Origin of the sequence: Sphingobium abikonense NBRC 16140 (genome assembly GCF_001598335.1) — a bacterium.
Taxonomy (GTDB): Bacteria; Pseudomonadota; Alphaproteobacteria; order Sphingomonadales; family Sphingomonadaceae; genus Sphingobium; species Sphingobium abikonense.
Genome location: NZ_BCYT01000002.1, coordinates 1 through 225320 on the forward strand (window position 1 = coordinate 1; position 225320 = coordinate 225320).

Sequence of the window (225320 nt, forward strand, 5' to 3'; positions counted from 1 at the left end):
AATCATGTATTCTCATTGCATGTTTTTCAGCGTCAGTATAGATGCATCCTAGATACATGATTTGGAGTCGCAGCCATGCCAGCACTCGACATAACCGAACCCGGCCTCACCCGGCTGGTCGACGCGTTCTATGCCCGCGTCCGTTGCGATGAAGAACTCGGCCCGATCTTCAACGATGCCATCCACGACTGGCCCGAACATCTCGAGAAGCTGAGAGCCTTCTGGTCCTCCGTCATGCTCACCAGCGGACGCTACAAGGGCCAGCCGGTGCCTGCGCATGTGAAGCATCGCGATCGCATCACCCCCGCCCTGTTCGAGCGCTGGCTCGCACTCTGGGCCGAGACCACCGATGAACTGATGGCCCCCGAAGCCGCTGCTGCCTTGCAGGCCAAGGCCGCGCGGATCGCCGAGAGCCTGAAGCTCGCGATGTTTTTCCGGCTGGAAGCCCAGCCAGTGCCCGCCTCTTCCCACCGACCCGGCAGCCCCACAGCAGCCGCGACGGACCATGCCTGAAAAGGAGCATATTGCCATGACCGACATTCCGCTGGTCGATCTGACCGTTCACCACACCCCGCGCGACCTGCGTGATCGGATCGCGCTCGGCTTCACCAAGGTCTTGCGCTTGTGCGCCGATACCTTCTTCGCCAAGCGCTACGGCCATCGCGCCATCGTGCTCGAAACCGTCGCCGCCGTGCCCGGCATGGTCGGCGCTACACTCACTCACCTCAGGTGCCTGCGCCGGATGCAGGGTGACAACGGCTGGATCCGCACCCTGATGGAAGAGGCGGAGAACGAGCGGATGCACCTGATGACCTTCATCGAGGTCGCCCAGCCGTCGCTGTTCGAGCGGCTGGTGATTCTGCTGGTGCAGTGGGCGTTCTATCTCGCCTTCTTCGGCCTCTATCTGGTGAGCGCACGGACCGCGCACCGCGTGGTCGGCTATTTCGAGGAGGAGGCCGTGATCAGCTACACTCTCTACCTCAAGGAGATCGACGAGGGTCGCAGCCCGGATGTCGCCGCCCCGATGATCGCCCGTCGCTACTGGAAGCTGCCCGATACGGCCACCTTGCGCGACGTGGTGCTGGTGGTCCGCGCCGACGAAGCGCATCATCGCGACGTCAACCACGGCTTTGCCGATGAACTGGCGGGCAAGCCTGCACCGCTGAGTGTTGCTCCTTATCCCGAGCACGCGGACGATATCCGGCTGGCAGCCTGACCATGTCAAAACCGCGCCCCTATCGCTCCACCCCCGTGTTCGATCAGGATAGCCTGCCCGCTGCCCTGCGCGCCCGCCACGATACCAAGGCGGGCGTGTGGGGCGTGATCCGGGTGATCGAGGGAGAGCTCCGGCTCACCTATCTCGATCCAACCAGCGAGGTGATCCTTACCCCTGATCGGCCCGGATTGATCGAGCCGCAACAACCGCATTTCGTCACGCCACTGGGCACGATGAAAATGCAGGTCGATTTCTGGGACCGGCCTCCACCCGGTTTCTGACCACGACCTGCCCCCTTCCCGAACCACCTTTCCATCTCAGGAGAATTCCATGTCGCAGCCGCTCAGCGAGCAGACGATCGCGCTCGTCAAGGCCACGGTCCCCGCACTCGAAGCCCATGGCCTCGCCATCGTGCACGAAATGTATGCCCGCCTGTTCCAGAACCCCGAGATCGCCGCCTTGTTCAACCAGTCGCACCACGGTGATGCGGGATCGCAACCGCGCGCCTTGACCGGGGCCATCCTTGCCTATGCGAGCAACATCGAGAACCTCGCGGCACTCGCGCCGGCGGTGGAGCGCATCGCGCAAAAGCATGTCGGTTTGCAGATTTTGCCCGAGCATTACCCCTATGTCGCCGATGCCTTGCTCGGCGCGATCAAGGCGGTGCTGGACGATGCTGCGACCGATGAGATTCTCGCTGCTTGGGGCGAAGCCTACTGGTTCCTCGCCAATATCCTGATCGCGCGTGAAGATCGGCTCTATTCGGAACAGCAATCGGCCGACGGAGGCTGGAGCGGCTGGCGCGAGTTCAAGGTGGTCGAAGTCGTGCCGGAAAGCGCGGTCATCACCTCGTTTATCTTGTGCCCCGCCGATGGGCTCCCTGTAATGGCATACAAGCCCGGCCAGTATCTGACCTTCTGGTTCGACATCCCCGGTCATCCGTCAGTGAAGCGCAACTATTCGATTTCCGCGGCGCCCAATGGCGAGACCTATCGCATCTCGGTCAAGCGCGAACCACAGGGGCTGGCCTCGGGTTGGCTTCACGATACTGCGGGCGTCGGCAGCAGACTCAAGGTCGCAGCTCCGGCGGGCGAGTTCTTCCTTGATGATACGAGCGAACGACCGGTGGTGTTGCTGTCGGGCGGAGTGGGTCTGACGCCAATGGTCGCGATGCTGGAGGCGCTCGTGGCGAAGGGAGGCACCGCGCCGATCCACTATGTCCACGGCACACATGATCGTACCACCCACGCAATGCGCGATCACGTCCAGGCACTGGCGGCGAGCGCCGGTTTGGTAAGTGTCACCGACTTTCATCAGCACCCGCTGGGCGACGAAGTGGCGGGGCGCGACTACGACATCGCCGGGATCATCACCGACGAATGGCTGGTGGCCAACACGCCCATTGCCGAAGCGGACTACTACATCTGCGGGCCCCGCGCCTTTCTGCGTCACGCGGTTGCCACACTCTCGCAGGCTGGTGTAGCGGCTAGTCGCATCCACTATGAATTCTTCGGACCGGCAGACGAATTGCTGGCCGCCTGAGAGGCCCCTATCCGTTGCATCGATTGAAAAGCCCCGCCTTCTGGCGTCAACCCGGCATGCATCCGGCCCGTTCGGCGATCGGTGCGGGAATCGCTCTCGCGCTGACCGGGCTTGTCACAGCCTGGCTGCTTCCCGATCCCTCGGCGCTGCCATTTCTGGTGGCGCCGATGGGGGCATCGGCGGTGCTGGTCTTCGCCCTGCCAGCCGCCCCGCTTGCCCAGCCGCGCGCGGTACTGCTCGGCAATTTCGTTTCGGCGCTTTTTGGCGTATCCGCCGTGCAGCTGTTCCCCGATCCGCTCGTGGCGGGATCGCTTGGCGCTGGTGCGGCCATTCTGGCCATGCAGCTGCTGCGCTGCACTCACCCGCCGGGCGGGGCCGTGGCCTTGTTCGCCGCTTTCGGCGGCGATGCCGTGCGAGAGGCAGGCTTTGCCTTTGCGCTTCTTCCGGTCGGGCTCAACTCGCTGCTGCTGGTGGGGCTTGGCATAGCTTTCAACAATTTGGCCGGCAGCCGCTACCCCCATCGGGCCGAAACTGCCTCAACTGCGAGTCCCCGCACAAGCGACCAACCTGCCGCCGAGCGAACCGGCTTCAGCGACAGCGACGTCGAAGCTGTGCTCGACCGGTTGGAAGACCGGCCCGATATCGAGGCCGAGGATCTTGCCAGCCTGCTGCGCGCAGTCGAAGCTGAAGCCTTCGCCCGGCGCAAGCCGCTGCCGCTGTGCTTCGACATCATGTCGCGCGACGTGATCACCTGCCGCGCCACCGACGAGATCGCGCCGACCCTCGCGCTGATGGACGAACGGTGCGTCTCGGCTCTGCCCGTGCTGGACGAGAAGGATCATGTGATCGGATTGGTCCCGCGCCATGTGCTCGCGCCAGCGTCACAGGGAACGGTGCGGGAGGTCATGCTGAAGGGCGCGTGCCTGGTGGCGGTGGACAGGCCGGCTGCTACGCTGGTGCCGCTGCTGTCCGATGGTGTGCACCATCATGCCGTGGTGGTCTGGAGCAACGGCACGCTAGCGGGGCTCATTACGCAGACTGACCTGCTCGCTGGCATGCGGCATTTGTCGGAGGATGAATGAGGAGGGGGTCTCCCGCGACTGAAATGCGAGCCATATCTGAGTAATCTGTGTGGGGTCGCTAAGATCTGCAGGACAACAACAAAATACTTTACCAGCAGCAAGCGACCAATCCCAGCTGCTAGGATCAACTGTCATGAAGGTCTGCTTCCGGCAGAAGCGGCAGCGCCTCGCATCTTCCTAAACGGTCGGACACATGGGTATGGCCAGAAAATCACGCTTCCCGGCATTGGCCTCCGCTTCCCACCGGCCTGACCGGACGTTATTGTCGCGCCCAAAGGGGACGTCATGCGGATTGTCATTATCGACGATAGCGGGCTGCGCGCGTCCGTTCTGGAAGACGGGCTGCGCGATGCCGGCTATGACGACATCCACATTGTCCCGCCGCGCGGCGCGTTCGTTGCGAGGCTGGAGCGCATGGCGCCCGATGTCGTCCTGATGGACCTGGGTAGCCCCAGCCGCGATACGCTGGAAGAAATGCTGATGGTCAGCCGGGCGCTGGCCAAGCCGATCGCGATGTTCGTGGATCAGTCGGACGACGCCATGATCGGTGCGGCGATCGACGCGGGCATATCCGCCTATGTCGTCGACGGGTTGCGCAAGGAACGCGTGAAGCCGGTGCTGGAACTGGCGGTGCGCCGCTTCAATGCCTTTGCCCGGATGCAGGCCGAACGCGACGATGCGCGCGCCGCCCTGACCGAGCGCAAGGTCATTGATCGCGCCAAGTCCATCCTGATGAACCAGCGATCCATGTCAGAACAGGATGCCTATACGCTGCTGCGATCGACCGCGATGAACCAGGGCAAGAAAATCGTCGACGTGGCGCAAGCGTTGATTACCGCCAGCGACCTGTTGGGAGGGGGAGCATGACGACGACAGTGAAGATTTCCTTTTTGCCCCTGACCGATTCAGCCGCGCTGGTCGCCGCGCGCGAGCAGGGATTTGCGCAAGAGGAAGGTATCGACCTTGATCTGGTCCGCAGCACGAGCTGGGCGACGCTGCGCGACCGCATGATTTACGGGCAGGTTCACGCCGCGCAGATGCTGGCACCGCTGGCGGTTGCGGTCACGCTGGGCCTCAGCCAGCAGCCCGCCCCCCTCGCCGCGCCGTACAAGTTGAACGTGAACGGTAACATGCTGGTGATGGCAAACGACTTCGCAAAGGCGCTGGACCCCGATGTGGCGGCGCGTCTGGCCGATCCGCTGGGCACTGCGCACGACTTTGCCGCAGCGATCGGCCTGTGGCGGCGCAAACCCGTCATCGGCGTGGTCCATCGCTTCTCCAGCCATTCGCTGATGCTGCGTTACTGGCTGGCGAGCGCGGGCGTCGATCCGGACAAGGATGTCGTGCTGCGCGTGCTGCCGCCGTCGCTGACGGTCGAGGCGATGCAGGCCGGGGAAATCGACGGATTTATCGCGGGCGAACCGTGGGGCAGCGCAGCGGTCGAAGCCGGACTGGCCGAGGCGGCGGCGATCGGCGAACGCATCTGGCAGCGCGGCGTGGAGAAGGTTCTGGCCTTCCGCGAAGCCTGGATGGAGGAGAATCCCGAAACGGTCGACAGGTTGCTGCGCGCCCTGGCACGCTCCGCCGCATGGTGCGACGATCCGGCCAGTCACGACAGGCTGTCCGAGCTGCTTTCCGATCCACGCTATATCGACCAGCCGGCGCATCTTATCCGGCGCGCCCTTGCCGGCCAGATTATGGCGCGGCCGCACGAGCCGGCTTTGGCCAGTCCCGACTTCATCCTGTTCGGCCGGGAAGCGACGCCCTTTCCATGGCGCAGTCAGGCGCTGTGGATCTACTCGCAGCTTGTGCGGTGGGGCATGGTGGATCATGACCCGGCAACGGCGACCCGCGCTGCGGCGGTTTTTCGCCCCGATATTTTCCGGCGCGCGCTGACGGGCAGAGATGTGGCAATGCCCGGCGCGAGCATGAAGGTGGAGGGCGCGGTCCAGCTGCCGCTTGCAGTCGGATCGCGTCGGGGAGACCTGACCCTTGGCCCCGACCGTTTCTTCGACGGGCGGATTTTCGATCCCGAACGAATCGAGGCATATCTCGCGGAATTTTCGCAGACGCGTTGATTTCCCGGGCGAAAATTGTGCTTTGCAACAGCCTGCAGATTCCATAAGACTATAGGAGTCGCGCGACGAAGCGCGCTTATATCGATGCGCTGTCCCAAAGGTGGGATCGCCATCCCCAATTTCTATCGCAGCAGAGCCGCTGACCGGACTTGCCCATAGGGGTGACGTCCGGGCTGCGGCTTTTTTCGTGTCTATTTTCCATTTATGGGGGAAGCACCATGGCAACCGCTTATTGGGACCGCGAACAGACTGGCGCCGCGCCGGCGCCCGCGACAAGTTTCTGGAAGGCCGGTCACACACCGACCCTGATCGCCGCCTTTCTCTATTTTGACCTCGCCTTCATGGTGTGGGTTCTGCTCGGGCCGCTGGCGCCGATGATTTCCAAGACATTGATGCTGACGCCCGCCGAAAAAGGCCTGATGGTCGCGACGCCGACGCTTGCCGGAGCCTTGCTGCGCGTCGTCAACGGCCTGCTCGTCGACCGGATCGGACCGAAGCGGTCGGGCGCGATCAGCCAAATCATCGTCATTGCCGGATTGTTCTGCGCCTGGGCGCTGGGCGTCGACAGCTTTGGCGGTACGCTGGCGCTGGGCGTCATTCTGGGCTTTGCAGGCGCAAGCTTCGCCATCGCCCTGCCGCTTGCCAGCCGCTGGTATCCGGCGGAACATCAAGGCAAGGCGATGGGCCTGGCGGGCATGGGCAATTCGGGAACGGTGCTTGCGTCGCTCTTTGCTCCCGTGCTTGCCAAGATGTTCGGCTGGAATGCCGTGCTTGGCCTCGCCTGCATCCCGCTGACGATCGTCTTTGTCGCCTATATGCTGATGGCCAAGGACGCGCCCAATGCGCCCGCACCCAAGAAGATCGTCGATTATTTCACGCCACTCAAGCAGGCTGATGCCTGGTGGCTGATGGCCTTCTACGCCGTGACGTTCGGCGGTTTCGTGGGACTTGCCGCCAGCCTGCCCATCTATTTCACCGACCAGTTCGGCCTGACGCCGATCGTTGCGGGTTATTGCACCGCAGGCTGCGTTTTCGCCGGATCGCTGGTGCGGCCGTTGGGCGGCGCGCTTGCTGACCGGATCGGCGGGGTCAAGGCGCTGACGATCGTCTATATCGTCGCGGCACTGGCGCTGGCGGGCGTGGGCTATGCCACGACTTTGGCCGGTGCGCTTGGCCTGTTCGTCCTCGCCATGCTGGCGCTGGGCACGGGTAACGGCTCGGTCTTCCAGCTCGTCCCGCAGCGTTTTCAGCCGGAAATCGGGGTGATGACGGGTCTGGTGGGCATGGCCGGCGGGATCGGCGGCTTCTACCTCGCCAGCTCGCTGGGTCTGGCAAAGCAGATCACCGGCAGCTTCGCGCCCGGCTTCCTGATCTTCGCCGGACTTGCGGTTCTGGCGGTGCTGGGCCTGACGGCGGTGAAGGCCCGGTGGCGCGCGACCTGGAGCACCGGAGCGCGCATCTGACGATCTGAAACCGGGGGCGGCGCAGCTTTTGCCGCCCCCGGTTTCATCGCTTCACCATTCGTCCGGGGGGACGCATCCCATGAAGGTTTTTATCGTAACCGCGGCCGCGCTGGTCGTCGCACGCCCCGCTTGCGCCCAGACAATTGCCCTGAAGCCGCTCGCGGAAGCACGACTGCGCTACGAGCATGTCGATCAGGATGGCTTGCCGCAAGAGAAGGCCGATGCCCTTACGGTCCGCGCCCGCGCCGGACTTACCGCGAGCAGCGGCGCGCTGTCCGCCTCCATCGTCGGGCAAGGGACGCTGGCGATCGTCGATCATTATTATGACGGCCTCAATGGCGCGCCGACACGGCCGATCGTCGCCGATCCGGAAAATGTCGCGCTCTACATCGCGCAGCTTCAATATAAGACGAAGGCGGTCGCCCTGACGGCGGGACGCCAGAAGATCGTGCTCGATGACGAACGCTTTGTCGGCAATGTCGCCTTCCGCGACAATGCGCAGACGTTCGATGCAGTGCGGGCCGAACTCACGCCGGTAAAGGGCCTGAAGCTGGACGTCGCCTATGCCTGGAGCGTCAGGTCGATCTGGGGCGTTCAGGGGACACGTGCCCGGCAGCAGGCGGTGAGCGGCGACAATATCCTCGCCAATCTTTCCTACACGACGCCCATCGGCACGATGACGGGCTTTGCCTATCTGGTAAATCAGGATGAGGCGGCGGTGCAGGCATATCGCCTGTCGAGCCAGACCTACGGCGTGCGGCTCGCCGGCGCGAAGGCGCTGTCGAAGGCGGCGAAGCTCAGCTACCAGCTCAGCTATGCGCGCCAGTCCGACTATCATCGCAATCCCAACGACTATAGCGCCGATTACTGGCTGGCGGACGCCACGCTGGACGTGAAGGGGTGGAAGCTCAATGGCGGCTACGAAGTGCTAGGCGCCGACAACGGACGACCCTTCACCAGCTTTCAGACGCCGCTCGGCACCAATTTCAAGTTTCAGGGATGGGCCGACAAGTTCCTGACCACGCCCGCCAACGGCGTGCGCGACCTCTATGTCGGCGGCGGCTATGACTGGAAGAAGTGGGGCAGGTTGTCGGCCATCACCCTGACGGCAAGCTGGCACAGGTTCGACAGCGATAGGCTCGACCAGCATTATGGCAATGAGGTCGATCTTCTGGCGACCGCGAAGGTGAAAAAGACGGCTCTGTCGGTGCGCTACGCCCATTATGATGCGCGAGCGCTGGCGACCGACACGAACAAAGTCTGGCTTCAGGCGGACTGGGCCATCTGATTTGAAAGCATCGCGACGAATCGCTTGAGCCACCTAGCGATTCGTCCTATGCTGCGACGCAAGGGACAAGGATGTCCTCCTTCACATAGCCGCGACGATCCACAGACGGGTCGGCAAGGCACGATATGATGGCAAAGCCGCCATCCAGACTCTCGGTTCTCACCGATGGTCCGGATGGCGGCTTTTTTGTTTTCCGAAAGGCACTGGGATGGAATTTCAGCGTGAGACTGTTCCGGTCGCGGAGCGCGTTGACGATCTTCTCGTCACCTCCCCCGACCCGCGCGAACATCTGGTTGTGGTGGGCAACGGCATGGCGGGATGCCGTGCGGTCGAAGAACTGCTGGCGCGCGACGCGGGGCGCTATCGCGTCACGATCTTCGGCGCCGAACCGCATGTGAACTACAACCGCATCATGCTGTCGCCGGTTCTGGCGGGGGAAAAGACTTTCGAGCAGATCGTCATCAACGATGCCGCCTGGTATGCCGACAACGCCATCGAGCTGATCTCGGGCGACCCGGTGACGGCGATCGACCGCACCGCCAAGCGCGTGACGGCGCAGAGCGGGCGCAGCGTCTCCTATGACAAGCTGCTGATCGCGACGGGGTCAGACCCCTTCATCATCCCGGTGCCGGGCAAGGATCTGCCGGGCGTCATCAGCTTCCGTGACATGAAGGATGTCGACACCATGCTGGCGGCGGCGGAAGCCGGGAAGGCCAATGGCGGCGGCAGCGCGGTGGTGATCGGCGGCGGCCTTCTGGGACTGGAGGCGGCGCATGGCCTGACCCTGCGCGGTATGAAAGTGACGGTCATCCACCTCATGGACACGCTGATGGAGCGGCAGCTCGACGAGGCGGCGGGCTGGCTGCTGAAGACGGCGCTGGAGGCGCGCGGCCAGACGATCCTGACGGGCGCCAATACCGAAGCCATCTATGGCGACGGCAAGGTCGAGGGCGTCCGCCTGAAGGACGGTCGCGAAATCCCCGCCAGCCTCGTCGTCATGGCGGTGGGCATCCGCCCCGCGACGGCGCTGGCGCGCGAGGCGGGCCTCACCGTCAATCGCGGCATCTGCGTCGACGATCATATGGTGACGAGCGATCCCGACATCCTGGCGGTCGGCGAATGCGTCGAACATGACGGCAATGTCTATGGCCTCGTCGCGCCGCTGTGGGACATGTGCCGCAGCCTTGCCGATGGCCTCACCGATCAGCACAGCGGCTATCGCGGCTCGGTCACATCCACAAAGCTCAAGGTCGCGGGCCTTGACGTGTTCTCCGCTGGCAACTTTTCGGGCGGAGATGGCTGCGAGGACATCGTGATGCGCGACGCATCGCGTGGCATCTACAAGCGCGTCGTGGTGAAGGACGACCGCGTCGTCGGCGCCGTGCTCTATGGCGATACCGTCGATGGCGGCTGGTATTTCGACCTGCTCAAACGCGAGGAAAATGTCGCGGATATTCGCGACATGCTGATCTTCGGACAAGCCTTCGCCCAGGGAGGGGGCGCGCTGGACCCTAAGGCGGCCGTTGCGGCGCTCTCGGACGATGCCGAGATTTGCGGCTGCAACGGCGTCAGCAAGGGGCAGGTCGTGGCGTGCATCGGGGCGGGCAATGCCAGCCTCGACGCCGTGCGCGCGACGTGCAAGGCGTCGGCCAGCTGCGGCAGCTGCACCGGCCTTGTCGAAAATCTGCTGAGCGTCGTGCTGGGCGATGATGTGAAGTCCGGTCCCAAGACGATGTGCAAATGCACCAGCTTCACTCATGACGACGTTCGGCGCGAGATCGTGGCGCAGGACATGCGCTCCATCCCCGAGGTGATGCAGAAGCTGCACTGGTCGACGCCCGATGGCTGCTCGTCGTGCCGCCCTGCGCTCAACTATTATCTGCTGTGTGCGCTGCCCGGCGTCTATCACGACGATCAGCAAAGCCGCTTCGTCAATGAACGGATGCACGCCAACATCCAGAAGGACGGCACCTATTCGGTGGTCCCGCGCATGTGGGGCGGCCTGACCAACCCGCGCGAGCTGCGCGCGATCGCGGATGTGGTCGAGAAATATAACGCGCCGATGGTCAAGGTCACGGGCGGTCAGCGGCTCGATATTTTCGGGATCAAGGGCGAGGATCTGCCCGCCGTCTGGGCCGACCTCAACGCCGCGGGCATGGTTTCGGGCCACGCCTATGGCAAGTCGCTGCGGACGGTGAAGACCTGCGTCGGGTCCGAATGGTGCCGCTTTGGCACGCAGGATTCGACCGGCCTTGGCGTCAAGGCCGAGCGGATGACCTGGGGATCGTGGATGCCCCACAAGTTCAAGATCGCCGTGTCGGGCTGCCCCCGCAACTGCGCGGAGGCGACGATCAAGGACTTCGGCGTCGTCTGCGTCGATTCAGGCTATGAGCTGCATGTCGGCGGCAATGGCGGCATCCACGTTCGCGCCACCGACCTTCTGTGCAAGATTTCGACCGAGCAGGAGGCGCTGGATTACTGCGCCGCCTTCATCCAGCTCTATCGCGAAGAGGCCCGCTATCTCGAACGCACCGCGCCGTGGATCGAGCGCGTCGGCGTCGACTATGTAAAACAGCGCATCGTCGAAGACGCCGCCGGTCGGGAAGCCCTGCGCGCCCGCTTCCTCTATGCCCAGAGCTTTTCGCAGGACGATCCTTGGGCAGAGCGCGCCGCTGGCCAGCACGCCGAACTGCACCAGCCCATCGCCCCCTTCGCCATCGCAGCAGAGTGAACGACATGACCACATGGATTGACATCGGAACGCTGGACGACATCCCCCAGCGCGGTGCCCGCACCGTCCAGATCGCGGGGCAGAAGGATCTTGCGGTGTTCCGCACAGGTGATGATCATGTCTTCGCGCTGGTCAACGAATGCCCGCACAAGAAGGGGCCGCTCAGCCAGGGCATCGTGCATGGGCACAGCGTCGCCTGCCCGCTGCACAACTGGAACATCGCGCTCAGGACCGGGCAGGCGCAGGGTGCGGACGAGGGATGCACGCCTGTCATCGAAGTGCGTCAGGAGGGCGGCCGCATCCTGATCGCGCAGCCCGACGCCATGCAGGCGGCCGCCTGATGCAAGAGGCGGTCCGCACCACCTGCGCCTATTGCGGCGTCGGCTGCGGCATCGTCGCGACGCCGACCGGCCCGCGATTGGTTTCTGTGAGGGGGGATGAGGCGCACCCGGCCAACGGCGGGCGCCTCTGTTCCAAGGGCACGCATCTGGGCGAGACGGTCGGTCTTCAGGGGCGGTTGCTGCATCCGATGATCGGGGGCAAGCGGGCGGGCTGGGACAAGGCGCTCGACCTTGTGGCAAAGCGCTTCAGGGACGCGATCGATCGCCACGGCCCCGACAGCGTCGCCTTCTACGTCTCCGGCCAGTTGATGACCGAAGACTATTATGTCGCCAACAAACTGATGAAGGGCTTCATCGGGTCGGCCAATATCGACACCAACAGCCGCTTGTGCATGTCGAGCGCGGTCGCGGGGCATAACCGCGCCTTCGGCGAAGACATCGTTCCGGCAAGCTATGACGATCTCGACGCGGCGGACCTCATCGTCCTGGTGGGATCGAACACCGCCTGGTGCCACCCGATCGTCTATCAGCGGATACAGGCGGCGCGGGCGGCACGCGGCACGAAGCTGGTCGTCATCGACCCGCGCCGCACCGAGACTTGCGAAGGCGCGGACCTGCACCTGCCCATCCGCCCCGGAACCGACGTTGCGCTTATGAACGGGCTGCTGGCCTGGTGTAATGCGACATGGACGATCGACCGGACGTTCATCGAGCGCTCGATCACCGCGCCAGAAGGCTTCTGGGAGCATATCCGGAACGGTCATGACCTTTGGACGACGGCGCAGACATGCGATGTCGAGCCCGCGCTCATCAAGCAGTTTTTCGAAATGTTCGCCGCGACACCGCGCACCGTCACACTGTTCAGCCAGGGCGTGAACCAGTCGATCCGCGGGACCGATCAGGTCAATGCGATCATCAACGTCCATCTTGCCACCGGCCGCATCGGCAAGCCGGGCGCGGCACCCTTTTCGATTACCGGGCAGCCCAATGCGATGGGCGGGCGCGAGGTCGGCGGCCTTGCCTCGACCCTTGCGGCGCACATGGACTTTGCGCCGGACAATGTGGCGCGCGTGGGCCGCTTCTGGGCCGCGCCCAACATGGCGACCAAGCCGGGGCTGAAGGCCGTCGATCTGTTTCGCGCAGTGGACGAAGGGCGGATCAAGGCGCTGTGGATCATGGCGACCAACCCCGCCGTATCGATGCCCGACGCAGGCCGCGTACGCGACGCTTTGGCCTTTGTCCCCTTCCTCGTCGTGTCGGACATCATGGCCAACACCGACAGCAGCACGCACGCCCATGTCAGCCTGCCCGCCGCCGGATGGGGGGAGAAGGACGGCACGGTCACCAATTCGGACCGCACGATCAGCCGCCAGCGTCCCTTCATGGCGCTGCCGGGTGAGGCAAAGCCCGACTGGTGGATCGTGAAGGAAGTGGGCCGTCGCATGGGGTGGGCCAACGCCTTCGCCTATGACCGGCCCGCCGACATATGGCGCGAACATGCGCGCCTGACCGCCTATCAGAATGACGGGCAACGATTGCTGAACCTTAAGGACAAGGCGACGATCGGCAACGAAGCCTATGAGGCGATGGAGCCGTTCCGGTGGGGCGGTCGGCCTTTTGCCGATCGCTCGTTTGCCACGCCCGAGGGCAAGGCGCGACTGGTGCTGACCAGACAAATGGACGTGCAGCCGCCGCTCAAGGACTGGCCGATGACGCTCAACACCGGGCGCTATCGCGACCAGTGGCACACGATGAGCCGCACCGGCCTGTCGCCCAAATTGTCGCGGCATCGTGAAGAGCCGCTCGTGGAAGTCCATCCGCAGGACGCGGCGGCGCTGGGGCTTGCCGATGGCGATCTGGCGCGGGTCGATACTGCGCAGGGGAACAGCGTCTTTCGCGTCGCCCTGAACGAAGGGCAGCGTGTGGGTGAGATTTTCACGCCGATCCACTGGACCGATCGCACGAGCAGCGGCGGGCGCACCGGGCTCCTGCCGCGTCCGCTGGTGGACCCACATTCGGGGCAGCCGGGCTTCAAGTCCACGCCCGCCAGCGTCACGCGGGTCGAGACCGAATGGAAGGGCTTCCTGATCCTGCGGGGAGAGACCTTCCCGCACATCCCCTGCCTGTGGGCCACCAAAATCACCGTGCCGGGGGGCGCCCTGTTCGAAGTAGCCGGGAACGGCGATCCCGCTCGGCTCGAGGCATTGCTTCCTCATGGCGAGCGGGTCGAGGCGCTGGACCGGGCGAAGGGCACGCGCCGCGTCGCCAGCATCAACGAAGGCCGTTTGCAAGCCGTCCTGTTCGTGACGCGCACCGGCCTCCTGCCCTCCCGCGACTGGCTGATCGCGCAGTTGGAAGCGGTCAACGTGGGTGGTTCGGTGCTCGCGGCACGTGGTCCGGGCAGTCAGCCCGACAAAGGCGCGACCGTGTGCGTCTGCTTCGACATCGGCCTCAACCAGATCGTCGCTGCGATCCGCGACCAGCATCTGATGGATGTCGCCGCTGTCGGCGCCGCACTTGGGGCGGGCACAAATTGCGGATCGTGCCGCCCCGCGATCGCGACCATCTTTACCCAGACCATGCAGGAGACGCTTGATGCCGCGGAATGACCTGATCGCGCCCGGAGACGTGTGGCTGGTGGGGGCTGGCCCCGGCGATCCCGACCTTCTGACGCGAAAGGCCGAGAAGCTGATCGCAGCGGCAGAGGTCGTCTTCTATGATGCGCTGGTCGGGCCGGGCGTGGTGGACCTGATCCCCTCCAGTGTCGAGCGGGTAAGCGTAGGCAAACGATCCGGCCGCCATTCGAAGGATCAATTGACGATCGACCAGATGTTGGTCGCCGCATCGCTGGCGGGCAGGCGCATCGTGCGCCTGAAGGGCGGCGACCCAGCCATGTTCGCCAGAGCAGCCGAGGAAATGTCCGCCCTGCGTGCGATCGGCGCGCGCGTTCGGATTTGCCCCGGCGTGACGGCCGCCAGCGCGGTGGCGGCGTCGGCGGGCGTGTCCCTTTCTCTCCGGGGTATCGCCCGCCGCGTTCAGTTCGTCACCGCGCACAGTCGGCGTGGGCAGGCGCTCGATCTGGACTGGAATGCGCTGGCCGATCCGACCAGCACGCTAGCGGTCTATATGGGCCGGGATGCCGCGCCCGAACTCAGTCGCGCCCTGATCGCCGCTGGCTTGCCCGGGTCGACCCCAGCGCTCATCACGTGCGACGCGTCCCTGCCGCAAGAGCAGATGCTGCGAACCCGGCTGGACCTGCTGCCTTTGGTGATCGAGTCCTTTGCCCAGGATCGCCCGACGCTGATCCTGATAGGAAAAGCGGTGGCGCAACCCGATCTGACCGTCGTAGCCGGGGCGGTTGCCGACAATGTCATGACGCACTAGGGCCGCGTCATGACCGCAGCAACCAGCATTGCGTGCGCCGCGACCATTGGCTTCGATGAAGCGCAGGCGATCGTGCGGAAGAGTTGCGTGCCGCTAGGTTTTGAGTTCGTGCCTCTTGGCAAGGCAGGCCGGCGCGTCCTTGCCAGGGATGTCGTCGCCGGGATTGATTCGCCACGGCGGGACTGCGCGGCTATGGACGGATATGCCGTGCATTCCCGCGATCTTGCGCAAGGGGTCATCCGGTTTCGCCTCTCCGGCGAAAGTGGCGCCGGTGGACCGCTTCCAGTGCCGTTGCCACCCGGCACGGCGGTTCGAATATCGACCGGCGCGCCGATGCCTCCGGGTGCCGACCGTGTCGTCATGCGCGAATATGCGATGATCGACGGGAAACATGTCATACTGACGGACAGGGGTGGCAAGGGCCATGTCCGCAGGCGCGGCGATGATTTTGCGCGAGGCCAGACATTGCTGACCGCAGGCACCCGCATGGATGCGCGGGCCATGGTCGTGACCGCCGCCGCCGACGTAGAGGGTGTGACCGTATGGCGCCGGCCGCGCGTGCATGTCATGACCAATGGCGACGAACTGGTCGAACCCGGCAAGGCCGCAATGCAGGCCGATACCGTTCCTGATAGTCTAAGCGAAGCTTTGACGCTGATAGCGCGGCAATGGGGCGGCAAGCTGACCGGCATGTCACGCGCGACCGACCGGATCGACAGCCTGCGCGATGCCGCGCAGGCCGCGCTTTCCGAAACCGACATTTTGGTGCTGGCGGGGGGCGCATCGCATGGACATCGGGATCTGGCCCGCGCAGCGCTCCTGCCGCTCGGCCTGCGCCTCGCCTTCGCGGGCGTTGCCATGAAGCCGGGCAAGCCTCTGTGGTATGGCAGAATCGGCAGGACTCACATTCTGGGCCTACCAGGAAATCCGACTGCCGCCCTGACGACCGCGCGTCTGTTTCTGGCGCCGATGATCGCGGCCATGTCAGGCGCCGGTTTCGCCTCTGCCTTGCGCTGGTCCAGCCATGCGTCGTCCCTTGCTTTGGAGGAAGGCGGCGACAGGGATCAGTTCTTATGCGGGGTGACGCAGGGCAATACCGTTCGAACTATTGAACGCCAGCAGGCGTCGGCGCAGATGATGCTGGCGCAAGCGGATGTCCTCGTCGAGCGACGGGCAGGTGTGCCTGCCGGTCCGGCAGGTTCCGTTCTACAATGCCTGCGCTTCTGACATGGCCCTGCTGGGAGCGATCATTGGAGGTGGCATGTCGCGGCGCTTCGGCTCCGACAAGGCCATGGCGCGGATTGATGGCGTTACGCTTCTGGACCACGTCCATGCCGCCTTGCAGCCTCAGGTCGACGATATCGTCTTGTGCGGGCGTAGCTGGCTGGAGTGGACCTCCATCCCGGACGTGCCGGGCCCGGGCCTTGGGCCGTTGGGGGGCATGGCCGCGGCCTTGGAATATGGCCGCCGTAACGGCTTCGACGCTGTTCTGACAGTTCCGTTAGACACCTATCCACTTCCAAGTGACCTCGCTCGCTCGCTCGGAACTGGGCCAGTTTGTTTCGCTGACCAGTATATGGTGGGTATTTGGCCAGCATCGCTATGTGCTCGCTTGAACGCGCATATTGTCAGCGGCCACCGGTCCGTGCGGTCATGGATCAGCGCCTCAGGCTGTCAATTAATAAAAGTCGATAATCTCGCCTGGAGAAACATTAATGTAGCTACAGATCTACATGAAATTTTTGAATAATCACAACATCATCTCGAAGGGATTCTTAAACTGCTAATCGCAGAGTTGACTGGCCACTTAGATGTGGCCTGATCAGAATCGCGCGCTTTCGGCGATGTTTAATCTTTTTAATAGTTCCTGGACAGGTGAGGCGGGCCCGTGGGGTGCACCCTTTCAATAATTTTATCGCCAGGGTCTTGCTGGGCCGCCAGCCTCTCCGCCAAGGCTGCCCGTTTCAAAGAGCAATGACGGTAAAATTACCGATGTCTGTTTCCAAACCAAAACCTGCCGCTCGCAAATACAAAACTGAATGGCAGGTTTGTCCCAAAGTACGACGCGCGGAACCTCAGACGCTGGGCATGGGGATTTCGGATTTGAGCCATCAAGCGCACCGGCGCTATTGCTGGTTTGGTGAGATCCGTGTGGACTAGGCGGATTACCTTTTGCCCGTTTCAAAATGGATGAACAAAAAGCAATCCGTTTTGACTTTGCTGCCCAAAAGACCGTGACGGCCGGGATTTCGAGGATCTAACCGTTCAGCCTATTTAAGTGAAGGCTCGTTCACTTAAATAACAATTTGGCCAAGGTAAGGGCATTTAATTAGCGATCGTAAGCGTCTCACAGTAAGCTTTTGGATGCGCGGGCGGTTAGCCGCGCGACGATGGCTTTAAATTGAGGGTTGCTAAGATCTGGCTTTCTAACGAGAATCGCTTGCATGAAGGACGCCATCGATCATCTGCCCTCGGTCCAGCAGGGCGAGCTGAACCGCGTGAAGCAATTGCTGATGGGCGAGTTCGCCGAGGCGACCGCGCGTGCGACCCAGCCATGGAAGAAGAACGGCAGCATCCTCAAGATCGTCCTGTTCGGCAGCTACGCGCGGGAGGATTGGGTCGACGAGCCCGAGAATGGCTACCAGTCCGACTACGATCTGTTGATCATCGTCAGCCATCCCGATCTCACCGATATCGCCGACTATTGGTACATCGCTGAGGACAGGATCCTGCGCGATGCAGCCATTGGGCGTCCGGTGAACATCATCGTCCACACTCTTCAGGAGGTGAACCAAGCGCTGAGCCGCGGTGAATATTTCTGGGTGGATATCGCGCGCGACGGAATTATTCTCTACGAATTGCCCGGTAATGAGCTCGCCACGCCCCAACCGCTAACTGCCGCCGATGCCTATGAAATGGCGAGCTGTTACTTCCGCGACCAGCTCAGGTCGCTTGATCAATGGATCGAGCTTGCCGAATATTCGGTGTCGCGGACGTCACAGGAGCCGGATTGGAGCCGAAAGGCTGCTTTCAACCTTCACCAAGCGACGGAAACGGCTTACGCCTGTTTCCTTCTCGTCCGCACCTTCTACTTCCCCCGTTCGCACAACATCAAATTCCTGCGGTCGCTCGCCGAGGATAGCGAACCGCGCCTGATCGAGGCGTGGCCACGCGCTGCCCGGATCGATCGCCGCCGCTTCGAATTGCTCAAGCGTGCCTATGTCGAGGCGCGCTATTCGGCCAGCTACGAGATCGGCAATGACGACCTCAACGCCCTGGCACAATCTGTTCGTGCCCTTCGCGAAATGGTCGAGACCGTATCGCGCGAACGTATCGAGACGCTCCGAACAGACACCGGCCTCTAACCGCCGGACGATGCCTGCCGGATAGCTTCCGGTTCCGGCATCTGACCGGAACGGACTCAGGCGAGCCCATCTGCGCCCATCAGCGCCGTTCCGTTTTTGGCGTCCGTCACCGAGTCTGAATCCGCCCGAGCCGGTCCTGTCCGGCGGGCGGGAGCCTCGACGTGACACCCACCAAATTGCTCATCGGCCAGATCCTTGTCGTCTTCGCGATCGTCATCGCGGGAGTCTGGGCGGCGACGCAGTGGGCGGCGGCAATGCTGGCCTACCAGCCCGAACTCGGTCTGCCGTGGTTCCGGCTCGGCACTATGCCAATCTACCATCCCTGGGCGCTGTTCGGCTGGTGGTATCACTATGATGCTTATGCCCCGATCGTCTTCGACAAGGCGGGCATGCTCGCCGGCGCCAGCGGCTTTATCGGCTGCGCGGCAGCGATCTTCGGTTCGCTGTGGCGCGCGCGCCAGTCGAGCAATGTCACCACCTATGGTTCCGCCCGCTGGGCAAGCCCCCGCGAGATCGAACGCGCCGGTCTGCATCGCGACGCCGGCGTCATGCTCGGCACTCTTGGTGGACGCTATCTTCGCCATGATGGCCCCGAACACATCATGGCGTTCGCGCCGACCCGCTCGGGCAAAGGCGTGGGCCTCGTCGTTCCGACCTTGCTGTCCTGGACCGGATCCACCGTCGTCCACGATATCAAAGGCGAGAACTGGACGCTGACCGCCGGCTGGCGCGCGCGCTTCTCGCACTGCTTGCTGTTCAACCCGACCGAAGCCGCGTCGGCGCATTACAATCCACTGCTCGAAGTCCGGCGCGGCATCGACGAGGTGCGCGACGTCCAGAACATCGCCGACATCCTCGTCGATCCCGAAGGCGCGCTCGAACGCCGCAATCACTGGGAAAAGACCAGCCATTCGCTGCTCGTCGGCACGATCCTGCACGTGCTCTATGCCGAGGAGGAAAAGACACTGGCCCGCGTCGCGACCTTCCTGTCCGACCCCCAGCGCAGCTTCGTTGCCACGCTGCGCCGAATGATGACAACCAATCACCTCGGCGACGACAAGAACCCCAGGGTCCATCCGGTCGTCGCATCCGCCGCGCGCGAACTGCTCAACAAGAGCGAGAACGAACGCTCCGGCGTGCTGTCGACCGCCATGTCCTTCCTAGGCCTCTATCGTGATCCAACAGTAGCGGAGGTCACGTCGCGATGTGACTGGCGGATCGCCGACCTGATCGAGGCCGACCAACCGCTGTCACTCTATCTCGTCATTCCGCCGTCGGACATCAGCCGCACCAAGCCGCTGATCCGGCTCGTGCTCAACCAGATTGGCCGCCGTCTCACCGAACGACTGGACCAGCCCGGCACATCCTCGCGCCGTCACCAGCTCCTGATGATGCTAGACGAATTTCCGGCGCTGGGCCGTCTCGATTTCTTCGAGACCAGCCTTGCCTTCATGGCCGGCTATGGCATCCGCGCCTTTTTGATCGCGCAGAGTCTGAACCAGATCGAGAAGGCCTACGGCGATCACAACGCCATCCTCGACAACTGCCATGTCCGCGTTGCCTTCGCGACCAACGACGAGCGCACTGCCAAGCGCATTTCCGACGCGCTCGGCACCGCGACCGAGCAGCGCGCCATGCGCAACTATGCTGGACACCGGCTCGCACCGTGGCTGGCGCACGTCATGGTCAGCCGCCAGGAGACCGCCCGCCAACTCCTGACGCCGGGCGAGGTGATGCAGCTTTCGCCCGACGAAGAGCTTGTGCTCGTGTCCGGTCTCCCGCCCATCCGGGCGCGCAAACTGCGCTATTTCCGCGACCGCAATTTCACTGCGCGCGTGGCACCGGCGCCGGTGCTGGCATCGGGTCAATATGCCGATCGGCCAAAGTCGCGCGGCGACGATTGGTCCAACCAGGTGCGCGGCACCGACGACCGACTGCACCAGGCGGAGGATGCCGCGGGTGGCGAGGACGATGGCGGCATGCAGCAGCAGCGCCATCCCGGCCTTCCCGAACAGGCCTCCAAGGCAACTGACACCACTGAAACGCGCGATCCCCAGATCGTGCCCGACGACGATGATGTCGCCGCCGACAAGCGCGCCATGGACCAGGCGCAAGGGCAGAACGCCATCGTGCGGGGCCATGCCATCAACGAGGGCGCCAAGCGCGACCTCATACCGGATTTCTGAGGCTGCGATGAAGATCCGCCAGAACCTCTATATCGACCGCGAACTCAGCGACGCGCTGGAGGCGCTCGCCGCCGGTCCGCGCGGCAACAAGAGCCACCTCGTCAACGACGCACTGAAGGACTGGCTGGCGCGCCGGGGAACCAAGGAAGTCGACGACCTCCTGAAGGTTCGCCTCGACCGTTTGACACGCGAACTCGCCGGCGCGCGGCGCGACATCGATGTACTGCTGGAAAGTCTGGCGCTGTTCGTCCGCTATCAGCTGATGGTGACGGCGCCATTACCCGAAGCCGATACCGCGGCCCGCGCCATCGGGCGTGATCGGTTCGAGGCGTTCGTCTCCCAGGTCGGTCGCCAGATAGCGGGCGGCAAGCGCACGCTGTCACCCGTCGAACCCGACGGAGGCGCATCATGATGTCCGGCCAGACGACAAGCGTCTCGGCGGAACGCCGCCGCGCCATGCTGCGCACCGCGATGGGGCCGGCGATTGCCGCGGCGCTCTCCGACAGCCGTGTGATCGAGATCATGGTCAATCCCGACGGGGCGCTGCGGATCGACATTCTCGGTGAAGGCCGTGTCGATACCGACGTGAAGCTCGATCCGGCCCAAGTCGAGCGGATCATTCGGCTGGTAGCATCCCATGTCCGATCCGAAGTCCATGGCGACAAACCCATCGTGTCGGCCGAACTGCCGCCACTTGGTTCTGGCGCCGGGGAGCGGTTCGAGGGAATCCTGCCGCCCGTATCAACAGCCCCATGCTTTTCGATCCGCAAACCTGCGGCCCGGATCTACACGCTGATGGACTATGTGACCGACGGCATCATGTCGGCGGAGGCCGCGCGCCTGCTATCGGTCGCCGTCGTCGATCGCCGCAACATCCTCGTCGCGGGTGGAACCAGTTCGGGTAAGACCACGCTCGCCAACGCGTTGCTCGCCGAGATGGCGGATCTCGACGAACGGGTGATCCTGATCGAGGATACCCGCGAGCTGCAATCGCCGGCGCGCGACACCGTGGCGCTCAGGACCCGGCCAAGCTCATCCGACAAGAACACCGCCGTCACCATGGGTGATCTCGTGCGCTCGACGCTGCGCCTTCGACCCGATCGCATCATTGTCGGCGAGGTCCGGGGCGGCGAAGCATTGGACATGCTGAAGGCCTGGAACACCGGTCATCCCGGCGGAATCGCGACCGTCCATGCGAACAGCGCGGCTTCCGCGCTCTACCGGATCGAGCAGCTCATCCAGGAAGCCGTGGTCATCGTGCCGCGCCACCTGGTCGCCGAGGCGATCAACATAATCGTCTTCATCGCCGGCCGCGGCACCGCGCGGCGGATCGAGACGATCGCCTGCGTCGCGGGCCTCGACCCCGATGGCGGCTACGCCGTCGTCGATCTCTTCCCAGACCCCAACCACGACTTTGAAGGAGACTGACATGACCATCGTTCGTATTTCCAACCGCGACCGCTTCTTCCTCACCGGGCTGGTGCTCGGCCTGTCTATCACCATGACCAGCCGCGTCTATGCCAGCGGCGCGGGTATGCCATGGGAAGAACCACTCCAGCAGGTGCTGGAGTCGGTCCAAGGACCAGTCGCAAAGATCGTCGCGGTACTGATCATCATTTCCACGGGGCTTGCTCTTGCATTCGGCGAGACCTCCGGCGGGTTCCGCAAGCTCATCCAGATCGTCTTCGGCCTGTCGATTGCGTTCGCGGCGTCGAGCTTCTTCCTGTCCTTCTTCAGCTTCGGCGGCGGGGCGCTCGTCGCATGAGCCACATCGACAACGGTCATGTCGCTGGATTCGAGGCGCCCATCCACGCCAGCCTGGGGCAAGCCATCCTGCTGGGTGGTGCGCCCCGCGGCATCGCGATCGTCAATGGCACGATCGCAGCGGCTGTCGGGCTGGGCTTGCAGCAATGGCTGGTCGGGATCGGCATCTGGGCGATGGGCCACAGCGTCGCGGTGTTCGCGGCCCGCCGCGACCCGGATTTCGTGCCGGTGCTGCTCCGCCATCTGCGCCAGAAAGGATATCTGGCATGCTGAACCTAGCGGAATATCGGTCGCGCGCCGACCGGCTCGCCGACCATCTGCCCTGGGCCGCGCTGGTCGCACCCGGCGTCATCCTCAACAAGGACGGCAGCTTCATGCGGTCCTTCGCCTTTCGCGGCTCTGATCTCGAAAGCGCGACGGAAGCGGAACTGGTATCGGCCTGCGCCCGGGCGAACAACGTCCTCAAACGGCTTGGCTCGGGCTGGGCCTTGTTCTTCGAGGCCGAACGGCGTGAGGCGCTCGGCTATCCCGAGAGCGCCTTTCCCGACGCAGCGTCTTGGCTGGTTGAGCAGGAGCGGCGTGCCGGGTTCGAAGCCGAGGGCCAGCATTTCGAGAGTGTCTATCACGGCACGCTGGTCTGGCTGCCACCTGCGGACAGCAGCGATGCGGCGGGACGGACGCTGGTCGAGCGGCCTGACGACGCGAAGGGCCGGGACTGGCACGCCAGCCTCGCCGGTTTTATCGCCGAGACCGATCGTGTGTTCGACCTCCTGTCGGGCTTCATGCCCGAGGTGCGGCCCTTAAGCGACGCCGAGACGCTGACCTATCTCCACGGCACCGTTTCCAGCCGCCCCCATCCGGTCGCCGTGCCGGAGACACCGATCTATCTTGATGCGCTGCTCGCCGATACGCCGCTGGTCGGCGGGTTGGAGCCCAAGCTTGGAGACCGCCATCTGCGAACCCTGACGGTGTTGGGATTCCCGAACCTCAGCCGGCCCGGCATCCTCGACGCGCTCAACTTATCGGATTTCGGCTACCGCTGGGTCACGCGTTTCATAGCGCTCGACAAGACCGATGCGACCAAGGCGCTGACGAAGATCCGCCGGCAATGGTTCAACAAGCGTAAGTCGATCACAGCACTGCTGCGCGAGGTGATGTACAACCAGCCGGTCCAGCTCCTAGACACCGACGCCGACAACAAGGTCGTCGATGCCGATCTCGCGCTGCAGGCGCTTGGCGGCGATCACGTCGCCTTCGGCTATCTGACGACGACAATCACGGTGTCGGACGTCGACCGCACCCGCGCCGAGGACAAGGTCCGCGCGGTCGAGCGGATCGTCAATGGCCTCGGCTTCACGGCGAAGCGCGAGGGCGTCAACGCGGTCGAAGCGTGGCTGTCGTCGCTGCCCGGCCAGGCCTATGCCAATGTGCGCCAGCCGCTGGTCCATACCCTCAACCTCGCCCATCTCATGCCGCTTTCGTCGGTCTGGGCAGGACCGACGGAAAACCGCCACCTCGGCGGCCCGCCGCTGCTGTACGCGCAGACCAGCGGATCGACCCCGTTCCGCCTCTCGACCCATGTCGGCGATGTCGGCCACATGCTCGTCGTCGGCCCGACCGGCGCGGGCAAGTCGGTGTTGCTGGCGCTCATCGCACTCCAATTCCGGCGCTATCCCGGCTCGCAGCTCTATATATTCGACAAGGGCTATTCAGCGCGCGCAGCGGTGCTGGCGATGGGCGGTGCGCATCATTCTCTCGGTCTTGGCGCGGACAGCGGCGAAACCCTGGCGTTCCAGCCGCTGCGCCGGATCAACGATGCCAGCGAACGCAGTTGGGCGGCGGAATGGATCGCGGCGCTGCTGGCCCACGAGAAGGTCTTGGTCACCCCCGAGGTGAAGGACGCCGTCTGGTCGGCACTGGCCAGTCTCGCGTCGGCACCCTCGGAGGAGCGCACCCTGACCGGGCTCGCCATGCTGCTCCAGTCCAATGCGCTGCGCACCGCGCTCACCGCCTATACACTCGACGGCCCTTATGGCCGGCTCCTCGACGCCGCCGAGCAGCGTCTCGCGCTCGCCGACGTCCAGTGCTTCGAGACCGAGTCGCTGATGGGACAGGCCGGCGTCGTCGCCCCGGTACTGACCTATCTCTTCCACCGGCTCGAGGAGCGCTTCGACGGGCGGCCAACGCTGCTGGTGCTCGACGAGGCCTGGATCTTCCTCGACCATCCGCTCTTCGCCGCGCGCATCCGCGAATGGCTGAAGACGCTGCGCAAGAAGAATGTCGCGGTGCTGTTCGCGACCCAGAGCCTGGCCGACATCGCCGACAGCAGCATCGCGCCGGCCATCATCGAAAGCTGCCCGCAGCGCATATTGCTGCCCAACGACCGGGCGATCGAACCGCAGTCGCGCGCCGCCTATGAGCGGTTCGGCCTAAACGACCGGCAGATCGAACTGGTCAGCCGCGCCACGCCCAAGCGGCATTATTATCTGCAATCCGCACGGGGCAACCGCCTGTTCGAACTCGGCCTCGGCCCGATTGCGCTGGCGCTGTGCGGCGCCTCCGATCCCGCGACCCAGGCGCGGATCGACGTTCTGCTGGCCGAGCACGGCCCCGAGGATTTCGCGGCCTGCTTCCTTGAGGGAAGCGGGCTCGATTGGGCCGCCAGCCTCCTCGCCGACTTCCCGTCCCCCAAGCCAAGGAGTAAAATGTCATGCGTATCCCAACCCGCAAATATCTGATCGCGACCGCGCTCGGGGCTGGCACCATCGGTTCGCTCGTCGCGCTCATCGTGCCGAGTGCGCCCGCTTATGCGCAGCTCACCGTGTTCGATCCGAGCAATTACAGCCAGAATCTGCTTACCGCCGCCCGAACCCTTCAGCAGGTCAACAACCAGATCCGCTCGCTTCAGAACCAGGCGCAGAGCTTGGTCAACCAAGCGAAGAATCTTACCACGATTGGCTTCCCCGAGATCCGGGCGATTACCCAGACGCTTCAGCAGATCGACCAGTTGATGGGACAGGCACAAGGCATCCAGTTCCGCGTCACCGGTCTCGACCAGGAGTTCCGTGCATTATTTCCGCAGAGCTTCAACCAGGCGCTGACCATGAACGGCCAGGTTGTTGCGGCGCGGACGCGGCTCGATACAGAGATGGCGGCCTACAAACAGACGATGGGCGTGCAGGCGCAGGTCGTCGAGAACGTCCAGGCTGACGCGCAGACCCTCAATGGCATCGTATCGCGGAGCCAGGGCGCCGAGGGCGCTTTGCAAGCGCAACAGGCGACCAACCAGCTGCTCGCACTGACCGCCAAGCAACAGTTCCAGATCCAAAGCCTGATGGCGGCGCAATATCGGGCGCAGGCGGTCGAGCAGGCGCGCCGCGCGCAGGCCGAGATCGACGCCCGCGCCATGACCACCAAGTTTCTCGGTTCCGGCTCGGCCTACACCCCTCAATAGGCCCGAGTCGGCGCGTAGGCAGCGGCGAATTCGCCTCTTCGCCGCTGCCGCCGCGGGGTTCGGTTCCGCTCCCCAGATCGGACCCCGCGGCTTCATTCCGAGGATTTGCTTATGAACGACCTGAACGTCATCGACCGGTTCCTGCAGACCTTCATCCGCTACATCGACAGCGGGTTTGGGCTGCTGGGTGCCGATGTCGCCTTCCTGACCACGACTCTGATCGGCATCGACATCACACTTGCCGGGCTGTTCTGGGCGATGGGCGGCGAGCAGGATGTGATCGGGCGTTTCCTGCGCAAAATCCTCTATGTCGGCGCGTTCGCCTTCATCCTGAACCGCTTCTCGACCCTGGCCGACATCATCTTCAACTCCTTTGCGGCGGCCGGCCTGACCGCAGGCGGCGGCACGCTCTCGGCGGACGATCTCCTGAAACCCGGCCGCCTCGCCGGCACCGGTTTCTCCGCTGCGTGGCCGCTGCTCGAACAGGTGTCGAAGCTGATGGGCTTTACGAGCTTCTTCGACAATTTCCTGACCATCATCGTGCTGCTGTTTGCCTGGACGATCGTGATCATCGCCTTCTTCATACTCGCCGTGCAGATGTTCGTGTGCATCGTCGAGTTCAAGCTGACCACGCTTGCCGGCTTCGTGCTGGTGCCCTTCGCGCTCTGGAACCGGACCAGCTTCCTCGCCGAGCGCGTGCTGGGCAACGTGGTCAGTTCCGGCATCAAGGTGATGGTGCTCGCCGTCATCGTCGGTATCGGCTCGAATTTCTTCAGCGAATTCACCGCTGCCCTGCAGGGCCAGGAACCCGACATCGGGCAGGCCATGAGCCTCGTGCTGGCGTCGCTCACGCTGTTCGGCCTCGGCATCTTCGGTCCCGGCATCGCCTCGGGCCTTGTCGCCGGTGCCCCGCAGCTCGGCGCGGGTGCAGCGGTCGGCACGACGGTCGGCGCAGCCGGTATCGTCGCGCTGGGCGGCGGTGCCGCCATGGGGACGGCTCGCGCCGCGGGTGGCGCAGCACTGGGTGCAATCCAGGCCGGCACGACGATGGGGTCGGCGGCCTCTACCTCATACCAGCTTAGCCAGACTGCGGCCGGATCTTCGAGTGTCGGCGCCGGCATCAGCGGCATGGCGCTGGCAGCAAGCAACGCCGCCCGCCAGAAAGCATCGACGGCGCTGGGCTTGGGCCAGGCCGCCAAGCGCGGTCGTGACGCCGCTTGGTCCGCACTCAACGGTGGAGCTGGATCGGGCGCGCAGGCTGCGGACGCCCCCGCCGACGGCACTCCCTCCTGGGCGCAGTCGCTGCGCCGGCAGCAAGATTCCCGTCATCACCGCCATGTCGCCCTTCAGACGCTGAATGAAGGCGATCGCGGCGGTGCCTCTGCCACCCCCGACATCAAGGAAAAGGAAGATTGAGCCATGATCTTTAAGCGCGCCGTCCAGCGCTACGCGCAGACACCCGAGCCGGAGACGCCCTATCAACGGGCTGGGCAGGTCTGGGATGACCGCATCGGGTCGGCGCGCGTCCAGGCCCGCAACTGGCGCCTGATGGCATTCGGCACGCTGTCGTTGTCGACCGCCATGTCAGGTGCGCTCATCTGGCAGTCTCTGCAGAGCCGGGTCACCCCCTATGTCATCGAGGTCGATCGCCTGGGCGAGGCCCGGGCGGTGACCGAGGCCGAAGCGGGCTATCGCCCCACCGATCCCCAGATCGCTTGGCATCTGGCGAAGTTCATCGAGAATGTGCGTGGGGTCTCGCTCGACCCGGTGCTGATGCGCCGCGACTGGCTCTCGGCCTATGACTTCACCACGACGCGGGGGAGCCAGTTCCTGGGCGACTATGCCCGCGCCGCAGACCCCTTCGCCAGGATTGGCGAGCGCACCGTGTCGGTCCAGGTGACCAGCGTCGTCCGGGCATCGGATCGTTCCTTCCAGGTCAAATGGACCGAGACGGTCTACGAGCGTGGCAGTGAGTCAGGCTCCTCCCACTGGACCGGCATCCTGACGATACTGACTAAGCCGCCGGTATCGGCCGACACGCTCCGCAAGAACCCGCTCGGCATCTACATCGACGCGATCGACTGGAGCCGCGAACTCGAGCCAGCGGCGTCGACTGCTCCCGCGCGCACCGCGCAACCGCCCAGCAACGTGCCGCTCGGCTCGCCGCTCGACCCGAACCTTGCCGCTCAACCGACCGTCAATACGCAGACCCAGCCATGACCAGAACTCTCGCAGCCGCCGCGCTGCTAGCGCCTTGCCTCATCCTTCTCGCCGGAAGCGCAGGGGCGACCTCGCCGATCCGCAACGCATCGCGCGAAGCCGCGCCGGTCGCCATCGCCAACCGCGCGGCGACGATCGAGCCGACCGCGCAGGGGTTCATCAACGCCGTGCAGGTCTATCCTTTCACCGACGGCGCCATCTATCGAGTCATCACCGCACCGGAGCGGGTGACCGATATCGCGCTGCAACCGGGCGAGACGTTGGTCGCCGTGGCAAGCGGAGACACGGTGCGCTGGGTGATCGGCGATACCACCAGCGGGTCGGGCACGGAGAAGCGGACCCATATACTGGTGAAGCCATTCAGTGCCGGGCTGTCCACCAATCTCGTCATCACCACCGACCGGCGCAGCTATCATATCGCACTGACCAGCGGAATGACGACGGCGATGGCCGCACTTTCCTGGACCTATCCCCAAGATGCATTGATCGCACTGAAGCGCGCCGCCGCAGCGACGGAGGCGGCGGCTCCGGTGGCGGTCGGGATCGAGGTGGAGCGGCTTCATTTCAACTATGCCGTATCGGGCGATCGACCGGCCTGGCGGCCGTTTCGTGCTTTCGACGACGGGCGGCAGACCTTCATCGAATTCCCGGCGACACTGGCCGTCGGCGAGGCGCCACCGATCTTCCTAGTGGACGAGAAAGGCGAGGCCCAGCTCGTCAACTATCGCGTGAAGGGCCGCTTCTATGTCGTCGATCGCATCTTCGACGTCGCCGAACTTCGCCTCGGCACGAAGCACCAGCAGATAGTCCGCATTAGCCGGGTGGCGGACGGCGCCACTAAGCGGAGGGGATCATGACCGTCGAGGTGGCAGCCCCACCGGTATCCGAAACCCCCGCCACACCGGGCAAGGTGGACCCGGAAACGCTGGCGCTACGCGCACAGCCAGCGCGGGCGATTCGCTTCAAGCGGGGCGCCGTGGTGGCGATCACTGCGCTTGGTTCGGTCAGCCTGATCGCGACAGCCTGGGTCGCGCTGCGGCCGTCCGCACTGCACCTCGCTGGACAAGCCAACGACCAGACGGTCGCGGCGAAGGCGCCGACCGATACACTCAGCCGCTTGCCGGGCAGCTATGGCGACGTGCCCAAACTCGGACCGCCCCTGCCGGGCGATCTCGGCCGACCCATCCTCAATCATCAGCGGGCGATGGGCATGGAATCGGCGAGCGGCGAAGCCAGTCGCGCGGACCAGGCCGCCGCGACCGAACGGGATCGACGGGCTGCGGAGTTGAAGGCGGCGCGGGAATCTGGATTACTGGTGCAATCCGGCAATCGCACCGATCCGACCCGCGTCGCTGGTGCGACACTAACTTCTCCTCCGGCAGCGGCCACGGAGCAGGCGCGGCTCGCGATCGATCCTGATCGCGATCCCAATGCCCAGCAGCGCAAGGCCGACTTCGTTGCGGCGCGCGACACTGGCAGCGATGTCAATGAGCATCGGCTGAGTCCGCCGGCGTCGCCGGACATGCTGTCCGCTGGCAGCGTCATCGCGGCGAGCCTGATTACGGGACTCAGGTCCGACCTCCCCGGCCTTGTCACCGCCCAGGTAACCGAGCGGGTCTTCGACAGCGCGACGGGCAGCGTTCTTCTCATTCCGCAGGGCGCGCGGCTGATCGGCAGCTACGACAGCGTGGTCGCTTTTGGGCAGAAGCGCGCGCTGGTGGTGTGGCAGCGGATCATCCTGCCGGACGGCAGTTCGATCCGGCTCGACAACGTGCCCGCGACGGACCCTTCAGGCTATGCCGGACTTGCCGACAAGGTCGATCTCCACACCTGGACGCTGCTCAAGGGCGTCGCGATATCGACATTGCTCGGCGTCGGGGCGAACGTCACCTTCTCCGGTGAAAGCGATCTTGTCCAAGCGATCAGGGAATCGACCCAGCAAAATGTGTCGCGCGCCGGAGACCAGATCGCATCCCGCAACCTGCAAATCCAACCGACCATAACGGTCCGGCCCGGCGCGGCCGTTCGGCTGGTTGTGCACAAGGATCTCATTCTCGCACCCTGGCGAGAGAAGGAGCGCTGAAATGACCGACCTCAAATTGCCCCAGCTTCCCGATCGTAATCCGGTCAAGCTCAGCATTGCTGTCATGCCGGATCTCCATCAGGCCTTGATCGACTATGCCGCGCTCTACGCGACGACCTATGGTCGTGACGAGCCGGTTGCCGAGCTGATCCCTGCCATGCTCGCTGCCTTCCTCGAAAGTGACCGGAGCTTTGCGCGAAACAGGACGAAACGGTGATCTATGATGCACAGTAACGCTCCCCAAGGCGGGGCCGTCCTCATAGAGCCTCTGACGGTCCGCATCTCTACGGCGGTCCAGCTCACCGGTATCAGCCGTTCACGTATCTATGAGCTGATTCAGTCCGGTGATCTGGAAACCGTCAAGGTCGGGCGATCCACGCTGATCCCATATAAAAGCCTGAAAGCCCTGACCGGCGCCTAGCCTGGCGTGCCTCTGCCTTTACCAAAGTTCGGCCGCAGGATCCTCGCGCCGTCCCGCAACTGGTCGAGATAGTCGGACCAGTGCTGCATCATGCGGACGCGTTCATCCCAATATTCACCGCGCGTGTAAGCACGGCGCACCATTGAGCTGTCCAGGTGGGCGAGCTGCTTCTCGATGGCGTCCGGGTTCCAGATGCCCATCTCGTTGAGCAGGGTCGCAGCCATCGCCCGAAAACCGTGCGCCGTCATTTCCTCCTGGCTATAGCCCAGTCGACGCAGCGCCGCGTTGATTGTGTTTTCCGACATGCACAGGCGTGGTGACCGGAACGACGGGAAAAGATACCTTCCGTCGCCTGTCAGCGGACGGAGTTCCTCCAGTAGCGCCAGCGCCTGTTGCGACAGCGATACACGGTGCGGACGGCGCATTTTCATCTTTTCCGCCGGAAGCGACCAGATGGCGGCTTGCATATCTATTTCCTCCCACTCTGCCTTGCGCAACTCGCCCGGCCGGACGAACAGGTGGGGTGACAGCCGCAGAGCGATCGCGGTGATTTCGTGACCTGTGTAGCCGTCGATTGCGCGCAGGAGCGCGCCAGCCTCTCTGGGCGTCGTGATCGCGGCGAGATGCCGGACCTTCGGAGTGATGAGCGCGCCACGCAGGTCGGCCGCGACATCGCGATCCGCCCGAGCAGTCGCGATCGCATAGCGAAAAACCCGACTGAGCACGCTGCGCATCCGGCGCGCACTTTCGTAGCGGCCGGTCGCCTCCACCTTGCGCAGCACGGCCAGGACTTCCTGCGGCGATATCTTTGAGACAGGAAAGCTGCCGATCATGGGATAGGCCATGCCGAGCAGCCAGCGAATCTTGTCGAGCGTGACCGGCGCGCGCCCCTCCCGCTCATTCTTCACCACCCATTCCTCGGCGATCGTCTTGAACGTGTTGTCTGCGGCCACCTTGCGCGCAAGTGTGTCGCTCCGCTTCTCGGCGGCGGGATCGAGCCCGGCGGCGATCTGCTCCCTTGCTGCGGCGCGCTGCTGGCGCGCCATTGCTATCCCTACCTCGGGCCACGCGCCGAAATAGAGCGTCTTCTGTCGACCGAGGTATCGATAGTTCATGCGCCAGAGTTTCGTGCCGTTCGTCTGGACGGCTAGATACAGCCCATCGGCATCGGCCAGTTTATAGGCCTTATCCCGGGGTTTGGCGTTGGTGATCTGGATATGATTCAGTGCCATGATGGTGCCAGCTCCAAAGGGCTCGCCGGCACCATCAAAAACACCATCATTTTGATGGTGCTGCCGATGGATTCGGGTGGATGAGCCCGGATTTCATTTGGCGATTTTCACTGAAAAAATGCTGTAAAACCAGCTGCTTGCTGGACCTTCCCGGACGTCGCCGGAAAGGTCTCTGGTGCCCAGAAGAGGACTCGAACCTCCACGACCTTGCGATCGCCAGCACCTGAAGCTGGTGCGTCTACCAATTCCGCCATCTGGGCACGGGGTAGGAGCGCGCCTCTAGCTGGTGGCTTGGGGGCTGTCAACGCGAAGTCGGCATTATTTTTTGCGGTTCATGCAAAAGGACGGGTAAGGCCTCCGTGACTCGTGTTGAAGAGGATGCCATTGCCCATGACCCACGCTGATACCGCGCCGCCGGCCTATTTCGCACGGCCCGATGGGCTGCGGCTCGCCTATCGGCATAGCCGGGGCGTGGGGCCGACGATCGTCTTCCTGCCGGGCTATATGTCCGACATGGAAGGTGGCAAGGCGGTTGCGCTGCATGACTGGGCCAGAGGGCAGGGGCGGGCGATGCTGCGGCTCGATTATGCCGGCAATGGCGCGAGCGAAGGGCGCTTTGTCGATGGCACGCTGGCGAGCTGGCGCGACGACGTGCTGTTGCTGATCGACCGGTTGATCAAAGGCCCGGTGGTGCTGGTGGGGTCGTCGATGGGCGGCTGGCTGGCCTTGCTGGTCGCCTTGGCGCGGCCGGACCGGGTGGCTGGTATCGTCGGCATCGCTGCGGCGCCGGATTTCACGCAATGGGGCTTTACCGATGCGGACAAGGCATTGCTGCATACCGAGGGACGCATCGAGGAGCCGACGCCTTATGGCGACCAGCCCTATGTGACGACGCTGGCGTTCTGGCAGTCGGGGCAGGCGCTGCTGCTGCTGGAGGATGACATCGCCATCGATTGCCCTGTGCGGCTGTTGCACGGGCAATGCGATCCCGATGTGCCATGGGAGATTGCGCTGCGGACCGCCGGGCGGCTGCGTTCATCCGATGTGCAGACGCTGCTGATTAAGGACGGCGACCACCGCCTTTCGCGCGACAGCGATATCGCTGTGTTGATCCGCACTGTCGTCAGCCTTCTGGACATATGATGATGCCCTTCTTTCTGCCTCTGCTGCTCCAGGCCTATGATCCCGAGATCGAGGCGGTGATGAACCGTAGCCGACAGGAAAAGCAGCAGGAACGCGCGGCCAGCGCGGCGGCGTCCAGCGCATCTGACGCGCGCAGCGATGGCAAGATACCGGTGCCGGAAAAATATGCCGCGCCATTCCAAGCCTGTCTGGACGCAGCATTGGACTCGCCGGAAGCCGGAGTCGCCTTTGCGCAGAAATGGCGCATCGACGGCGGCAGCTTCTATGCGCGCGACTGCATGGGCTTTGCCTATACGCGCGCAGAACGCTGGGCGCCGGCGATCGTCGCCTTTGAACAGGCGGCCGAGGAGGCGGAGCGCGAAGGCGAGGTGGCGCAAAGCGCGCGGCTGTGGGCGCAGGCGGGCAATGCCGCCCTGGCGAGCGAGGATGCCGCAAAAGCGCGGCAGGATTTCGATGCCGCGCTGGCGCGGGGCATGCCCGACGGGCTGGAAAAGGGCGAGGTGCATCTGGACCGGGCGCGCGCCCTGGTGGCGCTGGGCGACGCGGATGCAGCGCGGGAGTCAATCGATTTCGCGCTGGCGCAGGCGCCGCAGGACCCGCTGGCCTGGCTCCTGTCGGCAACCCTGGCGCGGCGGCAGGGGGAGATGCGACTGGCCCAGGCACATATCGCGCGCGCGGTGCAGCTATCGCCCGATGATGCGTCCGTCGCATTGGAGGAGGGCAATATCGCCATCCTGACCGACCATGAGGATGTCGCCAGGTCGGCGTGGCAGCGAGCCGTCAAAATCGCACCCGATAGCATCGCCGGGAAGGCTTCGGCCGATAATCTGTCGCGGCTGCCGGCGGGCGCTGCGACCGCCCGTTAGGCGCCAAGCGGGCCTGTCAGCAAGACTTTGTCACGGAACCGCTGCCGCTCACGGGTCGTTCGCGGTGCGCGGCGGGTCAGACAGAGGAGACAGCGACATGGACAGCAATATCAAGCGCGGCATGGCTATCGGCCTGCTGGTCGCAGGCGCGCTCGCAACCGGCGCCTGCTCGCGCGGCGCAACGGCTGGTGGACTGATCGGCGGCGCGGGCGGCGCGGTTGTCGGCAAGGCGACCGGGCTCGGTACGACCGAGGGCGCGGTGATCGGCGGCACGGCAGGCGCGATCATCGGTGACGACCGCAAATAAGGCTCTTTAGCGCAGGTAGAAGTCGACGGTGGTGACGACGCGCACCTTCTTGTAGGGTGTGTCGCTGCCACCTTCGCTGCTTTCGCCATCGCGCGCGTCGATAGAGAAATAGCCTTGGGTGGCGCTCTTGATCCCGCCCACGTTAGCGCCCGAATCCTTGGCGAATTGTTCAGCGGCGGCCCGGGCGTCGCGGGTTGCCGCCGCCACCATCTGCGGCTTGATGTCGTTGAGCTTGGTGAAGCTGTAGCGCATGCCCGATCCTTCCTGCAGCGTGACGCCCCGGCGAACCAGGTCGAATTGCTGGGCTACGGCCTTTTGCGCGCGCGCGATGTCGGTCGTGCGCAACAGCATCCGCTGTGTGATGGTGATCGTGTTGACGCCATTGTTGAGCCATTGATTGACGCCCGCGCCCACGGGCGTCAGGTCATCCGGCTTGAAGCCCAGCTGCGCGAAATAGGCGCGCAATTCGCGGGTATTGGCGTCAATCTCGCTGCGGACGGTGGGCAGGTCAAAGCCGGTCGCGGAATAGCTGATGGACCAGGTGGCGAGGTCGGCAGTGACGTCCTTTTCCGCAAGGCCCCGGACCGTGACAGACCGGTCGGCGGCCTTGGCGCGCCGCAACCCGTCGCCCAGCAGATAGCCCCCGGCGATCGCGCCAAAAGCGAGCAGCGCCGCGCTACCCAGAAACACCTTGTCCCGCATGTCCATGATGCTGCCCCTTTCGTTCAACCGACCGCGTTCTTATCTTGAAACGAAAACTATCACCCTAAAGATGAACCGTTGCTTTATAGCGACGAACGGAGGCTGAATTGCCCAAATATCTGCATAGCATGGTTCGCGTAGCGGACGTCGAAAAGACCAAGGCCTTCTTCGAATTGATCGGCCTGCGCGAAGTGCGTCGCTTCGACAATGAACAGGGCCGTTTCACGCTGGTGTTCCTCGCCGCGCCGGGCGATGAAGACGCTCAAGTAGAACTGACCTACAACTGGCCGGCGGAAGACGGCAGCCCGGCCGAAGTCTATGACGGCGGCCGCAATTTCGGTCATCTGGCCTATCGGGTCGAGAATATCTACGAAACCTGTCAGCGGCTGATGGACGCGGGCGTCACGATCAACCGGCCGCCGCGCGACGGCCATATGGCCTTCGTGCGATCGCCCGACAATATATCGGTGGAACTGCTGCAGGACGGCCATCTGCCGTCGGCCGAGCCCTGGGCCTCGATGCCCAATACGGGGGTGTGGTAAGCCGTGCTGGAGGTCGTTCGCATCCCGGCGCTGTCCGATAACTATATCTGGCTGATGCACGACGCCAAGAGCGGCGATACGGTCGTTATTGATCCCGCCGTTGCCGATCCCGTGCTGGAGGCGGCGCAGGCGCGCGGTTGGCGGATCAGCCAGATCTGGAACACCCACTGGCATGGCGACCATATCGGCGGCAATGCCGCGATCAAGGCGGCGGCGGGATGCACCGTGACCGGCCCCGCCGCCGAAGCGGAACGGATCGACACGCTCGACAGGCTGGTGGGGGAGGGCGACAGCGTTCGCATCGGCGATCATGTTGCGCAGGTGATGGCCATGCCCGCGCACACCGCCGGGCATATCGTCTATCATCTGGCCGACGACCGGATTGCTTTTGTCGGGGACACGTTATTCGCGATGGGATGCGGGCGGCTGTTTGAAGGAACGGCGGCGCAGATGTTCGCCAATATGCAACGTCTGGCGGCCATGCCCGACGACACGCAAATCTATTGCGCCCATGAATATACATTGTCCAACGGGCGCTTTGCGCTCGGCGTCGAACCTGACAATGCCGCATTGCATCAGCGGATGGAGCAGGTGGAAGCGGCCCGCGCGCGCGGCGAAGCGACGGTGCCGACCAGCATTGGCGCTGAACGTCGGACCAACATCTTCATGCGCGCGCGCGATGCGGAACAGCTGGCGGAGCGTCGCGCCGCCAAGGATGCGGCCTGACGGATCACGAACCCCGGTTCCGTCATTGAATATGGCCAAGAAGGAGAGACGGAGATGCGCAACTGGACATTCCTGATGATGCCGTTGCTGCTGGCGGGATGCGCGGGCACGTACGAGCCAAAGCCGCTGACGCCCAAGCAGCTGGCGGAGCTCGACGAGGCCCTGGCCGGCAAGGTCGCGGGCGAACCGCAGACCTGCATCAGCCGCGTGCCGCAGACCAATTTGCGCGTCATCAGCAATAATGTGCTGCTGTATCGCGCCAGCAGCAAGCTGACCTACAAGAATGAACTGATCGGCAGCTGCAACGGCCTGACCCGCGGAGATATCATGGTCGTCCGCAGTTTCGGATCGCAAATGTGCCGGGGCGATATCACGACGACCGTCAGCCCCATGTCGGGCATCGCATCCGGCGCCTGCGCGCTGGGTGACTTCATCCCCTATCGCACGCCGAAAAAATAGCGCGACGGGGCGCGTCCCGCCGCTCCCGATCAGCTTTTATAGAGCGCGTCCAGCCGGTCGGCATAGCGTTTGCGAATGACGTGGCGCCGGATCTTCATGGAGGGGGTCAGTTCTTCATTGTCGATGGCGAAGGGTTCGTCTGCCACGATGAAACGGCGCACCCGCTCGATGACGGACAGGTCATCGTTGACGCGATCGACCGCCGCCCGCAACGCCGCCTGATAGGCGGGCAGCGCGCCTGCGGCATCGGCAGCTACGCCCTGCTTATCCGCCCATTCCCGCGTCCATTCGGCGTCTGGCACGATCAGGCCGACCAGATAGGGGCGGCGGTCGCCATGGACCATGGCCTGCCCGATTTCCGGCTGAAGGGTCAGCATGCCCTCCACTTTCTGCGGAGAGACATTGTCGCCCTTGTCATTGACGATCAGGTCCTTCTTGCGATCCGTAATGCGGATGCGGCCGCGATCGTCAATCTCGCCAATGTCGCCTGTGTGCAGCCAGCCATCCTTGAGCACCTTTTCGGTTTCGGCCGGATTGCGCCAATAGCCGTGCATGACCAGCTCGCCGCGCACCAGAATTTCGCCATCCTCGGCGATTCTGACCTCGACCCCGTCGAGCGGCGGGCCGACCGTATCCATGGCGATGCCGGCGCGCGGCCGGTTGCAGCTGACGACCGGCCCGGCCTCGGTCTGGCCATAGCCTTGCAGCAGGGTGAGGCCCATCGCCTGGAAGAACAGGCCGACGTCCGGGTTCAACGGCGCGCCGCCCGACACCAGCGCCTTCATCCGGCCGCCAAAGCGCGCGCGAACCTTGGGGATGAGGGTGCGGGCGAGCAACGCCTTCATCGGCGCGTCGAGAATGGAGCCTTTGCCGGCCTGTTCCTTGGCGGCGATGCGCAGCGCCTGATTGAGCAGATAGGTGGGGAATTTCCCCTGCTTCTCGATCGACTTTATGATCCGCGCGCGCAGCACTTCGAACAGGCGCGGGACGACGACCATGATAGTCGGCCGCGCTTCCTCGATATTGCTGGCCAGCTTCTCCAGCCCTTCGGCATAATAAATCTGTCCGCCCAGCAGCATCGGCAGAAACTGGCCGCCGCTATGTTCATAGGCGTGGCTGAGCGGCAGGAAGGACAGAAACACTTCGTCGCCCCAGCCGAAATCCTCGGTCACGACCGCACCTGCGCCTTCGCAATTGAGCAGGATCGCGCCATGATGCTGCATCACCCCGCGCGGCGCGCCGCCTGTACCGCTGGTGTAGATGATGCAGGCCTGATCCTCGCGCGTCGCGGTCTGCGTTGCGGCGACAATGTCGACATCGGCGGCGGGGTCGCCCGCATGTGCCGCGATCAGATCGGCCCACAAATGGCAGGCGCAGCTGCCCTGTGCACCGCGCAGCGGCTCCATGCCGATGACGAAATCCGCCTGCGATCGAATGACGGCGGGCATCAGCGCCTGCGCCAGCTTGGCTGTCGACACGATGACCGCGCGCGCGCCGCTGTCGGTCAGGATATGCTGATGATCGCGCGTGGTGTTGGTGGTGTAGGTCGGCACGGTGACGCAGCCGGCCGCCATGATCGCCAGGTCGGCGATGCAGAATTCGGGCCGGTTCTCGCTGACCAGCATGACCGGATCGCCCGGTTTCAACCCCTGCGCCTTGAGCGCGGCTGCCAGTGCTGCGACCTGGCGCGCGACCTCGGCCCAGCTCAGCGATCGCCATTCGCCATCGCTCTTGCGCCACAGAAAGGGTTTGTCACCCTTTTCCTTGGCGCGGGTGAAGAACATGGTGACAAGGTTGGGAAATTTCTCGATCGCCCTCAAGGCTCGACTCCTGCGGTTTCCGGCGCGTCTGGCGCGCGCCTGAGCATGTTTCAAGGCTATAGCTGCGCCCTGCCGTAACGGCTATGCCTTTTGCGCGGTTGCGTCAGTCGAACAGGCCGTTCTGCACATCCTGCGGCGGATGGAGGCCCAGATGCTTCCAGCCCGGGCCATTGAGGCATCGCCCGCGCGCGGTGCGGGCGATGAGGCCCAGCTGGATCAGATAGGGCTCGATCACTTCCTCGATCGTGTCGCGCGCTTCCGACAGGCCGGCCGCGAGCGTTTCGACGCCCACCGGACCGCCACGATAAATGTCGGCGATCATCATCAGATAGCGCCGGTCCATGAGGTCGAGGCCAAGCTGGTCGACCTCCAGCCGTTGCAGCGCGCTGTCCGCAACCTGCCGGTCGACGGCCAGCGCGCCCGCGACATTGGCAAAGTCTCGCACCCGGCGCAGCAAGCGCCCGGCGATGCGCGGGGTGCCGCGCGAGCGGCGCGCGATTTCGACCGCGCCGTCGGACGTGATGGACAGATCAAGCAGATGCGCCGCGCGGCGCACGACCCGCTCCAGTTCCTCGACCGTGTAGAATTGCAGCCGGACGGGAATGCCGAACCGGTCGCGCAGTGGCGTCGTCAGCAGCCCCTGCCGCGTCGTCGCGCCGACCAGCGTGAAACGCGGCAGGTCGATCCGCACCGAGCGCGCCGACGGCCCTTCACCGATCATCAGGTCAAGCGCGCGATCCTCCATCGCCGGATAGAGCACTTCCTCGACCGCCGGATTCAAACGGTGGATTTCATCGACGAACAAAACGTCGCCTTCATCTAGATTGGTGAGCAGGGCGGCCAGATCGCCGGACTTGGCGATGACCGGGCCGGATGTGGCGCGAAAGCCGACACCCATTTCCTTGGCGACAATCTGCGCCAGCGTGGTCTTGCCAAGGCCCGGCGGGCCGAAAAACAGCACATGGTCGAGCGCATCGCCGCGCGACTTGGCAGCCTGGATGAAGATGCGCAGATTTTCCCGCGCCGCCTGCTGGCCGACAAATTCGTCCAGCGACTTGGGACGCAGCGCGGCGTCCACATCCTCGGGCCGGCGGGCGGGGGTAAGCAGTCGGTCGTCCGTCACTTCGCCGCCTTTCGCAGCGCCAGGCGCACCAGCGCGTCGAGGCTGGCGGCTTCACCCAAGTCCGCTTCGGCCGCGGCGACGGCGGCGCTGGCTTCGGCGGGCTTGAAGCCCAGGTTCTGGAGCGCGGACAGAGCGTCGGCGCTCATATTGCCCACCGGCATCGCCACCGCGCCGCCCGTGCCGATCGGCCCGCCGGTCGGCGCAGCGCCGATCTTGTCCTTGAGTTCATTGACGATGCGCTGCGCCAGCTTGGGCCCGACGCCATTGGCGCGCGCGACCATCGCCTTGTCCCCGGTCGCGACCGCGCGATGCAGTTCGGCCGGCTCCAGCGCCGACAGGATGGCCAGCGCGACGCGCGATCCCACGCCCTGCACATGGGTCAGCAGCCGATACCAGTCGCGCTCATCCGCGCGGGCAAAGCCGACCAGCCGGATCGAATCTTCGGCCACCAGCATTTCGGTGTGGATCGTCACTGCTTCACCCACTGGCCCCAGCGCCGCCAATGTGCGCGACGACGCGCCGACCAGATAGCCGACGCCCCCCACATCGATCACCGCATGGTCGATGCCGGTGCTGTCCAGAAGCCCCTTGAGTTTCGCAATCATGCCCGCTGTCCCATGGTCATGATCTGTTCTTTACAGGCTGCGCCATCACATACCAGTCCCAAAGCGCGGCACCTTTTGCACGCCCGCGCGTATTGCAGCCCGACGCTGACACCGACCCTCCCGATCTTCACCCAAGGATAATCCCATGAACGCTCCGCTGCTGTCGCCCAAGGACTTCGAATTTCCCGCCATCGCCCTGTCGGGCGTGGTCGATCACGGCATGTATCTGCATTTTAAAAACTGCCTCACCGGCGCGCCGCAACAGGGGCTGGTGGTGGTCGAAATCTCGACACTGGGCGGCGACCCGGAAATCGCGCGGATGATGGGCGAGGATATCCGCTTCCATTCGGACCTCTATCCCGACCGGCGTCTCGTTTTCCTGGGCAAGACTGCCGTTTATTCCGCAGGCGCGACCTTCATGAGCTTCTTCGCGACGGAAAATCGCTATCTGACGCGGGGCACGCGGCTGATGATCCATGAACGGCTGATCACCAAGACGGTGAACCTGTCCGGCCCGCTATCGACCTGCATCGCCACGCTCAAGGCCAATATCCACGAGATCGAGACGTCGATCGCGATCCAGAATGAAGGGTTCCAGAATCTGATATTGGGATCGCAGGTCACGATGGATGAGGTGCTACAAAAGGCGCCGGAAAACTGGTATCTGGAAGCCAATGAAGCACAGGCCAGGGGATTGGTGGCTGCTGTCCTCTAGGGGACCAGGCCACCACCGTCCTACGCATCAGGCACTGCGCAGGACGGGAGAGCGGTGTGGACGCGCGCTATGACATCAGGGCCGACCCCGCGCAGGGCATGATCCATATCCGCATGGGCGGCTTTTTTAGCGAGGCCGATGTTCGCTCCTTTGCCGCCAGCTACCGCGCCGAACTCCGCCATGTCGCGCATCCTGGCCAGCTGACGCTGGTCGATATCCGCGACATGAAGATTCAGGCCCAGGACATCGTCGCGGCGTTCGGCGCGGTGATGGCGTCGCCCGATATCCGGTCGCGCAAGCTCGCCTTCCTGTGCGGGTCGACGCTCGCCCGGCTGCAGGCGCAGCGCCTGACCGATCGGGAGGGCGTTGCCTTTTTCGACGATCTGGCAGCGGCGGAGGCGTGGCTGCTCGCCTGAACAGGCGGTCGGGCACGATCGCCTTCATCGCTTGCTTACGCTTTTCTGCTAGGCATGGCGCCCATGTCGAAGATTGATTCCTGTCCCCGGTCCGCCGTCAGCCACGGGGTCGGCCTCGCCGGCCTTGCGGGCCTTGCGCTGTGGACGCTCGTCGCTCGCCATTATGGCATGAATGGTCCCAATGCCGGCCTGGCCGCAGTCGTGGCCTGCGGCGTTCCGATGGTACTGTGGTCGTTGATCGTCGACAAGGTGCATCGCAACGCATCGACCGGCATCGACTGGTCCGCGCGACCCCGGCCTGTCCGCGACGTGCTGGACATCAGCATCGTCAAGATCGCCGGGCTGTGGGCCACATGGCTCGCCATCGCCATCTTCTATTGCATCGCGCGCTGGTATTGGAGCGGCAATTACCGCTTTTCCATGGACCTGTTCATGAACGCCGCGCCTTGGATGCTGGCGGCGTCCATTCCCTATATCCTCTGGGTCGACAGGCGGCTGACCGAGCCACGCGATGCAACCTACAGCTTCGGGCAGTGGGTGATCGGCGGCGCGGCCGGCGCGGCGGACATGGGGCAGGTCGCCAACCATGCCCGCGCCTGGGCGGTCAAGGGCTTCTTCCTCGCCTTCATGATCTCCATCGTTCCGGGCAATTTTGCGAGCGTGGTCGAATGGCGGGTCAGCGATGCGATCGCGCATCCGGTCGCGCTCGCCGGTTTCCTGATCGCGATCATGTTCATGGTCGACGTGTGCCTGGCGACGGTCGGCTATATCCTGACCTTCAAACCGCTCGATTCCCATATTCGCACCGCCAATCCCTATCTGAGCGGCTGGCTTGCGGCGCTGATCTGCTATCCGCCCTTCGTCCTGATGGGCAATGGCGGACCGCTCGATTATCATTCGGGCGGCGCGGAATGGGATGTGTGGACACAAGGGTCGACGACGCTCCAATGGATCCTGGGCGGCTGGCTGGTCCTGCTGACCGGCATCTATGCCTGGGCGACCGTGGCGTTCGGCATCCGCTTTTCCAATCTCACCCATCGCGGCATATTGACCCATGGCCCCTATCGCTGGACCCGCCACCCGGCCTATCTGTCGAAAAATCTTTTTTGGTGGTTCGCCTCGCTGCCGTTCCTGACGGTCACGGGGTCCGTCACCGACATGGTGCGCAACTGCGCGATGCTGGCGCTCACCAACGCGGTCTATTATTGGCGCGCCAAGACGGAAGAGCGGCATTTGTCGGCAGATCCCGTTTACCGCGCCTATAGCGACTGGATGGAGCGCAATGCGCCCGTCCCCCGCTTCTTCGCCTGGGCCACGGGGCGCAAGCGGCAGGTTCAGATCAGCCAGCAGCCGGCCGAATAAAGGTCAGAAGCTTTCGTCGGCATAGACGCGGCTGACGTCGCCCTGCCATTCGCCATGATAGCGATCGAGCAGCCGTTCGGCATTGGTCTTGCCCGACGTGGCAACCTCTTCCAGAAAGGACAGATAGCCGGTTTCATTGTCGCCCGAGCCGTTAAGGCGCGCGCGCGCCGCAAGGCCCGACCGGGCGATGCCGATCACCTCGCGCGCTATGTCGCGCAACTTGCGGCCACCGCCGACCGGTGCGTCCAGGCCTAGCCTGGGCACGGAATCGCGCAACATCTGCCGCTCGTCCATGCTCCAGTCCTTCACCACGTCCCAGGCGGCGTCCAGAGCGCCTTGATCATAGAGCAGGCCGACCCACAGCGCGGGCAGCGCGCAGATGCGGTTCCACGGCCCGCCGTCTGCACCGCGCATCTCCAGAAAACTCTTCATCCGCACTTCGGGGAAGGCGGTGGACAGATGATCCTCCCAATCCTTCTCGGTCGGCTTCTCGCCCGGCAGGACAGACAGCCTGCCGTCCAGAAAGTCCCGGAAGCTCAGGCCCGCCGCATCGATATAGCGGCCGTCGCGGTAGACGAAATACATCGGCACATCGAGCGCATAGTCGGCATAGCGTTCATAGCCAAAGCCGTCTTCGAACACGAAAGGCAGCATGCCGGTGCGTGCCGGATCGGTATCCGACCAGATATGGCTGCGATAGGACAGGAAGCCGTTGGGCTTGCCGTCGGTGAAGGGTGAATTGGCGAACAGCGCGGTCGCCAATGGCTGCAGCGCCAGGCTGACGCGGAATTTCTGCGCCATGTCGGCTTCGCTGCCATAATCCAGATTGGTCTGGATGGTGCAGGTGCGCAGCATCATGTCGAGGCCAAGGGACCCGACGCGCGGCATGTGCCGCAACATGATCGCATAGCGGCCCTTGGGCATGATCGGCAGGTCGGACCGGCTCTTGTCGGGCCACATGCCAAGGCCAAGGAAACCCAGGCCCAGCTGGTCGCCGACATATTTCACCTGTTCCAGATGCCGGCCCGTCTCCGCGCAGGTCTGGTGCAGATTTTCCAGCGGCGCGCCCGACAGTTCCAGCTGGCCCGCCGGCTCCAGGCTGATCGTGCCGTCGCTGCCCGACAGCGCGATGATCTTGCCGCCTTCGTAAACCGGGTTCCAGCCATAGCGGGTAAGGCCGATCAGCAGCGCGTGGATACCGCCCTTTTCCTCATAGGAGGGCGCGTGATGATCGCCGCGATCGTAGACGAATTTTTCATGCTCGGTGCCGATGCGCCAGCGGTCCTTGGGCTTTTCGCCCTTGGCAAAGGCCGCGATCAGCTGGTCGCGGCTTTCGATGACGGGATCATGACCCGCTGAGTCGGTTCTTGTGCTCATGCCCCGCCCTTAGTGCTTCCCCTCGGCGCGTCAAACCGGACCCGCCGCGTTCAGATAAGTTGGCGTGGCGGGCAAGGCAAGAAGATAGCGAAACGAAACTATTTCCAGTCGCCATTGATCGCCATCCAGGCCGATGTAGCGGCAATGGCGGCGGTTTCGGCGCGCAGAATGCGCGGGCCGAGCGATACGGCCACCGCGCCCGGCGTCGCTTGGATCGCGTCCCGCTCCTGCGGGTCGAATCCGCCCTCTGGCCCGACCAGGAACGCGGCGGGGCCGGGATGGGCGCGCAGCGTCTGTTCCAGCGGCGCGCCGCCGCTTTCATCCGCGAAAAACAGATGGCGGCTGGCGTCCCAGTCACTCAGCAGCGCGTCCAGCTTCATCAGTGAACCAAGGTCGGGCAGGGCGGTGCGCCCGCATTGTTCGGCTGCCTCCACCAGATGCGCGTGCAGCCTGTCGAGGTTCAGCTTGTCGACGACGGCGCGGCGGGTCAGCACCGGCTGCAATTTCGCCACGCCCAGTTCGCACGCCTTTTCCGCGATCAGGTCGATGCGGCCCTTGCGGATCGGCGCGCAGCACAGCCAATAATCGGGCACCTGTTCGGGCGCCTTTGTCTGCGCCACGCATTCCAGCACCAGGTCCCGCTTGCGGATGTCGCGCGCGCGCGCCGCCCATTCGCCCGACCGTCCGTCGAACAGCAGCACGATATCGTCAGGCTTTACCCGCATGACGCTGATCAGATAATGGGCCGGATTGCCGTCCACCGGCACGGCAACGCCATCGCCCAATTGCGTTTCGACATGCAGACGCGGGGCGCTTTGCGGTGGCCAGGCGGGGGTGGCGGTCAATTCATCTCTTCCCTTCATGTCCGGCTTGCCCATGGGCCTTTGCGTTCTTTAGAGAAGAAAGGGGCTTCGACAAGCTCGGCCCGGACGGAGTGAAAAAAGTTGAGCGATATGATCGTTCCCGACAGCGAGGCGCGCAGCCTGCTGGCGCGGTTGCCCCAGACACCCCGGATGCTGGCGCAACTGGCGCGGCTGGATCGGCCAATCGGCTGGTGGCTGCTTTTCTGGCCGGGCGCCTGGGCCGTGGCGCTGGCCGGCGGAGGCTTTGCCCGATGGCCGTTGATCGCCTGGCTGCTGCTGGGCAGCATCGCCATGCGCGGGGCGGGATGTGTGTTCAACGACATCGTCGATCGCGATCTGGACCGGAAAGTGGCGCGCACCGCCGCCCGGCCGCTGGCGAGCGGAACCTTATCGCTCAAGGTCGCATGGGCGTGGCTGCTGGCGCTGTGCCTGGTCGGGCTGGTCGTGCTGGTGCAGCTGCGGCCCTACGCGCAGATCGTCGCACTGTGCAGTTTGGCGCTGGTGGCGGCCTATCCCTTTATGAAGCGGATCACCGGCTGGCCGCAAATATGGCTGGGCCTGGTCTTTTCCTGGGCATGCCTGGTGGGGTGGAGCGAGGTTGCGGGCGCGCTGACGATGGCTGGGCTTCTTCTCTATGCCGGGTCCGTCTTCTGGGTCATCGGCTATGACACCATTTACGCCTTGCAGGATCGGGAGGATGACGCCCTCATCGGGATCGGGTCCAGCGCCTTGTCGATGGGGCGTTATGTGCGGCCGGGCGTCACGCTTTGCTATCTGATCGCGCTGTCGCTATGGGCTGCTGCGATCTGGCAGGTGCGCGGGCAAGGGCTTGCGCTGGCGGCGCTGCTGCCGATGGCGGCGCATCTGATGTGGCAGGTCGGCACGTTGAAGGAGGACGGGATCGACCCGCTGCGCAAATTCCGCTCCAACCGCTTTGCCGGTTTCCTGATGTTTCTGGCATGCCTTACCGTCGGGACTGCTGCATGACGCCGCAGCCTGGCGCCGATTGCTGGCGGATTGAACGAGCCGACAAGGCCAGCGTGGTCATCGATGCGGACACCTATTTCCGCCACGCGCGCGCCGCGATGATGAAGGCGAAGCGCCGCATCATGCTGATCGGGTGGGATTTCGACGCTGCGATCAGCCTGGTGCGCGAGGAAGAAGCGCATGATGGCGCGCCGACCACGATCGGCGAGTTCATCAGCTGGCTGGTCGATCAGACGCCGGAACTGGAAATCTATCTGCTGCGCTGGGACGTGGGCGCGATCAAGGCGATGGCCCGGCCGACCAATTTCTTCACGACGCTCAAATGGATGGCCCACCCGCGCGTCACCGTGAAGCTGGACAGCCATCATCCGCCCGCAGCCTCGCATCACCAGAAGATTGTCGTTATCGACGATTGCTTCGCCTTTTGCGGCGGCATCGACATGACCGGCGACCGGTGGGACACACGCCATCATCGCGACGAGGAGTATGGCCGGCATCATCCCGACGGGTCGCCCTATGGCCCCTGGCATGATGCGACCACGGCGCTCAAAGGCCCGGTGGCCGCAGCCCTGGGCGACCATGCCCGCGCGCGCTGGAAGGGGGCGGGCGGCGACGATCTGGAACCGGTCAAGGGCGCCTATGAATGCTGGCCCGAAGCCCTGCCGGTGCAGTTTGAAAATGTCGACGTCGCCATTGCCCGCACCGCGCCCGAAATGGACGATCAGGAAGGTCTGACCGAGATTGAGCAGCTCTATCTCAACCAGATCGCGCTGGCGAAACGGCATGTCTATGCCGAAAGCCAATATTTCGCCTCGCGCCGCATAGCCGAGGCGATCGCGCGGCGACTGGCCGAGCCGGACGGGCCAGAATTCGTCATCATCAACCCGCAGCAGGCCGATGGCTGGCTGGAAAGTCAGGCGATGGATTCGGCGCGCGCGCGGCTGGTCGAGGCGCTGAAGGCGCGCGATCCGCATGGCCGCCTGCGCCTCTACCACCCCTTCACCCAGCGCGGTGCGCCCATCTATGTCCATGCCAAGATCCTGATCGTCGACGATCGGCTGATCCGGGTGGGATCGTCCAACATGAACAACCGCTCGCTTCGCCTCGACACCGAATGCGACATCTGCATCGACACCGCGCTGCCGGCCAATGCAGGGCGGCAACAGACGATCCTGCGCATTCGCGACGACCTGATCGCCGAACATCTCGACCTGCCGCTGGAGCGGGTGGCGGCGGTGATTGCCGAGCGCGGCCTGATCGCGGGGATTGAGGAACTGCGGCAGAAGCCCGGCCGGACCCTGCGCCCCTACCGGACGCCCGATCTCAATGCGGTGCAGGAATGGCTGGCCGACAATGAGGTGCTGGACCCCGAAGGCCCTGAGGAAATGTTCGAGCCGATCAGCGAGCGCGGCCTGTTCCGCCGGATGAAGGGCTGGTTCGGCCGTCCGTAGGGGGAACGGTGCGGAGGGCCTATTCCGCCGCCAGCAGCGCTTCGGCGCCGTGCAGATTGACGGACACCAACCGGCTGACCCCGGGTTCGACCATGGTGACGCCGAACAGGCGGTGCATCCGCGCCATGCTGACGGCATTGTGGGTGACGATGAGGTAGCGGGTGTTGGTCTGCGCGACCATCGCGTCGAGCAGGTCGCAGAAACGCTCGACATTGGCGTCGTCCAGCGGCGCGTCGACCTCGTCCAGCACGCAGATCGGTGCGGGATTGGTCAGGAAAAGGCCGAAGATGAGCGCCACGGCGGTCAGCGCCTGTTCGCCACCCGACAAAAGCGTGAGCGCGGCGAGCTTCTTGCCGGGCGGCTGCGCCATGATTTCCAGTCCCGCCTCCAGCGGATCGTCGCTGTCGATCAATTCCAGATGCGCCTGGCCGCCATTGAACAGGGTGGTGAAAAGGCGACGGAAATGACCGTCCACCGCCTCGAACGCAGCGAGCAGGCGCTGGCGCCCCTCCCGGTTGAGGCTGCCGATCGATCCGCGCAGCTGGTGAATGGCTTGGGTGAGCTCGGCGCTTTCGGCCCGGCTGCTCGCCTGGCTGGTTTCCAAATCGGCCAGTTCCTGCGCGGCGACCAGATTGACCGGCCCGATCCGCTCACGGTCGGCGACGAAACGGTCATGTTCTGCCTGTTCGGTCTGGGCAATGCGGATGTCGGCGCTGGCGAAGCCTAGCTTTTCTGGCAGCACCGGGGGCGGGCATTCGAAGCGTTCGCCCGACAAGCGGTTGGTTTCCAGCCGGCGTTCATCGGCCGCTTCGGCGCGGGCGACGGCGGTGGCGCGCGATTCTCGGGCAGCGGCGAGCGTTTCGCCAGCCTGCGCCGCCTGGGCTTCGGCCTGGCGCAGGGCCGCCTCCGCAGCCAGTTCCGCCCCGCGTGCTTGGTCGGCGGCCTCGGTCAGCGCCGATCCTTGCGTTTCAAGCTCGGCAATCGCCTGGCCGAGGCGATCGGGCATGCCCCCGATCTCCGTCCCTTCTTTTGCAATGTCATCGCCGCGCGCGGCCATGGCGGCGATGCGTTTGGCGGCCTCGCCAGCGCGGGCACGCCAACTCTTGATCTCCGCATCGGCGGCTGCCTGCCTGTCGCGATCGCTGTCCAGTGCGCGATCGGCCAGCGCCTGATCGGCCTGCAACTGGCTGACGGCGGCGCGGGCTTTCTCGCTGGCCTGGGTGAGGGCAGTAACAAGCTGACCGTTTGCCGCGCCATCGGGCATCGAAGCGCGCGCGGCCTGCGCCTTTTCCTGCTCGGCCTGTGCGCGCAGCAGGTCGGCGCGCGCGCCGGCGAGTCGTTCCTCCACCGCTTCGCGCCGCCCGGCAAGCCGCTCCAGCGCCGTCGTTGCTTCATCGCCGGCACGCAGCGCCGCGCGAAGCTTCTGATCGGCTTGGGCGAGGGCGGCGCGCCCGGCCGACAAGGCAACGACCGCCGCTTGCTCGCGCGCTTTGGCCTCATCCTGCGCGGCGGCGGCATCGTCCACCTCCACTTGCGCGGCCGGGCGCGCGAGGGCGATCGCATCCAGCCGGTTGAGGCGGATGAGCCGTTCGGCCGCCGCAGCTCCGCCTTCCAACGCGACATAGCCGTCCCAGCGGCGCAACTGGCCGTCGCGGGTGACGAGGCGCTGTCCCACCGCCAATGGCTGGCCTTCGTCGCTGTCCATCACGGCAATCTGCGCAAGGCGGCGGGCCAGCGCGGCAGGGGCCGTGACATGATCGGCAAGCGGCGTCGCGCCGGTGGGAAGCGCAGGGTCCTGCGCGGAAGGCTCTGCGCCGGACCAGCGGCGCTTGCCATCGATAGCGACCGGGGCTTCGAGATCGTCCCCCAGCGCGGCGGCGAGGGCGCGCTCATAACCGGGCGCAGCCTTTACCTGATCCAGAGCGCGCGCCTTCGCGCCTGCGCCGCCATCGACCGCGCGCTGGAGCGCGGCGGCTTCGCTGTCCAGCGCGGCGAGCGTTGCGCGGGCCGATGCCAGCACGGCTTCCGCCGTCGCGCGCGCATCGGCGGCGGCCTGTCTATCCTGCTCAGCGGCCTCGATCGCGGCTTCGGCGGTATCGCGGTCATCCTGCGCCCGAGCCTGGTCGGCCTGCGCACTTTGGCGCCTAGCCATCAGCGGCTCAGGATCGGGCAGGGAAGCAGCGTCGGCTTCGATCCGCGCCATCTCTCGTTCCGCCCGCTCGCGCTGGTTGCGGGCAGCGGCGAGCGCGGCTTCGGCGACGCGCAGTTCGGCCTGTTCCGCCGCCTGCGTCGCCATGGCGCGGGCCAGATCGAGTTCGGCGTCTCGCGCTTCTCCTTCAACCTTTGCAATGCGTGCGGCAAAATCGGGGCGCAGCTTTTCGGTTTCGGCGATGCGTGACTTGAGCGTCCCAATTTCGGCGGTCAGCCGTGCGATCGCGTCGGCGGCGTCATTGGCAAGCGTGCCTTCGCGCGCGCGATCCTCCTCCAGCCGACTGGCCTGTTGTGTGAGATCGGCAAGGCGACGAAGGACCGATTCCCGTTCGGTGCGCAGGGCGGCGAGCCGGTGGCCCGCCTCGCTCGCGGCATCGCGGGCGGCCTGCGCCGCCACCCGGCATTCCCCGAGCGTGGCAAGGGCGGCCTGCGCATGGGCTGCGGCGGCGAGCTGTGCTTCTTGCGCGGCGGCGACGGCAGCGTCGGCTTGGCCTGCCTCGGCGCGGGCCGCTTCCGCGCTGGCATGGGCCTCTCGCCAGCGCGCGAAGAGAACACGGCCTTCCGCAACGCGGGTCTGGTCGGACAGGCGGATATAGCGTTCCGCTGCCTTCGCCTGCCGCCGCAGGGCGTTGGCGCGCATATCCATGTCGAGCAGGATTTCGTCCAAGCGCGCGAGATTGGTTTCGGCCGCGCGCAATTTCTGTTCGGCATCCTTGCGCCGGACGTGCAGACCAGCGATTCCCGCCGCTTCCTCCAGCATCGCGCGGCGTTCCTGCGGCCGCGCGGCGATGACGGCGGCAATGCGCCCCTGGCTGACAAGGGCGGGACTATGCGGGCCAGTGGCGGCGTCGGCGAAGACCAGCGCCACATCCTTGGCGCGCACATCCTTGCCATTGGCGCGATAGGCGCTGCCCGCGCCGCGTTCGATCCGGCGGGTGACGTCCAGTTCGCCATCGGCGCCGACGTCCACCGCGTTGAACAGCTCGCCCTGCTCCTGGATGGTCAGCAGCGACACTTCGGCAAAGTCACGCCGGGGCCGGCTGGCGGTGCCGGCGAAGATCACATCCTCCATGCCCGCGCCGCGCATGGATTTGGCGCTCGATTCGCCCATGACCCAACGAATGGCTTCCAGCAGGTTGGACTTGCCGCAGCCATTGGGGCCGACGATACCGGTCAGTCCCGGCTCGATCCGCAATTCGGTGGCATCGACGAAGCTTTTGAAGCCGGAAAGCTTGAGCCGCTTTATCTGCATGGCGGCGATCCGGGGCAGCGCGCCGCCCCGGCTCCCCTTCGGTCAGGCGGCGATGTCAGCCCCCCGCCGCGCAATCAGAGACCTGCTTCCTTGAGACGGGGTTCGAGCGAGGCCCAGTTGGCGGCGTTGTCCACCAGCACCCCGTTGATGAGGAAGCTGGGCGTGCCGGTGATCTGATATTGATTGTTCGCCGCCTCGACGCCCTTTGCCAGCTTTTCGGCGGTGGCCGTGTCGGCCAGGCACTGTTTGGCCTGATCTTCGGAAATGCCGCGCTGCTTGGCGAAGTCGATCAGCCCCGCGATCTGCGCAATGGCGACCGGGCGCTGCGCGGGCGACAGTTGCTCCACGCCCTTGAAGGCGTCGTCCTGGCCCTGCACCTTTTCGAACATTGCGCCCTGATTGGCGAAAAACTGTTCGGACAGCGGATAGAAGACGTCCTTGCCGCCGCAGCGGGCGAGCAGCGCGGTGGTCAGGTCGATGGGATCGCGCACATAGGTGCGGAATTCATAGCTCATCTTGCCCGTGTCGACGAGCTTGCGGATTTCCGGCGAGGCGGTTTCGGCAAATTCGGCGCAATGGCTGCAGGTGAAGGAGCCATATTCGACGAGCTTCACCTTCGCGTCGGGATTGCCCATCACGAAATTACCCTCGGGCGTGTCGTTCACCGTTGCAGACCATGTCGTGCCGGCGGGCGCGGGTACGGCGGCCACTGGCGCGCCGCTGGGCTTGGCTGCTTCTTCGCTGCTGTTGCAGGCGGCAAGGCTGAGGCTGACGGCGACTAGGGCAAGACCGGTAAAGGCTTTCACGACGGGCAGGGCTCCGATGATTGGCGATGGGCGTGGTGTAGATCAGCGGGCGGCGAGGGGCAATGCGGCCTTGACTGCAGCCCAGTTCGACCCGTCCACCTTCGTACCATTGATAGTGAAGCCGGGCGTTCCGGTAATCTTCACCTTGGTCCAAGCCTCGTCGGTCATCGCCAGCACCTGCTTCATCGATTGCGGGTTGGCGATGCAGGCGTTGAGCTGGGCGTTGGTGAAGCCGCGCCTGTTCATCAGCGCATAGAGGCCGGTCTTCTGGCCGATATCCTGAAGCGCAGGGATCTGATCGGCGGGTTTTTGCGCGTCGCGATCATAGCTTTCGACCTGCGTGATCCAGGCGCTCTGGTTGGCGAAAAGCGCCTCATGATTGCCCATGAACTTCGCCGGTCCGCCGCAGCGCGCGAGCAGGGCGGCGGTCAGGTCATATTTGTCGCGCACGGCATTGCGCACTTCGACCCCCACCTTGCCGCCCTTCACATAATCGCTGCGAAGCGGCGCGCTCGCCTCACTGACGAAATGCGCGCAGTGCGAGCAGGTGTAGCTGACATATTCGACCAATTTGGTGGGCGCGGCCGGATTGCCCATATAATGGCCGCCGATCGGCGTCATCGTGACGCGGCTGACCCAGTTGGCAGCGGGCGCTGCGACGAGGGCGGCGGGGAGGGCAAGCAGGCTGAGCGAAAGAAGCTTCTTCATGGGCGCGCGTCCAAAAAAGGCTGACATAGACGGGGCAGGCTGAACCACGGCTAAACTAGCTGACCTTGGGCAGACCACTGCTGTTGGCGAGTCCCTGCGCCAGCGATTCAAGCACCGCGCGCAATTCGGGATCGCCAATATCGCGCAGCGAATCGCCCAGCTCCACCGGGATAGGCCGCAAATTACGCGGTGGTGGCCTTCGTTCCGCGCTGATCGAGGCGATCTGGCCCTGGCGCATTGCGACCTTGGCCACCGCGGCATAGCCGAAAAAGCGGTTCACCCGTTCGATGATGTCGGGCAGCACATGCTGGATCATCGGCGCATGGCCGCTCATCACGGTCAGTTGCAGCGTGCCGCCGGCCTTCTTGCCGACCGGGAAGCGAATCGATTCAGGCGCGGACACCGCCGCATAATGGGGGCCGACAATTTCGGTCCAGCGGGTGACGATGCTCGACTGGACGAAACCGAACTTGCGGAATGCGGCGCGCCCGATGTCGGGCATCAGGTCCGCGATCTGGCGCGGCGCGCCGACGCGCGGTCGTTCCTCGGCAGGCACTTTGCGCATTTTCATTTTCGGGCTGGCCGGGCGTTCCGTCATGGCCCGCTTAATGGCATAGGGCTGCCATGCGCGTCGAGGGTCGAGAGTCAAAAATCGCGGGGGACCTGCTTGCGCATTATGATGTCCATGCGCGCCGCCTGCCGTGGCGCGCGCCACCGGGCGCCAATGCCAGCGATCCCTATCGGGTCTGGTTGTCCGAAGTGATGCTGCAACAGACGACGGTGGCGGCGGTTGGTCCCTATTTCGCCAAGTTCACCACCAGCTGGCCGACGGTCCAGGATCTGGCGGCGGCGCAGGACGCGGATGTCATGGCGGCATGGGCTGGCCTTGGCTATTATGCGCGGGCGCGCAACCTGCTGGCCTGCGCGCGGGCAGTAGTGCGCGACCATGATGGGCGCTTTCCCGATACAGAGGAAGGGCTGCGCGCCTTGCCGGGCGTGGGCGCCTATACCGCCGCCGCCGTCGCTGCCATCGCCTTTGGCCGGCGGGCCGTGGTGGTGGACGCCAATGTCGAGCGGGTGGTCGCGCGACTATTCGCCATCGATACGCCGCTGCCAGCCGCGCGACCCGCGATCCGCGTCGCTGCCGACGCCATCACGCCGGACGCACGGGCCGGCGATTTCGCGCAGGCGATGATGGATCTGGGCGCGACCATCTGCACGCCGCGCAATCCCGCCTGCGGCATCTGTCCGCTGCGGCAGGACTGCGCGGCCTTTGCCACCGCCGACCCCGCCGCTTTTCCGGTCAAGGCGCCGAAAAAGGCGAAGCCGCACCGGCTGGGCCATGGCTGGTGGATCGAGCGCGAAGGCCATGTGTGGCTGGTGCGCCGACCGGACAAGGGATTGCTGGGCGGAATGCGTGCGCTGCCGAGTTCCGATTGGAACGCCACGCCGGAATGGACGCCGCCCGTCGATGCGGCATGGACCAGCCTTGTCGAGCCGGTCAGCCATGTCTTCACCCATTTCTCGCTGGCGCTTGCGCTCCATCGCGCCCATCTGGTCGCAGGAATGGAGCCAATGGGGACGGGCGAATGGTGGCCGGTCGAGCGCATTGGCGAGGCTGGGCTGCCGACTCTGTTTGCGCGCGCGGCCGACGCGGTGAGAAAGGACAAGGATGCACGGAACGCAACAGACTGAACGGCCGCTGCCCGGCTTCGTCGGCGGCACGCTGGACCGGGTCGACCATGTCCGCACCAATCCCGCGCTGCTGGCGCAAGCCTTTGCCGATCCGGCCGCGCGGCGGCTGGTGCTGGACGGGCTGGAGCCCGTCGAGGCGGAGGGTCATCTGGTGCTGGAGCCGATCGGCGCGGGGGCGCGGATAGCCGACCATGTGCTGCTGGGCGTTGATCCGCAGGCGCGGCCGATCTTTGCGCGGCTGGTGGCGGACCTTGGCCCCAATCTGGCGCCCACGCCGCGCAGCCGCGCCATAGCAGGCTTGATCCCCGCGGACGAAGTGGCGCTCTATGGCGCGGCGCGCAGCCTGGTGCATTGGCATGCGCGACATCCCTTTTGCTCAGTCTGCGGTGGATCGACGCGGCCGGTCAAGGCAGGCTGGTCGCGCCGGTGCGAGGCGTGCGGAGCGGAGCATTTTCCCCGCACCGACCCTGTCGTCATCATGCTGGCGGAGCATGAGGGGCGGGTGCTACTGGGCCGGCAGCATAGCTGGCCCGAAGGGCGCTATTCCGCGCTCGCCGGTTTTGTCGAACCGGGCGAAACGATCGAGGAGGCCGTGGCGCGTGAAATATATGAGGAAGCGGGCGTGCGGGTCCATTCGGTCCGCTATGTCATGAGCCAGCCCTGGCCCTTCCCCTCGTCGCTGATGATCGCCTGCGTGGCGCAGGCGCAGCACGATGCATTGCGGATCGACGCGACCGAGATCGAACATGCATTCTGGTGTGATGCCGATGGCGTGCGTGCGGCGATGGCCGGCGATTCGGGCGCGCCCTTCGTCGCGCCACCGCAGATGGCGGTGGCCTGGCATTTGCTGGACCGTTGGCTGGCACGGTTGTGAGCGCTGGCGCAAGCGCGTAAGGCCGGGCCTTCCTTTCCCCCGATCAAGGACTATCTTTCCTCCATGCTCAGCCTAGAAGAAGCCCAGTCACGCGCGCAGGATCTTGTGAATGCAGCGCGCAAGGCAGGCGCGGATGCGGCCGACGCCATTTATGCCTGCAACGCGTCGACCAATGTGTCGGTACGCCTGGGCGCGCTGGAGGATGTCGAACGGTCCGAAGGCGAAGAAATCGGCCTGCGCGTTTTCATCGGCCAGCGGTCGGCCAGCATTTCCGCGTCGGACATGAATCCCGCAACGCTCGATACGCTGGTGGAACGCTGCATTGCGATGGCGCGCGAAGCGCCTGAAGACCCCTATGCCGGGCTGGCGCCCGAGGATCGGTTGCTGAAGCGGCGGCCGCCTTCGCTGGATCTGACAGACGAGGAGGAGCCCGAACCCGCCGCTCTGCGCGAGCGCGCCTTGATGGCCGAGGATGCGGCGCGCGGCGTGCCGGGCATCACGAATAGCGAGGGCGGCGGCGCTTCGAGCGGGCGTAGCCAGGTGGCGCTCGCGACCAGTCATGGCTTTGCCGGCGCCTATGCCGGCACGAGCCATTCGACCTGGGCCAGCGTGCTGGCGGGCAGCGGGTCCGACATGCAGCGCGATCATGCCAGCCATTCGGCGCGGCATCTGCGCGATCTGGACCATGCCGACGCCGTGGGCGCGCGGGCAGGACAGCGCGCAGTCGCGCGGCTCAACCCGGTCAAGGTGGGCAGCGGCGTCATGCCGGTGATTTTCGATCCGCGTATCGGGTCCAGCCTGATCGGCCATCTGGTGAGCGGCATTGTCGGCCCGGCCATTGCGCGCCGGTCGAGTTTCCTGCTGGATCAATTGGGCGAGGCGATTTTCGATTCCAGCATCACGATCATCGACGATCCCCTGCGCCCGCGCGGCTTGCGATCGCGCCCCTTCGATGGCGAAGGCCTGCCGGTCGAGCGGCGCGCGCTGATCGAGGACGGAGTGCTGACCGGATGGCTGCTCGACAGCGCTTCGGCCCGGCAATTGGGGCTGGAGCCGACAGGTCATGCGAGCCGCGGCGGCAGCGGAGCACCGGGCGCCAGCATCACCAACGTCCATATGGAAGCAGGCACGACGTCGCCGGGGGACCTGCGCTATGATGTGAAGCGCGGCATCTATGTAACCGAATTGATCGGCATGGGCGTCAATCCTGTGACCGGGGACTATAGCCGCGGGGCGTCCGGGTTCCTGATCGAAAATGGCGCGGTCATGAATGCGGTGTCGGAAATCACCATCGCCGGCAACTTGAAGGATATGTTCCGCAACATGACGCCGGCGAGCGACCTCTATTTCCGCTATGCCATGAATGTGCCCACTCTCCGCATCGACGGGATGACCGTTGCCGGAGGCTGAACTGCCCCTGCGCGCGATCGTGTCCGCCGTGGCGGATGCGGCCGACCATGGGTTGACCTTATGGGCCAATGGCGAAACGCGCGTGCGTCAGTGGGAAAAGGTGCCCGGCCATCCGGTGTGTGAGGCCGATCTGGCGCTGGACGTGATGTTGCGCGACAGCCTGACCGCGATTGATCCTACCGCTGGCTGGTTGTCGGAAGAGACGGCCGATACCGTCCACCGGCTAGGCCTGTCGCGCGTATGGGTCGTCGATCCGATCGATGGCACGCGCGACTATTTGCGCGGGCGGCGCGGCTGGGCGGTATCGGTGGCGCTGGTAGAGGATGGCGCGGTGCGATTGGGGATATTGGCGGCGCCCGCGCGCAACGAATTATGGGTGGCGCAGGCCGGGCGCGGGGCGACCCGCAATGGCAAGGCGCTGAATGCAGGCGCGCGCACGATCCTGCCGGGCGCACGGGTGCCTGCCGACCAGTTGCCGCGCGCTGACCGCGATCTGGTGGCGGTGGAAAAGCCCAACAGCATCGCGCTGCGCATGGCGCTGGTCGCCGCTGACGAGGCCGATCTGGTCGCGACGGTGCGCTGGGGCAATGAATGGGATGTCGCGGCGGCGGCGCTCATCTGCCAGGAGGCGGGGGCGATCGTGACCGATGCGCTGGGCGATCCGTTGCGTTTCAACCGGCCGCAGCCGACCGCCTTTGGCTTGCTGTGCGCCGCGCCGGGGATTCACAAGGCGGCACAAGATCGGCTGGCGCCGCGCGCGCAGGAGATGTTGGGCCGGGGCTAGAGCTTGCCATATTTCGCTTCAAAGCCGGCGGTGTCGCCAGCCGCGAGATATTTCGCCTGATCCACCCATTGGTCGCGCACCGGGCGGCCCTTGAAATTGCCGAGCCGGGCGTCGATCGCGGCGATATCCGCATCGGTCCAGGCGGCAATTTGTTCGTAACGGGTCACGCCCAGTTCCATAAGCAGCGCCTTTAGCTTGGGACCGACGCCCTTGAGGCGCAGCAGGTCGTCGGGTGCGGCATCGCCTACCGGCGGAGCAACAGCGGGGGAGACAGGGATGGGTTCGGCCGCAAGAGGTGGGGCTGGCTCGACGCTCGGCTCCGCAGCCGCCACAGACTCTGTTTTCTCGATTCTTTCGGCGGCGACGGGGGCCGACGGCACTGCGACCGGATCGGCCAGCGGCGGCGCGGCGGCGAGTTGAGGCGCTTCACCAGGCGTGATTGTCTCTGCCGGCGTGTCCCCATCCGACGTGCGCTTGCCGGACAGCAAGAAAACAAGGCCGATAAGGACCAGCAGCGCGATCAGCAGCCACAGGCCATAGTCCATGAAGAATTCCTGCATCGCGCCGCGTCTCCCCTGTGTGTTTCGTCCTGCTATTTAAGGATGCTTTTCCCCGCGCCGCAAGGGTTCACCCCTGTTTCGCTTCGCGCTCCACTTCGCGCCAGCCAATATCGCGGCGGCAAAAGCCGGTGGGAAAGTCGATTGCCTCCACGGCGGCATAGGCGGCTGCCTGGGCAGTGGCGACGCTGTCGCCGGTGGCGGTGACGTTGAGAACCCGGCCGCCAGTGGCGACGATCGTACCGCTCCTCTCCGCCGTGCCGGCGTGGAAAATCTTGGCGCCGGCCTGCTCGGCCACGTCCAGCCCTGTAATGCGCCCGCCCTTTTCCGGCGTGCCGGGATAGCCATTGGCGGCCATGACGACGGTCAGGGCCGTGCGATCGGCCAGCGCGACCGGTCCCTGTTCGGCCAACCGTCCCTGCGCGACGGCAAGGAGGAGCTCGGCAAGATCCCCGTCGAAACGGCTCATCAATACCTGGCACTCCGGGTCGCCGAAGCGGGCATTATATTCAATGAGCTTGGGTCCCGCGTCGGTGAGCATCAGGCCGGCATAGAGGACGCCCGAATAGGGCATGCCTTCGTTTGCCAGCGTATCGACCGTGGGGCGAATGATCCTGTCCATCACCTGCCGTTCCAGGTCGGGCGTCAGGACGCGCGCGGGGCTGTATGCACCCATTCCGCCGGTATTGGGGCCAGTGTCGCCGTCGCCCACGCGCTTGTGATCCTGCGCAGATCCGAAAGACAGGATGGCGCTGCCGTCGGTCAGGGCGAAAAAGCTCGCTTCCTCGCCGGACATGAATTCTTCCAGCACGACTTCCTCGCCGGCCGCGCCGAAGGCGCCGGAAAACATCGAATCAAGGGCATCCAGCGCCTCCTGGCGGTTTTGCGCGATAATGACGCCCTTGCCAGCGGCCAGCCCGTCCGCCTTGATGACGACAGGCAGCGCGAAATCATCCAGTGCCGCGATCGCGCCATCCTTGCTTGTCACCCGGACATAGGCCGCTGTGGGGATATTCGCGCGCTGGCACAAATCCTTGGTGAAACCCTTGGACCCTTCCAGCTGCGCCGCCTTGCGGTTGGGACCAAAGACCGGCACGCCCATGGTGCGCAGATTATCGGCCAGCCCGTCGACCAGCGGCGCTTCCGGGCCGATCACCACCAGGCCGATCGAATGACGGATGCAGAAATCCACGACAGCGCGATGATCCGCCGCATCAAGGTCGACCAGCGTGGCGTGCTGCGCTATGCCCGGATTGCCGGGCGCGGCATAGAGCGTGTCGAGGCCGGGCGATTGCGCCAGCTTCCATGCCAGCGCATGTTCGCGGCCGCCGCCGCCAAGCAGAAGGATGTTCATGTCGCCCATGTCCCCGGAATTTGATGCCTATGACAGTTCGGGCCGCCTGTTAGCCGAGGAACGCGCAGGCGACAACGCGCCGCCGCTCAGCGTTAGCGAATTGTCCGGAATGTTGAAGCGCACGGTCGAAGACCGGTTCGGCCATGTCCGGTTGCGCGGCGAAATTTCGGGGTTCAAGCGCGCGGCATCCGGGCATCTGTATCTGTGCCTGAAGGACGACAATGCCGTCATCGACGGCGTCATGTGGAAAGGCGGGGCGCAGCGTCTGGCCTTCGCGCCGCAGGACGGGGTAGAGGTGATCGCCACGGGCAAGCTCACCACCTATCCCGGCCGGTCCAAATATCAGATCGTGATCGAACGGATGGAACTGGCGGGCGAAGGCGCGCTGATGGCGCTGCTCGAAAAGCTCAAGGCCAAGCTGGCGGGCGAAGGATTGTTCGCGCCCGAACGCAAGAAGCCGCTGCCTTTCCTGCCGCGCACCATCGGCGTCGTCACATCCCCCACGGGCGCGGTCATTCGCGATATCCTTCACCGGCTGGCGGATCGATGCCCGACACAGGTCTTGTTATGGCCGGTGCTGGTGCAGGGGCAGGGCGCGGCAGAGCAGGTCGCGCGCGCGGTTCGGGGCTTTTCGGATATGCCTGCCGATGGCGCTTTGCAGCGGCCGGACCTGGTGATTGTGGCGCGCGGTGGCGGGTCGATCGAGGATCTGTGGAGCTTCAATGAAGAGATCGTCGTGCGTGCGGTCGCGGAATGCAGCATCCCGATCATTTCGGCCGTGGGGCATGAAACCGACACCACGCTTTGCGATTATGCCGCCGATCGTCGCGCGCCCACGCCGACGGCGGCAGCCGAAATTGCAGTGCCGGTGCGCGCGGAATTGCTGGCGGGGCTGACTGACATGGGGCTGCGTGCCGGTCGCGCCGTGCGGCGCGGCGCGGCGCAGGCGCGCGAGCGGCTGGACATGCAGGCGCGGTTGATGCCGACGCCCGACACATTGCTCAGTCCGCAGCGGCAGCGGCTGGACCAGCTATCGGACGCCCTGGCCAGTGGCCTGCGCCATCGCTTGGCCGACGCACGCGCGCATCTGGGGCAGGCGAGCGGCGCGCTGCGGCCGGCGTTGCTGCGCCAGCAATTGACGCGCGCGGGCGAGCGGCTGGATCGGTTGCGATTGCGGCCGGAAAATCTGGTCCGCGCGCAGCGGGATTGCGTGACCGCGTTCGATCGCGTGTCGCGGCATTTCGCGTCGCTCGATCCCGATCTGCCATTGCAGCGCGGCTATGCCCGGGTGATGGCAGGCGAGCGGCTGGTCCGGTCGGTCGATGCCGCGCGCGCGGCCGGGCAGGTCGTCCTGCATTTCCACGATGGCGCGGTGGGCGCGGTGGTCGGAGAGGCGGGTGCGCAAATGGAGCCGGCGCCGCCTTCGCCGGCCCGTTCCGCGCGCAAGCCGCGTGATCCCGCCCTGGCGCAGCAGGATCTGTTTTCCTGACCGATGAAGGGAATATTGCACCCATGTTGATGTCCAGCCGTGACCGGATCGCCAGACTTCATTATCTGCCTTACAGCTTTCGCGTATTGAAGGCGGGTGATCATGTGCTCTGCGCCGTAACAGGGCAGCGTATAGCCTTACAGGATTTGCGCTACTGGAGCATCGCCCGGCAGGAACCCTATGTTAGCGCGCAGGCGTCCGTGGAGGCGGAACAAAAGGCTGCTGGCGGGTTATGAAGGCGATTTTTCTGGCGGCAATACTGGGCTTCGGCGCGGTGGCCACTGCGCAGCCCGTCATGCGACAAGGGGCGGTAACGCCGGCCTTCCGGCTTGAAGGCGTAGCGGTGCAGGGCGGCAGGCTGCTCGGGACGGCGCCGGCTGGAACCGTGGCTTTGACGCTGGGCGATCAGCCGGTAGCGGTCGACCCTGATGGCCGGTTCCTGATCGCCTTCGATCGGGATGCGCAGCCCGAGGCGTTGCTGACGGCGCGCCTGTCGGACGGCAAGCTACTTACCCGGCCGCTGACCGTCGCGCCGCGCGACTGGCGTCTGGAGCGGATCAATGCGCCGCTGCGCGTGGGCAAGAGCAGCGACGCCTTCATGGCGCTGCGCCGACCAGAGCTCCAAGCGATCGCGGCGGCGCGGGCGAAGGTGACGGATGCGCAGGGGTGGCGGCAGTCCTTCATCTGGCCGCGCGTCGGGCGCATCTCCGGCCTCTTCGGCGCGCAGCGCATCTATCAGGGTGAGCCTGGCTCCTATCATGGCGGCGTCGATGTGGCGGGCGCCACGGGCGAACCCGTGCGCGCGCCGGCCGACGGCGTCGTCATCCTGGCGGCGATCAACAAGCCCTTTACGCTGGAAGGGCATTTGCTGATGATCGACCATGGCCACGGCCTCAACAGCGCTTTTCTGCACCTGTCGCGCATCGACGTGAAGATGGGCGATCATATCGTGCAGGGGCAACAGATTGGAGCGATCGGCGCAACCGGTCGCGCGACCGGACCGCATCTCCATTGGGGCATGAAATGGCAGGATGCGCGCATCGACCCGCTGCTGATCGCCGGGCCGATGCCGCAGGGGCGGTGATGGCGCTTAACTGACGCGCTTCATCCGGATGGTGCGCCCGCCTTCAATCTTGCCCATGAAGCTGCCCATCGCCGCGCGCTTGATTTCGATCGACTGGCCAACCTTGGGGTCACGTCCGGTCACCGCTTCGGTCGTCATCCACTGCGCGCCGTCTTCCAGCCCGATCTGCCATTTGCCGTAACCCAAGCTGCGCACGCTGGCGATCGTCGTCTGAATGTGGCTGACGCCTTCCTCTTCCTTGGCCGCGTCATCATCGTCGCCCCCGCCCAGGAAAGGCAGTTTCGGGAAGGAAAAGCCGAACAGCGTCTTGCGCGTCTTGTTAAGCTCGCCCTTGTCCAGAACCACGACTTCGTCGCGTTGCGACGCTGTCTCCATCGCGCCGACCTGGCGGTCGAAGCAGGCGAGGCGCTCGGCATCGGCTGCGATCGACCGGCATTGGAGCAGGTTGGTGAACAATTCCGCCTGTGGTGGGCGCGCCTTGGTTGCTGCCTGCCCGGGATTCGCCATCAGGACCAGCGTCATGACCCCCAGCATTTTGTATCCGCGTGTCATGCCACCTGTCTCCCTGTTCGTTCGATGCGGCCTTATCATGCCTTTTGCTGAAAATATGCGTCAAGAGACGGGCCTGTACCGCAGGGACTACACGGCACCAAATTTTCCGACACTCTTCTGGCTAAGTGATGCACGAAAGCTGCACTGGCATGCTGCGAGATGAAATTTAATTGCAACAAGATCGTAAAACTGCCGCTCCCCGCCCTTGTTGCAATTATGATACAGCCCTCGTCAAAAGCGGCGCTGGACCTTTTCCCATGCTTTACAGCGCCCTGAAGCCCGCGCAGGTTCCACCAATCCATATGGGGGGATCGCTGTCGGGCACCATATTCCTCCGTACGGGCTACTAGGTGGCAGATAATCTGCCGACTCCAGAGCAAGGGACTGGACCGTGAAGACATTTTCGAAAAGGGCACTGCTGCGTGCCAGCGCCGCTCCGGCGATCCTGAGCGCGTCGCTGATCGCCAGCGCCGCCATCGCGCAGGACGCGCCCCAGGCAGCCGAAGCGCCCGCTGCTGGCGACACCATCGTCGTTACGGGCTCGCTGATCCGTAACCCCAATCTTCAGTCGAACCCGGTGCTGACCACCACCGCCGACACGATCGAGCTGAAGCAGAACAACACCGCAGAAGACATTCTGCGTGAAATCCCCGGTATCGTGCCGAGCATCGGTTCGGCGGTGAACAACGGCAATGGCGGCGCTTCGTTCGTCAACCTGCGTGGCCTGGGTTCGAACCGCAACCTCGTGCTGATCGACGGCGACCGTCTGGTTCCTGCCGAACTGAACGGCCGTTTCGACCTTAACAACGTGCCCGTCGCTCTTGTCGAGCGCGTCGACGTTCTGACCGGCGGTGCATCGACCACCTATGGCGCGGACGCGATCTCGGGTGTCGTCAACTTCGTTACCAAGTCCGACTTCTCGGGCCTGGAAGCGAATATTTCGAACCAGATCACCGAAGAAGGCGACGGTAACTATTTCCGCGCCGACCTGACCATGGGCGCCAATTTCGACGACGGTCGCGGCAATGTCGTGTTCGCTGTCGGCTACCAGCAGTCGGACCCGGTCTACCAGGGCGGTCGCGACTTCTCGTTCGACAATATCGATTCCTATAGCGGTGTTGCCGGCGGTTCGGGCACGTCGACGCCTTCGCGTTTCACCAATGTGAACGTCACGGGCACCGACAATGGCAACGGTACGCGTCAGATTACCGCTGACGGCACCGCGTTCCGCCCGACCAGCGCGTTCGACCCCTTCAACTTCAACCCGTACAACATCTTCCAGACGCCGTTCGAACGTTTCAACATGTTCGGCGCCGCCAAGTATGAAGTCAGCGACGCGGTTGAGGTCTATTCGCGCGGTATCTTCTCGAAGAACACCGTCAATACGATCATCGCGCCGTCGGGTTCGTTCGGCATCGCGGTCGATGTTCCGCTCAGCAATCCGTATTTGACGGCTGCCCAGCGCAACGCCTTCTGCGCCCGTGACACCAACCCTGCGGCCGGCATCTACACGCCGCTGTTCACGCAAGCCCAGTGCGACGCTGCAGCGCTCGCGACGGATCCCAACGATCCCAATTACCAGACCGTATCGACCGCCTTCTCGCGTCGCGCCGTCGAACTCGGGCCGCGTGTTTCGGACTTCACGACGACCTTCTTCGATTACAAGATCGGGGCGCGTGGTGGCATCACCGACACGATCAACTGGGACGTTTCCGGCGCATATGGCGAATCGGAGAACATCCAGACCCAGCAGGGCTACTGGCTCAACAGCCGCGTCCGTCAGGCGCTGCTCGCGACCAACACCGAAACCTGCCTGGATGATAGCGGTGGCTGCGTTCCCTTGAACGCATTTGGCGGCAATGGTTCGATCACGGACGCGATGAATTCGTTCCTGACGGCCAACAGCCAGATTGTCACCAAGACCTCGCTCGCGCAGGTCAAGGGCCTGATCAACGGTGACTTCGGTTGGACCGTTCCTTGGGCGACCGACGCAGTTGCTTTCGCGCTGGGTGGCGAATATCGCAAATATACCGCCTCGCAGGAATCGGACCTTCTCTCGCAGTCGGGTGACCTCGGCGGCGCGGGTGGTGCGGCGCCGAACATCACCGGCGGCTACGACGTCTACGAAGCCTATGGCGAACTCGTTCTGCCGATCGTCCAGGATCGTCCCTTCTTCGAGGAACTGGTCGTTCAGGGCGGCGTGCGTTATTCCAAGTACAGCATCGATGCCGCTGGTTCGCCGGGCTACGAAACCTGGACGTGGAATGCTGGCGGTACCTGGAGCCCGGTTCGCGCTCTGAAAATCCGCGGCAACTACGCCCGCGCCGTCCGCGCACCGAACATCGCCGAGCTGTTCGCGCCCAACAATACGGGCCTGACCAACCTGGCGGTCGATCCTTGCGCTGGCGACGCGCCGCTCAACAACGCCAATCTGGCTGCGGTCTGCACCGCGCAGGGTGGCGGAGCGTTCCTGGGCCTGATCGAAAACGATCCGGCTGGCCAGGTCAATGCGACCTCGGGCGGCAACCTGGCGCTGAGCCCAGAAAAGTCGAACAGCTGGAAAATCGGCGCTGTGTTCCAGCCTGACTTCCTGCCCGGCTTCTCCGCGACGGTAGATTACTACAACATCAAGGTCACCGGCGCGATCACTACGCCGACTCCGGGCGATGCGATCAGTGCTTGCTTCGACAATCTGTCGGCATCGAGCGCGACGAGCGACGCCTGCACCAGCATCCAGCGTAACCCGGCGACGGGTAACCTGTTCGGTGAATCGACCACCACTCCGGGTCTGTTCCTGGGTCTGTCGAACCTCGGCACGCTCAAGACGGATGGCGTCGATTTCTCGGTCAACTATGGTCGCGACGTTGGCTTTGCCAAGCTGTCGCTCAGCCTGACCGGCAACTGGACGGGTAGCTCGAAGTTCCAGGCATCGCCGACTTCGCTGAACCGCGAATGCACCGGCTATTACTCGGTCAACTGCGCCTCCATTCAGCCTGAATGGCAGTTCTCGCAGCGCACCACGCTGAGCTTCGAAACTTTCGATATCTCGCTGCTGTGGCGCTATATCGACGCGGTCAGCTATGAACCCGCCGCCTATGACGACGATCTGGCTGCGGCGATTGGCTTTGGCTGTGCTGACCCCGAGGGTGCGGATCCGGACGGCTGCGTCGTCGATCCGGAATTCCGGAAGATTCCGGCCGAACATTATTTCGACCTGACCGGCCGCTTCCATGTCTCGGACAACATCACGTTGACCCTGACGGCGCAGAACATGTTCAACAACAAGCCCAAGGTTGTGGGCTCGACACTGGGTTCGACCGCATATAACAGCGGTAACGTCTATCCGTCGACCTATGACGCGCTGGGTCGTCGTTATGCCGCCGCAGTGAAGTTCCGCTTCTGATCGGCGCATAAATGAGACAGAAAGGGGGGCCGGTGGAAACGCCGGCCCCCTTTTTTTATTGATTATTGGGTCTGTCCGCTCAATGGGCGGTGCGGGCAATTACCCGATCAGTGGTTGGGGCAGGGCCAAAGGAATGCCGGCACCATCCGCGACACGACTTGCCCAGACGGCAACCTTTTCCAGTTCCTCCGCATGTAATGCGATGCCTGACTTGGCATCGGCAGCACGCTTGCCAGGGGCGAATGCATCCCCGCTTTTGGCGTCGCGCGCGAAAACCGGGCCATCGACAATGGCGGTGATCGCCGAATGATCAAGATCAAGGCAAAAAAGCTGTCCGAGCGCCGCCAGCGCATCATGGGGGCGCGCCAGGAAACTGTCGCTGTCGATCGTCGCCACACGCTGTTTCAGCGTGGCCGTGAGGTGCTGAAATTGCTGCTGCTGCGCCAGCCATCCGGCGGCCGCGACTTGCAAGTCGGTGAGCCTCAGATATTCGTCCGGCGCGATTCCGAGCGATCCCAGCATGCCTTCCCTGATCAGTTTGTCGAACAGGTCACGCACCCATAGCCGGCCCCACATGCCCTTGCGGGCGATTGAGGCGAGATAGGCGTCGAGGGGCGCATGAAGCAGCAGCGCCCGGGCGTCCGGCCGCATCGCCATGATCGCAGGGATTAGCGGGTTCACAATGTTCGAAGGTTTGACGATCGTCGCTTCGGCCGCAGAAAAGGGCCGCGCAAGCACGCGCAGTCCGTCATCGATCACTCGAGCGACTTGTGCACCCCTTCCGCCACGATGCCGCCATCCGACCAAGTCGTTCAGCAACACAGGTTCCTTCAATGCCGTTGCCGTACCGGGAATGTCGAGGGCAGCGGCGAGGAGGGTTGAGCAGCAGTAGGCTGAGTGAAAGATGAAATGGATTGGCGCGGCGGGCGGCGCATGCTCGATCGCATCGGTCCGGCGCACGATCAACGGACGGTCGCTTCCCAGATATTCATCCGTCAGAAATGGGATTTCGGCACGGCGGGCGCGGGAAACCTTGCGCAGATGAAAGGCATCATGCCCCGGATCATAGCGGTGAGCGAGCCATTGCGGATCATGCATGATGGTCTGGAATGAAGGCGCCTGTGTCATCATGAACGCTTGGCATGCGTGGGGGGAGGGAGCAAGGGGCCGCCGGATCAGAGCGGTTGCGTCCGTTTTTCCATCTGTTACTCCTATCGCAAAGAAGCTGGGGGGCTTTTGATGAAGGAACGTGAGGCGCTTTTGCAGCGCGCGGTTGAAGCGCGTAGAATGGGGAGAACGGCAGAGGCGGTAGCGGCACTGCGTGCGGTGCTGGATATCACGCCGAATGATCCTGTGGCGCATAATATGCTGGGCTTGATCGCACTGGAGAGGGAGGATTTTCCGCAGGCCCGTGCCCATTTTGCGAAAGCGGCGGACGCTGATCCTGCAGAAGCGGCTCTATGGATGAACCTCGCGTCGGCCGAACGCGGGACAGGGCATGCCGAGGGGGAGCGGATCGCGCTGCGACGGGCGATCGATATCGATCAGCGCAATCTGATGGCGCAGATTCGCATGGCGCAGTTGCAGCAGCGATTGGGTGAGAGGCAGGATGCGGCCGACAGTTGGGGAAAGGTGCTCGCCTTGTCCGCGGCGATGGGCGATGTTCCCCCGGCCTTGTCCGAAACCCTGGATGCGGCCCGCAGCTATGTGCGTGCGCAGAAGGCGGACTTTGCAGCCTTTATCGAAGCGCAGGTCGCAGAAGATCTTACCGCTGCATCACTTTTGAGCAAACGGCGGTTTCAGGCCTGTCTCGATCATGAATTTGGCCGTCGTCCCATCTACCAGAACCATTGTTCCGGGCTCCATTATCCCTTTCTTCCCGCCGATGAGTTTTTCGACCGCAGCCATTTTCCCTGGATGGAGAAATTAGAGCAGAGCACGGATGCCATTCGCGCGGAGTTTCTGGCGCTGGTGGAACAGCATGGCGGGGCCGTAAGGCCCTATGTTCGCCAGGAGGCCGGAACACCGGAAAATAAATGGACCGCGCTTGATGGCTCGCTTGATTGGGGCGCTGTGTTTCTATGGGAATATGGGGTGCGCAACGACGCCCTCTGCGCCGCTTGCCCTGAAACCGTCGCAGCCTTGGAAGCGCTTCCGCGGGCCGACATCCCGGGAAGGGCGCCATCCGCCTTCTTCTCGTTATTAAAGCCGCACAGTCACATTCCTGCGCATACCGGTGTCACCAATACGCGCGCCATCATCCACTTGCCGCTTATCGTTCCGCCTGACTGCGCCTTTCGGGTCGGAGGTGAAACACGAAGCTGGCAGGAGGGCACCGCCTTTGCGTTTGACGACACGATCGACCATGAGGCCTGGAACAAGAGCGATCATCTTCGAGTGGTTCTGATCTTCGACGTGTGGAACCCGCATTTGTCACTTGAAGAGCAGATGCTATTAAAGCAATTCTATGCAACAGCCGACGCCAGCAGGGACAAGAACCGGGCCAGCGTCTGATCGGCGGCGAACGGATTTATGTCGAACCGCGCCGCCCCATCCAGGGAGATGATTAGTGTCTGTTGTGAAAACTGCGATCGCTTCGGGATTTCTTGCCCTGACCCTCGCACTTCCTGCGTCGCCAGCTATGGCCGAAGACAAGCCCAAGCTCGATCGCAATGATCCTAACGCTGTCCGCTGCAAGCGTTTGAGCGTGACCGGTTCGCTGGTCAGCAGCAAACGCATTTGCAAGACAAACGCGGAATGGCAGTCAATCGGCGACCAGCAAAATCGTGATGCCGATGACCTGATTACCCGCAGCCGCGCGGGCATGAACCCGAGCGGCTGAGGAAGAGGCAGCGGCGCCCAGAAGCGCCGCTTGCATCTTATGCCAGCGCCAACGCCAACCCCCCGTCGCCTTCATCGACGCGCACGGTGGATCCGTCTGGCACGTCTCCGCGCAGGATCATGTCGGCAAGGGGGTCCTGCAAATAACGCTGGACCGCCCTTTTCAGCGGGCGCGCGCCATAGACCGGGTCATAGCCCACGCGGCCCAGCCAGGCCCGCGCGCCGTCGGTCAGGTCGAGCGTGATCTTGCGGTCCTTGAGCAGCTTGCCGATGCGGGCGACCTGGATGTCGACGATCGGCGCCATATGGGCGGCGCCCAGCCGGTGGAACAGGATGATTTCGTCCAGCCGGTTCAGGAATTCGGGGCGGAAATGGGCGCGCACGACGTCCATCACCTGATCCTCGACCTTTTCGACCGGGTCGTCATCGCCAAGAGCGGCAATATATTGGCTGCCAAGGTTCGACGTCAGCACGATGATCGTGTTGGTGAAGTCGACGGTTCGGCCCTGCCCATCGGTCAGGCGGCCGTCATCCAGCACCTGGAGCAGGATGTTGAACACATCGCCATGCGCTTTCTCAACCTCGTCGAACAGGACGACCTGATAGGGGCGGCGGCGGACGGCTTCGGTCAGCACGCCGCCTTCCTCATAGCCGACATAGCCCGGAGGCGCGCCGATCAGGCGGGCGACGCTGTGCTTTTCCATGAACTCGCTCATGTCGATGCGCACCATCGCGCTGTCATCGTCGAACAGGAAGCCAGCGAGCGCCTTGGTCAGTTCGGTCTTGCCGACGCCCGTAGGGCCAAGGAACAGGAAGGAACCGAGCGGACGATTGGGGTCCTGTAGCCCGGCGCGGCTGCGGCGCACGGCCGTCGACACGGCTCTCACCGCGTCGGCCTGCCCGATGACGCGCTTGGCCAGTTCCGCCTCCATCGCCAGCAGCTTCTCGCGCTCGCCCTCCAGCATGCGGTCGACCGGGATGCCGGTCCAGCGGGATACCACGGCGGCGATGTCCTCGGCTGTCACTTCCTCGCGCAGCATGGCGCCGGCCGAGGCGGACTGTGCTTCGCTCAACCGCTTTTCGAGGTCGGGGATGGTGCCATATTGCAACTCGCCCGCGCGGGCATATTCACCCGTGCGCTGCGCCTGTTCCAACTGGATGCGCGCGGCGTCCAGCTGTTCCTTGAGCTTGGCCTCGCCCGCAATCTTGTCCTTTTCCGCCTGCCAGCGCGTTGTCAGTTCAGCGGACTGTTGCTCCAGATTGGCAAGGTCGCCCTCCAGTGCGGCGAGCCGGTCGCGGGATGGTTGGTCGGTTTCCTTGCGCAGCGCCTCCCGCTCAATCTGCAACTGCATGATACGGCGGTCGAGATTTTCGATTTCCTCCGGTTTGCTCTCCACCTCCATGCGGATGCGGGACGCGGCCTCGTCCATCAGATCGATCGCCTTGTCGGGCAGGAAGCGATCGGTGATGTAGCGGTTGGACAGCGTCGCGGCGGACACGATCGCGCCGTCCGCGATGCGGACGCCGTGATGCGTTTCATATTTGTCCTTGATGCCGCGCAGGATGGAGATGGTGTCCTCCACCGTCGGTTCGCCGACGAAGACGGGCTGGAACCTCCGCTGGAGCGCAGGGTCTTTCTCGACATATTTGCGATATTCGTCGAGCGTCGTCGCGCCGATGCAGTGGAGTTCGCCGCGTGCGAGGGCGGGTTTCAGCAGGTTGCCTGCATCCATTGCGCCTTCGGATTTGCCTGCGCCGATCAGAGTATGCATCTCGTCAATGAAAAGGACGATCTGGCCCTCGGCCGCCTTCACCTCGTCGAGCACGCCCTTCAGCCGCTCCTCGAACTCGCCACGATATTTTGCCCCCGCGATCAGCGAGCCCATGTCGAGCGCCATCAGCGTGCGGTCCTTCAGCGTATCGGGCACGTCGCCATTGGCGATGCGCAGCGCCAGACCTTCGGCGATGGCAGTCTTGCCAACGCCAGGGTCGCCAATCAGGACGGGATTGTTCTTGGTCCGGCGAGCAAGGATCTGGATGGTGCGGCGGATTTCCTCGTCGCGGCCGATGACGGGATCCAGCTTGCCGTCACGCGCCGCCTCCGTAAGGTCGCGAGCGAATTTCTTGAGCGCGTCATAGCGATCCTCCGCGCCTGCCGTGTCGGCGGTGCGGCCTTGTCGCAACTGGTTGATCGCGGCGTTGAGCGCGTCGGCCTTGACCCCGGCGGCGGCCAGCGCCTTGCCCGCCGTCGTCGTGGTGGCGAGGGTGAGCGCGAGCAACAGCCGTTCGACGGTGACGAAACTGTCGCCCGCCTTTTGCGCCACTTGCTCGGCGCTGTCGAGCACGCGCACCGCATCATTGTCGAGGCCGGGCGTCTGCTGCGCGCCGCTGCCCGACACGGCGGGCACCTTGGCGAGCGCGGCATCGGTGTCGCGCAGCGCGACCTGCGGCGATCCGCCTGCCGCCTGAATAAGGCCCGACGCCATGCCCTGCTCATCCTCCAGCAGCGCCTTTAGCAGATGTTCCGGGCTGATCCGCTGATGGTTCATGCGGATCGCAACGGTTTGCGCCGACTGGAGGAAGCCCTTGGCGCGATCAGTGAATTTTTCGAGGTTCATGACATCCCCATGGAAGTAGATGATGCGGATGTAGTGTTGCTCAAAAACCACACAAGGGGCGGGGCGGGATAATCCTTATTTTGCCGCCTTACGCGCCTGCGGTGCGAAAAGATCGCCGAAAAAGTCGTTCTGGAACCACAGCGGCGGGGTGTCGGCGTCGGCCATGGCGCGTGTGATGCGGTAATTGGCCTGCGCAAAACGCGCGCCGGCCTGCCAGTCGATCTTCTGGTTCATATCGTCACCGGGATGGTGATAGGCGCCGGACAGGAAATCGCCCCATGCCTTTTCGCCGCCATTTGCATAGCCGGTGGCAAGGAAAACGGCGGGGACGCCCTGCTTCACGAACATATAATGGTCCGACCGCACGAAGATGCTTTCCTGCGGCATCGGGTCGGGGGACAGGCTGACGCCCATGGGCTTGACCGCCTGCGCGACGATGGGGCCGAGCGTGGAATGATCCGCGCCAAAGGCGATGACGTCGGTGAAGGGGTAGAGCAGCAGCGGCATGTCGAGATCGACATTGCCGACGATCTGACGAATGGGGACCGAGGGGTGACGGGCGAAATAGTCGGCGCCCAGCAGGCCCTTTTCCTCACCGGTCGATGCCAGGAAGATGATCGACCGGCGCGGCCTGTGGGGCGCCATGGCCATTGCGCGCGCGACTTCCAGCATCGTGGCGATGCCCGCACCATTGTCGAGCGCGCCATTGTTGATGCGGTCCTTCTCCGCGGGTTCGCCGGGCTTTTCCGGGCTGGCGCCGATATGGTCGAGATGGGCGGACAGGACGACATATTCGTCCTTCAGCACTGGGTCGCTGCCGGGCAGGATGGCGACGACATTGGGGCTGGTGACGCGCTGGCTGGCGCTGTCGGACTGAATGCGCACGCTGGTCTTGAGCGCGAAGCCCTTGGGCTTGCCGCCCTTGCGATTGGCGAGTTTGCGGATCGCGGCGATGCTTTGCGGCGCGCCCGCAAAAACGGCCTGGGCGGCCGGGTCGTTGAGCGCCGCGCCGGCGCGGATGCCCGGTGCCTGGTCGAAGGGCTCGCCTTCGGGCGATACCCAGGTGAAATCGGGTTCGTCGGCGAACTGCACCATGCGCGCCCAGGGCCGCGCCTTCATTGACTGGAGCGTGCCGATCGACAGCATGCCGATCGCGCCATGCTCTTCCGCGATCATTGCCTTGGTCGCCGACAGATGCGCGCCTTCCTCGCTTGGCAAGCCCTTGGGGTAGCCGCGTAGGGTGACGACGATCTTGCCCTTCACATCCAGCCCGGCATAGTCGTTCAGCCCGAGGCGCTGATTTTCCAGGCCATAGCCGACGAAAACCAGCGGCGCGCGCACGTCCAGCCGCGGCTGCGCCGCATTCATGCCGATCAGCACGTCACCGGCATGGGTGAAACTCTGGTCACCCGCAGGGCCGGAGACAGTGAGGGTCGCCGGCGTCGATGTCCGTTCCGTCTTCTGGAAGGTGATGCGCTGCAGCCATCTGCGCCCCTGTCCATCGGCGTCGCCGGCGGGCTTGAGGCCCATGCCATCAAACTGGCTGGCGACATAGCGGGCGGCGATCTCATGCCCCTCACTGCCGGTGTCGCGGCCCTTGAGCAGATCGTCGGCCAGGAATTCGACATGGGCGCGCATCGCGGCCGGGGTGAAGACCGGATCGGTGGTCGCTGGCCGGTCGGGCGATTGCGCGGGCAGGGTGGCAGGCAGGATCAGGGCGAGCGCGGCGGCCGACAGGGACAGGCGTTTGATCAAGGGATTGGGCTTTCTGCTGAACGGATATGTTGCGCAGGATTGCCGTCCCGCAGGGCCGCTGTCCACCCTTTGCGTATTGCGCGCCTATCACGCCTCGCTATGGTGCATGTCCTTCGGACGCGTTCGCGTTCCATGGTCCATATGCTCCTGCCAGAGGCCCTTCCATGACCCTATCTTCCCTGTCGCGCCGCCTGCCCCTGCTGATCGGCCTGTCGGCGATCGCGCTGATGCCGAGCCTGCCCGCCGCCGCGCAGGCGACCGCTGCAAGCGCCGCGCCCGCACCCTTGTCCAGCCTCGTGGCCAAGGTCGACATTCCCTATGAGGAATTCACGCTGAAGAATGGCCTGCGCGTCATCGTCCATACCGACCGCAAGGCGCCGGTCGTCGCCGTGTCGGTCTGGTATCATGTCGGGTCGCGCTATGAGCCGGCGGGCAAGACGGGCTTTGCCCATTTGTTCGAACATCTGATGTTCTATGGCTCGGAAAATGCCGACGGGCCTTTTTTCGGTCGCTTGGAGGATATCGGCGCGACCGACTGGAACGGCACGACCTGGTTTGACCGCACCAATTATTTCGAGACGGTGCCGACCGGCGCGCTTGATCGGGCGCTGTTCCTGGAAAGCGACCGCATGGGGCATCTGCTGGGCGCGGTGACGCAAGTGAAGCTGGATACGCAACGCGGCGTCGTGCAGAACGAAAAGCGGATGGGCGAAAATGAGCCCTATGGCCTGGTGGAATATGCGCAGCTCGCCGCGCTGATGCCCGAAGGCCATCCCTATCGCCATTCGACCATCGGGTCGATGGCGGACCTCAATGCCGCGAGCCTGGCCGACGTGCAGATGTGGTTCAAGACCCATTATGGCCCGAACAACGCCGTGCTGGTGCTGGCCGGCGATATCGACGCGGCGACGGCGAAGGCGAAGGTCGAGAAATGGTTCGGCAACATCCCGGCCGGCCCCGCGCCGCAGGATGTGGACGCCAGCGTGCCCACTCTGGCGAAGGACGCCGAAGTGATGATGCACGACAATGTCGCGGCCACGCGCCTTTATCGTAATTGGGTGGTGCCCGGCGTCAATTCGGCCGACCTGCCGCAGCTGGACCTGGCGCTGGCGGTGTTCGGCGGTCTGGGCTCCTCCCGGCTGGACAATGCGCTGGTGCGGGACGAGAAGGTGGCGGTCGGTGTCAAGGCCAGCGTGCAGCCGTTCGAGAAGCTGAGCCTCGCCGAGATTACGGTGGACGTGAAACCGGGCGTCGATCCGGTGGCGGTAGGCAAGCGGCTGGACCAGTTGCTGGCCGATTACCTGACCAACGGGCCAAGCGCCGATGAAGTGCAGCGCGCCGCGACGCGCCAGCTGTCGGGCACGATCGGGGGGCTGGAAAAGGTGGGCGGCTTCACCGGCAAGGCGGTGACGCTGGCCGAAGGGGCTGTCTATTCCGACGATCCGGCCAAATATAAGAAGGACCTGGCGATCTACGCCGCCGCGACGCCGCAGAGTGTGGCGGCGGCGGCGCGCAAATGGCTGGGCCGGCCGGTGCTGCGCCTGACCGTCGCGCCGGGCGAGCGGAGCGCTGCGGATAATGCGCTGGCGGGCAATGTGAAGGCAGAAGGCGCAACGCATCAGCCAGCGCATTTTCGCGATCCCGCCGCGTCGGCTCCGGCTGCCGCGACGCCGCCGACCCCCACCAGAATCGCCGAGCCGCCGATCGAACCGGTCAAGGACCTCGACTTTCCTGACGTCGAACATGCCACATTGAAGAACGGCATCCCCGTCGTCTTCGCGCGGCGCGACGCTGTGCCGACGGTTCGCGTGTCGGTGGCGTTCGACGCGGGGAATGCCGCCGATGACAAGGCGAAGCTGGGGACCGCGGGCCTGACGGCCGCGCTGCTGGACGAAGGCACCACGACGCGGTCGTCGATCGAGATTGCCGAAGAGCAGGAACGGTTGGGCGCGGCGATCAGCGCGGCCAACAGCATGGACAGCACGACCGTTGGGCTGTTCGCGCTCAAGCCCAATCTGGACGCGTCGCTGGGCCTGCTGGCCGATGTGATCCGCAATCCCGCCTTCCGCCCCGAGGAGGTCGAACGGCTGCGCGGGCAGATGTTGACCCGCATCGCGGCGGAAAAGACTGAACCGATGGCGATCGCGCAGCGCATGCTGCCGCCGCTGCTTTATGGGCAGGCGCATCCCTATGGCATCCCCTTCACCGGATCGGGGACGGAGAGCGGCGTGAAGGCCGTGACCCGGGCGGACCTGACCGCTTTTCATGACGCATGGATGCGTCCCGACAATGCGACCATCTTTGTCGCTGGCGACACGACGCTGGCGGAAATGATGCCGCTGCTCGAAAAGCGGTTCGGCGACTGGAAGGCGCCGGCGGCGCAGAAGGGGACCAAGCTGTTCCGCATGGACAGGATGATGCGCCCGTCGCGCATCGTGCTGATCGACAAGCCGCAAAGCCCGCAATCGCTGATCCTGGCGGGCGTGCTGACCAACAAGGCGGGCACTGACAATCCGGTGACGCTGCTGACCGCGAACGAGGTGCTGGGCGGCAGCACGACGTCGCGCCTGACGATGGACCTGCGCGAAACCAAGGGATGGGCCTATGGCGCGGGCACCGCTCTGCCGGGCGTCAAGGAAACGATCCCGTTGCTGGTCTACGCTCCGGTGCAGACCGACAAGACCGGCGAATCGATCATCGCCGCGCGGCAGGATGTGAAGGACTATCTCACCACCAAGGGCACGACCCAGGCCGAGCGCGACCAGACGATCAACAGCCAGATATTGTCCCTGCCCGGCAGCTTCGAGACATCGTCGGAATTGCTGGGCGCGATGATGCGCAACCATCTGATCGGCCGGCCGGACGATTATTATGAGACGCTGCCCAAGACCTATCGCGCGATGACCCCCGCCGACATGGACAAGGCCGCACGGGAGTCGATCAACCCCGACAATCTGATCTGGGTCGTGGTGGGCGACGTCAAACAGGTGCGGCCGCAGCTTGACGCGGTGGGGCTGCCGGTGGAAATGGGCACATTGGCTGATTGACGCCAACGTAAAGGAGAATCGATATGGCAGTGGATGGCGCTTATGACTGCGTGGCCAAGACGCCGATGGGTGACCAGAAGGGCGTCTTCACCGTCGTCAGCAGTGGCGACCGGTTCAACGGCACCTTTGCCGGGATGATGGGATCGCTCGACGTGGTCGACGGCAAGGTCGATGGCGACACGCTGACCTGGAAGATGGAAATGACCATGCCGATGCCGATGACGCTGGAATGCGAGGCGGAAGTGGCGGGCGACGCCATCACCGGCACGATGCAGCTCGGCGCGTTCGGCGCGTCGGCTTTCAACGGGACCCGCCGGGCCTGACCTGATCCGAATTGGTCGGGCCGGATTGATTCCGGCCCGGCGACGGATTGTGATTTGCGCATCTGCGACAGCAAAGATGACAAGTGCAAAGATTGCCCAAAATCATTAGTTAGCTAGCTAATGACGAACCCTCTCGACGATCCCCGCCGCGCATTGGCGCACAAGATGGCCCCGGTTGCGCGGCAGTGGCGGCAATTGGCGGACGATGCGCTGGCGCAATTCGGCGTGTCCAACAGTGCCGGATGGTGCCTGATCCATATCGACCGGATGGGGTCCGATGTGCGGCAGGCGGACCTGGCCGATGCGCTGGACATTCGCCAGCCCTCGCTGGTGCGTACGCTGGATGGTTTGCAGGCGAGCGGTTTCGTGGCGCGGGCGGCGCACCCGGGCGACAGGCGATCCAACATCATTACCCTGACGCCCGCCGGGCGCGATCTGGTGGGAGGGATCGAACAGAAGCTGGGCCTATTGCGCGACCATTTGCTGCGCGACATTCCCGACGAGGCGATCGAGATCATGGTCGAGCTGCTCGACCTGATCGGGCAACGCATCGCCGAGAAACGCAACCAGGCATGAGCGGCCGCCCGCTGGGCGAGGCGATCGGCCTGCCGGCCGCGCTGTTTTCGCTCAAATGTCTGATGGCCGCGATGCTGGCGCTGTTCCTCGCCTTTCATATCGGGCTGGAGCGGCCCTATTGGGCGTTTCTGACCAGCTATATCGTCGCCCAGCCGCTTGCCGGAGCGGTGATCTCCAAGGCGGTGTTTCGCGCAATCGGCACACTGGTCGGCGCGATCTTTTCCGTGGCGGTCGTGCCGCTGTTGGTCAATGCACCCGAATTGTTGTCGCTCGCGATGGCATCCTGGCTGGGGCTGTGCGTGTTCGTGTCGTTGCTCGACCGGACCCCGCGTTCCTATATGTTCGTGCTGGCGGGCTATACCGCCTGCCTGATCGTGTTTCCTGACGTGGATTCGCCCCAGACCATCTTCACCGTGGCGTCGCTGCGCGTGCAGGAGATCATGCTTGGTATCCTGAGTGGCACGTTGGTGCATGGCGTGGTGTTGCCCGGATCGATCACCGGCGTCCTGCTGGGCCGGGTCGAGGCGATCCTGCGCGACGCGGAACGCTGGTCGCGCGACGCCATCGCCACTGATCCGGTGCCAGGGCTGGACGCCGAGCGTCGCAGACTGGCGCAGGACGTGACCGAGTTGCACCAGATGTCGGTCCACCTGCCTTTCGACATCAGCCGGCTGGCGCCCCGCGTCCGCACCGTGCGGGCATTGCAGGACCAGCTGTCGATGCTGCTGCCGCTGGGCGCGGCGGTCGAGGATCGTCTGGCGCAGCTGAAGGTCGCCAATGGTGGCGTTGTGCCGGCGCCGATCGAAGCGCTGATCGCCGATGTGCGCGCATGGTTGGAGACGCCGGCCCCGGATAATGCGACGCGCGCGGAGCGGACGCAGGCGCTGATAGACCGATGCCATGCGATGGAACCGCAGGCGACGGGCGACATGGGTTGGGCCGATATGATGCGTCTTAGCCTCTATGCACGGCTGGCGACGCTGATTGCGGTCCATCGCGATTGCCGCGACCTGCTGGACCAGATGGCGACGCACCGGCGCAGCGCGGTGACGCCGCGCGTGGCCGAATTGCTGGACGGGCGGCGCAACCGCGAATTGCATCGGGACCATGCCGGGGCGCTGCGCGCCGCGTTCGGCGCCTTCCTGACCGTGGTCATCGGCTGCGCGCTGTGGATCGGCAGCGGCTGGAAGGATGGCGGGACGGCGGTGATGCTGGCGGGCGTGTTCCTGGCGCTGTTTGCGGCGCAGGATAATCTGCTCGCGCCGCTCAAGGGATTCATGATCGGCACGATCATCGCGTCGGCGCTGGGCGCGGTCTACGGCTATGTCATCATGCCGCGCCTGGATGGCTTTGCGATGCTGGCGCTGGCCTATGCGCCGCCGCTGCTGGTGCTGGGGGCAATGATGGCCTCGCCTCGGTGGATGGGCATTGCGCTGCCCACGCTGCTGGGACTGGGCAGCCCGGTACTGCTGTCCGACCGCTATGTGAACGCCTTTGCATCCTACGCAAATGGTGCCGTGGCGCAGCTCGTTGGCATCTGGTTCGCGATCATCATGGCGGGGTTGTTGCAATCGGCCGGCGTCGAGCGCGCGATCCGCCGCACCGTGCGCGCCGGCTGGATCGACATCGCCAACCGCGCCAATATGAAGGGCGCGCCCGACGTGCGCGCATGGGTCAACCGGATGCTGGACCGCATCGCCCTGCTGGCGCCGCGTCTGGCCGCCACGCGGCAGGATAGCGGCGCGCCCCTCTATGATGCGTTGCGCGACCTGCGCACCGGCGCCGCCATCGGGGAATTGCGCCAGCTGCGTATCGACCTCGACCCGCAAGATGGCGCGCCGCTGACGCGGGTGCTGGCGGGTGTTGGCGACCATTATCGCGCACTGGACCCGGATGCGCCCGCCCCCGCCGACCCGGCGCTGCTTTGGGCGATCGACCGCGCGATCGACGATCTGGGCGGCCATGCGCGGCCTTCGGTCCGGCGCGATGCCGTGCTGGCGCTGGTCAGCCTGCGCCGCAACCTCTTCCCCGACGCGCCCGGCCACAGGAGAGCTGCCGCATGACCGGAGAAATCGCTCTTGGCGGCATCTATGTGCCGACGCTGTTGCTGCTGGCGCTGGTCGCGCTGGTCCTGACCTGGGTCGCGACCCGCCTGATCGGCGCGGCTGGCCTTTATCGCTTCCTCGCCTATCGCGCCGCCGTGGACCTTAGCCTCTTCGTGCTGATCCTCTGCGGCCTTTCCATCCTCGTCCCCACCCTTGGAATCCGCTTATGAACCGCATTCCCGCAACGCTGATCCGCAGCGCCGCCACCATCATCCTGGTCATCGCCGCCCTGTTGGCCGCCATATGGATGTGGAATCATTATGAGCGCAGCCCCTGGACGCGCGACGGGCGGGTGCGCGCCGATGTGGTGCGGGTGACGCCCGACATCAGCGGGCTCGTGACGTCGGTGGCGGTCAGGGACAATCAGCAGGTGAAGGCGGGCGACCTGCTATTCGTGATCGACACGCCGCGCTACAGGCTGGCGCTGGAGGAAGCAGAGGCGCAGATCGCCAGCGCCAGGGCGACATTGGCGCAGGCGCGGCGCGAGGCGCGGCGCGACACGGCGCTGGGCGACCTGGTCGCGGCCGAAACCCATGAGCAGAATCTGGCGCGGGTGGAGACGGCGCAGGCGGCGCTGGCCGAAGCCTTTAGCGGGCGCGACGCCGCCGCGCTGAACCTCAAACGCACGCAGGTGCGCGCGTCGGTCAACGGCGTCGTCACCAATCTGGACCTGCACCCGGGCGACTATGTCGGTGCGGGCAGCCAGGCCATGGCGCTGATCGACAGCGATTCGACGCGGGTGGAGGGCTATTTCGAGGAAACCAAGCTGCCGCTCATCTGCGTCGGCGCGCCGGTGACGGTGAAGCTGATGGGTGAGGAACGCGAGATTCACGGCCGGGTCGACAGCATCGCCTATGGCATCAATGACGACAGCCGGTCGAATGCGGGCAATTTGCTGCCGTCGGTCGAGCCGACCTTTTCCTGGGTGCGGCTGGCGCAGCGTATTCCGGTGCGGGTGCGGCTGGACAAGGTGCCGGCGGGGCTGCGGCTGATTTCCGGGCGAACCGCGACGGTGACGGTGCAGCCGGCGGCGAAGGATGCCAAGCCGGGGGATTGCCGTCATGCGTAACGGGATAGGCGCGCCGCTGCTGGCGCTTAGCCTCGCCGCCTGCACGACGGCGGGGCCGGATTATCGGTTTCCGCAAGCATCCGTCGCGACCGCGCCTGCGGCGACCGGCGATTTCCATTCGGCGCAGGGCGCGCAGTTCAGCAATGCGCCGTTGCCCGACCAATGGTGGCGGCTCTATGCCGACCCGCAGCTGGACGCGCTGGTTGCAGAAGCGCTGGCGGCCAATGCCGACCTCCGGCAGGCGCAGGCCAATGTCGAACGGGCGCAGGCGGTGCTGCGCGAGGCGGAAGCCGGGCGGCAGGTGGCGACCACGATCAGCGGCGGCGAGACGCTGTCCCGGCCATCGGGCGTGGCGCAGCATCTGCCCGGATCAGTGAGCTATGACCTGGGGCTGAGCGCGGCCTATCCGCTGGACCTGAACGGCCGGATCCGTCGCGCGATCGAAGCGAGCGCCGCTGACGTCGAGGCGGTGACGGCGGCGCGCGACTATGTGCGCGTTAGCGTGGCGGCGGCGACGGCGCAGGCCTATGCGCAGGTGTGCGCGGCCAATTACAGCCTGGCGGTCAATCGCAAGGTCGTGGCGTTGCAGCGCCAGACGCTCGACGCGACGCGGCGGCTGGCCAGGGGCGGGCGCGGCACCGCCTTCGATGTGAGCCGGGCGCAGGCGGCGGTGGAAACGAGCGAGGCGGCGCTGCCCGGCTTGGTGGCGCAGCGGCAGAACGGCCTCTATCTGCTGGCGACTTTGCTGGGGCGGCCGCCCGCCGATTATCCCCGCGCAGTCGAAGATTGCGCCGCCCTGCCGCTGCTGCGCCAGCCGATCCCGGTGGGCGATGGCGCGGCGCTGATCCGGCGCCGGCCCGACATCAGGCAGGCCGAGCGGGCGATCGCCGGCGATACCGCGCGGCTGGGCGTCGCCATGGCGCAGCTTTATCCGCAGGTCAGCATCGGCGGGTCGGTCGGCCTGTCAGGGCCGCTCAAGGATTTCGGATCGGGGTCCGCCTTCGGCTTCAGCCTGGGGCCGCTCATCAGTTGGACCTTCCCCAATCGCCCGGTGATCCGCGCCCGCATCGCCCAGGCCGATGCGCAGGTCCGTGGCGACCTGGCGGGGTTCGATGCCACCGTGCTGGAGGCGCTGCGTCAGACCGAAAGCGCGCTCGAAACCTATCGCCGCGACGCCGAACGGGCGGCGGCGCTGGACCGGGCGCGGGAAAGCGCGGGCGTGTCGGCGGCCCAAGCGGGCAAGCTGTTCCGCTTTGGACGCGGCGATTTCCTGTCGCTGCTGGACGCGCAGCGCAGCCAGGCGAGCGCCGAGGTGACGGCGGCATCGGCGCGGGCGCAACTGGTGCAGGATCAGATCGCGCTGTTCCTGGCGCTGGGCGGGGGATGGAACTCAGGCGATGGCGTCGACCAAGGCGCGCGGGACGCGCAATAGCGATCCGTGGCGCGCGCCGGCGGGGAGCGACAGGCGGTCGCTGACATCCTGCCATCGCGCCATGTCGCGCGTCATCATCGCGCCCCAGCGGCCGTCCTTGTAGACATCATAGTAGCAGAGGAGCGCGTCGCCGACCCGGGCGGTCATCGGCCCTTCGACCCAAGCGGGGGAGAAGGGTGGCGAGAGGGGGCCGAAGGGGCCGGTCGGGCTATCGGCGCGGGCGGCGCGCAGCCACTTGCGCGGCGGCGTGACCGTCTCATCCTTGACGATCAGGTGCAGGCTGCCATCGGGCGCCTGCGCGAACGTGCCATCGATGACGCTGAAGCCCGGATCATAAAGCGGCCGAGGCGCCGAAAAGCTGCGAAAATCGGTGGTGCTGCATTGCCAGAGACGGTGATTATAGCCCGATTCCGACGTACCGGCTGTTTCAGGGTAGCGCCCCGCGACGGTGCTGGACCAGAATAGCAGGAAACGGCCGTCGGACATGCGGATCGCTTCGGGCGCCCAGCAATTGCGCGTGCCCGGCACGGCGGCCATGACGGGAATGGCTTGCTGGTTCGACCAGTGGACGAGGTCGTGGCTGGTCGCGTGGCCGATGGTCACGCCTTCCCAGGCGGTGGTCCAGAGCAGGTGATAGCGGCTGCCGTCATGAAACAGGAAGGGGTCGCGCAGCAACTTCGTCTCACCCACTTGAGGCAGCAGCAGGCTGCGGCCATCGGCGATGGCGCGGAAGGCGAAACCGTCATCGCTGACCGCAAGCTTGAGGCCGGCTGCCTCCCCCTGCTTGCCGGTCGTGAAATAGGCGAAGACGAGCGGATCGTCATCGCGGGTCACGGGGGCCGTGGCGCAGGCGGTGAGCGGCAGGGCGGCGAGGGCCAGGGTGAAATCGCGGCGGTTCACGGATATTCCCGGGCCATCTGGCGATAAAGGTCCAGCAGATCGTTGGCGATATAGTCGCCGCCCTTGCCGATCGGGCCGGATAGGACCGGCTTGGGTGCGGGAGGCTGGTTGGCAAGGCCGCCGGGGGCTTCGGCGCTGTTGATGCCCTGGCTCAAAAGGTCGGGCTTGGGACCGCCGCCGGCATTGCGACCGTCGAGGTCGAAAATCGCCTCCTGGTGGCGTAGCGGCTCCCAGATGAAGGTGCCCCAGCCATGCTTGCCGGGCAGGGCATAGACAAGGTCGTTGAGATAGCGTTTGCGGCTGGAATATTCGGCGACCAGCAGGCCCTTGTCGGGATAGCGCTGAACGAAGCGCGTAAAGCTGCTGGCCCAGTCGCCCTGTTTCTGCTGCTGGTAACAGGACAGGCCGATGACGTCGAAATCGACATTGCGGGCGATGAGCGCGTCGGTCCATTCGCGCAGGATCGGCCAATGCCGGCCAAGATGATTGTGCAGCTGGATCGCGATATCGGGTTCGGCGCGGCGAGCGCCCGCTATGCCCGCGCGCAGCAGGGCGGCGAAGCCATCGAATCCACCAATCGCGTGGTCATCAACCTGTGCATGATTGGCGTCGGTGACGGGATTGCCGGTCTGGGTGGACAGCTTCACGCGGCCATGGGGCCACAGCATTCCGAACGTGGTTTCGTTGCCGATCACCGCCATGTCGACCGGTGCGCCGCCTGCCCGCATCGCCACGAGCGTGTCGTGGGTATGTGCCTCGACCGCTTTGGCGAGGCGGGGGAGGTCGTAGCCGGTCCAGGCGGCGGGTACGGCCTGATGCTCCGGATCGGCCCAGGTATCGCTATAGTGAAAGGAGAGGACGAGACCCATGCCGGCCTGACGAATGCGGCGGCCAAGCTTGATGGTCTGGTCAAGCCCGGCCCAGGCCTTGTCGGGTTCGCGCCTGGAATAGCCCTTTGACGGATCGACGAAGATGCGCAGGCGGATGGCGTTGAAACCTGCGTCGCGCATCAGGAGCACGGGGTCCTTTTGCACGCCATCGACAAAGTAACGCGCGCCGGCGGCTTCGTCTTCTGGCACCCAACTGATGTCCGCGCCGATCAAAAAGGGGCCGGGGCGCGCGCCGCTGTTGCGGGGCGTGGTCGCCAGGGCGGGAAAGGGCAGCGTCGCCAGTGCCAAAGCGGCGCGACGGGTCAAGGCGATCATGGGCGATGCTCCAGTTCAGGGACGAGGCGAAGGGCAAGGAGGCGGGCGACCTGATCGCCTGGCGGCAGTGTGGCGCGGGCCATGTCGTCCAGGTAAATGGGCGCGTCGGCGCGCAGCGGCAGGATGGTGAGGGTCCAGGGGCGGCCAAGTCGATCGGCGAAGCGTTTAAGGCCAATGCGCCAGATGCGCCCGTCCCAATAGGCGTCGTCCAGCATGGCGGTGCCGTCGAACAGGCGGCCAATGTCGCCGCGCCAGTCGATTTCGAGGAAGGCGTCACCGCTTTCCACCGCGTCGGCGGGTAGGGTGAAGGTGAAGGCCGCGGCCGCCCGATGCGCTTCGGGAAGCGGCTGCATCGCGGCCTTGGCCGGGCCGCCGATGACGATGGGGGGCGCGTCGCCAGCCGCGCGGCTTTGGGTGAAGCGGATGGTGGCAGGGGTTGGCCCCTTCACCGTGGCGCTGGCGGAGGGACCGGGCAGGATGCGCCAGTCGAACCGGGCCGATCCGCGCTGGCGCAGCAGCGGGCCTTGCGGCGCGAACAGGGTGTCGGCGGTGGTGACGATCGCGCTGCGCTTTCCGTCGATGTCGCCGACCCATAGGTGGCTGGCAGAGGTCTGGTCGAGCAGCAGGATATGGACGCGGCGACCGTCCGGAGCGGTGACGGTCAGCATCCGGTCAGGGGCGGGAGCGACATCCGCGATGACGCGGCCCTGTTCCGTGCGGCTGGGTGCGGACAGCCGCGTGCCGGCAGGGAAGGCAAGTTCGACCGGGCCGGGCAGGGTCGCGGCGAAGACATGAATCGGCCCGTCGGCGTCGGCAATGCGCGTGACCGGCTGGGCCGTGGCCCAGTCCAGCATGATGCCGTCCAGGTCCATGCCGAACGGCCAGAAGAAATAGGCGCCCGGTGCAATGGTCACGGCGCGGGCGGGAAAGGTCAGCGGCCCGTCAGCCAGAGTGACGGTGAAGCGCGTCGCGGGATGGGCGGCGGTCGCATATTGGCGGACATGGTTGTTGACGAACAGGAAGCCGCTGCCGCCAGCCGCCCGGACCGACCAGCGCAGGGTTTCAAGGTCATCCTTGCCGGCAGGCTGAATCGCGGGGGCGTGCACGGTCATGGGAGCAAGCCGGTCGCCATAGGCGCTCAGGAAATAATGGAGCGGACGCAGCGCGGCATTGACCGCATTGACCTCCCCATATTGGCCGATCGGCGCCTGAAAGTCATAAGCGATCACCGGGCAGTCATTATAGCCGCCCGACCGCTGCGTTTCTTCGAGGCTCCGGCCGTTCGCCAGCGGGTTGGCGCCGCTGTGAAACATATAATAGCCCAGCAGGTTGACGCCCGATCCCACCTGCGTGGTGACGGCCGCCGCGACGTCGGCGGGCGCCAGCAGCGGACGACGGCGATACATGACGGGCACGCCGCCACCATATTCCGCGCCCAGGAAAGGCGTGTCCGCCATGTCGTCATCGGCGTCGCCGCGGCGGTTGTTGCGGGTCTGCGCGCCCAAATCCCCGCTGACGCGGCTGTCGAAGCGGAAGAGATAATTTTCCTTGGGCGGTAGCTTCGTGGTTTTTGCCGACCAGGGTTCGTCGGGATAGCCGCCATGGACGGGCACGACCTCGCCCTTGGGATAGAGTGTCTGGTCCCAGCCGGTGACGGTGTAGAGCGGCACGTCATAGCCAATGTCGCGCGCAAGACCTTTAAGCGCCGCGATATGGGCGCGGCCCTGGCCCTGGCCGTCGAGATTATACTCATTTTCGATCTGCATGCCGACGATAGGACCGCCATCCTTCCAGAACAGCCCGCTCACCTGGTCATGCAGGTTGCGCCAGAAGCGTTCGACCTCGACCATATAGGCCGGGTCGTTGCTGCGCGGGCGGGTGCCCGCGACGATCCAGTCGGGGATGCCGCCAAAGCGCGCCTCGGCATGGCCCCAGGGGCCGGGGCGCAGGAAGAAGAGCAAGTCATGGGCCTGACACAGGGTGACGAAGCGGCGAATGTCGCGGTCGCCGGTCCAGTCGATGCGGCCGGGCAATAATTCGACATGATTCCACAAGATGTAGCTGGCGACGACGGTGACGCCCGCCGCCTTCATCTTGAGCAGTTCCTCCTCCCAATAGGCGCAAGGAAAGCGCGTAAAGTGAAATTCGCCCATGACAGGGAGCCAGGGACGGCCATCGCGGGTGAGAAAGCGGTTGGTGACGCCGATCGCGCCGTTCGGGCCAGTGCCGGTGCCCATGCGCAAATGCCCGGACTTGAGCGGCAGGCCGGGGTCGCGCGCGTCGAGGTCGAGCGCGCTCTGCGCGGCCGAACGGGCGGGGAAGGCCGCGCCCATCGCGGCAAGCCCGGTGGCGGTGAGCGCGGTTCTCCTGTCGATTGTTGGCACGGTCCTCTCCTGAAGGGAAGGGAGGGTTTATCCCTCCTCTCGTCACTATCGGCCCCTGCTTTCGCAGGGAGCATGGCGCATTCAGGTCAACGCGCGAGCCAGCCGCCATCGACCGCAAGCGTGTGGCCGTGGATATAATCGGCGGCGCTGGACGCCAGGAACACGGCCGCGCCGCCAATGTCGGCGGGGTCGCCCCAGCGGCCGGCCGGTATGCGCTCCTGAATCTGGCGGTTGCGGGTTTCGTCCGCCTGAAGAGCGGCGGTGTTGTTGGTGGCGATGTATCCCGGCGCGATCGCGTTCACATTGACGCCCCTGGCCGCCCATTCGTTGGCAAGCAGCTTGGTGAGGCCCGCGACGCCGCTTTTCGACGCGGTGTAGCTGGGCACCCGAATGCCGCCCTGGAAGGAGAGAAGGGAGGCAATGTTGATGATCTTGCCCGCGCCCTTGGTCAGCATGTGGCGACCGGCGGCCTGGCACAGGAAGAAGGTGGTCTTGAGATTGGTGTCGATCACCGCATCCCAATCCTCCTCGGTGAAATCGACGCTGTCGGCGCGGCGGATGATCCCGGCATTGTTGACGAGGATGTGCAGGCCGCCCAGTTTTTCCAGCGTTTCGTCGATCACGCGCTGGACCGGCTCAATGGTTGAAAGGTCGGCCGAGATAATCTCAGCACGGCGGCCGAGCGCCCGGACCTGATCGACCGTGTCCTGTGCGGGGGTGCGGCCAACGGCGGCGATATCCGCGCCGGCTTGGGCCAGCGACAGGGCGATCGCCTGGCCGATGCCGGTATTGGCGCCGGTGACAATCGCGGTCTTGCCGGAAAGATCGAAAGGAGTGGTCATGCCGGGCAAGCCTCTTGCATAGGATAGGGACGCAACAGCCTATACGCTCCCCACCGCAAAATCCAAGAAAATTCCCGTAATATGGAATGATGTCCTACGATGCGGTTGTTATCCACGCAAAAGAATGACGTGCAGGAAGCGGGGGCCGTGCGCGCCACGGACATAGGTGCCCTCGATATCGGTGGTGCCCGATACGCCGGTGATCCAATAATGGGCGCGCGGTTGCGTGCCGGGCAGAGGGGCGTCCTCCAGATAAGGGGCGATGTCGCGCGTCGCCAGCAGCACGATATGATGCAGGGCCAGGAAATTGGGCAGCATCGGTGCGGCCGGACTGGTTTCGAAGATGAGCGATCCGGTCTCGGCTATGCCGCGCCGCGCGATGGCGAGCGCGGCGACTTCAGCGGGGGCGGCAACGTCGTGCAGGGTGAAGCCACGCCAGTCGCAAGGATCAAGCCGCGGGTCGGGCGGCAGGCACAATGTGGGTGCTTCTCCCTGCGCATCCAGATAGCGGGCAATCGCCGCGGGCAGGTCAGCGATCGTGTCGATCGCGTCATGGCTGGCGCTGACGCTGGGGAGGGCAAGGCGGGCGAGAAATTCCGCCTCCAGCGCGGATTCGTCCACGGCCGGGCGTTCGGGTGCGACCAGCAACGCGGCGGCCTGTGCCGCATCGGGCGCTGCGCCTCTGAGCCGGCCAAGGATCGCGTCACGCGCATTCATGGGCGGCGTTCCTTGCGATATTGCGCCATGAAGCTGCTGGCGGCGGGCCGGGGCATGGCGCGATGCCGGGTCCAGCCGCCCGCCAGCGGCAGTGTCTCGATCCAGCCGCGCCGACCCAACAGCCGCATCGCGCGCAGGGCAAGGCCGGTGGCAAGGCGGTAGAGTGCCGGGCGACGCGCGACCCAGGCCCATAGGCCAAGGCCCATGCGCATGGAGGTCGGCTCCAGCCCTTCGCGCCAGCTTTTCTCGCGCCAGCCCTTCAGCAGGGTGGGGAGGGGGATGCGCACCGGGCAGACTTCCTGGCATTTGCCGTTGAGCGTGCAGGCCTGGACGAGGTCGCGATTGGGGGCGAGGCCATCGAGCGCGGGGGTCAACACGGCGCCCATGGGGCCGGGATAGGTGCCGCCATAGGCATGGCCGCCAATCTGGCGAAAAACGACGCAATGGTTCATGCACGCGCCACAGCGGATGCAGCGCAGCATGTCCGCCAGCCCCTCCTCACGCATATTCGTGCGGCCATTGTCGACCAGGACGATGTGCATTTCTTCCGGCCCGTCGCGGTCGTGCGCGCGTTTCGGGCCGGTATAGAAGGTCGTATATTGGGTGAGCGCCGCGCCGGTGGCGGAGCGCGCCAGCATCCGCAGCATATGGACGGCATGAGGCATGGACGGCACTATCTTTTCGATGCCCGCCGTCACGATATGCACGCGCGGCGGCACGAGCGAAAGTTCGGCATTGCCTTCATTGGTGACGGTGCATACCGCGCCGGTATCTGCGATGAGGAAGTTGGCGCCCGATATGCCGACATCCGCGCCCAGCATCTGTTCGCGCAGTTCGCGCCTGGCGCTTTCGGCCATGGCGGCGATGCTGTCTTCCTCGTGTGGCGTGCGATGCTTCGCCTTGAAAAGGGCTGACACCTGTTCGCGCGTCTTGTGCATCGCCGGCCAGATGATGTGCGAGGGGCGCTCGTCGGCCAGCTGGATGATATGTTCGGCAAGGTCGGTTTCGATCCGGCCGATGCCCGCCTCCGCCAGGGCATGCTGCAGGCCGATCTCCTCACCCAGCATGGATTTGGAGCGGGCGACATTTTTCGCGTTCGCCTTACGGCAGATGTCAACGACGATGCGACAGGCTTCGTCGGCGGTGGCGGCCCAGTGGACCTGCGCACCCGCCGCGATCGCATTGGCCTCGAACTGTTCGAGATAATGGCCCAGATGGGCGATGACATGATCCTTGATCGCGGCGGCGCGGGTTCGGGCGGCTTCGAAATCAGGGAAGGCTGCAACGGCAAGGGTGCGTTTTGCTTCCGCCGTGCCGGCGGTTCGTTCGACGGCTGTCTTGAGGGTGGAATCGGCCAGCGCGGCGGCGGCGCGGGTGTCGAACCCGCTCATGGCTCCTCCCCGATGGCGGGGCCATCGCCCATGCCGGCGATCAGTTCGATGGCGTGGAAGGCGCGCACCGTGCTGCCGTCACGATGCAGCTTGCCGGCCATGTTCATGAGGCAGCCCAGATCGCCGGCCAGCAGCAGGTCCGCGCCCGTGGCGTCGATGGCGTTGGCCTTTTCGCCGACGATGGCGTTGGAGATGGCGGGATATTTGACGCAGAAGGTGCCGCCAAAGCCGCAGCATGTTTCCTCGCCCGCCAGCGGCGCAAGCTTGAGGCCATCGACCGCCTTGAGCAGTCGCCGCGGCTGCGCCTTGATGCCCAGTTCGCGCAGCCCCGAACAGCTGTCATGATAGGTTGCGGTGGCATCTAAGCTGACGCCGTCGGGTTTCCAGCCCAGCACGTCGTCCAGATAGGCCATGACCTCGTGGGTTTTGGCGGCGACCGCCTGCGCACGGGGGAGCCATTGCGCGTCATCCGCGAAGATTTCGGGATAATGGCAGCGGATGGTGCCGGCGCAGGAGCCGGACGGGACAATGATGGCCGCATAAGGTTCGAGCGCTGCGATCGTCTGCTTCGCCAGCGCTGCGGCATGGTCGCGGTCGCCGCTGTTGAGTGCGGGCTGGCCGCAGCAGGTCTGGCCTTGCGGCACGATGACGTCGCATCCTGCCGCTTCGAGCGCGCGGATCGCGGCGAAGCCGATGCGCGGGCGCATCAGGTCGACCAGGCAGGTGACGAAGAGAGCGACCTGCTGCGTCACAGCCCATGTCGTTTCGCGAAGTTGACGAACAGTTCGGGCCAGGGCGCGGGGGCGGCGGGCGGCGCGACGAGGCCAAACCCATGGCCGCCGCTTTCGAACAGGTGACATTCGCTGGCGATGCCCCTGGCGCGCAAGGCGGCGAGCATGGCGAGACTGTTTTCCGGCGGGACGGCATCGTCGTCCAGCGCATGGGCGAGGAAGACGGGCGGAGTGCGATCGCTCACCTGCTGGTCGAGCGAGTAAGCGCGCATCCGCTGCGGCGAAGGGTCGGGGCCGAGCAACTGGGTGCGCGATCCGGCGTGGACGAACGGCCCCTCCATCAGAATGACGGGATAGAGATAGGCGGCGAGCGCGGCGGAGATCGGTTCGCGGTCAACCGCGTCGACGGGCCGATAGCTTTCGACGGGCGCTCGGCTGGTGAGCCAGGCGGCGAGATGGCCGCCGGCGGAAAAACCCATGACGCCGACACGGCCGGCATCGAATTTCTCGCGCGCGGCCAGGCTGCGCACGACGCGCAATGCCCGCTGCGCGTCCTGCAGCGGGGCTTCCGGGCCGGCCGCCCAATTGTCGGCAGGCAGGCGATAGAGCAGAACGAAGCAGACATAGCCGGCCTGGGCGAAGCGGCGGGCGATGGCATAGCCTTCATGACCGATCGCAACGCGGCTGTAGCCGCCGCCGGGAAGCAGCAGCATGGCCGCGCCATTGGGTTTCGCTCCCACCGCCTCGGGCCGCAACATGGTGAGCGTGGGCGTCACGATATGAGCGAAGACGCCGTCGTCCGGCCCGCTGTCTGGACGGCGCAGCGTTTCAACTTCCCGCACCGTCACCTTCTCGCCGCCGGGTGCCTTGCCCGGCCAGATCGGGAACCGGGTAAAGCCTTTGGGCAGCGGGAAACTTTGCGCCAACGCTGGGGTGGAGGACAGGGCAGCGCCGGCAAGCGCGCCGGCCATCAGGGTGCGGCGGTCGAAATCGGGCATGGTCACTGGCACTCCGTGCGGCCGAGCGGGGTGGTGCGAGTCAGCGCGGGACGCGACGCGAGCACCTTGGCGGATATGGGCAGGTTCAACGCCTTGAGGCCTCCGGCGACGAGGTCGGCGACCTGCCGCGCGCCCAGTTCGCTGAAATGCGTATCGTCATCGACGCCCTTGGGGAAGCCGGGGGCATGGTCCTGCGGGCTGTAGTGAAGATAATAGGCTTTCGATCCGTCGCGCCCGGCGAGATCGACCCAGGCACGGGAAAGCGATTCAAGATCGATCAGCGGCGTGTCGGTGCTGGCCGCCAGTTCGCGCACCACCGCGCTATAGTCGGCGAAATCCGCCTTCGCCCGCCCGTCCGCCGCGAAACTACGGCGTGCGACGGGCGTGAGGAGCACCGGATGGCCGCCGGCGATCCGCACGTCCCAGATGAAGCGCAGCAGATTGTCGCGATAATCAGTGCGGGCCGGTGCCCATCGCGCGGGCTTGGCGCGATAGGCGTCGTTATGCCCGAACTGGATGAGCACAGTGTCGCCCGGCATCAGGTCGGCCAGCACTGCCTGCCACCGTCCTTCGCCAAGGAAAGTGCGGGTGGAGCGGCCGCCCATCGCATGGTTGAGCACCCGGACGTCAGGCGTCAGGCCGCATTGCAGCATCTGGCCCCAGCCGGTCTGCGGATAGCGATCGCCTGTGTAGGCGGAGGCCGTCGAATCACCCGCGATCAGGATGGTGTCGCCAGGCCGCGTGGCCTGCGCGGGCAGGGGCGCGAGCAGGGCCACGAGGGCGATGACGGCTTTCCGGGCGATCTTCATGCTGCGATCTTTTCCACCGATGCGAGTTACTGCAAATTCACATACATGCCGCCATCGACCAGCAGCGCCGCGCCGGTGACATAGGCGGCCATGTCGGACGCGAGGAAGACGATCGGCCCGGCCAGGTCTTCGGGCGCGCCAAGGCGACCGAGCGGCGTGCGCTTTTCCATATATTCGCGCTTTTCCTGGTCGGCGAGGTCATCCTTGTTGATTTCGGTCAGGATGGTGCCGGGCAGGACGCTGTTGCAGCGAATGCCATGCTTGCCGAGCGCGATCGCCGTGGACTGCATCAGCGAATGCACGCCCGCCTTGGTCGGCGTATAGTGGGTCTGATATTCGCCGCCGACCAGCGCCGAAATGGACGACACGGCGACGATCGAACCGCCATGCCCTTGTTTGACCATCTGCTGCGCAGCCGCCTGCACCATGAAATAGGCGCCATGCAGGTTCACCTTGAAGGTGCGCTCGACCACCTCGACCGGCATGTCGAGAAAGGCATGGAAGGGGCAGATGCCCGCATTGCTGACCATCACATCGACCTTGCCGAAGGTTTCGACGGCCTTTGCCACGAAGTCCTGCGCGGTCTGCGGATCGGCGACATCGCCCTTCACCGCGATGGCGCGCTGGCCCAGCGCCTTGATCTCCGTAACGCAGCTTTGCGCGGGACCGTCGCTATGCGCATAATTGATCGCCACGTCGGCACCATGCTGCGCAGCGCCGATGGCGGCGGCGCGGCCGATGCCGGTCGATGCGCCGGTGACGAGGACGGTCTTGCCTTCAAGCAGCTTCATGGGGAGCATTTCCTTGACTGTTAGCGCCGCGCCGGGCGGCGGGGGGATTTGATGCCGGGGGTCCAGCCCAGGTCGGCACTGACTTTCTGCGCGGTGGCGCGGACATCTTCGGTCAGCATGTCCATCCGCGCGTCGTCCATATATTGCGCCGCGCTCGACAGGCTGATGGCCGCGACGATCGCGCCCGACGCATCGCGGATGGGGGCGGCGACGCAGCGTATCTGATCCTCATTTTCCTCGAGGTCGAAGGCTCGGCCCTCGGCGGCATAGCCGCGCATGCGTTCGACCCACAGGTCATAGTCGATCGGATGGGTGCCGGCCGCCTGATCTGCGTCGAACAGGCGTCGCCAATTGGCTTCGGGATCATCGAGCAGCAGCGCCTTGCCAAGGCCGGTCGAGGTGAGCGGCTGACGATCGCCGATGCGGCTGGAGATTTCGACCCGGCGGCGTCCGGGTATCTTGTCGAGATAGAGGGCATGGTCGCTGTCGAGGCGGCCGAGATGCACGACATCCTCGCTCGCGGCGGCGAGCGCTTCAAGATGGGGACGAGCGATCTGCACCACGTCGGTCTGGCTTTGCGCGAGGAAACCGAGCTGCAACAGCTTTGGCCCCAGTTGATAGCCTTCGCGCGGCAGGAAGGTCAGAAAGCCGCGATCGACAAGCGCATTGGCGAGCCGGTGGGTGGTCGATCGGGTGAGGCCCATGCGTTCGGAGAGGTCGGCAAGCCTGACCGGACCGTCGATCACCTGGTCCAGCAGATCGAGCCCACGTTGCAGCGTCTGCGATCCCGAAGCGCGCGTCGGTTCGGCCCTTTCGCTGCCGTCCGCCATGATCTTTCGCCCTCCCGCCTTTTGTCCCGATTCAGGGTTTGACGAATTTTGTCTCATCTACTAACACTCTATCCCACAAAATGAGAAAAACAAGGGTGAAGGAGGGGCCGACATGATTCTTCTCGATCGCGCCAGACCCTCTTGCTCGCTCAGCTTGCGGCGAGTTCGCCCGTTTTTGCAATGAATTGCCGCACCGGCCCGGGCGATCGGGCGGCGCGCCGGTATCAACTGGGGTTCAAGGAGTGACTGCGTGCCGATCGTGAGCTTGCCGAAGATCAAACATGTCCGGGCCTTTACCGTGCGCGGGGGCGGCGCGGATTATCATGACCAGGGCGACGGCCACTGGATCGACGATCACATTGCGACGCCGATGTCGCGCTATCCCGAATACCGCCAGTCACGGCAGAGCTTCGGCATCAATGTGCTGGGCACATTGGTGGTCGAGATCGAGGCGGAGGACGGCACCGTCGGCTTCGCTGTCACCACCGGCGGCGAACCGGCCGCCTATATCGTCGAAAAGCATCTCGCCCGCTTCCTGGAGGGCCGCGCGCCCACCGATTACGAGAAGATCTGGGACCAGATGTATTTTTCGACTCAATATTATGGGCGCAAGGGATTGGTGGTGAACGCCATCTCTGGCGTCGACCTGGCGCTGTGGGATTTGCTGGGCAAGCTGCGGCAGGAGCCGGTCTATCACCTGCTGGGCGGCGCCGTGCGCGACGAACTGCAATTCTACGCCACGGGCGCGCGGCCGGACAAGGCAAAGGAATTCGGTTTCATCGGCGGCAAGATGCCGCTGCACCATGGCCCGGCCGAAGGCATCGAGGGCTTGAAGAAGAATATCGTCGAACTGGCCGACATGCGCTCGAAGGTCGGCGATGATTTCTGGCTGATGTGGGATTGCTGGATGGCGCTGGACGTCGACTATGCGACCCGCCTCGCCATCGCCGCGCACGATCTGGGCCTCAAATGGATCGAGGAGGCGATCAGCCCCGACGATTATTGGGGCTATCAACAGCTCAAGCGCAACGTGCCCAAGGGGATGCTGGTGACGACCGGCGAGCATGAGGCGACCCGCTGGGGCTTTCGCATGCTGATGGAGATGGATTGCTGCGACATCATCCAGCCCGATGTCGGCTGGTGCGGCGGCGTGACCGAATTGCTCAAGATCAGCGCGCTTGCCGACGCCCATGGCAAGATGGTCGTGCCGCACGGATCGTCGGTCTACAGCTACCACTTCGTTATCACCCGGCATAATTCGCCCTTCGCCGAGTTTCTGATGATGCACCCGGGGCCGACGGAAGTGGTGCCGATGTTCCACCCCCAATTGCTGGGCGAGCCGGTGCCGGAGAATGGCCGGATGAAGGTGAGCGCGCTCGACAAGCCGGGCTTTGGCGTCGACCTCAACCCCGACATCGCGATGCACCGTCCCTATACTCATTGATCCGACAGAAGAGAGATTGACCCCATGAAATTCTGCCGTTTTGGCCAGCGTGGCCAGGAAAAGCCCGGTATTATCGATGCCGATGGCAAGATCCGCGACTTGTCTGGCGTGGTGCCCGAACTGACGATCGAAGCGCTGGCCGCCGCGAAGGGCGCGGATGTCGCTTCGCTCCCGGTGGTCGAGGGTGAACCGCGCTATGGCGTGCCGGTCAAGGGCATCGGCAAGATCGTCGCCATCGGCCTCAATTATGAGGACCATGCGATTGAATCGAACCTGCCGATCCCGACCGAGCCGATGATGTTCATGAAGGCGCTGTCCTCGCTCAACGGACCCAATGACGAAGTCGTGCTGCCGAAGAACAGCACCCATGGCGATTGGGAAGTCGAACTGGGCGTGGTGATCGGCGAAACCTGCCGCTTCGTGCCCGAGGATGAGGCCTTGTCGAAGGTGGCGGGCTATGTCCTCGTCAACGACGTGTCGGAGCGCTTCAACCAGAAGCAGCGCGGCACGCAATGGTCCAAGGGCAAGGGGCATGACACTTTCTGCCCGGTCGGCCCCTGGCTGGTGACGCCCGATGAAGTGGCCGATCCGCAGAACCTGGACATGTATCTCGACATCAATGGCGAGCGCATGCAGACCGGCAATACGAAGACGATGATCTTCAACATTGCCCAGCTCATTTCCTATGTCAGCGAATATATCACGCTTTATCCCGGCGACCTGATGATCACCGGCACCCCGCCGGGCGTGGGCGAGGGCAAGAAGCCCAATGCCATCTACCTGAAGGCCGGCGACGTCATGGAACTGGGCATCGAGAAGCTGGGCACGCAGCGCCAGATGGTATCGGAATGGCGCCACCTGGGCGACGCGGTGCTTGGATGAGCGTGTGGTCCGGACGATTTGACGGTCGCACCGCGATCGTCACCGGCGGCGCATCGGGCCTGGGAAAACAGGTCGCCGCGCGCATCATTGCCGAAGGCGGTACGGTCGCGCTGTGGGATCTGAACGGCGATGCGCTGGCGGCCACGCAGGCGGAGATCGGCGCGGCGCATGTCGCGGCGCTCGACGTGTCGGATCACGCCGCCGTCGCCGCCGCGGCGAAGGACAGCGCGGCAGCATTGGGCAGGGTTGATATATTGGTCTGCTCGGCCGGCATTACCGGCGCGACCGCGACGGCATGGGAGTATCCGGTCGACAGTTTCCAGCGGGTGATCGACATCAACCTGAATGGCCTGTTCTACTGCAACCGCGAAGTCGTGCCGTTCATGCTCGAAAATGGCTATGGCCGGATCGTGAACCTCGCCTCGGTCGCGGGCAAGGAGGGCAATCCCAACGCCAGCGCCTATTCCGCCAGCAAGGCGGGCGTGATCGGCTTCACCAAGAGCCTTGGCAAGGAACTGGCGGGTAAGGGCATCATTGCCAATGCGCTGACCCCCGCGACCTTCGAAAGCCCGATCCTCGCCCAGCTGCCCCAGAGCCAGGTCGATTATATGCGATCGAAAATTCCGATGGGGCGCCTTGGCCTGGTCGAGGAATCGGCGGCGATGGTCTGTTTCATGGCCAGCGAGGAATGCAGCTTCACCACAGCGTCGACCTTCGACACGTCGGGGGGGCGCACGACCTTCTGAATTGCAAAGCCACGCGGCGCGACCGGCCGGAAGAGCCGGGGCGCCGCATGTCCATGACGGGAGAGGCAGATGATCCCCTTTGTCGATGCGCATATCCATCTGTGGGACCTGAACAACATCCGCTATGACTGGCTGAGCCCGCCCTTTTCGGATGACGGCCCGAACGGCAGTGTCGAGCCAATCGCGCGTGATTATGGCGTCGCCGATTATCGCACTGACCTCGCCCGCTGGAATGTCGTGGGCGCGGTGCATGTCGACGCGGGTGCGGCGGCGGAAAGCGCACTGCGCGAGACGCAGTGGCTGGAGGGGCTGGCGCAGATCGAAGGCCTGCCGACCGGCATCGTCGCCTTTGCCGCGCTTAACGATCCGAACGTCGACGGACTGCTGGCCGCGCAGGCGGCGCATCCGCGCGTCAGGGGTATTCGCCATATCGTCAACTGGCATGGCGACCCCAATCGCAGCTACACACCCACCGATCTGACGCGCGATCCGCTCTGGCAGGCGGGCTATGCACTGCTGGCGAACCATGGCCTGTCCTTCGACCTGCAATGCTATCCGGGGCAAATGCCGGGCCTTGTCCCGCTGATCGAGCGGCATCCCGACATTCCCGTCATCATCAATCATATGGGCATGCCGGTGCTGACCGATGCCGATGGCCTTGCGGACTGGCGCGCGGGCATGAAGGCGCTCAGCCGCCTGCCCCATGTCGCGGTCAAGCTGTCTGGCATGGGCTTCATTCGCCGCGACTGGAGCCGCGAGACGATCGGGCATCTGGTGCGCGAGACGGTCGACCTGTTCGGCGTCGAACGCTGCGCCTTTGCCAGCGATACGCCGACCGACAAGCTATTCGGCTCGATCGACCGCTACATGGAAACCTACCACGCCATCGTCGCGGATTTGCCGGAAGCCGACCGCCGCGCCTTGTTCGGCGGCAACGCCAATCGCCTCTATCGCCTGGGACTTGACCTATGACCCCCAATCCGCTGCTCGGCGTGCTGTTTCACTGGCTGGGCGGTTTCGCCTCGGCCAGCTTCTATGTGCCCTTTCGCGGCGTCAAACGCTGGAACTGGGAAATTTTCTGGCTGACCGGCGGGCTCTTTTCCTGGGTGATCGCGCCTTGGTTCTTCGCTGCGCTTCAAACCAACGATCTGCTGGGGGTGATGGGCCGCGTGCCGTCCACCGTCATGGGTTGGTGTATATTCTTCGGCTTTCTTTGGGGCTTTGGCGGCCTCACTTATGGCCTTACCATGCGGTATCTGGGCCTGTCGCTGGGCATGGCGGTAGTGCTGGGTCTGTGCACGGTCTTTGGTACGCTGATCCCGCCGATATTCGACGGTACGTTCATGCGCGACATTGCCGGCACTACGCACGGGCAGATCGTGCTGCTGGGCCTTGCCGTGACGCTGGCCGGGATCATCGTCGTCGCGCGCGCCGGCGCGCGCAAGGATGAAGCCCTGTCCCCGTCGCAAAAGGCCACCGCCGTGGCCGAATTCGATTTCAAAAAGGGCATCGCCGTTGCGGTCTTTTCCGGCATCATGTCGAGCTGCTTTGCCTTTGGACTTGCGGCGGGTGAGCCGGTGAAGGCGCTGTCCGCCGCCGCCGGCACGGGTCCGCTGTGGACCGGTCTGCCCACGCTCTGCCTCGTGATGTTCGGCGGCCTGATCACCAATGCGCTCTGGTGCGCGTGGCTGATCGCCCGGAACAGGTCGGCCCGGCAGTGGCTCGGCGCGCCCGATGGGAGCGGCCAGCGGCCATCGCTGTTGCCCAATTTCCTGCTCTGCGCGCTCGCGGGCACCGCCTGGTATTTCCAGTTCTTCTTCTACACCATGGGCGAAAGCCAGATGGGTCGCTTCGGCTTTTCCAGCTGGACGCTGCACATGGCGTCGATCATCATCTTCGGCACCTGCTGGGGCTTTGCCTTTCGCGAATGGAAGGATGCGGCACCTGCCATCCGCCGCATGGTGTGGAGCGGCGTGGGCCTGTTGATCCTGGCGACGATCATCATCGGCTATGGCAACAGGCTGGCGCTATGATGCGCTGGACGCTCGCTGCCGCTTTGCTGCTGGGCTTTTCCGCGCCGGCGGTAGCCGATGCGCCATTGTTGACGTCGCACCTGCGCATCCACGATCCCTGGGTGGTGGCGGAAGAGACGAGCCGGACCTACTGGCTGTTTTCGAAGAATGACCCGGCGGTGACGGGCGACGGGCGCGTGGGCATTATGGCCTATGCCAGCGGCGACCTGGCACATTGGGAAAAGCCCCGGCTGGTGTTCGCCATGCCGCGGGACAGTTGGGCCGACGATGGCGGTTGGGCGCCCGAAGTGCATCGCTGGAAGGGCCGCTGGTATCTGTTCGCGACTTTTCACAACGAAAGAGCGGTCCTGCCGTCCAGGTCCGGGCGCCCGTTATATCGGCGCGCGACGCTGCTGGCGGTGGCCGACCGGATTGACGGGCCTTATGCCCTTATCAATCGCGGGGAGCCGCCGACGCCCGCGGACGCGATGACGCTGGACGGCACTTTGCACGTCGATGCGGCGGGCAAGCCGTGGATGGTCTATGCGCATGAATGGCTGCAATTGGGCGTCGGCACGATCGAGGGGCTGCCGCTGAAGGGCGACCTGTCGCCTGCCGGCAAGCCGCGCGTCCTGTTCCGCGCTGACGCTGGCGACTGGGTGGTGGGGCAGAAGCAGCCCGAAGGCGATACCGGCTATGTCACCGACGGGCCGGAATTGTTCCGCACGAAGACGGGCACGCTGCTGATGCTCTGGTCCAGCTGGGGTAAGGACGGTTATGTCCAGGCGCAGGCGCGATCGACCAGCGGGACGCTGGCGGGGCCGTGGGAGCAATTGGGGCCACTGATCGAACGGGACAGCGGGCACGGTATGCTGTTCCACGCTTTTGATGGGCGGCTGATGCTGGTGTTGCACCGACCGTTCAAGCGGGCCTTGGCGAAATTCTATGAAATGCGCGATGCGGGCGACCGGCTGGAGGTGGTGCGCGAAGCGGTTGAACTGGATGGCGAGGCCTATCCCACCCATGGCTGCCCGATGGAGGCGCGCGATGCTGGCTGCTGATCTGGTCTGGCCGCTGCACGGCGCGGCAAGCGGCGCATTCACGCTGGAGGACGATGCCGCGACACCCGAGGCGGCGGTCGTCAGCGCGGTCGAACGACCTGTGCTGCTTGGCTATGCGCCCGATCACCCCAATGGCCGGGCGATGCTTGTGCTGGGCGGGGGCGGCTATACCGCGCTGATGGCGGGACGGGAGGGCGTGCAGGTCGCGCGCTGGCTGAATGGCCTTGGCTATCATGCCTTCGTCCTGATCCACCGCTTTCCCCATGCCGGGACCGGGCCGGCTGCCCCGTTGGACGACGCAATGGCGGCGATGGCGCTGATCCGTCGCAGCGGCCTTGCCGATCGGGGGCTGGGCGTCGTCGGATTATCGTCAGGTGGTCATCTCGCTGCCTGCCTGGCCGCCACTTACCCGGCCGGATGGGGGACAGCCGAACCACAGCGGCCCGACATCATGGTAATCGGTTATGCACCTATTTCCACCAATGCCAGCGGGCGGACGATCATCGCCGACAAGCCGCCGCTGCCGCCGGCGGAAAAGCAGGCGCTGTACGATGCGTTGCAGCCCGACGCACAATTGCGGCCCGGCCCACCGCCTGCCTTCATCGTCTATGCCGGCAATGATCGGGTAGTGCCGGTGGACAATGCGCATCGTCTCGCGGAGGCATGGCGCGATGCGGGCGGGAGCGCGGAACTTCATGTCTTTGCCGATGCGCCGCATGGCTTTGCGCTCGATACGCAAGACCTGCCGGTGTCGCTCTGGCCGCGCCTGTGCGAAGCCTGGTTGCGCCAGCAAGGATTTCTGTGATCTGGGATCAGTGTCGCGCAGGCACGGCGTCGGACTGGCGGCGGATAAGCTGATAGTCGAGTTTTACCGCGGCAATGCTGTCCCCGCTGCCCTCGTCCTGGCTGCGAAACCGCATGGCGAGGAGGCCGATCGCTTCGCGGCTCATGTCGCGGATGGGCTGGCGAATAGTCGTCAGCGCGGGCCAGATGGCGCTGGCGAGCGGGGTGTCATCGAAACCGCAGATGCTGATGTCGCCCGGCACGTTCAGCCTGCGCTGATGCGCGACGGTGATGGCGGCGGCCGCCATATCGTCATTGCAGGCGAAGATCGCGGTGGGTGGCGTTGCAAGGCCAAGCAGATGTTCGGCCGCGTCCAGTCCTGAGCGGAAAGAAAAGTCGCCAGCCGCCACCAGCGCGTCGTCGACCGCGATGCCATGATCCGTCAGACAGTCGCGAAAGCCCTGAAGCCGCCGGGCGCTGGCGCGGTGACGGGGATTGCCTTCGATGAAGCCGATGCGCCTGTGGCCAAGGTCGATCAGGTGGCGGGCAAGATCATAGGCGGCATGCCGGTCGTCCGTGCCGACCGACAGCCGGTCCGGGCCGTCCCTGTCGGGTGCGATCGCCACCACGGCGATGTCGCGCTGGGTCAGAAGATCAACCAATTCCGACCAGTCGCACAGGGGCGGAGGCAGGATCACCCCGGCGACATGCGCCTGCGCGACCTGATCGACCACTTCCTGTGCGAAGGCGCCGGGCGCACATTGTTCGACTACCAGGTGCAAGTGACGCTGGGGCGCTTCAGCCAGGGCGCCGAGCAATAATTCGCCCAGATAGGCCGATGTGGTGCTGTTGCTGTGGAGCAGGGCAACGCGGCGGTCAGCGCTGCCCGCCAATGCACGCGCGGATGCGTTGGGAACATAGCCCAGCGCCTCGACCGCGCGCGCCACGGCCTGCCGAGCGCTGGGGCTGACCAGCGCCTTGCCGTTTATGGCGCGCGATGCGGTCATCACCGATACGCCGGCGCGGGCGGCGACATCCTTGATCGTGGGCGGCTTGCGGTCGTTTCTCTGCATCGTGACCGACCCTTAGCCATTTTGCGGGCAAAGGAAAATCGGCGCTGATCAGGGTTTCAGCCGGATCGTGACGGGCGCGTTGCGATCGACGCTGATGACGCCATCCTTTTCCTGAAGCTCAGCGATCTGGATGACGGACCGGCGATGCCATTCCGGGTCCGATTTCGCCTCATCCTCGCCATCCTGATGGACAAAGTAGAGGATATAGGCCCGGTCGCCCGCGACGACGATGTCGGGATGCTGCCCCTTGGCGCGGTCGGTGGGGAAACGACCCGACGTGCCCAGAATATGGCCGGGCTGCGTGATCCAGCTGTCGCCGTCATCGTCGGATCGCATGACCAGCAGCCCTTTCCAGGCGTCGGAGATCAGCCAGGTGCGTCCCTTCCAACGAAAGGCCTTGGGGCCTTCGCCCGGTGTCTGCGTCAGCCGCTTGCCAACGGTCCACTGGACAAGGTCGGGGCTGTCGGCGGTAACGATCGCCTTATTCTGTCGCTCGTCATTGAAGAAGAGGCGGTAGCCACCGCCCGGCAAAGCCAGCACGCTGGCGTCGATCACGCGGTCGGAGCCAAGGTCGAGCCGTTCGCCGCAGGTCCACGCCTTGAGGTCCGGGCTGGTCAGGTGGACGATGAAGCGCGGCGCGTTCCAATCGCGAAAGACGCCGGGTACGACCGTCAGCCACATATGCCACTGGCCCGCCAGCCATTGCACGTCGGGCGCCCACAAGGTCGGGCCGGTGCAGCTTTGAGGAATATCGGCCGTGCCGGCATAGCGCCAATGCGCGCCATTCTGCGACCGCGCGGTGCCGATCGCGGTGCCATGCACCCAGCGCACGTCCTTCTCGTCCGCGCGGGGCAGGTCGGCACGGCGATTGGTGTAGAACATCACCCATTCGCCCGTCGCCTGGTCATAGACGGTCGATGCGTCTGCCGCGCCGTCATGTACCGGGTCGCGATAGAGCGGCTTTGGGGCGACCGGCGCGGCGGCGGTCGCCATCGCCATCAGCAGCAGCGACGCCATCATCGCAGCAGGGCCAGATCGATGGCATCGGCCATGACGGCAAAGCCCGCATCATTGGGATGCAGGGCATCGCCCACATCATAGGGCTTGGCCATGCGCGCGGGGTCGGCCGGATCGGCCACCGCCTTGGCGAGATCGACATATCCGTCAGCCTCACGGGTGGTGCGGATCCAGTTATTGACGGCAACGCGCGTCGCCTCCCCCTGTTCGCTCCAATAGCCCGCGCCTTTATAGGGCAGGATGGTGGCGAGGATCACCTTGACGCCGCGACTATGGGCGCGGGCGATCATCTGGCGATAGGCGCCGATGATGGTCGCGGGTGGCAGCATGGGGCGCTGTTCGCGCGCTGCGGCGCCCAGGTCATTGACGCCTTCCAAGATGATGACATGGCTGACCCCTGGCACCGCCAGCACATCGCTGTCGAAGCGGGCAAGGGCGTTATACCCATCGGCCTCCGATAGCAGTCGGTTGGCGCTGATGCCGGCATTGGCAACGCCGGTCAGCGTCATGCCGGCCTTTTGCAACCGCTCCGCCAGCAGGTCGGGCCAGCGGCGATTGCTGTCGGGCGTCGCGCGCACGCCGTCGGTTATGGAATCGCCCAGCGTGACGATGGTGCGGGCGGGCTTGCGGTTTTCGACCTCGACGCCGGTGATGATGACGCGCGGACCCAGCGTGGTCGTGTTGGTCATGCGTGGCGCGGCGGTCTGATCCCCCGGCGCGGTCCAGCCGGTTGCGGCCGAATAGCTGTGTACCGTGGCGTCCGGCGCGCCCTGGGGCAGGTGAATGCTGATGGTGAGGCGGGTCAGCGGCTTCACCGGCATCGCGATCGGGTCGCTCAGGAGCGGCGCGCGGGCAGGGATGGTCGCGCCCTGCTCGCTGTTGAAGGTGACGACGCGATCGGTGCCAGGCAATATTTCGCCATCGGTGCCGGCCAGCGCGACATGAACCGCGCCCAGCAGCAACGGCTGCGTCGACATCTCGTTGGACAGGCGCAGCCGGATGCGGGTCCCTCCGGTCGACATGCGCACCACCTGGCGCGACGTGCGATTGCCAAGGTCAGGGCGTTTTTCGGGTGGCGTGCGGGACACCAGGGGCGCCGCCATCCAGCTGCGGGACCAGCTTTGCGCTTGGGCGGGCGCAGCAGATATGGCCAGCAGCAGGCCGATGGACAGAAGGCTGCGCATCCTCAATTTCTCCCTTTTCCTCTATCGCGTGGCGGCGCCCGCGACCGGGTTGTTGCCCCACAGCTGATCATAGCGCCAGCCCGACAGATCCTCCACCACCGCGCCGGCGGCCGGGGTGCTGGGCGTGCGCGCACCGCTGCGTAGATGTTCGATTTCATGCATCAATATATCGTGCGTGGCGGGGCTGAGGCGAAAACGGGTGGAGACATATATCCCCGCCGACAGGCAGCCGACCGTACCGACGCCCAGCAACAGCGCCATCGTCAGGATCGCCTGGTCGCTCTGCACCTGCGCGCCCGATATGAAGCCGCCTGCCTGCATGATGAAGCCCACGCCCGCGACCGCGGCGGCCTGCGTCGCCTTGCGCACGAAGGTCATGACGCCGGCAAAGCTGCCCTCGCGCCGCTGGCCGGTGACGATTTCATCGACGTCGGCCATGTAGTTGTATGTTGCCCAGGGAATATAGTTAAGCGCACCGCGGCCCAGTCCCGACAAAATGATCGGCAACCAGATCCAGGGCGAGGTCGCCGGCACGCCCAGCAGCCACAGCCCGACCAGGGCCAGCACGCCAACCGCGAAATCCGCCGCCGCGACCTGATAGGCACGCGATGGGGACGCGCGCAGCGCCAGGTTGATGGCGATGATCACCGCCACGAACTGGACGATATACATGGTGCCGAGCAGCCCCGAAGCGATGGCGGTGGAACCTGCCAGCGCGAAGATCACGAAGAAGGTGAAGGCAGCGTTGAAAATATCCTGGCTGATATAGCCGCCCAGATACATGCCCAGATGCAGGCGGAAGGCGCGGATGCGCATGGTGGAAAAGAGATTGCGGTAAAGCGCTTTCAGAGCCTGACCCGGTCCGCCGGCCGTGCGCGGGCCGGCCCGCGCCACAGCGGCGGCTTCGGCGGGAAGATGCCGTTCCCAGCTGAATGCGTAAAGCAGGCCCGCCGTGGCCATGAACAGGATGGCGAAGATGATGCCCATGTAGAAAAAGGTGTCGGCGCTGTCGCGGCCCAGCGCCTCGATCAGCCAGAGCGGCAGGAAACCGGCAAGAATGGCGGACGCCTGACCGAAGAGGATTCGCGACCCCGCAAATTTCGCCTTCGTCCGATAGTCGCTCGACATTTCGGCCGCCAATGTCTCGAACGGGATGATCTCCATTGCGTAGACCAGTTCGAACAGCACATAGCTCACCAGATAATACCAGAAGCCTTGTCCGGGCAGCCACATCAACGCGAAGCTGGGCAGCAGGGGAATGGCCGCGAGGATGAAGAAGCGGCGACGGCCGAAGCGCTGGCCGAGCCATGTGCCCCCGAAATGATCGGAGATATAGCCGATCATCGGCGAAGCGAAGGCGTCAAGGATGCGCGCGACCGCGAAGATGGTGGCCGCCTGTCCGGCGGACAGGCCGCAAAATTGCGTGTAGAAGATCAACACCCAGCCTGAAATGACCGCCATCGACCCGGCGCCCAGCACGTCGTTGGAGCCATAGGCGAGATAATTGTGCAGGCGGACCGGTCGTGCGGCGGGTGGGGCTATATCGGGCAATGGGCATCCTCCGCCTGGTCTGACTGGCCCCAATGGCTCGCGACTTTTCCTATCGCCACCGGGCTGGAATGGCAGGCAGCTTCGGGTGCGCTGCGTGCCACATTGTGAACATCTATGATATTATGTGAGATTCATGCAAGGCGCAAGCGCGAGGCACGGTGCGAGACAGTGGTTCCGCCTGGAAACAGGAAGCGCCGCCAGCATCGACATGCCGGCGGCGCCCTTCAGCAGACAGCGGCGAACGAACGGTCCTTCCATCTCCCATTCGTCCTTCGCCTTCCGCGTCAGATATAAGTGCGCAGAAATTCACCCAGCGCGCAGATGGCCAGGCTCTGGCCATAGGGCATGGACGTGAGCGCGATGTCCTTGTAGAATTGCTGGGTATCGCCCATCGCGGTGCCGAAACTCACTTGCTGCAATTCGCCGGCATCGTCGATATTCGCCAGCACGCCGCGCACCGCCTTGATGCCGACATCCTCATAATGGCGCGACAAATAGCCCTTTCGCACGGCTTTGAGGATGCCATAGGCAAAGCCGGCGGTGGCCGATGCTTCCAGATAGCTGGTCGGATCGACGATCAGCGTGTGCCACAGGCCGGTTTCGGCATCCTGCGTTTCGGCCAAGGTCTTCACCTGCGCAGCCAGCGTGTCGATCAGGAAGGTGCGGAAGAAGTCGCCTTCGGGCAGGTCCAGAATCTCGATGATTTCGGGAATGGCAATCGTCACCCAGCAATTGCCCCGCGCCCACAGCGCTTGCGCGAAATTATGTCGGCCGTTGAAATCCCAGCCGTGGAACCACAGGCCCGTCCTGGTATCGTAGAGATATTTGATGTGGACCAGAAACTGCCGCTTGGCTTCCTCGATATAATGGGGGCGGTTCAGCAACAGGCCGATCTTGGCCAGCGGCAGGACCGACATCATCAACGTATCGTCCCACATTTCGCCGGGATTTTCGTCATTATAGACGATATGCTGGAACCCGCCCTCTTCCGTCTTGGGCAGGCCATCGGGTGCCATCAGCCATTCGGCCCAGGTGTCGAGATAGGGGATGTAGCGCGGGTCGGGTTCATGCTCGTACAGATAGGCGAGCGTGATGAAAGGGGCCATCGTGTTGATATTCTTGGTCGGCGTGCCTTCGGCAAAGCGATCCTCGAACCATTGCTTGATGATGGCGAGCGCGGTCTTGTCGCCGGTCTGTTCATAATAGCGCCACATGCCGAACAGGCCGACGCCATGGGTCCATTCCCATCCGGCCCAGCCCTTGGTGTCGATGATGCGGCCATCGTCCAGATGGAGCAGGAACTCCCCGGTCTCGTCCTTGATATTGACGAGATTGTCCATCAGCCGGCCGATGGAATCGACGACCTGGCTGCGCGGGACGTCATGGTTGAGAGCGGCCACGTTATTTGATCTCCTTGAGGTCTGAAGGTGCATTTGGCGCGGCCACCATCTGCACGGGCAGACCGCCTTTGACGTTGCGAAGGGTGACGAGACGCACGCTTTCCAGCGCATCGCCGGGCGCGCCGTCCGACGTGACGGCGAGCGCGACATGATTTTCGCCCCGGTGGTTCAGGATGCCTTCGGGGATGGGGAAGGTGCGTTGCGGACCGACATGGGCGATGAACTGGCCCATGTTCCAGCCATTGACGAAGATCAGCACGCGATAGCGAACCGGTGATCGCGGCGTGTCGGGATCGCCGATGCTAAGGCCAATGGTCGCATCCTGCCCCTTGGGCACGGAAAGGGTGAAGGCGGTGCGGAACCAGCTGGTGCCTGCTGTCGCCTGTTGCGCGGGAACGCTGGCTTTCGTCCATGCGCTATCGTTAAAGCCGGGCAGGTGCCAGCCCATACGTTCGCCATAAAGGCCGCCATTATTGGCGACGCCACGGACCGGATCGGCCAGCTCCTCTCCTCCCTTGCGCCCCTGAATCTTCCATTCGATCGGCACCGCGAAGCTGCGCCCGGACGGGCCGCCTTCCAGTGAGGCGGAGACGAGGCCCCGCGCCTCCTTGTGGAAGTCATCGGAATCCAGGTCCCAATTATGGCCGTTGTTGCGGACCATGACGGACAGGACATGGTCGCCCGACTGCGCGGTGGCGGGCAGGGCGAAGCGGGCCGTGCCAGTGGTGATCGGGCGAGGTAGGCCATGGGGCGTTTCCGCTTCGCCCAGGAACTGGCCGTCGATCCACGCCTGAACGAGGCCCGATCCGCCTGCGCCGTAGAAAAGCGAAAGCGCCTTGGCGTCGGGCGTGCCGGTGAAGCGACCGCGATACCAGACGTCGCCTTCATGGAAGCCATAGGCGTCCATCAGCATGTTGGGCTGGCCATCGGGGCGGGCGGTGGTGCTGGCGTAAGCGCGGTTGTCGATCGTCTGCCAGGCGCTGTCGTCAAAGGTGGGATCGGCTTCGGGCGAACCCTTCGCCATGCGCCAGTCGGTGAGTTGCGGCAGGACAATGTCAGCAGGCCCCGCGAGGGGCCGGCTGGCGGCGATGCTGCCAGCCGGCGTGGCGGCGGTTGCGACCCGGGCGCCATTCCATGTAACGGCGCGCACGGCAGGGGGCGCCCAGATTTCAAGCGGGCTGTCCTGCGCCGTATCGCCGATGAGCGCGAGCGTGCCGCCCCGGACGGATGCATCACGCAGGAGGGCGGGGCCGCGCACCAGCAGCCCCTCGCGCCGCCAATAGCGCGCGCCTTCCGCTTCATCGGCAAGGATCAGGGTGAGCGGGGGACGCCCGCCGCCTTCAACGCGCACTAGCGCCCGGCCTTGATGGGTGTAGCTGATCTTGAGGTCGCCCTTGGCGGCGTCGAAGGCGCTGGTCGCCTGTCCTTCGATCACCGTCACACGGGGTGCCGAGGCGTAGCGCAGGACGGTTTCGCCCGGTTCGCTCTTCCGACCGTAGAACAGCAGCACGTCGCGGTCGCCCATGGCCTGCGCTGATTGCAGTTCCGATGTCGAATAGACGAGCCGCTGCCCGCCCAGGTCCGCGCCCGCGACCAGCCATTTCGCGTCGAAGCCGTTAAGCTGCATCGGCATGGTATAGCGGCCGTCGGGCAGGTCGGCGGTGAAGGTAAAGCTGTCGCGGCTCTGGCCGTTGGACGGCTTGTGCGTGACCATCAGGAAGCGGGTATCGGTTTCCGGGCTTTTGTTGTGATAGACCTGGATGTCGGGATCGCTGATCTGGACGGCGGCGGCCGGGACCATGCCGGCAAGGTCGGGGACCGAGGCGATCAACCCGCCCAGTTGCTTCATTTCCTCCGCTTTTTCGCGCAGCGCGCGCGGTTCGGAAATGGCCGCGCCATAATCATAGCTGGTGAACACCACCGGGGCGGGCAGCCAGCCCCAACTGGTGCCGCCATAGGTCATGTAGAAGCTCTGGATGCCGATCCCATTGGCAAGGTTGGTGCCGTAGAAGACGCGCTGGAACCGCTTGCCGCGCTGGATCGCGTTGCAGTCATAGCCGCCGTTCGACCCCCAATAGTCGAACCAGCCGCCGCCAAATTCGGCGAGGAAGCCGGGCGTGTCGGGAGACGCCGAAGCACCCCCCTTCGCACCGCCGGGACCATAATAGCCCCAGTCAGGCGCGGCCGACCCGCGTGTCGGCTCCCCCTCCACCGTGCAGGTGCCGCCGGGATAGCCGTCGAACGCATACATGTCGTTGGGGCCGTGGACGACCTTTTCGACCTGGCTGCTTTCCGGCACCCAATAGCCGTTGCGCCCCTGGTCATTGTGGAAGATCGGAACGGTAATGCCGTCGGCACGCGCCTTGGCGAAGATATGGTCCATATAGCGGCGCTGCGCCGGCGTGGTGAGCGCCAGCTCATTTTCTATCTGGTGCAGGATGACGCCATATTTGCGCTTGGGGTCGGCGTTGATCTGGTGTCGGGCGATGATCGGGTTGATGTGGCTCAGCCATTCGTCGGCGGCCCTCAGATAGTCGGGATCGTCCGTCCGGGCGCGGGCGCGCTGGTTGACGAGCCACCCGGGAAAGCCGCCGCGTGTCAGTTCGGCATTCACATAGGGGCCGGCGCGGGTAATGACGTAGAGCCCTTCCTCCTCCGCCATCGTCAGCAGCCGGTCGAGATCACGGATGCCGGAAAAGTCATAAACGCCCTGTTTCGGGCTGTGATAGCCCCAGTCGAAATAGAGGGCGACGGTATTGAAGCCGCTAGCCTTCATCTTTTGCAGGATGTCGCGCCACAGATCGGGCGAGGGCAGGCGGAAGGGGTGAAACTCCCCGCCCCAGATGATGGTCCGCTTGCCATCGATCATCAGCGAGCGCGCGTCATAGGAGACGCGGCCGAACGTCTTGACCGGGGCGGACAGGTTGGCGGTGGGCCGGGCCTCCTGCGCGCGGGCGGGAAGGGGAGCGGCAGCGAGCGACGAGCCCAGCAGCAGGGCGGCGATCAGGGTGCGCATGGGTCTGCCTTCAATCCATGTGGAACAGCATGGGGAGCGGCCATTCGCGCGGCTGGTTGCCGGGCTGCACCTCCATCAGCGGAGCCATATAGTCCCACCAGCGCTTCATCACCGGGTGGTCGGGCAGGGCGTCGCGGCTGTTTTCAGCGCGCAGCTTGAGCACGGCGAACAGGCTGAGCGTGTCTTCGTCCAGGAAGATCGAATAATCATAGATGCCCGCATCGGACAGCAAAGCAGACAGTTCGGGCCATATCTCGTCATGGCGACGGCGATATTCCTCGACCACGCCGGGCTTGAGCTGCATTTTGAAGGCGTGGATCGTCATGGCTTCCCCTCGTTAGACCATATTATGGAACCTTAGACCGATATTTGGTAGCATCGTCCCATATGTTCGTCAATTGGCCAAAGGCGTATCGCGCATGATGAGACCGGCGACATCGTCGAACAGCAGAGGCGGCCGCGCATCGGGCTTTTGGGTCGTCGCGGTGAAGCGGTCGAGGGTCAGTCCGTCGACATGCCGCGCCCACAGCGCCCAACTGGGCAGCACGCCGAACATGCTGGGTTCAGGATAGGCGTCAGCCAGTTCGGCCGGGCGGCGCTCTGCGTCCAGTCGCGTCCCGCCGCCGGCATAGGCCAGGTGGACGTCGCGCAGCACGACGTTGCGGATCGGGTGTCCGGGCAGGCCCGCCAGCGCGGCAGGAAACCGATGGTCGATACCGCGCGCGTCCACCTCGCTGATTTCGACGTCGCGGATGGCGCCGATGCCGGTGCCTTTCGGCCCGCGTCGCCGATCGCCGAGCCGCAGGAACAGGGGCGCGGTCGTAACCTCGCGCATGGTCAGGCGCCGGGCGACAACCTGTTCCATCACCCCACCGTCCACCGTTTCGAGCGCCAGCCCCCGGCAGCGGGTGAAGCGGCAATCCTCGATCCGCACATTGCGGTAGCCGCCATTGCTTTCCGTGCCGAGCTTGATCCGGCCGGTGACGCGATCCTGATCGGGAGCGACCTGCTGCGTCGTGCGAAGCGTGCCGTCGATCATCGATCCCATGTCATAGCCCGACACGTCGCAATCGCGGATCAGGATATTCTCCGCGACGATCGCGCGGCCGAGCGCATGGCTGCTTTTGACCACGATGGCGTCGTCATTGGGCGAATTGACCCGGCAGCGTTCTACCCGAACATCGCGCACGCAATCAAGGTCGATGCCGTCGCGTTCGGTGTCGATGGAAAGGCCTTCGATCGTCAGCTGCCGAGTGCCGGTGGCGAGGATGGCGAAATGCCCGCCCTTCAGGATCGTGAAGCCCGACAGGCGAATGTCGCGGCCGTTCTTCAAGGCGATCGCCTTGTTGCCAAGGCCCCGCATCTTCGCCGCGTCAGGCTCCAGCCTTGCGATGTCGGCGTCGGTCATCTGCGCCATGGACAATGGCCGTTCGCCCGCCTGCTTCTTCCAGCGCGCGCCGGGTCCGTCGCGGGTGAGGCCCACGCCATGGATCATGCCCGGCCCCGTTATGGCAACCTGCTCGACATCCTCGCCCCAGATCAGGCTGTTGCGCCAATGGCTATGGCCGAAATCCTGATAAAGCTGGTCGATGCCGTCTTCGGGCAGGTCATAGCGCCCTGCATGACGCGCCGGGTCGGCCGCCTCGATCACAGCGCCGTCCGCCAGCAATAATGTCACGTGGCTTTGCAGCCGCAGGGAAAAACAAAGATAGCGCCCGCGGGGCAGGACTACCGTGCCGCCGCCCGCCGCCGACGCCGCCAGGATCGCGGCGTTGATGGCCACGCTGTCGATCGACCGGCCGTCGCCGCGCGCGCCATGATCGCGCGCATCGAACCGGCGCGCGGCATGGGAGGGGAAGGGCAGGCTGGCGACACCGCCGGCGATCAAGCCCAGCGCCATGTCGCGGCGGCTCATCGGCATCGCCCTCAACTACCGGCCGGGCGCTGATCGCTATGGATCAGGCTGGGAACGATCGCGACCTGCTCTGCGCTTGGTGGATGGCGCGGGTCGAAGGCGGGGGCAATCACGTGCGGCGCGAGCGCGGGGATCATGTCCCTGATCCGCTGCGCGACGGCGTTCGCCATCAAGAAGGCGCCATAGTTATTGTGATGCGTCTTGTCGCGGCCGCCATCGTTGAAGGCAGTAGGAGCGACGTCGGGACCAAGCGCTTCATAGATGTCGCGGCTGTCGGCATTCAGGTCGATCAACGGCACGCCGTCTTCCCGCGCGACGCGGCGCATCGCATCGGCATAGGCCCCCAGCGTGTCCTCTATCCGGCCGCCGGCGTCGAAATTGCGCCGCTCGGGCGATGTGACCAGCACCGGATGCGCGCCGCGCCGCCGCGCTTCGGCGATGTAGACGCGCAGCCAGGCGGGATAGGCGATTTGCGGATCGACATAGGTTTGCGGCCATTGCTGCTTCTGGTCGTTATGACCGAACTGGATGAACAGCCAGTCGCCGGCCTTCATGCCCGACAGCAATTTCGCCAGCCGCAGGTCGCTGGAAAAGCTTTTCATCGTTGCGCCGGACTTGGCATGATTGGCGACAGAGACCTGATCGTCCAGCATCGCGGGCAGCATCTGGCCCCAACTGGCAGCCGGCTCGGCAAACTGGTCGGTGACGGTGGAATCGCCGGCCAGATACAGCGTGGGCGCATCCACTGGCGCGATGTCGACCGAGGCGACGCGCGGCTGGCCCAGAAATTCCAGCGTCAGCTTGTCGTCCCAGGTAAATTCGGCGCGATCTCCCGGCGTCAAGGCCACCTGCGCGCCGCCGGGCGCGTTTTCCGGGGGCGGCGGCAGCGCGGGGGTGCGGATATTGACCAGGAAGCTGCGCTCCAGAAGCCGGCCCTTGCGGGTTGCGACGTTCCGCAACATCAGCCGCCGCGCTTCCGCTTTCACGCTGGTATTGCCGGCCGATGTGCGACTGCCCAGCCGTACCGTCACGCGATAATTGCCCTCTGGCAGGGCAACGGAAAACAGATAGTCGCGGTCTGTCGCGCCCGGCTCCATGCCATGTCCGCCAGGCTGATAGGGCTGACGACGCAGCGGCGATCCATCGCTGAGGTCGAAATGAAGCGGCGCAGGCGCCGCGGCGGCCATGGCAAGCAGCAGGAACGGGATACTCATGACGCCCGGCGCTCCAGGAGGAGGTGGAAAATGGGGAAATATGCCGATGCCGGCATATTTCCCCTAGCCGTCCGCCCGTGCAGGGGCGGCGATGTCGGTGGCCGGCATCCCGCAGGATGGCGAGGGGCCAATATCCTCAAAAGGGATTCTCCGTCCCATTAAATAGATTTGATGACCATATAGCGGGACTAAAATGATCGGCAAGGGCTTTCGTCGATCGTTGCTCATCATATGGGATAAGAAGCCACATGTTGATTTTTGTAGAAGTCATGCGCGAATCCGTATAAGTTGCACGACTGTTCCACATAGTGGGCATCCGGGAAAGGCCGGATTTGAAGGGGAGGGTTTATGTCTGTTCAGGTGACACGTGCCATTTTCGCGCGCCGGGTGTCGGCGCTGGCGATTGCTTCGACCATGATGATCGGCGCGTCCGCCGCTGCGCAGGAACAGCCAGACCAGCAAACCGCAGCCGATATCGTCGTCACCGGCTTCCGCGCGTCGCTGGACAGCGCGCTGGGCCTGAAACGGCAGGAAGCAGCGGCGATCGATTCGATCGTGGCTGAAGATATCGGCAAATTTCCCGACTCCAACCTAGCTGAATCGATGCAGCGCGTGCCGGGCGTGGCCCTGGCGCGTGGCGACGGCGGCGAAGGGCGCAATATTTCGGTCCGCGGTCTGGGTGCTGGCTTCACCCGCGTGCGGATCAACGGGATGGAAGGCACGTCGCAGACCGGATCGTCCGATATCTACGGCGCCGGCAATAATGGCCGCAGTTTCGACTTCAACGTCTTTCCGACGGAAATTTTTTCCGCTCTGACCGTGCGCAAGACGCCGTCCGCCGACGTGGAGGAGGGATCGTTGGGTGCGACGGTGGACCTGTCCGCGCCAAAGCCCATGGATCAGAAGGAGGATTTCGTCCTCTCCATGACCGCGCGCGGCGTCTATAATGAGCTGTCGAAGAAGGTCGATCCCCGCGCGTCGATGCTGATTTCCAAGAAGTTCGGCGACAGCGGCTTTGGCATATTGGGTTCGATCGCCTACCAGAAGCGCAATATCCGCGAGGTCGGCTATTCGGCGGTGGATATCCTGTCGGCCAACACCAATGGCGGTTTTTGCTCGCCGGTCGGCTTCACGCCGCAGAACCCGGGTGACAATCCGGTCAAAGGGACCGATGCGCTCAACTGTTCGACCGGGAATCCGCGCACCAGCGACGCCGCCGCCTATCAGGCGATCCTTGATCTGCGCCGCAACGACCTGCCCAATACGCCGGGCAGCGGCGCTTTCCTGCCGCGTCTGCCGCGCTACCTGAACAGCGAACAGGATCAGGAACGGATCGGCGGATCGCTGACGCTGCAATTCAATCCCGATGACGACACCGACATCTCGCTCGACCTGCTCTATTCGCGGTTCGAAGTGACGCGGCGCGACAATTATATCGCCGCTGTCTCCTTCGCCCGGTCGGCGTCCAACAATGGCCAGCCGATGACGTCGGTGCGGGACGCCGAATTCGATGAAAATGGCTCGCTGGTCTATGGCGCGTTCGACGGCGTCGATGTGCGGTCGGAGGGGCTGGTCGACAATTTCGTGTCGACCTTCAAGCAGGCGAACCTCAATTTCCGCCGTCGCCTCAACGATAATCTGGAAGTGAGCGGCATCGTCGGCTTCAACCGGTCGATATGGGACGGTAAGAAGCGCCTCCAAACCTATATGGACGCGATCGACACCGACGGCTTCACCATCGATTTCCGCGATGGCGGCACGACGCCGGTCCTGGGCTTTGGCATCGACGTCAACGATCCCGCCAGCTTCAACTACGCGCCGGGTCGGCCCGATGGCACGGTATTGGGTGGCTTCAGCTATCAGGGCAAGCCCTCGAAGAATACCACCGACAACATGACCGGCGAGATGAACCTGAAATGGACGGTCAACGACGCGCTGGCCCTGCGGGTTGGCGGGCAATATCGCCGCAGCGATTTCCGATCGACCTTCCTGCGGCCCTATTCGGCGGACCTGGTGATGCGGCCGTTGCCGGCCGGCACCAGCCTGGCGGATCTCACGCGGTCCATCACCGGCGTCGACAAGCTGTGGGGTAACGGGGCGCCATCCAGCTGGGCGGCAATCGATCCGGAAAAATGGGCCGACACCTTTGGTTTTGATTCGGTGCGCTATTGCGGCGTCGAATGCGGCGGCGGCAACAGCCGGGTGCGCGAAGAAGTGATGAGCGCCTATGCCATGGCCAATTTCGACCTGGAGGACGCGATCGGCTTCGGCGTGCGCGGCGACATCGGCGTGCGCTACGTCAAGACCGACATGCGATCGTCAGGCTATATCACTGTGTCCAGCGCCACGTCGCCCACGGGCCTTGGCGGGCAGTTCGCCGCGGCCAATAATAGCTATGACGACTGGCTGCCGTCGGCGAATATCGTGATCGAGCCGGTGCGCAATGTCCTTGTCCGCCTGTCGGGCGCGAAGGTGATGGCGCGGCCGGAACTGGGGCTGCTCACGCCTACGAGCGGCGTCAATGGGGTGACGCGCGTCGGCAATGTCAACAATCCCTTCCTCGATCCCATCCGCGCCAATACGTTCGACGTGGCGGTGGAATGGTATTTCCGTCCGGGATCGTTGCTCTCCGCAGCCTTCTTCTACAAGGATATCAAGAGCTTCATTCAGAATGTGAACAGCCAGATTCCGTTCAATGAACTGGGGCTGCCAATCGAATTGCTGGATGGCACCAACACGGCGCCGACCGAGTTGTTCACCGTGTCGCAGCCTTTCAACACGCCGGGCGGACCGCTCAAGGGAATTGAGCTCAACGCGCAGATACCCTTCACCTTCCTGGACGGTTTCCTGGGCAATTTCGGCGTGCTGGCCAACTATACCCATGTCACGTCGAAGATCGATTATATCCTCGCCAGTGTGAACGGCACGCCCACAGTGACGACGACGGCGGACCTGGTCGGTCTGTCCAAGAATACCGCGTCGGGCACGCTTTATTATGAGGACGACAAGTTCTCCATCCGCACCACGGGCAATTTCCGCGACAAGTTCATCCGCGGCATCCCGGCGTCGCCGGGCAGCGACCTTCAGGGCAATGCCAAGACCTTCTACATGGACGCGTCGGCCAGCTATAATGTGACCGACCGGCTGAAGATCATCGTCGAGGCGCAGAACCTGACCGACGAGCAGAACCGCCTCTATATCGACAGCCAGCGTCAGGACACGTTGTTCGAAACGCGGATCGGCCGGACCTTCACCTTTGGCGTGACCTACCGGATGTAAGCCACCTTTCCCCCCAGACTTGACGGGCGCGGCCGCATTTTTGTGGCCGCGCCCATTTTCTTGTCCGGTGCAGGCAAGGCGTCAGCGCGGCTTGGCGTATCCGACCGCGTCGCTGATCTGTTCGGCGGCGCGTCGCACCTGCTCGGCCAGCTCCGTGCGCACGTCGTCGGTCAGATAATGGGCCGCACTGGCGATCGAGATGGCGATGCCGATCTGGCCCTTGGCATCGCGGATCGGCACCGCGACCGAGCGCACGCCGTCGCCCAGTTCGCTATCGTGCAACACCATGCCACGGGCCTTGTGCGCGCGCATGTCTTTGAGGAACCGGTCGATCTGCGCCTTCGTGGCGGTCCCGCCTTTGGCTTCGACATAGAGGCGCTGCCATGTCTCCTCATCCTCATCCAGCAGCAAGGCCTTGCCGATGCCGGTTTCGGCGATCGGGCGACGGTCGCCCGGCGCGGTGGCGACGCGCAACCGCTGCGTGCCGGTGACGCGGTCGAGATGGCGGGAAAATTCGCCCTCCCGCTTGCCGACGAAGACGCAAAAGCCCGTGCGTTCCGACAATAATTCCATGAAGGGGCGGGCGACGCGGACATAGTCGATCTGTTCGGTCGCCAGCACGCCCAGCTGCAATAATTTCGGCCCGAGCGCGAAGCCGTCGCGCGTGACCGACAGATAATTGCGCGACCGCAGCGCCTGCACCAGCCGATGGGCGGTAGTCTTGCTCATGCCCAGTTTGCGGGCAAGATCGGCGGCGCGGATCGGCCCGTCGATCACTTCATCCATGATGTCGAGCGCGCGCATCAATGTCTGCGTGCCCTTGACCCCCTGTTCCTGCTTGTCGTCCTGATGCTGTGTCGCCATGCCTGCCTCTTGCGCGTCCCAAATGGCGGGCGCGTCCCATATATCGGAAAGCGTATCGGGCAAATTGACAGGCTTGTCAGCAGATTTGTTCGCGCAGAGAAAAAGGCCCGCCCGTCCCTTCGGACGAGCGGGCCTTTGGTCAGACCAAACCGGTGGTTCCGATCAATATTGGATGGTGACGGTCACGGCGCGGCGATTTTGCGCCCAGGCCGCTTCGTCGGAGCCCAGAGCGGCCGGGCGTTCCTTGCCATAGCTGACGGTGGTGATCCGGCCGGGATCGATGCCGAGCGAGGCGAGATAGTTTTTGGCGGCATTGGCGCGGCGCTCACCCAGCGCGATATTATAGTCGCGCGTGCCGCGTTCGTCGGCATGACCCTCGATCGTGACGCGCACCGACGGGTTCTGCTGCAACCAGGCGGCCTGGCTTTGCAGCGTCGCCTGGTCCTCGGCATCGACATCATATTGGTCGAGGCCAAAGAAGATGCGGTCGGACGCGACCGACGCGACGAAATCTTCCTGGCTGCCCTTGCGCGGGCCGGCGGGCGTGGCGGGGCCGGTGGGCATGGTGCTGCCGGCATCCGTGCCGCCCGGCGCGGGCGGCAGTTCGGCCGGCGGCTTCTTGGAACAGGCGGCAAGAGCGATGATGGCGCTCGCGGCCAGCACTGTGCGGGACAATTTCATCACAAGGTCTCCTTGTTGCGCTGTCTGCCGCCCGGCTTGAAGGGGGAGGGGGCGGCGACAGGGTCTGTAAACATCGTTACGCTGTCAAGACGATTGGGTTCCCCGACCCCGGTCAGGGAAGCAGCGGTCCCCAGGCCGGGTCGGACCCGCTGAGCGGCGTCGGGATGCGGCGTTCGTTGACGCCGGTCAGGTCGACCTGCCACACCTGGCTGGTGCCCTGGCGTCCAGGCGTGGTGCGGAAAAATTGCAGCACCCGGCCATTGGGCGACCAGGTGGGCTGTTCGTCCTGCCAGCCATTGGTCAATATCCGTTCATTGTCGCCATTGGGCGACATCACGGCGATCTTGAAGTCGCCCGACAGTTTGGTGAAGGCGATAAGATCGCCGCGCGGGCTCCATTCGGGCGTCGCGTAACGGCCCCCGCCATGGCTGATCCGGCGCTGGTTCGACCCGTCGGCATTCATGACATAGAGTTGCTGGCCGCCGGACCGGTCGCTTTCGAAGACGATGCGGCTGCCATCGGGCGAATAGCTGCCGCCCACGTCGATGCCGGGCGAATTGGTGAGGCGCACCGGCGATCCGCCATTGGCGGAGATGCGATAAATATCGGTATTGCCCGCGACTGCCATCGAAAAGAGAATGTTGCGGCCATCGGGCGACCAGCGCGGCGCAAAGGTCGGGTTGTTGCTTTCCGTCACCAGCCGCTGCTGCCCCGTGCCGATATCATAGACATAGAGGCGAACCCGGCTGCCCAGATAGCTGACATAGACGATCGATTTATAGTCCGGCGAAAAGCGCGGGGTGAGCGCGATCGACTGGCCATTGGTGATGAAGCGATGGTTCGCCCCATCCGAATCCATGATGGCGAGCCGCTTGGTGCGGTTCCCCTTGGGGCCGCTTTCGGCGATATAGGCGATGCGGCTGTCGAAAAAGGGGCTTTCGCCCGACAGACGCGCATAGATGGCGTCGGCACATTTATGCGCGGCGCGCCGCCAGTCGCGCGGGGCGACGACATAGCCTTGTCGCGTCAGTTCCTGTTGCAGCGCGACGTCGTAGAGATAGCAGCCCACGGTAATGTCGGATTCGCCGCCGCTCGTGCGCACGAAACCCTGCACCAGCGCCTGATAGGCGCCCCATTTCTGATATTGGGGGAAGGTGACTTCGGGGAAGGGGATGGCGGGAAGGCCGCCTGGCCCGGACGGATCGAAAAGGCCCGAGCCTTTGAGGTCGGACGCGATGACTTCGGCGATCTTGCGGCCAAGGTCGCTGGCCGATCCGGCGGGCGTGTCGGCCTGCTGCTGCGCGGGCATGGGCGGCACCGCGATCTTGAGATTGCTGTCAATGTCGCCGGTCACGTCGACCGACAGCTGCGCCATGGCGGGCGAGGCCAGGATGGCGGCAAGTGCGGCCGTCGCAAGCGACAAAGCGCGCAGGAAGGGGGTCTTCATCGGTTCAGCCTCGCGTCAAAGCGGAGTGGCCGGAGCCATTTCCATTGGTCGTAAAATTCAGGGGGCAAATTCCTGAAGGGGGCGGCGAGTTTCACCGCCTGGATCGCGCGCTCGGCGTGCAGCTTGGCCTGCGGCCGGTTGCTGGCCGTAACGCCAAGCTGGTCGATCACCTGCGGCGTGCCGACAAGCGCGCCGCTCTTGTCTAGCCGTACCTCCAGCAAGGTCACGAGCTGGTCGGCGTCCGCGCCCGAAGGCGGACGCCAGTGCGGTTTCAACTGCCGACGGATTTCTGCGTCGAGCGCGGATTTCTGCGCCGGCCCCATGGCGGCCGCAGGGGGCGGCGCAGCCTTGCGCGGAGCATCGGCGCTGGTGTCGATGCCCTTGAGGAAATCCTTGCCCAGCAGCGACCCGCGCGGCTTGTCCGCCTTGCCCGCGCCCGATGCCTTGGCCGGCGCGTCGCTGGTCTTCTTGGCTTTGCTCGATGATTTAGCGGGCGCGGCGGCGCCAGGCTTTGACGTCGGCTTTTCAGGCTTGGGCTTCGCCTTGGCCGCCGGTTTTTCAGCTGCCGGCTTGGGCTTGGCCGGCGTCTTGGCGGTCGCCTTCTTGGGCGGCGCGGGCTTTTCCTTCGGCTTGGCCGGGGCTTCTTTGGGCGCGGGGCGCGGCGGGGCGGGGGTTGGCTCTGGCGGTGCGGGAGTCGGTTCCGGCGCCGGCGCGGGTTCAGGCGCAGGCGCGGCCTCTTCGGTCAAACCCTGGTCCGGGGCGACGCTGGGCGGAGGCGGCTGCGTCGATATTTGCGGCGCCATGGACTTGAGCGCCACCTCGTCCACCAGGCTCACGTCCATGGGCGGGCTGTTGAGCTTGAGGGGATTGGGGGTCGAAAGGAATCCGGCCGACAGCAAGCCGAACAGGAGGACATGTCCCGCCGTCGCGACGCCAAGGCCGATCTTTTCCGCGCGCTCCATATGACCGACCTATGGCCCCTATTCTGAACCGTCGCTGTCCGAGCCGGTGCTGACCAGCGCGACCTTGTTGAGGCCCGCACGGTTCAGCTCGCCCATGACCCGCATCACCCGGCCATAGTCGAGCGCGGTGTCGGCGCGCAGGAAAATCTGCGGCGCTTCCGCCTTGCCGGCATTTGCGGCCATGATTTCGGCGAGGCGGTCGGGCAATTCGGCATCGCTGATTTGCGCGTCGTCGATGAAAAGGCCGCCGTCGCGGTCGATCGACACGACCGTCGGCTTGGCGTCCTGATCCAGCCCCTTGGCGCGGGTTTCGGGCAGGTTGACAGGAACACCCGTCACCAGCAGCGGCGCCGTCACCATGAAGATGATGAGCAGCACCAGCATGACGTCGACCAGCGGCGTCACGTTGATGTCGGCCATGGGCGCGCGGCCGCGCCCGCGCCGCCCGGAGGGAGGCCCCGCCATCGCCATCAGCGCGCTCCCGCTCTTGCAGCGATGCCCAAGTTCATCGCTGCGCCTCCAGTTCGCGGCTGAGCGTCGAATAAAAGCCGTCGGCAAAGCGGGTCATCGCCGCTTCCAGCCGGTTGATGCCATGGCTGAACCGGTTGTAGGCGATGACGGCGGGAATGGCGGCGAACAGGCCGATGGCGGTCGCGAACAGCGCTTCGGCGATGCCCGGCGCAACGACGGCCAGCGAGCTATTCTGTTCCGCCGCGATCGAGGTGAAGGCGCGCATAATGCCCCAGACCGTGCCGAACAGGCCGACAAAGGGCGCGACCGATCCGATCGTCGCCAATATGTTGAGCCGGTCGGACAGGCGATCGACCTCGCTGGCGATGGTGCTGGACATGACGGTCGACAGGCGGTCCCGCGTCCCTTCGCGGTCGATCACCTTCTGCGCGGTCGACCGGCGCCATTCGGTGACGCCGGCCGCCATGACCTTGGCCGCCGGGAAGCTGCCCTTGCCACGGGCTTCGTAGAAACGGTCGATATCCTCGGCCTTCCAGAAATCCGCTTCGAACTTGCGGCTTTCCCGGCTGGCTTTGCGCAGCGTGACGCTGAAGCCGATGATCATCGCCCAGGTCCAGATGCTGGCCAGCAACAGGCCAATCATCACGCCTTTGACGACGATATCGGCCTGAAGGAACAGGGCGAGCGGGGAAATGGTCGCGGCGTCGGTCATCGCGCCGGCGGGCAGGTTGAGCGTCATGGGTGGATGTCTTCCCCTTGGCAAAGGCGGGTATAAATGTCGGTCCAGGCCTTTGGCTGGCGTTGCGGGCGGCCCTGCGGCGTCAGCCAGGCGACGGTGATGGTGGCGTTGGTCAGCTCTTCGTCGCCGCGCATGACGGATTGGTCAATGGTGCAGCTGGCCGATCGCACGGCGGCGACGCGGCTGACCACCATCAGCTCATCGTCCAGCCGCGCGGGCCGGCGATAGCGGATCGCAAGGTCGGTGACGGCATAGACGCCGCTGCCCCCTTCATGCTCGCTCCGCTGGTCGATGCCCGCGATGCGCAGCATGTCGGACCGGGCCCGCTCCATATAGCGCAGATAATTGGCGTGATAGACCAGGCCCGAAAGATCGGTGTCCTCAAAATAGATGCGCAGCGGAAAATGATGCACGGCGGACAGGAAGCGTCCGGTCGCTGGCGCTGGCATCGGGTCGGACAAGGACATGGCGGGCTTTTAACCATGGCGCGGGCGAGAGGCAAAGCGGGAAAATCGCTGCGCGCGCCATGGCGTTGGATTACCCGCCTCATCCGACCGGCTGGCCATAATGATAGGGCCTTCGCCTCTGGTCTTGCCTGCGCCCTGCGATTAAGGGGCATGGGCAGGATGGACAGGGAGGATTTTGCATGACGGATATTCGCACCGTGGGCGTCATTGGCGCGGGACAGATGGGCATCGGCATCGCGCAGGTGTCGGCGCAGGCCGGCTATGACGTTATCCTGTCCGACATCGACCTGCCGCGCGCCGAGAAGGGGAAGGCGAATATCGCCAAGCTGCTGGCTCGCGCGGTCGACAAGGAAAAAATGACCCAGGCCGAAGCCGACGCGGTGCTGGCGCGCATCACGCCGGTGGGCGAGCTGGCGCCGCTGGCCGACGCCCAGTTCGTGATCGAGGCCGCGACCGAGCGCGAGGAGGTGAAGCGCGCGATCTTCGGCAATGTCGGTAAGCTGCTGGACAAGGACGCGATTTTGGCGACCAACACATCGTCCATTCCCATCACCCGGCTGGCGCAGGCCGCGCCCGACGCCGGGCGGTTCATCGGCCTGCATTTCTTCAATCCCGTTCCGGTGATGGTGCTCGTCGAAATCATCCGCGGGCTGGCGACCACGCCCGAGGTCGTGGCGGCGGTCGAAGCCTATGCCACGCGCATCGGCAAGACCGTGGTCCATGCGTTCGACGCGCCGGGCTTTGTCGTCAACCGCATCCTGCTGCCGATGCTGAACGAAGCGGTGTTCGTGCTGGGCGAAGGCGTGGGCAGCGTCACGGATATCGACCAGGGCTGCAAGCTGGGGCTGAACCATCCGATGGGGCCGCTGACCTTGCTCGATTTCGTCGGGCTCGACACGGCGCTGGAAATTCTCAAGGTGTTTCTCGATACCACCGGCGATCCCAAATATCGCCCCGCGCCGCTGCTGGTCAAATATGTCGAAGCGGGCTGGTACGGCCGCAAGACCGGCCGGGGCTTTTACGATTATTCCGGGCCGGAACCCGTGCCGACCCGGTGAGCCGTCAGCGTGGATAAGCCTCGTCCATATGGGCGAGGCTTGTCGCGATCAGCGTTTCCAGCGCCGCCATGTCGATGTCGCGCAGGCGTTTGACATAGAGGCAGCCCTTGCCGCGCCGGTGCTTGCCCAATGCGGTCAGATCCGCATCGTCCAGGCCTGCGAGATAGAGGACCAGTTCCGCCTTGCGCGACGCAAATCCGATGCGCAGGCTGTCACCTTCCCGCCCGCTGTCATAGCGATAATGGTAGCGGCCAAAGCCGACGATGGCGAGTCCCCACATCGTCGCCGGCTCGCCCGACAGCCGGGCCATCAGCGCCGCCAGCACCCGTGCGTCGGCCTGGCGCTCGGGTGGTTCGATGCGTGAGAGCATATCCTCCACCGCCTCGCCCGTTGCGACCGTCTTGTTACCCTGCGCCATGGCTTGCCATTCCCTTCGCCGCGCACTAGAGGCTAGCGCGTCATCTGGGGAGTAGCCAGCCGTTCCGCATCGGGACGGGCCATGCGTCAACATAGTCGGCCGAGAGGTCGTGGCGTATGGGACGCGGCGTCAAGCCGCATCGGGCGAGACCAATGGCATCGGCGCATTCCTGTCCGGCCGGGCGGAGTGCGACGGTGGCATTGTGTCTGTTGCAAAAGCCCGGCCCGGAGATTGCCTGATGGATGCTTTGCTGACATCCGCCGCGCTCGTCGCGCTTGCCGAAATGGGTGACAAGACCCAGTTGCTCGCCATGCTGCTCGCCACCCGCTTTCGCAAGCCGGTGCCGATCATCCTGGGCATATTGGTCGCGACCATCGCCAACCATTTTCTGGCCGCGCTGGTCGGCCATTCGATCGCGGGCGTGCTGACCCAGCCCTGGTTCCGCTATGCCGTCGCCGCATCCTTCATCGCGATGGCCGCCTGGACGCTGATCCCCGACAAGATTGACGAGGATGCCCCGCTCAAGGCCCCGTCGAAGGCGGGCGTGTTCCTCACCACGCTGGTCGCTTTCTTCCTGGTGGAAATGGGCGACAAGACGCAGGTGGCGACCGTGGCGCTGGGCGCGCAGTTCGACAATCTGCTCGCTGTGACGGCCGGCACGACGCTGGGCATGATGATCGCCAATGTGCCCGCCGTGCTCTTTGGCGAGGCGCTGGCCCGCAAGGTGCCGATGCGCGCGCTGCAACTGGCGGCCGCGCTGCTGTTCCTGCTGCTGGGGCTGTGGATGATCGCCGACCTGCAAGGCTGGGTCGGCTGACCAGGGCTTGCCGGTCCCCGCACAGGTAAAAAAGGAGTGTCGCGCGCGCGGGGCGGTTGTCAGCGCGCGGCGGCTGTTGCAAGGGGATGGGCAGAGTCATTCCCTTCAGCTTGGAAGATATGGGACGCGCGTGATGAAGGACAGTCTGGTTACGATCTTCGGCGGCGGCGGCTTTCTGGGCCGGCAGGTCGCGCAGGCGCTGATGGCGCGGGGCGCGCGGGTGCGGATCGCGCAGCGCGACCTTGCCAGCGCGGTCAAGGTGAAGTCGCTGGGCGCGCTGGGCCAAAGCCAGTTCGTCGCCGCGGACATTCGCAAGCCCGCCACGGTGGAGCGCGCGATCGCGGGCAGCGATGTGGTCATCAATCTGGTCGGCATCTTGGCGGGCGATTTCGACGCTTTCCATCATCAGGGCGCCGCCAATGTCGCGCAGGCCGCCGCCGCCGCCAATGTGCGCGCGCTGGTGCATGTGTCGGCAATCGGCGCGGACGCGGAAAGCCCGTCCGCCTATGGTCGGTCGAAAGCGGCGGGCGAGGCTGCTGTGAAAAAGGCTTTCCCCGGCGCGACGATCATCCGCCCCTCGATCATCTTTGGCCCGCAGGACCAGTTCCTCAACCGCTTCGCGGACCTCATCGCGTCCATGCCCGTCATTCCGGTGATCAGCGGCGCGACCAAATTTCAGCCCGTCTATGTCGGCGATGTGGCGGACGCGATCGTCCATGCCGCCGAGCGTCCCGACCTGCATGGCGGCACGGTCTATGAAGTTGCCGGGCCGCAAATCCTGTCGATGAAGGAGATCAACGGCTGGATCGCCAAGCAGATCGGCCGGGACAAGCCGATCGTCGACGTGCCAGGCGGCTTCGCCTCGCTGCTCGCGATGCTGCCGGGCGGACCGATCACGCGCGACCAGCTGGCGATGCTGGGCCGCGACAATGTCGCCGCCGCGGGCGCGCCGGGCCTCGATGCGCTGGGCGTATCGGCGACGCCCATGGCCGCCGTCGCCGACAAATGGCTGGTGCGATACCGCCGCCATGGGCGCTTCGCCGGGCGCGTGCGCGCCTGAGCCACGCTGCCATCATCGGGGCGGGATCGGGCACGGCCTGTCCCGCCCGTCCTGCTCCTCCCCGCAACCGGGGAGGATTTTTTATGCAAGCGCAATAGGGCGTCGCCATGGACCTTCATTATCTCACCGTCATCCTGCTGGGCATCGTCGAGGGGCTGACCGAATTTCTGCCGGTGTCCTCGACCGGGCACCTCATTCTGGCGAGCGAGTTGCTGGGCTATGACGCGGCGACCTGGGCGATGTTCAATGTCGTCATCCAGCTGGGCGCGATCCTGGCGGTGGTGGTGCTTTACTGGCGCACCTTCTGGGCGGTGGCGATGGGATTGCTGCGGCGCGAGCCGGCGAGCTGGCGCTTCCTGCGCAATCTGGTCGTCGCCTTCATCCCGGCGGCGGTCATCGGCCTGGCGCTCCACGACTATATCGAGATTTTGCTGGGCGCGCCGCAGGTGGTCGCCTGGGCCTTGATTGCGGGCGGCGTTGCCATCCTGCTGATCGAGCGGACGGTGAAGCAGGACCTGTTCCACGGTATTGCCGATATTCCCTTGGCCCGCGTCATCGGCATCGGCTTCATCCAGTGTCTGGCGATGGTGCCCGGCGTCAGCCGCTCCGGCGCGACGATCATGGGTGCGCTGACGCTGGGAGTGGAGCGGCGCACCGCAGCCGAGTTCAGCTTTTTCCTGGCGATCCCGACCATGCTGGGTGCGACCGCGCTGGAGCTTCTCAAGAAAGGGGACCAGATCACCAGCGCGGCGGTCGGCTGGGACAGCATAGCTTTGGGTTTCGTTGTGTCCTTCCTGGTCGCCATCGTCGTCATCAAGGCGTTCGTCGGATTGGTGTCGAAACATGGGTTCGCGCCTTTCGCCTGGTATCGAATCATCGCAGGCGCATCGGCCCTGGTCTGGCTGGCGCTGAGGTAGGGCCGAGACGGACCTATATCAGGAAAGAAAATTCCAACGATCCGCAATCTTCGCTTTTTCAAACAAATAAATAGGTCATCTAACCTGACCTAAATGTCAGAATCCGCGTGACTGCGTGGGTTTTTCTGCTATGCGCATGGCCGACACAGATGTTGAGGACATGCAATGGCCGACAATCCCATGCTGAAATTCGTAGGACTGGGCCAGGCCTATCCCGACAAGCGCGCCCCCGACGCGCGCGCCGAGGATTTTCTGGAAATCAGCCGCAGCTTCATTGTCGACAAGGCGGAGGAGCAGGCGTCGCGCTGCTCGCAATGCGGCGTTCCCTATTGCTCCACCCATTGCCCGCTGCACAATCATATCCCCGACTGGCTGCGCCTGACGGCCGAAGGACGGCTGCGCGAAGCCTATGAGCTGTCCAACCTCACCAGCACTATGCCCGAAATCTGCGGACGCATCTGCCCGCAGGACCGGCTGTGCGAAGGCAATTGCGTCATCGAATTTTCCGGGCACGGAGCCGTCACCATCGGCAGCGTGGAAAAATTTATCACCGACACCGCCTGGAAGGAGGGCTGGGTCGAGCCGCTCGTCCCCGGCAAGGCCACGGGACAGTCGGTCGGCGTCATCGGCGCGGGTCCGGCGGGCCTTACAACCGCCGAATATCTGCGCGTCGCGGGCTATGAGGTGCATGTCTATGACCGGCATGACCGCGCCGGCGGGCTGCTGACCTATGGCATTCCCGGCTTCAAACTGGAAAAGGACGTGGTCATGCGCCGCGTCCAGCGCCTGAAGGATGGCGGCATTGTCTTCCATGACGGCTTCGAGGTCGGCCGCGACGCGACCATGGAGCAATTGCGCGAAAAGCATGACGCGATCCTGATCGCGACGGGCGTCTACAAGCCGCGCGATATCAAGGCGCCGGGCGTGGGTGCGGGCGGCGTGGTGAAGGCGCTCGATTTCCTCACCGCTTCTAACCGCGCCGGCTTTGGCGACGCCGTGCCCGAACATGATGACGGTTCCCTGCTGGCGACGGGCAAGAACGTCGTCGTGATCGGCGGCGGTGATACGGCAATGGACTGCGTGCGCACCGCCATCCGCCAGGGGGCGAAGTCGGTGAAGTGCCTCTATCGCCGCGACCGCGACAATATGCCGGGGTCCCAGCGCGAAGTGGCCAATGCCGAGGAGGAAGGCGTCGAGTTCGTATGGCTGACCGCGCCAATCGCCTTTGAGGGCACGGACCATGTCACCGGCGTCAAGGTGACGAAGATGCGCCTGGGCCAGCCCGATGCGTCGGGCCGCCGTGCGCCCGAACCTGATCCGGGCAGCGAACATACGCTGGAGGCGGACCTGGTCATCAAGGCGCTGGGCTATGACCCCGAAGACCTGCCCAGGCTGTTCGGCGCGGACGACCTGTCGGTCACGCGCTGGGGCACGCTGCGCGTCGACCACAAGACGATGATGACCAGCATCGACGGCGTATTCGCCGCCGGCGACATCGTGCGCGGCGCGTCGCTGGTCGTGTGGGCGATCCGCGACGGACGCGACGTGACCGAGCATATGCACCGCTATCTGAAGGCAAAGGCCAAGGCAGCGGCGGGCGAGAGGGTCGCGGCGTGAGGCATAAGCGCGCCCGCCCCATAATGTCCTTAGTTGTGCTGTGGGCCGCTGCTCTCGGCAGCGTGCCATTGGTGACTGCTCAAACAGCGACGACGGCATCCGCTGAGGACCCGAAGGTTTCGGCGGCTTTGAAGCTGCTCGACCTTACCGGCTACGAACAGCAGTTGGATTTCATGTTTCAGACCTTGAATCCTCTGTTTGCTCAAAGCGTCATCGGTATGCTGCAAGCGGATCCTGCCAGTAAAGCGATGGTGGACAGGCTGATTTCTCAAGGAAAAGGAGGGCAGGCGCGGCTGACTGCCATCTTGAGCGAGGAATTCGCCAAATCGGTGAAGCTGCAATATCCCAGCATGAAGGCAAGCGCCGCGCGGGAATATGCCGCGGTTTTCTCGATGGACGAGTTAGAGGCGATGGCCGATTTTTATCGGTCGCCGGCTGGACTGAAAAGCCTGAAAGTTTTGCCCGACTTGCAGCGAAAGATTGGCGCAGCGGGGGAACAGTTTGGACGGGTCGCCGGCGAAGAGGCCGGCCGCAAGGGCTTTCAAAGAGCAATTGAGGAAATGCTGCCGGAGCAGGGCGGAAAGGCGAAATTGTGATGAATGAACGTGAACGTCTCCGCATCGCCGAAGTCGGCATGTATCACCCCGACCTCGAATCCGACGCCTGTGGCGTGGGCCTGGTTGCGGCGACTGATGGCAAGCCGTCGCGGCGCGTGGTGTCGAGCGCGATCGATGCGCTGAAAGCCGTTTGGCATCGCGGCGCGGTGGATGCGGACGGCAAGACCGGCGACGGCGCGGGCATCCATGTCGACCTGCCGGTGCGCTTCTTTGACGATGCGATCGCCGACGGCGGGCACAAGCCGCTGCCCAATCGCCTGGCGGTCGGCATGATCTTCCTGCCGCGCACGGACCTCAGCGCCCAGGAAACCTGCCGCACCATCGTCGAAAGCGAGATCATCGAGGCGGGCTACACCATCTATGGCTGGCGCCAGGTGCCGGTCGACGTGTCGGTCATCGGTGAAAAGGCGCAGCGCACGCGCCCGGAAATCGAGCAGATCATGATCGCCGGGCCAATGCCCGAGGAACGCGATGTCGCCGAGTTCGAAAAGGACCTCTACCTCATCCGCCGCCGGATCGAGCGCAAGGTAATCGCGGCGCAGATCCAGGATTTCTACATCTGCTCCCTGTCCTGCCGGTCGATCATCTACAAGGGGCTGTTCCTGGCGGAATCGCTGTCGGTCTTTTACCCCGACTTGCAGGATGAGCGGTTCGAAAGCCGCGTCGCGATCTTCCACCAGCGCTATTCGACCAACACCTTCCCGCAATGGTGGCTAGCCCAGCCATTCCGCACGCTCGCCCATAATGGCGAGATCAATACGATCCGCGGCAACAAGAACTGGATGAAGAGCCACGAGATCAAGATGGCGAGCCTCGCCTTTGGCGAGCAGTCGGAGGATATCAAGCCGGTCATCCCGGCGGGCGCATCCGACACCGCCGCGCTCGACGCCGTGTTCGAGGCGATCTGCCGCTCAGGCCGCGACGCGCCCACGGCCAAGCTGATGCTGGTTCCCGAAGCCTGGCAGGGCGATAATGCCGAACTGCCCAAGGCGCATGCGGACATGTATGAATATCTCGCCTCCGTCATGGAGCCGTGGGATGGCCCGGCCGCGCTCGCGATGACCGACGGGCGCTGGGTCGTGGCCGGCGTCGATCGCAACGCGCTGCGGCCGCTGCGCTACACGCTGACCGGCGACAATCTGCTGATCGTGGGATCGGAAACCGGCATGGTCGTGGTTCCCGAAACCACCATCGTGCGCAAGGGCCGCATGGGTCCGGGCCAGATGATCGCGGTCGATTTGCAGGAAGGCGAAATCTATGACGATCGCGCGATCAAGGACCAGATTGCCGGCGAGCGGCCCTATGGCGAGCTGATCAAGGACTTTCTGACCGTCGATGATCTGGGCGACGCGCCCAGCGCGCTGCCGGCCTGGGACAAGGCGGAGCTGACCCGGCGGCAGGTCGCGGCCAACCTGACGCTGGAGGATATGGAGCTGATCCTCAGCCCGATGGTCGAGGATGCGAAGGAAGCGATCGGATCGATGGGCGATGATACGCCGCTGGCGGTCATTTCCGACAAGCCCCGCACAATCAGCCATTTCTTCCGCCAGAATTTCAGCCAGGTCACCAATCCGCCGATCGACCCGTTGCGCGAACGGCATGTGATGAGCCTCAAGACGCGCTTTTCCAACCTGCACAATATATTGGAGGAGGGCGCGCAGAACAGCCATGTGCTGGTGCTGGAATCGCCGGTCGTGACCAGCGCGGAATGGGCGCGGCTGAAGGCCAATTTCGGCGCGGCGGTCGCGGAAATCGACTGTACCTTCCCGGCCGAAGGCGGACAGGAACAGCTGCGCGCCGCGATTGCCCGCATCCGGCAGGAGGCCGAGCAGGCGGTGCGCGAAGGGCGGACCGAAATTTTCCTGACCGACGAGCATGTCAGCGAAACCCGTATCGCCATCCAGGGCATATTGGCGGCCGCCGCCGTCCACACCCATCTGGTGCGAAAGGGGCTGCGCAGCTATGCGTCGATCAACGTGCGCTGCGCCGAAGCGATCGACACCCATTATTATGCGGTGCTGATCGGAGTGGGCGCGACCACGGTGAACGCCTATCTGGCCGAAGCGAGCATCGCCGATCGCCATGCACGCGGCCTGTTTGGCGATTTGAGCTTCGACCAGTGCGTCGAACGCTATCGCACCGCGATCAACGAAGGGCTGCTGAAAATCATGTCCAAGATGGGCATTGCGGTCATCAGTTCCTATCGCGGCGGCTATAATTTCGAAGCGGTCGGCCTGTCGCGCGCGCTGGTCAATGATCTGTTCCCTGGCATGCCGGCCAAGATTTCGGGCGAAGGCTATCAGTCGCTGCATTACAGCGCTATGCTACGGCATCAGGCGGCCTATGACGCGGCGGTCGTGCGCCTGCCGGTCGGCGGCTTCTATCGCCAGCGCAATGGCGGCGAAAGCCATGCCTATTCCGCGCAGCTGATGCACCTGCTGCAAACCGCGGTAGGGACCGACAGCTATTCGACCTATTTGCAATTTTCGCGCGGCGTGCGCGATTTGCCGCCGGTCTATCTGCGCGACCTGATGGAGTTCAACTTCGCGCGCGAAGCCGTGCCGATCGACGAGGTGGAAGCCACCACCGAAATCCGCAAGCGCTTCGTGACGCCGGGCATGAGCCTGGGCGCCTTGTCACCCGAAGCGCATGAGACGCTGGCGATCGCGATGAATCGTATCGGCGCCAAGGCGGTGTCGGGCGAGGGCGGCGAGGACGCCAATCGCTTCACCCCTTATGACAATGGCGACAATGCCAATAGCGTCATCAAGCAGATCGCGTCGGGCCGCTTCGGCGTCCATGCCGAATATCTGGGCAGCGCCGAAGAGATTGAGATCAAGGTGGCGCAGGGTGCAAAGCCCGGCGAAGGCGGCCAGCTGCCTGGTTTCAAGGTGACGGAATTCATCGCGAAGCTGCGCCATTCGACGCCCGGCGTGACGCTGATTTCGCCGCCGCCGCATCATGACATCTATTCGATCGAGGATCTGGCGCAGCTCATCTACGACTGCAAGATGATCAACCCGCGCGCGCGGGTCTGCGTCAAGCTGGTGAGCCAGGCGGGCATCGGCACGGTGGCGGCGGGCGTGGCGAAGGCGCATGCCGACGTCATCCTGGTCGCGGGCCATGTCGGCGGCACCGGCGCTTCGCCTCAGACCAGCATCAAATATGCCGGTACGCCCTGGGAAATGGGCTTGTCGGAGGCCAATCAGGTGCTGACGCTGAACGGCCTGAGGCATCGGGTGAAGTTGCGCACCGATGGCGGGCTCAAGACCGGGCGCGACATCGTCATCGCCGCGATCCTGGGCGCGGAGGAGTTCGGCATCGGCACGCTCAGCCTCGTCGCCATGGGCTGCATCATGGTCCGCCAGTGCCATTCGAACACTTGCCCCGTGGGCGTGTGCGTGCAGGATGAAAAGCTGCGCCAGAAATTCACCGGCACGCCGGAAAAGGTCATCAACCTCATGACCTTCATCGCCGAGGAAGTGCGTGAAATCCTCGCGCGGCTGGGCTTCCGCAGCCTGGACGAGGTGATCGGGCGCACCGAATTGCTCAAGCAGGTCAATCGCGGGGCGGAGCATCTCGACGATCTCGATCTCAACCCGATCCTGGCCAAGGTCGATGCGCCCGACGAGCAGCGCCGCTTCTCGCTTGACGCCTGGCGCAACGAAGTGCCCGACAGCCTCGACGCGCAGATGATGAAGGATGCGCGCGCCGTGTTCGAACGCGGCGAAAAAATGCAGCTGACATACACGGTGCGTAACACGCATCGCGCGGTCGGCACCCGTCTGTCTGCCCGCATCACCGAGAAGTTCGGCATGTCGGCGCTGGCCGACGGGCATCTGACCGTCCGGCTGCGCGGCAGCGCCGGCCAGTCGCTGGGCGCCTTCCTGTGCAAGGGCATTACGCTCGAAGTGTTCGGCGACGCCAACGACTATGTCGGCAAGGGGCTGTCGGGCGGCATCATCAAGGTGCGCACGACCGTATCCTCGCCGCTATCGTCCAAGGACAACACCATCATCGGCAATACCGTCCTCTACGGCGCGACCAGCGGCAAGCTGTTCGCGGCGGGGCAGGCGGGCGAGCGTTTTGCCGTCCGCAATTCGGGCGCACAGGTCGTGGTCGAAGGCTGCGGCGCCAATGGGTGCGAATATATGACCGGCGGCACGGCCGTGATCCTGGGGGAGACCGGCGCCAATTTCGGGGCCGGCATGACGGGCGGCATGGCGTTCATCCTGGACGAAGATGGCCGCTTCCCCTCGCGCGCCAATCCCGAAAGCATCATCTGGCAGCGGTTGGAAAGCGCCCATTGGGAAGCGCAGTTGAAGGCGCTGATCGCCGAACATGCGGTGGCGACGGACAGCCGCTGGTCCAATACCATATTGGATGATTGGGACCGGTGGCGGCGTTATTTCTGGCAGGTCTGCCCCAAGGAAATGGTGAACCGCCTGACGCATCCGCTGAGCGACGCACCGGCGCAAACGGTGGCAGCCGAATGATCGGCTGACCGCTTGGCGGCAGGGGATCAATAGGCGCTGGCGGACTGGGTCCTGACGGGCTGGACCACGGCAGATCGCGGTGAAGCGGCCGATGTTGCCGCGTCGCCCATCGCGACGCGCAGAGCGGGATGTGCCAGGCGCTGCGCTACTGGCGGTTCGGTGCGTTCAGCGGCTGACGGACTGTCGGCGAAGCGCACGACATTGGGCGGCAGCTGATGGATGGTCGGGATCGGGGCCGTGTTCATCGCAGTTCCGTCATCCGTGCTGTCTTGCGCGTGCATGGCATAGTCCGCCGCGTCATAATCCTGCGCCATATAATCCCGCACGACCGGATCGCTGCTGTCGCCATCGACCATGGCATAGCTGTCATAGCCCGCCATGTCGGCGGCATAGCGGCGATCCGCCAGCGTCGGGCCACAGCCAGTGCAGTGGATGACTTGGGGGCCAGCATCGGGCATCGCGACCGGGGCGGCGGAGAAATCGGTGCTGATCGGCTCTTCGTCCGGCTGGTCCAGCGGTGATCGCTGGGGGCTGATGGCGTAGCTTCCCAACGTCAGGCCCATCGCCGCAGCAGCGGCCACCGTGCCGCAAGACAGCATCCATAATCGCATGTCGTCCGCTCCCTTCCGCCCTGCCGGCGGATCCATCCTCGTTTCCCACGACAAAGCTAACGCAGACGCACATCACTTGTTGCATGGCCCAAAAGCCTTTGCTAAGGGCCGCCTCCTACCAAGGCACCGGCCCCGCCGGTTTCCCTGTTGATGTGCGGTCGTGGCGGAATTGGTAGACGCGCAACGTTGAGGTCGTTGTGGCCGAAAGGCCGTGGAAGTTCGAGTCTTCTCGACCGCACCATTATTTCTCTCAGCATCGCTATGCCGGACAGGCGACCGCGCATGATGCGCGGCCGCGTCGCTATTCCAGCGCCCGGATCGCGCGTTCGTCGCAGCGGCGGGGAACGGATGGCACCGGGCTGATCGTCTGGATGGGACGGGCCTGGCCGATGCGCAGCGGCGCGAAGCGGTCGGCGGGGATGCCCGCGCAGCCCAGCGCCAGTTGCAGCATCCGGGGCGGCGTGTTCCACCCTTCATAGGACAGCCGGAACGTGCCCCAGTGAATCGGAATGGCGGTTGATGCGCCCAGCCGTTTGAACACCTCCACCGCCTGGAGCGGGCCGATATGCGCGTCGGACTGCATCTGCCCCTTCCAGAAGCGGAAGGCGCCGATCGGGATGAGCGCCAGTCGGATCGGACCATAGCGGCGCGCCTCGATGGGCCAGCCCATGTCGCCCGCGCCTGTGTCGCCGGCAAAGAAGATGTTGCCGGCCCGCGTCTCGATCACGAAGCTCGACCACAGCGCCCGGTTGCGATCGCTGCCCCAGCGGCTGCCCCAATGATGGTTGCGCGTCACATGGATGCGATAGTCGGGGCAATGTTCGTAATTGCCGCACTGGATCACCGCCTGGGGCGCAAGACCATTGAGCGCCGCGCCGCTGACCGACTGGCCCCAATCGAGCGCGGTCGCCGGGATGCCCTGATCTTTCAGGATCGTATCGTTGCCCAGGCTGGTGACGATCCTGGGTCGGTCGCGCGCCCAGAGCCGTTTGAGCGTCGGCAGATCCATATGATCATAATGATTGTGGCTGATCAGGACGAGATCGATCTTGGGCAGGTCGTCGAAGCGAATGCCCGGCTGCGCCACACGCCTGGGGCCAAGCGGCGGGAAGGGGCTGGCATAGTTGGACCAGATGGGGTCGGTCAGGATGTTGAGGCCCGCCGCCTGCACAAGCACCGTCGCATGGCCGACCCAGGTCGCGGTCATGCCGCGCGGCGCGGCGAAGGGCGCGGGGCGGGATGGCTTGACCGCCACCGCTTCCGGCCAGGCCGGGCGATCATCGTCGCCCAGCAAAGTGCGGGTGATGAAGGTCGATCGACTGACGCCCGGCGGGGCAGGGGTGTCTATTTCTCCATCGGGATTGAAGAAATGCGCGCCGTCATAATGGCGGCTGACCGGTCCGTCATAATAGATGCGGTCCAGAAAGGGCGGCAGGATCGTGATCGCCAGGCACAGCGCGATGACGAGGAACAGCAGCGCGATGCCCGCGCCCCGGATGATGGTGACAAGCCGACCCATATATGCTCCCGCGCTGGTGACGGCCCCGTGCATAGCGCAGCGGTCAAAGCGGGCAAGGGTTGGAATCCCGCCGCGTGTCGCTACATATTTTGCGATCTGTTCTCAATTGGGAGTCCCGCTGTATGGCCGATACGCGTACCGAAACCGACAGCATCGGGGCGATCGAAGTCCCCGCCACCGCCTATTGGGGCGCGCAGACCCAGCGCAGCATCGAAAATTTCCCCTTTGGCGCGACCGAGCGCATGCCGATCGGTATCGTCCACGCGCAGGCGGTCGTGAAGCAGGCGGCGGCGCGGGTGAATGCGAAACATGGGCTGGACCCGAAGATCGTCCAAGGCATCGAGGACGCCGCGCAGGCCATCATATCGGGCGCGCTCGACGATCAGTTCCCGCTCGTCATCTGGCAGACGGGCAGCGGCACCCAGACCAATATGAACGTCAATGAAGTGATCGCGGGCTATGCCAATGAAAAGCTGGCCGGGACGCGCGGGGGCAAGAGCCCGGTGCACCCCAATGATCACGTCAATATGAGCCAGTCGTCCAACGACAGTTTCCCGACCGCGCTGCATGTCGCCACCGTGCTGGCGACGCGCGACTGGCTGATCCCGGCGCTGGAAAAGCTGACTGCGGCGCTCACGGCCAAGGCCAGGGCGTGGAGCCACATCGTCAAGATCGGCCGCACCCATACGCAGGATGCGACACCGCTGACGCTGGGGCAGGAATTTTCCGGCTATGCCGCGCAGCTGATCAGCAGCAAGGCGCAGATCGAAGGCGCGCTCAATGGCAATATCCGCAAGCTGGCGATTGGCGGGACGGCAGTCGGCACCGGCCTTAACGCGCCCGAAGGCTGGGCGGATGACATGGTCGCGGCGATCAGCGACATTGCCGGAACGCCGTTTGAAGCGGCCCCCAATAAGTTCGAACAGCTTGCCGCCAAGGACGGGCTTGTCTTCTATTCCGGCGCGCTCAACACGCTGGCGGTGGCGCTGACGAAGATCGCGAACGACATCCGCTTCCTGGGATCAGGACCGCGATCGGGCCTGGGCGAGCTGGACCTGCCGGCCAATGAACCGGGCAGTTCGATCATGCCGGGCAAGGTCAATCCGACCCAGTGCGAATCACTGACCATGGTGGCGGCACAGGTGATCGGCAATCATCAGGCGGTGACAGTCGGCGGCATGCAGGGGCATTTCGAACTCAATGTGTTCATGCCCCTGATCGGCGCCAATGTGCTGCGCTCCATTCATTTGCTGAGCGTCGGCATGGAAAGTTTTGCCGAACGCTGTGTCGATGGGCTGAAGGCGAATGAAGAACGGATCGCCGATCTGGTCGACCGGTCGCTGATGCTGGTGACGGCGCTCGCGCCCGAAATCGGCTATGACAATGCCGCCGCCATTGCCAAACATGCGCACAAGAGCGGGCAGACGCTGCGCGAGGCGGGGCTGGAATTGGGGCTGGTGGAAGGCCCGACCTTCGACCGGCTGGTGCGGCCGGAAAATATGGTCTGATGCTGGCGGAACCAGTCGGCGCGCGATACATTGACCGTTCATGAAGAGGAAATCTGCGCCCCCCGCCCTTGTCCCCCCCAAATCGCACAAGAAGCGAGGGATATTGCGCAAGGCCGCCCGCCTCGGCGCCACGTTGGTCGCGGCGCGCGTCGCAGCGGACACGGGCAAGAAGGGCGTGATCGGCCTGCTCGCCGGCGCAGGGGCAAAACGATTGATCTTGCGCTATCCCGCCGGCGCGATGTTCGTGACGGGCGCCTATATGGCTGGCAAGCTGTTCGAGGCGAAGCGCGCGGCCGACGCGAAGAAGGCGCAGAAATTGCTGCCCGACCGCACCGGCGAGGCCATCCCGATCGAAAGCGCGCGCAAGACGAGCCAGCGCTGACTTCTGTCTAAATCGCGGCCTGCCAGTCGCGAATGGCCTCGACCGGCCAGGTCAGCATCAGGATGTTGAGCGTCAGATTGTCGCGAATGACGGCAAGCGCCAATAGTTCCAGCCCGATCGCCAGCGACACCGTCAGCCACAGCGGTGCGCGCGCCGCGAAGACAAAGCCCAGCGCCATCATCGCAATATCGCTCATCGAATTGACGATGGAATCGCCCGAATAGCCAAGCGCGATCGTCGCGGTGCGATAGCGGTCGATGATGACGGGCGAATTTTCCAATATCTCCCACGCCGCCTCGATCCCCACCGCGAGGGCAAGGCGCATGCCGAGGGGTTGCCGCCGCAGCAACCAGCGCGTCAGCGCATAGAATAGGAAGCCATGGATGACGTGGCTGAGACTGTACCAGTCAGCGATATGCTGGCTGTTCCCGCTGTCGAGCGCGCCATGCCACAATTCCACCCTGCCGCAGGTGCAAAGGAGCGGCCGGTGCATCAGGAAGAGCAGCCCGAACGCCATGGCCGCTATCAGGACTGCCAGCAGGAAACCGCGCCTGTTCCGCCGCTTATGCGATGTCGCCACTCCGCCTGTCCCCGCCTCTTGCAAAAATGCGCCTTTCCGGCCACTAGCGGCCATGGCCGACACCATCCCAGCAGATATTCCCGATTTCAAGCGCCGCGGCGTGCTGTTCGTCCTGTCATCGCCCTCCGGCGCGGGCAAGTCGACGATCGCGCGCAAATTGCTGGCGGCCGAGCCGGACCTGTCCATGTCCGTGTCGGCGACCACCCGCCCGATGCGGCCGGGCGAAGTCGACGGCAAGGATTATCATTTCGTCGACCTCGAAGATTTCCGGCGCATGGCGAATGACCATGAGTTTCTGGAATGGGCGCATGTCTTCGGCCAGCGCTACGGCACGCCGCGCGCGCCTGTGGAAGCGATGCTGAAATCGGGCAAGGATGTATTGTTCGACATTGACTGGCAGGGCGCGCAGCAATTGCATCAGATTGCCGGCGGCGATGTCGTGCGCATCTTCATCCTGCCGCCATCGATGGAGGAACTGGAACGCCGGCTGCGCGGGCGCGCCACCGACAGCAATGAGGTGATCGAAGGCCGCATGGCGCGCGCCGCGGGCGAGATCGCGCATTGGGACGGCTATGACTATGTGCTGTGCAATGTCGATGCGGAGGATTGTTTCCGCCGCGTCCAGACCATCCTGCATGCCGAACGGATGAAGCGCAGCCGCCAGACCGGTCTGATCGGCTTCATCCGCAAGCTCAGCCGCTATCATCAGGACGACTGAGCAGCTGGCTGTATCGGCAGCCATGAGGACCGCCGATTCTGCTCCGAAATTGACCCGATAGGCCGATCAGCCACGTCTTGTCCGCAATGCTGACCGGCCTGACGTGACGCGGCTTAGCGGATCATCCTCGTCCGGGCGTTATTGCTGTGGTGCATCAGGACCATCCGTCCTGCGCTTCCAGGCTCGCTGCCAGTTCACCGATCACGCGGTAGCAATCGATCACATTGCCCAAGGAGGAATTTGGTTCGCGGCCTTCGCGGATTGCGACGATGAATTCCCGGTCCTGCAACTCTATCCCATTGCTGGATACCGCCACGCCGCTGAGGTCGACCGGCTCCTCCTTGCCCGTCACCAGATCATCATAGCGCGCGATATAGGTGCCATTGTCGCAGATATAGCGGAAGAAAGTGCCAAGCGGCCCGTCATTGTTGAAGGAGAGCGACAGGGTGCAAATCGCGCCCGTTTCCGCCTTCAACTGGATGGACATGTCCATCGCGATGCCCAGTTCGGGATGCTTTGGACCTTGCAGGACGTTGGCGGCGACGATCTTGCCCGACTGATAGGCGAACAGGTCAATCGTGTGCGCGGCATGATGCCACAGCAGATGGTCCGTCCAGGACCGGGGCTGCCCCTTGGCATTGATATTCTTGCGCCGGAAAAAATAGGTCTGCACATCCAGTTGCTGCAACGCCAGGTCGCCCGCGACGATCTTGTCATGGACATATTGGTGCGATGGATTGAACCGCCGCGTATGCCCGACCATGCAGACAAGGCCGGTTTCCTTTTGCTTGGCGACCACGGCCTGCGCGTCCGCCCAATTGTCGGACAGCGGAATCTCTACCTGGACATGCTTGCCCGCGTCCATGCAAGCGATGGCCTGTTCCGCATGCATTTGCGTGGGGGTGCACAGGATAACAGCGTCGACATCGGGCATGGCCAGCGCTTCGGCCAGCTCGGTGCCCGAATGTGGCGCGCCATATTTCTGGGCGACGGTCGCGGCCTGCTCGGCCGATCGGCTGATCACCGATGCAATGTCAACACCATCTATATTCTTGAGGCCATCAAGATGTTTTTCGCCGAACGCGCCGGCGCCGACCAGGGCAATGCGCATGAAAGTCTCCTTGAAATAAATTGAGGTCAGATGGCGGCTTGCGCGGCTGCATCATTGCCTTCGATCGTGGCGCTGGGCGGCACCCTGTCGTCGACCGGCTCCAGCACGATATGCCCGATCGCGGTGTTGGAGCAGGGCACATGATAATGGCGGTGCAGGGCCTTCGTCTCGCGACCCAGCGCGCCGCGCATGATCAGCCACATCACCATCTCGATACCTTCAGAGCCGGTTTCGCGCAGATATTCGATGTGCGGGATGGACCTCAACTTCTGCGAGGCGCCCACCAGGCCGTCCAGAAACATATTGTCCCATTCGGCATTGATCAGCCCGGCGCGGGGGCCTTGCAACTGATGGCTCATGCCCCCGGTGCCCCAGATATGGACGTTCAGATCCTCCCCATCGAAGGATTTAACGGCCCGCGCGATCGCCTCGCCCAGCGCCCAGCAGCGATTGCCCGATGGCGGGGGATAGGTGACGACATTCACCGCCAGCGGAATGACCTTGGCCGGCCAGGCTTCGGGCGCGCCATACATCATCGTCAACGGCACGGTCAGGCCATGATCGACATCCATTTCGTTGATGATCGTCATGTCGAATTCGTCGAGGATCAGGCTCTGGGCGATGTGCCAGGCCAGGTCGGGATGGCCCTCGACATCCGGGACGCGGCGCGGCCCCCAGCCTTCGTCGGCCGGTTTGTACCGCTCGCCGCAGCCGATCGCAAAGGTGGGGATGATTTTCATGTCGAAGGCGCTGGCATGATCATTATAGACCAGGATCACGACGTCAGGCTTGTTTTCCGACTGCGCGATCCACGCGCGCGTCCAGTCATAGCCTTCGAAAATCGGGCCGAAATAGGCGTCGCGGTCCTTGCCGGTGTCGGCCGCCACCCCCAGCAGGGGCACATGGCTGGAGGCGATGCCTGCGGTGATGCGCGCCATGTCAATATTTCCCCTTGATCGATCGCATGCCTTCGGGCGAACGGCCGCCGGCATCCATCATCGCCTTGTAATCCTCCACGCTCATCCCGGTCATCGTCGACACGGCCTGCACGAAACTCAGGCCATCGGTCGAAAACAGCTTCGAGAGGAAGTAGATATTGCCGCCCAGGTCGAGCAGGCGGTTATAGTCGCGCGCCAGCACGGCATCGCGCTGCTCCGGGGTAAGCGGCCATTCGTTGAGATAGGCGCGCTCGTCCGCCAGCCAGCGGGCGCGGTTTTCCGCTTTCATCAGGCTCATCGCGAACTGATTGAGGTGATAACCCTGCCGGGCGCGCGCGGCGGTATAGACCCGCGTGCCGGGTATATCGTCGAACGCGCCCAGATAGGCGTGGATGTCACGAGGATCTGTCATGCCTGCTCTCTTGCCCGGATCTGGCGGGCGATGATCTGGCGCGCGCGCACGCCCCCTTCGTCGATGCGATAGGCGTTCAGCTTCATCCCCGGATTGGCCAGGATGGCGGCCTGCTGCGCTTCAAGGATCACGCGATCCTCGGCAAATACACCGCCCTGCTGCGCCTTGAACCGAGCCGTAAAGCCGGCGTCGTCCACATCGAAATTGCGTGCCATGCCCCAGAAATAATGGTGGCTGGTTTCGGTTTCGGGGGTCATGAAATCGACCACGATGCCCCGCACCCCCTGGTCGTGCTGCTCGATCGTCGCGCCTGCGCCCACCGGCGCGACGCCGACGTCGATCATCACGGCGGATGGAAGGACGAACTGGCAAACCTGCCAGCGATCGACCTGGCCAGGCTTTTTCAGCGCGCCGCGCCAGAAAGGCGGCGCGTCGATGTCGGGCATCCAGCGCTCAAGATAGACGCTGTCCCCATCTGTGCGGCAATGCAGCGGTGCTTCCAATATCTCATGCTGGCCGATGGAGCTGGCATGGACGTAGGTTTCATGGGTGAGGTCCATGAGATTATCGATCATCAGCCGATAATCGCAGGCTACCGGGTAGTAGCCGCCATCAAACACCCAGCCATCGGCGCTGCATGGCCACAGGTCGGGAATGAGCGCTTCGTCGGCCTTGCTCTTGTCGCCGATCCAGACCCAGACGAAACGGTGCCGCTCGGCGACGACGAAGGTTTCGGCGCAGACGCGGCGGTTCACCGCTTCCGACTTGAGCGGCATTTCCTCGGCGACGCCATCCGCGCCCAGCTTGAGGCCGTGATATTTGCAGCGGATGGAATCGCCTTCGCGAATCCCCATCGACAGCGGCAACAGGCGATGGGGGCAGGCGTCGCGCATCGCCACCACCGACCGGTCGAGCCGGCGATAGAACATCATCGGCACGCCGCAGATAGTGCGCGCCATCGGCGCGGAGTCGATTTCGGCGTCCCAGCCCGCGACATACCATGCATCGGTGATCCAGCTGGTCATAGTCCCCGCGCCTTGAGTTGGACATCCAGCCTGGGGAACACCGTGCGCGTATTGCCTTCGAAGATCGCATGGCGTTGCGCGTCGCTGATCGCCAGGGCATCGATATAGCGTTTGGTGTCATCGAAATAATGGCCGGTCTGCGGATCGATTCCCCGCACCGCGCCGACCATTTCGGACCCGAACAGGATATTCTTGGTCGCGATCACATCGGCCAGAAGGTCGATGCCCGGCTGGTGGTAGACGCAGGTGTCGAAGAACACATTGTTCATGATATAGTCGTCGAGGCTTGGCTTCTTGAGCATGTCGGCCAGCCCGCGGTAGCGACCCCAATGATAGGGCACCGCGCCGCCGCCATGCGGGATGATGAAGCGCAGCTTCGGAAATTGTGCGAACAGATCGCCCTGCATCAACTGCATGAAGGCGATGGTGTCGGCCGCGATGTAGAAGCCGCCGGTGGCGTGCATGGCCGGGTTGCATGAACCCGACACATGGATCATCGCGGGCACGTGCAGTTCGCACATGACCTCATAGAGCGGGAACCAATAGTCGTCGGTCAGCGGCGGATGCTGGAAATGGCCGCCGCCCGGATCGGGATTGAGGTTGCAGCCGATGAAGCCCAGTTCCTCGACGCAGCGACGCAGTTCCGTGATGGAGGCAGTCAGGTCCGCCTGCGGCGACTGCGGCAGCATGCACACGCCCACAAATGTCTCGGGGAACATTTCGACCACGCGGGCGATCAGATTATTGCAGTGATAGGCCCATTGGGCCGAGATCGCCTGATCGCCCACATGATGCGCCATGGCCGAAGCGCGGGGCGAAAATATCGTAAGGTCCGCGCCGCGTTCCTTGATCAGCTTGAGTTGGTTCTGCTCGATCGTCTCGCGTATCTCCGCGTCCGAAATATCGGGATAGGGGGGGATCGGCTCGCCGGCCTTGAACGCGGCGATCTGCGCTTCACGCCAGGCGTCATGCGCCTTGGGCAGGACAGTGTAGTGACCGTGGCAGTCGATGACGAGCGACATGGCTCAATGCTCTCCCTTATATCTGGCGCTGACGGCCGAAATCTTGGCGGCGTACCCTTCGGGCGGATCGCCGATCGCCAGATCGCCCAGCATCTTCTGGCGCATGACGGTGCCGTCCGTCATCAGCGGTTCGATGCCCAGATCGCGCAGCATCCGCGCAGCCTCTGCCATCTCGGCGGCGCGGCGGCGTCCGTGGACGAGCATACGGTCCAGATTATAATCGGCCCGGTCCGGCCAGGATGTGCGCCGTTCACTGGCGTCGAGCGACGCAAGCACCGCGTCCGCGACGCCCTCGGCCTGCGCTGCAAGCATCATTTCGGCGGTCAGTGCTTCGATGCCCTTGACCATGACGGATCGGACCAGCTTGATCGCGGACGCCCTGCCGATGGCATCGCCCACCATCGTGCATGCGCCAAAGCCGGCCTCGCTCAGCAGGCTGTGCGCCATGGCCGCGTCTGGACCCGACAGGGTCAGGGGAACTGCCATATGCGCCGGGCTGACCGGGGCCATGACGGCGACGTCGACATAGCGCTTTCCCGCCTCAGCGAAAGCGCGCGCTGCCTGTCGCTTTGTGCCGGGCGCAACCGAATTCATGTCGCAGAACAATGTGTCTGACGAAAGGATGCCGGCGCATTCCAGCGCTACCGCCAGGGCCTGGTCGGCGGTGACGAGAGACAGAACCAGCGACGCGCCGGAAATGGCCTGGGCGGCGCTGTCGCATGGCCGCACGCCCAATGGCTCCATGACGGACCGGCGCGACGCGGCAATGTCGAAAGCGGCAGCCCGCGACCCCCAGCCTGCGGTGCGCGCGAAGGTTGACCCGGCCTCGCCGAAGCCGATCAGGGCGATGGTGCCATTCATGCGCTTCTGGTGCAGGGCCGATCCCGGCGAGGCAAATCGGAACTGGCAAGTGATTATAAGGTCATGCTAAGTCTATTCCGCGCCACAAGCGCCGGCGGCCGCTTCCAGATCGGCGAAGAATTCGGACTGGACCTGCGTGGGCAGGAGCGATGCGCGGGTCGTCATGCCTATGGAGCGGGCGAACTGGTCGGGCAGAGGCGCAAGGGACCGCAGCCATCCCGCTTCAACCTCGACCGCCACCTGATCGGGCGACAATAAGGTGATGAAGTCCGTTCCCATGAGCACCTGCCGGATCATCATCACGGATCCGGATTCGACCGGAACCGCCGGCAATGGCAGTCCGGACTCGGAGAAATATCCTTCGAAACCGTCACGCAAAGGCGTTCCGCGCGGGGCGAGGGTGAAGGGGAACCGCGCCAGTTCCGCCGCGGTCGGCGCCTGGCCCGCAAGGGGGTGGTCGTAGCGCGCATAAAAGGCCGGCACGTCAGCGAATAATGGCCGCTGGACCAGATCGGCTTCGGCCAGCGGCATGCGCAGCGCCCCCACCATGACGTCGATGACGCCGCTGCGCAAAGGTTCGACCAGTTCGGCGCGCGATCCTTCGACGATGGTGAGCCGCACCTGAGGCCTGCGCGCAAGAAAGCAGGCGACCGCCGCAGGGAGGATGCGCGCCCGCGAAAGCGGCATGGCACCGATGGCGATCCGGCGTGTTTCATGACCCCGCAGGGCCATAACCTCGGAAAGACCCGCTTCCAGTTCCACCTGCGCCAGCCGGAATTCCCGCGCCAGTTGCCTGCCCGCCTCATTAGTCATCGCGAACTTGCCCCGCCGGGTGACAAGGGTGCGCCGCAGCGCCAGCGACAGGTCGCTGATGGCGCGATGGATTGACGGCGCCGCCAAGCCCGTCAGCGCGCTTGCACTCGTGTAACTGCCGGTTTCCGCCACCGCCAGCATCGCGCGCATCCGCGACATGGTGACATGCGGGCTGTTGATGTGGGTCAGCGCCGCTGCGATCCGGGGGCTGAGAATATGTCCTGCGGCCGTGGGAATCATGCCGTCATGCCGCCGCTCGAACAGCGGCACGCCCAATAGGTCCTCCAGCCGGCCCAACCCTTGCGTTATCGCGGGCTGGCTCAAATTCACCGCGCGAGCAGCGCCGCTGACCGTGCCCAGATGGGCGATCCGTTCGATAGCATGCAAGTGGCGGAGGTTGAGGCTCCATATGTCCATGGCCACACTCTTAGCCAAATCCAATGGCACTTTCCAAACTTCTCCTTCCGCTGTGCCGCCGGCTTCGCCATCTCGCTTCACAGAAGGAGCGCAGCATATGAGTGGTATCGTCGTCCAGAATATCGAGCGGGCCGATCCGGCGGTGATCGACGGTCTGGCCAAATGCGGTGTGGCAACCGTCCACGAAGCGCAGGGGCGCACCGGTCTGCTGGCCAGCTATATGCGACCGATCTACAGTGGCGCCCGGATCGCGGGGTCGGCCGTGACGATCAGCGCCGCGCCGGGCGACAACTGGATGGTTCATGTCGCGATCGAGCAACTGCAACCGGGTGATATCCTCCTGCTGGCCCCGACCAGTCCCTGCGAGGACGGCTATTTCGGCGACCTGCTGGCAACCAGCGCCCAGGCGCGCGGATGCCGTGGACTGATTATCGACGCGGGCGTGCGCGATGTGCGCGACCTTACGGAAATGAATTTCCCCGTATGGTCCAAGGCGATCTGTGCGCAGGGCACCGTCAAGAATACGCTGGGTTCGGTCAATGTGCCGGTAGTCTGCGCCAACGCCGCCGTGCGGCCGGGCGACGTCATCGTCGCCGACGATGATGGCGTTTGCATCGTCCCGCGGGAAAAGGCGGCGGAGGTGCTGGCCGCCGCGCAGGCGCGCGAGGCCAATGAAGGCGAAAAGCGGGAAAAACTCGCCAGCGGCATCCTGGGCCTTGATATGTACAAGATGCGCGAGCGGCTTGAAAAAGAAGGCCTGAAATATGTCTGATCGGGCGGGCGGCGTCCCGTGCATGTGGATGCGCGGCGGCACGTCGAAGGGCGGCTATTTCCTGAAGGATGACCTGCCCGACGATACAGCTGCGCGCGATGCCTTTCTCCTCCGCATCATGGGCTCGCCCGATCCGCGCCAGATTGACGGCATGGGCGGCGCTGATCCCTTGACCAGCAAGGTCGCGGTGGTCGCAAAGTCGGCGCGCGAAGGGATCGATGTCGATTATTTGTTCCTTCAGGTCTTTGTTGACAAGGCGGTCGTCACGGACGCGCAGAATTGCGGCAATATTCTCGCGGGGATCGGTCCTTTCGCCATTGAACGCGGCCTGGTCGCGCCCGCCGGTGATGAAACCCGGGTGGCCATCTACATGGAAAATACCGGCCAGGTCGCGATTGCGACGGTGCAGACGCCCGGTGGCATGGTGACTTATGCGGGTGATACGGCCATTGATGGCGTGCCCGGCACCCATGCGCCGGTGCCGCTGGCCTTTCGCGACACTGCCGGCTCGTCCTGTGGTGCCCTGCTGCCGACTGGTCATGCCGTCGATATCGTCAACGATGTGCCCGTCACCCTGATCGACAATGGCATGCCCTGCGTCGTCATCAAGGCGCAGGATGTCGGCATCACCGGCTATGAGGATCGCGAGACGCTCGACGCCGACGAAGCGCTCAAGGCGCGGATCGAGGCAATCCGCCTTGCCGTGGGAGAGCGCATGAACCTGGGCGACGTGTCGGCCAAATCGGTGCCCAAGATGATGCTGGTCGCGCCGCCAAGGCAGGGCGGATCGGTGACGGTGCGCAGCTTCATACCGCATCGCGCGCACGCCACGATCGGCGTTCTTGGCGCGGTCTCCGTGGCGACGGCCTGCTTGCTCGATGGCTCACCGGCGGCCGAGGTTGCGGTGGTGCCCGAAGGCGCGCGCAAGACTCTCTCGGTCGAACATCCGACCGGCGAGATGAGCTGTGTGCTCGATACCGACGACAATGGCGCGGTCGTCAGCGCGGCGTTGCTGCGCACGGCGCGCAAGCTGATGGATGGAATTGTCTATGTCTGATCGTATCCTGTCCTGGCACGGCACGCCGTCGAAGCCGCTCTATACGCCGCCCGCCGGCGCGATCGACGCGCATTGCCATGTCTTCGGGCCGATGGCGCAATTCCCTTTTAGCGCGAAGGCCAAATATCTGCCCGAAGACGCCGGGCCGGATCAGCTGTTCGCGCTGCGCGATCATCTGGGTTTTGCCCGCAACGTGATCGTGCAGGCCAGCTGCCATGGCACGGACAATGCCGCCACGCTGGACGCCATTGCGAAATCGAACGGCAAGGCGCGCGGCGTTGCCGTGGTCGATCCCGCCATCTCGGAGGCCGAGCTTGCGGCGCTGCATGATGGCGGTATACGCGGCATCCGCTTCAACTTTCTCAAGCGGCTCGTCGATGACGCGCCCAAGGACAGATTTCTCGACGTCGCCCGTCGCCTGCCCGAAGGCTGGCATGTGGTGATCTATTTCGAAGCGGATATTCTCGAAGAATTGCGCCCCTTCATGGACGCGATCCCGGTGCCGCTCGTCATCGACCATATGGGCCGGCCCGACGTGACCCAGGGGTCCAACGGCGCGGATATGAAGGCGTTTCGCGCCTTTCTCGATAGCCGGGCGGATATATGGTTCAAGGCGACATGCCCGGACCGACTGGACCCGACGGGCGATCCCTGGGATGCCTTTGCCGGGGCGGTCGCGCCACTGGTGGCGGATTATCAGGATCGCGTCCTGTGGGGGACCGACTGGCCGCACCCCAATATGCAGTCGGCGATACCGGACGACGGGCATCTGGTCGACATGATCCCGCGCATTGCGCCGACGCCGGATTTGCAGCGCAAGCTGCTGATCGACAACCCGATGCGGCTCTATTGGCCGGAGGAACTATAGGGCGATCGAGCGCCCTTGCCGCTCTTGTCTCATGCCATTCTGCGACCCTCGCTTCGCATCCCTGTCCTACGCGGTGCCGCTTATGCCATGAAAGGCGCCGGTTCTTTCGCATGTCCGCGCCTCTCCGCATGCCTTGTGCCGCCGGTGGCGGCGCGCAGGACTTTGCAAAAAATATCCTATTGCGAAATCGGAGCCACCCGTCCGTTCGTCGCCTTTGCGTGCAGGCCGCGACACTGTGAACTTCGCAAAGCCGTCTGCCCCTGCGAACCGCTTGCCGGCCTGTCGGTCGCCCCGACTCACGGCCGCGCGCCAACAAAATCGCAGCGCGGCATTTTCGCGCCGCGCAAAATGCTCTAGGTCGCGCGCCATGCTGAACCTCAATGCCATCACCGTGCGCCTGGGCGGCCGCACCATTCTTGATCGCGCCGCCGCCGCCCTGCCGCCGCGCAGCCGCGTGGGCCTTATCGGCCGCAATGGCGCTGGCAAATCGACGCTGATGAAGGTGATGATCGGCCAGATCGATCCGGACGAAGGGTCGTGCGACATGCCGCGCGACACGCGCCTTGGCTATATCGCGCAGGAAGCGCCGTCGGGCACCGCCACGCCGTTCGACACCGTGCTGGCCGCCGATACCGAGCGCGCCGCGCTGATGGCCGAAAGCGAAACGACGGAAGATCCCGATCGGCTGGGCCATATCTATGAGCGGCTGACCGCGATCGATGCCTATACCGCGCCAGCCCGCGCCGCCCGCATCCTCGTCGGCCTCGGCTTTGACGAGGAGATGCAGGGCCGCCCGCTCGACAGCTATTCGGGCGGCTGGAAAATGCGCGTTGCGCTCGCCGCCCTGCTCTTTTCCAATCCCGACCTTTTGCTGCTCGACGAACCGTCGAACCATCTCGACCTCGAAGCGACCTTGTGGCTCGAAAATTTCCTCAAGGCCTATCGCGGCACCGTGGTCGTCATCAGCCATGAGCGCGACCTTCTGAACAATGTCGTCGACTATATCCTGCATCTGGAAGGCGGGAAGGTCACGCTCTACCCCGGCGGCTATGACGCGTTCGAACGGCAGCGCGCCGAACGCCTCGCCCAGCAGGAAGCGGCCCGCGCCAAGCAGCAGGCGGAGCGCGAGAAGCTGCAGGACTATGTCGCCCGCAATTCCGCCCGCGCCTCGACCGCGAAACAGGCGCAGTCCCGCGCCAAGGCGCTGGCAAAGATGCAGCCCATCGCCGCCGCGATCGAGGACCCGACGCTGCATTTCGGCTTTCCCAGCCCCGCCGAACTCAAGCCCCCGCTCATCACCATGGACATGGCCGCGGTCGGCTATACCGACACGCCGATCCTGCGCCGCATCAACCTGCGTATTGATCCGGATGACCGGCTGGCGCTGCTCGGCCGCAACGGCAATGGCAAGACGACGCTCGCCCGCCTGATCGCCGCGCAATTGAAGCCCATGGAGGGCGACATGGCCTCCAGTCCCAAGATGAATGTCGGCTATTTCACCCAGTATCAGGTCGAGGAACTCGACGTCACCGATACCCCGCTCGAACATATGACCCGCGTCATGAAGGGTGCGACGCCGGGCGCGGTGCGCGCGCAACTTGGCCGCTTCGGCTTTTCTGGCGAGCGCGCGACGCAGAAGGTGGGCAGCATGTCCGGCGGCGAGCGCGCCCGTCTGGCGCTCGCGCTCATCACCCGCGACGCGCCGCACCTCCTCATCCTCGACGAACCGACCAACCACCTGGACGTCGACAGCCGCGAGGCGCTGGTGCAGGCCCTGAACGATTATTCGGGCGCGGTGGTGATCGTCAGCCATGACCGGCACATGATCGAACTGGTTGCCGATCGTCTGGTGCTGGTCGACAATGGCACCGCCCAGCCGTTCGACGGCAGCCTCGATGATTATACCGACATCATTCTGCGCAAATCCGATGGCAATGGCGCGGACGGGGCAGGGGGCGGTGACGCACCCAAGGTCGATCGCAAGGCGGAAAAGCGCAACGCGGCCCAGTGGCGCGAAAAGCAGAAGGCGGCGAAGAATGCGGTCAGCAAGGCGGAAAGGGACATGGCCGCGCTGGCCGCTGAACGCAGCCGCATCGACCAGGCGCTGTTCGACCCCAAGGCCGCGACCGGGGCGGAAGCGAAGATGACCACCAGCGAACTGATGGTGAAGCGCGCCGCGATCGAAAAGAAGCTGGAAACGGCCGAGGAAGTGTGGATGGAGGCGAGCGCGGCGCTGGAGGATCTCTGACCCTTTAGCGACCGATCAGGATGAACGGCGCCCAGATATAGGGCTGCGCTGCGTCCGGCCGGCCGGACCGCATCAGCTTGAGCATCGCCTTTTGCAACGCCACCGCGCGCGTCAGACCACGGTCCGCGCCCTTCACCGTTTCCAGCGTCACGAAGGCGCTGGCATCGTCGCGCACCGGCCAATGCGAAACCAGCAGCGCGCCCGCACCGGCATAGCGGAACGCCTGTGCCAGCCCTGAATAAGCGGGCGCCTGCGCCGTCTCGCCCGCCGCCGTGTTGCAGGCGGACAGGATCACCCAGTCCGCACCGATCCGCATCGTCGCCACTTCCGACGCGGTCAACAGCCCATCATCGGGCCCGTCGGGAGACAGCAATAGCGCCGGCTCGGTCAGCCCCTCCATCTCGCCGCCGACCAGCCCGTGCGTCGCGAACAGCATGACGCCATAGGAGGTGAGATCGCTGCGCCGCAGCGCCGCCTCGGTGGCTTGCGCACCTGTCAGCAGCGTGGCCCGCGCCCGACCGAACTGATCCGCCACCGCCTGCAATTCCGTTGACGATCCGGGCAGGGCTGGCAGCGCCGAAAGCGTCGCCGCTGCCCCACCGCGAAACGGGCCGCCGGCCTTGGTCGCCAGGATCGATGCCACGCCGGGGCCATTGGGTGCGCCAACGCCCAGGAAACGCTGATCCTTCAACGCTATCAGGCGCGCTGGCGCAGGGGTGGTGAGGAAGCCGGGCTGCACCGTCAAGGCAAAGCGACGGATCAGCCAGGGGGTGTCCCGGCGCGCCATTGTCACCGGCTGTTGCGTCAGCATTGCAAAGGGAAGGGAGGCGAAGGCGCCGGTCGGGACGATCCGCAAGGACCGGGTTCTGGCTAGCACGGCCTCTATACCCGGCGTCAGGATGTGCGCATGGAGCTGATAGGCCGCCTGTCCGTCAAAGCCCTCCGGTGAGAGCCCGTCGCGCAGCCGCCCCACCAATGCGATCAGGTCGGCCCGGCTCCTCTCCGCCCGCTCGATCCGCACGGCGTCACGGCTTATGGCCAGCATATAGACGCCACTGAAGCCTGGCATGACCGCCAGATAGGCTTCCCGCTTGCCCAGATCGCGGCGCAGGGCCGCCAAGTCCGGTTGCTCCGCCCCGCGTGCTTCCGCCCAGCGGGGAAAGTCGCGGGCGATCGCGCTCTGCTCGGCCGCCATGGCCGCGGCGGCGGCCGCACGTCGGTCGCGCGCGTCGGCAACGCCGCGATCGACCGCCAGCGCCTTCAGCAGGGCGCGGTCCGCTTCTTCCAACGCTCTGCCGCGATCCTGCAAACCCCGTACCCGGGCCGCTAACGCAGGATCCTGGACCAGTCGCTGCGCGACCAGCCGGTTGGCCTGGGCAATGCGCGAAGCGGCCATGACGGCCATCGCGTTCAGCGCGAGTTCGCCGTCCTCGGTCGTTGCTGCCGCCTCCAACGCCATGTCGAGCGCCAGCCGCTGTTCCTCATCCAATTCCCCGTCATTGTTGACCGCAGCATCGGCGCGCACCACCGCCACGACCCGTCGCGCGCTTTCGCCGATATCCCGCCCATCCGGCGCCGTCCGCGCCACCAGCATCGCCGCCATTGCCAGTGGCAAGGCAGGCGCATTGTCCAGCTGGGCGCTTTCCGTCGCATAGGCGGCGGCGGCGTCGCGCGCCGCATCCATCCGCCCCGCCTCGACCAAAGCGGCGATGAGATAGGGGTAGGCGCGCTGGCCGATATCCCTGTCCTTGTCGGACCCGGCCTTCACTCGGTCCAACGCGGCGCTCAGCCGTGTGATCGCTTCGTCGTGACGCCCTTCGGCAAGGCTTGCCGCGCCAGCCCAGGCAAGCGCGCGCGCCGATTGCGGGCTGTTCTCTCCCTCCAGCGCGCGAAAGCCGCGCTCGGCCTCCAGGAACAGCGGCTCGGCGTCGGCATAACGCTCCATCGACAACAGCACGGAGCCCAGATTTTGCAGGGCGAAGTGGAAATACAGGCTGTCCGTCCCCACCGTCTCCCGCTTGATCGCAATGGCGCGTTGCAGATAGTCGAGGCTCTCGGCGCGGCGCCCGGTCCGCGACAGCAGCAAGCCCAGAGCTTCCAGCGCCCGGGCATAATTGGGGTGCTTGCGGTCGACATGATCGGTCCCGATCTCGACCGCCAGCCGCGCATAATGTTCGGCCTCCTCGTTTCGATCGACGCGCTGAAGCATCTGGGCGTAGGTATAATAAGCGCCAAGCGCGTCGGCGCTGTTCGGCCCCACCGCCGCGATCCGCGCGTCCATGCAGGCCTTTTGCGCCACCACCGCTTCGGCATTGCGGCCAAGCCGCATCAGCGCCTGCGCATGGATGAAGGCGATGTTGGAACGCAGCATATGCACGTCCCGGTCGATCCCTTCGGGGGGCAGGCTGGCGATATAGCCGTCCATGGTGCGGCTCGCCTGCGCCAGCGTCTCCGCGCCGCCCGATACGTCGCCCAGCGCCATTTGCGCATAGCCCTTGACCGACTGCCCCTGCATCCAGGCGATGGGATAGGCGTCCGCAAACGGCGCCAGCAGGGTCAGGCTCTCGCTTGATCGGCGCAGCGCATCGGCATTTTTGCCGTCCAGCTGATCCATCGATGCCAGCATGACGAGCGCGACGCCGCCAAGCGGATGGGGGTGTCCGTTGACCCGGCTCTTGAGCGCGGCGTCATGCAGCCGCATCCACGCGTCGCGGGTCTGCTGCGACATGGATAGCGCATAATCGTCGCTATCATAGAGGGTCGATGCGGCCGTCTCCAGCCGGTAAAGCGCCGCATGACGGGGGTCGCTCGTCGAAAATGCCGGCGTCTTCGCCAGGGTCGGCGACGCAGCGAGCAATGATCCCAGCAATAGCCCAAGGCGCGTCAATCGCTCCATCACCGCCCCCACTCAGTGATTTGACCCCCTCCATCCTTTGCGGCCGCGCTGCCCCCGCCGTCAAGCGCCGAGCGCAGGCCGCCAGTCCCAGCGCAGCGGGTCGCCGTCCATTACTTCAATGCCTTGCGCGACCAATTCATCCCTGATCCTGTCGGACAGAGCGAAATCCTTGTTCGCGCGCGCGGCTGAGCGGCGTTCCATTTCGGCCTCCACCTGATCGGCGGTCAACAGTGCATCTTTAGGGCGCACCCGCAGGTCCGCGCGCGTCAGGTTCAGCAGATTGAGGCCCAGCGCCTGGTCAAACGCGGCGATGAGGCAGAGCTTTTCATCCGCCGGCACCTTTTTTACCGCAATCGCCTCTTCCAGCAGCGGCAGCGCGCGAGGCGTCATCAGATCATCGCTGATCGCGGCGTCGAACTGTTCGAGCAGTGGCGTCAGCTTGGGATGAAGATTGGCGCGCAGATAGTCGAGCCGGGGCGACTGCCAAGTCACCCCTTCGGCGCGCGCCTTCAATCCCTCCACGCCCATCACCAGCCGCTTCAGCCGCGTGAGCGCGGCCGCCAGATTGTCGCCGCTGAATTCCAGTTCGCTGCGATAATGCGCGCCCAGGCACAGCAGGCGATAGGCGAGGGGATGCACGCCCGCGTCGATCAGGCTGAACAGCGTCGTGAATCCGCCCTTGGACTTCGACATCTTCCCCTGTCGATCGACCAGGAAATTATTGTGCATCCACCAGCGCGCGCCGGTGAAACCCGCTTCGACAGCGCCAACGTCAGGGCTGCAGCAGGCGTGGAAGGCCTGGTTCTGCGCGATTTCATTGGGGTGATGGATCTCGCGATGGTCGATGCCGCCGGTGTGAATGTCGAAGGGCTGGCCAAGGCGCGCCTGGGACATGACCGAACATTCCAGATGCCAGCCGGGCGCGCCCTTGCCCCATGGGCTGTCCCATTCCATCTGCCGTTGTTCGCCCGGCGGCGATTTGCGCCAGATGGCGAAATCGCTGGGGTTGCGCTTGCCCGCGACGGGGTCGATCCGTGCATGCGCCGCATCGTCGCGGCCCCCGGCCAGTGCGCCATAGTCGGGCACGCTGCTGCTGTCGAAATAGAGGCCGCTGTCCAGCTCATAGCAATGATCCGGCGCGATTTTTTCCGCGAAGGCGATCATCTGCGGTATATAGTCCGTCGCCACCGTCCATTCGCTCGGCGCGATGATATTGAGGTCGGCGATATTCTGCTTGAATGCCTGCGTATAATGGGCGGCGATGTCCCAGATGCTCTGGGCGCTGGCCCGTGCAGCCGCCTCCATCTTGTCATCGCCTGCGTCAGCGTCGCTGGTCAGATGGCCGACATCGGTGATGTTGATGACGTGCGTGACCGCCAGCCCTTTCCACAGCAGCGCCCGGCGCAACGTGTCGGTGAAGACATAGGCGCGCAAATTTCCGATATGGGCATAATTATAGACGGTGGGTCCGCAGCTATAGACGCGTGCATGGCCGTCCTCGATCGGGGCGAACGGCGCGATGGCCCGCGTCAGACTGTTGAACAGGCGCAGCGGCGCAGCGATAGGCTGGTCATCGGACATGCGGTCAGCCATGTCGCGAGACGCGGGCGGGGTCAATCCTCCGAACTGGAATGCGCCTTTGTAATATAATGTTGCGAGGGTACGCGACATCTTGCGGCGGTGCATGTCGTGCCCGATATTGTCTGTGCGGGCCGGGCCCCTCTGGCGACGCGGATGTTTACCCCCTTGCATCCCGTCGCGATGTCGGACCGCATCGGGTGTGCCCGGTGCAGGTTTTGTGGCGTTTTGCCCCCTCACTTGCCACAGAAGACCGCGCCGGGCTCACTCGAACCAGTTCGATTGGATGGAGTGAGTTTGCACATGAATAATCCCGTTCGCATGCCGGGCTATGGCGCCAGCCGGTCGGTCGACACCGATGCCGGTTTGCGCGCGCATATGCTGGGCGTTTTCCGCAACATGGGTCTTGGCCTGGTCATCACCGGTCTGGTCGCCGCACTGGTTGGCAATACCCCGGCGCTGGCCGCCGCCATCTACGGCACGCCGCTCAAATGGGTGGCGATCTTCGCGCCGCTGGCCTTCGTGTTTTTCTTTAGTTTCCGCATCGAAAAAATGACGACATCGGGCGCGCGCACCGCTTTCTGGGCCTTTGCCGCCGTGATGGGCGTGTCGCTGGGGAGCATCTTCCTCGTCTTCACCGGCGGCAGCATCGCGCAGGCCTTTTTCTCGGCCGCAGTCATGTTCCTCGCCATGGCGTTGTGGGGCTATACGACCCAGCGTGACCTGACGAAGATGGGCAGTTTCCTGATCATGGGCCTGATCGGTATTATCGTCGCCAGCCTTATCAACCTTTTCCTCGGCTCGTCGGCAATGGCGATGGTCATCTCGATCATCGGCGTGGTGGTATTCACCGGCCTCACCGCTTGGGACGTGCAGCGCATCAAATCGGAATATTTCTACTATGCGGGCCAGGAAGTCGCGCAGAAGATGCAGGTCATGGGCGCGCTGTCGCTTTACCTCAATTTCGTCAACCTGTTCCAGATGCTGCTCAGCCTGACAGGTGAGCGCGAATGATGCGGGACGCGGCGCAGGTGTCCGCCATGCTCTGCCCGGTCTGTCATGTCGGCCTCGCCATGACGGATCGGCAGGGCGTGGAGATCGACTATTGCCCGCAATGCCGGGGCGTATGGCTGGACCGGGGCGAACTGGACAAGATCATCGAACGATCGGCGGTCGGAATGACGCCGCCTGCGACGGCCGCGCCTAGCTACCGCCCGGACCGCGCGCATTATGATCATGGCGTGAGTTTCCAGAAGAAGCGGAAGAAGAGCTTTCTCGAGGAGTTGTTCGACTGAAACGAAGCAGCCCGATGCTTCCGGTGTCGGGCTGTCCACCCTTAGAGCGTGATCATCATAAATTGGAGCATAGCCGCTGTTTTTGGGATAGTCTGCGTATTCGTCTGGTGAGAAGGCATCGAGGAATGACCCGACGCGCTTCCATGTCGCTTCAACGGACCGTTCGTTTGCCTTTCGCAGGATTGTCTTGAGCTTGGCGAAGACCTGCCCGATCGGATTGATGTCAGGACTGTAGGGCGGGAGAAACAGGAGCGTGGCGCCGCAACTGCGGATGGCCTGCCGCACGGCTTGGCCCTTGTGGCTACCGAGATTGTCCATGATGACGATGTCGCCGGGGCTGAGCGTAGGTTCGAGGAACTGTTCGACATAAGCGAGGAAGAGCTCACCGTTGATCGGTCCATCGAGCACACATGGGGCATCGATCCGGTCGCGGCGCAGCGCGGCAAGGACGGTCAGCTTGCGCCAGTGACCGAAGGGGACCTTGGCGAGCAGTCGCTGGCCATGTGTGGCGCGGCCGTGGGTGCGTGTCATGTTGGTCTTGGCCCAAGTCTCGTCAATGAAGACGAGGCGCGCCGGATCAAGCCGGTTCTGGTACTTGCGCCGCTGCATCCGCCTGCGGGCGATGGCGGGACGATCCTGCTCGCTGGCGAACAGGCTTTTTTGAACGACAGTCCCTCCCGTTCGAGAAACAGGCACAGCGCGCCATAGCTCGCCTTCACCCCGCGCTGGCAACACTCACTCCGAACTATGTGGCAGCCGTCCGGGCAGAAGCGCCCGCTATTATCGCCGCAACAACGCGCTCACGAAGATCGACCGAATAGGCTCGAACCATCCCTGCTGGCCTCGTGCCCAGCCAGCAGGTTGAATAGAAAAATCAGCCCGCGTGAATCCCCCACCCGATTCACTCAAACAAGCGCACGCTCTAGCGCCCTCATGTCTCATAAGGGTCGTTCGTTTTACGCCGTTCACCACCGACCATTCTAAGTCGAACCGCGCTAGATATTTTCGTAGGCGATCCGCAACATCGATTCGCCCTTTAGGGCTGAGTGTCGCCATACGGGTGATGCTGGCGGCGAGGTTTCGGAAGTTTCCAAAACAGCTTGCCTCTCCGGACGTCGCGAAGGTCAGATAGCGCTGGCGTGCTTCCTTGTTGAAACTGGCCTGTTGGCCTTCGCGCTCGGCGAACCGATCCAGTTCATAGTCGAGATTGGGTACAATATCCTCTCGCCGGTCAGCGAGGCCAGGGAGGTGGAAGGTCCAGAGGTTGAGACGCGCGTAGAGATCGTCGCGGAACACGCCCGCTGCCAACGCCTCGCCCAAATCGCGGTTGGTGCCGGCGATCAGCTGGAAATTCGAGGCGACCTCCTTGTCCGCACCCACGGGGAGGAAGCGCTTGTCCTCGATGGCGCGCAGTGACCCTGGTGACCCGATCCCTATCAATTTGTCCGCCGTGCAATAGACCCGAATATGTTGTGAACAGTCGGATTATAATCGGGTCGAGTTGGATCGTAGTCATGTGATCTGCCAACAGAACGATCCTGATGACACAATCTGCAGGATCAATAGCATTTCGATTTTTTGGAGTTGATGCTGACGGACTACATCCTGGCGCAATTCGGTCGAGTGCGGCGCAGGCCTGCGAATCGACCTTGTGCTGCTTAACGACAAGGGAGGCGTGGCTGGTGTCGCTAGACGTCGATCGCTGTCGCGAGGTCAGGAGAAGACCAGCGGCCATGCGCGTCATGGTCGATCTTGCCGACAAGCCCAGCCGTAAAGGAAAGGCCTAGCGCTCCCCCTCGGGCAAGCTTGCATGCCACTGCGCATAGGGGCCGGTGCGCGCCATATGGCGATTGAGATCAGGCGCACCATCATCCCACCAGACCGGGCCGCGCTCGCCCAGCGCCACCTTGGCGCGATCGACCGCCTCGTGCGCGGCCTTCTCGGCATGATGGTCGGCTTTGCGCCTCGCTGCACCGACGGCACGGCGCGCCTCCATTAGCTCCTGGACGAGGCGCCTGCGCACCTTTGGTTCCAGCGCCGGGTTGCTGGTGCGCCAGAGCCGCCCGCGTACCACGATATACCGTCCGTCGGGTGTTGTTGGGTAGGAGCGGGCGCTCACGCCATGCGGCCTTTATCCGACAGGCTGCGGAAGGTGATCGACCAGCGCGGCACTTCCATCGGTGCGATGCTATGTTCCCAGGCATGGCGCACTTCGTCAGACAGATGATAGATGGAGCGCGGCGGCAGGGATACCTTGGCGCGCTCGAACCCGGTGGCAATTCGACGGCGCAGGCGCAGGACGGCCTCATTGCCGAGCGAGATGCCAACGACATGTTCGAATACCGGCCGGTCCCTGTGCCAGCCGATGCCCGCCCCCGGATCGTAGCGGATCAGCAGTGCTTGAACGAGTTCGTCCGCTGCAAGCCCGGCGAAGACGGCCGCGCGGTTTCGCACGTCGATGAGCCAGTCCGGCATCGGCTCGGCGGGTGCGAAGCGGACATGTTCAAAGTCGTAATTCCAGCCGTAGGAGTAGGTGAGGCGCTTGCCCGTCCATTGCTGGAAGCGAAAGGGGGTAAGGTCGCTGCAATCAATATTTGCAATGAGCGCAGCTTCCTCCGCTTCGGTCAGCACGGATTGACGCAGAGCGAGTCCGGGAACGGCAGGAGTGTCGAACAGGTCGAACATCGTGGTCATTCAGGCCATCTCGTGGCGGTGCGGGGGACGGTCGGTCTCATGGCGCTCGCAAAGATATAGGGTTGACTGCTGCCGATTGCAGAGGTGCAGCCGCTGGCGACAGGCCGCCCCGGGTCCGCACCTGCCTGACAATGCCGTTATATGCTGCGTGCATGCCCTGGCTGCGGCCAATCTCATGATTCGAGCCTGCCGCGTCCCAAAAGGCGACCAGCCACTCGTCCGGGCAATGGCCACGCAGCACCCACAGGGCGAGCGCGACGCCGCGCGTGCGCGCCTGGTCCTTCATGGCCGCCGCTTCCCGCAGGACGTCGAGCGCGCGTGTGATCGTTCCTGCCGGGCTCGCGGTCATGTCAGTGGAAGTCATGGCTGCGGATGGGCAGGAGCTCATCCTGTGGGGCAACTGTGGTGAACGGCGGCGAGGACAATGTGCGGCCGCTCGGGAACGCCGGGTCGCGCGGATCGGGTCCACCGCCATGCGAGGCGCCATCGCCGCGACCGGGTGTAACGGTGAAGTCCATCCGTCCGATCGAGCGCAGCATCGCGTCATGATCGACGATGCGATCGCAAATGATGTGGATGACCTCGCCTTCCTTTTGCAACCGACCACGCATTGCGATCATCGAGGCGGACATTACCTGGCGGCGGTAGGCATCGAACCGGTCCGGCCAGAGGATCCCTTGCGCGACGCCCGTCTCGTCCTCGATGGTGACGAACAGCACGCCCTTGGCGGAGCCGGGTCGCTGACGCACGAGGATGACGCCTGCGACCTCGATATTGCGCCCATCGCGGATCGAGGGAAGATCGGCGCAGCGCACGATCCGCATGGCGTCGAGCTCAGCGCGCAGAAACTGCAGGGGATGGCCGCGGAGCGAGAGCTGGGTCGAGCGATAATCCTCCACCACTTCGCGGCCAGCCGTCATGGGTGTGAGCGCCACCTCGGGTTCCAGCCCCTCGGGCGAAAAGGCGTCTGCATGAGAGTCTGCCGCCGCGAACAAAGGGAGAGGGGCTTCGCCCAAGCCCTTCACCTTCCACAGCCCCTGCCGCCGATCCTGCGCGAGGCAATGAAAGGCATCGGCTTCAGCCAGACGCTCGATCGCGGCACGCGGCACCCTGGCGCGCCGCCAGACATCCTCGACGCTTTCATAGGGCGCTGGACCACGTGCGGCGACGATAGCTGCGCCATGCGCATTGGCTAAACCACGCACACTGCGGAACCCCAGGCGCACGGCCATATAGCGACCATGTGTCGGCTCCAGCGTGCAATCCCAATGGCTATGATTGATCGAAACCGGACGCACGTCGACACCATGATTGCGCGCGTCCCGCACGATCTGCGCGGGCGCATAGAAGCCCATGGGCTGCGCGTTGAGCAGCGCGGCGCAGAAGATGTCGGGATGATGATATTTCATCCAACAGGACGCATAGGCGATCTTGGCGAAAGAGGCAGCGTGGCTTTCGGGGAAGCCGTAGCTGCCAAACCCCTCGATCTGCTTGAAGGTTCGCTCGGCAAACTCTTTCGTGTAGCCGTTAGCGATCATCCCGCCGACGAGTTTGTCGTAGAAGTGGCTGACCCCACCGGTGAGCTTGAACGTCGCCATGGCGCGGCGCAGCTTATCGGCCTCGACCGGCGTGAATCCCGCGCCCACGATCGCGACCTTCATCGCCTGTTCCTGAAAGAGGGGGACACCCAGCGTCTTTTGCAGAACAGCCCGAAGCTCGGGCTTGGGATATTCCGGCGTCTCCTTGCCCTCGCGGCGGCGCAGATAGGGATGGACCATGTCGCCCTGGATTGGGCCGGGGCGGACGATCGCAACCTGAATGACAAGATCGTAGAATTCGCGCGGCTTCATGCGTGGCAGCATCGACATCTGCGCCCGGCTCTCGATCTGGAAGGTGCCAAGCGTGTCGGCCTTCTGGATCATGCCGAAGACGCGAGGATCATCGTCCTGCAGGTCGGCCATGGTCTTTGTGATGCCCTTCTCCTGTTCGAGCAGGGTGAAGGCGCGGTTCATGCAACCCAGCATGCCAAGGCCCAGCACATCGACTTTCATGAACTTCAGCGCGTCGATGTCGTCCTTGTCCCATTCGATGATCTGGCGATCTTCCATGCGCGCCGGCTCGATCGGCACCAGATCGTCGAGCCGGTCCTGGGTCAGCACAAAGCCGCCGGGATGCTGGGAGAGGTGACGCGGCGTGCCGATCAGTTGGCGGGCAAGATCGAGGGTGAGCTTGAGACGATGATCGTCTGCATTGAGATTAAGGCTTTCGATCTGCTCCTGCGGAATGCCGTCCATCGACCAGCCCCAGACGAGGCCGGTGAGCATCTTGGTAAGATCGCGCGGTAGGCCCAGTGCCTTGCCGACTTCGGCGACGGCGCCGCGGGTGCGGTAGCGGGTCACCACCGCCGTCAGCGCCGAGCGGTCGCGACCATAGCTGTCATAGATCCACTGAATGATCTCCTCGCGCCGCTCATGCTCGAAGTCGACGTCGATGTCGGGCGGCTCACGCCGTTCGCCCGAAACGAAGCGCTCGAACAGAAGCTCATGCTGAATCGGATCGATCGAGGTGACGCCGAGCAGATAGCAGACGCAGCTGTTGGCGGCAGAGCCGCGCCCCTGGCAGAGGATGCCCCGGCGTCGACTTTCGGCAACGATGGAATGCACCGTCAGGAAATAGGGTGCATAATTGAGCTCGGCGATGAGCCTTAGTTCATGATCGATCTGCTGGCGGTAGCGGGCGGGGACGCCCTCAGGGAACTTGGCAGCCGCAGCCTGTTCCGTAAGTGCTGCCAGCGCCTCCTGCGCGGTGCGGCCCTCCATCACCTGCTCATAGGGATATTGATACTGGATTTCGCCAAGATCGAACATGCACTGCGCGGCGATGTCGGCGCTCGCCTGGATGGCGTCGGGGAAGGCGGCAAAGCGCCGTTCCATCTCGGCCGGCGACTTCAGGTTCCGGTCCATGAAGCGCTCTCGTCTGAAGCCTAGTTCGTCGATCGTGCAGCGCTCGCGGATGGCGCTCACGACATCCTGCAATGGCCGTCGTTCGCTGCTGTGATAGAGGACATCCCCTGTCGCGACGCAGCGAACGTCCTGTGCGCGAGCCAGCGCATCAAGTCGATGCAGCCGGTCGGCGTCATCCGGGCGCCGACGCAACGAAAGGGCGCAAAAGCCGCGTTCGGCGAAGGCAGCGCGCAGATCACGCAATTGATCGGCAGTCATCTCGTCCGGCATGTCGGGGATAAGGATCGCGACCATGTCTTCGGCATGGGCAGCGACATCGGCCCATTCGAGAATGCAGCAGCCTTTGCCGCCGCGCGCCTTGCCCATCGAGAGCAGCCGCGTCAGCCGCGACCAGGCGGGGCGGCTTCGCGGGTAGAGCAGTAGCGCACGTCCATCGGTAAGATCGATGCGGCTGCCTGGGATCATCCGCACGCCCGTCGCCTTCTGGCCCGCCCAGCCACGCACGACGCCGGCCACCGAACCCCGGTCGGCAAGCCCCATCGCCTTGTGCCCCAGGAGCGCCGCCGCCGAGAACAGCTCTTCAGGCGAAGACGCACCGCGCAGAAAGGAGAAATGGCTGGCGACCTGCAGTTCGACATAAGTGGTCGGGGGAATGATGCCGGCGCTCATCCGAACAGCCCGTGCATGTGCCAGCTCAGATCACCTGTATCTGCATCCACGCCGTCACCCCGGCGGAACAGCCAGAAACGTTGCCCACCTTCTGCCTCGACCCGGAAATAGTCACGCGTTGCCCATTTCTCGCGACCGGTCCGCCACCACTCGCCATGGATTCGCTCGGGGCCATCGCCTGCCACCACGCGATAATCCTGCCGCCGCCAGGTAAAGCGGCGCGGCGGATGGTCCGGCATCAGCGCCACGACATTGGTCAGCAGTTCAGGTCGACGCAGCAGCCGAACCGGTCGCTTCCATGACGGCCAGCCTGTCGGTGTCTTCAACGGCGTAATGCGCGTGGTGGCGCGTTCGGGGACGTCGCTTTCATGAGAGGATAATCGAAACAGAGCCGCCTCTCCAGCGCGCGCGGTCATCTGATCGACGAGGGGGGCAAGATCATGTCCCTTGCGCGATGTTTCCAGCAGCGCTCCTATCGCTTCCGCACCAAGCGGCTCATGATAGGGTACAGCCAGATGCATCGTCTCGATGCCGAGGCCCGGCTCAAGCTGCGCGAGCCTGAGGCCGAACATCCGCTTCAGGTGCCTGGCGTCCCGCGTTGCGCGCGACGCGCCGACCTCAAGGCGCTGTGGCTCGCCATCCACCCGAACCGCTGTGAGGAGGACCATGCGCGCGCCGATGCCACGCTCCAGCAGCATAACCACAAGATCATCGACGAGGTCGGAGATGACCTGCGTGATGCTTTCCGGCGTTCCGATCGGCTCAAGCAGATGACGCGTCACGATCGGAGCCTCTGTGGCCACGACCGGCATGATCGGTTCTGCCACAAGCCCGCGCGCCTGATCGAGACGTTCAACAGTCTTCAGGCCAAGGCGCCGGGCGAGTGGTGCGCGCGGCATCGGATAGAGATCGGCGATGCGTTCGAGGCCGAACCGGGCTGCCGACGCAAGGGCCTCTGGCTCAAGCCGGAGCGCTGCAAGTGGCAGGTCGGCCATCGCCTGCGCCTCCTGGCCTGCCTCAAGTAGAACCACATCGCTATCGCCAAACCGCGCCAGCGCATGCGCGGCGCCGGGAGTCCCGGCGATCGCGATGCGCGCCGTAAAGCCAAGGCGTTTGAGAAACGCCAGCAAGCGGCGACAGAAACGTCTCTCCCCACCGAAAAGATGGGTGGTGCCAGTGAGGTCAAGCCACAGGCCATTCTCGCCCGAAACGCTTGCGGTGGGCGTCCAGTGCCGGGCAGCATGGAGCGCCAGCCGGTCGAGCAAAGCGCTGTCGGCATCGGGCTCGGCGTCTTTCACGTCGAGGTCGGCAACTAGGGCGCGGGCATGCGCCACGACCATGCCGGGTCGCAGGCCAAGATCGAGCGCCACCGGGCAGGCGGCAGTGATCACATCACGCTGCCCGGTCCGCAGAACAAGCACGGTCGGTTTGCCCCACAGTGCCGCCCAACTAAGCGTAGACAGGCAAGCCCCGCCACACCCTTCGTCCGAGGGCATTGCCTTGAAGGGATGCTCGGCATGTTCGCTGCGCCGCCCCATTTCGCGCATGGTCGGTCGTTGATGGGCGGGGAGGGCTTCGATGTCTGTTTGGCTCGGGCGACCATTGATAGCCCCGTCTCGCGCCCAACGCGCACCCGGCCGCCACCCACCGCCCCGTGGGACGGAGCAGGCACCCGGATCATCGTCGATGGGGTCCGCAAAGCGCGGCTGGGGCCCCGCGTCAGGCGGCGCGGCTAATGGCGCTGTTCCGCGCATCCGTTCGACGCGGCGCAGCCGCTCGATCGCCAGATGCGGCAGGAAGAGCGAGGCGACCCTTGGCATCGCACGCCTCCAGTTCGAGGGAGAAGGGATCGCCATTGCGTTGTCGCACAAGCTCGACCTGCCAATGGGCACGGCCAACGCCCGGCCATGGCAGGCGCTCTGACGGCATGCAACCGATCCGCCACCGAGTCATGGCGGAGGAAGGGGAGGACAAGGGGCAGCGTTCGCGCGCGCGGTGGCGGCGATAGAGCAACAGGGGCGTTTGCCCGTCCGAAGCGGCCAGTTGCAGCCGCCGGGTAGCAGTCATGTCCGCGGTCTTCACTTCCGCGATCACGCAGGCCAGCGATCCATCGCGCAGCGCATCTTCGGCGATGGCTAGCACATCCACATCCTTGCGGCCCTGCGCGTAAAGGAGTTTCTCCGGCCCGAGGCCGACCTGCTCGAGGCCCGGAGCATAGAGATCAAAGGTCGTCATCGCCCAGCAGACGGTCTGGCCGGTATTGGCCGCGAACCGTGCGGCTATGCCGGCGAGAAAGAGCGTAGCGGCGGCATCGTCATTAAGGCTGGATGAAGCGGCGGCAAACTCATGAAGACCAGCGCCATCGACGCCACCAGTAGCCAGTCGCTTGTCCATGAGCCCAATGCCAAACGGCAGGCTGCAAGACGAAATGCCATGTGTCTGCGCCAAAGCTTCACGCAGTTTCGCAACGGGGTTCGCTGCCAGTGAGGCGGAAAGGGGCGAGGGTAAAGGCATGGGTACATCGACTCAAATGTTCACTTTATGTTCCTTATGTGGGCGAGATTCGTCAAGGCGACAATTTTGCTGATGTTCGAATCAGTTCGTTGCTTTGGCTGAAGCCGACAGGATCTGCTGAGTCGCGGCGTCCCGTATGCCTCTGAAGAAGCGGCGTAGCACCTTGTCGATCAGCGGCGATGGTCGCGCCGCCTCAAAGAGGGTAAGTGACGATCTCAACTTCATGGCATCTATCGTGCCGAACGCGGCGACAGGATCGTTCATGCCGAGTGCGTCCACCGCCTCGACGCAGGCAAGGTAGCGTGCTCCTAGCACAGGGTGGGCAAGATAGGCGCGGGCCTCATCGAGCGAGGCGATGCCATAATGCTGCGCCATCGCGCTGTGACCCAAGCCACGCAGCTGCGGGAAGATGAACCACATCCAGTGCGAGCGCTTCTGACCCGCGCGGATTTCGGCAAGAGCGGTGTCGTAGCTGTCAGCCTGCGCATCGACAAAGCGGGACAAGGCATCTCTCGTCACAGGAAAAGCGCTCCCTGCGCGGGCGATGTGCCATGGACCTGTGTTACGGGCAGGCTGCCTTGGGGGAGCCAGCGTAGCGTATGAGCAGCCGGCACCGATGGATCAAGCCAGTCAGCCCACTGGTCGCGGGTCAGGGGAATGATCTGGCGATGATGGTATGGAGCGACATCGGGCCCAGCATCCATGGTCAGCATACTGAAGGCTTCACCTATCAAGCTTTCGCGCCAGATGCCCGCGATGCAGAACCAGGAATGATCAGCCATGGTGAAGAGCCATTTATCGAGCCGCTTCTGCCTGGGCTCTGACGGATCGGTGAACTCGTAGAAGCCGTCGGCAAGGATCAGACAGCGGTGCGACTCAAACCGCCTTCCTTCGCTGCGGAAATTATAGACAGGCTTGCCCTTGGGACTTGGCCAGCTCCAGCGTCGATTGACGAGCTCGGCTGACCCCCGGACCCCATCGACGGCGCGGACGATCGGCGCCATATCGGTGATGCGAATGTCCTCGCGTGCGGGCACATTGGGCGCCCCTTCGGGCATTGTGATCTTGATCGACAGGTTATCGAAATCCTCGACGATCGATGCCAGATCGACCAAAAGCCGGTAGTCATTGCACATCGATTGCTTTCGCCTCCAACTACCGTTCTGACGCTCCCCAATTGCCATTGGTCATGAGCACGGCAAGCACTTTGATCAAGCTACCGATTGAGTCTTTGCCTTGTTCAAGGCTTGTCACTGTAACGCGAGATAATCCGCCCTTAACGCAGTTACCGACTGTGCCGCTTTTGCTGCGCAGATACTAGCTGCTCGGGTCAGATCGCGAATTCCCGCATCGCAAATTCAGATTTGACGAAGATGAGGTCACGCGTCGCTGCGCCGCGACCCGCCCGCACGATCAAAGTCATGTGCGGATGCCAGATCAATCGATCCGGCTACGCCGCATCGCCCATCCGGCGACGGGGGGCACGATGCGTGAGGCGAGCGTCATGGCATGCGCGCCAGCAGGGGATTCGGCCATGTGCCAGAGCAGCTTTGCGACACGCACCGGTTGGGCGGCGCGCCTTGCGAAGTTGCGCTGATATCGCGACGCGCCCTGACCTTGCAGATAGCTTCGTGCCGCCGCCGCTCCACTGGCAAGCGCGATGGCCATGCCCTCCCCCGCAAGGGACGGGATGACGGCGGCTTGATCGCCCAGGCGATATACGCCTTCCTCGGTGTCCTGCGCGATCCATCCGTAGGGCACCGCACCGATCGTATCGACAGGCAGCCGATCTTCCGCGCAAGCCATGCAGCGCGCGAAATGCGGATTATCTCGCCCCACCGCCTGCAAAACCGCCCACATGTCACCACCCGCTTCAAGGAGCGAGGACTTGCGCAGCGCGAGACAGACGTTGGCGCTACCGCCCTCCTGAAGCACGATGCCAGCATAACCGCCGGGAAACAGATGCAATTCGATCGCAGCGCCGATCAGCCGATCAAGTTGGGCCGAAGGGGGCAGGCGAACACGGATGCCGAGCGCGGGATTATCGGTCTTGCGTGGACGCCCCTCTCCGCGCACGTCGTGCTTGCCCGTGGAGAGGAAGATCGCGGGACTCTCCCAGTGGCGGCGTTCGCCTTCGACAACGCCCGGCGCCACGCGCCGTGCGCGATCGATCTCGAGCTGTGCGCCCCCGGCAATGGCAAGTTGGCGCAGTGCGCTGTCGAGAGCATGGCGGGAGAGGCCATAGGCCGTTTCGGGCAACGGCATCTCCGCCTTGTGCCGCCCGGCAAAGAGCCGGAGCCGCGTCACCGGCCTCGCTCCGAGCGTTGCCGGATCGCAGCCCAGCCGCCGCAGTCCCTGGGCAGTGCGCCAACTCAGAAATCCGCCGCAAATCGCATCGCCCACCTCGGCATTGCGATCTATCAGGATCGGTTGCGACCCGCCTTGCGCCAGCAGCAGAGCCGCCATGCTTCCTGCAGGCCCTGCGCCCAGCACGATCGGGCGGGTCATTTGAGGCGCTCGACACACAGACGGAAAGGGAAGCGGCGCTCGACCCTCGCAGAGTCGATGTCTGCTTCGGCAAGGATTGGCGTCCATTCCTGCGGCCGATAGGATCGCGCAATCGAAAGCTGCCCATCCTGCCGCACGATCGGGTGCCAGCACGCCAACCGCGCCAGGATCGGGTAGCCGAAATAAGCAAACCCATGTCTGTGCAGGTCGTTGATGTACCAACCTGCGGTGGCCTCGCTTTCCATGAAGCGCAGGAAGGCGACCAGCTGCGAATGGGTCATGTGATGGGCAACGAGGCTTGACACCACGAGGTCGAAACGCTGACCGACCAAGTCCGCATAATCTCCGGTGCGATATTCGATCGGCGCGCCGGCTGGCGTTTTGGCCCGAGCTATTCCCTCGCTGCGTGGATTGAGATCGATCCCCACGAGTTGCGCCGATTTGCCTCGTGACCCCGCCCAACGTCCGATGGTGCGCAGCATGTCGCCATCACCAAAGCCGACATCGAGCAGCGAGAAGTGGGTTCGCGTCCCGACCGCTCGCCTGATGAAGTCCAGAGTGGGACGGCGCGCCATGGTTATCGTATTCACCGTTGCCAGATCGGCCAGCACCGCGGCATAGACATCTTTGCCCAGAGCGGGATCGTCCATGATTTCCTCGGCCTGGACCCTTTCAGCGAGCATCGCACCATTCAAAGCGAAAACCTTCCATCGCCAGACCCGGCCCGAAAGCCAGCGCGACGCCGCTTTCAGGCCGATCCTGCATGAACCGTTCGAGCACGAACATCAGCGTGGAGGAGGACATGTTGCCGAAGTCGCGGAGCACTGCGCGCGAGTGATCCAGACTATGCTCGTCCAGTTCGAGTCCGTCAGCGACGGCATCAAGGATGGAACGGCCACCCGCATGGACGGCGAAAGCCGCCGGCTTTTTGCCGTCACCCAAGATGCGCTGGCGCACATCGAGGCGCTTCAGCGCGGCACCTATCTTGCCCGGTACTTTGCCCGAAAGCCGCATTTGGAAACCGGTATCACCGATCTGCCATGTGATCAGTTGGTCGCTTTCCTCCAGCGCTGCGGCTATTCCGGTTCCGATCGAAAGCCCTGTGCCGCTGCCGCTGACGATCGCGGCAGCCGCACCGTCGCCAAACTGCGCGCCCGCCAGCAACGGCTCTATTTCCACGGTCTGCTGATGATGCAGGGTCGACAATTCGACGGTCACCACGAGCACGCGCGCCTGGGGTTCGGAGCGAACGATATGGCGGGCTGTCCGCAAAGCCGTGACGGCGGCGTAGCACCCCATGAAGCCGATCAGCACACGCTCGACATCGTCCGCGAGACCCAGTCGACGCGCAACGATCTGGTCGATCCCCGGAGCGACGAAGCCGGTGCAACTGGCCACGACGAGATGGGTGATGTGGCCGAGCTCGCCCAGTTTCCCGATCGCGGCCAATGCAAGCGTCGGCGCTTCTTCGGCATAGAGCGTCATCCTCAGCGCGGTGGACGGGGCTTCGGCTGAGTAGAAGCCATCCCCTTCGTCCAGCCTGGCGTCATTTTCCGACAGCACTGACCAGCGATGCTCGATCCCCGAACGCTCGGACATCCGGGCATATAGCTTTGCTTCCCGCTGCCCCTTCAGCTGCCGCATGGCCCAGGCGCGATAGTCCTCTTCGAAATCGCATGCCGGAACCGCGGTTGCCAGCCGATTGATTATTGCTGTCACTTTCGTGGAAATCCTAGCTTTCCTGAGTAAACTGTTTTGATTGGCTGTCGTTCCGCTCCGGCCGCTGGCCGCCAAATTGAACGCACTGGCTATTCATTTGCCCGCCCGCCCTGATGCAAGGAAAAGATGATGGACCTTTGGCCTACATTACGGTGCCGTCCGGAGTTTGGCACTGTCCTCGACCTTGCGACAGCCGAACTTTAGGACCGTTTCCTGCGCGACCCTTTTTAGGGCATGTCGGTTATCTTCCAACACTGACTCGCAAATTGCAGTGGTGGAGCGATAGCCTTGGCCATCGCGTCATGACCAATGGCGGCATACCGCCTGATCTCCTAGAGCCGCCGCTCGCGATCGTTCCATGTGGAATCGTTTTGGGAAATGGACCCAGCCATTTATAGGCCGGCCGGAATGTCATGCCAAAGCAGCGAGCCTATCACGCAGCCAGATTTGCGCTGGATGGTTAGTCGTGCGTTCGTGCCAGATACTGGCAATGGCAAATCCGGGTATGTGAAGCGGCGGTTCCAGCAGCTGCACCCGCTCTGACCAACCGTCTGCGATCCGGCGGGGGATCAGCGCGATCATATCGGATCGTGACACGATCTCCGGCACGATCAGGAAGCCCGGCGTGGACAACACGACGTTGCGACGACGGCCGAACGCCTCGAGAGCCGTATCGGTAGGCCCGGCAAAACCGCCGCCCTTAGGCGAAACGACGACGTGGTCCAATGCGCAGAACAAGTCCAAATCCAGAGAGCCGCGGATGCTTGGATGCCCCTGCCGCGCGACGACAACATATTCCTCATCGCAAAGCCGGCGCTGGCGCATCCCCACCGGCGCACTTTCGGGCATTGCCAAGGCCAGATCCACTTCTCCACGCTCAAGCTGTGTCGTCAGCGCCATCAGGTCGAGCGCCCGCCACGCGATGCGGATCATTGGCGCCTCGGCCCGCAGGGTGACCGAGTATCGTGCCAACAACGCATATTGGACGTAGTCGCTCGCCGCGATCACCACGGTCGCACGCAGGGTTTCGGGATTAAACGGCGCTCCTTGCTCAACGACCCGGCGAACACCGTCCAGCGCCTCCTGCAGCGGCTGCATCATGTCGAGTGCCCGCTGCGTCAGGATCATTCCGCGCTGGCTCGGGATCAGGAGCGGATCGCCCAGAGCCTCGCGGAGGCGCGCCAGCCGTGCCGACATGGCGGGCTGACTGAGATTCAGCCGGCGCGCGGCGCGCGTGGCGTTGCGCTCCTTAAGCAGCGTTTCGAGCGTCACGAGAAGTCCCAGATCGAAATTCTTGGTATCCATATTTTCGATAGCAACACATAAAATGTTCGATTTCAACAAATACCGGAGCCACGCCATATAGATGGGAGCGGGCTAGATCCCGAAGCGCTTCATTCGACGGCACGGATTCCGGTTCACCTATGAAAGCTATTCAGGAGTATCCGCGGCGAGGGTTAGATGGCCTGACGCTGATTGACCTCCCTGACCCCGGCGATCCGGGACCGACCGCCATGCTCCTGGCGCGGCAGCAGCGCCTTCAGGGCCTTAACGTCGGCAGCCGCAGGCATCAGAGGGACCTGATCCCGGGCATCGACGCCGTCCAAGTTAAACCGGTGATCGACCGCTCCTTTCCCTTGGCCGAAATCGCTGACGCCTTCCGGTTCCAGGAATCTGGCGGCCACTTCGGCAAGATCGTCGTCGAGTTCTAGCAATCCTCCCACCATCAGGAAAAGATCAACATGAAGGTTCTCATCGTCTACGCGCACCCTGAGCCAACTTCGCTGACACGGCAACTGGTCAACGAGACCGCTGAGACGTTATCGGCGGCCGGGCATTCGGTGATGCATTCGGACCTCTACGGCATGAAGTGGAAGGCGGTCTACGACGCCGATGACTTTCCGAAGCGTGCGAACCCCGAACGATTGTCACTCATCGATGAGGGAGGACACGCTTACGCAAGCGGAAATCAGTTGGCCGAAGTGGCGGTTGAGCAGCAGAAGCTGCTCGAGGCGGATGCCGTCATCCTGCAGTTCCCGATGTGGTGGTACTCACCGCCCGCGATCCTGAAGAGCTGGATAGAGCGGGTCTTCGTCTGGGGCTTTGGCTTCGGCTATAAAGATGGCACCAACAATTACCGGTTTGGCGCCGGTATCCTCAAGGGCAAGCGAGCGCTGATCAACGTGCAGACAGGTGGCGGGGCAGCCGACTATGGCCCGCGCGGTATCAACGGCCCGATCGAGCAACTGCTGTTTCCATTGACGCATGGCGCGCTGTTCTACGCCGGGATGGACGTGCTCCCGACGCATGCGGTCCATAGCACGATGCGCGTTTCTACGCAGGAGCAAGTCGAAGCGATCAAGGCAGCATGGCGTGATCGTCTCGCCGGGCTGTTCACCGACACGCCGATCCCCTTCCGGTCGCAGAACGGCGGCGATTTCCCCGACCGCCACACCATGGCCGACCATGTTGCGCCGGGCCAGACCGGCCTCGCCGCACACTTTGCCGATCCGAGCGGCGCGTAAAGAGCGCCACCGAGGTCGGGCGGGGACGGGCCCGCCACGAGGCCGACAACAGCAGGAAAGCACATAGCATGATGAACGCGATCGAGTGGCCGGAAGGCTATCTTCCCGGTTACACCGATAATTTCGTTTCAAACGAGGTGATCTTCGCCGGGTTGACCGCCGCCGAGATCTGGCCGCTCCTCACCGAGCCGACGCGCTGGCCAAGCTATTATGCCAACAGCTCCAAGGTCCGCTTCGATAACGGCGATGGCCCGGTGCTATCGCTCGGCCGCCGCTTCTCATTCGATACGTTCGGCTTCACGATCAACGCTGAGGTGGTCGAGTATGTCGCCCCCACCCGCGGCGAGCCCGGACGGGTCAGCTGGCACGGCTGGGGCGGCGAGGGCGATGGCCGCCTGGACGTACACCATGCCTGGCTCGTTGAGGATCTGGATGGGAGTCGGGTCCGCATCCTGACACAGGAGACCCAGAACGGCGCCCCGGCCAAGGATTTGGCCACGACTTGGCCGAACCCCATGCTTAACGGCCACCAGGAATGGCTTGACGGACTGACCGCCGCAGCTCGCAGTGCAAGCGGTGACGGCCGGTAACCGCGCTCAATACACATTACCCATGCTATTCGGGAGAACATGATGACTGATCCTGTCAATACTTTCATGCTGCGCTTCGTGCAGTTCATCAACACGGCCGACGAAAAGCTTGGTGAGGAGCTCATTGCGCCGAATGCAGAATTTTTCGTTCCTTATCAAAGCGAACCGCTCATAGGGCCGCCCGGATGGCTCGCAGCAATCGAGGTAATGCGCGGCGGCTTTCCGGACATCCAGTGGAGGCTTGAGGAGTTGATTTTCGAGGGTGAGAAGATCGCCGCGAGATACACGATGCGTGGCACACACGAAGGCGCCTTCTTCGGAGTACCGGCGACCGGACGGCAGATCACGGTCCAAACCATGAACTTCTACGATATGGCCAACGGGAAGATCGTCGGCGAGCGCGGCCAGCCCGATCTGCTCGGGTTGCTGCAGCAGATCGGTGCCGTGCCGGCGCCCGGCTGATCGCGCAGATCCACCAAATGGCAGGTTTCGCGCCGGCACCGGCTGAGTCGTGTCCGTCAACTCCACCAAAATTGAGCAGTTGCATTCCGCGCCTAAAGCGGCCGGTAGATCAGAAGCATCCCGGACCAGATGTATGAAGGCCAAAATCGTGGATGACTTCCCGTTCCAGAAATCCGGCGGCTATTCCGGCAAGGCATTCGTCGGGTTCTACCAGCTCTCAACGATCAAGGAGAGATCTTCGTGAAAGTTCTCATCGTTTACGCGCACCCTGAGCCTACTTCGCTGACACGGCAGATGGTCAATGTGACTGCTGAGACGTTGTCGGCAGCGGGGCACATCGTCATCCATTCGGACCTCTACGGCATGAAGTGGAAGGCAGTATATGACGCCGATGACTTCCCCTCGCGTGACAGCCCCGAACGGCTGTCGTTCATCACGGAGTCGGGGCATGCCTACCGAAGCGGGCATCAGACGCCCGACGTGATCGTCGAGCAGCAGAAGTTGCTCGCGGCCGACGCCGTGATCCTGCAATTTCCGCTGTGGTGGTACGGCGCGCCGGCAATCCTCAAAGGCTGGATAGACCGGGTCTACGCCTTCGGTTTTGCCTATGGCTATCAGAATGGCACCAACGAGTTCCGCTTTGGCGACGGCATCCTCAAGGGCAAGCGGGCGCTGGTCAATGTGCAGGCCGGCGGCCCGGCGGCCGATTACGGCCCGCGGGGCATCAACGGGCCGATCGAACAATTGCTATTCCCGTTGACCCATGGAGCCCTGTTTTATCCTGGCATGGACGTGCTCCCGACGCACGCGGTCTATGGCGCGGGTCATGTTTTCACAGCGGAGGAAGTGGAGGCGATCAAGGCGGCGTGGCGTGTGCGTCTCGCCGGGCTATTCACCGACACGCCAATTCCCTTCCGGCCGCAAAATGGCGGCGACTTCCCTGACCGTCACACCATGGCCGACCATGTCGCGCCGGGACAAACCGGCCTCGCTGCACACGTTGCCGATGTGGTCGACGCATAGGAGCCCACCCATTTGCTGTGAAACCGGTCGAGATGTGACGATCATCAATGATCACGGGATAAAAAAAGAGCCGCCTCCAAGGTTGGAAGCGGCTCTTTTCATGGCTCAAGCGCGACTCAGAAGCGGAATTTCAGGCTTGCGCGATAGCTCTGATATTCCACGTCGCTGCGCCAGGCGGTCGTATCCGCCGACAGGCTGATGTCGACATTGCCGGTCGTGACCGTCAGGCCACCACCGATTTCCGCCCAGTTCTTGTCCTGACCGCCCAGCGCGAAGGGCGCGAGCGGGCCGGTGCCGCCGATCAGGTTCGCCTGCAGGAAGGCGGGCTGATCGCGGAACTCGTGGACATAATTAGCGGTCAGATAGGGGCGGAAACCACCACGATCGGCCTTGACCGTGGCACCCAGGCGGCCCTGCGCGCTCTGGATCGCCTTGCGCTGGATGACCAGCGCTGCATCCCCGCCATATTCGGCCAGATTGCCCGAGCTGATATAGGCGCCACGCAGCGCCGCGCGCGGCACGATGCTGAATGCGTCGGTGCCCAACGCCTTGCTGAGGCCGATTTCACCCGACAGCGCCAGCTCCTGATCGCTGCCATAGAGGGTGTAGGGCGTCGTGCCGACCGAGAAGGACCGGCGCGAGCGCGTTGCCATGGTGCCTGCGCTGCCGACCGCGTCGAGCTTCAGCCCGCCAAGGTCGAACGCGCCATAGACGGTGCCCTGATACAGGCGCGCCCGGCCCCAGTCACTGGCGGCCGTATTGCCCTTCAGCTCGCTGAACGAGGCGGAAAGACCGACGACGCCATTGTCCCCAAACGCCTTTTCCACACCCAGCGCGGCATACCAGCCGTCGAACGTGTCGCGGCCCATCGGCATGATCGAGCGCATCGGCTGCGCCTTGCCGTCGATATAGCCGCCCGCAAGGAACGCGCTCATGTCGTCGGGCAGCACGCCTTCGCGCGTCACGCTTTCATTGCCGCCCTGGTCCATGCCGAGGTCGATATTGTTGAGGCTTGCGGCTGCCAACTGCATCGGCTGGCCCGTCATGGTCAGCGTACCGCCCATGGCTCCGCCGTCCAGCTTGGTCAGACGGTCACGATAGAAACGCGCCATATTGTCGTTGAGCACTTCGCTCATCGACGTCTTGAGCGTTTCAGTGCGCGGCGCCATCGCCTCCAGCGTCGCCTGGATGCCCTCGACGCTCAGCAGGTCCGCCTCGCCATAGAGATTGGCGTAGTTGGCGTAGAGCGACCGGTTCTGGTCAAGCAGCTGGCCAAAGCTGGTCTGCGTGACCGATGCGCCATTGACGACATCGGCATATAGCCCGGCGTCGATGCGCATGGAAACGGCATTGTCGCTATAGCTCAGCACGGGCTTGAGGATCGCGGTCAGCTGCGCGGGCTGTTCGAAGCTGCCCTCGACGCCGCCTTCGGCCGTGACGAAAGTATAGCTGTCGCCATAGCGCGGTCGGGTGCCGCTGGTGGCGCCGATGGCCACCCGGCCACCGACCGAAGCGACGCCGTCATCGCCCGCTTCGCTGGTCTTGACCGCCAGCACGTCAGACGTGCCATTGGGGCCGATATCGATGTGCAGGGTGCTGCCGGAAGTGAGGATCGCATTGCCCTCGACCGTCAATGTGCCGACCGTGCCGACGCCGCCGGGCGCGATCGTGCCCATGACGTTGGTGAGGAAGGGGGTGCGCACCGTGCCGCTGCCAGAGAGCAGGCCCGACAGCAGGAAGTAATCGCCGGTGCTGTTGAGCGCACCGTCGACATTCACGCGGCCGGCCAGATGGGCTACGTCCATCTCGCTGGTCAGCGATCCTTCGCTGGTGATGTCGAGCGCCGCTTCCGTGCCCGAAATCGTGAAGCGATCAATGGTCACGTCGGTGTCGAGCGTGGTGGTGCCCGCCGCGCTCAGCGTCACGTCATAATAGCGTCCGATGACGCCTTCCGACGCGACCGGATCGATATTATTGGGGACAAAGCCGCTCGCGCCGGGCAGACCGTTGGCCAGCGTCGCGTCGGGCAGGGCGGTCGCGGTGACGTCGCCTTCCGCCTGCGGCTGCGCGGTCGTATCCAGCGATGCATTGGCGGCGGTGGGGCTGCGCTCGGCGATTTCGACCTTGCCCTTGTTGTTCGAAACCGTCTTGCCGCCCGTGCTGGCGACCGCCTGCGTTTCGTCCGTCACTGGTTCACCATTGACGATCAGCGTGTCGGTGCCGACGTCGTAGCAGACATTGTCCGACCCATCAGTGGGCTGGTAGCAGAGCTGGCCAAATTTCTGTGCGTCGTCCTGTCCGAACGCCCCCGCGCCCGGCGAGGTCGGAACGCCGTTCACCAGCGAACCATTGCTGTCGATGATACGATAATTGGGGTCGAGCGCGGTCACCCAGTGATCGGCATCGCTCCATTTGCCGTCACCGGCCTTGGCTGTGGCGTAGCGATACGGGTTGTTTTCCGCGATCCAGTCCCAGAACAGGTAGAGCGGCTGGTAGAAGGACGTGCCGCCATAGGAGCTTTCGGGCTGGTCGAAGAAATAGCGGCTGCCGCCCGACAACACGCCCAGGATCGTCTTTTCGTTGAACGTCTGATCCAGGATCAGCGGACCGCCGGAGTCGCCGCCTGCGGTATTGCCTTCATTGGGCAGCGCGTCGTCCTTGAACGCGTTGAAGTCGAACGGATTCTCGCGATCCGGATCATCAAAGTCGGTCTGGTAGAGATTTTGCGTATAGCCGCCCGCCGAGCCGAACAGGAAGCTGTCGACATCATCCAGCGAGCCGAGCATGCCGAGGAAATTCTCGGCCGTCTTGCGGCGGAAATCGATGCCGCCGCTATTGCCGGTCGTTCCACTGCCGGTTCGGCCATAGCCGGTGATGGTGACATGATAGCCGGTGCCGGTCGTTTCGCTGATCGCGTCGGGCGCGGGCAGGGCGGAAAACAGCATCGTCCATGTCGGCACATCGGCGGCGGGCGTGTCCAGCGTCGCCATCGCGACGTCGCCATAAAGGAAGCTGAGCGCCGGCGGATCGAGCGAGTCGGGATTATAGGCGATATTGTTGACGTTATAGACGCTGAGCGATGTGTTGGTGCGATAGCCGTTCGAAATCCAGTCGATCAGGCCCGGACGGGCGTCATTCTGGAAGGCGAAGGCCACGGGCACGCCGCCATTGACCGTGCTGTAATCGGGCGTCGTCAGGTCGTTCACGCAGTGGGCCGCGAAGATCACGGTCCGCGGATTGATCAGCGTGCCAGTGCACACAAATCCGTCGTCGCGATACATGATGCCAACGCCGTTCACGTCGCTGCCGTCGACAATGTCGTCCGGAGTCAAATTGTCGTTCGGTACGACCGCCTGTGCGGCAGGTGCGATGCTCAGCGCTGCGGCAGCGACGGAGGCAAAGAGGCTGGAACGACCGGCGCGCGCCAGCATTCCCGCCCCATTCTTACGAATGTGCATGATAAACTCCCCATAGACCGGGGGCAAAGCTAACCAACGGAATTGGCGAACACAATTGGCGGGGAAAATAAAGTTTATGCCTGTCGTAAATTAGTCACTATGCTGCCGATCAACTTGCATCGGGACTGGTCGCCTCTGTGCCGCTGGTCCATCTCGTCTGTCTTTCGCCTATCACATCTTTGCCCTGCCTACGTTGCTGACTGTTACGCGCACGTTCCGCCCATCTGGTCCTGCCTTGCGTATCGCGGCTCTTCTGCTTAAGCATGAAGACAAGTTCCGATCCCAAACGGGGTCGGCGATACAGAAGAAGCGAGTTACGGCATGGTGCAGCAGAGCCGCCCATCGCCGCAGAGTTCCGGCCCGTCCGGCGGTTATGTGGGCAAGCATGCCCGCTCCGGATCGGGCAATGGGAGCAAGGCTGCGGCCATTCCTCCCCCGGCAAAGCAGCGGGGCTTTTCGTCCGCGGGCGCGCGTGACCGGCGATCCTATGCCGCCATTGATCTGGGCACCAATAACTGCCGGCTGCTGATCGCCAAGCCATCGGCTGACGGGTTCATCGTCGTCGATGCCTTTTCACGCATTGTCCGGCTGGGCGAGGGATTGGCGTCGTCGGGACGGATCAGCGACGCGGCAATCGACCGCGCCATCGCGGCCCTGTCCGTGTGCGCGGACAAGCTGCGCCGTCGCCATGTGACGCTTGCGCGATCGGTCGCGACCGAAGCCTGTCGCCGCGCATCCAACGGATCGGAATTCATCCAGCGCGTCTATCGCGAAACCGGCATCGCACTCGACATCATCAGCGCGCAGGAAGAGGCGCGACTGGCGGTGCTGGGTTGTCATGCCTTGTTGGAGCCGGGCGACGGGCCGGCGCTAATTTTCGACATTGGCGGCGGCTCCACCGAACTGGTGCTGGTTGACGCGCATGGTGACGGCGCGCCGCACATCGTCGATTGGGTGAGCGCGCCCTGGGGCGTCGTGTCGCTGACCGAAAGCGAGGCATTCGATCATGACGATCCGGCCGAGCGGCTGGCCGCCTATGGCCGTATGCGTGCCCGCGTGTCGGAGGCGTTCCTGCCGCTCGCGCGCCGCCTGCCGCGAGACGCGCATGGCATCCGCCTGCTCGGCACATCGGGCACGGTGACGACGCTGGCCAGCCTGCACCTCAACCTGCCGCGCTACGACCGCCAGGTGATCGACGGGTTGATCGTGCCGTGCGACGCGATGCGCGCCATTTCGGACCGGCTTTCGGGCATGGCGCTGGCCGAGCGGCAGCAGCTTCCGTGCATCGGCACCGAACGGGCCGACCTGGTCGTCGCGGGATGCGCGATATTGGAATCGATCCTTGACATCTGGCCGGCGGAGCGGCTGGGCGTCGCCGATCGGGGCATTCGCGAAGGCATTTTGCGCGGCCTGATGGATCGCGACGGGAGGGCGATGTGAGAGGTGCGGGCGCAGGCAAGGTTCGCGTCAAGACCGCGAAAGGCCGCACCGCGCAGTCGGTGCGCTGGCTCGAACGGCATCTGAACGACCCCTATGTCAAGAAGGCGAAGGCTGAGGGCTGGCGCAGCCGCGCCGCCTTCAAACTCATCGAACTCGACGAGAAATTCCATTTCGTGAAGGGATCGCGCGCGGTCGTGGACCTGGGCGTGGCGCCGGGCGGCTGGGCGCAGGTGGTGCGCAAGATGGCGCCCAAGGCGGCAGTGGTGGGCATAGACCTGCTGCCGACCGATCCCATTGCCGGCGTCACCCTGTTCGAAATGGATTTCATGGACGAAAAGGCGCCAGACCTGCTGCGCAAGGCGCTGGGGCAAGAGCCGGACCTTGTCATTTCGGACATGGCGGCCAACACCGTCGGCCATGCCCAGACCGATCATCTGCGCACTATGGGCCTGGTCGAGGCGGCGGCGCAATTCGCGGTCGAAAATCTGCGCAAGGGCGGCACTTTTGTTGCCAAGGTGTTTGCCGGCGGCACGGATGCCGAACTGCTGGCGGTGCTGAAAAGACATTTCACGACCATCAAGCACGCCAAGCCGCCGGCCAGCCGCAAGGGCAGCGTCGAATGGTATGTCGTGGCGCAAGGGTTCAAGGGCAGGGCGGACGATCCGGCCTGAACGGCTGGACCAAGGGGGGCATTTGGTCGCAACGGTTTCGACGGTCGCCTATCTGGGGCTGGAGGCGCGCGCCGTGGAGGTGCAGTGCCAGCTGGTCCCCGGCCTGCCTAATTTCATCCTTGTTGGCCTGCCCGACAAGGCGGTTGCCGAAAGCCGCGAGCGGGTGCGCAACGCCATCGCCGCGATCGGCCTGTCGCTGCCGCCCAAGCGGATCACGGTGAACCTGTCGCCTGCCGATCTGCCCAAGGAAGGATCGCATTTCGACCTGCCGATCGCGCTGGCTTTGCTGGGGGCGATGGGCGTCATCGATGCCGAGACGCTGTCGGGCTATGTCGTGGTGGGCGAATTGGGGCTGGACGGGCGGACCGCGCCGTCGCCCGGTGTGCTGCTGGCGGCGCTGCATGCCGGTGGGCAGGATATGGGGCTGGTCTGCCCCGCCGCGCAGGGGGCGGAGGCGGCTTGGGCCGGGCAGGTGGAAGTCGTCGCCACGCCCGACCTTTTAAGCCTGCTCAATCATTTCAAGGGCACGGCCGCGCTGTCGCCGCCGCAGCCGGGGATTATCGAATCGCCGCTGCGCACCGCCGACCTCCGCCAAGTGAAGGGACAGGAAGTCGCCAAGCGCGCGCTGGAAATCGCGGCGGCGGGCGGGCACAACCTGTTGATGGTCGGGCCGCCGGGTGCGGGCAAATCGCTGATGGCCAGTTGCCTGCCCGGCATTTTGCCGGACATGACCCCGTCGGAGGCGCTGGAAAGCTCCATGGTGGCCAGCGTCGCAGGAACGCTGGAAGGCGGCCGGATCAGCCGCGCGCGCCCCTTCCGCAATCCGCATCACAGCGCGTCGATGGCCGCATTGGTCGGTGGCGGGCTGAAAGCGCGACCGGGCGAGGTCAGCATGGCGCATCTGGGCGTGCTGTTCCTCGACGAATTGCCTGAATTTCAGCGGGCCGTGCTGGATTCGCTGCGCCAGCCGCTGGAAACGGGCGAGGTCACGGTGGCGCGCGCCAATGCGCATGTGACTTTTCCGGCGAGGGTGCAACTGATCGCGGCGATGAATCCCTGCCGCTGCGGCCATCTGGGCGATCCGGCGCTCGCCTGTTCCCGCGCGCCGCGCTGTGCGGCTGATTATCAGGCCAAGGTGTCGGGGCCGCTGCTCGACCGCATCGACCTGCATGTGGAAGTGCAGGCGGTGACCGCTGCCGATCTGGTGTTGCCCCCGCCGGCGGAGGGGTCTGCCGAAGTGGCGGGCCGGGTCGCGGCGGCGCGCGCGGCGCAGACGGCCCGCTATGGCGGGACGTCGACGCGGACCAATGCCGAAGTCGATGGGGAACGGCTGGAAGAAGTGGCCGGGCCGGACGAGGCGGGGCGACAGCTGCTGGCCCAGGCGGCTGCCGCCATGAAGTTGTCCGCGCGCGGCTACACCCGGGTGTTGCGCGTCGCGCGCACTATCGCGGACCTGGCTGGCGCCGAGCGGGTCGGGCGCGCCCATATTGCCGAAGCCTTGAGTTATCGCCGCCGTGCGCCGGTGAACTAAGTCCGGGCCGCGCGGCAGAGCGGACGCTGACGCCTATTCCGCCGCTTCGTTCGCCAGCAGCTTTATCTCGGTCGGCGCGTCGCTCGCCTTCGGGCTGAAGCGCCCTTCGATCCTGCTGCCCGGCTCGATCGTGATGCGCTCATAGGTGACGTCGCCGGTAATCCGGGCGCTGCTTTCCACCACCAGCTCCCCGGCCGCGATGGACCCGTCGACGAGCCCCGCCAGCCGCGCGCTCTGCGCGGTGACATGGCCAATGATGCGGCTGTCGGGTCCCTGCACCAGAGCGGCGCACCGGATATCGCCCTCCACCATTCCGTCGACATGCAGGTCGACGCTGGCCGAAATGTCGCCAGTGATGGTGACGTCGCCCCCGATGAGCGAGAAGGGGATGGCTTTACCCCCGGTCGCCGACATCGGCGAAGCGGGCCTTGGCGATTTGCTGGACTTTGAGAACATCTTTGCGAGCCTCCAGGAAGCGGCGCGGGTTGATGGCCTGGCCGTTGAGACGGACCTCGAAATGCAGATGCGGGCCGGTCGAACGGCCGGTCGATCCCATGCGACCGATCGTCTCGCCGCGCGAAACCTTCTCGCCGACATGCGCGGCAAAGCCCGACAGATGCGCGTAGCGGGTCATGATGCCATTGCCATGCGTCACTTCCACGACATTGCCATAGCCGCTGCGCTGGCCGACGAAGCTGACCTTGCCATCGGCGGCTGCATTTATGGGCTGGCCGCGGTGGCCGGGGAAATCCAGTCCGGCGTGAAAGGCGGCGTGACCGTTGAACGGGTCGCGGCGATAGCCGTAGGAACTGGACAGCATCGGCGTGCTGGTGGGCTGGCCCGATGGGATGGACAGCAGGCTGCGTTCCAGAAACTCCATCCGCGCCATTGCGTCGGCCAGGTCTTCCAGCTCCCCGGTCAGCGCCTTTTCATCGCCGCTCCACGGCACGAACGGACCGCCCTGCGCGCGGGCCGCGCTGCGCGCCAGCTTGTCGGGATCGAGGCCGAAGCTGCGAATCGCGGCGGCAGCCCGTTCGGCCCGGCGTTCCACGGCGCCCGTCAGCAACAGGGCAAAGCGCCGCTGCCGATCCTCAAGGCGCATCAGGGGCGCGGCTTCCGGTCCCAGGCTGACCTTCGTGGCTTGCGCGGACTTGTCATCCGGCACGTCCTTGCCCAGCAGATCCTCGCCGGCCTTGTCGTCTTCACCGCCGAAATGCGCGCGGTAGAGTTCATCCATGAAATCCTGACGCGCGTCCAGGTCCTGCGCCAGTTGATCGACCGATTTGCGATAGTCCGCGACCTTGCCGGCGGCCTTGGCGACCGACTGGCCCTTCGCCGCGAGCGCGGCGCGCTCCTGCTTGAGCGCCATGCCGTCGATGGCCATGGTGACGGTCACGCCGCCCCAGCCAAGCAGAATGGCGGCCGCACCGCCCAGCGTCAGAAGCTGCGCGCGGCGGCTGATACGGATGAATTTGACTTGTCCGCCCGAACGCAAAAAAATTTCGCGCTCCGGGCAAAGCGCATTCCACCATGCGCGGAGGGCAACGACCCTCTGGCTATTCCACTGCAACAATGACGACCCCGTGCTCTTTTCGAGTCGGGCCGGTAGCAAAGAGCGGTCGGAGTCGCGAATCCAGCCTGCCTTACGCGGGGTGAGACGAACTGTTGGCGCGACAAAATGATGTTTCCGGCATTTTGTTCCATCTCGAGGAAATAAATATTGGCTGGAATAGCGGTGGAGCCGGGCGAGCCTGTGTCCTCAGCGGAGGGCCTTGGGGCCGGCTTGACCATCCGGGGGGACGCGGCTATAGCGCCGCCTGCCCAGCGGCCTTGCCGTGCGAAGACTTGTCTCCTCGCGTCATATCGGCTGAGCGACATTAGAGCTGAACATTGCCGGGTGCTCTTGCGGCTCCAGGGGGCTTATGCCCGCCGGGGCCTTTGCTGTTTGGCGGAATCCTCCGCTTTGCGCACAGGACGCGGGAATGCCGGTAAAGTAACTGAAAAAGGTGAAGGGCTTCATGCCAACGATCAACCAGCTGGTCCGCAAGGGCCGCGAACTGCAGAAGGCCAAGTCGAAGGTCCCTGCAATGGAGGCGAATCCGCAGAAGCGCGGCGTTTGCACTCGCGTCTACACGACGACCCCGAAGAAGCCCAACTCGGCGCTTCGCAAGGTGGCGAAGGTGCGTCTGGTTAACCAGCGCGAAGTCATCACCTATATTCCGGGTGAAGGTCATAACCTTCAGGAGCACTCGGTCGTGCTGATCCGTGGCGGCCGCGTACGCGACCTTCCCGGTGTGCGTTACCATGTGCTGCGCGGCGTTCTGGATACCCAGGGCGTCAAGGACCGCAAGCAGAGCCGTTCGAAGTACGGCGCGAAGCGTCCGAAGTAAGAAGGGGAGACCAGGAATATGTCACGTCGTCGTCGCCCCGAAAAGCGCGTTATCCTGCCGGATCCCAAATTCGGTGATATCGTGCTGTCGAAGTTCATGAACAGCATCATGCAGGACGGCAAGAAGGCCGTTGCCGAATCGATCGTCTATGGCGCTCTCGAAACTGTCGAGGCCCGCGCCAAGAAGGACCCGATCGGCATGTTCCATGATGCGCTGAACAATGTGAAGCCGGGCATCGAGGTCCGCAGCCGCCGTGTCGGTGGTGCGACCTACCAGGTTCCCGTCGAAGTGCGTCCCGAACGCGCCCAGGCGCTGGCCATCCGCTGGCTGATCACCGCCGCGCGCAACCGCAGCGAAACCACGATGGCCGCGCGCCTGTCGGGTGAGCTGCTGGACGCCGCCAACAACCGCGGCAATGCCGTGAAGAAGCGCGAAGACACGCACCGCATGGCGGAAGCGAACCGCGCCTTCTCGCACTACCGCTGGTAAAGAGGAGGGCGGGCGCCTTCGTGCCCGCTCTTCCATCAGGGTCTTGAACATCGGTCCGTTCGTCAGGGGTGCTACCCATGGCGGACGGATTGGTTTAGGGGCCTCGCGCAGAACAAACGAATCCCCTCACCGCCGGTGCGCCGGCAACGGAGAAGCATCATGGCCCGCAGCCATCCGCTCGAACATTATCGTAATTTCGGTATCATGGCGCATATCGACGCCGGCAAGACCACCACGACCGAGCGCATCCTTTACTACACCGGCAAGTCCTACAAGATCGGCGAAGTCCATGACGGCGCCGCGACCATGGACTGGATGGAGCAGGAGCAGGAACGTGGTATCACCATCACGTCGGCTGCGACGACCTGCGTGTGGAAGGCGGCTGAGGGCAAGGGCCCCGAACATCGCCTGAACATCATCGACACCCCCGGCCACGTCGACTTCACGATCGAAGTCGAGCGTTCGCTGCGCGTGCTCGACGGTGCGGTTGCCGCGTTTGACGGCGTTGCCGGCGTGGAGCCGCAGTCGGAAACCGTGTGGCGCCAGGCGGACAAGTATAAAGTGCCGCGCATGTGCTTCATCAACAAGCTCGATCGCACCGGCGCTGACTTCTATTACTGCGTGCAGACGATCATCGATCGCCTGGGCGCGACCCCGGCCGTGCTCTATCTGCCCATCGGCGCGGAAAGCGATTTCAAGGGTCTGGTGGACCTCGTCGAAAACCGCGCGATCATCTGGAAGGATGAGAGCCTGGGCGCGGAATTCTATTATGAAGACATCCCCGCCGACCTCGCCGACAAGGCTGCCGAATATCGCGAAAAGCTGATCGAACTCGCCGTCGAACAGGATGACGAGGCGATGGAAGCCTATCTGGAAGGCAATGAGCCCGACACCGCGACGCTCAAGAAGCTGATCCGCAAGGGCACGCTGGGCCACGCCTTCGTGCCGGTGCTGTGCGGCAGCGCGTTCAAGAACAAGGGCGTTCAGCCGCTGCTCGACGCCGTCGTCGACTATCTGCCTTCGCCGCTCGACATCGAAGACGTCCAGGGCGTCAAGATGGACGGCGAAACGCCCGACAGCCGTCCGACCGCCGACGACGCGCCCTTCTCGGGCCTGGCGTTCAAGATCATGAACGATCCCTTCGTGGGCTCGCTCACCTTCCTGCGCATCTATTCGGGTACGCTCACCAAGGGCACCTATCTGAACTCGGTGAAGGACAAGAAGGAAAAGATCGGCCGCATGCTGCTGATGCATGCCAACAGCCGCGAAGACATCGATACCGCCTATGCCGGTGACATCGTCGCGCTGGCCGGCATGAAGGAAACGACCACGGGTGACACGCTGTGCGCCGAGCGCCAGCCGATCATTCTTGAGCGCATGGAATTCCCCGAGCCGGTCATCGAACTGTCGGTGGAACCCAAGACCAAGGCCGACCAGGAAAAGATGGGCGTCGCCCTCAATCGCTTGGCCGCCGAGGATCCGTCCTTCCGCGTGTCGACCGACCATGAATCGGGCCAGACCATCATCAAGGGCATGGGCGAACTTCACCTCGAAATTCTCGTCGACCGCATGAAGCGTGAGTTCAAGGTCGAGGCGAATGTCGGCGCGCCGCAGGTCGCCTATCGCGAATATCTGAAGAAGCCGGTCGACATCGACTACACCCACAAGAAGCAGTCGGGCGGCACCGGCCAGTTCGGCCGCATCAAGGTGAAGCTGACGCCGGGCGAACGCGGCGCGGGCATCATCTTCAAGGACGAGATCAAGGGCGGTAATATTCCCAAGGAATATATCCCCGCGATCGAAAAGGGCATGCGCGAAACCGCGGCCACCGGCTCGCTGATCGGTTTCCCGATCATCGACTTCGAAATCCTGCTCTATGACGGCGCCTATCACGACGTCGACTCATCGGCGCTGGCGTTCGAAATCACCGGCCGTGCCGCGATGCGCGAAGCGGCGCAGAAATCGGGCATCACCCTGCTCGAACCGGTCATGAAGGTCGAAGTCGTGACCCCGGAGGAATATCTGGGCGATGTCATCGGCGACATGAACAGCCGTCGCGGCCAGATCCAGGGCACCGACACCCGCGGCAATGCGCAGGTGGTTGAAGCCATGGTGCCGCTGGCCAATATGTTCGGCTATGTGAACTCGCTGCGTTCCTTCACCCAGGGCCGTGCGAACTACTCGATGATCTTCTCGCATTATGACGAAGTGCCGCAGAATGTTGCGGACGAGGTCAAGGCGAAGATGGCCTGAGGGTAATCCCGGGGCGACCCGTGCAAACGGGTCGGTTTGGGGCTGGTAATCTGTAAATTTGCTGCTATGGACGCGCCTTCGCGAGGCGCGGCCGAGCGGTCTGACCAAGCTGATTTGATTAGAAGGTAGGAAAAAATGGCTAAGGCTAAGTTTGAGCGGAACAAGCCGCACTGCAACATCGGCACCATCGGTCACGTCGACCATGGCAAGACCTCGCTGACCGCGGCGATCACCAAGGTGCTGGCCGAAACCGGCGGCGCGACCTTCGTCGACTATGCCAACATCGACAAGGCTCCCGAAGAGCGCGAGCGCGGCATCACCATCTCGACCGCGCACGTCGAATATGAAACCGAAGCGCGTCACTATGCGCACGTCGACTGCCCGGGTCACGCTGACTACGTCAAGAACATGATCACCGGTGCGGCCCAGATGGACGGCGCGATCCTCGTCGTTTCGGCCACCGACGGCCCGATGCCGCAGACCCGCGAGCACATCCTGCTCGCCCGCCAGGTCGGCGTGCCGCAGCTGGTCGTGTTCATGAACAAGGTCGACTTGGTCGACGACGCCGAAATCCTCGAGCTGGTCGAGCTGGAAATCCGCGAACTGCTGAGCAGCTACGATTTCGACGGCGACAACATCCCCGTCATCCCCGGCTCGGCCGTGAAGGCGCTGGACGGTTCGAACGATGAAATCGGTCGTGAAGCCGTGCTGAAGCTGATGCAGGCTGTCGACGAATTCATCCCGCAGCCCGAGCGTCCGGTGGACAAGGCGTTCCTGATGCCGATCGAAGACGTGTTCTCGATCTCGGGCCGCGGCACCGTCGTCACCGGCCGTGTCGAAACCGGCATCATCAAGGTTGGTGAAGAAGTCGAAATCGTCGGTCTGAAGCCGACCGCCAAGACCACCGTCACCGGCGTGGAAATGTTCCGCAAGCTGCTCGACGAAGGTCGTGCGGGCGACAATATCGGCGCGCTGGTGCGCGGCACGAAGCGTGAAGAAGTCGAGCGTGGTCAGGTTCTGGCCAAGCCCGGCACCATCACTCCGCACACCGAATTCGACGCCGAAGTGTACGTGCTGTCGAAGGAAGAAGGCGGCCGTCACACCCCGTTCTTCGCCAACTATCGTCCGCAGTTCTACTTCCGCACGACCGACGTGACCGGCGAAGTGATCCTGCCCGAGGGCACGGAAATGGTCATGCCCGGCGATAACGTGAAGCTCGGCGTCAAGCTCATCGCCCCGATCGCGATGGACTCGGGTCTGCGTTTTGCGATCCGCGAAGGCGGCCGCACCGTCGGCGCAGGGGTTGTCGGCACGATCTCGAAGTAATATAGGACCGCAGCGGCGCAAATCGTCTGATTCGCGCCGCTCGGAATTTCTGCCGCCCCGGATCGCCTTTCTCCGGCTCCCATGGAGCTAGAAGGGCAGGGAAGGGGCGGATATTTTTTGTTGGCGCATTTCCGCAAGTCATCGGCTGCTCCGGCTGACTTTCGAAAATGCTCCGGGTTTTTGGCTCTTTCGCATCGGTACAGGAACAATGGACAGCAATATCCGCATTCGCCTCAAGGCGTTCGATCATCGCGTGCTCGATCAGGCGACCGGCGACATCGCCGACACCGCCCGCCGCACCGGCGCCCTCATCCGCGGTCCGATTCCTCTTCCGACGCGCATCGAAAAGTTCACGGTCAACCGTGGCCCGCATATCGACAAGAAGTCGCGCGAGCAGTTCGAAGTCCGCACTTACAAGCGTATGCTTGACATTGTGCAGCCGACGCCGCAGACGGTCGACGCGCTGATGAAGCTGGATCTGGCTGCCGGCGTGAACGTGGAAATCAAGCTGGCCTGACGCCGGCAAGTCCCTGCTCCCCGCCTTCGGGCTGATGGGTGAGCAGGGTATCGGGTACTTTGCCAAGGCAGAGGCTCAAACGACACAAGGGATACCGCACGGCCGCCGGTGAACCGGCAAGGCGCGTGGTCCTGGTCCCCCGTCGCCTTCCCCGAGAGGGGTCGGCATCCAACCCTGACGGGGTGATCGCTAATTTGGGTTGGGCCGCGAAGGATATCTCCTTTGCGGTTTTTTCGTTGGATACGCCCGTTGCTAAGACGGGCCTCTATGGGAGTAATCAGTGATGCGCACAGGCGTGATCGCTAAGAAAGTCGGGATGACCCGTCTGTTCCAGGAGGACGGACGACACGTACCGGTTACGGTTCTGGCCCTTGAAGGCAACCAGGTCGTGGCGCGCAAGGAAACCGATCGGGATGGCTATGTTGCCGTTCAGCTCGGCGCCGGCGTCGCCAAGGTCAAGAATGTGGCCAAGCCGCAGCGTGGCCAGTTCGCCAAGGCCGAAGTCGAGCCCAAGGCTCGCCTGGTCGAATTCCGCGTCGCCGAGGATGCGCTCCTTGACGTCGGCGCTGAAATCGCGGCCGACCACTTCGTCGCTGGCCAGCTGGTCGACGTCGCCGGCCATACCCAGGGTAAGGGTTTTGCCGGCGCCATGAAGCGTTGGGGCTTCGGCGGTATGCGCGCCACCCATGGCGTGTCGATCAGTCACCGTGCCCATGGTTCGACCGGTAATCGCCAGGATCCGGGTCGCGTCTTCAAGAACAAGAAGATGGCCGGTCACATGGGTGATCGCGAGCGGACCCAGCAAAATCTGGAAATCGTGCGCACCGACGTCGAGCGCGGCCTGCTGTTCGTCAAGGGCAGCGTTCCGGGCGCCAAGGGCACCTGGCTGACCGTCAAGGATGCCGTCAAGGTTCCGCGTCATGCCGATGCTCCCTATCCGGCCAGCCTGAAGGCTGCTGCCAACAGCAACAACGCTCCGGCCGAGACGCCCGCTGATGAAGCGGCGGCTCCCGAAGCGACCGAAGGCCAGGAGGGCTAAACCATGAAGGTCAATGTACAGACCCTCGACGCGCAGTCTGCCGGCGAGCTGGAGCTGAACGATGCCGTGTTCGGCGTCGAGCCCCGCACCGACATCCTGCACCGCGTCGTCACCTGGCAGCTGGAAAAGCGCCGCGCGCCGGCTCGCGCCACCCGCGAGCGTTCGGACGTTGCCCGCACCGGCAAGAAGTTCGGTCGTCAGAAGGGTGGCGGCACCGCCCGTCACGGCGACCGCAAGGCGCCCGTGTTCATCGGCGGTGGTAAGGCGCACGGCGCCCGCGCCCGTGACTTTGGCCACGACCTCAACAAGAAGGTCCGTGCCCTGGGTCTCAAGATGGCGCTGTCGGCGAAGGCCAAGGACGGTTCGCTGATCGTTCTGGACAGCTTCGACGTGGCTGAAGGCAAGACCAAGACCTTGGTCGCGCATCTCGCCAAGCTGAACCTCAACAAGGCGCTGTTCATCGACGGTGACGCGGTGAACGTCAGCTTCGCAAAGGCATCGGCGAACATCGTCGGCGTCAACCTGCTGCCGGCCGTTGGCGCCAACGTCTACGACATCCTGAAGGCCGATTCGCTGGTGCTGACCCGCGCCGCGGTCGAAAAGCTGGAGGCCCGTTTCAATGGCTAAGAAAGAAGCCGCGACCGTGGACAACCGTCATTTCGACGTCGTTGTCGCGCCGGTCATCACCGAGAAGTCGACGCTTCTCTCCGAAAATAATGCCGTGGTCTTTCAGGTCGCCAATGACGCGTCCAAGCCGGAGATCAAGGCGGCTGTCGAAGCCCTGTTCGGCGTGACCGTTAAGGCGGTCAACACGCTGGTCCAGAAGGGCAAGGTTAAGCGCTGGAAGGGCAAGCCCTACAAGCGCAACGACGTGAAGAAGGCGATCGTGACGCTGGCCGAAGGTCAGTCCATCGACGTCACCACCGGAATCTGAGGCGGGATAGATGGCACTCAAGCACTATAATCCGACCAGTCCCGCGCAACGCGGCCTGATCCTCGTCGACAAGTCGAGCCTGCACAAGGGCAAGCCCGTCAAGGCGCTGACCGAAGGCAAGCGCAAGACCGGTGGCCGCAACAACAAGGGCCATGTAACCTCGCGCGGCATCGCGGGCGGTCACAAGCAGCGCTATCGCATCGTCGACTTCAAGCGTCGCCTCTGGGACGTGGAAGGCACGGTCGAGCGTCTGGAATATGACCCCAACCGCACCGCCTTCATCGCGCTGGTCAGCTATGCCGACGGCACCCAGGCCTATGTCCTGGCGCCGCAGCGTCTTGCCCCCGGTGACAAGATCATCGCCGGCAAGAAGACCGACGTGAAGCCGGGCAACGCGATGGAACTGGGCCAGATGCCGGTCGGCACCATCATCCACAATATCGAGATGAAGCCGGGCAAGGGCGGTCAGCTCTGCCGTTCGGCGGGCACTTACGCCCAGCTCGTCGGCCGCGATCGCGGCATGGTGATGGTCCGCCTGTCTTCGGGCGAGCAGCGCTACATTCGTTCGGACTGCATGGGCACCATCGGCGCCGTGTCGAACCCGGACAATGCCAACACCAATCTTGCCAAGGCCGGTCGTAACCGCTGGCTGGGCAAGCGTCCGCTGACGCGCGGTGTTGCCAAGAACCCGGTCGACCACCCGCATGGTGGTGGTGAGGGCCGGACCTCGGGTGGCCGTCATCCGGTCACGCCCTGGGGCAAGCCGACCAAGGGTGCGCGCACCCGCCACAACAAGGCGACGGACAAGTTCATCATCCGTAGCCGCCACGCGAAGAAGAAGAGGTAAGCGAGATGGCTCGTTCCGTCTGGAAAGGTCCGTTCGTGGACCTCAGCCTTCTGAAGAAGGCGGAAGCCGCGCAGGACGCGGGTGGCCGTGCGCCGATCAAGACCTGGTCGCGCCGTTCCACCATCCTGCCGCAGTTCGTCGGCCTGACGTTCAACGTCTATAACGGCCGCAAGCATGTTCCGGTCTCCGTGAACGAGGATATGGTGGGTCACAAGCTGGGCGAATTCGCTCCGACCCGCTTCTTCCCCGGCCACGCCGCCGACAAGAAGGGCAAGCGCTGATGAGCAAGGAAAAGGCTCCCCGTCGCGTCGCCGACAATGAAGCGCTCGCCGTCGGTACGCAGATCCGTGGTTCGGCCCAGAAGCTGAATCTGGTCGCGACGCTGATCCGCGGCCGCAAGGTCGAGGACGCGCTCAACATCCTCGCCTTCTCGAAGAAGGCGATGGCTGTCGACGTGCGCAAGGTGCTGGCTTCGGCCATCGCCAACGCGGAAAATAATCACAATCTGGACGTTGACGCCTTGGTCGTCGCGGAAGCATCGGTGGGCAAGAGCTTCACCATGAAGCGCTTCCACGCCCGCGGCCGCGGTAAGTCGACCCGGATCCTCAAGCCCTTCAGCCGCGTGCGCATTGTCGTGCGTGAAGCTGGCGAAGAAGCGGAGGCGTAAGCACATGGGTCACAAGAGCAACCCGATCGGTCTGCGTCTGCAGATCAATCGTACCTGGGACAGCCGCTGGTTCGCGGAAGGCCAGGACTATGGCCGTCTCCTGCTGGAAGATCTCAAGATCCGCCAGTATATCATGAAGACGCTGCCGCAGGCCGCGATCTCGAAGGTCGTGATCGAACGTCCGGCCAAGCTGTGCCGCGTGTCGATCTATGCCGCCCGCCCGGGCGTCATCATCGGCAAGAAGGGCGCGGACATCGAAAAGCTGCGCAAGAAGCTGAGCAGCCTGACGTCGTCCGACGTGTCGCTGAACATCGTCGAAATCCGCAAGCCGGAAGTCGATTCCAAGCTCGTGGCGCAGGGCATCGCCGATCAGCTGGAGCGCCGCGTGGCGTTCCGTCGTGCGATGAAGCGCGCGGTGCAGTCGGCCCTGCGTCTGGGTGCCGAAGGCATCAAGATCACCTGCGGCGGCCGTCTGGGCGGCGCGGAGATCGCGCGCGTCGAATGGTATCGCGAAGGCCGCGTTCCGCTGCACACGCTGCGCGCGAATGTCGACTATGCCGAAGCCACGGCGCACACCGCCTATGGCGTGTGCGGCATCAAGGTCTGGATCTTCAAGGGCGAAATCCTTGGTCATGATCCGATGGCCACCGACCGGCTGATGCTGGAGGCTCAGACCTCCGGCGTGCGCCCGGCGCGCTGAAGATAAGAAGGTAATAGCGTCATGCTGCAACCGAAGAAAATGAAGTTCCGCAAGACCTTCAAGGGTCGGATCAAGGGCGATGCCAAGGGTGGCTCGGCTTTGAACTTCGGCGCCTATGGTCTTAAAGCCCTGGAACCCGAGCGCGTCACCGCCCGCCAGATCGAGGCGGCCCGCCGCGCGATCCAGCGTCACCTTCGCCGTCAGGGCCGTCTGTGGATCCGCGTGTTCCCCGACGTGCCGGTGTCGAAGAAGCCCGCCGAAGTCCGTCAGGGTAAGGGTAAGGGTTCGGTCGAATATTGGGCGGCGCGCGTCAAGCCGGGTCGCATCCTGTTCGAACTGGACGGCGTGCCCGGTCCGCTCGCAGCAGAGGCCTTCTCGCGCGCCGCGATGAAGCTGCCCATCAAGACGAAGGTCGTCGCCCGCCTCGGCGACACCTCGCACCTGGAGGGTTAAGCCGTGGCAACTGTCGCAGACCTCAAGACCAAGACGGACGACGAACTGTCGACCGAACTCAACAACCTGAAGCGCGAGCAGTTCAACCTGCGTTTCCAGGCCGCCACCAACCAGCTGGAAAAGCCCAGCCGGGTGCGTGAAGTGCGCCGGACCATCGCGCAGATCAAGACTCTGCAGGGCGAACGCGCCCGCGCGGCGAAGTAAGAAGGAAATCACACGATGCCCAAGCGCGTGCTGACGGGAACGGTGGTTTCCGACAAGACCGACAAGACGGTGGTGGTTCGGGTGGAGCGCAAGGTTAAGCATGCGCTCTACGGCAAGATCATCCGCCTGTCGAAGAAGTATCATGCCCATGACGAGGGCAATGTCTACAAGGAAGGCGAGACGGTCCGCATCGAGGAAACCGCCCCGATTTCCAAGCTCAAGACCTGGAAGGTCATCGAGCGCGTGGACACCCACAAGTCGCCCGAAACGGCGGCCTGAGGATCAGTTGCCGGCCCATAAGGGTTAGAAAGTTCGAACGCGGGGCTGGCCTTTTCCTTTTGGAAGGGTTACAGGCCCGCGCTTCGTGCTTTCGAATCTGCCGGGTCGAACACGAAATTCGGAACCGCCGGGAATTGTCCCGGTAGGCCAAATAAGAAGGAACCGGATCCATGATCCAGATGCAATCCAATCTTGACGTCGCTGACAACAGCGGCGCCAAGCGCGTCCAGTGCATCAAGGTGCTGGGCGGGTCGAAGCGGCGCTTCGCGGGCGTGGGCGACATCATCGTCGTCTCGATCAAGGAAGCCCAGCCGCGCGGCAAGGTGAAGAAGGGTGACGTGCACCGCGCCGTCATCGTGCGGACCGCCAAGGACGTGCGTCGCGCTGACGGCAGCGTGATCCGTTTCGACGGCAACGCCGCTGTGCTCATCAACAAGAACGAGGAGCCGATCGGCACCCGTATCTTTGGCCCGGTCGTTCGCGAACTGCGCGCCAAGAAGCACATGAAGATCATCAGCCTTGCTCCCGAGGTGCTGTAATGAGCGCTGCTAAGATCAAGAAGGGCGACAAGGTCGTCGTCCTGGCTGGCAAGGACAAGGGCCGGACCGGCGCCGTCCTTCAGGTGATGCCCAAGGAAGACCGCGTTCTGGTCGAAGGCATCAACGTGCATGCGCGTCACCGCAAGCCCGATCAGGCCAACCCCCAGGGTGGTATTGATCGCAAGCCTGCGCCGCTGCACATTTCCAACGTCGCTGTCGCCGACAAGGATGGCAAGCCGACCCGCGTCCGTTTCGAGGATCGCGACGGCAAGAAGGTCCGCGTCGCCGTCAAGTCCGGTGAGGTGCTGTAATGGCCGACAAATATATTCCGCGCTCCAAGGCGCTCTATGACGCCGAAATCGCCAAGGCGATGACCGAGAAGTTCGGTTACAAGAACGTCATGGAAGTCCCCCGCATCGAAAAGATCACGCTCAACATGGGCGTGGGCGAAGCGACGCAGGACAAGAAGAAGGTCACGTCGGCCGCCGAGGAAATGGAACTGATCGCCGGCCAGAAGCCGGTCATCACCAAGGCCCGCAAGTCGATCGCGCAGTTCAAGCTGCGCGAAGGCATGCCGATCGGCGCCAAGGTCACGCTGCGCCGCGAGCGCATGTATGAGTTCCTTGACCGTCTGATCAACGTCGCGCTGCCCCGCGTGCGCGACTTCCGTGGTCTCAACCCGAAGAGCTTCGACGGCCGTGGCAACTATGCCTTCGGCATCAAGGAGCAGATCATCTTCCCGGAGATCAACTATGACCGCATCGACAAGGTGCGCGGCATGGATATCATCGTGACCACCACGGCGAAGACGGACGATGAAGCGCGCGAACTGCTGCGCCTCTTCGGCTTCCCCTTCCCGCTCGAAGAGAAGCAGGCGGCCTGATTGCAGGTCCCGCTTCTCTCCCAACGCTTAAGCTAAGGAAGAGAACTTAAGTCATGGCGAAACTGAGTTCGATCAACAAGAACGAGCGCCGCAAGAAGCTGGTGAAGAAATATGCCGGCCGCTATGCGAAGCTCAAGGCGATCGCGAATGATACCGCGGCCGACGACAGCGATCGTCTGATCGCGCGTCTGAAGATGGCGGAGATCCCCCGCAACGGCAATCCGACCCGCATTCGGAACCGCTGCGAACTTACGGGGCGTCCCCGCGCATATTACCGCAAATTCCGTCTCTGCCGCGTGCAGCTGCGTGATCTGGCCAACAAGGGCCTGATCCCCGGCGTCACCAAGTCGAGCTGGTAAGGATCATTTGAGATGGCATTGACCGATCCCCTGGGTGATATGCTCACCCGCATCCGCAACGGGCAGCAGGCGAAGAAGGACAGCGTGATGTCCCCCGCGAGCAAGCTGCGCGCCCGCGTGCTCGACGTGCTGCAGCGTGAAGGCTATATCCGCGGCTATTCCGAGGAAGCCCTCGGCAAGCATGCCGGCCTGCGCATCGAGCTGAAATATTTCGAAGGGCAGCCGGCGATCAAGCATGTCGCCCGCGTGTCCAAGCCTGGCCGCCGCGTCTATTCGGGTTCCAAGGAACTGCCGATCGTGCGCAACGGCCTTGGCATCACCATTGTCTCGACGCCTCGCGGCGTTCTGTCCGACGCCGAAGCGCGCGAGCAGAATGTCGGCGGCGAAGTGCTGGCGGAGGTGTTCTGATGAGCCGCACTGGCAAAAAGCCGGTCACCGTTCCTTCGGGCGTGACCGCGTCCATCGCTGACGGTCAGCTGTCGGTGAAGGGCCCCAAGGGCACCCTCGCCATGCCGCTGGCCGACGAAGTCACCTACAGCGTCGAAGATGGTTCGATCGCGGTGAAGCCTGCCAATGACAGCAAGCGCGCTCGCGCTTTCTGGGGCATGCAGCGTACGCTGATCCAGAACCTCATCACCGGCGTGACGGAGGGCTACACCAAGAAGCTGCTGATCACCGGCGTCGGCTATCGTGCGAATGCCCAGGGCAAGACCCTGAAGCTGCAGCTCGGCTACAGCCACGACGTCGATTTCGCGGTGCCCGAGGGCATCGAGATCAAGACCCCGGATAACACCACGGTCGAGATCAGCGGCATCGACAAGCAGCAGGTTGGCCAGGTGGCCGCTGAAATCCGTCGTTGGCGCAAGCCCGAACCCTATAAGGGCAAGGGTATCAAGTATGACGGCGAGTTCATCTTCCGCAAGGAAGGGAAGAAGAAGTAAGATGGCAAAGCTTTCCCTCTTCGATCGGCGTCGTCGCCGCGTTCGTACCGCGCTCAAGGCGCGTTCGGGTGACAAGCCCCGTCTGAGCGTTCATCGCTCGGGCCGTCACATCTACGCCCAGGTCATTGATGACGCCGCCGGCAAGACCGTCGCCGCCGCCTCGACCCTGGACAAGGATGTGCGCGCCAAGACCGGCGCCACCGCCGAAGCCGCAGCCGATGTCGGCAAGCGCGTCGCCGCTGCGGCGACCGCCGCTGGCGTCACCAAGGTCGTGTTCGACCGTGGCGGCTTCCTGTTCCATGGCCGCGTCAAGGCGCTGGCCGATGCCGCCCGCGAAGGCGGGCTGGAGTTCTGATCATGGCTGACGAAAACCAAATCCAGGCCCAGCCTGGCGCACCTGCCGCCGTCGAAGGCGGCGAGCAGCCCCAGACCGAAAATCGCGGTCCCGGCCGTGGTCGTGGCAACCGTGGCGGTGGCGATCGCAACCGTGGCGATCGCGGCGGCCGTGGTCGTCGCGACGACCGTCGCGGCAACCGTGACGAGGATCAGGGCGAAGAACTGATCGAGAAGCTGGTGCACATCAACCGCGTCTCCAAGACGGTGAAGGGTGGTAAGCGCTTCGGCTTTGCCGCGCTGGTCGTCGTCGGTGACGGCAAAGGTCGCGCCGGGTTCGGTCATGGCAAGGCGCGCGAAGTGCCCGAAGCCATCAGCAAGGCGACCGCCGCCGCCAAGAAGGCGATGGTCCGCGTGCCGCTGAAGGAAGGCCGCACCTTGCACCATGACGGCCTCGGCCATTTTGGCGCCGGCAAGGTGACGGTTCGTTCGGCCCCGGCCGGTACGGGCATCATCGCGGGCGGTCCGATGCGCGCCGTGTTCGAAAGCCTCGGCGTGGCGGACGTCGTGACCAAGTCGAACGGCACGTCGAACCCCTATAACATGATCCGTGCGACCTTCGCGGCGCTGGGCGAACAGACCAGCCCCAAGTCGGTGGCGCAGCGTCGTGGCAAGAAGGTCGCTGACCTTCTGCGTCGCGGTGGCGCCTCGGCTGACGTCGCGCAGGCTGATGCCGAAGCGATTGCGGAGTAACAGGACATGGCAACCATCAAGATCAAGCAGATCGGTTCGCCGATCCGCCGCCCCGAGAGCCAGAAGAAGATTCTGATCGGCCTGGGCCTTGGCAAGATGCACCGCGTGGTGGAGCTGGAAGACACGGCGGAAGTCCGCGGTGCGATCAAGAAGCTGCCCCATATGGTGGAAGTGGTCGAAGGCTGAAGCCTTCCACCCGAGGAAAATAGAAGCGGGAGAGGGGGCGACCCCTCTTTCGTTTTTTCAGCAGAAGCGTTAACCGGCGCTTCCTTCAGATGGTCCCTCCAGGGATCAGCGCGACAAAAGCGAAAGCGAGTGCGAACATGAAACTCAACGAACTGAACGACAATGCCGGCGCCCGCAAGGGCCGTATGCGCGTGGGCCGCGGTATCGGCTCGGGCAAGGGCAAGACCGCAGGGCGCGGCCAGAAGGGTGCCAAGGCACGTTCGGGCGTCAGCATCAATGGCTTTGAAGGCGGCCAGATGCCGCTCCACATGCGTCTGCCAAAGCGCGGCTTCAACAATATCTTTGCCAAGGATTACGCGATCGTGAACCTGGGCGAAGTGCAGAAGGCGATCGACGCCGGCAAGCTGGACGCGGCCGCGACCCTCGACCACGCCGCGTTCAAGGCCGCCAACCTCGCCCGTGGTGGCAAGGATGGCGTCCGCCTGCTGGCCAAGGGTGAACTGACCGCGAAGGTCAGCTTCCTGGTCTCCGGTGCGTCGAAGGGCGCTGTCGAAGCGGTCGAAAAGGCTGGCGGCAAGGTCGAAGTGATCGCCGTTGTCCCGGCCGCCGAAAAGGCTGCTGCCAAGAAGGGCACGGCCAAGGCCGCCAAGAAGGGCTGAACCGGGTCCTAATAGTCTTGCAAGCAGGACCCCGCTGCCCGATATGGGTCGGCGGGGTCATGTGTTTCGGGGTTCCCGAACGCCTCTCCCCCCTTCCTTCGTTTCCCGCGCAGTCGAGAAACGCAGGGCTGACCGCTCCGTCGCCCGACTTTGCTCGACACGAACGGACCGGGGCGGTTAAGGGGATAGCGATTCCGGCCGGGCTTTTGCCCGGACCAAGAGTGATTTGAAGGGCAGCCACCATGGCATCGAGAGCCGACCAGCTCGCATCCAATCTTAGCCTCGCGAAATTCAGCCAGGCGACCGACCTCAAGAAGCGCCTGTGGTTTACGCTTGGCGCGCTGATTGTGTTCCGTTTCTTAAGCTTCGTGCCGTTGCCGGGTGTTGATCCGACCGCGCTGTCGACGCTCTATGCGCAGACCAATGGCGGCATCCTCGATATCTTCAACACCTTCTCGGGCGGGTCGCTCTCGCGCATGAGCCTCATCGCGCTCGGCGTCATGCCCTATATCACCGCGTCGATCGTGGTGCAGCTGGCCGCTTCCCTCTCGCCGCAACTCGCCGCGATCAAGAAGGAAGGCGAAAGCGGGCGCAAGAAGCTCAACCAATATACGCGCTACGGCACGGTCGGCCTGACGGCGGTGCAGGGTTATTTCATCGCCGCCGGGCTTGAAAGCTTCGGCGCGCAGTCGGGCGTCGCCGCGGTGATCGAGCCGGGCCTGCTGTTCCGGCTGACCGCTGTCGTATCGCTGATCGGCGGCACGATGTTCCTGATGTGGCTGGGTGAACAGATCACGTCGCGCGGCATCGGTAACGGCGTCTCGCTCATCATCATGGCCGGCATCGTCGCGCAGCTGCCGGTGACGCTCAGCAACCTGTTCAAATCGGGTCGCGAAGGCTCCATTTCGGGCCTGCTGATCATGCTGGTCATCGTCATGGCGCTCGGCCTCATTCTGCTCATTTGCTACATGGAGCGGGCTCAGCGCCGCGTGCTGATCCAATATCCCAAGCGCCAGACGCGCCAGGGCCTGATGCAGGCCGATCGCAGCCATCTGCCCTTGAAGGTCAATACTGCCGGCGTCATTCCGCCGATCTTCGCTAGCTCGCTGCTGCTGATGCCGCTCACCATCTCGCAATTTGCGGGACAGACGGTCGCGGGCGAAAGCCGGCTGGGCGATTTCGTGCTGACGCTCAATCAGTATCTGTCGCACGGCAGCCCCGTCTATATGGCGCTTTACGGGCTTGGCATCGTCTTCTTCTGCTTCTTCTACACCGCCGTGGTGTTCAATCCGGAAGAAACGGCGGACAATCTCAAGCGCAATGGCGGCTTCATCCCCGGCATCCGTCCGGGCAAGAATACCGAGCATTATCTCGATTATGTGCTGACGCGCATCACCGTCATCGGCGCGGCCTATCTGGCCTTCATCTGCCTGGTGCCGGAATTCGCGATCGCGCGTGCGGGCATCCCCTTCTACCTTGGTGGCACTAGCCTTTTGATCGTGGTCAATGTTACGGTCGATACGGTGACCCAGATTCAGAGCCATCTGCTGGCGCATCAATATGGGGATCTGATCAAGAAGGCGAAGCTCAAGGGTCGGCTGCGCTGAGGGGCGCGTCGACACTCTGACACAGCGCAACGAACAGGGGAGTATGCGCGCAATGAACATCATTCTGCTTGGCCCTCCGGGTGCGGGCAAGGGCACGCAGGCGACTCGCCTGGTCGAGAGCCGGGGCATGGTCCAGCTATCGACCGGCGACATGCTGCGCGCGGCGGTGAAGGCGGGGACGCCCATCGGACTCAAGGCGAAAGCGGTGATGGAGGCGGGCGAGCTGGTGTCGGACGAGATCGTCTCCGGCATCATCGGCGAGGCGCTGGATGCGCTGTCGCCCGAAACCGGCGTGATCTTCGACGGCTATCCCCGCACCGAGGCGCAGGCCCATTCGCTCGACACCATTCTGTCCGATCGAGGCCGCACGCTCGACCATGTGATCGAGCTGGAAGTAGACGAGGACGCACTGGTGGATCGCATCACCGGCCGCTTCACCTGCGCCACCTGCGGCGCTGGCTATCATGACCGCTTCAAACAGCCCAAGGTCGAGGGCGAGTGCGACAAATGCCATGGGCATGAATTCAAGCGCCGGCCCGACGACAATGAGGAGACGGTCCGGACGCGCATGGCGGAATATCGCGCCAAGACCGCGCCCATCCTGCCCATCTACGAAGCGCGCGACATCGTATCCCGCGTTGACGGCATGGCAGACATGGATGATGTGACGGTAGCGATCTCCGCCATTCTGGATGGCAAAGCGCGCTAAATTCCGCTCTGTTGTGGAAGCGGGGCAGCGCCTCATGCGACCTTATCAAGGGCCGGCACTGCAAAAGGCAGCGCCGGCCCTTTGCGCGAACGGCGTCGCGCCGGTCCCTGTATCAAAGCGGGAAGGGGGGCAGTGAAACGGCTTCTTATCGTTTCCGGTTAACCATCTTCGTGGCGGACTTATTGCTGTTTCATTGCTATAGGGGCGCATGGATCGCCCGAAGCTCAACCATGGTCGCCTGACCGAACTGGATGCCCTGCGCGGCATCGGGGCGTTGTGCGTGCTGATCTTCCATTATTCGACGCGCTTTCATGAGCTGTTCCCGCAGGCGGCGCATGTGCCGTTCAGCTTCCCCGGCGGCAATTATCGCGTGCTGCTGTTTTTCACGATTTCGGGCTTCGCGATCTTCTTCACGCTGGACCGGATCGGGACGGTCGCCGACTTCATGGTCAATCGCTTCGCGCGGCTTTATCCCGCCTATCTTGTGGCGATGCTGCTGACGCTTGCGGTCGAATATCTGGCCCATGCGACGCAATTGCTGATCGGCCCCGTCGCCATCCTCGCCAATTTCACCATGCTTCAGGGCTTTGCCTTCCTGCCCGAGGTGGATGGCGCCTACTGGACGCTGACGGTGGAGATCGCATTCTATTTCTGCATGATCAGCATCTGGAAATTCGCCGGTACCCGTCGGCTCGAACCCTTGCTGGCGGGGTGGCTGCTGCTGCGTTGGCTCTATTGGATCTGGCCCGACATGCCCGAACGCATCATCATGCTGCTGGTGCTGCGCTACACGCCCTTCTTCGTGATCGGCATGCTGGCCTATCGCTGCTGGCGCGGGGAACGCAGCCTCAGGCAGCAGGCACCCTATGCCGCCCTGGCGCTGCTTTCCATCGCGACGATGGAAACATGGGACGTGACCCTGGTGGGTGTCGTGCTGCTCGCCGCCTTCACCGCGCTCATCAACGGGAAGCTGCGTTTCCTGCGCGTGCAGCCCCTGATCTGGCTCGGTGGGATCAGCTATTCCTTCTACCTCATCCACCAGCATGTCGGTTTCGTCATCATGCTGGAAATGGCAAGGGCGGGCTACAGCCCCTGGATCGGCTTTGCCGCCGCCTTCGCGGTGGCGCTGCTGCTCGGCACCGCGATCAATCGCCTGGTCGAAAGGCCGGCCGGCGAGGCCATCCTCGCCTGGTGGAAGCGCCGCCGCACCGCCCGCATGCTCATACCCGGCGTGACGCCCAGCCAGACATGAAAAGGCGCGGCCATCGCTGGCCGCGCCTCTCGCATTGCTCGGCTGCGGACCTTATTGCGCCACGGGCGCCGCCGCCGCCGCATTGTCGGGCAGACCGCCCAGTTGCGTCACCAGCTTGGTATAGGCGTCGAGATAGGCGAGCACGATGACCTGGCCGATTTCGGTATTCTGATAGCCCGAACCGCCAGCCGCCGCGAAGCCGCCCCACCAGCCGCCGCCTGCGCCGCCGCCAAAGCCGACATCGGTCTTGCGCGCATAGCCTTCGGTCAGCGCCTCTTCCTCGGTCGTGCGGGCGTTCACGATCGACAAGGTGACATTGGCTTCCTTCTTCTTGATGTTCAGCCCGCCCAGGATCGCGCCGCCAAAGCCGCCCATCAGGCCGCCCAGCGCGCCGCCGATGCCGCCGCCGCCCGAATTGCGGTTGGACGACACGATGTCGGGCTCCAGATAATAGTCCGCCGCCTTCACTTGGCCCTTGCCCAGATTCGATCCCGCCTGCAATTCGCCGGCGTCCGCCATGGCGCGTTCCATCGCGCGGCTCTGCATCGAGCGGCCGCGATTGACCATGCGGAAACAGCCGGACTGCTGGACGAACACCTTCAGGATCGCCTCAGGGCTGCCCAGATTGAGTTCGCGCCACCACTGATTGTCCGGTTCGACGATCGCAACCGTCCCCAGCATCTTCGTGCAGTGCGGGATTTCGCGGGTTGCGCGCTCCTGCGAGCGCCGGCCGGACGACGCGCCCTTGGTCGTGCCGTCCTTGTAGGTCTTGCCCGAAGAACTCATGTTGGTCTGCGCGATGGTCGTCGCTGGCGCGGCGGTCAGGACCGCCGTGGCGGCCAGCGCGGTTAGCATTTTGGACATTGCCCCAATTTTCCCCTTGATGCGGTGAAGTTCAGCCGTTTTTTCTTATGGCGCGACCCGGCAAAGGAGGGCTTTCATTAGCATGAAGTGGCCCGCTTGCCTACAGATGCCGCACCGCGCGTCAGCCGTGCTGACAGGGCGGAGAATCGCTGCTATCGGGCGCCGATGACTGACCTGTCCCAGATCCGTAACTTCTCGATCATCGCGCATATCGACCATGGCAAATCGACCCTGGCCGATCGCCTGATCCAGCGCACCGGCGGCCTGACCGACCGCGAAATGAGCGCGCAGGTGCTCGACAATATGGACATCGAAAAGGAACGCGGCATCACGATCAAGGCGCAGACCGTGCGCCTCGATTATGTTGCCAAGGACGGGCAGAGCTACGCGCTCAACCTCATGGACACGCCGGGGCATGTCGACTTCGCCTATGAAGTCTCGCGCAGCCTGGCCGCCTGTGAAGGCGCACTGCTGGTAGTCGACGCCGCGCAGGGGGTGGAGGCGCAGACGCTGGCAAACGTCTATCAATCAATCGAGCATGATCATGAAATCGTGCCTGTCATCAACAAGATCGACCTGCCGGCCGCTGAACCGGAAAAGGTGAAGGCCGAGATTGAGGAGGTGATCGGCCTCGATGCGTCCGAAGCGGTGCTGGCCAGCGCCAAGTCCGGCATCGGCATCGACGACATATTGGAAGCGATCGTCGCCAAGATCCCCGCGCCAAAAGGGGACCGGGACGCACCCTTGGAAGCGATGCTGGTCGACAGCTGGTATGACCCGTATCTCGGCGTCGTCATTCTGGTGCGTGTCATGAATGGCGTCATCCGGAAGGGCCAGAATATCAAGTTCATGATCGGCGGCACCGAACATCTGATCGACCGGGTCGGCTGTTTCCGGCCCAAGATCGAGCAGCTGGCCGAACTGGGGCCAGGCGAAATCGGCTTCATCACCGCGCAGATCAAGGACATCAGCCAGACGCGCGTGGGTGACACCATTACCACGGTCAAGAACCCGGCGACCAAGCCCTTGCCGGGGTTCAAGGAAGTGCAGTCGGTCGTCTTCTGCGGCCTCTTCCCGGTCGACGCCAACGACTTTGAAAAGCTGCGCGACTCGATCGGCAAGCTGCGCCTCAACGACGCCAGCTTCTCGTTCGAGATGGAAACCTCCGCAGCGCTCGGCTTCGGCTTCCGCTGCGGGTTCCTGGGCCTTCTTCATCTGGAGATCATTCAGGAGCGGCTGACCCGCGAGTATGATCTCGACCTCATCACCACCGCGCCGTCGGTGGTCTATGACATGCACATGAAGGACGGGACGGTGCGCCATCTGCACAACCCCGCCGACATGCCCGATCCCAATCATATCGAAATGATCGAGGAGCCGTGGATCGAGGCAGTGATCTACTGCCCCGACGAATATCTGGGCAGCATCCTCAAGCTCTGCCAGGACCGGCGCGGCATCCAGAAGAACCTGACCTATGTCGGCGGGCGTGCGCAAGTGACCTATGAACTGCCGCTCAACGAAGTCGTGTTCGATTTCTACGACCGGCTGAAATCGATTTCCCGCGGCTATGCCAGCTTCGACTATCACCAGATCGGCACGCGCGAGGGCGACCTCGTCAAGATGAGCATCCTGGTCAATAACGAGCCGGTCGACGCGCTCAGCATGATCGTCCACCGCTCCGCCGCCGAAGCGCGCGGGCGGCATATGTGCGAGCGGTTGAAGGACCTCATCCCCCGCCATTTGTTCAAGATTCCGATCCAGGCGGCGATCGGCGGCAAGGTGATCGCGCGTGAGACGATCGCGGCGATGCGCAAGGACGTCACCGCCAAATGCTATGGCGGCGACATCAGCCGCAAGAAGAAGCTGCTCGACAAGCAGAAGGAGGGCAAGAAGCGGATGCGCGAATATGGCAGCGTGCAGATCCCGCAGGAAGCCTTCATTGCCGCGCTGCGCATGGGCGACGAAAGCTGACCGCGCCGGGCGATCCCTATTCGGCCCTGGCCGATCAGGTCGCCCGCATCGAACGCGCCGCTATTTTCCTTGCCAACGGGATGGCGACAGGCGGCTGCCCCGACGCCTGCGTCCGCCGCCGCGACGCCATGCCGGCGCGGCTCATCGGCAATGGCCTGCGCGAACTGGACCTGTTCCTGACCGACCTCATTGTCGAGGCCGACCGCTTGGATCGGCTAGGCGCGGCCGCCGGCGCAGACCCTGGCGTCCATCCGCAGCGCCGCATCTTCAGCGCCGCCGAAGCCTGGCGGCGGGTCGCTCCGCGCCTTGGCTTGCCCGACGAAGGCCGCGCGCGCCTGCGGCAGATGCGTGCGGCGCAAAATCGCCATTGCTTCGGGGCATGGCGGGACGCAGACAGCGGCCCGGCGCTCCAGCGCGCCTGCGCCGATTATGCCCGCTTCGCTGGCCACGTGCTGGCGGCGGCGCGGAGCAAGGCGGGGTAGGGCGGCCAATGCCGACGGCAAAAACGACAGGTGCGATCCAACAAAAAGAGATGCCTTGCAGCTGTCGGCTTCAGTGTCAATCTTGACGGCGCGCCGGCCTGTTCCTCAGCCCGCCTTCGGACAGTCGCCCACCCGCCGCGCGGTCAGGTCGTGGGTGGTGCGCAGCACCGGTTTTCCACCCTCGGTCTTGGTCATCGTCGTGCCCAGCGTCATGCTGTCATTGGTGTAATTGCCCTCGACTACCAGTTCCGACACGCCCGCGCCGGCCTTGCAGCTGAGCGTCGCGATCAGCCGTCCCTTGCGCACCAGCTTGTCCTTGTAGACGCAATCCTGCCCCTCCGGCCCCGCAAGCGCATCGGCATCCGGCGCATTATCCGCGTCGAACGCGATGCAGAGCTTTTCCTCGCCTATCTGCTTCAGCGCCTCCTGATATTGGGCAGGCGTCACGGTCGGGGTGTTATAGCCGGTCGTCTTGCGGGTCAGCTCCCATTCCCCGGCCTGCATGACGATGGGCGGCTCTTCGGCCTGCGGCGCGGGCGTCGGGTCACTGCCGCACGCCCCGAGGGCCAGCATCGGGGCGGTCACCGCGCCCAGCATCAGAAATCGCATTTCCTCTCCCCAACCTTGGTGTCGAGTCATTGGCGCAAGGCTCTACTGCCCGGCCCCAAAGTGCAAGACCAAAGCGCACCGGGTTCCATCATCGCCGACGCCGGATACCGCGCGTTGGCGCATGGAAATCGGGCGGCTTCCCGTCGATCCAGCGCAGGAAGGCGGCAAGGGCAGGCGCGCCTCGCAAGTCGGCAGCGGAGGCAAGGTCGCGAGCCAATTGCGCGTTGGTGAAGGTCGCGTGGATGGTGCGATGGCAAATGGGATGCACCGCCACCGTCTCCCGCCCGCCCCGGCTCTTGGGCACAGGATGATGCCACTCGATCCGTGCGCCCAATGGCCGGCCGCAGAGCCAGCAGGGCAAATCCCTATTCGCCCTCGCCAATATCATCATCATCGACAAGCGCCTTGACCAGGTAGCCGCGCTGAAGCCGACCCAGACGGTTGAGCGGAAGAGAATATAATTCGGTGAGGAAACGTAAATCCCAGTCCGTCAGGCTGTCGGACCCATATTCAGCCTGGAAGAGGTTGATGATCGATCGAACAGAAGACGGCGAATTTCGGCGAATTTCGGCAAGGCCAACGAACGCGGCGTAGTCCGCGGCGGCGTTCAACGTGATGCCCTCGGCCCGGTTCACGTCGATGATGACGGTGGCAGCGCGTATGAGCCGTATCGCCTGACTGCGGATGAGGCTCGGCGCATAGGAGCCACCCGTCGGCACGCCATCGGGCAATATGGATCCTCCCGCCTCGCCATTGCCCCCGGTGATGGGAGAGGGGGTCGATGACAGGGCGTCGCCGTCGCCCGATCCATAGGCAATCGTATACCACCAACGAATAGGCGCATCGCCTTCGAGCAGTTCGCGGCGTTCCGGACCTTGGATATCCGTCATGCTGCCGGGCTGCCGTTCATTGACAAGGGCGGCGAGTTCCTGTCCGTCGCTTACGAATGCGACCAGGAGGTTGGTCGTGCATTTTCCGGTCGCGATCGGTGCGTCGACTCTCTGTATCGTCGACGTCATGCGCGCCTCAACGATGTCCGCAATATCGGCGGAAACACCTTTGATCTTGAGGCAAATGCCAGACGACCATCGCGCGGCCGGCCTGTCTCCCTGGACAACGCCCAGGCGCCGGACAAAGTCAGTTGCCCGTGCGCGCGCTTCCTCTTTCGTCAGTCGCTGACCGTTCACCACGATCGTGTCAGGCTCGGCAGCGCTCGCAAGCCCGCAACAGATGCCCAGGCTAAGTGACAGTGAAAGGATCAGCCGGACGATCACTTACTCTCTTCACATCTCGGGCCGATCCACTTGCCCTCCGAACGGGCGGTCATGGCCATGGTCTGGCCTTCGGGGCCACCTTCCATCTTCATGTCCATGTCCATCGCATAGCTGTCGGGCGCATAGCTGCCCGACATGGCGGCGTTCATGGTGCCGCCCTCCGCCTTGCAGGAGACGCGGCCCTTCACCTTGCCCGCGGTGGCGGAGAAATCGGCGAAGCGGCAATTTTTGTCCTCTTGGCCTGAAAACATCTCCGCGCCCGGATTGGCGGCTTCTTCGGGCGTCACGCAATAGGTGAGCGATGTCTGGCTCATCATCCGCTTCATCTGTTCTTCCATCGCCGGCGGCGTGCCGGGCATGCCCGACAGATCAATATCCTGGATGGTGAAGCGCCCCTCCCACTGGCCGGGCTTCAATTGCACCTTGTCCACGGCCTCTTTCACCTGCGCCTTGCTCATGGCGTCGGTCGCGGCGATGTCGCCGGCCTTTTCGCCTGGCTGATCGCCGCAGGCCGCCAGCGTCATGGTCAAGCCCAGCATCGTCAAAAGCGCTCCGCGCATCGTCCGATCTCCCTGTTGCACCCCTTATGTTCCGGCACCATATCAATCCGCGATGACAATTCAAATCCGCACCGACCTGTCCGAGCCGGAAACCGGCCAGAGCTTTGTCCCGCACCGTCCGGCGCGCCCGGAAAAAAGCGAGGGCGGGCGGCCGTTCACGCTGGTGAGCGACTATGAACCCTCCGGCGATCAGCCGACCGCGATCGCCGAACTGGTGGCGGCGGCGCGGGCCGGTGAGAAGGATCAGGTGCTGCTGGGCGTCACGGGCTCAGGCAAGACCTTCACCATGGCCAAGACGATCGAGGCGTTGCAGCGGCCCGCGCTGATCCTTGCGCCCAACAAGATTTTGGCGGCGCAACTCTATGGCGAGTTCAAGAGCTTCTTCCCCGACAATGCGGTCGAATATTTCGTCAGCTATTACGACTATTACCAGCCCGAAGCCTATGTGCCGCGCTCCGACACCTATATCGAAAAGGAGTCGAGCGTGAACGAGAGCATCGACCGGATGCGCCATTCGGCCACCCGCGCGCTGCTCGAGCGCGACGACGTCATCATCGTGGCGTCGGTGTCCTGCCTTTATGGCATCGGGTCGGTCGAAACCTATTCGGCCATGACCTTCAGCATGAAGAAGGGCGGTGTGGAGGATCAGCGGGAGATCATCCGCAAGCTGGTCGCGCTCCAGTATAAGCGCAACGATGCCGGCTTTGCGCGCGGCAATTTCCGCGTGAAGGGCGATAATCTGGAAATCTTCCCCTCGCACTATGAGGACACCGCCTGGCGCGTCAGCTTCTTTGGCAATGAGATTGAGGACATCGTCGAATTCGATCCGCTGACCGGCAAGAAGGTCGCCAGCCTCGATTATGTGAAGGTCTTCCCCAACAGCCACCATGTCACGCCCGGGCCGACGCTCAAGCAGGCGATGGAGGCGATCCGTTTTGAACTGGCCGAGCGCCTCAAGGAACTGGTGGCGGAGGGGAAGCTGCTGGAGGCGCAACGTCTGGAGCAGCGCACCAATTTCGATCTGGAGATGATCGCAGCGACGGGCAGCTGCGCCGGGATCGAGAATTATTCGCGCTTTCTGACCGGCCGCCTGCCCGGCGAGCCGCCACCGACCTTGTTCGAATATCTGCCCGAAAACGCCGTGCTGTTCGTCGACGAAAGCCACCAGACCGTGCCGCAGATCGGCGCGATGGCGCGGGGCGACCACCGGCGCAAGATCACGCTCGCTGAATATGGGTTCCGCTTGCCAAGCTGCATCGATAACCGCCCGCTGCGTTTCAACGAATGGGACGCGATGCGACCGCAGACCGTCAGCGTGTCGGCGACCCCCGGCCCATGGGAGATGGAGCAGACCGGCGGCGTGTTCAGCGAGCAGGTGATCCGCCCCACTGGCCTCATCGACCCACCGGTCGAGATCAAGCCGGTCGAGGACCAGGTTGACGACCTCATCAACGAATGCCGCAAGGTCGCGGCGCAGGGCTATCGCACGCTCGTCACCACGCTCACCAAGCGCATGGCCGAGGATCTGACCGAGTTCATGCATGAGGCGGGGATCAAGGTCCGCTACATGCATAGCGACGTCGAGACGCTGGAGCGTATCGAGCTGATCCGCGACCTGCGGCTTGGCGTCTATGATGTGCTGATCGGCATCAACCTGTTGCGCGAGGGGCTGGATATCCCCGAATGCGGGCTGGTCGCGATATTGGATGCCGACAAGGAAGGCTTCCTTCGCTCCGAAACCTCGCTCATTCAGACGATCGGCCGCGCCGCTCGCAATGTGGAGGGGCGGGTGATCCTTTACGCCGACCGCATCACCGGGTCGATGGAACGCGCGCTCAACGAGACCGCGCGCCGGCGTGAAAAGCAGCAGGCCTATAATCTGGAACATGGCATCACGCCGACGACGATCAAGCGCCAGATCGGCGACATCATCGCCCATGTCGCCTCCAAGGATCAGGTCACGGTGGATACCGGGCTGGACGACCGCCCGCATATGGTGGGCCATAATCTGCGCGCCTATATCGAGGATCTGGAAAAGAAGATGCGCGCCGCCGCCGCCGATCTGGAGTTCGAAGAGGCTGGAAGGATCAGGGACGAAATCCGCAAGCTGGAAGCAGAGGAACTGGGCCTGCCCGCCGACGAGCAGGTCGCCGCGCCGAGGGGGCGGGCGACCGAGGGCAAGCCGGGCACGCGCAAGCTGCGTTATGGCAAGACACAGCGGAAATTCGGGCGATAGAGACTATCACATCTAAATCTCAGTGGCCGCCCGAGGAACGTAACGTCGATTCAAATTGAGATCGTGAGTTGGCAGAAGTTAGATCAAAAGGATTTCCCGATGGTCAAACCCGCCAAACTCTTGCAACAACTGCTTCAGGGCAGTCGCAACCTCAGCTTCCGCGATTTTCAACGGCTTCTCGAAGCCTTCGGCTTTCGGCTAATGCGCGTCAGCGGCAATCATCATGTTTACGGTCGCGCAGGCATTGACCGTCCTTTGATCATTCAGCCCCACGGCAAGGATGCCAAGACCTATCAGGTCGAGCAATTCCTTGATATGATCGAAGCGCAAGGACTCAGCATGGACGAATGATGGACCATCAGTATCACATCAATGTCTTCTGGTCGAAGGAGGACAAGGTCTGGATTGCAGATGTGCCTGACCTCAAACCTTGCTCCGCGCACGGTGACACTCCAAGCGAAGCCATTGCCGAAGTCCAAGTGGCGATCGGGCTGTGGCTCGATTTCGCGCGCGAGCACGGTCATCCCATCCCGGAAGCTCGCTACCGCCCGGCCATCTACGCCGCCTAAATCCGCTCAATAAGTCCGGCTCGTTACCTTGGCGGTGCCGTCGGGCGTGATCTCGATCAGATGCGCGCTGTCATTGTCGCATTGCGCCTTCCAGCCTTTGACGCCCGGTCGAATGTCCGTTCGCTCCGATGCGGTGACGGTCGGGCAGGCAACGCCCGAATCGCGAATGGCCTTCTCGAACACGCCATTGCGCTGCTCAGGCGTCAGCTTGGCAACCTGCGCCGCCGCGCCGCTTTCCGCCATGGTCTGATCGCCGCTGGCCGCCGCCTGGTCCGTGGCCGCCTCTCCGCAACCGGCAAGTGCTGCCAACAGCGGCACCATCGTCCATCCCAGCATTCGTGTCGTCACTTGCATCGCTCCCAATCTCGGCTCGTCAAGGCAAAGCAAGATCGGCCTTAGAGTTCCCAATCAATTATCAGCAGTCGGTCGAGGGGCCAGTCGACTGCTTTCCAGCAGCGGCAGGCCGCCCTCGGTGGGTACATAGATGAGGCTGGCTTCTTTCGAATCGATCGCCTGAATCTGAAGATAGCGCAGATAGCCATCAGGGCCGCCCAGACTGTCCTGCAGAATGCGGTTGGCGCGCGCGGCGCCTTCTGCCCGAACGACTTCGGCGTCAGCAAGCATTTTGGCGCTTTCCAGCCGGGCCTTGGCTTCCAGCACGGCGATCTGGCGGGACGATTGCGCCTCCGCCAGTGCGGCGCGGCCCGCCTGTTCCTTGCTGTAGACATTGTAAGTCGGGCAGCCCCACAGCACCCCCGACAATGTCAGGGCAAAGAGCAGGATGATCCCCAGCATCCCGGTTCCGGTTATGCGCATGCTTCAGCTCTCCCCCTTTGTTCAGTCGGCAAATTCATCCGTCGCGCGGATGAGCGCGTCCAATATGCCCGGTTCGTTATAGGCATGGCCCGCGCCCTCTATCAGTTCGAAACGCGCCTGCGGCCAAGCCTTGTGCAAGGCCCAGGCGGTTTCGGCGGGGCAGGCCATGTCGTAGCGGCCATGGATGATGACGCCGGGAATGTCGGCCAGCAGGGCGGCATTGGCGATCAGCTGGCCTTCGTCCAGCCAGCCGCGATGCACGAAATAATGATTTTCGATCCGCGCGAAGGCGAGCGCGAAATCATCGGCGTCATGCACCGCCGACAGCGCCGGATCGGGCAACAACCGCACCGTTTCGCCCTCCCAGACGCTCCATGCCCGGGCCGCCGCGACGCGTGTGGCCGGATCGTCGCCTGTCAGCAGCCGTCGATAGGCCGCGACGATGGCGCCGCGCTCGGCTTCGGGCACCGGGGCGATGAACCGCTCCCATTTGTCGGGATAGATGCGGCTCGCGCCTTCCTGATAATACCAGTCGATCTCGGCCTGGCGGATCGTGAAGATGCCGCGCAGTACCAGTTCGCTGACGCGCGCAAGATGCGTCTGCGCATAGGCCAGCGCCAGCGTCGATCCCCAGCTGCCGCCGAACACGAGCCATCGGTCGACGCCCACCATGGCGCGCAACCGCTCTATATCGGCAACCAGATGCCAGGTGCTATTGGCGTCGAGCGAGGCATGCGGGGTCGATCGCCCGCAGCCGCGCTGGTCAAACAGCAGCAGATCGTATCGTGCGGGATCGAACAGCCGCCGGTGATCGGGGCTGAAGCCGCCGCCCGGCCCGCCATGCAAAAAGACGGCAGACTTTGCGCCGGGCGTGCCGCACCTTTCCCAATAGACATGGTGGCCATCCCCGACGTCGAGATGGCCGGAGGCATAGGGTTCGATCGGGGGATATAAAGTGCGCATGCCGCCCTTGTAACAGGCGATGCGATTTCAACCAGAGGAAGCGGCGACGCTTATTTCTTCTTGCCGAAATCCACCGTGACGACGTTCGAACCGTCCTCGTTCGTCACCTGCGGCCCGTCATTTTCCGCTTCGTCATGCGGTTCGGGGGCTTCGTCCGACTGGACCTGGAACTGAAGCGCGAAATTGACCGCCGGATCGACGAAAGCGGTGATTGCGCTGAAAGGAATGACCAGATGCGCCGCGACCTGATTGAAGGTCAGGCTGACCTCGAAATGCTGATCGCTGACCTTCAAGTCCCAGAATTTATTCTGGAGGACGATGGTCATTTCATCGGGAAAGCGCTCGACCAGATGCTTGGGAATGTCGACGCCCGGAGCCTGCGTCTTGAAGGTGATATAGAAATGATGCGCGCCGGGCAGGCCCCCCGTCTGCTGCACTTCGTCCAGCACACGGCCGACGACCGCGCGCAGCGCCTCCTGCACGATTTCGTCATAGGGAATCAGGCTGTCGGGCAGGTCATCGCTCATGGCGCAATGTCCTAACGGCCCGAAGCATGGGGTCAAGCCCGCTCCAGCGTGCGCGCGCACATTGCATGCTGCGTTCCACACGCTATAGGGCGGCCATGCGCACGGCCGAAATTCACCGCAACACTGCGGAAACGCAGATCGATGTGACCGTCAACCTGGATGGCACCGGGCTTTACACCGTGTCGACCGGCATCGGCTTTTTCGACCATATGCTCGAACAGCTTTCGCGCCATTCGCTGATCGACATGACGGTCAAGACCGTCGGCGACCTGCATGTCGACCAGCACCACACGACCGAGGATACGGCGATCGCCATTGGCGAAGCGGTGGCCAAGGCACTGGGCGACAAGCGCGGGATCAGCCGCTACGGCAGTGTCTATTCGCCGATGGACGAAACGTTGAGCCGGGTCGCGCTGGATATTTCAGGCCGCCCCTGGCTGGTATGCAAGCTGCCGTTCACGGTCACGAAGGTCGGCGAATGGGACACCGAAATGGTGGAGCATTTCTTCCATAGCTTCGCCCAGGCGGCTGGCATCACGCTGCACATCGAAATGCTTTATGGGAGCAATAATCATCATATCGTCGAAAGCGCGTTCAAGGGCCTCGCCCGGGCGCTGCGGCAGGCGGTGGAGGTCGACCCGCGCAAGGCCGACGCCATCCCTTCGACCAAAGGCATGTTGTAAATTTCCGGCGTAAAGGACCATCAGGCATGTTCATCATTTCCCTGACCTATGCCGCAGGGCTTGAAGCGCTTGAGCCCCACCGCCCGGCTCATCGCGCCTGGCTGGACCAAGGGGTCGCGGACGGATGGATGCTGCTGGCCGGCCCCCGCAATCCGCGTGACGGCGGGGTCATCTTGGCGCGTGGCACGCGCACGGAATTGCAGGAAAAAGCCGCGACCGATCCCTTCTTCCAGAATGGGCTCTCAACTTTCGACCTCATGGAATTCAACGCGGTGCGCGCGGCGGCGGGCGTTACGCTGGAATCGTTGCTGGCGTGACCATCGCTCTGATCGACTATGGCGCGGGCAACCTTCATTCGGTGCATAATGCCCTGCGCAAGGCTGGGGCGGAGAATGTCGTCATCACGGCCGACGCCGATGCGGTAGCGCGGGCCGACCGTATCGTGCTGCCGGGCGTCGGCGCTTTTCGAGCCTGTCGCGACGCGCTGATCGCGATTCCCGGCATGGTCGAAGCGATGGGCGAGGCGGTGAACGCGCGTGGTATTCCCTTTCTGGGCGTGTGCGTCGGCATGCAGTTGCTTGCCGATGCAGGCGAGGAATTTGGCCGTCATGAAGGCCTTGGCTGGATTCCCGGCACAGTGCAGCGGATCGAACCCGCCGATGCAACGGCCAAGGTGCCGCATATGGGCTGGAACGACGTGACGCTGACGGGCGCGCCGGGCCTGCTCCAGCCTGGGGAAGCCTATTTCCTGCACAGCTATCATTTCGATGCGGCCGATCCGGCCCATGTCGCCGCCGTGACCGACCATGGCGGCCCATTGGTCGCAGCAGTCGCCCGCGACACGATCATCGGTTGTCAGTTTCACCCGGAAAAAAGCCAGGCCTATGGCTTGTCCTTCCTGTCCCGCTTTCTCGACTGGCGGCCCTGACAGCTGCCGCGCGCAAAGGTTTCGCTCATGTCCCTGATCGTCTTTCCCGCCATCGACCTTAAAGGCGGCCAGGTCGTCCGCTTGGCCGAAGGGGACATGGATCGCGCCACCATTTATGGTGACAATCCCGCCGCGCAGGCGCTCCTGTTCGCGCAGGCGGGCGCGCAGCATCTTCATGTGGTGGATCTGGACGGCAGCTTCGCTGGCGAGGCGGTCAATGCCGCAGCGGTGGAGGCGATCATTGACGCCTTTCCCGGCCATGTTCAGTTGGGCGGCGGCATCCGCAATCGCGCGGCAGTGGAGCGCTGGTTCGATCTTGGCGTATCGCGCATCGTGATCGGCACCGCCGCGCTCAAGGATCCAGTCTTCGTCAAGGCGGCCGCCCGCGACTTTCCCGGCGGCATCGTTGTCGCGGTGGACGCGCGCGACGGGTTCGTCGCGACCGACGGCTGGGCGGAAAAGAGCGACATGCCGGTGGTCGACTTGGCCCGCCGGTTCGAGGATGCCGGTGTCGCCAGCCTGCTCTTCACCGATGTGGGACGCGACGGCCTGCTCAAGGGATGCAATATCGACGCCACCGTCGATCTCGCGCGCGCAACCGACATTCCGGTGATCGCAAGCGGCGGCGTGGCGGGGATCGCCGATATCCGGATACTCAGTCTTCATGCGGATGAGGGGATTGAGGGCGTCATCACCGGCCGGGCGCTCTATGATGGGCGCCTGGATCTGAAGACCGCCATGGCGGTCGCGCAGGCGGCGGCATGACCGTCCGCACCCGCGTCATTCCCTGCCTCGACGTCGCCAATGGCCGCGTGGTCAAGGGCGTCAATTTCGTCGACCTCAAGGATGCCGGCGACCCGGTGGAGCAGGCGCGCCTCTATGACGCGGCCGGCGCGGACGAACTTTGCTTCCTCGACATCACCGCCACGCATGAGGCGCGCGGCACGATATTGGACGTGGTACGGCGCACGGCGGAGGTGTGCTTCATGCCCGTGACGGTCGGGGGCGGCGTGCGCAGCGCGGATGACGCACGCGCGCTGCTGCTGGCGGGTGCCGACAAGGTCGCGGTCAACAGCGCGGCGGTCGTCCGCCCCGAACTGGTGGCGGATATCGCCGACCGTTTCGGTAGCCAGTGCATCGTCGGCTCCGTCGACGCGCGCAAAGTGGGGGAGGGGCGCTGGGAAATCTTCACCCATGGCGGCCGCAAGCCCACGGGCATCGACGCGTTGGAGCATGCGCTGCGCCTTGCGGAGCTGGGTGCGGGCGAATTGCTCGTGACGTCGATGGACGGAGACGGGACCCGGCAGGGCTATGACCTCGCCCTCACCCGCACCATTGCCGACGCGGTATCCGTGCCGGTAATTGCGAGCGGCGGGGTGGGCACGCTCGATCACCTGGTCGATGGCGTGATACAGGGGCATGCCAGCGCGGTTCTGGCCGCATCCATTTTTCATTTCGGTCAGCATAGCGTGGGCGATGCGCATCGCGCCCTGGCGGCCGCTGGGGTGCCGGTCCGCGCCGCCTGATTAACCGTCGGATCAAAATGGCACATTTGCGCCGTCATTATTGTGGTTAATCCGTTGGAAAGGTGCCTGCACGTCCCGTATTTCCTGGCCTCGACCAATTCCGTTCATTGGTAGCAGGGGTGTGACATGACATACGGGAAAACGCTTTTGATGGTCGGTGTTGCCGGTTTGATGGGCGCTGCTGTGCCCGCACCGGCGCAGGCGACTTGGGGATGCTGGTTCGGCAAGTGCGGCGGTTCGTCATCGTCGGGTGGTGGTTCGTCCACCGGCGGTTCGTCGGGCGGCACGCCGACGCCGGTGCCTGAACCCGAGCAGATGGCGCTGTTCGCGATGGGTGCGGCCGTGCTGTGTGGCCGCGCGGTCGTGGCGCACCGCAAGAACCGCCGGAAGTAAAATTCATTTGACGGGTCGCGCGCACGGCGCTTGATGCGCGCCATGCGCGCGACTCTTCATCAGCTGGAACAGACCATCCTCCAACGACGTACGGCCGATCCGACGGCGTCCTATGTCGCCAAGCTGACCGCCAGGGGCCGTGCGAAGATCGCGCAGAAGGTGGGCGAGGAAGCGGTGGAAACTGTGATCGCCGCAATGGCCGACGATCGCGCTGGAGCGGTGAGCGAAAGCGCAGACCTGCTTTTCCATCTTCTGGTTCTGCTCGCCGATCTCGAGATTGCGCTGGACACCGTCCTTGACGAATTGGATCGTCGTGAAGGCGTGTCGGGAATCGCGGAAAAGGCGTCCCGGCCTTCCGGCTGAACGGATAAAATCGCTCCATCCGGCGTTTAGCCGGCGAAGTCATCGCAGGGATGGGGGACTATCATGGTTCGTTCGGTTATCGGGGGGCTGCTCGGCGGCCTCGCCATGTATATCATTGGCTTTATCTTTTGGGGCACGCCGCTCAGCGCACTGGCCTTCAGCCGCGCGGGCGATCAGGAAAGCGCCAATCTTCAGGCCGCGCTCGCCCAGGGGCTGAATGCGACCGGCACCGGCGTCTATGTCATCCCCGATCCGGCCACCGCACAGGGCACGATCCTCTACGGCCGTGGCCCTATTGCCCAGGTTTTCTATAATAGCAGCGGTTTTCCGGTAACGGACAGCGCGTCGCTGATCGGCGGGCTGATCCTGGCACTGGCGGTCGGCATCCTGATCGCGCTCGCATTGCGCTTTGCCCTGACGGATTTCGGCAGCCGTATGCGCGTCACCATCCTGTTTTCGATCGCCGCCGTGCTCTGGCTGCATATCGGGCAGCCGGTCTTCAACCATGCGCCTTGGGGCTATTTCCTGTATCTGGCCTTCAGCGATTTCATCGCGCTGGCCGCAGCCGGCCTGATCGCTGCCAAGATCATGGAGACAAGGGCGGTGCCCGGAGCGTCGACGACGCACCATTGATCGGTCACGCGGCCGCCTCCTGCGCCATGCGGATCATGCAGGCCGCATGGCGATGCGCGATCGCCATGCGGTCCGCCCCATATCCGCCGCCCATGGTGCTGGCTACCGGAATGGCACGCTGACGGGCGTGGCGCAGGACGTATCTGTCGCGGGCGTCGAGTCCGGTGTCGGTAAGGTTCAACCGTCCCAATCTGTCATCGCCATGCGGGTCGACGCCGGCCTGATACAGGATCAGATCGGGTGCGAAGTTATCTAATATTCGTGGCAGGCTGCCAGCCAGCACGGCCATATAGCCGTCGTCATCGACACCGTCCTCCAGTCCGATATCCAGGCTGGATCGCGCCTTTCGCAGCGGGAAATTGCGTTCGGCATGAATGGACATTGTAAAGATATCGGCTCGGCCCGCCATCAACGCGGCCGTGCCGTCACCCTGATGCACGTCAAGGTCCAGGATCAGGATATGATCGGCGTCCCCTTCCGCGATCAACCGGTTGGCTGCGATCGCCAAGTCGTTGAACACGCAATAGCCGGCGCCAGTGTCATACAGGGCATGATGGCTGCCGCCCGCCGCATTGGCGGCATAGCCATGGACTTTCGCCAGGCGCGCCGCAGCCCAGGTGCCACCGGGCGACAGCAGTGACCGCGTCGCCACGCGATCGGTGATGGGAAATCCGATTCGGCGGGCCTTATCCGGCGGGACAGTCAGGCTTGTCACCTCTTCCACATAATCGGGGTCGTGCACGGCTTCGATCCATGCGCGGGGCATCGGTTCTGGCGTATGAACGGTCATCGTCGCGCCGCTTTGCGCCAGCGCATCCATCACCAGGCCATATTTGTCGAAACGATAGGCGCTGCCGGGTGTTGCCGGGGAGACATAGGCCGGGTGGTGAACAACGTGCAGCATGATCTTTTCCACTATCGCGATTTGAACCTAGAAAGCTTTGCGCTATCTGGTCCAGCATGAACCGTCCCTCCATGACCCGATTTTCTTTCGCCGCAATGGTCGGCTTTGCCGCTTCATCGCTCGTCGCCCTGCCTGCCCTGGCGCAGACGCCGCCTCCCGCGGTTGCGCCGACCCTGCCGGGATCGGGCATGGTGCAGCCCATTCCCGCGCTGCGTCCGCCTGTTCCCATTCCGTCCCTGTCCGCCGCGCAAGAGGCATGGGCCAATGACTGGCTCAAGACCGGCGCTGCCCAGGGGCTGATGGCCCGGCAGAAGCGCAGCGGCCCGCTGCGTGGCCAGGCGCTTGTCGACGCGATGCTCGACCGCGCCCGCGCGCTCAGCACCGGACGCGTCGACACGGCCGATTTCCTCGATATCTGGGCGCTGCGTCCGGAAAAGTTCGACCCGCGCCCCGGCCTTGCCAAGGCGGTGGCGGAGGACAGCCTGGACCAATGGGCCAGCCGGCTGACACCGCCCTGGGCGGGCTATGAGACGTTGCGCAAGGGGCTGGAGCGCTACGAGGCGATCCGGGATCAGGGCGGCTGGCAGACCCTGTCCGCCTCTTCGTCGCCGGACGCCATTCGCAAGCGCATCGCCCTGGAAGACCCCAGCGTGTCGCCGGACGAAAAGCTGACCGACATCATTCAGCGGGCGCAACGCCGCTACGGCCTTAATCCCACCGGCAATCTGGACGCCCGGACGCTCGCCGCGCTCAACGTCGGGGTCGATGACCGCATCGCCGCGATCATGGCCAATATGGAACGGTGGCGCTGGATGCCGCGCAGCCTGCCCGTCAATCGGGTGCAGGTGAACATAGCCGCCGCCGTGCTGACGCTGTTCGAAGGGGACCAGCCGGTCACGTCGATGCGCGCCGTCACAGGCAGCCCCGATAACCAGACGCCGATGCTGTCCTCCAGCATCCATTCGATCGTCGTCAACCCGCCGTGGAACGTGCCGATGTCGATCGCCCGGCGCGAACTCTTCCCCAAGGGACGCGCCACGCTGATCCGCCAGGGGTACAAGATCGTCAAGACGCCCGAAGGGGGCGAGCGCATCGTGCAGCCGGCCGGTCCCAACAGCGCGCTGGGCCGATTGAAGTTCGACTTCAACAACCCCTTCGCCGTCTACCTGCACGACACGCCGTCGCGGGGCAAATTTTCCAGCTATGACCGGCTGGCGAGCCATGGCTGCATCCGCTTGGAAAAACCGGTGGCCTTGGCCGAGCAGATGGTTGCTGCCTCCCCGGACCTCAACGGCCAGATCCAGAACCTGATTGACGAAGGAAAGACGCAGCGCGTGTCCCTGCCGCAGGATGTCGCCGTCTATCTCCTTTACTGGACGGCCTTTGCCAATGGCGACGGCGTCGTGTCGTTCCGTAATGATCCCTATGGCTGGGACAAGTTGCTGGCGCAGAAGATCGAGGCGTCGAGCAGCCGCGCCGATCCGACCGCCGCACCGGCCCCCGCCTCCATCGCATCGAAGGATTGAACCCATGCGCAAAATTGCCCTGATCGCGCTGTCCGGCGCCCTTGCCCTGGCCGCGTGCGGCAAGAAGGAAGAAGACGCGCCTGCGCCGGTCAATAATCTGGTCGAGCCGCCGGTTGAAAATGTCATCGTCGCCGAACCGGACGCGCCGATGCCGGAGCCGCAAAACCAGGTTGAGGCGCCGCCGGTCGCGCCGCCGCCTGCGATCTCGCAGGAGCAGCAGATCCTGGATGATGCGGAGGCGACAGGCATGACGTCACGCCTGCCGCGCGACGATGAGTCGGTTCAGCCCGCCGATGAAGCGAGCAATATGGGCGGCTGACCTCTCGCGCTCCGGGGTTCAACCGGAGCGCGCGCTTTGCTATAACGCGGGCATGGATCGCCGCAATTTTACGAAGTTCGCTTTGAGCGGACTCGCTTTTTCGTTTTTGTCGGACAGCATGGGTCGTGCCGCGCCGCCGGTCATGCCGCAACCCGCCGCGCCGCCTCCCGTTCCCGCAGCACCGACGCGGCCGTTGCCGCGCTATGCCGCGCTACTGGACCGCGCGCGCGCCGCGCTGGACCAGCATGGCGCCGCCTTCCCCCTTCGTGACCGCGTTGGCATCGTCGATTTCGACGCGCCGTCAAAGGATATGCGGATGCATATCGTCGACTTGGTGAGCGGACAGGCCAACAGCTATCTCGTGTCGCATGGGCGCGGATCGGACCCCGGCCATTCTGGTTGGCTGCATAGCTTTTCCAACGAATTCAATTCCTTGGCGAGCTGCCAGGGCGCTTTCCGCACGGAGGCGGAATATGTGGGGCAGCATGGACGTTCGATGCGCCTGGCCGGGCTTGATCCGCAGAACAATAACGCAGAAGCGCGCGCAATCGTCATTCATGGCGCCGATTATGTGACGGAAGATCACGTCGCGACCTGGGGCAAATGCGGCCGGAGCGAAGGCTGCTTCGCCGTTGCGCCGCATCTGGTGCCGCAGGTGCTGGGGCTGCTGGGGCAGGGCCGGCTCCTCTATTCGGGCAAGCTCGGCACGGCTTGATTGGGCAGGAGCGCGCTTCTATTCGCTGTCTGGCATTGCTGATACACCGCTGATAGTCTGCGCGCATGAACGGGGGAATCGAAGTAGCGGGTGACGCGGTCACCGGAGCGATGCTGGCGCGGACTGTCGAGCCGGCTCATGGTGAGGCGCATCAGTCCGGCCATGGCGCCTGCCTCAATTGTGGCGCGGCCCTCGACGGCCCTTATTGTGCGCAATGCGGCCAAGCGGCGCACACGCATCGCAGCTTTGCTGCAATCGGCCATGATCTGGCGCATGGCGTGCTGCATCTGGAAGGCAAGATATTCACGACCTTGCCCGAACTGGCGCTGCGGCCGGGCAAGCTGACGCGCCGCTACGTCCATGGGGAGCGGGCGAAATTCGTGTCGCCCTTTGCCCTGTTCCTGTTCAGCGCCTTCCTGATGTATGCGGTCTTTTCACTGACCAGTCATCATGGACCGGAAGGCCAGAGCAATGGCGTCCAGATGAATGCCGCTGCTCGCGCCGAACTGGCGCAGGAACAGGCAAAGGCGGACGCCCGGATACGAAAGCTGGAAGCTGACCTCGCCCAGCCTGGCTTGACCCGCGACCGGCGGGAGGCATTGGCCGAAGCGCTTGACGATGCGCGCGATGACCGGAAAGGGCTGACGCTCGCGGGCAATATCACCAACGCCCTGACCGTCGATGGCGTTAATGGCGGCGTTGCCAGGACGGTGGGAAAAACCATCAATGCGGCCGCCAAAAATCCGGAGTTGGCCTATTACAAGCTCAAGGCCAACGCCTATAAATTCTCCTGGGCGCTGATCCTCATCTCCCTGCCGTTCATGTGGCTGCTCTTTCCCTTCAGCCGCCGCTTCAAGATGTATGATCACGCCATTTACGTGACCTATTCCATCGCGTTCATGTCGCTGCTTTTCTCCCTGTCGATGATAATGACAGCGTTGCATGTCACCAGCGGCCTCGTCACGATCGCTTTGTTGCTGTTCGCGGCCTGGCATATGTATCGTCAGTTCAAGGATGCTTATTCCCTGTCGCGGACCAGCACGATTTTGCGCCTGCCGCTGCTGTACGGCTTTGCCTGCCTATCACTGTCGCTCTTCTTCACCTTCGTGGCGATGATGGGATGACGGCGCACGCGTCCCCGCTATAGGACGCGGCATGGTCACTTCTCCCATATGGCTGCCAGCCACCTTGGCCGCCGGCGCGCTTCAGGCCTGGCGCACGGCGGTCCAGCGCCGGGTGAGCGACACCTTGTCCCTGAACGGCGCGGGGCTCGTCCGCTATCTTTACGGCATTCCCTTCACCATCGCGCTGCTGGCGCTCTATTGCGTCCTTTTTCCGCACCCTTGGCCGCGCATGGATGCGAACGTCCCGTTCTTCTGCGCCGCCGGCGGTCTGGCGCAGATCGTCGCGACAAATTTGTTGATCAGCGCATTTCGCTATCGCAACTTCGTCGTAGGCACGGCCTATTCCAAGACGGAGGCGGTGCAGGGCGCCGTCCTGTCTTTTCTGCTGTTGGGCGAAAGGTTACCGCCGCTCGCCTGGATCGGCATCGGTTTCGGCGTTGCGGGCGTGATGTTGCTATCGACTGGCGGCCGCAAGATGGGGTTGATGAATTTCCTGCGCGCCCTGCGCCAGCCTGCAGCGGTCACGGGCATCGCCTCGGGCTTCTTCTTCGCGCTGACGGCGATCGGCATTCGTCGCGCGACGCAGGGCGTGGACACCGATACACCGTTCTTCGCCGCCCTGATCATATTCGCGATGACCGTGCCGATGCAGACGGTCATGCAGGGCGGCTGGCTCTTGTGGCGGGAGCCTGCCGAAATGCGCCGGGTTTTCGGCAGTTGGCGGGTATCCGGCCAGGTTGGTTTCCTGTCGGCCTTGGGGTCGGCCTGCTGGTTCACCGGCTTTGCCACTGCGCCGGTCGCGGTCGTCCGGATCGTGGGGCAGGTGGAGGTGGCATTCACCATGGCGTTCGGACATTTCTACCTGCGCGAAACCTTGCGCCGCAGCGAAGTGGCGGGCCTTGTCTTGGTGGCGACCGGCGTCGTCCTCGCTCTGGCGGGCGCACTCTAGCAGGTAGCCTGGTGCCGCTAACAGATAATTTACTATGCGGCGATAAGCCTGCACAGTGATGAGGGACACGCATTCCGACAATGTCGCGCGCGCGGTGATGAAGGTCGCCAAATTATCTGGCGACCTGGGCATTCGCACGCTTGATCTTCAAGCCGATATAGGCGAACTCGCCACGCGCGTGACGCAGCAGGCGCAGACGATCGAAACCATCAGTTCGGCCGCCGCCCAATTGTCTCAAGATGGCGAACGCGTATCGCTGGCGGGTCAGGATGCCCGCGAAAAGGCCGTGGCCGCCCGCGCGATCATTGACGATTCGGGGCGTCAGCTGTCGGCCGCCAACATGAATTTCGTCGATCTGATCGAGCAGGTCAGTCGCATCCACGCGCGGCTCGATGGCTTTGGCGAGGCGCTCAAGACCGTCGCCCATGTCACCAGCGTCATCAGCGGTATTGCCAGCCAGACCAACTTGCTGGCGCTCAACGCGACCATTGAAGCCGCGCGCGCGGGTGACGCCGGTCGCGGGTTCGCCGTGGTCGCGGCCGAGGTCAAGAAACTGGCGCAGGAAACCGGGGCGGCGACACAGACGATCGAACGATCGATTGCGGCGCTGACGGGTGAAGCGGACGGCATGCTGGACAGCATTTCGCGTGGCGCGCAGACCGCCCGCACGGCCCAGTCCGACACGCGCAATATAGAGGCGCTTGTGGAGCGGCTCGCCGCGCTCATGCTCGACCTGTCGAACAATAGCGAAACCGTGGCGCAACGCATTGGGTCCATGGTGGGATCGGCGGGAGAAATTCGCGTCGGCCTATCCGCCCTAGCCAGCACGTCGAGCGACAATGCCGGGGGTTTGCAGCGTCTGTCAGGCCGCATCACCAGCGCCAGCGAAGACACAAATCTCCTGCTGCAATATCTCGCTGAGAGCGGCGTCGATATTCCGGATTCGCCCTATATACGCTTCAGCCTGGAATCTGCGCAGGCTGTGTCCCAAGCGGTCGAAAAGGCTATCGCCAAGGGGGATATCAGCGAGGCCGAAGTGTTCAGCGAAAATTATGCGCTGATTACAGGCACGGACCCTGAACAATATACCCACCCCGTACAATCGGTGATGATCCCGGCGGCCCGCGCGCGTCAGGAAATGGCCAGAGGCTATGCCGGTCTGTTCGGGATGACCTTTACCGATCGTAACGCCTTTGGCGCGGTCGCCATGCCCGAACGCGCGCATCCGCAGCGTCCGGGACAACCCGTCTGGAATGCGGAGCATTCACGCCAGGGTCTGATCTTCGATTTTCCCGATACGCGCGAGCAATGCCGAACGACGCAGCCCTTCTGCATCAAGGCCTATCGTCGTCCGACCGCAGACGGCGAGGTGGTCCTGCTGAAACAGGTCATCGCCTCTATCCATATTTGCGGCCGGCACTGGGGTGTGTTGCAGATGGCCTATCAGGACCAAGGATAAGCCGACCTGCCGGGACCAGGCGCTCTCCGCGCCCGGCCCCGGCAATCGCTTAGCCGGATTTCGCGCCGGTCATGATCTCGATGGAGGGGCGATTGGTCGCATCGATCGTACCATCCGCCATCATCGCCTTGCCCATGTTGAGCGCTTCGTCGCGCAGGCCTTCTTCCGTCGTCGTCTGGCTCGCACCGATCAGCGCCGACAGGAGGATATTCTTGCTGACCGCATCGGCCGGCTGAGCTGCCGCGGATTTGCGCGCCAGCGTCAGCGCTTCCTGATAATAGGGATCAGCGCCATCAGTGTCCTGCACGGCGAGCTTCTGATTGCCCATCTGGATCAGCATGCCGGCCAGAATATTGCGGCTCGCCGTATCTTCGGGCTTGGCCTCCACGACCTTGCGCCAATAGGGCAGGGCCTCATCATAGAGGGAGATCACCTTGTCCATCTGGCCCATCGCACCATAGGCCGCCGCATCGGCATAGAGCGCATTGGCCAGGAAGTTCACATTGTCGATCTTGCTGGGATCGGCCTCGACCGCAGTGCGGATGGCGGGGATCGCCGCATCATATTTGGCTACCGCACCGGCATTGTCGCCAGCCTGCTGGGCGCTCTGGCCGGCGGTGAAGTCAGTCACCGCCTGGTTGAAGGCGGCGATTTCGTCGGGAGTCATCTCGCGCGCCGTCGCTGCCGGCGTAGCCGTCGTCGCATCGGTGGCGGGGGTTGCCGTAGTATCAGCCGGCGTCGTCGCGTCGGTGGGCTGCGCAGGGGCAGCCGGAGCGGCCGGCGTCTGCTGCGCCATCGCGGGCGCAGCCAGCGCCAGCGGTGCTGCGAACATCAGATAGGCGAATTTGGCATATCGGGCCAATGTCAGGGTCTCCTTGAACTGGTTGCATCGAAAGGATCGATCCAGCGCGATTTCCGCGCGTCTCAACTCCTTCAATGAACGAAGCAATAGCCCGGTTCCGAGTCCCTCAAACTCGGCTCATCGTGCAAAACGCTCCGGCTGTGGAAAACTCGCTCGCGCGACGCAGGTTCCGCGCGGCCGCTTCGGAATCTTCACCCCATTGCTCGCTCTGCCACTGTTCGTCGACCTGCACCGCCCGCCATAGCGCGTCGGGATCATGCCCACCCTCGACAATCGCCAGCCCGCAGATCAGCGACCCGCTTAGCGTCACCAATGTCGACAATCCTGCGAGCATGAAAGGATCATGGGCTCGTACCGCCGCCTCCAGGCGGGCGAGGCTGTCTTCGGGTTGCGACACCGGGATGACACCCTGGGTCACGATCAGAGGCGCATCATAGCGGTTTGCCGCCCAGTCCAGCAGTGGGTCCCATGCCGCCGCTTGCCGCGCCACCAGCGCGTCGGGGCCATCCGCGCGATAGCAGAGCAGGTCGCTTTGCGCGTAACGGGCGATGCCGGCCGCGAACTCCTCCGGATTGGGCGCGATATGATCAATGGCTGCGTTCGACAGGCCGGTGAAGATCATCGCCGCCGGGTCGATCTCGTCCCCCTGCGCCCGCCATTCGGCTGCAACGGCCTCCGCCAGATCCCGGGTGGGAAGCGCCAGCGGCGCGCGCGCGGGCGTGCGGACGGCCCGGCCATCCAGTTCGATGGCCAAACCATCCCGTCCCTCGACGATGGTCACGTCCTTGTAAAAGCGCTTCATTGCGGCGGCCTTTTGCGAAAAAGCGCCAGCAGCAGGCGCGGCACAACGACGAACTGGAACAGGCCGGTCAGCACCATGATGGTCCCGAAGGCTTTTGCCTTGCCACCCTGCACCCAGGAAAATCGCTGCATGATCGCCAGGAAGCCGAACATGACGATGAACGCCCCGGACAGGCGAAACAGGCCGATGGCGAAATGGCGCTGGCGCGCAACCTTTTCCGGATCGGGGGAGGGCGGGGGAAGGGGGCTATCGTTCATGGCGCGCCGATATGGCGGCGCAGGTCGGCGCTGTCCATGGCGACGCCATGCGCGCCGGCCCCTGTCAGGTCCTGCGGCGGATGATAGCCCCATGCGACGCCGATCGCGCGCGCGCCGGCCGCCAGCCCCATGTCGATGTCGAAGCTCGTGTCGCCGATCATCACGGTTGTCTCAGGCGCCGCGCCCGCTTCCGCCATCGCCGTCAGCAGCATCGAGGGATGGGGCTTGGACGGGTGACGGTCGGCGGTCTGGAGCGTCACGAACCGGTCGATGATGCCATGATGCGTGAGGCAGAGATGGAGGCCGCGATCGGACTTGCCTGTCGCCACGCCCAACAGCCAACCCGCCGCGTCCAGTTCCGCGATCAGGTCGGCCATGCCGGGATAGAGCGGTTCCGATACGGCATTGTCCTGACGCAGCGACCGGAACGCCTGTTTGTAATGCTCGGCCAGATGGTCATGGAAGTCGCTTTCCGCGTCCGGCAGCAGATGCGCCATCGCGACTGGCAGTGATAGCCCCACCACCGCCAGGATCGCCAGCCGTTCGGGCGGGGCAAGCTGCACCGCCTCGAACGCGCGGGTCATGGCGGCGCAGATATTATGCTGGCTGTCGACCAGCGTCCCGTCGCAATCGAACACGGCCAGGCGATTGGTCATGCGCGGCGCCTCACCCCTTGCGCGTGCTGCCGCGCGCGCGCCGTTCGCCCTTGCGCCCCTTGCGATACTGTTTGGCGTGCTGCCGCGCGGCTTTCTTCTCGTCCTCGCGCGTGGGCGTCCGGTCGATCTCGTCGTCCAGCGGCATGTCGCCCAGCGCCAGATCGAACCCCAGTTCGTGCAGGCTGTTGGCGAAATGCGTTGGCAATTGTGCCGTCATGTCGACCCGCCCGCCATCGGGATGATCGACCCGGATGCGCCGGGCGTGCAGATGCATCTTGCGGCTGATCGTACCCGACAGAAAGGCGTCCTTGCCGCCATATTTGCCGTCGCCCACGATCGGGTGGCCGATCGCCGCCATATGCACGCGCAACTGATGCGTGCGACCGGTATAGGGTTGCAACTCGACCCAGGCGGCACGATTGCCCGCGCGTTCGATGACGCGATAGCGCGACCGGGCGGGCAGCCCTTCCTCCTCATCGACATGCATCTTCTCGCCACCGGTGCCGGGCTGCTTGGCGATCGGCAATTCGATCATCCCATCCTCGATCGAAGGCACGCCCATCACCAG

At 64.2% G+C, this 225320-nt stretch carries 225 protein-coding genes, 2 tRNA genes, 1 pseudogene and 1 riboswitch (1 of these 229 running past the window's edge); of the genes and pseudogenes, 138 read left to right on the forward strand and 90 right to left on the reverse strand.

Going from position 1 to position 225320, the window contains the following annotated elements:
* The first annotated feature begins 75 nt into the window (after positions 1 to 75).
* The 29 genes from SAB01S_RS02035 to SAB01S_RS02175 all read left to right on the forward strand — a co-directional run bounded on the left by SAB01S_RS02035 (position 76) and on the right by SAB01S_RS02175 (position 30618).
* Positions 76 to 513, forward strand: coding sequence for a group III truncated hemoglobin (locus SAB01S_RS02035; RefSeq protein WP_009824051.1), 438 nt, complete (start codon positions 76 to 78; stop codon positions 511 to 513).
* Between the two features lie 16 nt (positions 514 to 529).
* Positions 530 to 1216, forward strand: coding sequence for an alternative oxidase (locus tag SAB01S_RS02040; RefSeq protein ID WP_021227573.1), 687 nt, complete (start codon positions 530 to 532; stop codon positions 1214 to 1216).
* A 2-nt stretch (positions 1217 to 1218) separates the two neighbouring features.
* The gene (locus tag SAB01S_RS02045) at positions 1219 to 1497 is read left to right on the forward strand and encodes a TehB family protein (protein ID WP_009824053.1); all 279 of its coding nucleotides are present in this window, start codon (positions 1219 to 1221) and stop codon (positions 1495 to 1497) included.
* 49 nt (positions 1498 to 1546) lie between these two features.
* A complete protein-coding gene (hmpA, locus tag SAB01S_RS02050) occupies positions 1547 to 2758 on the forward strand; it encodes an NO-inducible flavohemoprotein (protein ID WP_009824054.1) in 1212 nt (403 codons plus the stop codon).
* Positions 2759 to 2814: 56 nt separating this feature from the next.
* A complete protein-coding gene (locus SAB01S_RS02055) occupies positions 2815 to 3840 on the forward strand; it encodes an HPP family protein (protein ID WP_009824055.1) in 1026 nt (341 codons plus the stop codon).
* A 285-nt stretch (positions 3841 to 4125) separates the two neighbouring features.
* On the forward strand, positions 4126 to 4707 hold the full coding sequence (locus tag SAB01S_RS02060; protein WP_009824056.1) for an ANTAR domain-containing response regulator: 582 nt from the start codon (positions 4126 to 4128) through the stop codon (positions 4705 to 4707).
* A complete protein-coding gene (locus SAB01S_RS02065; protein WP_009824057.1) occupies positions 4704 to 5918 on the forward strand; it encodes a CmpA/NrtA family ABC transporter substrate-binding protein in 1215 nt (404 codons plus the stop codon). Before SAB01S_RS02060 ends, SAB01S_RS02065 begins: the two co-directional genes overlap by 4 nt.
* A gap of 218 nt (positions 5919 to 6136) precedes the next feature.
* Complete coding sequence (locus SAB01S_RS02070; RefSeq protein WP_009824058.1) at positions 6137 to 7381, forward strand: nitrate/nitrite transporter; 1245 nt, start codon at positions 6137 to 6139, stop codon at positions 7379 to 7381.
* Positions 7382 to 7460: 79 nt separating this feature from the next.
* The gene (locus SAB01S_RS02075) at positions 7461 to 8669 is read left to right on the forward strand and encodes a hypothetical protein (protein ID WP_009824059.1); all 1209 of its coding nucleotides are present in this window, start codon (positions 7461 to 7463) and stop codon (positions 8667 to 8669) included.
* 208 nt (positions 8670 to 8877) lie between these two features.
* Positions 8878 to 11400: a nitrite reductase large subunit NirB gene (gene nirB, locus SAB01S_RS02080; RefSeq protein WP_009824060.1), complete on the forward strand. Its 2523-nt coding sequence runs from the start codon at positions 8878 to 8880 to the stop codon at positions 11398 to 11400.
* Positions 11401 to 11405: 5 nt separating this feature from the next.
* Positions 11406 to 11741 (forward strand): nitrite reductase small subunit NirD, encoded by a 336-nt coding sequence (gene nirD, locus SAB01S_RS02085; RefSeq protein WP_021224520.1) that lies wholly within the window; start codon positions 11406 to 11408, stop codon positions 11739 to 11741.
* A complete protein-coding gene (locus SAB01S_RS02090) occupies positions 11741 to 14350 on the forward strand; it encodes a nitrate reductase (RefSeq protein WP_009824062.1) in 2610 nt (869 codons plus the stop codon). The genes nirD and SAB01S_RS02090 overlap by 1 nt, the downstream gene beginning before the upstream one ends.
* Entirely contained in the window at positions 14337 to 15125 is a 789-nt protein-coding gene (cobA, locus tag SAB01S_RS02095; protein ID WP_009824063.1) for a uroporphyrinogen-III C-methyltransferase, read from the forward strand. The genes SAB01S_RS02090 and cobA overlap by 14 nt, the downstream gene beginning before the upstream one ends.
* Positions 15126 to 15134: 9 nt before the next feature.
* Positions 15135 to 16352: a molybdopterin molybdotransferase MoeA gene (locus tag SAB01S_RS02100; protein WP_009824064.1), complete on the forward strand. Its 1218-nt coding sequence runs from the start codon at positions 15135 to 15137 to the stop codon at positions 16350 to 16352.
* 1 nt (position 16353) lies between these two features.
* Positions 16354 to 16875, forward strand: a complete 522-nt coding sequence (locus SAB01S_RS02105) for a molybdenum cofactor guanylyltransferase (protein WP_009824065.1) — start codon at positions 16354 to 16356, stop codon at positions 16873 to 16875.
* 694 nt (positions 16876 to 17569) lie between these two features.
* Entirely contained in the window at positions 17570 to 18490 is a 921-nt protein-coding gene (locus tag SAB01S_RS02110; protein ID WP_062731513.1) for a HEPN domain-containing protein, read from the forward strand.
* 161 nt (positions 18491 to 18651) lie between these two features.
* Positions 18652 to 20676 (forward strand): conjugal transfer protein TraG, encoded by a 2025-nt coding sequence (locus SAB01S_RS02115; protein WP_062731514.1) that lies wholly within the window; start codon positions 18652 to 18654, stop codon positions 20674 to 20676.
* 7 nt (positions 20677 to 20683) lie between these two features.
* Positions 20684 to 21088 carry a hypothetical protein gene (locus tag SAB01S_RS02120; RefSeq protein WP_062731515.1) on the forward strand — a complete coding sequence of 135 codons (405 nt, stop codon included), beginning with the start codon at positions 20684 to 20686 and terminating at the stop codon, positions 21086 to 21088.
* Entirely contained in the window at positions 21085 to 22104 is a 1020-nt protein-coding gene (gene trbB / locus SAB01S_RS02125; protein ID WP_439646645.1) for a P-type conjugative transfer ATPase TrbB, read from the forward strand. Before SAB01S_RS02120 ends, trbB begins: the two co-directional genes overlap by 4 nt.
* Before the next feature lies 1 nt (position 22105).
* Positions 22106 to 22441 carry a TrbC/VirB2 family type IV secretion system protein gene (locus SAB01S_RS02130; RefSeq protein ID WP_062731517.1) on the forward strand — a complete coding sequence of 112 codons (336 nt, stop codon included), beginning with the start codon at positions 22106 to 22108 and terminating at the stop codon, positions 22439 to 22441.
* On the forward strand, positions 22438 to 22713 hold the full coding sequence (locus SAB01S_RS02135; protein WP_062731518.1) for a VirB3 family type IV secretion system protein: 276 nt from the start codon (positions 22438 to 22440) through the stop codon (positions 22711 to 22713). The genes SAB01S_RS02130 and SAB01S_RS02135 overlap by 4 nt, the downstream gene beginning before the upstream one ends.
* Positions 22707 to 25178, forward strand: a complete 2472-nt coding sequence (trbE, locus tag SAB01S_RS02140; protein WP_062731519.1) for a conjugal transfer protein TrbE — start codon at positions 22707 to 22709, stop codon at positions 25176 to 25178. The genes SAB01S_RS02135 and trbE overlap by 7 nt, the downstream gene beginning before the upstream one ends.
* Positions 25151 to 25894 (forward strand): P-type conjugative transfer protein TrbJ, encoded by a 744-nt coding sequence (gene trbJ / locus SAB01S_RS02145; RefSeq protein ID WP_062731520.1) that lies wholly within the window; start codon positions 25151 to 25153, stop codon positions 25892 to 25894. The genes trbE and trbJ overlap by 28 nt, the downstream gene beginning before the upstream one ends.
* Positions 25895 to 26005: 111 nt before the next feature.
* On the forward strand, positions 26006 to 27310 hold the full coding sequence (gene trbL, locus SAB01S_RS02150) for a P-type conjugative transfer protein TrbL (protein WP_062731521.1): 1305 nt from the start codon (positions 26006 to 26008) through the stop codon (positions 27308 to 27310).
* A gap of 3 nt (positions 27311 to 27313) precedes the next feature.
* A complete protein-coding gene (gene trbF, locus SAB01S_RS02155; protein WP_062731522.1) occupies positions 27314 to 28114 on the forward strand; it encodes a conjugal transfer protein TrbF in 801 nt (266 codons plus the stop codon).
* Positions 28111 to 28971, forward strand: coding sequence for a P-type conjugative transfer protein TrbG (gene trbG / locus SAB01S_RS02160; RefSeq protein ID WP_062731523.1), 861 nt, complete (start codon positions 28111 to 28113; stop codon positions 28969 to 28971). The genes trbF and trbG overlap by 4 nt, the downstream gene beginning before the upstream one ends.
* Positions 28968 to 30197, forward strand: coding sequence for a TraB/TrbI/VirB10 family type IV secretion system protein (locus SAB01S_RS02165; RefSeq protein ID WP_062731524.1), 1230 nt, complete (start codon positions 28968 to 28970; stop codon positions 30195 to 30197). Before trbG ends, SAB01S_RS02165 begins: the two co-directional genes overlap by 4 nt.
* Before the next feature lies 1 nt (position 30198).
* The gene (locus tag SAB01S_RS02170; RefSeq protein ID WP_062731525.1) at positions 30199 to 30414 is read left to right on the forward strand and encodes a DUF2274 domain-containing protein; all 216 of its coding nucleotides are present in this window, start codon (positions 30199 to 30201) and stop codon (positions 30412 to 30414) included.
* 6 nt (positions 30415 to 30420) lie between these two features.
* Positions 30421 to 30618: a helix-turn-helix domain-containing protein gene (locus SAB01S_RS02175; RefSeq protein ID WP_062731754.1), complete on the forward strand. Its 198-nt coding sequence runs from the start codon at positions 30421 to 30423 to the stop codon at positions 30616 to 30618.
* On the opposite strand, the gene SAB01S_RS02180 is transcribed toward SAB01S_RS02175, so the two are convergent.
* Complete coding sequence (locus tag SAB01S_RS02180) at positions 30615 to 31850, reverse strand: tyrosine-type recombinase/integrase (protein WP_062731526.1); 1236 nt, start codon at positions 31848 to 31850, stop codon at positions 30615 to 30617. The two genes, SAB01S_RS02175 and SAB01S_RS02180, sit on opposite strands and share 4 nt — an antisense overlap.
* A 173-nt stretch (positions 31851 to 32023) precedes the next feature.
* Positions 32024 to 32110, reverse strand: a tRNA-Leu gene (locus SAB01S_RS02185).
* A 130-nt stretch (positions 32111 to 32240) separates the two neighbouring features.
* Here SAB01S_RS02185 and SAB01S_RS02190 point away from each other — a divergent pair.
* From SAB01S_RS02190 to SAB01S_RS02200, 3 genes are all read left to right on the forward strand, one after another.
* A complete protein-coding gene (locus tag SAB01S_RS02190; RefSeq protein WP_062731527.1) occupies positions 32241 to 32993 on the forward strand; it encodes an alpha/beta fold hydrolase in 753 nt (250 codons plus the stop codon).
* 2 nt (positions 32994 to 32995) lie between these two features.
* Positions 32996 to 33859: a tetratricopeptide repeat protein gene (locus SAB01S_RS02195; RefSeq protein WP_062731755.1), complete on the forward strand. Its 864-nt coding sequence runs from the start codon at positions 32996 to 32998 to the stop codon at positions 33857 to 33859.
* Between the two features lie 97 nt (positions 33860 to 33956).
* Positions 33957 to 34166: a hypothetical protein gene (locus SAB01S_RS02200; protein ID WP_062731528.1), complete on the forward strand. Its 210-nt coding sequence runs from the start codon at positions 33957 to 33959 to the stop codon at positions 34164 to 34166.
* A 6-nt stretch (positions 34167 to 34172) separates the two neighbouring features.
* Here the strand turns inward: SAB01S_RS02200 and SAB01S_RS02205 are convergent, their stop codons facing one another.
* Positions 34173 to 34874 carry an SIMPL domain-containing protein gene (locus tag SAB01S_RS02205; protein ID WP_062731756.1) on the reverse strand — a complete coding sequence of 234 codons (702 nt, stop codon included), beginning with the start codon at positions 34872 to 34874 and terminating at the stop codon, positions 34173 to 34175.
* Between the two features lie 101 nt (positions 34875 to 34975).
* Here SAB01S_RS02205 and SAB01S_RS02210 point away from each other — a divergent pair, with 101 nt between their 5' ends.
* Genes SAB01S_RS02210 through SAB01S_RS02220 form a run of 3 tightly spaced genes read left to right on the forward strand, consistent with a single transcriptional unit; the run spans position 34976 to position 36595 of the window.
* Positions 34976 to 35410 carry a VOC family protein gene (locus tag SAB01S_RS02210; RefSeq protein WP_062731529.1) on the forward strand — a complete coding sequence of 145 codons (435 nt, stop codon included), beginning with the start codon at positions 34976 to 34978 and terminating at the stop codon, positions 35408 to 35410.
* Between the two features lie 3 nt (positions 35411 to 35413).
* Entirely contained in the window at positions 35414 to 36136 is a 723-nt protein-coding gene (gloB, locus tag SAB01S_RS02215) for a hydroxyacylglutathione hydrolase (protein WP_062731530.1), read from the forward strand.
* A gap of 54 nt (positions 36137 to 36190) precedes the next feature.
* Positions 36191 to 36595 (forward strand): hypothetical protein, encoded by a 405-nt coding sequence (locus tag SAB01S_RS02220; RefSeq protein WP_062731531.1) that lies wholly within the window; start codon positions 36191 to 36193, stop codon positions 36593 to 36595.
* A gap of 29 nt (positions 36596 to 36624) precedes the next feature.
* Here the strand turns inward: SAB01S_RS02220 and SAB01S_RS02225 are convergent, their stop codons facing one another.
* The 3 genes from SAB01S_RS02225 to ruvA all read right to left on the reverse strand — a co-directional run bounded on the left by SAB01S_RS02225 (position 36625) and on the right by ruvA (position 40143).
* A complete protein-coding gene (locus SAB01S_RS02225; protein WP_062731532.1) occupies positions 36625 to 38379 on the reverse strand; it encodes an AMP-dependent synthetase/ligase in 1755 nt (584 codons plus the stop codon).
* 139 nt (positions 38380 to 38518) lie between these two features.
* Positions 38519 to 39538, reverse strand: a complete 1020-nt coding sequence (ruvB, locus tag SAB01S_RS02230) for a Holliday junction branch migration DNA helicase RuvB (protein ID WP_062731533.1) — start codon at positions 39536 to 39538, stop codon at positions 38519 to 38521.
* Complete coding sequence (gene ruvA / locus SAB01S_RS02235) at positions 39535 to 40143, reverse strand: Holliday junction branch migration protein RuvA (protein ID WP_021227624.1); 609 nt, start codon at positions 40141 to 40143, stop codon at positions 39535 to 39537. The genes ruvB and ruvA overlap by 4 nt, the downstream gene beginning before the upstream one ends.
* A gap of 145 nt (positions 40144 to 40288) precedes the next feature.
* Between ruvA and SAB01S_RS02240 the strand changes: the two genes are divergently transcribed.
* The 3 genes from SAB01S_RS02240 to SAB01S_RS02250 are packed head-to-tail and all read left to right on the forward strand — an operon-like array spanning position 40289 to position 42636.
* Entirely contained in the window at positions 40289 to 40858 is a 570-nt protein-coding gene (locus SAB01S_RS02240) for a hypothetical protein (protein ID WP_021227625.1), read from the forward strand.
* Positions 40859 to 40914: 56 nt separating this feature from the next.
* Positions 40915 to 41274 carry a hypothetical protein gene (locus SAB01S_RS02245; RefSeq protein ID WP_062731534.1) on the forward strand — a complete coding sequence of 120 codons (360 nt, stop codon included), beginning with the start codon at positions 40915 to 40917 and terminating at the stop codon, positions 41272 to 41274.
* A 54-nt stretch (positions 41275 to 41328) separates the two neighbouring features.
* Positions 41329 to 42636: a methyltransferase family protein gene (locus SAB01S_RS02250; RefSeq protein WP_062731535.1), complete on the forward strand. Its 1308-nt coding sequence runs from the start codon at positions 41329 to 41331 to the stop codon at positions 42634 to 42636.
* 3 nt (positions 42637 to 42639) lie between these two features.
* Here the strand turns inward: SAB01S_RS02250 and SAB01S_RS02255 are convergent, their stop codons facing one another.
* Positions 42640 to 44013 carry a glutamate--cysteine ligase gene (locus tag SAB01S_RS02255; RefSeq protein WP_062731536.1) on the reverse strand — a complete coding sequence of 458 codons (1374 nt, stop codon included), beginning with the start codon at positions 44011 to 44013 and terminating at the stop codon, positions 42640 to 42642.
* A gap of 98 nt (positions 44014 to 44111) precedes the next feature.
* The gene (locus SAB01S_RS02260; protein WP_062731757.1) at positions 44112 to 44858 is read right to left on the reverse strand and encodes a 16S rRNA (uracil(1498)-N(3))-methyltransferase; all 747 of its coding nucleotides are present in this window, start codon (positions 44856 to 44858) and stop codon (positions 44112 to 44114) included.
* A 99-nt stretch (positions 44859 to 44957) separates the two neighbouring features.
* Here SAB01S_RS02260 and ubiA point away from each other — a divergent pair, with 99 nt between their 5' ends.
* Together ubiA and SAB01S_RS02270 are read left to right on the forward strand one after the other, a co-directional pair.
* Positions 44958 to 45863, forward strand: a complete 906-nt coding sequence (gene ubiA / locus SAB01S_RS02265; protein WP_062731537.1) for a 4-hydroxybenzoate octaprenyltransferase — start codon at positions 44958 to 44960, stop codon at positions 45861 to 45863.
* On the forward strand, positions 45860 to 47314 hold the full coding sequence (locus tag SAB01S_RS02270) for a phospholipase D-like domain-containing protein (RefSeq protein WP_062731538.1): 1455 nt from the start codon (positions 45860 to 45862) through the stop codon (positions 47312 to 47314). The genes ubiA and SAB01S_RS02270 overlap by 4 nt, the downstream gene beginning before the upstream one ends.
* A gap of 19 nt (positions 47315 to 47333) precedes the next feature.
* Here SAB01S_RS02270 and smc read toward each other — a convergent pair whose 3' ends face one another.
* From smc to SAB01S_RS02290, 4 genes are all read right to left on the reverse strand, one after another.
* The gene (gene smc, locus SAB01S_RS02275) at positions 47334 to 50777 is read right to left on the reverse strand and encodes a chromosome segregation protein SMC (RefSeq protein ID WP_062731539.1); all 3444 of its coding nucleotides are present in this window, start codon (positions 50775 to 50777) and stop codon (positions 47334 to 47336) included.
* Between the two features lie 74 nt (positions 50778 to 50851).
* Positions 50852 to 51583 (reverse strand): DsbA family protein, encoded by a 732-nt coding sequence (locus SAB01S_RS02280; RefSeq protein ID WP_062731540.1) that lies wholly within the window; start codon positions 51581 to 51583, stop codon positions 50852 to 50854.
* A 42-nt stretch (positions 51584 to 51625) separates the two neighbouring features.
* A complete protein-coding gene (locus SAB01S_RS02285) occupies positions 51626 to 52291 on the reverse strand; it encodes a thioredoxin domain-containing protein (protein WP_062731541.1) in 666 nt (221 codons plus the stop codon).
* 55 nt (positions 52292 to 52346) lie between these two features.
* On the reverse strand, positions 52347 to 52889 hold the full coding sequence (locus SAB01S_RS02290; protein ID WP_021226455.1) for a DUF721 domain-containing protein: 543 nt from the start codon (positions 52887 to 52889) through the stop codon (positions 52347 to 52349).
* Between the two features lie 26 nt (positions 52890 to 52915).
* Here SAB01S_RS02290 and SAB01S_RS02295 point away from each other — a divergent pair, with 26 nt between their 5' ends.
* The 4 genes from SAB01S_RS02295 (at position 52916) to SAB01S_RS02310 (ending at position 57054) form a co-directional block, all read left to right on the forward strand.
* The gene (locus SAB01S_RS02295; protein ID WP_062731542.1) at positions 52916 to 53986 is read left to right on the forward strand and encodes an A/G-specific adenine glycosylase; all 1071 of its coding nucleotides are present in this window, start codon (positions 52916 to 52918) and stop codon (positions 53984 to 53986) included.
* Positions 53964 to 54860 carry an NAD(+) diphosphatase gene (gene nudC / locus SAB01S_RS02300; protein WP_062731543.1) on the forward strand — a complete coding sequence of 299 codons (897 nt, stop codon included), beginning with the start codon at positions 53964 to 53966 and terminating at the stop codon, positions 54858 to 54860. The genes SAB01S_RS02295 and nudC overlap by 23 nt, the downstream gene beginning before the upstream one ends.
* A gap of 63 nt (positions 54861 to 54923) precedes the next feature.
* Complete coding sequence (locus tag SAB01S_RS02305; RefSeq protein WP_062731544.1) at positions 54924 to 56270, forward strand: TldD/PmbA family protein; 1347 nt, start codon at positions 54924 to 54926, stop codon at positions 56268 to 56270.
* The gene (locus tag SAB01S_RS02310; RefSeq protein ID WP_062731545.1) at positions 56257 to 57054 is read left to right on the forward strand and encodes an inositol monophosphatase family protein; all 798 of its coding nucleotides are present in this window, start codon (positions 56257 to 56259) and stop codon (positions 57052 to 57054) included. The genes SAB01S_RS02305 and SAB01S_RS02310 overlap by 14 nt, the downstream gene beginning before the upstream one ends.
* On the opposite strand, the gene SAB01S_RS02315 is transcribed toward SAB01S_RS02310, so the two are convergent.
* Positions 57051 to 57614, reverse strand: a complete 564-nt coding sequence (locus tag SAB01S_RS02315) for a helix-hairpin-helix domain-containing protein (protein ID WP_062731546.1) — start codon at positions 57612 to 57614, stop codon at positions 57051 to 57053. The genes SAB01S_RS02310 and SAB01S_RS02315 overlap by 4 nt on opposite strands.
* A 67-nt stretch (positions 57615 to 57681) precedes the next feature.
* On the reverse strand, positions 57682 to 58965 hold the full coding sequence (gene purD, locus SAB01S_RS02320; RefSeq protein ID WP_062731758.1) for a phosphoribosylamine--glycine ligase: 1284 nt from the start codon (positions 58963 to 58965) through the stop codon (positions 57682 to 57684).
* 7 nt (positions 58966 to 58972) lie between these two features.
* Here purD and xseA point away from each other — a divergent pair, with 7 nt between their 5' ends.
* The 3 genes from xseA to SAB01S_RS02335 are packed head-to-tail and all read left to right on the forward strand — an operon-like array spanning position 58973 to position 61538.
* The gene (gene xseA, locus SAB01S_RS02325; protein WP_062731547.1) at positions 58973 to 60454 is read left to right on the forward strand and encodes an exodeoxyribonuclease VII large subunit; all 1482 of its coding nucleotides are present in this window, start codon (positions 58973 to 58975) and stop codon (positions 60452 to 60454) included.
* 23 nt (positions 60455 to 60477) lie between these two features.
* On the forward strand, positions 60478 to 60690 hold the full coding sequence (locus SAB01S_RS02330) for a DUF2093 domain-containing protein (protein ID WP_062731548.1): 213 nt from the start codon (positions 60478 to 60480) through the stop codon (positions 60688 to 60690).
* Complete coding sequence (locus SAB01S_RS02335; protein ID WP_083951108.1) at positions 60687 to 61538, forward strand: M23 family metallopeptidase; 852 nt, start codon at positions 60687 to 60689, stop codon at positions 61536 to 61538. The genes SAB01S_RS02330 and SAB01S_RS02335 overlap by 4 nt, the downstream gene beginning before the upstream one ends.
* A 6-nt stretch (positions 61539 to 61544) precedes the next feature.
* Here SAB01S_RS02335 and SAB01S_RS02340 read toward each other — a convergent pair whose 3' ends face one another.
* Complete coding sequence (locus SAB01S_RS02340; RefSeq protein WP_370175831.1) at positions 61545 to 62045, reverse strand: hypothetical protein; 501 nt, start codon at positions 62043 to 62045, stop codon at positions 61545 to 61547.
* 436 nt (positions 62046 to 62481) lie between these two features.
* Between SAB01S_RS02340 and SAB01S_RS02345 the strand changes: the two genes are divergently transcribed.
* Positions 62482 to 65493 carry a TonB-dependent receptor domain-containing protein gene (locus SAB01S_RS02345; protein ID WP_062731550.1) on the forward strand — a complete coding sequence of 1004 codons (3012 nt, stop codon included), beginning with the start codon at positions 62482 to 62484 and terminating at the stop codon, positions 65491 to 65493.
* Positions 65494 to 65592: 99 nt separating this feature from the next.
* Here the strand turns inward: SAB01S_RS02345 and SAB01S_RS02350 are convergent, their stop codons facing one another.
* Entirely contained in the window at positions 65593 to 66624 is a 1032-nt protein-coding gene (locus SAB01S_RS02350) for a hypothetical protein (protein WP_062731551.1), read from the reverse strand.
* Positions 66625 to 66732: 108 nt separating this feature from the next.
* On the opposite strand from SAB01S_RS02350, the gene SAB01S_RS02355 reads away from it, so the two are divergent.
* The gene (locus SAB01S_RS02355) at positions 66733 to 68007 is read left to right on the forward strand and encodes an aspartyl/asparaginyl beta-hydroxylase domain-containing protein (protein ID WP_174525600.1); all 1275 of its coding nucleotides are present in this window, start codon (positions 66733 to 66735) and stop codon (positions 68005 to 68007) included.
* Between the two features lie 55 nt (positions 68008 to 68062).
* A complete protein-coding gene (locus SAB01S_RS02360) occupies positions 68063 to 68335 on the forward strand; it encodes a hypothetical protein (protein WP_062731552.1) in 273 nt (90 codons plus the stop codon).
* A 37-nt stretch (positions 68336 to 68372) separates the two neighbouring features.
* Here SAB01S_RS02360 and clpB read toward each other — a convergent pair whose 3' ends face one another.
* Positions 68373 to 70952: an ATP-dependent chaperone ClpB gene (gene clpB / locus SAB01S_RS02365; RefSeq protein WP_062731761.1), complete on the reverse strand. Its 2580-nt coding sequence runs from the start codon at positions 70950 to 70952 to the stop codon at positions 68373 to 68375.
* 75 nt (positions 70953 to 71027) lie between these two features.
* Positions 71028 to 72704 carry a M28 family metallopeptidase gene (locus SAB01S_RS02370; protein WP_062731762.1) on the reverse strand — a complete coding sequence of 559 codons (1677 nt, stop codon included), beginning with the start codon at positions 72702 to 72704 and terminating at the stop codon, positions 71028 to 71030.
* Positions 72705 to 72871: 167 nt separating this feature from the next.
* Between SAB01S_RS02370 and SAB01S_RS02375 the strand changes: the two genes are divergently transcribed.
* From SAB01S_RS02375 to SAB01S_RS02405, 7 genes are all read left to right on the forward strand, one after another.
* Positions 72872 to 75754: a M16 family metallopeptidase gene (locus tag SAB01S_RS02375; protein WP_062731553.1), complete on the forward strand. Its 2883-nt coding sequence runs from the start codon at positions 72872 to 72874 to the stop codon at positions 75752 to 75754.
* A gap of 23 nt (positions 75755 to 75777) precedes the next feature.
* Positions 75778 to 76077, forward strand: coding sequence for a hypothetical protein (locus SAB01S_RS02380; protein ID WP_009820483.1), 300 nt, complete (start codon positions 75778 to 75780; stop codon positions 76075 to 76077).
* Between the two features lie 120 nt (positions 76078 to 76197).
* Positions 76198 to 76653, forward strand: a complete 456-nt coding sequence (locus SAB01S_RS02385) for a MarR family winged helix-turn-helix transcriptional regulator (RefSeq protein ID WP_009820484.1) — start codon at positions 76198 to 76200, stop codon at positions 76651 to 76653.
* Positions 76650 to 78716: an FUSC family protein gene (locus SAB01S_RS02390; protein WP_062731554.1), complete on the forward strand. Its 2067-nt coding sequence runs from the start codon at positions 76650 to 76652 to the stop codon at positions 78714 to 78716. The genes SAB01S_RS02385 and SAB01S_RS02390 overlap by 4 nt, the downstream gene beginning before the upstream one ends.
* Positions 78713 to 78928 (forward strand): DUF1656 domain-containing protein, encoded by a 216-nt coding sequence (locus SAB01S_RS02395; protein ID WP_062731555.1) that lies wholly within the window; start codon positions 78713 to 78715, stop codon positions 78926 to 78928. Before SAB01S_RS02390 ends, SAB01S_RS02395 begins: the two co-directional genes overlap by 4 nt.
* Positions 78925 to 79827: an efflux RND transporter periplasmic adaptor subunit gene (locus SAB01S_RS02400; protein WP_062731556.1), complete on the forward strand. Its 903-nt coding sequence runs from the start codon at positions 78925 to 78927 to the stop codon at positions 79825 to 79827. The genes SAB01S_RS02395 and SAB01S_RS02400 overlap by 4 nt, the downstream gene beginning before the upstream one ends.
* Entirely contained in the window at positions 79820 to 81259 is a 1440-nt protein-coding gene (locus SAB01S_RS02405) for an efflux transporter outer membrane subunit (protein WP_062731557.1), read from the forward strand. The genes SAB01S_RS02400 and SAB01S_RS02405 overlap by 8 nt, the downstream gene beginning before the upstream one ends.
* On the opposite strand, the gene SAB01S_RS02410 is transcribed toward SAB01S_RS02405, so the two are convergent.
* From SAB01S_RS02410 to SAB01S_RS02460, 11 genes are all read right to left on the reverse strand, one after another.
* Positions 81218 to 82159: a glycoside hydrolase family 43 protein gene (locus tag SAB01S_RS02410; protein ID WP_062731558.1), complete on the reverse strand. Its 942-nt coding sequence runs from the start codon at positions 82157 to 82159 to the stop codon at positions 81218 to 81220. The two genes, SAB01S_RS02405 and SAB01S_RS02410, sit on opposite strands and share 42 nt — an antisense overlap.
* Positions 82156 to 83364, reverse strand: a complete 1209-nt coding sequence (locus SAB01S_RS02415) for a glycosyl hydrolase 53 family protein (protein WP_062731559.1) — start codon at positions 83362 to 83364, stop codon at positions 82156 to 82158. The genes SAB01S_RS02410 and SAB01S_RS02415 overlap by 4 nt, the downstream gene beginning before the upstream one ends.
* Entirely contained in the window at positions 83361 to 85748 is a 2388-nt protein-coding gene (locus tag SAB01S_RS02420; RefSeq protein ID WP_062731560.1) for a beta-galactosidase, read from the reverse strand. The genes SAB01S_RS02415 and SAB01S_RS02420 overlap by 4 nt, the downstream gene beginning before the upstream one ends.
* An 86-nt stretch (positions 85749 to 85834) precedes the next feature.
* Positions 85835 to 86590, reverse strand: coding sequence for a 2-dehydro-3-deoxy-D-gluconate 5-dehydrogenase KduD (gene kduD / locus SAB01S_RS02425; RefSeq protein WP_062731561.1), 756 nt, complete (start codon positions 86588 to 86590; stop codon positions 85835 to 85837).
* A gap of 108 nt (positions 86591 to 86698) precedes the next feature.
* Entirely contained in the window at positions 86699 to 87307 is a 609-nt protein-coding gene (locus SAB01S_RS02430) for a LutC/YkgG family protein (protein WP_062731562.1), read from the reverse strand.
* On the reverse strand, positions 87304 to 88698 hold the full coding sequence (locus SAB01S_RS02435; RefSeq protein ID WP_062731563.1) for a lactate utilization protein B: 1395 nt from the start codon (positions 88696 to 88698) through the stop codon (positions 87304 to 87306). The genes SAB01S_RS02430 and SAB01S_RS02435 overlap by 4 nt, the downstream gene beginning before the upstream one ends.
* Positions 88695 to 89450: a (Fe-S)-binding protein gene (locus SAB01S_RS02440; RefSeq protein ID WP_062731564.1), complete on the reverse strand. Its 756-nt coding sequence runs from the start codon at positions 89448 to 89450 to the stop codon at positions 88695 to 88697. Before SAB01S_RS02440 ends, SAB01S_RS02435 begins: the two co-directional genes overlap by 4 nt.
* On the reverse strand, positions 89447 to 90427 hold the full coding sequence (locus tag SAB01S_RS02445) for an alpha/beta hydrolase (protein ID WP_062731565.1): 981 nt from the start codon (positions 90425 to 90427) through the stop codon (positions 89447 to 89449). The genes SAB01S_RS02440 and SAB01S_RS02445 overlap by 4 nt, the downstream gene beginning before the upstream one ends.
* Positions 90428 to 90429: 2 nt before the next feature.
* On the reverse strand, positions 90430 to 91236 hold the full coding sequence (locus SAB01S_RS02450; protein ID WP_062731566.1) for a rhamnogalacturonan acetylesterase: 807 nt from the start codon (positions 91234 to 91236) through the stop codon (positions 90430 to 90432).
* 26 nt (positions 91237 to 91262) lie between these two features.
* Positions 91263 to 92027, reverse strand: coding sequence for an L-rhamnose 1-dehydrogenase Lra1 (lra1, locus tag SAB01S_RS02455; RefSeq protein WP_062731567.1), 765 nt, complete (start codon positions 92025 to 92027; stop codon positions 91263 to 91265).
* Positions 92028 to 92047: 20 nt separating this feature from the next.
* On the reverse strand, positions 92048 to 92914 hold the full coding sequence (locus SAB01S_RS02460) for an IclR family transcriptional regulator (protein ID WP_062731568.1): 867 nt from the start codon (positions 92912 to 92914) through the stop codon (positions 92048 to 92050).
* Positions 92915 to 93116: 202 nt separating this feature from the next.
* On the opposite strand from SAB01S_RS02460, the gene rhmD reads away from it, so the two are divergent.
* From rhmD to SAB01S_RS02495, 7 genes are all read left to right on the forward strand, one after another.
* Positions 93117 to 94301 (forward strand): L-rhamnonate dehydratase, encoded by a 1185-nt coding sequence (rhmD, locus tag SAB01S_RS02465; protein WP_062731763.1) that lies wholly within the window; start codon positions 93117 to 93119, stop codon positions 94299 to 94301.
* Between the two features lie 24 nt (positions 94302 to 94325).
* A complete protein-coding gene (locus SAB01S_RS02470; protein WP_062731569.1) occupies positions 94326 to 95183 on the forward strand; it encodes a 2,4-didehydro-3-deoxy-L-rhamnonate hydrolase in 858 nt (285 codons plus the stop codon).
* Complete coding sequence (locus SAB01S_RS02475; RefSeq protein ID WP_062731570.1) at positions 95180 to 95929, forward strand: SDR family NAD(P)-dependent oxidoreductase; 750 nt, start codon at positions 95180 to 95182, stop codon at positions 95927 to 95929. The genes SAB01S_RS02470 and SAB01S_RS02475 overlap by 4 nt, the downstream gene beginning before the upstream one ends.
* 69 nt (positions 95930 to 95998) lie before the next feature.
* Positions 95999 to 96901 (forward strand): amidohydrolase family protein, encoded by a 903-nt coding sequence (locus SAB01S_RS02480; protein ID WP_062731571.1) that lies wholly within the window; start codon positions 95999 to 96001, stop codon positions 96899 to 96901.
* The gene (gene rhaT / locus SAB01S_RS02485; RefSeq protein ID WP_062731572.1) at positions 96898 to 97962 is read left to right on the forward strand and encodes an L-rhamnose/proton symporter RhaT; all 1065 of its coding nucleotides are present in this window, start codon (positions 96898 to 96900) and stop codon (positions 97960 to 97962) included. The genes SAB01S_RS02480 and rhaT overlap by 4 nt, the downstream gene beginning before the upstream one ends.
* Positions 97959 to 99002 carry a glycoside hydrolase family 43 protein gene (locus SAB01S_RS02490; protein WP_062731573.1) on the forward strand — a complete coding sequence of 348 codons (1044 nt, stop codon included), beginning with the start codon at positions 97959 to 97961 and terminating at the stop codon, positions 99000 to 99002. Before rhaT ends, SAB01S_RS02490 begins: the two co-directional genes overlap by 4 nt.
* The gene (locus SAB01S_RS02495) at positions 98989 to 99807 is read left to right on the forward strand and encodes an alpha/beta hydrolase (RefSeq protein WP_062731574.1); all 819 of its coding nucleotides are present in this window, start codon (positions 98989 to 98991) and stop codon (positions 99805 to 99807) included. The genes SAB01S_RS02490 and SAB01S_RS02495 overlap by 14 nt, the downstream gene beginning before the upstream one ends.
* Positions 99808 to 99814: 7 nt before the next feature.
* Here SAB01S_RS02495 and SAB01S_RS02500 read toward each other — a convergent pair whose 3' ends face one another.
* The 9 genes from SAB01S_RS02500 to SAB01S_RS02540 form a co-directional block, all read right to left on the reverse strand.
* Complete coding sequence (locus tag SAB01S_RS02500; RefSeq protein ID WP_062731575.1) at positions 99815 to 100858, reverse strand: LacI family DNA-binding transcriptional regulator; 1044 nt, start codon at positions 100856 to 100858, stop codon at positions 99815 to 99817.
* 48 nt (positions 100859 to 100906) lie between these two features.
* Positions 100907 to 101878, reverse strand: coding sequence for a glycoside hydrolase family protein (locus SAB01S_RS02505; RefSeq protein WP_062731576.1), 972 nt, complete (start codon positions 101876 to 101878; stop codon positions 100907 to 100909).
* Positions 101875 to 103059 carry an SGNH/GDSL hydrolase family protein gene (locus SAB01S_RS02510; RefSeq protein ID WP_062731577.1) on the reverse strand — a complete coding sequence of 395 codons (1185 nt, stop codon included), beginning with the start codon at positions 103057 to 103059 and terminating at the stop codon, positions 101875 to 101877. Before SAB01S_RS02510 ends, SAB01S_RS02505 begins: the two co-directional genes overlap by 4 nt.
* Positions 103060 to 103080: 21 nt before the next feature.
* Positions 103081 to 104610, reverse strand: coding sequence for an MFS transporter (locus SAB01S_RS02515; RefSeq protein WP_062731578.1), 1530 nt, complete (start codon positions 104608 to 104610; stop codon positions 103081 to 103083).
* 284 nt (positions 104611 to 104894) lie between these two features.
* A complete protein-coding gene (bglB, locus tag SAB01S_RS02520; protein WP_062731579.1) occupies positions 104895 to 106010 on the reverse strand; it encodes a beta-galactosidase BglB in 1116 nt (371 codons plus the stop codon).
* Between the two features lies 1 nt (position 106011).
* Positions 106012 to 109026, reverse strand: a complete 3015-nt coding sequence (locus SAB01S_RS02525; RefSeq protein ID WP_062731580.1) for a glycoside hydrolase family 35 protein — start codon at positions 109024 to 109026, stop codon at positions 106012 to 106014.
* 10 nt (positions 109027 to 109036) lie between these two features.
* Positions 109037 to 109351, reverse strand: a complete 315-nt coding sequence (locus tag SAB01S_RS02530; RefSeq protein ID WP_062731581.1) for an L-rhamnose mutarotase — start codon at positions 109349 to 109351, stop codon at positions 109037 to 109039.
* Between the two features lie 69 nt (positions 109352 to 109420).
* Positions 109421 to 110941, reverse strand: a complete 1521-nt coding sequence (locus SAB01S_RS02535; RefSeq protein ID WP_062731764.1) for a rhamnogalacturonidase — start codon at positions 110939 to 110941, stop codon at positions 109421 to 109423.
* 11 nt (positions 110942 to 110952) lie between these two features.
* Positions 110953 to 112155, reverse strand: coding sequence for a rhamnogalacturonan acetylesterase (locus SAB01S_RS02540; RefSeq protein ID WP_062731582.1), 1203 nt, complete (start codon positions 112153 to 112155; stop codon positions 110953 to 110955).
* 348 nt (positions 112156 to 112503) lie between these two features.
* Between SAB01S_RS02540 and SAB01S_RS02545 the strand changes: the two genes are divergently transcribed.
* The gene (locus SAB01S_RS02545) at positions 112504 to 115434 is read left to right on the forward strand and encodes a TonB-dependent receptor (protein ID WP_062731583.1); all 2931 of its coding nucleotides are present in this window, start codon (positions 112504 to 112506) and stop codon (positions 115432 to 115434) included.
* A gap of 81 nt (positions 115435 to 115515) precedes the next feature.
* Here SAB01S_RS02545 and SAB01S_RS02550 read toward each other — a convergent pair whose 3' ends face one another.
* From SAB01S_RS02550 to SAB01S_RS02580, 7 genes are all read right to left on the reverse strand, one after another.
* The gene (locus tag SAB01S_RS02550) at positions 115516 to 116298 is read right to left on the reverse strand and encodes an IclR family transcriptional regulator (RefSeq protein ID WP_062731765.1); all 783 of its coding nucleotides are present in this window, start codon (positions 116296 to 116298) and stop codon (positions 115516 to 115518) included.
* A 162-nt stretch (positions 116299 to 116460) separates the two neighbouring features.
* Positions 116461 to 116979 carry a peptidoglycan-associated lipoprotein Pal gene (gene pal, locus SAB01S_RS02555; protein ID WP_009820520.1) on the reverse strand — a complete coding sequence of 173 codons (519 nt, stop codon included), beginning with the start codon at positions 116977 to 116979 and terminating at the stop codon, positions 116461 to 116463.
* A gap of 112 nt (positions 116980 to 117091) precedes the next feature.
* The gene (tolB, locus tag SAB01S_RS02560; RefSeq protein WP_062731584.1) at positions 117092 to 118426 is read right to left on the reverse strand and encodes a Tol-Pal system beta propeller repeat protein TolB; all 1335 of its coding nucleotides are present in this window, start codon (positions 118424 to 118426) and stop codon (positions 117092 to 117094) included.
* Positions 118423 to 119388 carry a cell envelope integrity protein TolA gene (gene tolA / locus SAB01S_RS02565; RefSeq protein WP_062731585.1) on the reverse strand — a complete coding sequence of 322 codons (966 nt, stop codon included), beginning with the start codon at positions 119386 to 119388 and terminating at the stop codon, positions 118423 to 118425. The genes tolB and tolA overlap by 4 nt, the downstream gene beginning before the upstream one ends.
* Before the next feature lie 18 nt (positions 119389 to 119406).
* A complete protein-coding gene (tolR, locus tag SAB01S_RS02570) occupies positions 119407 to 119859 on the reverse strand; it encodes a protein TolR (RefSeq protein WP_021226429.1) in 453 nt (150 codons plus the stop codon).
* 34 nt (positions 119860 to 119893) lie between these two features.
* Positions 119894 to 120598, reverse strand: coding sequence for a protein TolQ (gene tolQ, locus SAB01S_RS02575; protein WP_062731586.1), 705 nt, complete (start codon positions 120596 to 120598; stop codon positions 119894 to 119896).
* Complete coding sequence (locus SAB01S_RS02580) at positions 120595 to 121065, reverse strand: YbgC/FadM family acyl-CoA thioesterase (protein WP_062731587.1); 471 nt, start codon at positions 121063 to 121065, stop codon at positions 120595 to 120597. Before SAB01S_RS02580 ends, tolQ begins: the two co-directional genes overlap by 4 nt.
* Before the next feature lie 179 nt (positions 121066 to 121244).
* On the opposite strand from SAB01S_RS02580, the gene SAB01S_RS02585 reads away from it, so the two are divergent.
* The gene (locus SAB01S_RS02585; protein WP_062731588.1) at positions 121245 to 122123 is read left to right on the forward strand and encodes a 3-hydroxybutyryl-CoA dehydrogenase; all 879 of its coding nucleotides are present in this window, start codon (positions 121245 to 121247) and stop codon (positions 122121 to 122123) included.
* A 4-nt stretch (positions 122124 to 122127) separates the two neighbouring features.
* Here SAB01S_RS02585 and SAB01S_RS02590 read toward each other — a convergent pair whose 3' ends face one another.
* Complete coding sequence (locus SAB01S_RS02590) at positions 122128 to 122541, reverse strand: DUF1801 domain-containing protein (protein WP_062731589.1); 414 nt, start codon at positions 122539 to 122541, stop codon at positions 122128 to 122130.
* Positions 122542 to 122574: 33 nt separating this feature from the next.
* Positions 122575 to 122672: riboswitch (yybP-ykoY riboswitch) on the forward strand.
* 107 nt (positions 122673 to 122779) lie between these two features.
* On the opposite strand from SAB01S_RS02590, the gene SAB01S_RS02595 reads away from it, so the two are divergent.
* The 6 genes from SAB01S_RS02595 to gltB all read left to right on the forward strand — a co-directional run bounded on the left by SAB01S_RS02595 (position 122780) and on the right by gltB (position 132065).
* Positions 122780 to 123358: a TMEM165/GDT1 family protein gene (locus tag SAB01S_RS02595; RefSeq protein ID WP_062731590.1), complete on the forward strand. Its 579-nt coding sequence runs from the start codon at positions 122780 to 122782 to the stop codon at positions 123356 to 123358.
* 133 nt (positions 123359 to 123491) lie between these two features.
* Positions 123492 to 124418, forward strand: a complete 927-nt coding sequence (locus tag SAB01S_RS02600; protein WP_062731591.1) for a complex I NDUFA9 subunit family protein — start codon at positions 123492 to 123494, stop codon at positions 124416 to 124418.
* Between the two features lie 107 nt (positions 124419 to 124525).
* Positions 124526 to 125335 carry an undecaprenyl-diphosphate phosphatase gene (locus SAB01S_RS02605; protein WP_062731592.1) on the forward strand — a complete coding sequence of 270 codons (810 nt, stop codon included), beginning with the start codon at positions 124526 to 124528 and terminating at the stop codon, positions 125333 to 125335.
* A gap of 165 nt (positions 125336 to 125500) precedes the next feature.
* A complete protein-coding gene (locus SAB01S_RS02610; RefSeq protein ID WP_062731593.1) occupies positions 125501 to 126952 on the forward strand; it encodes an NAD(P)-dependent oxidoreductase in 1452 nt (483 codons plus the stop codon).
* Between the two features lie 23 nt (positions 126953 to 126975).
* Positions 126976 to 127548: a DUF2059 domain-containing protein gene (locus SAB01S_RS02615; RefSeq protein ID WP_083951110.1), complete on the forward strand. Its 573-nt coding sequence runs from the start codon at positions 126976 to 126978 to the stop codon at positions 127546 to 127548.
* Entirely contained in the window at positions 127548 to 132065 is a 4518-nt protein-coding gene (gene gltB / locus SAB01S_RS02620) for a glutamate synthase large subunit (RefSeq protein WP_062731595.1), read from the forward strand. The genes SAB01S_RS02615 and gltB overlap by 1 nt, the downstream gene beginning before the upstream one ends.
* Before the next feature lie 26 nt (positions 132066 to 132091).
* Here the strand turns inward: gltB and SAB01S_RS02625 are convergent, their stop codons facing one another.
* Positions 132092 to 132676: a hypothetical protein gene (locus tag SAB01S_RS02625; RefSeq protein WP_157078253.1), complete on the reverse strand. Its 585-nt coding sequence runs from the start codon at positions 132674 to 132676 to the stop codon at positions 132092 to 132094.
* 154 nt (positions 132677 to 132830) lie between these two features.
* Between SAB01S_RS02625 and SAB01S_RS02630 the strand changes: the two genes are divergently transcribed.
* Positions 132831 to 132917, forward strand: a tRNA-Leu gene (locus tag SAB01S_RS02630).
* A 60-nt stretch (positions 132918 to 132977) separates the two neighbouring features.
* Here the strand turns inward: SAB01S_RS02630 and SAB01S_RS02635 are convergent.
* Positions 132978 to 134195, reverse strand: coding sequence for an MBL fold metallo-hydrolase (locus tag SAB01S_RS02635; protein WP_062731766.1), 1218 nt, complete (start codon positions 134193 to 134195; stop codon positions 132978 to 132980).
* A 122-nt stretch (positions 134196 to 134317) separates the two neighbouring features.
* Here SAB01S_RS02635 and fumC point away from each other — a divergent pair, with 122 nt between their 5' ends.
* Both fumC and SAB01S_RS02645 read left to right on the forward strand, forming a co-directional pair.
* Complete coding sequence (gene fumC / locus SAB01S_RS02640; RefSeq protein WP_062731597.1) at positions 134318 to 135703, forward strand: class II fumarate hydratase; 1386 nt, start codon at positions 134318 to 134320, stop codon at positions 135701 to 135703.
* Positions 135704 to 135743: 40 nt separating this feature from the next.
* Positions 135744 to 136085 (forward strand): hypothetical protein, encoded by a 342-nt coding sequence (locus SAB01S_RS02645; protein ID WP_062731598.1) that lies wholly within the window; start codon positions 135744 to 135746, stop codon positions 136083 to 136085.
* Positions 136086 to 136092: 7 nt separating this feature from the next.
* Here SAB01S_RS02645 and SAB01S_RS02650 read toward each other — a convergent pair whose 3' ends face one another.
* Positions 136093 to 136665, reverse strand: a complete 573-nt coding sequence (locus SAB01S_RS02650; protein WP_062731599.1) for a DUF2585 domain-containing protein — start codon at positions 136663 to 136665, stop codon at positions 136093 to 136095.
* Between the two features lie 52 nt (positions 136666 to 136717).
* Here SAB01S_RS02650 and gmk point away from each other — a divergent pair, with 52 nt between their 5' ends.
* Positions 136718 to 137383, forward strand: a complete 666-nt coding sequence (gene gmk / locus SAB01S_RS02655; protein WP_062731600.1) for a guanylate kinase — start codon at positions 136718 to 136720, stop codon at positions 137381 to 137383.
* Between the two features lie 154 nt (positions 137384 to 137537).
* Here gmk and SAB01S_RS02660 read toward each other — a convergent pair whose 3' ends face one another.
* The 7 genes from SAB01S_RS02660 to SAB01S_RS02690 form a co-directional block, all read right to left on the reverse strand.
* Positions 137538 to 138494: a Gfo/Idh/MocA family oxidoreductase gene (locus tag SAB01S_RS02660; RefSeq protein WP_062731601.1), complete on the reverse strand. Its 957-nt coding sequence runs from the start codon at positions 138492 to 138494 to the stop codon at positions 137538 to 137540.
* A 26-nt stretch (positions 138495 to 138520) separates the two neighbouring features.
* Entirely contained in the window at positions 138521 to 139432 is a 912-nt protein-coding gene (locus tag SAB01S_RS02665) for a class III extradiol dioxygenase subunit beta (protein ID WP_062731602.1), read from the reverse strand.
* Position 139433: 1 nt separating this feature from the next.
* Positions 139434 to 139844: a protocatechuate 4,5-dioxygenase subunit alpha gene (gene ligA / locus SAB01S_RS02670; RefSeq protein ID WP_062731603.1), complete on the reverse strand. Its 411-nt coding sequence runs from the start codon at positions 139842 to 139844 to the stop codon at positions 139434 to 139436.
* Complete coding sequence (locus tag SAB01S_RS02675; protein WP_062731604.1) at positions 139841 to 140869, reverse strand: Rieske 2Fe-2S domain-containing protein; 1029 nt, start codon at positions 140867 to 140869, stop codon at positions 139841 to 139843. Before SAB01S_RS02675 ends, ligA begins: the two co-directional genes overlap by 4 nt.
* Positions 140866 to 141891 carry an amidohydrolase family protein gene (locus SAB01S_RS02680; protein ID WP_062731605.1) on the reverse strand — a complete coding sequence of 342 codons (1026 nt, stop codon included), beginning with the start codon at positions 141889 to 141891 and terminating at the stop codon, positions 140866 to 140868. Before SAB01S_RS02680 ends, SAB01S_RS02675 begins: the two co-directional genes overlap by 4 nt.
* Before the next feature lie 3 nt (positions 141892 to 141894).
* Positions 141895 to 142752 (reverse strand): NAD(P)-dependent oxidoreductase, encoded by an 858-nt coding sequence (locus SAB01S_RS02685; protein ID WP_062731606.1) that lies wholly within the window; start codon positions 142750 to 142752, stop codon positions 141895 to 141897.
* A 72-nt stretch (positions 142753 to 142824) separates the two neighbouring features.
* Positions 142825 to 143982: a LysR family transcriptional regulator gene (locus SAB01S_RS02690; protein ID WP_062731607.1), complete on the reverse strand. Its 1158-nt coding sequence runs from the start codon at positions 143980 to 143982 to the stop codon at positions 142825 to 142827.
* A 97-nt stretch (positions 143983 to 144079) separates the two neighbouring features.
* On the opposite strand from SAB01S_RS02690, the gene ligK reads away from it, so the two are divergent.
* From ligK to SAB01S_RS02715, 4 genes are all read left to right on the forward strand, one after another.
* Entirely contained in the window at positions 144080 to 144754 is a 675-nt protein-coding gene (gene ligK / locus SAB01S_RS02695; RefSeq protein ID WP_062731608.1) for a 4-carboxy-4-hydroxy-2-oxoadipate aldolase/oxaloacetate decarboxylase, read from the forward strand.
* Positions 144747 to 145811 carry a 4-oxalomesaconate tautomerase gene (locus tag SAB01S_RS02700; protein WP_062731609.1) on the forward strand — a complete coding sequence of 355 codons (1065 nt, stop codon included), beginning with the start codon at positions 144747 to 144749 and terminating at the stop codon, positions 145809 to 145811. The genes ligK and SAB01S_RS02700 overlap by 8 nt, the downstream gene beginning before the upstream one ends.
* A complete protein-coding gene (locus SAB01S_RS02705) occupies positions 145804 to 146679 on the forward strand; it encodes an amidohydrolase family protein (RefSeq protein ID WP_062731610.1) in 876 nt (291 codons plus the stop codon). The genes SAB01S_RS02700 and SAB01S_RS02705 overlap by 8 nt, the downstream gene beginning before the upstream one ends.
* 367 nt (positions 146680 to 147046) lie before the next feature.
* Complete coding sequence (locus SAB01S_RS02715; RefSeq protein WP_062731612.1) at positions 147047 to 148927, forward strand: ABC-F family ATP-binding cassette domain-containing protein; 1881 nt, start codon at positions 147047 to 147049, stop codon at positions 148925 to 148927.
* A gap of 4 nt (positions 148928 to 148931) precedes the next feature.
* Here the strand turns inward: SAB01S_RS02715 and SAB01S_RS02720 are convergent, their stop codons facing one another.
* Both SAB01S_RS02720 and cysS read right to left on the reverse strand, forming a co-directional pair.
* Positions 148932 to 151823 carry a CHAT domain-containing tetratricopeptide repeat protein gene (locus SAB01S_RS02720; RefSeq protein WP_062731613.1) on the reverse strand — a complete coding sequence of 964 codons (2892 nt, stop codon included), beginning with the start codon at positions 151821 to 151823 and terminating at the stop codon, positions 148932 to 148934.
* Between the two features lie 60 nt (positions 151824 to 151883).
* Positions 151884 to 153404, reverse strand: coding sequence for a cysteine--tRNA ligase (gene cysS / locus SAB01S_RS02725; RefSeq protein WP_439646646.1), 1521 nt, complete (start codon positions 153402 to 153404; stop codon positions 151884 to 151886).
* Between the two features lie 300 nt (positions 153405 to 153704).
* Here cysS and SAB01S_RS02730 point away from each other — a divergent pair, with 300 nt between their 5' ends.
* On the forward strand, positions 153705 to 154415 hold the full coding sequence (locus SAB01S_RS02730; RefSeq protein ID WP_062731615.1) for a Bax inhibitor-1/YccA family protein: 711 nt from the start codon (positions 153705 to 153707) through the stop codon (positions 154413 to 154415).
* The gene (locus SAB01S_RS02735; RefSeq protein WP_062731767.1) at positions 154415 to 154696 is read left to right on the forward strand and encodes a TFIIB-type zinc ribbon-containing protein; all 282 of its coding nucleotides are present in this window, start codon (positions 154415 to 154417) and stop codon (positions 154694 to 154696) included. The genes SAB01S_RS02730 and SAB01S_RS02735 overlap by 1 nt, the downstream gene beginning before the upstream one ends.
* A gap of 60 nt (positions 154697 to 154756) precedes the next feature.
* On the opposite strand, the pseudogene SAB01S_RS18000 reads toward SAB01S_RS02735, so the two are convergent.
* The 14 genes and pseudogenes from SAB01S_RS18000 to SAB01S_RS02805 form a co-directional block, all read right to left on the reverse strand.
* Positions 154757 to 155528, reverse strand: a pseudogene (locus SAB01S_RS18000) (IS630 family transposase); the annotation flags it as partial.
* The gene (locus SAB01S_RS18780) at positions 155477 to 156136 is read right to left on the reverse strand and encodes a sigma 54-interacting transcriptional regulator (protein WP_281179025.1); all 660 of its coding nucleotides are present in this window, start codon (positions 156134 to 156136) and stop codon (positions 155477 to 155479) included. The gene SAB01S_RS18780 and the pseudogene SAB01S_RS18000, both read right to left, overlap by 52 nt.
* 343 nt (positions 156137 to 156479) lie before the next feature.
* On the reverse strand, positions 156480 to 156815 hold the full coding sequence (locus SAB01S_RS02750) for a hypothetical protein (protein ID WP_062731618.1): 336 nt from the start codon (positions 156813 to 156815) through the stop codon (positions 156480 to 156482).
* Entirely contained in the window at positions 156812 to 157390 is a 579-nt protein-coding gene (locus SAB01S_RS02755) for an alpha-ketoglutarate-dependent dioxygenase AlkB (RefSeq protein ID WP_062731619.1), read from the reverse strand. The genes SAB01S_RS02750 and SAB01S_RS02755 overlap by 4 nt, the downstream gene beginning before the upstream one ends.
* Before the next feature lie 37 nt (positions 157391 to 157427).
* On the reverse strand, positions 157428 to 157739 hold the full coding sequence (locus SAB01S_RS02760) for a hypothetical protein (RefSeq protein ID WP_062731620.1): 312 nt from the start codon (positions 157737 to 157739) through the stop codon (positions 157428 to 157430).
* A 1-nt stretch (position 157740) separates the two neighbouring features.
* Entirely contained in the window at positions 157741 to 161022 is a 3282-nt protein-coding gene (locus SAB01S_RS02765; protein WP_062731621.1) for an error-prone DNA polymerase, read from the reverse strand.
* A complete protein-coding gene (locus SAB01S_RS02770) occupies positions 161019 to 162569 on the reverse strand; it encodes a DUF6504 family protein (protein ID WP_062731622.1) in 1551 nt (516 codons plus the stop codon). Before SAB01S_RS02770 ends, SAB01S_RS02765 begins: the two co-directional genes overlap by 4 nt.
* A gap of 172 nt (positions 162570 to 162741) precedes the next feature.
* Positions 162742 to 163416, reverse strand: coding sequence for an ImuA family protein (locus SAB01S_RS02775; RefSeq protein ID WP_062731623.1), 675 nt, complete (start codon positions 163414 to 163416; stop codon positions 162742 to 162744).
* A 201-nt stretch (positions 163417 to 163617) separates the two neighbouring features.
* Positions 163618 to 164040: a DUF1810 domain-containing protein gene (locus tag SAB01S_RS02780; protein ID WP_245646389.1), complete on the reverse strand. Its 423-nt coding sequence runs from the start codon at positions 164038 to 164040 to the stop codon at positions 163618 to 163620.
* An 11-nt stretch (positions 164041 to 164051) separates the two neighbouring features.
* On the reverse strand, positions 164052 to 164672 hold the full coding sequence (locus SAB01S_RS02785) for an SOS response-associated peptidase family protein (protein ID WP_062731625.1): 621 nt from the start codon (positions 164670 to 164672) through the stop codon (positions 164052 to 164054).
* Between the two features lie 301 nt (positions 164673 to 164973).
* Positions 164974 to 166044 carry an NAD(P)/FAD-dependent oxidoreductase gene (locus SAB01S_RS02790; protein ID WP_062731626.1) on the reverse strand — a complete coding sequence of 357 codons (1071 nt, stop codon included), beginning with the start codon at positions 166042 to 166044 and terminating at the stop codon, positions 164974 to 164976.
* Entirely contained in the window at positions 166041 to 166694 is a 654-nt protein-coding gene (locus SAB01S_RS02795) for a methyltransferase domain-containing protein (RefSeq protein WP_245646390.1), read from the reverse strand. Before SAB01S_RS02795 ends, SAB01S_RS02790 begins: the two co-directional genes overlap by 4 nt.
* A gap of 22 nt (positions 166695 to 166716) precedes the next feature.
* Positions 166717 to 167763, reverse strand: coding sequence for a type III polyketide synthase (locus SAB01S_RS02800; protein ID WP_062731628.1), 1047 nt, complete (start codon positions 167761 to 167763; stop codon positions 166717 to 166719).
* Positions 167764 to 168174: 411 nt separating this feature from the next.
* Complete coding sequence (locus tag SAB01S_RS02805; protein ID WP_218016141.1) at positions 168175 to 169107, reverse strand: LysR family transcriptional regulator; 933 nt, start codon at positions 169105 to 169107, stop codon at positions 168175 to 168177.
* A 170-nt stretch (positions 169108 to 169277) separates the two neighbouring features.
* Between SAB01S_RS02805 and SAB01S_RS02810 the strand changes: the two genes are divergently transcribed.
* The 5 genes from SAB01S_RS02810 to SAB01S_RS02830 all read left to right on the forward strand — a co-directional run bounded on the left by SAB01S_RS02810 (position 169278) and on the right by SAB01S_RS02830 (position 172363).
* On the forward strand, positions 169278 to 169475 hold the full coding sequence (locus SAB01S_RS02810) for a zinc-binding dehydrogenase (RefSeq protein ID WP_245646402.1): 198 nt from the start codon (positions 169278 to 169280) through the stop codon (positions 169473 to 169475).
* 30 nt (positions 169476 to 169505) lie between these two features.
* Positions 169506 to 170288 carry an NAD(P)H-dependent oxidoreductase gene (locus tag SAB01S_RS02815; protein ID WP_062731631.1) on the forward strand — a complete coding sequence of 261 codons (783 nt, stop codon included), beginning with the start codon at positions 169506 to 169508 and terminating at the stop codon, positions 170286 to 170288.
* Positions 170289 to 170356: 68 nt separating this feature from the next.
* Positions 170357 to 170878: an SRPBCC family protein gene (locus tag SAB01S_RS02820; RefSeq protein WP_218016142.1), complete on the forward strand. Its 522-nt coding sequence runs from the start codon at positions 170357 to 170359 to the stop codon at positions 170876 to 170878.
* A 39-nt stretch (positions 170879 to 170917) separates the two neighbouring features.
* A complete protein-coding gene (locus tag SAB01S_RS02825) occupies positions 170918 to 171340 on the forward strand; it encodes an ester cyclase (RefSeq protein ID WP_218016143.1) in 423 nt (140 codons plus the stop codon).
* Positions 171341 to 171580: 240 nt separating this feature from the next.
* Positions 171581 to 172363, forward strand: a complete 783-nt coding sequence (locus SAB01S_RS02830) for an NAD(P)H-dependent oxidoreductase (RefSeq protein ID WP_062731632.1) — start codon at positions 171581 to 171583, stop codon at positions 172361 to 172363.
* Between the two features lie 116 nt (positions 172364 to 172479).
* Here the strand turns inward: SAB01S_RS02830 and SAB01S_RS02835 are convergent, their stop codons facing one another.
* Entirely contained in the window at positions 172480 to 175821 is a 3342-nt protein-coding gene (locus tag SAB01S_RS02835; RefSeq protein ID WP_062731633.1) for an autotransporter domain-containing protein, read from the reverse strand.
* 321 nt (positions 175822 to 176142) lie between these two features.
* On the opposite strand from SAB01S_RS02835, the gene SAB01S_RS02840 reads away from it, so the two are divergent.
* The 3 genes from SAB01S_RS02840 to SAB01S_RS02850 are packed head-to-tail and all read left to right on the forward strand — an operon-like array spanning position 176143 to position 179463.
* The gene (locus SAB01S_RS02840; protein ID WP_062731634.1) at positions 176143 to 177261 is read left to right on the forward strand and encodes a Ppx/GppA phosphatase family protein; all 1119 of its coding nucleotides are present in this window, start codon (positions 176143 to 176145) and stop codon (positions 177259 to 177261) included.
* Positions 177258 to 177932, forward strand: coding sequence for an RlmE family RNA methyltransferase (locus SAB01S_RS02845; RefSeq protein ID WP_062731635.1), 675 nt, complete (start codon positions 177258 to 177260; stop codon positions 177930 to 177932). The genes SAB01S_RS02840 and SAB01S_RS02845 overlap by 4 nt, the downstream gene beginning before the upstream one ends.
* 22 nt (positions 177933 to 177954) lie before the next feature.
* Entirely contained in the window at positions 177955 to 179463 is a 1509-nt protein-coding gene (locus SAB01S_RS02850; protein ID WP_062731636.1) for a YifB family Mg chelatase-like AAA ATPase, read from the forward strand.
* A 33-nt stretch (positions 179464 to 179496) separates the two neighbouring features.
* Here the strand turns inward: SAB01S_RS02850 and SAB01S_RS02855 are convergent, their stop codons facing one another.
* Together SAB01S_RS02855 and SAB01S_RS02860 are read right to left on the reverse strand one after the other, a co-directional pair.
* Positions 179497 to 179877: a bactofilin family protein gene (locus SAB01S_RS02855; protein WP_174525602.1), complete on the reverse strand. Its 381-nt coding sequence runs from the start codon at positions 179875 to 179877 to the stop codon at positions 179497 to 179499.
* A complete protein-coding gene (locus SAB01S_RS02860) occupies positions 179858 to 181036 on the reverse strand; it encodes a M23 family metallopeptidase (protein ID WP_062731638.1) in 1179 nt (392 codons plus the stop codon). Before SAB01S_RS02860 ends, SAB01S_RS02855 begins: the two co-directional genes overlap by 20 nt.
* Positions 181037 to 181481: 445 nt before the next feature.
* Between SAB01S_RS02860 and rpsL the strand changes: the two genes are divergently transcribed.
* The 28 genes from rpsL to SAB01S_RS03000 all read left to right on the forward strand — a co-directional run bounded on the left by rpsL (position 181482) and on the right by SAB01S_RS03000 (position 199782).
* Entirely contained in the window at positions 181482 to 181853 is a 372-nt protein-coding gene (rpsL, locus tag SAB01S_RS02865; RefSeq protein ID WP_009820628.1) for a 30S ribosomal protein S12, read from the forward strand.
* Between the two features lie 18 nt (positions 181854 to 181871).
* Complete coding sequence (gene rpsG / locus SAB01S_RS02870; RefSeq protein WP_062731639.1) at positions 181872 to 182342, forward strand: 30S ribosomal protein S7; 471 nt, start codon at positions 181872 to 181874, stop codon at positions 182340 to 182342.
* 159 nt (positions 182343 to 182501) lie between these two features.
* The gene (gene fusA / locus SAB01S_RS02875) at positions 182502 to 184595 is read left to right on the forward strand and encodes an elongation factor G (protein WP_021227558.1); all 2094 of its coding nucleotides are present in this window, start codon (positions 182502 to 182504) and stop codon (positions 184593 to 184595) included.
* A 135-nt stretch (positions 184596 to 184730) separates the two neighbouring features.
* A complete protein-coding gene (gene tuf / locus SAB01S_RS02880) occupies positions 184731 to 185921 on the forward strand; it encodes an elongation factor Tu (RefSeq protein ID WP_021227557.1) in 1191 nt (396 codons plus the stop codon).
* Between the two features lie 208 nt (positions 185922 to 186129).
* A complete protein-coding gene (rpsJ, locus tag SAB01S_RS02885; RefSeq protein WP_007686587.1) occupies positions 186130 to 186438 on the forward strand; it encodes a 30S ribosomal protein S10 in 309 nt (102 codons plus the stop codon).
* Positions 186439 to 186721: 283 nt separating this feature from the next.
* Complete coding sequence (gene rplC / locus SAB01S_RS02890; protein WP_021227556.1) at positions 186722 to 187477, forward strand: 50S ribosomal protein L3; 756 nt, start codon at positions 186722 to 186724, stop codon at positions 187475 to 187477.
* Between the two features lie 3 nt (positions 187478 to 187480).
* The gene (rplD, locus tag SAB01S_RS02895; protein WP_021227555.1) at positions 187481 to 188104 is read left to right on the forward strand and encodes a 50S ribosomal protein L4; all 624 of its coding nucleotides are present in this window, start codon (positions 187481 to 187483) and stop codon (positions 188102 to 188104) included.
* Complete coding sequence (locus tag SAB01S_RS02900) at positions 188097 to 188411, forward strand: 50S ribosomal protein L23 (RefSeq protein WP_004208721.1); 315 nt, start codon at positions 188097 to 188099, stop codon at positions 188409 to 188411. Before rplD ends, SAB01S_RS02900 begins: the two co-directional genes overlap by 8 nt.
* Before the next feature lie 10 nt (positions 188412 to 188421).
* Positions 188422 to 189258, forward strand: a complete 837-nt coding sequence (gene rplB / locus SAB01S_RS02905) for a 50S ribosomal protein L2 (RefSeq protein WP_062731640.1) — start codon at positions 188422 to 188424, stop codon at positions 189256 to 189258.
* 5 nt (positions 189259 to 189263) lie between these two features.
* A complete protein-coding gene (gene rpsS / locus SAB01S_RS02910; protein ID WP_009820635.1) occupies positions 189264 to 189539 on the forward strand; it encodes a 30S ribosomal protein S19 in 276 nt (91 codons plus the stop codon).
* On the forward strand, positions 189539 to 189925 hold the full coding sequence (gene rplV, locus SAB01S_RS02915) for a 50S ribosomal protein L22 (protein ID WP_009820636.1): 387 nt from the start codon (positions 189539 to 189541) through the stop codon (positions 189923 to 189925). Before rpsS ends, rplV begins: the two co-directional genes overlap by 1 nt.
* A 4-nt stretch (positions 189926 to 189929) precedes the next feature.
* The gene (gene rpsC / locus SAB01S_RS02920) at positions 189930 to 190625 is read left to right on the forward strand and encodes a 30S ribosomal protein S3 (protein WP_021227552.1); all 696 of its coding nucleotides are present in this window, start codon (positions 189930 to 189932) and stop codon (positions 190623 to 190625) included.
* A gap of 21 nt (positions 190626 to 190646) precedes the next feature.
* A complete protein-coding gene (gene rplP / locus SAB01S_RS02925) occupies positions 190647 to 191078 on the forward strand; it encodes a 50S ribosomal protein L16 (RefSeq protein WP_007686573.1) in 432 nt (143 codons plus the stop codon).
* A gap of 3 nt (positions 191079 to 191081) precedes the next feature.
* Positions 191082 to 191282 (forward strand): 50S ribosomal protein L29, encoded by a 201-nt coding sequence (gene rpmC, locus SAB01S_RS02930; RefSeq protein ID WP_021227551.1) that lies wholly within the window; start codon positions 191082 to 191084, stop codon positions 191280 to 191282.
* 15 nt (positions 191283 to 191297) lie between these two features.
* Positions 191298 to 191561 (forward strand): 30S ribosomal protein S17, encoded by a 264-nt coding sequence (gene rpsQ, locus SAB01S_RS02935; RefSeq protein WP_009820639.1) that lies wholly within the window; start codon positions 191298 to 191300, stop codon positions 191559 to 191561.
* 170 nt (positions 191562 to 191731) lie between these two features.
* The gene (rplN, locus tag SAB01S_RS02940) at positions 191732 to 192100 is read left to right on the forward strand and encodes a 50S ribosomal protein L14 (protein ID WP_009820640.1); all 369 of its coding nucleotides are present in this window, start codon (positions 191732 to 191734) and stop codon (positions 192098 to 192100) included.
* Positions 192100 to 192411: a 50S ribosomal protein L24 gene (rplX, locus tag SAB01S_RS02945; RefSeq protein ID WP_009820641.1), complete on the forward strand. Its 312-nt coding sequence runs from the start codon at positions 192100 to 192102 to the stop codon at positions 192409 to 192411. Before rplN ends, rplX begins: the two co-directional genes overlap by 1 nt.
* Positions 192411 to 192983 carry a 50S ribosomal protein L5 gene (gene rplE / locus SAB01S_RS02950; protein WP_021227549.1) on the forward strand — a complete coding sequence of 191 codons (573 nt, stop codon included), beginning with the start codon at positions 192411 to 192413 and terminating at the stop codon, positions 192981 to 192983. The genes rplX and rplE overlap by 1 nt, the downstream gene beginning before the upstream one ends.
* Positions 192984 to 193036: 53 nt before the next feature.
* Positions 193037 to 193342 (forward strand): 30S ribosomal protein S14, encoded by a 306-nt coding sequence (gene rpsN, locus SAB01S_RS02955; protein WP_009820643.1) that lies wholly within the window; start codon positions 193037 to 193039, stop codon positions 193340 to 193342.
* A gap of 12 nt (positions 193343 to 193354) precedes the next feature.
* Positions 193355 to 193750 carry a 30S ribosomal protein S8 gene (gene rpsH, locus SAB01S_RS02960; protein WP_009820644.1) on the forward strand — a complete coding sequence of 132 codons (396 nt, stop codon included), beginning with the start codon at positions 193355 to 193357 and terminating at the stop codon, positions 193748 to 193750.
* A complete protein-coding gene (gene rplF / locus SAB01S_RS02965) occupies positions 193750 to 194283 on the forward strand; it encodes a 50S ribosomal protein L6 (RefSeq protein ID WP_021227548.1) in 534 nt (177 codons plus the stop codon). Before rpsH ends, rplF begins: the two co-directional genes overlap by 1 nt.
* 1 nt (position 194284) lies before the next feature.
* Positions 194285 to 194638, forward strand: a complete 354-nt coding sequence (rplR, locus tag SAB01S_RS02970; protein WP_021227547.1) for a 50S ribosomal protein L18 — start codon at positions 194285 to 194287, stop codon at positions 194636 to 194638.
* 2 nt (positions 194639 to 194640) lie between these two features.
* Positions 194641 to 195369 (forward strand): 30S ribosomal protein S5, encoded by a 729-nt coding sequence (rpsE, locus tag SAB01S_RS02975; protein ID WP_009820647.1) that lies wholly within the window; start codon positions 194641 to 194643, stop codon positions 195367 to 195369.
* Positions 195370 to 195375: 6 nt separating this feature from the next.
* The gene (gene rpmD, locus SAB01S_RS02980; protein WP_009820648.1) at positions 195376 to 195555 is read left to right on the forward strand and encodes a 50S ribosomal protein L30; all 180 of its coding nucleotides are present in this window, start codon (positions 195376 to 195378) and stop codon (positions 195553 to 195555) included.
* A gap of 137 nt (positions 195556 to 195692) precedes the next feature.
* Positions 195693 to 196214 (forward strand): 50S ribosomal protein L15, encoded by a 522-nt coding sequence (rplO, locus tag SAB01S_RS02985; RefSeq protein WP_062731770.1) that lies wholly within the window; start codon positions 195693 to 195695, stop codon positions 196212 to 196214.
* 242 nt (positions 196215 to 196456) lie between these two features.
* Complete coding sequence (gene secY, locus SAB01S_RS02990; RefSeq protein ID WP_021227545.1) at positions 196457 to 197821, forward strand: preprotein translocase subunit SecY; 1365 nt, start codon at positions 196457 to 196459, stop codon at positions 197819 to 197821.
* A gap of 52 nt (positions 197822 to 197873) precedes the next feature.
* Positions 197874 to 198530: an adenylate kinase gene (locus SAB01S_RS02995; protein WP_062731641.1), complete on the forward strand. Its 657-nt coding sequence runs from the start codon at positions 197874 to 197876 to the stop codon at positions 198528 to 198530.
* 208 nt (positions 198531 to 198738) lie between these two features.
* The gene (locus SAB01S_RS03000; protein WP_062731642.1) at positions 198739 to 199782 is read left to right on the forward strand and encodes an acyltransferase family protein; all 1044 of its coding nucleotides are present in this window, start codon (positions 198739 to 198741) and stop codon (positions 199780 to 199782) included.
* A gap of 51 nt (positions 199783 to 199833) precedes the next feature.
* On the opposite strand, the gene SAB01S_RS03005 is transcribed toward SAB01S_RS03000, so the two are convergent.
* Entirely contained in the window at positions 199834 to 200568 is a 735-nt protein-coding gene (locus SAB01S_RS03005) for a CsgG/HfaB family protein (protein WP_052034187.1), read from the reverse strand.
* 243 nt (positions 200569 to 200811) lie between these two features.
* Between SAB01S_RS03005 and lepA the strand changes: the two genes are divergently transcribed.
* Positions 200812 to 202617 (forward strand): translation elongation factor 4, encoded by a 1806-nt coding sequence (gene lepA / locus SAB01S_RS03010; protein ID WP_062731643.1) that lies wholly within the window; start codon positions 200812 to 200814, stop codon positions 202615 to 202617.
* An 80-nt stretch (positions 202618 to 202697) separates the two neighbouring features.
* Positions 202698 to 203099: a hypothetical protein gene (locus tag SAB01S_RS03015; protein WP_062731644.1), complete on the forward strand. Its 402-nt coding sequence runs from the start codon at positions 202698 to 202700 to the stop codon at positions 203097 to 203099.
* 105 nt (positions 203100 to 203204) lie between these two features.
* Here the strand turns inward: SAB01S_RS03015 and SAB01S_RS03020 are convergent, their stop codons facing one another.
* From SAB01S_RS03020 to SAB01S_RS18785, 3 genes are all read right to left on the reverse strand, one after another.
* Positions 203205 to 203708 carry a DUF3617 domain-containing protein gene (locus SAB01S_RS03020; protein ID WP_062731645.1) on the reverse strand — a complete coding sequence of 168 codons (504 nt, stop codon included), beginning with the start codon at positions 203706 to 203708 and terminating at the stop codon, positions 203205 to 203207.
* A gap of 88 nt (positions 203709 to 203796) precedes the next feature.
* Positions 203797 to 204096, reverse strand: coding sequence for an HNH endonuclease (locus SAB01S_RS03025; protein WP_174525611.1), 300 nt, complete (start codon positions 204094 to 204096; stop codon positions 203797 to 203799).
* The gene (locus SAB01S_RS18785; RefSeq protein ID WP_245646393.1) at positions 204074 to 204598 is read right to left on the reverse strand and encodes a hypothetical protein; all 525 of its coding nucleotides are present in this window, start codon (positions 204596 to 204598) and stop codon (positions 204074 to 204076) included. Before SAB01S_RS18785 ends, SAB01S_RS03025 begins: the two co-directional genes overlap by 23 nt.
* Between SAB01S_RS18785 and SAB01S_RS18790 the strand changes: the two genes are divergently transcribed.
* Positions 204584 to 204955, forward strand: a complete 372-nt coding sequence (locus SAB01S_RS18790; RefSeq protein ID WP_245646394.1) for a hypothetical protein — start codon at positions 204584 to 204586, stop codon at positions 204953 to 204955. The genes SAB01S_RS18785 and SAB01S_RS18790 overlap by 15 nt on opposite strands.
* Positions 204956 to 204978: 23 nt before the next feature.
* On the opposite strand, the gene SAB01S_RS03035 is transcribed toward SAB01S_RS18790, so the two are convergent.
* Complete coding sequence (locus SAB01S_RS03035) at positions 204979 to 205542, reverse strand: DUF3617 domain-containing protein (RefSeq protein ID WP_062731647.1); 564 nt, start codon at positions 205540 to 205542, stop codon at positions 204979 to 204981.
* Positions 205543 to 205594: 52 nt separating this feature from the next.
* On the opposite strand from SAB01S_RS03035, the gene uvrB reads away from it, so the two are divergent.
* The 3 genes from uvrB (at position 205595) to SAB01S_RS03050 (ending at position 208347) form a co-directional block, all read left to right on the forward strand.
* Positions 205595 to 207778 carry an excinuclease ABC subunit UvrB gene (gene uvrB, locus SAB01S_RS03040; RefSeq protein ID WP_062731648.1) on the forward strand — a complete coding sequence of 728 codons (2184 nt, stop codon included), beginning with the start codon at positions 205595 to 205597 and terminating at the stop codon, positions 207776 to 207778.
* 99 nt (positions 207779 to 207877) lie between these two features.
* A complete protein-coding gene (locus tag SAB01S_RS03045) occupies positions 207878 to 208129 on the forward strand; it encodes a type II toxin-antitoxin system HicA family toxin (RefSeq protein ID WP_062731649.1) in 252 nt (83 codons plus the stop codon).
* On the forward strand, positions 208126 to 208347 hold the full coding sequence (locus SAB01S_RS03050) for a type II toxin-antitoxin system HicB family antitoxin (RefSeq protein ID WP_062731650.1): 222 nt from the start codon (positions 208126 to 208128) through the stop codon (positions 208345 to 208347). Before SAB01S_RS03045 ends, SAB01S_RS03050 begins: the two co-directional genes overlap by 4 nt.
* A 6-nt stretch (positions 208348 to 208353) precedes the next feature.
* Here SAB01S_RS03050 and SAB01S_RS03055 read toward each other — a convergent pair whose 3' ends face one another.
* The 4 genes from SAB01S_RS03055 to SAB01S_RS03070 all read right to left on the reverse strand — a co-directional run bounded on the left by SAB01S_RS03055 (position 208354) and on the right by SAB01S_RS03070 (position 210653).
* A complete protein-coding gene (locus SAB01S_RS03055; RefSeq protein WP_439646652.1) occupies positions 208354 to 208683 on the reverse strand; it encodes a hypothetical protein in 330 nt (109 codons plus the stop codon).
* A gap of 72 nt (positions 208684 to 208755) precedes the next feature.
* Complete coding sequence (locus tag SAB01S_RS03060; protein WP_245646395.1) at positions 208756 to 209163, reverse strand: SPFH domain-containing protein; 408 nt, start codon at positions 209161 to 209163, stop codon at positions 208756 to 208758.
* 21 nt (positions 209164 to 209184) lie between these two features.
* Positions 209185 to 210126: a prolyl aminopeptidase gene (gene pip / locus SAB01S_RS03065; RefSeq protein WP_062731651.1), complete on the reverse strand. Its 942-nt coding sequence runs from the start codon at positions 210124 to 210126 to the stop codon at positions 209185 to 209187.
* A gap of 50 nt (positions 210127 to 210176) precedes the next feature.
* A complete protein-coding gene (locus tag SAB01S_RS03070; protein WP_021227532.1) occupies positions 210177 to 210653 on the reverse strand; it encodes an SspB family protein in 477 nt (158 codons plus the stop codon).
* Between the two features lie 95 nt (positions 210654 to 210748).
* On the opposite strand from SAB01S_RS03070, the gene hisB reads away from it, so the two are divergent.
* The 8 genes from hisB to SAB01S_RS03110 all read left to right on the forward strand — a co-directional run bounded on the left by hisB (position 210749) and on the right by SAB01S_RS03110 (position 215179).
* Positions 210749 to 211336, forward strand: coding sequence for an imidazoleglycerol-phosphate dehydratase HisB (hisB, locus tag SAB01S_RS03075; RefSeq protein WP_062731652.1), 588 nt, complete (start codon positions 210749 to 210751; stop codon positions 211334 to 211336).
* Positions 211337 to 211362: 26 nt separating this feature from the next.
* On the forward strand, positions 211363 to 211653 hold the full coding sequence (locus SAB01S_RS03080; RefSeq protein ID WP_062731653.1) for a YciI family protein: 291 nt from the start codon (positions 211363 to 211365) through the stop codon (positions 211651 to 211653).
* Positions 211650 to 212264 carry an imidazole glycerol phosphate synthase subunit HisH gene (hisH, locus tag SAB01S_RS03085; protein WP_062731654.1) on the forward strand — a complete coding sequence of 205 codons (615 nt, stop codon included), beginning with the start codon at positions 211650 to 211652 and terminating at the stop codon, positions 212262 to 212264. The genes SAB01S_RS03080 and hisH overlap by 4 nt, the downstream gene beginning before the upstream one ends.
* A gap of 27 nt (positions 212265 to 212291) precedes the next feature.
* Positions 212292 to 213029: a 1-(5-phosphoribosyl)-5-[(5-phosphoribosylamino)methylideneamino]imidazole-4-carboxamide isomerase gene (hisA, locus tag SAB01S_RS03090; RefSeq protein WP_021227528.1), complete on the forward strand. Its 738-nt coding sequence runs from the start codon at positions 212292 to 212294 to the stop codon at positions 213027 to 213029.
* Entirely contained in the window at positions 213026 to 213790 is a 765-nt protein-coding gene (hisF, locus tag SAB01S_RS03095; protein WP_062731655.1) for an imidazole glycerol phosphate synthase subunit HisF, read from the forward strand. The genes hisA and hisF overlap by 4 nt, the downstream gene beginning before the upstream one ends.
* A gap of 126 nt (positions 213791 to 213916) precedes the next feature.
* Complete coding sequence (locus tag SAB01S_RS03100; protein WP_062731656.1) at positions 213917 to 214183, forward strand: PEP-CTERM sorting domain-containing protein; 267 nt, start codon at positions 213917 to 213919, stop codon at positions 214181 to 214183.
* 42 nt (positions 214184 to 214225) lie between these two features.
* The gene (locus SAB01S_RS03105; RefSeq protein WP_062731774.1) at positions 214226 to 214546 is read left to right on the forward strand and encodes a phosphoribosyl-ATP diphosphatase; all 321 of its coding nucleotides are present in this window, start codon (positions 214226 to 214228) and stop codon (positions 214544 to 214546) included.
* 63 nt (positions 214547 to 214609) lie between these two features.
* Complete coding sequence (locus tag SAB01S_RS03110) at positions 214610 to 215179, forward strand: hypothetical protein (protein ID WP_174525603.1); 570 nt, start codon at positions 214610 to 214612, stop codon at positions 215177 to 215179.
* Positions 215180 to 215183: 4 nt separating this feature from the next.
* Here the strand turns inward: SAB01S_RS03110 and SAB01S_RS03115 are convergent, their stop codons facing one another.
* The gene (locus SAB01S_RS03115) at positions 215184 to 216083 is read right to left on the reverse strand and encodes a histone deacetylase family protein (RefSeq protein WP_062731776.1); all 900 of its coding nucleotides are present in this window, start codon (positions 216081 to 216083) and stop codon (positions 215184 to 215186) included.
* A 56-nt stretch (positions 216084 to 216139) separates the two neighbouring features.
* On the opposite strand from SAB01S_RS03115, the gene SAB01S_RS03120 reads away from it, so the two are divergent.
* The 6 genes from SAB01S_RS03120 to SAB01S_RS03145 all read left to right on the forward strand — a co-directional run bounded on the left by SAB01S_RS03120 (position 216140) and on the right by SAB01S_RS03145 (position 222175).
* Complete coding sequence (locus SAB01S_RS03120; RefSeq protein WP_062731658.1) at positions 216140 to 217609, forward strand: L,D-transpeptidase family protein; 1470 nt, start codon at positions 216140 to 216142, stop codon at positions 217607 to 217609.
* A 4-nt stretch (positions 217610 to 217613) separates the two neighbouring features.
* A complete protein-coding gene (locus SAB01S_RS03125) occupies positions 217614 to 217928 on the forward strand; it encodes a hypothetical protein (RefSeq protein ID WP_062731659.1) in 315 nt (104 codons plus the stop codon).
* Between the two features lie 52 nt (positions 217929 to 217980).
* Positions 217981 to 218643 (forward strand): murein L,D-transpeptidase catalytic domain-containing protein, encoded by a 663-nt coding sequence (locus SAB01S_RS03130; RefSeq protein ID WP_062731660.1) that lies wholly within the window; start codon positions 217981 to 217983, stop codon positions 218641 to 218643.
* A 65-nt stretch (positions 218644 to 218708) separates the two neighbouring features.
* A complete protein-coding gene (locus SAB01S_RS03135; protein ID WP_062731661.1) occupies positions 218709 to 219767 on the forward strand; it encodes a DUF3667 domain-containing protein in 1059 nt (352 codons plus the stop codon).
* Positions 219768 to 219798: 31 nt separating this feature from the next.
* Positions 219799 to 220716 (forward strand): DMT family transporter, encoded by a 918-nt coding sequence (locus SAB01S_RS03140; protein WP_062731662.1) that lies wholly within the window; start codon positions 219799 to 219801, stop codon positions 220714 to 220716.
* Between the two features lie 97 nt (positions 220717 to 220813).
* Positions 220814 to 222175, forward strand: coding sequence for a methyl-accepting chemotaxis protein (locus SAB01S_RS03145; RefSeq protein WP_062731777.1), 1362 nt, complete (start codon positions 220814 to 220816; stop codon positions 222173 to 222175).
* Positions 222176 to 222224: 49 nt separating this feature from the next.
* Here the strand turns inward: SAB01S_RS03145 and SAB01S_RS03150 are convergent, their stop codons facing one another.
* The 5 genes from SAB01S_RS03150 to SAB01S_RS03170 form a co-directional block, all read right to left on the reverse strand.
* On the reverse strand, positions 222225 to 223037 hold the full coding sequence (locus SAB01S_RS03150; RefSeq protein ID WP_062731778.1) for a hypothetical protein: 813 nt from the start codon (positions 223035 to 223037) through the stop codon (positions 222225 to 222227).
* Between the two features lie 106 nt (positions 223038 to 223143).
* Positions 223144 to 223839: an ATP12 family chaperone protein gene (locus tag SAB01S_RS03155; RefSeq protein ID WP_062731663.1), complete on the reverse strand. Its 696-nt coding sequence runs from the start codon at positions 223837 to 223839 to the stop codon at positions 223144 to 223146.
* The gene (locus SAB01S_RS03160; protein WP_062731664.1) at positions 223836 to 224096 is read right to left on the reverse strand and encodes a hypothetical protein; all 261 of its coding nucleotides are present in this window, start codon (positions 224094 to 224096) and stop codon (positions 223836 to 223838) included. The genes SAB01S_RS03155 and SAB01S_RS03160 overlap by 4 nt, the downstream gene beginning before the upstream one ends.
* Positions 224093 to 224752 carry an HAD-IA family hydrolase gene (locus tag SAB01S_RS03165; RefSeq protein WP_062731665.1) on the reverse strand — a complete coding sequence of 220 codons (660 nt, stop codon included), beginning with the start codon at positions 224750 to 224752 and terminating at the stop codon, positions 224093 to 224095. The genes SAB01S_RS03160 and SAB01S_RS03165 overlap by 4 nt, the downstream gene beginning before the upstream one ends.
* 10 nt (positions 224753 to 224762) lie before the next feature.
* A protein-coding gene (locus SAB01S_RS03170; protein ID WP_062731666.1) for an RluA family pseudouridine synthase crosses the window boundary here: on the reverse strand, positions 224763 to 225320 show its end. The gene runs 783 nt beyond the window's last position; 558 of the gene's 1341 nt are visible here — the last part of the coding sequence; the start codon falls outside the window, past its right edge — the gene reads right to left on this strand; the stop codon is at positions 224763 to 224765.

Excerpts from the sequence above, each read along its gene's own strand:
- SAB01S_RS02035 (WP_009824051.1), top strand. The coding sequence starts at position 76 with ATGCCAGCACTCGACATAACCGAACCCGGCCTCACCCGGCTGGTCGAC.
- SAB01S_RS02040 (WP_021227573.1), top strand. The coding sequence starts at position 530 with ATGACCGACATTCCGCTGGTCGATCTGACCGTTCACCACACCCCGCGC.
- SAB01S_RS02045 (WP_009824053.1), top strand. The coding sequence starts at position 1,219 with ATGTCAAAACCGCGCCCCTATCGCTCCACCCCCGTGTTCGATCAGGAT.
- hmpA (WP_009824054.1), top strand. The coding sequence starts at position 1,547 with ATGTCGCAGCCGCTCAGCGAGCAGACGATCGCGCTCGTCAAGGCCACG.
- SAB01S_RS02055 (WP_009824055.1), top strand. The coding sequence starts at position 2,815 with ATGCATCCGGCCCGTTCGGCGATCGGTGCGGGAATCGCTCTCGCGCTG.
- SAB01S_RS02060 (WP_009824056.1), top strand. The coding sequence starts at position 4,126 with ATGCGGATTGTCATTATCGACGATAGCGGGCTGCGCGCGTCCGTTCTG.
- SAB01S_RS02065 (WP_009824057.1), top strand. The coding sequence starts at position 4,704 with ATGACGACGACAGTGAAGATTTCCTTTTTGCCCCTGACCGATTCAGCC.
- SAB01S_RS02070 (WP_009824058.1), top strand. The coding sequence starts at position 6,137 with ATGGCAACCGCTTATTGGGACCGCGAACAGACTGGCGCCGCGCCGGCG.
- SAB01S_RS02075 (WP_009824059.1), top strand. The coding sequence starts at position 7,461 with ATGAAGGTTTTTATCGTAACCGCGGCCGCGCTGGTCGTCGCACGCCCC.
- nirB (WP_009824060.1), top strand. The coding sequence starts at position 8,878 with ATGGAATTTCAGCGTGAGACTGTTCCGGTCGCGGAGCGCGTTGACGAT.
- nirD (WP_021224520.1), top strand. The coding sequence starts at position 11,406 with ATGACCACATGGATTGACATCGGAACGCTGGACGACATCCCCCAGCGC.
- SAB01S_RS02090 (WP_009824062.1), top strand. The coding sequence starts at position 11,741 with ATGCAAGAGGCGGTCCGCACCACCTGCGCCTATTGCGGCGTCGGCTGC.
- cobA (WP_009824063.1), top strand. The coding sequence starts at position 14,337 with ATGCCGCGGAATGACCTGATCGCGCCCGGAGACGTGTGGCTGGTGGGG.
- SAB01S_RS02100 (WP_009824064.1), top strand. The coding sequence starts at position 15,135 with ATGACCGCAGCAACCAGCATTGCGTGCGCCGCGACCATTGGCTTCGAT.
- SAB01S_RS02105 (WP_009824065.1), top strand. The coding sequence starts at position 16,354 with ATGGCCCTGCTGGGAGCGATCATTGGAGGTGGCATGTCGCGGCGCTTC.
- SAB01S_RS02110 (WP_062731513.1), top strand. The coding sequence starts at position 17,570 with ATGAAGGACGCCATCGATCATCTGCCCTCGGTCCAGCAGGGCGAGCTG.
- SAB01S_RS02120 (WP_062731515.1), top strand. The coding sequence starts at position 20,684 with ATGAAGATCCGCCAGAACCTCTATATCGACCGCGAACTCAGCGACGCG.
- trbB (WP_439646645.1), top strand. The coding sequence starts at position 21,085 with ATGATGTCCGGCCAGACGACAAGCGTCTCGGCGGAACGCCGCCGCGCC.
- SAB01S_RS02130 (WP_062731517.1), top strand. The coding sequence starts at position 22,106 with ATGACCATCGTTCGTATTTCCAACCGCGACCGCTTCTTCCTCACCGGG.
- SAB01S_RS02135 (WP_062731518.1), top strand. The coding sequence starts at position 22,438 with ATGAGCCACATCGACAACGGTCATGTCGCTGGATTCGAGGCGCCCATC.
- trbE (WP_062731519.1), top strand. The coding sequence starts at position 22,707 with ATGCTGAACCTAGCGGAATATCGGTCGCGCGCCGACCGGCTCGCCGAC.
- trbJ (WP_062731520.1), top strand. The coding sequence starts at position 25,151 with ATGCGTATCCCAACCCGCAAATATCTGATCGCGACCGCGCTCGGGGCT.
- trbL (WP_062731521.1), top strand. The coding sequence starts at position 26,006 with ATGAACGACCTGAACGTCATCGACCGGTTCCTGCAGACCTTCATCCGC.
- trbF (WP_062731522.1), top strand. The coding sequence starts at position 27,314 with ATGATCTTTAAGCGCGCCGTCCAGCGCTACGCGCAGACACCCGAGCCG.
- trbG (WP_062731523.1), top strand. The coding sequence starts at position 28,111 with ATGACCAGAACTCTCGCAGCCGCCGCGCTGCTAGCGCCTTGCCTCATC.
- SAB01S_RS02165 (WP_062731524.1), top strand. The coding sequence starts at position 28,968 with ATGACCGTCGAGGTGGCAGCCCCACCGGTATCCGAAACCCCCGCCACA.
- SAB01S_RS02170 (WP_062731525.1), top strand. The coding sequence starts at position 30,199 with ATGACCGACCTCAAATTGCCCCAGCTTCCCGATCGTAATCCGGTCAAG.
- SAB01S_RS02175 (WP_062731754.1), top strand. The coding sequence starts at position 30,421 with ATGCACAGTAACGCTCCCCAAGGCGGGGCCGTCCTCATAGAGCCTCTG.
- SAB01S_RS02180 (WP_062731526.1), bottom strand. The coding sequence starts at position 31,850 with ATGGCACTGAATCATATCCAGATCACCAACGCCAAACCCCGGGATAAG.
- SAB01S_RS02190 (WP_062731527.1), top strand. The coding sequence starts at position 32,241 with ATGACCCACGCTGATACCGCGCCGCCGGCCTATTTCGCACGGCCCGAT.
- SAB01S_RS02195 (WP_062731755.1), top strand. The coding sequence starts at position 32,996 with ATGCCCTTCTTTCTGCCTCTGCTGCTCCAGGCCTATGATCCCGAGATC.
- SAB01S_RS02200 (WP_062731528.1), top strand. The coding sequence starts at position 33,957 with ATGGACAGCAATATCAAGCGCGGCATGGCTATCGGCCTGCTGGTCGCA.
- SAB01S_RS02205 (WP_062731756.1), bottom strand. The coding sequence starts at position 34,874 with ATGGACATGCGGGACAAGGTGTTTCTGGGTAGCGCGGCGCTGCTCGCT.
- SAB01S_RS02220 (WP_062731531.1), top strand. The coding sequence starts at position 36,191 with ATGCGCAACTGGACATTCCTGATGATGCCGTTGCTGCTGGCGGGATGC.
- SAB01S_RS02225 (WP_062731532.1), bottom strand. The coding sequence starts at position 38,379 with ATGTTCTTCACCCGCGCCAAGGAAAAGGGTGACAAACCCTTTCTGTGG.
- ruvA (WP_021227624.1), bottom strand. The coding sequence starts at position 40,143 with ATGATTGCGAAACTCAAGGGGCTTCTGGACAGCACCGGCATCGACCAT.
- SAB01S_RS02240 (WP_021227625.1), top strand. The coding sequence starts at position 40,289 with ATGAACGCTCCGCTGCTGTCGCCCAAGGACTTCGAATTTCCCGCCATC.
- SAB01S_RS02250 (WP_062731535.1), top strand. The coding sequence starts at position 41,329 with ATGGCGCCCATGTCGAAGATTGATTCCTGTCCCCGGTCCGCCGTCAGC.
- SAB01S_RS02255 (WP_062731536.1), bottom strand. The coding sequence starts at position 44,013 with ATGAGCACAAGAACCGACTCAGCGGGTCATGATCCCGTCATCGAAAGC.
- SAB01S_RS02270 (WP_062731538.1), top strand. The coding sequence starts at position 45,860 with ATGACGCCGCAGCCTGGCGCCGATTGCTGGCGGATTGAACGAGCCGAC.
- smc (WP_062731539.1), bottom strand. The coding sequence starts at position 50,777 with ATGCAGATAAAGCGGCTCAAGCTTTCCGGCTTCAAAAGCTTCGTCGAT.
- SAB01S_RS02285 (WP_062731541.1), bottom strand. The coding sequence starts at position 52,291 with ATGAAGAAGCTTCTTTCGCTCAGCCTGCTTGCCCTCCCCGCCGCCCTC.
- SAB01S_RS02290 (WP_021226455.1), bottom strand. The coding sequence starts at position 52,889 with ATGACGGAACGCCCGGCCAGCCCGAAAATGAAAATGCGCAAAGTGCCT.
- SAB01S_RS02295 (WP_062731542.1), top strand. The coding sequence starts at position 52,916 with ATGCGCGTCGAGGGTCGAGAGTCAAAAATCGCGGGGGACCTGCTTGCG.
- nudC (WP_062731543.1), top strand. The coding sequence starts at position 53,964 with ATGCACGGAACGCAACAGACTGAACGGCCGCTGCCCGGCTTCGTCGGC.
- SAB01S_RS02305 (WP_062731544.1), top strand. The coding sequence starts at position 54,924 with ATGCTCAGCCTAGAAGAAGCCCAGTCACGCGCGCAGGATCTTGTGAAT.
- SAB01S_RS02315 (WP_062731546.1), bottom strand. The coding sequence starts at position 57,614 with ATGCAGGAATTCTTCATGGACTATGGCCTGTGGCTGCTGATCGCGCTG.
- purD (WP_062731758.1), bottom strand. The coding sequence starts at position 58,965 with ATGAACATCCTTCTGCTTGGCGGCGGCGGCCGCGAACATGCGCTGGCA.
- xseA (WP_062731547.1), top strand. The coding sequence starts at position 58,973 with ATGTCCCCGGAATTTGATGCCTATGACAGTTCGGGCCGCCTGTTAGCC.
- SAB01S_RS02330 (WP_062731548.1), top strand. The coding sequence starts at position 60,478 with ATGTTGATGTCCAGCCGTGACCGGATCGCCAGACTTCATTATCTGCCT.
- SAB01S_RS02335 (WP_083951108.1), top strand. The coding sequence starts at position 60,687 with ATGAAGGCGATTTTTCTGGCGGCAATACTGGGCTTCGGCGCGGTGGCC.
- SAB01S_RS02340 (WP_370175831.1), bottom strand. The coding sequence starts at position 62,045 with ATGGCGAATCCCGGGCAGGCAGCAACCAAGGCGCGCCCACCACAGGCG.
- SAB01S_RS02350 (WP_062731551.1), bottom strand. The coding sequence starts at position 66,624 with ATGATGACACAGGCGCCTTCATTCCAGACCATCATGCATGATCCGCAA.
- SAB01S_RS02355 (WP_174525600.1), top strand. The coding sequence starts at position 66,733 with ATGAAGGAACGTGAGGCGCTTTTGCAGCGCGCGGTTGAAGCGCGTAGA.
- clpB (WP_062731761.1), bottom strand. The coding sequence starts at position 70,952 with ATGAACCTCGAAAAATTCACTGATCGCGCCAAGGGCTTCCTCCAGTCG.
- SAB01S_RS02375 (WP_062731553.1), top strand. The coding sequence starts at position 72,872 with ATGACCCTATCTTCCCTGTCGCGCCGCCTGCCCCTGCTGATCGGCCTG.
- SAB01S_RS02380 (WP_009820483.1), top strand. The coding sequence starts at position 75,778 with ATGGCAGTGGATGGCGCTTATGACTGCGTGGCCAAGACGCCGATGGGT.
- SAB01S_RS02385 (WP_009820484.1), top strand. The coding sequence starts at position 76,198 with ATGACGAACCCTCTCGACGATCCCCGCCGCGCATTGGCGCACAAGATG.
- SAB01S_RS02390 (WP_062731554.1), top strand. The coding sequence starts at position 76,650 with ATGAGCGGCCGCCCGCTGGGCGAGGCGATCGGCCTGCCGGCCGCGCTG.
- SAB01S_RS02395 (WP_062731555.1), top strand. The coding sequence starts at position 78,713 with ATGACCGGAGAAATCGCTCTTGGCGGCATCTATGTGCCGACGCTGTTG.
- SAB01S_RS02400 (WP_062731556.1), top strand. The coding sequence starts at position 78,925 with ATGAACCGCATTCCCGCAACGCTGATCCGCAGCGCCGCCACCATCATC.
- SAB01S_RS02405 (WP_062731557.1), top strand. The coding sequence starts at position 79,820 with ATGCGTAACGGGATAGGCGCGCCGCTGCTGGCGCTTAGCCTCGCCGCC.
- SAB01S_RS02415 (WP_062731559.1), bottom strand. The coding sequence starts at position 83,364 with ATGATCGCCTTGACCCGTCGCGCCGCTTTGGCACTGGCGACGCTGCCC.
- kduD (WP_062731561.1), bottom strand. The coding sequence starts at position 86,590 with ATGACCACTCCTTTCGATCTTTCCGGCAAGACCGCGATTGTCACCGGC.
- SAB01S_RS02430 (WP_062731562.1), bottom strand. The coding sequence starts at position 87,307 with ATGAATGCGCGTGACGCGATCCTTGGCCGGCTCAGAGGCGCAGCGCCC.
- SAB01S_RS02435 (WP_062731563.1), bottom strand. The coding sequence starts at position 88,698 with ATGAGCGGGTTCGACACCCGCGCCGCCGCCGCGCTGGCCGATTCCACC.
- SAB01S_RS02445 (WP_062731565.1), bottom strand. The coding sequence starts at position 90,427 with ATGCCCGATTTCGACCGCCGCACCCTGATGGCCGGCGCGCTTGCCGGC.
- SAB01S_RS02450 (WP_062731566.1), bottom strand. The coding sequence starts at position 91,236 with ATGAAGATCGCCCGGAAAGCCGTCATCGCCCTCGTGGCCCTGCTCGCG.
- lra1 (WP_062731567.1), bottom strand. The coding sequence starts at position 92,027 with ATGAAGCTGCTTGAAGGCAAGACCGTCCTCGTCACCGGCGCATCGACC.
- SAB01S_RS02460 (WP_062731568.1), bottom strand. The coding sequence starts at position 92,914 with ATGAGACAAAATTCGTCAAACCCTGAATCGGGACAAAAGGCGGGAGGG.
- SAB01S_RS02470 (WP_062731569.1), top strand. The coding sequence starts at position 94,326 with ATGAAATTCTGCCGTTTTGGCCAGCGTGGCCAGGAAAAGCCCGGTATT.
- SAB01S_RS02475 (WP_062731570.1), top strand. The coding sequence starts at position 95,180 with ATGAGCGTGTGGTCCGGACGATTTGACGGTCGCACCGCGATCGTCACC.
- SAB01S_RS02480 (WP_062731571.1), top strand. The coding sequence starts at position 95,999 with ATGATCCCCTTTGTCGATGCGCATATCCATCTGTGGGACCTGAACAAC.
- rhaT (WP_062731572.1), top strand. The coding sequence starts at position 96,898 with ATGACCCCCAATCCGCTGCTCGGCGTGCTGTTTCACTGGCTGGGCGGT.
- SAB01S_RS02490 (WP_062731573.1), top strand. The coding sequence starts at position 97,959 with ATGATGCGCTGGACGCTCGCTGCCGCTTTGCTGCTGGGCTTTTCCGCG.
- SAB01S_RS02495 (WP_062731574.1), top strand. The coding sequence starts at position 98,989 with ATGCTGGCTGCTGATCTGGTCTGGCCGCTGCACGGCGCGGCAAGCGGC.
- SAB01S_RS02500 (WP_062731575.1), bottom strand. The coding sequence starts at position 100,858 with ATGCAGAGAAACGACCGCAAGCCGCCCACGATCAAGGATGTCGCCGCC.
- SAB01S_RS02505 (WP_062731576.1), bottom strand. The coding sequence starts at position 101,878 with ATGATGGCGTCGCTGCTGCTGATGGCGATGGCGACCGCCGCCGCGCCG.
- SAB01S_RS02510 (WP_062731577.1), bottom strand. The coding sequence starts at position 103,059 with ATGCGCAGCCTTCTGTCCATCGGCCTGCTGCTGGCCATATCTGCTGCG.
- SAB01S_RS02525 (WP_062731580.1), bottom strand. The coding sequence starts at position 109,026 with ATGCGCACCCTGATCGCCGCCCTGCTGCTGGGCTCGTCGCTCGCTGCC.
- SAB01S_RS02530 (WP_062731581.1), bottom strand. The coding sequence starts at position 109,351 with ATGACGATCCACGCCTTCAAAATGCAGCTCAAGCCCGGCGTGGTCGAG.
- SAB01S_RS02535 (WP_062731764.1), bottom strand. The coding sequence starts at position 110,941 with ATGAGCCGCCGCGACATGGCGCTGGGCTTGATCGCCGGCGGTGTCGCC.
- SAB01S_RS02540 (WP_062731582.1), bottom strand. The coding sequence starts at position 112,155 with ATGAGTATCCCGTTCCTGCTGCTTGCCATGGCCGCCGCGGCGCCTGCG.
- SAB01S_RS02545 (WP_062731583.1), top strand. The coding sequence starts at position 112,504 with ATGTCTGTTCAGGTGACACGTGCCATTTTCGCGCGCCGGGTGTCGGCG.
- SAB01S_RS02550 (WP_062731765.1), bottom strand. The coding sequence starts at position 116,298 with ATGGCGACACAGCATCAGGACGACAAGCAGGAACAGGGGGTCAAGGGC.
- pal (WP_009820520.1), bottom strand. The coding sequence starts at position 116,979 with ATGAAATTGTCCCGCACAGTGCTGGCCGCGAGCGCCATCATCGCTCTT.
- tolB (WP_062731584.1), bottom strand. The coding sequence starts at position 118,426 with ATGAAGACCCCCTTCCTGCGCGCTTTGTCGCTTGCGACGGCCGCACTT.
- tolA (WP_062731585.1), bottom strand. The coding sequence starts at position 119,388 with ATGGAGCGCGCGGAAAAGATCGGCCTTGGCGTCGCGACGGCGGGACAT.
- tolR (WP_021226429.1), bottom strand. The coding sequence starts at position 119,859 with ATGGCGATGGCGGGGCCTCCCTCCGGGCGGCGCGGGCGCGGCCGCGCG.
- tolQ (WP_062731586.1), bottom strand. The coding sequence starts at position 120,598 with ATGACGCTCAACCTGCCCGCCGGCGCGATGACCGACGCCGCGACCATT.
- SAB01S_RS02580 (WP_062731587.1), bottom strand. The coding sequence starts at position 121,065 with ATGTCCTTGTCCGACCCGATGCCAGCGCCAGCGACCGGACGCTTCCTG.
- SAB01S_RS02585 (WP_062731588.1), top strand. The coding sequence starts at position 121,245 with ATGACGGATATTCGCACCGTGGGCGTCATTGGCGCGGGACAGATGGGC.
- SAB01S_RS02590 (WP_062731589.1), bottom strand. The coding sequence starts at position 122,541 with ATGGCGCAGGGTAACAAGACGGTCGCAACGGGCGAGGCGGTGGAGGAT.
- SAB01S_RS02595 (WP_062731590.1), top strand. The coding sequence starts at position 122,780 with ATGGATGCTTTGCTGACATCCGCCGCGCTCGTCGCGCTTGCCGAAATG.
- SAB01S_RS02600 (WP_062731591.1), top strand. The coding sequence starts at position 123,492 with ATGAAGGACAGTCTGGTTACGATCTTCGGCGGCGGCGGCTTTCTGGGC.
- SAB01S_RS02605 (WP_062731592.1), top strand. The coding sequence starts at position 124,526 with ATGGACCTTCATTATCTCACCGTCATCCTGCTGGGCATCGTCGAGGGG.
- SAB01S_RS02610 (WP_062731593.1), top strand. The coding sequence starts at position 125,501 with ATGGCCGACAATCCCATGCTGAAATTCGTAGGACTGGGCCAGGCCTAT.
- SAB01S_RS02615 (WP_083951110.1), top strand. The coding sequence starts at position 126,976 with ATGTCCTTAGTTGTGCTGTGGGCCGCTGCTCTCGGCAGCGTGCCATTG.
- gltB (WP_062731595.1), top strand. The coding sequence starts at position 127,548 with ATGAATGAACGTGAACGTCTCCGCATCGCCGAAGTCGGCATGTATCAC.
- SAB01S_RS02625 (WP_157078253.1), bottom strand. The coding sequence starts at position 132,676 with ATGCGATTATGGATGCTGTCTTGCGGCACGGTGGCCGCTGCTGCGGCG.
- SAB01S_RS02635 (WP_062731766.1), bottom strand. The coding sequence starts at position 134,195 with ATGGGTCGGCTTGTCACCATCATCCGGGGCGCGGGCATCGCGCTGCTG.
- fumC (WP_062731597.1), top strand. The coding sequence starts at position 134,318 with ATGGCCGATACGCGTACCGAAACCGACAGCATCGGGGCGATCGAAGTC.
- SAB01S_RS02645 (WP_062731598.1), top strand. The coding sequence starts at position 135,744 with ATGAAGAGGAAATCTGCGCCCCCCGCCCTTGTCCCCCCCAAATCGCAC.
- gmk (WP_062731600.1), top strand. The coding sequence starts at position 136,718 with ATGGCCGACACCATCCCAGCAGATATTCCCGATTTCAAGCGCCGCGGC.
- SAB01S_RS02660 (WP_062731601.1), bottom strand. The coding sequence starts at position 138,494 with ATGCGCATTGCCCTGGTCGGCGCCGGCGCGTTCGGCGAAAAACATCTT.
- SAB01S_RS02665 (WP_062731602.1), bottom strand. The coding sequence starts at position 139,432 with ATGGCGCGCATCACCGCAGGCATCGCCTCCAGCCATGTGCCCCTGCTG.
- ligA (WP_062731603.1), bottom strand. The coding sequence starts at position 139,844 with ATGACAGATCCTCGTGACATCCACGCCTATCTGGGCGCGTTCGACGAT.
- SAB01S_RS02675 (WP_062731604.1), bottom strand. The coding sequence starts at position 140,869 with ATGACCAGCTGGATCACCGATGCATGGTATGTCGCGGGCTGGGACGCC.
- SAB01S_RS02680 (WP_062731605.1), bottom strand. The coding sequence starts at position 141,891 with ATGTCGCTCGTCATCGACTGCCACGGTCACTACACTGTCCTGCCCAAG.
- SAB01S_RS02685 (WP_062731606.1), bottom strand. The coding sequence starts at position 142,752 with ATGAATGGCACCATCGCCCTGATCGGCTTCGGCGAGGCCGGGTCAACC.
- SAB01S_RS02690 (WP_062731607.1), bottom strand. The coding sequence starts at position 143,982 with ATGGACATATGGAGCCTCAACCTCCGCCACTTGCATGCTATCGAACGG.
- ligK (WP_062731608.1), top strand. The coding sequence starts at position 144,080 with ATGAGTGGTATCGTCGTCCAGAATATCGAGCGGGCCGATCCGGCGGTG.
- SAB01S_RS02700 (WP_062731609.1), top strand. The coding sequence starts at position 144,747 with ATGTCTGATCGGGCGGGCGGCGTCCCGTGCATGTGGATGCGCGGCGGC.
- SAB01S_RS02705 (WP_062731610.1), top strand. The coding sequence starts at position 145,804 with ATGTCTGATCGTATCCTGTCCTGGCACGGCACGCCGTCGAAGCCGCTC.
- SAB01S_RS02715 (WP_062731612.1), top strand. The coding sequence starts at position 147,047 with ATGCTGAACCTCAATGCCATCACCGTGCGCCTGGGCGGCCGCACCATT.
- SAB01S_RS02720 (WP_062731613.1), bottom strand. The coding sequence starts at position 151,823 with ATGGAGCGATTGACGCGCCTTGGGCTATTGCTGGGATCATTGCTCGCT.
- cysS (WP_439646646.1), bottom strand. The coding sequence starts at position 153,404 with ATGTCCGATGACCAGCCTATCGCTGCGCCGCTGCGCCTGTTCAACAGT.
- SAB01S_RS02730 (WP_062731615.1), top strand. The coding sequence starts at position 153,705 with ATGAATAATCCCGTTCGCATGCCGGGCTATGGCGCCAGCCGGTCGGTC.
- SAB01S_RS02735 (WP_062731767.1), top strand. The coding sequence starts at position 154,415 with ATGCGGGACGCGGCGCAGGTGTCCGCCATGCTCTGCCCGGTCTGTCAT.
- SAB01S_RS02755 (WP_062731619.1), bottom strand. The coding sequence starts at position 157,390 with ATGACCACGATGTTCGACCTGTTCGACACTCCTGCCGTTCCCGGACTC.
- SAB01S_RS02760 (WP_062731620.1), bottom strand. The coding sequence starts at position 157,739 with ATGACCGCGAGCCCGGCAGGAACGATCACACGCGCGCTCGACGTCCTG.
- SAB01S_RS02765 (WP_062731621.1), bottom strand. The coding sequence starts at position 161,022 with ATGAGCGCCGGCATCATTCCCCCGACCACTTATGTCGAACTGCAGGTC.
- SAB01S_RS02770 (WP_062731622.1), bottom strand. The coding sequence starts at position 162,569 with ATGCGCGAAATGGGGCGGCGCAGCGAACATGCCGAGCATCCCTTCAAG.
- SAB01S_RS02775 (WP_062731623.1), bottom strand. The coding sequence starts at position 163,416 with ATGGACAAGCGACTGGCTACTGGTGGCGTCGATGGCGCTGGTCTTCAT.
- SAB01S_RS02785 (WP_062731625.1), bottom strand. The coding sequence starts at position 164,672 with ATGTGCAATGACTACCGGCTTTTGGTCGATCTGGCATCGATCGTCGAG.
- SAB01S_RS02790 (WP_062731626.1), bottom strand. The coding sequence starts at position 166,044 with ATGACCCGCCCGATCGTGCTGGGCGCAGGGCCTGCAGGAAGCATGGCG.
- SAB01S_RS02795 (WP_245646390.1), bottom strand. The coding sequence starts at position 166,694 with ATGGACGATCCCGCTCTGGGCAAAGATGTCTATGCCGCGGTGCTGGCC.
- SAB01S_RS02810 (WP_245646402.1), top strand. The coding sequence starts at position 169,278 with ATGCTCCTGGCGCGGCAGCAGCGCCTTCAGGGCCTTAACGTCGGCAGC.
- SAB01S_RS02815 (WP_062731631.1), top strand. The coding sequence starts at position 169,506 with ATGAAGGTTCTCATCGTCTACGCGCACCCTGAGCCAACTTCGCTGACA.
- SAB01S_RS02820 (WP_218016142.1), top strand. The coding sequence starts at position 170,357 with ATGATGAACGCGATCGAGTGGCCGGAAGGCTATCTTCCCGGTTACACC.
- SAB01S_RS02825 (WP_218016143.1), top strand. The coding sequence starts at position 170,918 with ATGATGACTGATCCTGTCAATACTTTCATGCTGCGCTTCGTGCAGTTC.
- SAB01S_RS02835 (WP_062731633.1), bottom strand. The coding sequence starts at position 175,821 with ATGCACATTCGTAAGAATGGGGCGGGAATGCTGGCGCGCGCCGGTCGT.
- SAB01S_RS02840 (WP_062731634.1), top strand. The coding sequence starts at position 176,143 with ATGGTGCAGCAGAGCCGCCCATCGCCGCAGAGTTCCGGCCCGTCCGGC.
- SAB01S_RS02855 (WP_174525602.1), bottom strand. The coding sequence starts at position 179,877 with ATGTCGGCGACCGGGGGTAAAGCCATCCCCTTCTCGCTCATCGGGGGC.
- rpsL (WP_009820628.1), top strand. The coding sequence starts at position 181,482 with ATGCCAACGATCAACCAGCTGGTCCGCAAGGGCCGCGAACTGCAGAAG.
- rpsG (WP_062731639.1), top strand. The coding sequence starts at position 181,872 with ATGTCACGTCGTCGTCGCCCCGAAAAGCGCGTTATCCTGCCGGATCCC.
- fusA (WP_021227558.1), top strand. The coding sequence starts at position 182,502 with ATGGCCCGCAGCCATCCGCTCGAACATTATCGTAATTTCGGTATCATG.
- tuf (WP_021227557.1), top strand. The coding sequence starts at position 184,731 with ATGGCTAAGGCTAAGTTTGAGCGGAACAAGCCGCACTGCAACATCGGC.
- rpsJ (WP_007686587.1), top strand. The coding sequence starts at position 186,130 with ATGGACAGCAATATCCGCATTCGCCTCAAGGCGTTCGATCATCGCGTG.
- rplC (WP_021227556.1), top strand. The coding sequence starts at position 186,722 with ATGCGCACAGGCGTGATCGCTAAGAAAGTCGGGATGACCCGTCTGTTC.
- rplD (WP_021227555.1), top strand. The coding sequence starts at position 187,481 with ATGAAGGTCAATGTACAGACCCTCGACGCGCAGTCTGCCGGCGAGCTG.
- SAB01S_RS02900 (WP_004208721.1), top strand. The coding sequence starts at position 188,097 with ATGGCTAAGAAAGAAGCCGCGACCGTGGACAACCGTCATTTCGACGTC.
- rplB (WP_062731640.1), top strand. The coding sequence starts at position 188,422 with ATGGCACTCAAGCACTATAATCCGACCAGTCCCGCGCAACGCGGCCTG.
- rpsS (WP_009820635.1), top strand. The coding sequence starts at position 189,264 with ATGGCTCGTTCCGTCTGGAAAGGTCCGTTCGTGGACCTCAGCCTTCTG.
- rplV (WP_009820636.1), top strand. The coding sequence starts at position 189,539 with ATGAGCAAGGAAAAGGCTCCCCGTCGCGTCGCCGACAATGAAGCGCTC.
- rpsC (WP_021227552.1), top strand. The coding sequence starts at position 189,930 with ATGGGTCACAAGAGCAACCCGATCGGTCTGCGTCTGCAGATCAATCGT.
- rplP (WP_007686573.1), top strand. The coding sequence starts at position 190,647 with ATGCTGCAACCGAAGAAAATGAAGTTCCGCAAGACCTTCAAGGGTCGG.
- rpsQ (WP_009820639.1), top strand. The coding sequence starts at position 191,298 with ATGCCCAAGCGCGTGCTGACGGGAACGGTGGTTTCCGACAAGACCGAC.
- rplN (WP_009820640.1), top strand. The coding sequence starts at position 191,732 with ATGATCCAGATGCAATCCAATCTTGACGTCGCTGACAACAGCGGCGCC.
- rplX (WP_009820641.1), top strand. The coding sequence starts at position 192,100 with ATGAGCGCTGCTAAGATCAAGAAGGGCGACAAGGTCGTCGTCCTGGCT.
- rplE (WP_021227549.1), top strand. The coding sequence starts at position 192,411 with ATGGCCGACAAATATATTCCGCGCTCCAAGGCGCTCTATGACGCCGAA.
- rpsN (WP_009820643.1), top strand. The coding sequence starts at position 193,037 with ATGGCGAAACTGAGTTCGATCAACAAGAACGAGCGCCGCAAGAAGCTG.
- rpsH (WP_009820644.1), top strand. The coding sequence starts at position 193,355 with ATGGCATTGACCGATCCCCTGGGTGATATGCTCACCCGCATCCGCAAC.
- rplF (WP_021227548.1), top strand. The coding sequence starts at position 193,750 with ATGAGCCGCACTGGCAAAAAGCCGGTCACCGTTCCTTCGGGCGTGACC.
- rplR (WP_021227547.1), top strand. The coding sequence starts at position 194,285 with ATGGCAAAGCTTTCCCTCTTCGATCGGCGTCGTCGCCGCGTTCGTACC.
- rpsE (WP_009820647.1), top strand. The coding sequence starts at position 194,641 with ATGGCTGACGAAAACCAAATCCAGGCCCAGCCTGGCGCACCTGCCGCC.
- rpmD (WP_009820648.1), top strand. The coding sequence starts at position 195,376 with ATGGCAACCATCAAGATCAAGCAGATCGGTTCGCCGATCCGCCGCCCC.
- rplO (WP_062731770.1), top strand. The coding sequence starts at position 195,693 with ATGAAACTCAACGAACTGAACGACAATGCCGGCGCCCGCAAGGGCCGT.
- secY (WP_021227545.1), top strand. The coding sequence starts at position 196,457 with ATGGCATCGAGAGCCGACCAGCTCGCATCCAATCTTAGCCTCGCGAAA.
- SAB01S_RS02995 (WP_062731641.1), top strand. The coding sequence starts at position 197,874 with ATGAACATCATTCTGCTTGGCCCTCCGGGTGCGGGCAAGGGCACGCAG.
- SAB01S_RS03000 (WP_062731642.1), top strand. The coding sequence starts at position 198,739 with ATGGATCGCCCGAAGCTCAACCATGGTCGCCTGACCGAACTGGATGCC.
- SAB01S_RS03005 (WP_052034187.1), bottom strand. The coding sequence starts at position 200,568 with ATGAGTTCTTCGGGCAAGACCTACAAGGACGGCACGACCAAGGGCGCG.
- lepA (WP_062731643.1), top strand. The coding sequence starts at position 200,812 with ATGACTGACCTGTCCCAGATCCGTAACTTCTCGATCATCGCGCATATC.
- SAB01S_RS03015 (WP_062731644.1), top strand. The coding sequence starts at position 202,698 with ATGGCGACAGGCGGCTGCCCCGACGCCTGCGTCCGCCGCCGCGACGCC.
- SAB01S_RS03020 (WP_062731645.1), bottom strand. The coding sequence starts at position 203,708 with ATGCGATTTCTGATGCTGGGCGCGGTGACCGCCCCGATGCTGGCCCTC.
- SAB01S_RS03025 (WP_174525611.1), bottom strand. The coding sequence starts at position 204,096 with ATGATATTGGCGAGGGCGAATAGGGATTTGCCCTGCTGGCTCTGCGGC.
- SAB01S_RS18785 (WP_245646393.1), bottom strand. The coding sequence starts at position 204,598 with ATGACGGATATCCAAGGTCCGGAACGCCGCGAACTGCTCGAAGGCGAT.
- SAB01S_RS03035 (WP_062731647.1), bottom strand. The coding sequence starts at position 205,542 with ATGCGCGGAGCGCTTTTGACGATGCTGGGCTTGACCATGACGCTGGCG.
- uvrB (WP_062731648.1), top strand. The coding sequence starts at position 205,595 with ATGACAATTCAAATCCGCACCGACCTGTCCGAGCCGGAAACCGGCCAG.
- SAB01S_RS03045 (WP_062731649.1), top strand. The coding sequence starts at position 207,878 with ATGGTCAAACCCGCCAAACTCTTGCAACAACTGCTTCAGGGCAGTCGC.
- SAB01S_RS03050 (WP_062731650.1), top strand. The coding sequence starts at position 208,126 with ATGATGGACCATCAGTATCACATCAATGTCTTCTGGTCGAAGGAGGAC.
- SAB01S_RS03055 (WP_439646652.1), bottom strand. The coding sequence starts at position 208,683 with ATGCTGGGATGGACGATGGTGCCGCTGTTGGCAGCACTTGCCGGTTGC.
- SAB01S_RS03060 (WP_245646395.1), bottom strand. The coding sequence starts at position 209,163 with ATGCGCATAACCGGAACCGGGATGCTGGGGATCATCCTGCTCTTTGCC.
- pip (WP_062731651.1), bottom strand. The coding sequence starts at position 210,126 with ATGCGCACTTTATATCCCCCGATCGAACCCTATGCCTCCGGCCATCTC.
- SAB01S_RS03070 (WP_021227532.1), bottom strand. The coding sequence starts at position 210,653 with ATGAGCGATGACCTGCCCGACAGCCTGATTCCCTATGACGAAATCGTG.
- hisB (WP_062731652.1), top strand. The coding sequence starts at position 210,749 with ATGCGCACGGCCGAAATTCACCGCAACACTGCGGAAACGCAGATCGAT.
- SAB01S_RS03080 (WP_062731653.1), top strand. The coding sequence starts at position 211,363 with ATGTTCATCATTTCCCTGACCTATGCCGCAGGGCTTGAAGCGCTTGAG.
- hisA (WP_021227528.1), top strand. The coding sequence starts at position 212,292 with ATGTCCCTGATCGTCTTTCCCGCCATCGACCTTAAAGGCGGCCAGGTC.
- hisF (WP_062731655.1), top strand. The coding sequence starts at position 213,026 with ATGACCGTCCGCACCCGCGTCATTCCCTGCCTCGACGTCGCCAATGGC.
- SAB01S_RS03100 (WP_062731656.1), top strand. The coding sequence starts at position 213,917 with ATGACATACGGGAAAACGCTTTTGATGGTCGGTGTTGCCGGTTTGATG.
- SAB01S_RS03105 (WP_062731774.1), top strand. The coding sequence starts at position 214,226 with ATGCGCGCGACTCTTCATCAGCTGGAACAGACCATCCTCCAACGACGT.
- SAB01S_RS03110 (WP_174525603.1), top strand. The coding sequence starts at position 214,610 with ATGGTTCGTTCGGTTATCGGGGGGCTGCTCGGCGGCCTCGCCATGTAT.
- SAB01S_RS03115 (WP_062731776.1), bottom strand. The coding sequence starts at position 216,083 with ATGCTGCACGTTGTTCACCACCCGGCCTATGTCTCCCCGGCAACACCC.
- SAB01S_RS03120 (WP_062731658.1), top strand. The coding sequence starts at position 216,140 with ATGAACCGTCCCTCCATGACCCGATTTTCTTTCGCCGCAATGGTCGGC.
- SAB01S_RS03125 (WP_062731659.1), top strand. The coding sequence starts at position 217,614 with ATGCGCAAAATTGCCCTGATCGCGCTGTCCGGCGCCCTTGCCCTGGCC.
- SAB01S_RS03130 (WP_062731660.1), top strand. The coding sequence starts at position 217,981 with ATGGATCGCCGCAATTTTACGAAGTTCGCTTTGAGCGGACTCGCTTTT.
- SAB01S_RS03135 (WP_062731661.1), top strand. The coding sequence starts at position 218,709 with ATGAACGGGGGAATCGAAGTAGCGGGTGACGCGGTCACCGGAGCGATG.
- SAB01S_RS03140 (WP_062731662.1), top strand. The coding sequence starts at position 219,799 with ATGGTCACTTCTCCCATATGGCTGCCAGCCACCTTGGCCGCCGGCGCG.
- SAB01S_RS03145 (WP_062731777.1), top strand. The coding sequence starts at position 220,814 with ATGAAGGTCGCCAAATTATCTGGCGACCTGGGCATTCGCACGCTTGAT.
- SAB01S_RS03155 (WP_062731663.1), bottom strand. The coding sequence starts at position 223,839 with ATGAAGCGCTTTTACAAGGACGTGACCATCGTCGAGGGACGGGATGGT.
- SAB01S_RS03160 (WP_062731664.1), bottom strand. The coding sequence starts at position 224,096 with ATGAACGATAGCCCCCTTCCCCCGCCCTCCCCCGATCCGGAAAAGGTT.
- SAB01S_RS03165 (WP_062731665.1), bottom strand. The coding sequence starts at position 224,752 with ATGACCAATCGCCTGGCCGTGTTCGATTGCGACGGGACGCTGGTCGAC.